At 42.3% G+C, this 192,535-nt stretch carries 180 protein-coding genes, 10 pseudogenes and 1 other annotated feature; of the genes and pseudogenes, 160 read left to right on the top strand and 30 right to left on the bottom strand.

The genetic code is table 11. From position 1 onward, the window contains the following. A partial coding sequence (locus M1G14_RS05085; protein ID WP_247926368.1) for a Spy0128 family protein occupies nt 1–2,672 on the bottom strand: 2,672 nt, incomplete at its 3' end. Between the two features lie 194 nt (nt 2,673–2,866). Here M1G14_RS05085 and recJ point away from each other — a divergent pair. The 5 genes from recJ (at nt 2,867) to M1G14_RS05060 (ending at nt 8,093) form a co-directional block, all read left to right on the top strand. Then, nucleotides 2,867–5,092: a single-stranded-DNA-specific exonuclease RecJ gene (recJ, locus tag M1G14_RS05080; RefSeq protein ID WP_049522803.1), complete on the top strand. Its 2,226-nt coding sequence runs from the start codon at nt 2,867–2,869 to the stop codon at nt 5,090–5,092. Further along, complete coding sequence (locus M1G14_RS05075; RefSeq protein ID WP_049522802.1) at nt 5,089–5,682, top strand: TipC family immunity protein; 594 nt, start codon at nt 5,089–5,091, stop codon at nt 5,680–5,682. The genes recJ and M1G14_RS05075 overlap by 4 nt, the downstream gene beginning before the upstream one ends. A gap of 159 nt (nt 5,683–5,841) precedes the next feature. After that, entirely contained in the window at nt 5,842–6,354 is a 513-nt protein-coding gene (locus tag M1G14_RS05070) for an adenine phosphoribosyltransferase (protein ID WP_003007878.1), read from the top strand. A gap of 101 nt (nt 6,355–6,455) precedes the next feature. After that, nucleotides 6,456–7,400 (top strand): homoserine O-acetyltransferase MetA, encoded by a 945-nt coding sequence (gene metA, locus M1G14_RS05065; RefSeq protein ID WP_024055870.1) that lies wholly within the window; start codon nt 6,456–6,458, stop codon nt 7,398–7,400. A gap of 9 nt (nt 7,401–7,409) precedes the next feature. Beyond that, nucleotides 7,410–8,093: a DnaD domain-containing protein gene (locus tag M1G14_RS05060; protein WP_049472318.1), complete on the top strand. Its 684-nt coding sequence runs from the start codon at nt 7,410–7,412 to the stop codon at nt 8,091–8,093. Between the two features lie 323 nt (nt 8,094–8,416). Here M1G14_RS05060 and add read toward each other — a convergent pair whose 3' ends face one another. Next, nucleotides 8,417–9,436 (bottom strand): adenosine deaminase, encoded by a 1,020-nt coding sequence (add, locus tag M1G14_RS05055; protein WP_049522801.1) that lies wholly within the window; start codon nt 9,434–9,436, stop codon nt 8,417–8,419. A gap of 136 nt (nt 9,437–9,572) precedes the next feature. Here add and yghU point away from each other — a divergent pair, with 136 nt between their 5' ends. The 16 genes from yghU (at nt 9,573) to M1G14_RS04975 (ending at nt 24,474) form a co-directional block, all read left to right on the top strand. Continuing rightward, the gene (gene yghU / locus M1G14_RS05050; RefSeq protein ID WP_049522800.1) at nt 9,573–10,361 is read left to right on the top strand and encodes a glutathione-dependent disulfide-bond oxidoreductase; all 789 of its coding nucleotides are present in this window, start codon (nt 9,573–9,575) and stop codon (nt 10,359–10,361) included. Nucleotides 10,362–10,631: 270 nt separating this feature from the next. After that, the gene (locus M1G14_RS05045) at nt 10,632–11,321 is read left to right on the top strand and encodes a tRNA (adenine(22)-N(1))-methyltransferase (RefSeq protein ID WP_045759623.1); all 690 of its coding nucleotides are present in this window, start codon (nt 10,632–10,634) and stop codon (nt 11,319–11,321) included. Beyond that, on the top strand, nt 11,308–12,105 hold the full coding sequence (locus tag M1G14_RS05040; RefSeq protein WP_049522799.1) for a Nif3-like dinuclear metal center hexameric protein: 798 nt from the start codon (nt 11,308–11,310) through the stop codon (nt 12,103–12,105). Before M1G14_RS05045 ends, M1G14_RS05040 begins: the two co-directional genes overlap by 14 nt. Before the next feature lie 6 nt (nt 12,106–12,111). Continuing rightward, the gene (locus M1G14_RS05035) at nt 12,112–13,203 is read left to right on the top strand and encodes an NAD(P)/FAD-dependent oxidoreductase (RefSeq protein WP_049472308.1); all 1,092 of its coding nucleotides are present in this window, start codon (nt 12,112–12,114) and stop codon (nt 13,201–13,203) included. Nucleotides 13,204–13,455: 252 nt separating this feature from the next. Next, nucleotides 13,456–14,280, top strand: a complete 825-nt coding sequence (locus M1G14_RS05030; RefSeq protein ID WP_049522580.1) for a ZIP family metal transporter — start codon at nt 13,456–13,458, stop codon at nt 14,278–14,280. 133 nt (nt 14,281–14,413) lie between these two features. After that, nucleotides 14,414–14,848, top strand: a complete 435-nt coding sequence (locus tag M1G14_RS05025; protein ID WP_024056125.1) for a hypothetical protein — start codon at nt 14,414–14,416, stop codon at nt 14,846–14,848. A gap of 185 nt (nt 14,849–15,033) precedes the next feature. Beyond that, the gene (gene rfbA / locus M1G14_RS05020; RefSeq protein ID WP_003002772.1) at nt 15,034–15,903 is read left to right on the top strand and encodes a glucose-1-phosphate thymidylyltransferase RfbA; all 870 of its coding nucleotides are present in this window, start codon (nt 15,034–15,036) and stop codon (nt 15,901–15,903) included. Beyond that, nucleotides 15,903–16,496: a dTDP-4-dehydrorhamnose 3,5-epimerase family protein gene (locus M1G14_RS05015; RefSeq protein ID WP_049475294.1), complete on the top strand. Its 594-nt coding sequence runs from the start codon at nt 15,903–15,905 to the stop codon at nt 16,494–16,496. The genes rfbA and M1G14_RS05015 overlap by 1 nt, the downstream gene beginning before the upstream one ends. A 202-nt stretch (nt 16,497–16,698) precedes the next feature. After that, complete coding sequence (rfbB, locus tag M1G14_RS05010; RefSeq protein WP_023918493.1) at nt 16,699–17,745, top strand: dTDP-glucose 4,6-dehydratase; 1,047 nt, start codon at nt 16,699–16,701, stop codon at nt 17,743–17,745. A 124-nt stretch (nt 17,746–17,869) separates the two neighbouring features. Beyond that, nucleotides 17,870–18,949: a hypothetical protein gene (locus M1G14_RS05005; RefSeq protein WP_024055743.1), complete on the top strand. Its 1,080-nt coding sequence runs from the start codon at nt 17,870–17,872 to the stop codon at nt 18,947–18,949. A 112-nt stretch (nt 18,950–19,061) separates the two neighbouring features. Next, entirely contained in the window at nt 19,062–20,174 is a 1,113-nt protein-coding gene (locus tag M1G14_RS05000) for a hypothetical protein (RefSeq protein ID WP_049522579.1), read from the top strand. A gap of 141 nt (nt 20,175–20,315) precedes the next feature. Next, nucleotides 20,316–20,954 carry a uridine kinase gene (udk, locus tag M1G14_RS04995; RefSeq protein WP_003002524.1) on the top strand — a complete coding sequence of 213 codons (639 nt, stop codon included), beginning with the start codon at nt 20,316–20,318 and terminating at the stop codon, nt 20,952–20,954. A gap of 191 nt (nt 20,955–21,145) precedes the next feature. Next, nucleotides 21,146–21,826: a YoaK family protein gene (locus M1G14_RS04990; RefSeq protein ID WP_042760148.1), complete on the top strand. Its 681-nt coding sequence runs from the start codon at nt 21,146–21,148 to the stop codon at nt 21,824–21,826. A 238-nt stretch (nt 21,827–22,064) separates the two neighbouring features. Further along, nucleotides 22,065–22,562: a GAF domain-containing protein gene (locus M1G14_RS04985; RefSeq protein WP_024055807.1), complete on the top strand. Its 498-nt coding sequence runs from the start codon at nt 22,065–22,067 to the stop codon at nt 22,560–22,562. Further along, nucleotides 22,562–24,238 (top strand): DNA polymerase III subunit gamma/tau, encoded by a 1,677-nt coding sequence (dnaX, locus tag M1G14_RS04980; protein ID WP_024055806.1) that lies wholly within the window; start codon nt 22,562–22,564, stop codon nt 24,236–24,238. The genes M1G14_RS04985 and dnaX overlap by 1 nt, the downstream gene beginning before the upstream one ends. A 38-nt stretch (nt 24,239–24,276) precedes the next feature. Next, a complete protein-coding gene (locus M1G14_RS04975) occupies nt 24,277–24,474 on the top strand; it encodes a DUF3272 family protein (protein WP_024055805.1) in 198 nt (65 codons plus the stop codon). A 42-nt stretch (nt 24,475–24,516) separates the two neighbouring features. On the opposite strand, the gene M1G14_RS04970 is transcribed toward M1G14_RS04975, so the two are convergent. After that, on the bottom strand, nt 24,517–26,061 hold the full coding sequence (locus M1G14_RS04970) for a helix-turn-helix domain-containing protein (RefSeq protein WP_049475290.1): 1,545 nt from the start codon (nt 26,059–26,061) through the stop codon (nt 24,517–24,519). Continuing rightward, nucleotides 26,042–27,709, bottom strand: a complete 1,668-nt coding sequence (locus M1G14_RS04965; RefSeq protein WP_247926367.1) for a sensor histidine kinase — start codon at nt 27,707–27,709, stop codon at nt 26,042–26,044. The genes M1G14_RS04970 and M1G14_RS04965 overlap by 20 nt, the downstream gene beginning before the upstream one ends. A 195-nt stretch (nt 27,710–27,904) precedes the next feature. Between M1G14_RS04965 and M1G14_RS04960 the strand changes: the two genes are divergently transcribed. From M1G14_RS04960 to M1G14_RS04920, 9 genes are all read left to right on the top strand, one after another. Next, on the top strand, nt 27,905–28,822 hold the full coding sequence (locus tag M1G14_RS04960) for an ABC transporter permease (RefSeq protein WP_024055802.1): 918 nt from the start codon (nt 27,905–27,907) through the stop codon (nt 28,820–28,822). Between the two features lie 15 nt (nt 28,823–28,837). Continuing rightward, on the top strand, nt 28,838–29,734 hold the full coding sequence (locus M1G14_RS04955; RefSeq protein ID WP_049475288.1) for a carbohydrate ABC transporter permease: 897 nt from the start codon (nt 28,838–28,840) through the stop codon (nt 29,732–29,734). A gap of 9 nt (nt 29,735–29,743) precedes the next feature. After that, nucleotides 29,744–31,306, top strand: a complete 1,563-nt coding sequence (locus tag M1G14_RS04950) for a type 2 periplasmic-binding domain-containing protein (RefSeq protein ID WP_031575601.1) — start codon at nt 29,744–29,746, stop codon at nt 31,304–31,306. Between the two features lie 104 nt (nt 31,307–31,410). After that, nucleotides 31,411–32,049 (top strand): YesL family protein, encoded by a 639-nt coding sequence (locus tag M1G14_RS04945; protein ID WP_024055799.1) that lies wholly within the window; start codon nt 31,411–31,413, stop codon nt 32,047–32,049. Between the two features lie 182 nt (nt 32,050–32,231). After that, nucleotides 32,232–33,494 (top strand): ABC transporter permease, encoded by a 1,263-nt coding sequence (locus M1G14_RS04940; protein WP_049475285.1) that lies wholly within the window; start codon nt 32,232–32,234, stop codon nt 33,492–33,494. Nucleotides 33,495–33,509: 15 nt separating this feature from the next. Then, nucleotides 33,510–34,142 carry an ABC transporter ATP-binding protein gene (locus M1G14_RS04935; RefSeq protein ID WP_021153487.1) on the top strand — a complete coding sequence of 211 codons (633 nt, stop codon included), beginning with the start codon at nt 33,510–33,512 and terminating at the stop codon, nt 34,140–34,142. Between the two features lie 12 nt (nt 34,143–34,154). Continuing rightward, complete coding sequence (locus tag M1G14_RS04930) at nt 34,155–35,531, top strand: ABC transporter permease (RefSeq protein WP_024055723.1); 1,377 nt, start codon at nt 34,155–34,157, stop codon at nt 35,529–35,531. A 72-nt stretch (nt 35,532–35,603) separates the two neighbouring features. Beyond that, nucleotides 35,604–36,257 (top strand): response regulator transcription factor, encoded by a 654-nt coding sequence (locus tag M1G14_RS04925; RefSeq protein ID WP_009731294.1) that lies wholly within the window; start codon nt 35,604–35,606, stop codon nt 36,255–36,257. Then, nucleotides 36,254–37,579, top strand: a complete 1,326-nt coding sequence (locus M1G14_RS04920) for a sensor histidine kinase (RefSeq protein WP_024055724.1) — start codon at nt 36,254–36,256, stop codon at nt 37,577–37,579. Before M1G14_RS04925 ends, M1G14_RS04920 begins: the two co-directional genes overlap by 4 nt. Before the next feature lie 184 nt (nt 37,580–37,763). Here the strand turns inward: M1G14_RS04920 and M1G14_RS04915 are convergent, their stop codons facing one another. Beyond that, complete coding sequence (locus M1G14_RS04915) at nt 37,764–38,453, bottom strand: ABC transporter ATP-binding protein (protein WP_024053487.1); 690 nt, start codon at nt 38,451–38,453, stop codon at nt 37,764–37,766. Between the two features lies 1 nt (nt 38,454). Further along, nucleotides 38,455–39,558, bottom strand: a complete 1,104-nt coding sequence (locus M1G14_RS04910) for an ABC transporter permease (protein WP_024053488.1) — start codon at nt 39,556–39,558, stop codon at nt 38,455–38,457. A gap of 642 nt (nt 39,559–40,200) precedes the next feature. On the opposite strand from M1G14_RS04910, the gene M1G14_RS04905 reads away from it, so the two are divergent. The 3 genes from M1G14_RS04905 to M1G14_RS04895 all read left to right on the top strand — a co-directional run bounded on the left by M1G14_RS04905 (nt 40,201) and on the right by M1G14_RS04895 (nt 41,859). After that, complete coding sequence (locus tag M1G14_RS04905; protein ID WP_024053489.1) at nt 40,201–40,449, top strand: type II toxin-antitoxin system RelB/DinJ family antitoxin; 249 nt, start codon at nt 40,201–40,203, stop codon at nt 40,447–40,449. Continuing rightward, entirely contained in the window at nt 40,446–40,745 is a 300-nt protein-coding gene (locus tag M1G14_RS04900; RefSeq protein ID WP_003007839.1) for a type II toxin-antitoxin system RelE family toxin, read from the top strand. The genes M1G14_RS04905 and M1G14_RS04900 overlap by 4 nt, the downstream gene beginning before the upstream one ends. Nucleotides 40,746–41,571: 826 nt before the next feature. Next, nucleotides 41,572–41,859 carry a hypothetical protein gene (locus tag M1G14_RS04895; RefSeq protein ID WP_229027490.1) on the top strand — a complete coding sequence of 96 codons (288 nt, stop codon included), beginning with the start codon at nt 41,572–41,574 and terminating at the stop codon, nt 41,857–41,859. 705 nt (nt 41,860–42,564) lie between these two features. On the opposite strand, the gene M1G14_RS04890 is transcribed toward M1G14_RS04895, so the two are convergent. Further along, nucleotides 42,565–42,771: a hypothetical protein gene (locus tag M1G14_RS04890; protein ID WP_042759375.1), complete on the bottom strand. Its 207-nt coding sequence runs from the start codon at nt 42,769–42,771 to the stop codon at nt 42,565–42,567. A 63-nt stretch (nt 42,772–42,834) separates the two neighbouring features. Here M1G14_RS04890 and M1G14_RS04885 point away from each other — a divergent pair. Then, nucleotides 42,835–43,014: pseudogene (locus M1G14_RS04885) on the top strand (hypothetical protein); the annotation flags it as partial. Between the two features lie 1,474 nt (nt 43,015–44,488). Here the strand turns inward: M1G14_RS04885 and M1G14_RS04880 are convergent. From M1G14_RS04880 to M1G14_RS04870, 3 genes and pseudogenes are all read right to left on the bottom strand, one after another. Beyond that, a protein-coding gene (locus tag M1G14_RS04880) for an IS3 family transposase (protein WP_105026051.1) occupies nt 44,489–45,837 on the bottom strand; the annotation gives its coding sequence in 2 pieces (ribosomal slippage) (nt 44,489–45,387 and nt 45,387–45,837; 1,350 coding nt in all). A gap of 104 nt (nt 45,838–45,941) precedes the next feature. Beyond that, nucleotides 45,942–46,376, bottom strand: a pseudogene (locus M1G14_RS04875) (diacylglycerol/lipid kinase family protein); the annotation flags it as partial. Nucleotides 46,377–46,469: 93 nt separating this feature from the next. After that, the gene (locus tag M1G14_RS04870) at nt 46,470–46,958 is read right to left on the bottom strand and encodes a hypothetical protein (protein ID WP_024056044.1); all 489 of its coding nucleotides are present in this window, start codon (nt 46,956–46,958) and stop codon (nt 46,470–46,472) included. Nucleotides 46,959–47,611: 653 nt separating this feature from the next. Here M1G14_RS04870 and M1G14_RS04865 point away from each other — a divergent pair. The 10 genes from M1G14_RS04865 (at nt 47,612) to M1G14_RS04820 (ending at nt 52,563) form a co-directional block, all read left to right on the top strand. Further along, nucleotides 47,612–47,851, top strand: coding sequence for a GlsB/YeaQ/YmgE family stress response membrane protein (locus M1G14_RS04865; RefSeq protein ID WP_024055657.1), 240 nt, complete (start codon nt 47,612–47,614; stop codon nt 47,849–47,851). A gap of 79 nt (nt 47,852–47,930) precedes the next feature. After that, nucleotides 47,931–48,497 carry an alkaline shock response membrane anchor protein AmaP gene (gene amaP, locus M1G14_RS04860; protein WP_201090180.1) on the top strand — a complete coding sequence of 189 codons (567 nt, stop codon included), beginning with the start codon at nt 47,931–47,933 and terminating at the stop codon, nt 48,495–48,497. 11 nt (nt 48,498–48,508) lie between these two features. Continuing rightward, on the top strand, nt 48,509–48,679 hold the full coding sequence (locus M1G14_RS04855; RefSeq protein ID WP_042760021.1) for a DUF2273 domain-containing protein: 171 nt from the start codon (nt 48,509–48,511) through the stop codon (nt 48,677–48,679). A 12-nt stretch (nt 48,680–48,691) separates the two neighbouring features. Then, nucleotides 48,692–49,270: an Asp23/Gls24 family envelope stress response protein gene (locus M1G14_RS04850; RefSeq protein WP_247926366.1), complete on the top strand. Its 579-nt coding sequence runs from the start codon at nt 48,692–48,694 to the stop codon at nt 49,268–49,270. A 45-nt stretch (nt 49,271–49,315) separates the two neighbouring features. Then, nucleotides 49,316–49,519, top strand: coding sequence for a CsbD family protein (locus M1G14_RS04845; RefSeq protein ID WP_021153476.1), 204 nt, complete (start codon nt 49,316–49,318; stop codon nt 49,517–49,519). Nucleotides 49,520–49,636: 117 nt separating this feature from the next. Further along, on the top strand, nt 49,637–49,840 hold the full coding sequence (locus M1G14_RS04840) for a CsbD family protein (RefSeq protein ID WP_247926365.1): 204 nt from the start codon (nt 49,637–49,639) through the stop codon (nt 49,838–49,840). 616 nt (nt 49,841–50,456) lie between these two features. Then, nucleotides 50,457–50,696, top strand: coding sequence for a GlsB/YeaQ/YmgE family stress response membrane protein (locus M1G14_RS04835; RefSeq protein WP_003007835.1), 240 nt, complete (start codon nt 50,457–50,459; stop codon nt 50,694–50,696). Between the two features lie 412 nt (nt 50,697–51,108). Further along, nucleotides 51,109–51,312 (top strand): CsbD family protein, encoded by a 204-nt coding sequence (locus M1G14_RS04830; RefSeq protein WP_021153475.1) that lies wholly within the window; start codon nt 51,109–51,111, stop codon nt 51,310–51,312. Between the two features lie 198 nt (nt 51,313–51,510). Then, on the top strand, nt 51,511–51,873 hold the full coding sequence (locus M1G14_RS04825) for a hypothetical protein (protein ID WP_003007834.1): 363 nt from the start codon (nt 51,511–51,513) through the stop codon (nt 51,871–51,873). A gap of 291 nt (nt 51,874–52,164) precedes the next feature. Further along, nucleotides 52,165–52,563 (top strand): hypothetical protein, encoded by a 399-nt coding sequence (locus M1G14_RS04820; protein ID WP_042766271.1) that lies wholly within the window; start codon nt 52,165–52,167, stop codon nt 52,561–52,563. A gap of 1,146 nt (nt 52,564–53,709) precedes the next feature. Here the strand turns inward: M1G14_RS04820 and birA are convergent. From birA to M1G14_RS04805, 3 genes are all read right to left on the bottom strand, one after another. After that, on the bottom strand, nt 53,710–54,651 hold the full coding sequence (gene birA, locus M1G14_RS04815) for a bifunctional biotin--[acetyl-CoA-carboxylase] ligase/biotin operon repressor BirA (protein ID WP_125826428.1): 942 nt from the start codon (nt 54,649–54,651) through the stop codon (nt 53,710–53,712). 14 nt (nt 54,652–54,665) lie between these two features. After that, the gene (locus M1G14_RS04810; RefSeq protein WP_247926364.1) at nt 54,666–55,673 is read right to left on the bottom strand and encodes a LacI family DNA-binding transcriptional regulator; all 1,008 of its coding nucleotides are present in this window, start codon (nt 55,671–55,673) and stop codon (nt 54,666–54,668) included. Between the two features lie 67 nt (nt 55,674–55,740). Then, nucleotides 55,741–56,574 (bottom strand): AraC family transcriptional regulator, encoded by an 834-nt coding sequence (locus M1G14_RS04805; protein WP_129299152.1) that lies wholly within the window; start codon nt 56,572–56,574, stop codon nt 55,741–55,743. 161 nt (nt 56,575–56,735) lie between these two features. On the opposite strand from M1G14_RS04805, the gene M1G14_RS04800 reads away from it, so the two are divergent. The 18 genes and pseudogenes from M1G14_RS04800 to M1G14_RS04715 all read left to right on the top strand — a co-directional run. After that, a complete protein-coding gene (locus M1G14_RS04800; protein ID WP_247926363.1) occupies nt 56,736–58,898 on the top strand; it encodes an alpha-galactosidase in 2,163 nt (720 codons plus the stop codon). Between the two features lie 14 nt (nt 58,899–58,912). Beyond that, the gene (locus M1G14_RS04795) at nt 58,913–60,172 is read left to right on the top strand and encodes an extracellular solute-binding protein (protein ID WP_247926362.1); all 1,260 of its coding nucleotides are present in this window, start codon (nt 58,913–58,915) and stop codon (nt 60,170–60,172) included. 13 nt (nt 60,173–60,185) lie between these two features. Then, entirely contained in the window at nt 60,186–61,052 is an 867-nt protein-coding gene (locus M1G14_RS04790) for a carbohydrate ABC transporter permease (protein WP_023022883.1), read from the top strand. A gap of 13 nt (nt 61,053–61,065) precedes the next feature. Further along, the gene (locus M1G14_RS04785; RefSeq protein WP_021153463.1) at nt 61,066–61,899 is read left to right on the top strand and encodes a carbohydrate ABC transporter permease; all 834 of its coding nucleotides are present in this window, start codon (nt 61,066–61,068) and stop codon (nt 61,897–61,899) included. Nucleotides 61,900–62,314: 415 nt separating this feature from the next. Next, entirely contained in the window at nt 62,315–63,757 is a 1,443-nt protein-coding gene (gene gtfA, locus M1G14_RS04780; RefSeq protein ID WP_049523547.1) for a sucrose phosphorylase, read from the top strand. 225 nt (nt 63,758–63,982) lie between these two features. Further along, nucleotides 63,983–66,205, top strand: a pseudogene (locus tag M1G14_RS04775) (alpha-galactosidase). Nucleotides 66,206–66,362: 157 nt separating this feature from the next. Continuing rightward, nucleotides 66,363–68,773, top strand: a pseudogene (locus tag M1G14_RS04770) (glycoside hydrolase family 3 N-terminal domain-containing protein). A 239-nt stretch (nt 68,774–69,012) separates the two neighbouring features. Further along, a complete protein-coding gene (locus tag M1G14_RS04765) occupies nt 69,013–70,191 on the top strand; it encodes a galactokinase (protein WP_282184830.1) in 1,179 nt (392 codons plus the stop codon). A 12-nt stretch (nt 70,192–70,203) separates the two neighbouring features. Further along, on the top strand, nt 70,204–71,676 hold the full coding sequence (gene galT, locus M1G14_RS04760) for a UDP-glucose--hexose-1-phosphate uridylyltransferase (protein ID WP_247926361.1): 1,473 nt from the start codon (nt 70,204–70,206) through the stop codon (nt 71,674–71,676). Between the two features lie 63 nt (nt 71,677–71,739). Beyond that, complete coding sequence (gene galE, locus M1G14_RS04755; RefSeq protein ID WP_070594975.1) at nt 71,740–72,738, top strand: UDP-glucose 4-epimerase GalE; 999 nt, start codon at nt 71,740–71,742, stop codon at nt 72,736–72,738. A 125-nt stretch (nt 72,739–72,863) separates the two neighbouring features. Continuing rightward, entirely contained in the window at nt 72,864–73,436 is a 573-nt protein-coding gene (locus M1G14_RS04750) for a DUF1307 domain-containing protein (protein WP_061590739.1), read from the top strand. Nucleotides 73,437–73,593: 157 nt separating this feature from the next. Next, on the top strand, nt 73,594–73,902 hold the full coding sequence (locus tag M1G14_RS04745; RefSeq protein ID WP_081103057.1) for an ABC transporter: 309 nt from the start codon (nt 73,594–73,596) through the stop codon (nt 73,900–73,902). Nucleotides 73,903–74,051: 149 nt separating this feature from the next. Continuing rightward, a complete protein-coding gene (locus M1G14_RS04740) occupies nt 74,052–74,696 on the top strand; it encodes a hypothetical protein (RefSeq protein ID WP_061590738.1) in 645 nt (214 codons plus the stop codon). Further along, nucleotides 74,683–75,129, top strand: coding sequence for a riboflavin biosynthesis intermediates N-glycosidase (gene ybiA / locus M1G14_RS04735; RefSeq protein ID WP_061590737.1), 447 nt, complete (start codon nt 74,683–74,685; stop codon nt 75,127–75,129). The genes M1G14_RS04740 and ybiA overlap by 14 nt, the downstream gene beginning before the upstream one ends. A gap of 132 nt (nt 75,130–75,261) precedes the next feature. Next, nucleotides 75,262–75,684 (top strand): hypothetical protein, encoded by a 423-nt coding sequence (locus tag M1G14_RS04730; RefSeq protein WP_247919633.1) that lies wholly within the window; start codon nt 75,262–75,264, stop codon nt 75,682–75,684. 180 nt (nt 75,685–75,864) lie between these two features. Beyond that, complete coding sequence (locus M1G14_RS04725) at nt 75,865–76,059, top strand: hypothetical protein (protein WP_247926360.1); 195 nt, start codon at nt 75,865–75,867, stop codon at nt 76,057–76,059. Between the two features lie 201 nt (nt 76,060–76,260). Further along, nucleotides 76,261–76,470, top strand: coding sequence for a hypothetical protein (locus tag M1G14_RS04720; RefSeq protein WP_247919684.1), 210 nt, complete (start codon nt 76,261–76,263; stop codon nt 76,468–76,470). Nucleotides 76,471–76,476: 6 nt separating this feature from the next. After that, nucleotides 76,477–76,860, top strand: a pseudogene (locus tag M1G14_RS04715) (transposase); the annotation flags it as partial. Between the two features lie 120 nt (nt 76,861–76,980). On the opposite strand, the gene gshAB reads toward M1G14_RS04715, so the two are convergent. Further along, entirely contained in the window at nt 76,981–79,245 is a 2,265-nt protein-coding gene (gene gshAB, locus M1G14_RS04710; protein ID WP_247919635.1) for a bifunctional glutamate--cysteine ligase GshA/glutathione synthetase GshB, read from the bottom strand. Between the two features lie 334 nt (nt 79,246–79,579). Between gshAB and M1G14_RS04705 the strand changes: the two are divergent. From M1G14_RS04705 to trxA, 5 genes and pseudogenes are all read left to right on the top strand, one after another. Then, nucleotides 79,580–79,834 (top strand): annotated as a pseudogene (locus M1G14_RS04705) (hypothetical protein); the annotation flags it as partial. Between the two features lie 550 nt (nt 79,835–80,384). Further along, nucleotides 80,385–81,423, top strand: a pseudogene (locus M1G14_RS04700) (M42 family metallopeptidase). Nucleotides 81,424–81,545: 122 nt separating this feature from the next. Further along, complete coding sequence (locus tag M1G14_RS04695; RefSeq protein WP_247926359.1) at nt 81,546–83,531, top strand: peptide ABC transporter substrate-binding protein; 1,986 nt, start codon at nt 81,546–81,548, stop codon at nt 83,529–83,531. A gap of 118 nt (nt 83,532–83,649) precedes the next feature. Next, nucleotides 83,650–86,679, top strand: coding sequence for a CocE/NonD family hydrolase (locus M1G14_RS04690; RefSeq protein WP_247926358.1), 3,030 nt, complete (start codon nt 83,650–83,652; stop codon nt 86,677–86,679). A 98-nt stretch (nt 86,680–86,777) separates the two neighbouring features. After that, nucleotides 86,778–87,092 carry a thioredoxin gene (gene trxA, locus M1G14_RS04685; RefSeq protein ID WP_003002728.1) on the top strand — a complete coding sequence of 105 codons (315 nt, stop codon included), beginning with the start codon at nt 86,778–86,780 and terminating at the stop codon, nt 87,090–87,092. A gap of 403 nt (nt 87,093–87,495) precedes the next feature. Here the strand turns inward: trxA and M1G14_RS04680 are convergent, their stop codons facing one another. Continuing rightward, complete coding sequence (locus M1G14_RS04680) at nt 87,496–88,977, bottom strand: alpha-amylase (protein WP_024055704.1); 1,482 nt, start codon at nt 88,975–88,977, stop codon at nt 87,496–87,498. A 208-nt stretch (nt 88,978–89,185) separates the two neighbouring features. Between M1G14_RS04680 and M1G14_RS04675 the strand changes: the two genes are divergently transcribed. From M1G14_RS04675 to M1G14_RS04665, 3 genes are read left to right on the top strand one after another with little or no spacing between them, the layout of a single operon-like run. Then, the gene (locus tag M1G14_RS04675; protein WP_049523717.1) at nt 89,186–90,817 is read left to right on the top strand and encodes a M20/M25/M40 family metallo-hydrolase; all 1,632 of its coding nucleotides are present in this window, start codon (nt 89,186–89,188) and stop codon (nt 90,815–90,817) included. Nucleotides 90,818–90,855: 38 nt separating this feature from the next. Further along, complete coding sequence (locus tag M1G14_RS04670; RefSeq protein WP_049516337.1) at nt 90,856–91,599, top strand: ABC transporter ATP-binding protein; 744 nt, start codon at nt 90,856–90,858, stop codon at nt 91,597–91,599. Beyond that, nucleotides 91,589–93,235, top strand: a complete 1,647-nt coding sequence (locus M1G14_RS04665) for a hypothetical protein (RefSeq protein WP_247926357.1) — start codon at nt 91,589–91,591, stop codon at nt 93,233–93,235. Before M1G14_RS04670 ends, M1G14_RS04665 begins: the two co-directional genes overlap by 11 nt. A gap of 192 nt (nt 93,236–93,427) precedes the next feature. Here M1G14_RS04665 and M1G14_RS04660 read toward each other — a convergent pair whose 3' ends face one another. Further along, nucleotides 93,428–94,270, bottom strand: coding sequence for a DegV family protein (locus M1G14_RS04660; protein WP_247926356.1), 843 nt, complete (start codon nt 94,268–94,270; stop codon nt 93,428–93,430). A gap of 129 nt (nt 94,271–94,399) precedes the next feature. On the opposite strand from M1G14_RS04660, the gene M1G14_RS04655 reads away from it, so the two are divergent. The 3 genes from M1G14_RS04655 (at nt 94,400) to M1G14_RS04645 (ending at nt 96,533) form a co-directional block, all read left to right on the top strand. Next, entirely contained in the window at nt 94,400–94,969 is a 570-nt protein-coding gene (locus M1G14_RS04655) for a TetR/AcrR family transcriptional regulator (protein WP_049483763.1), read from the top strand. Nucleotides 94,970–95,068: 99 nt separating this feature from the next. Continuing rightward, complete coding sequence (locus M1G14_RS04650) at nt 95,069–95,641, top strand: HD domain-containing protein (protein ID WP_247926355.1); 573 nt, start codon at nt 95,069–95,071, stop codon at nt 95,639–95,641. 49 nt (nt 95,642–95,690) lie between these two features. After that, nucleotides 95,691–96,533: a CPBP family intramembrane glutamic endopeptidase gene (locus tag M1G14_RS04645; protein ID WP_049523709.1), complete on the top strand. Its 843-nt coding sequence runs from the start codon at nt 95,691–95,693 to the stop codon at nt 96,531–96,533. A 126-nt stretch (nt 96,534–96,659) separates the two neighbouring features. On the opposite strand, the gene M1G14_RS04640 is transcribed toward M1G14_RS04645, so the two are convergent. Next, nucleotides 96,660–97,538: a polysaccharide deacetylase family protein gene (locus M1G14_RS04640; protein WP_023918394.1), complete on the bottom strand. Its 879-nt coding sequence runs from the start codon at nt 97,536–97,538 to the stop codon at nt 96,660–96,662. A 175-nt stretch (nt 97,539–97,713) separates the two neighbouring features. On the opposite strand from M1G14_RS04640, the gene M1G14_RS04635 reads away from it, so the two are divergent. The 13 genes from M1G14_RS04635 (at nt 97,714) to M1G14_RS04575 (ending at nt 109,944) form a co-directional block, all read left to right on the top strand. Further along, nucleotides 97,714–99,000, top strand: coding sequence for a homoserine dehydrogenase (locus M1G14_RS04635; protein WP_023918393.1), 1,287 nt, complete (start codon nt 97,714–97,716; stop codon nt 98,998–99,000). A gap of 2 nt (nt 99,001–99,002) precedes the next feature. Further along, the gene (gene thrB / locus M1G14_RS04630; protein ID WP_049523711.1) at nt 99,003–99,869 is read left to right on the top strand and encodes a homoserine kinase; all 867 of its coding nucleotides are present in this window, start codon (nt 99,003–99,005) and stop codon (nt 99,867–99,869) included. An 83-nt stretch (nt 99,870–99,952) separates the two neighbouring features. Continuing rightward, entirely contained in the window at nt 99,953–100,933 is a 981-nt protein-coding gene (locus M1G14_RS04625; RefSeq protein WP_045759573.1) for a hypothetical protein, read from the top strand. A gap of 118 nt (nt 100,934–101,051) precedes the next feature. Then, nucleotides 101,052–101,948: a UDP-N-acetylmuramate dehydrogenase gene (gene murB, locus M1G14_RS04620; RefSeq protein WP_045759572.1), complete on the top strand. Its 897-nt coding sequence runs from the start codon at nt 101,052–101,054 to the stop codon at nt 101,946–101,948. A 208-nt stretch (nt 101,949–102,156) separates the two neighbouring features. Beyond that, the gene (locus tag M1G14_RS04615; protein WP_045759571.1) at nt 102,157–103,314 is read left to right on the top strand and encodes an ABC transporter ATP-binding protein; all 1,158 of its coding nucleotides are present in this window, start codon (nt 102,157–102,159) and stop codon (nt 103,312–103,314) included. After that, nucleotides 103,295–104,101, top strand: a complete 807-nt coding sequence (locus tag M1G14_RS04610; RefSeq protein WP_049484028.1) for an ABC transporter permease — start codon at nt 103,295–103,297, stop codon at nt 104,099–104,101. The genes M1G14_RS04615 and M1G14_RS04610 overlap by 20 nt, the downstream gene beginning before the upstream one ends. Continuing rightward, nucleotides 104,098–104,871 carry an ABC transporter permease gene (locus M1G14_RS04605; protein WP_049523713.1) on the top strand — a complete coding sequence of 258 codons (774 nt, stop codon included), beginning with the start codon at nt 104,098–104,100 and terminating at the stop codon, nt 104,869–104,871. The genes M1G14_RS04610 and M1G14_RS04605 overlap by 4 nt, the downstream gene beginning before the upstream one ends. Then, a complete protein-coding gene (locus M1G14_RS04600) occupies nt 104,868–105,938 on the top strand; it encodes an ABC transporter substrate-binding protein (RefSeq protein ID WP_045759569.1) in 1,071 nt (356 codons plus the stop codon). Before M1G14_RS04605 ends, M1G14_RS04600 begins: the two co-directional genes overlap by 4 nt. 421 nt (nt 105,939–106,359) lie before the next feature. Continuing rightward, entirely contained in the window at nt 106,360–106,803 is a 444-nt protein-coding gene (locus M1G14_RS04595; RefSeq protein WP_247926354.1) for a hypothetical protein, read from the top strand. 342 nt (nt 106,804–107,145) lie between these two features. Continuing rightward, nucleotides 107,146–107,586 (top strand): hypothetical protein, encoded by a 441-nt coding sequence (locus M1G14_RS04590; protein ID WP_049507341.1) that lies wholly within the window; start codon nt 107,146–107,148, stop codon nt 107,584–107,586. After that, nucleotides 107,579–109,279: a hypothetical protein gene (locus M1G14_RS04585; protein ID WP_049523614.1), complete on the top strand. Its 1,701-nt coding sequence runs from the start codon at nt 107,579–107,581 to the stop codon at nt 109,277–109,279. Before M1G14_RS04590 ends, M1G14_RS04585 begins: the two co-directional genes overlap by 8 nt. A gap of 16 nt (nt 109,280–109,295) precedes the next feature. Continuing rightward, nucleotides 109,296–109,586 carry a hypothetical protein gene (locus M1G14_RS04580; RefSeq protein WP_338151862.1) on the top strand — a complete coding sequence of 97 codons (291 nt, stop codon included), beginning with the start codon at nt 109,296–109,298 and terminating at the stop codon, nt 109,584–109,586. Between the two features lie 13 nt (nt 109,587–109,599). Next, on the top strand, nt 109,600–109,944 hold the full coding sequence (locus M1G14_RS04575; protein WP_049523611.1) for a hypothetical protein: 345 nt from the start codon (nt 109,600–109,602) through the stop codon (nt 109,942–109,944). Between the two features lie 19 nt (nt 109,945–109,963). On the opposite strand, the gene M1G14_RS04570 is transcribed toward M1G14_RS04575, so the two are convergent. Continuing rightward, nucleotides 109,964–110,398, bottom strand: coding sequence for a DUF6556 family protein (locus M1G14_RS04570; RefSeq protein WP_049523609.1), 435 nt, complete (start codon nt 110,396–110,398; stop codon nt 109,964–109,966). A 192-nt stretch (nt 110,399–110,590) separates the two neighbouring features. Between M1G14_RS04570 and M1G14_RS04565 the strand changes: the two genes are divergently transcribed. From M1G14_RS04565 to proC, 24 genes are all read left to right on the top strand, one after another. After that, entirely contained in the window at nt 110,591–111,733 is a 1,143-nt protein-coding gene (locus M1G14_RS04565; RefSeq protein WP_049523608.1) for a cysteine desulfurase family protein, read from the top strand. Nucleotides 111,734–111,751: 18 nt separating this feature from the next. Continuing rightward, complete coding sequence (gene thiI, locus M1G14_RS04560) at nt 111,752–112,972, top strand: tRNA uracil 4-sulfurtransferase ThiI (RefSeq protein ID WP_031573605.1); 1,221 nt, start codon at nt 111,752–111,754, stop codon at nt 112,970–112,972. Between the two features lie 52 nt (nt 112,973–113,024). Further along, nucleotides 113,025–113,567: a membrane lipoprotein lipid attachment site-containing protein gene (locus M1G14_RS04555; RefSeq protein WP_024055387.1), complete on the top strand. Its 543-nt coding sequence runs from the start codon at nt 113,025–113,027 to the stop codon at nt 113,565–113,567. Between the two features lie 137 nt (nt 113,568–113,704). Then, nucleotides 113,705–113,792, top strand: a sequence feature (ribosomal protein L21 leader region). 34 nt (nt 113,793–113,826) lie between these two features. Then, nucleotides 113,827–114,141, top strand: a complete 315-nt coding sequence (rplU, locus tag M1G14_RS04550; protein WP_003007734.1) for a 50S ribosomal protein L21 — start codon at nt 113,827–113,829, stop codon at nt 114,139–114,141. Between the two features lie 15 nt (nt 114,142–114,156). Further along, a complete protein-coding gene (locus tag M1G14_RS04545; protein ID WP_003002581.1) occupies nt 114,157–114,501 on the top strand; it encodes a ribosomal-processing cysteine protease Prp in 345 nt (114 codons plus the stop codon). A gap of 17 nt (nt 114,502–114,518) precedes the next feature. Continuing rightward, entirely contained in the window at nt 114,519–114,812 is a 294-nt protein-coding gene (gene rpmA / locus M1G14_RS04540; RefSeq protein ID WP_003002805.1) for a 50S ribosomal protein L27, read from the top strand. A gap of 213 nt (nt 114,813–115,025) precedes the next feature. Continuing rightward, on the top strand, nt 115,026–115,772 hold the full coding sequence (locus tag M1G14_RS04535) for a DeoR/GlpR family DNA-binding transcription regulator (RefSeq protein ID WP_009731217.1): 747 nt from the start codon (nt 115,026–115,028) through the stop codon (nt 115,770–115,772). A gap of 190 nt (nt 115,773–115,962) precedes the next feature. Further along, a complete protein-coding gene (locus M1G14_RS04530) occupies nt 115,963–116,439 on the top strand; it encodes a PTS sugar transporter subunit IIA (protein WP_024055838.1) in 477 nt (158 codons plus the stop codon). Between the two features lie 35 nt (nt 116,440–116,474). Then, nucleotides 116,475–116,780, top strand: a complete 306-nt coding sequence (locus tag M1G14_RS04525; RefSeq protein WP_003002828.1) for a PTS sugar transporter subunit IIB — start codon at nt 116,475–116,477, stop codon at nt 116,778–116,780. 99 nt (nt 116,781–116,879) lie between these two features. After that, nucleotides 116,880–118,355 (top strand): PTS galactitol transporter subunit IIC, encoded by a 1,476-nt coding sequence (locus tag M1G14_RS04520; protein ID WP_049523604.1) that lies wholly within the window; start codon nt 116,880–116,882, stop codon nt 118,353–118,355. Between the two features lie 203 nt (nt 118,356–118,558). Further along, nucleotides 118,559–118,984: a galactose-6-phosphate isomerase subunit LacA gene (gene lacA / locus M1G14_RS04515; protein ID WP_003007724.1), complete on the top strand. Its 426-nt coding sequence runs from the start codon at nt 118,559–118,561 to the stop codon at nt 118,982–118,984. A 16-nt stretch (nt 118,985–119,000) separates the two neighbouring features. Beyond that, entirely contained in the window at nt 119,001–119,516 is a 516-nt protein-coding gene (gene lacB, locus M1G14_RS04510; protein ID WP_003002763.1) for a galactose-6-phosphate isomerase subunit LacB, read from the top strand. Nucleotides 119,517–119,526: 10 nt separating this feature from the next. After that, on the top strand, nt 119,527–120,456 hold the full coding sequence (locus M1G14_RS04505; protein ID WP_061455172.1) for a tagatose-6-phosphate kinase: 930 nt from the start codon (nt 119,527–119,529) through the stop codon (nt 120,454–120,456). A 1-nt stretch (nt 120,457) separates the two neighbouring features. Continuing rightward, the gene (gene lacD, locus M1G14_RS04500) at nt 120,458–121,438 is read left to right on the top strand and encodes a tagatose-bisphosphate aldolase (protein ID WP_195529667.1); all 981 of its coding nucleotides are present in this window, start codon (nt 120,458–120,460) and stop codon (nt 121,436–121,438) included. Nucleotides 121,439–121,889: 451 nt separating this feature from the next. After that, complete coding sequence (locus tag M1G14_RS04495; protein ID WP_247926353.1) at nt 121,890–122,723, top strand: PRD domain-containing protein; 834 nt, start codon at nt 121,890–121,892, stop codon at nt 122,721–122,723. Nucleotides 122,724–122,757: 34 nt separating this feature from the next. Beyond that, nucleotides 122,758–123,075: a PTS lactose/cellobiose transporter subunit IIA gene (locus tag M1G14_RS04490; protein ID WP_003007713.1), complete on the top strand. Its 318-nt coding sequence runs from the start codon at nt 122,758–122,760 to the stop codon at nt 123,073–123,075. Further along, nucleotides 123,075–124,772, top strand: a complete 1,698-nt coding sequence (locus tag M1G14_RS04485) for a lactose-specific PTS transporter subunit EIIC (RefSeq protein WP_247926352.1) — start codon at nt 123,075–123,077, stop codon at nt 124,770–124,772. Before M1G14_RS04490 ends, M1G14_RS04485 begins: the two co-directional genes overlap by 1 nt. 87 nt (nt 124,773–124,859) lie before the next feature. After that, complete coding sequence (lacG, locus tag M1G14_RS04480; protein ID WP_247926351.1) at nt 124,860–126,266, top strand: 6-phospho-beta-galactosidase; 1,407 nt, start codon at nt 124,860–124,862, stop codon at nt 126,264–126,266. Between the two features lie 126 nt (nt 126,267–126,392). Beyond that, on the top strand, nt 126,393–127,295 hold the full coding sequence (locus M1G14_RS04475; protein ID WP_003011186.1) for a LysR family transcriptional regulator: 903 nt from the start codon (nt 126,393–126,395) through the stop codon (nt 127,293–127,295). Between the two features lie 3 nt (nt 127,296–127,298). Next, on the top strand, nt 127,299–127,760 hold the full coding sequence (gene lspA, locus M1G14_RS04470) for a signal peptidase II (protein ID WP_049474594.1): 462 nt from the start codon (nt 127,299–127,301) through the stop codon (nt 127,758–127,760). Then, on the top strand, nt 127,750–128,640 hold the full coding sequence (locus M1G14_RS04465; RefSeq protein ID WP_247926350.1) for an RluA family pseudouridine synthase: 891 nt from the start codon (nt 127,750–127,752) through the stop codon (nt 128,638–128,640). Before lspA ends, M1G14_RS04465 begins: the two co-directional genes overlap by 11 nt. Before the next feature lie 224 nt (nt 128,641–128,864). Continuing rightward, a complete protein-coding gene (gene proB / locus M1G14_RS04460) occupies nt 128,865–129,974 on the top strand; it encodes a glutamate 5-kinase (RefSeq protein ID WP_247926349.1) in 1,110 nt (369 codons plus the stop codon). 10 nt (nt 129,975–129,984) lie between these two features. After that, nucleotides 129,985–131,232, top strand: a complete 1,248-nt coding sequence (locus M1G14_RS04455; RefSeq protein WP_247926348.1) for a glutamate-5-semialdehyde dehydrogenase — start codon at nt 129,985–129,987, stop codon at nt 131,230–131,232. Nucleotides 131,233–131,235: 3 nt separating this feature from the next. Beyond that, nucleotides 131,236–132,051, top strand: a complete 816-nt coding sequence (gene proC, locus M1G14_RS04450) for a pyrroline-5-carboxylate reductase (RefSeq protein WP_070665304.1) — start codon at nt 131,236–131,238, stop codon at nt 132,049–132,051. 288 nt (nt 132,052–132,339) lie between these two features. Here proC and M1G14_RS04445 read toward each other — a convergent pair whose 3' ends face one another. Beyond that, nucleotides 132,340–133,863 carry an ATP-binding cassette domain-containing protein gene (locus M1G14_RS04445; RefSeq protein WP_247926347.1) on the bottom strand — a complete coding sequence of 508 codons (1,524 nt, stop codon included), beginning with the start codon at nt 133,861–133,863 and terminating at the stop codon, nt 132,340–132,342. A gap of 318 nt (nt 133,864–134,181) precedes the next feature. Here M1G14_RS04445 and hemW point away from each other — a divergent pair, with 318 nt between their 5' ends. The 16 genes from hemW (at nt 134,182) to ldcB (ending at nt 149,792) form a co-directional block, all read left to right on the top strand. Continuing rightward, a complete protein-coding gene (hemW, locus tag M1G14_RS04440) occupies nt 134,182–135,312 on the top strand; it encodes a radical SAM family heme chaperone HemW (protein WP_247926346.1) in 1,131 nt (376 codons plus the stop codon). Between the two features lie 3 nt (nt 135,313–135,315). Further along, nucleotides 135,316–136,071: an acyl-ACP thioesterase domain-containing protein gene (locus tag M1G14_RS04435; RefSeq protein WP_247926345.1), complete on the top strand. Its 756-nt coding sequence runs from the start codon at nt 135,316–135,318 to the stop codon at nt 136,069–136,071. Next, nucleotides 136,061–136,747 (top strand): hypothetical protein, encoded by a 687-nt coding sequence (locus M1G14_RS04430; protein ID WP_049491863.1) that lies wholly within the window; start codon nt 136,061–136,063, stop codon nt 136,745–136,747. Before M1G14_RS04435 ends, M1G14_RS04430 begins: the two co-directional genes overlap by 11 nt. Continuing rightward, nucleotides 136,748–137,518 (top strand): TIGR01457 family HAD-type hydrolase, encoded by a 771-nt coding sequence (locus M1G14_RS04425; RefSeq protein ID WP_247926344.1) that lies wholly within the window; start codon nt 136,748–136,750, stop codon nt 137,516–137,518. After that, the gene (locus M1G14_RS04420; protein ID WP_049491852.1) at nt 137,511–138,131 is read left to right on the top strand and encodes a TIGR01906 family membrane protein; all 621 of its coding nucleotides are present in this window, start codon (nt 137,511–137,513) and stop codon (nt 138,129–138,131) included. The genes M1G14_RS04425 and M1G14_RS04420 overlap by 8 nt, the downstream gene beginning before the upstream one ends. Next, a complete protein-coding gene (locus M1G14_RS04415) occupies nt 138,128–139,111 on the top strand; it encodes a CPBP family intramembrane glutamic endopeptidase (protein WP_247926343.1) in 984 nt (327 codons plus the stop codon). Before M1G14_RS04420 ends, M1G14_RS04415 begins: the two co-directional genes overlap by 4 nt. Nucleotides 139,112–139,311: 200 nt before the next feature. Then, nucleotides 139,312–141,147 (top strand): excinuclease ABC subunit UvrC, encoded by a 1,836-nt coding sequence (uvrC, locus tag M1G14_RS04410; protein ID WP_247926342.1) that lies wholly within the window; start codon nt 139,312–139,314, stop codon nt 141,145–141,147. A 10-nt stretch (nt 141,148–141,157) separates the two neighbouring features. Continuing rightward, complete coding sequence (locus M1G14_RS04405) at nt 141,158–142,000, top strand: metallophosphoesterase family protein (protein ID WP_247926341.1); 843 nt, start codon at nt 141,158–141,160, stop codon at nt 141,998–142,000. Nucleotides 142,001–142,148: 148 nt separating this feature from the next. Next, the gene (locus tag M1G14_RS04400) at nt 142,149–142,754 is read left to right on the top strand and encodes a nitroreductase family protein (RefSeq protein ID WP_247926340.1); all 606 of its coding nucleotides are present in this window, start codon (nt 142,149–142,151) and stop codon (nt 142,752–142,754) included. A gap of 34 nt (nt 142,755–142,788) precedes the next feature. Next, entirely contained in the window at nt 142,789–144,195 is a 1,407-nt protein-coding gene (gene pepV, locus M1G14_RS04395; protein WP_247926339.1) for a dipeptidase PepV, read from the top strand. 52 nt (nt 144,196–144,247) lie between these two features. Then, nucleotides 144,248–144,832 (top strand): uracil-DNA glycosylase family protein, encoded by a 585-nt coding sequence (locus tag M1G14_RS04390; RefSeq protein WP_247926338.1) that lies wholly within the window; start codon nt 144,248–144,250, stop codon nt 144,830–144,832. Between the two features lie 12 nt (nt 144,833–144,844). After that, nucleotides 144,845–145,336 (top strand): prolyl-tRNA synthetase associated domain-containing protein, encoded by a 492-nt coding sequence (locus tag M1G14_RS04385; RefSeq protein ID WP_247926337.1) that lies wholly within the window; start codon nt 144,845–144,847, stop codon nt 145,334–145,336. Between the two features lie 20 nt (nt 145,337–145,356). Next, nucleotides 145,357–145,641, top strand: coding sequence for a rhodanese-like domain-containing protein (locus tag M1G14_RS04380; protein WP_070594894.1), 285 nt, complete (start codon nt 145,357–145,359; stop codon nt 145,639–145,641). A 391-nt stretch (nt 145,642–146,032) separates the two neighbouring features. Next, nucleotides 146,033–147,148, top strand: coding sequence for a DUF6574 domain-containing protein (locus M1G14_RS04375; RefSeq protein WP_247926336.1), 1,116 nt, complete (start codon nt 146,033–146,035; stop codon nt 147,146–147,148). A 66-nt stretch (nt 147,149–147,214) separates the two neighbouring features. Next, a complete protein-coding gene (locus M1G14_RS04370) occupies nt 147,215–149,002 on the top strand; it encodes a TcaA second domain-containing protein (RefSeq protein WP_247926335.1) in 1,788 nt (595 codons plus the stop codon). A gap of 10 nt (nt 149,003–149,012) precedes the next feature. Further along, nucleotides 149,013–149,792 carry an LD-carboxypeptidase LdcB/DacB gene (ldcB, locus tag M1G14_RS04365; RefSeq protein ID WP_247926334.1) on the top strand — a complete coding sequence of 260 codons (780 nt, stop codon included), beginning with the start codon at nt 149,013–149,015 and terminating at the stop codon, nt 149,790–149,792. Nucleotides 149,793–150,098: 306 nt separating this feature from the next. On the opposite strand, the gene M1G14_RS04360 is transcribed toward ldcB, so the two are convergent. From M1G14_RS04360 to coaA, 3 genes are all read right to left on the bottom strand, one after another. After that, a complete protein-coding gene (locus M1G14_RS04360; RefSeq protein WP_247926333.1) occupies nt 150,099–150,608 on the bottom strand; it encodes a DNA topology modulation protein in 510 nt (169 codons plus the stop codon). Between the two features lie 66 nt (nt 150,609–150,674). Beyond that, nucleotides 150,675–150,923 carry a 30S ribosomal protein S20 gene (rpsT, locus tag M1G14_RS04355; RefSeq protein ID WP_003007640.1) on the bottom strand — a complete coding sequence of 83 codons (249 nt, stop codon included), beginning with the start codon at nt 150,921–150,923 and terminating at the stop codon, nt 150,675–150,677. A gap of 96 nt (nt 150,924–151,019) precedes the next feature. Further along, a complete protein-coding gene (gene coaA, locus M1G14_RS04350; protein WP_247926332.1) occupies nt 151,020–151,940 on the bottom strand; it encodes a type I pantothenate kinase in 921 nt (306 codons plus the stop codon). Between the two features lie 90 nt (nt 151,941–152,030). Between coaA and M1G14_RS04345 the strand changes: the two genes are divergently transcribed. From M1G14_RS04345 to M1G14_RS04280, 14 genes are all read left to right on the top strand, one after another. Continuing rightward, nucleotides 152,031–152,624, top strand: coding sequence for a class I SAM-dependent methyltransferase (locus tag M1G14_RS04345; protein WP_247926331.1), 594 nt, complete (start codon nt 152,031–152,033; stop codon nt 152,622–152,624). Then, nucleotides 152,621–153,898 (top strand): pyrimidine-nucleoside phosphorylase, encoded by a 1,278-nt coding sequence (locus tag M1G14_RS04340; protein WP_195227253.1) that lies wholly within the window; start codon nt 152,621–152,623, stop codon nt 153,896–153,898. The genes M1G14_RS04345 and M1G14_RS04340 overlap by 4 nt, the downstream gene beginning before the upstream one ends. Before the next feature lie 17 nt (nt 153,899–153,915). After that, nucleotides 153,916–154,578, top strand: a complete 663-nt coding sequence (gene deoC, locus M1G14_RS04335) for a deoxyribose-phosphate aldolase (protein ID WP_003001619.1) — start codon at nt 153,916–153,918, stop codon at nt 154,576–154,578. After that, nucleotides 154,565–154,954 carry a cytidine deaminase gene (locus tag M1G14_RS04330; RefSeq protein ID WP_031573704.1) on the top strand — a complete coding sequence of 130 codons (390 nt, stop codon included), beginning with the start codon at nt 154,565–154,567 and terminating at the stop codon, nt 154,952–154,954. Before deoC ends, M1G14_RS04330 begins: the two co-directional genes overlap by 14 nt. A gap of 75 nt (nt 154,955–155,029) precedes the next feature. Then, nucleotides 155,030–156,091 (top strand): BMP family lipoprotein, encoded by a 1,062-nt coding sequence (locus M1G14_RS04325; protein WP_031573707.1) that lies wholly within the window; start codon nt 155,030–155,032, stop codon nt 156,089–156,091. A 134-nt stretch (nt 156,092–156,225) separates the two neighbouring features. Beyond that, nucleotides 156,226–157,761, top strand: coding sequence for an ABC transporter ATP-binding protein (locus tag M1G14_RS04320; RefSeq protein WP_247926330.1), 1,536 nt, complete (start codon nt 156,226–156,228; stop codon nt 157,759–157,761). After that, nucleotides 157,754–158,815 (top strand): ABC transporter permease, encoded by a 1,062-nt coding sequence (locus tag M1G14_RS04315; protein WP_247926329.1) that lies wholly within the window; start codon nt 157,754–157,756, stop codon nt 158,813–158,815. The genes M1G14_RS04320 and M1G14_RS04315 overlap by 8 nt, the downstream gene beginning before the upstream one ends. Continuing rightward, a complete protein-coding gene (locus tag M1G14_RS04310) occupies nt 158,815–159,771 on the top strand; it encodes an ABC transporter permease (protein ID WP_021153355.1) in 957 nt (318 codons plus the stop codon). The genes M1G14_RS04315 and M1G14_RS04310 overlap by 1 nt, the downstream gene beginning before the upstream one ends. A 275-nt stretch (nt 159,772–160,046) precedes the next feature. Further along, nucleotides 160,047–160,649 (top strand): hypothetical protein, encoded by a 603-nt coding sequence (locus M1G14_RS04305; RefSeq protein ID WP_247926328.1) that lies wholly within the window; start codon nt 160,047–160,049, stop codon nt 160,647–160,649. Between the two features lie 21 nt (nt 160,650–160,670). After that, nucleotides 160,671–161,306: a copper homeostasis protein CutC gene (locus M1G14_RS04300; protein WP_070587329.1), complete on the top strand. Its 636-nt coding sequence runs from the start codon at nt 160,671–160,673 to the stop codon at nt 161,304–161,306. A gap of 103 nt (nt 161,307–161,409) precedes the next feature. After that, the gene (locus M1G14_RS04295; protein ID WP_247926327.1) at nt 161,410–162,075 is read left to right on the top strand and encodes an MmcQ/YjbR family DNA-binding protein; all 666 of its coding nucleotides are present in this window, start codon (nt 161,410–161,412) and stop codon (nt 162,073–162,075) included. A 1-nt stretch (nt 162,076) separates the two neighbouring features. Next, complete coding sequence (locus tag M1G14_RS04290; RefSeq protein WP_247926326.1) at nt 162,077–163,831, top strand: ABC transporter ATP-binding protein; 1,755 nt, start codon at nt 162,077–162,079, stop codon at nt 163,829–163,831. Further along, on the top strand, nt 163,818–165,572 hold the full coding sequence (locus tag M1G14_RS04285; RefSeq protein ID WP_247926325.1) for an ABC transporter ATP-binding protein: 1,755 nt from the start codon (nt 163,818–163,820) through the stop codon (nt 165,570–165,572). Before M1G14_RS04290 ends, M1G14_RS04285 begins: the two co-directional genes overlap by 14 nt. 92 nt (nt 165,573–165,664) lie before the next feature. Then, nucleotides 165,665–165,913, top strand: a complete 249-nt coding sequence (locus tag M1G14_RS04280; RefSeq protein ID WP_024056003.1) for a hypothetical protein — start codon at nt 165,665–165,667, stop codon at nt 165,911–165,913. A gap of 18 nt (nt 165,914–165,931) precedes the next feature. On the opposite strand, the gene M1G14_RS04275 is transcribed toward M1G14_RS04280, so the two are convergent. The 3 genes from M1G14_RS04275 to M1G14_RS04265 form a co-directional block, all read right to left on the bottom strand. Further along, entirely contained in the window at nt 165,932–167,236 is a 1,305-nt protein-coding gene (locus tag M1G14_RS04275) for an aminotransferase-like domain-containing protein (RefSeq protein ID WP_247926324.1), read from the bottom strand. A gap of 63 nt (nt 167,237–167,299) precedes the next feature. Beyond that, a complete protein-coding gene (trhA, locus tag M1G14_RS04270; RefSeq protein WP_003011253.1) occupies nt 167,300–167,947 on the bottom strand; it encodes a PAQR family membrane homeostasis protein TrhA in 648 nt (215 codons plus the stop codon). Continuing rightward, nucleotides 167,922–168,422 (bottom strand): DUF1836 domain-containing protein, encoded by a 501-nt coding sequence (locus M1G14_RS04265; RefSeq protein ID WP_013903686.1) that lies wholly within the window; start codon nt 168,420–168,422, stop codon nt 167,922–167,924. The genes trhA and M1G14_RS04265 overlap by 26 nt, the downstream gene beginning before the upstream one ends. 66 nt (nt 168,423–168,488) lie before the next feature. On the opposite strand from M1G14_RS04265, the gene yaaA reads away from it, so the two are divergent. Then, on the top strand, nt 168,489–169,214 hold the full coding sequence (yaaA, locus tag M1G14_RS04260; RefSeq protein ID WP_247926323.1) for a peroxide stress protein YaaA: 726 nt from the start codon (nt 168,489–168,491) through the stop codon (nt 169,212–169,214). A 131-nt stretch (nt 169,215–169,345) separates the two neighbouring features. Here the strand turns inward: yaaA and M1G14_RS04255 are convergent, their stop codons facing one another. After that, on the bottom strand, nt 169,346–169,792 hold the full coding sequence (locus M1G14_RS04255) for a MarR family winged helix-turn-helix transcriptional regulator (protein WP_049514775.1): 447 nt from the start codon (nt 169,790–169,792) through the stop codon (nt 169,346–169,348). A 357-nt stretch (nt 169,793–170,149) separates the two neighbouring features. Here M1G14_RS04255 and M1G14_RS04250 point away from each other — a divergent pair, with 357 nt between their 5' ends. From M1G14_RS04250 to M1G14_RS10975, 18 genes and pseudogenes are all read left to right on the top strand, one after another. Next, nucleotides 170,150–170,497, top strand: coding sequence for a cell wall elongation regulator TseB-like domain-containing protein (locus M1G14_RS04250; protein WP_239683047.1), 348 nt, complete (start codon nt 170,150–170,152; stop codon nt 170,495–170,497). A gap of 16 nt (nt 170,498–170,513) precedes the next feature. Next, nucleotides 170,514–171,692: a pyridoxal phosphate-dependent aminotransferase gene (locus M1G14_RS04245; protein ID WP_049523838.1), complete on the top strand. Its 1,179-nt coding sequence runs from the start codon at nt 170,514–170,516 to the stop codon at nt 171,690–171,692. Between the two features lie 147 nt (nt 171,693–171,839). After that, a complete protein-coding gene (gene asnS, locus M1G14_RS04240; RefSeq protein WP_152903641.1) occupies nt 171,840–173,186 on the top strand; it encodes an asparagine--tRNA ligase in 1,347 nt (448 codons plus the stop codon). Between the two features lie 68 nt (nt 173,187–173,254). Continuing rightward, entirely contained in the window at nt 173,255–173,983 is a 729-nt protein-coding gene (locus tag M1G14_RS04235) for a DUF1003 domain-containing protein (protein WP_247926322.1), read from the top strand. A gap of 36 nt (nt 173,984–174,019) precedes the next feature. Further along, nucleotides 174,020–174,832 (top strand): annotated as a pseudogene (locus tag M1G14_RS04230) (ABC transporter permease); the annotation flags it as partial. Nucleotides 174,833–174,886: 54 nt separating this feature from the next. After that, the gene (locus M1G14_RS04225; protein WP_044681971.1) at nt 174,887–175,261 is read left to right on the top strand and encodes a TnpV protein; all 375 of its coding nucleotides are present in this window, start codon (nt 174,887–174,889) and stop codon (nt 175,259–175,261) included. Nucleotides 175,262–175,627: 366 nt separating this feature from the next. Beyond that, nucleotides 175,628–177,547 carry a TetM/TetW/TetO/TetS family tetracycline resistance ribosomal protection protein gene (tet(O), locus tag M1G14_RS04220; RefSeq protein ID WP_247926321.1) on the top strand — a complete coding sequence of 640 codons (1,920 nt, stop codon included), beginning with the start codon at nt 175,628–175,630 and terminating at the stop codon, nt 177,545–177,547. Between the two features lie 51 nt (nt 177,548–177,598). Then, nucleotides 177,599–177,772, top strand: a complete 174-nt coding sequence (locus M1G14_RS04215; protein ID WP_011528024.1) for a cysteine-rich KTR domain-containing protein — start codon at nt 177,599–177,601, stop codon at nt 177,770–177,772. Between the two features lie 489 nt (nt 177,773–178,261). Beyond that, the gene (locus M1G14_RS04210; protein ID WP_247926320.1) at nt 178,262–178,771 is read left to right on the top strand and encodes a sigma-70 family RNA polymerase sigma factor; all 510 of its coding nucleotides are present in this window, start codon (nt 178,262–178,264) and stop codon (nt 178,769–178,771) included. Between the two features lie 94 nt (nt 178,772–178,865). Next, nucleotides 178,866–179,291, top strand: a complete 426-nt coding sequence (locus M1G14_RS04205; protein ID WP_000323896.1) for an RNA polymerase sigma factor — start codon at nt 178,866–178,868, stop codon at nt 179,289–179,291. A gap of 83 nt (nt 179,292–179,374) precedes the next feature. Then, complete coding sequence (locus tag M1G14_RS04200; RefSeq protein ID WP_000323521.1) at nt 179,375–179,848, top strand: sigma factor-like helix-turn-helix DNA-binding protein; 474 nt, start codon at nt 179,375–179,377, stop codon at nt 179,846–179,848. A gap of 153 nt (nt 179,849–180,001) precedes the next feature. Further along, nucleotides 180,002–181,026 (top strand): annotated as a pseudogene (locus M1G14_RS04195) (AAA family ATPase). 525 nt (nt 181,027–181,551) lie between these two features. Then, complete coding sequence (mobV, locus tag M1G14_RS04190) at nt 181,552–182,517, top strand: MobV family relaxase (protein ID WP_001145977.1); 966 nt, start codon at nt 181,552–181,554, stop codon at nt 182,515–182,517. Nucleotides 182,518–182,524: 7 nt separating this feature from the next. Next, on the top strand, nt 182,525–183,379 hold the full coding sequence (locus M1G14_RS04185) for a ParB/RepB/Spo0J family partition protein (RefSeq protein ID WP_000743701.1): 855 nt from the start codon (nt 182,525–182,527) through the stop codon (nt 183,377–183,379). Between the two features lie 76 nt (nt 183,380–183,455). Next, a complete protein-coding gene (locus M1G14_RS04180) occupies nt 183,456–183,686 on the top strand; it encodes a YdbC family protein (protein ID WP_000659121.1) in 231 nt (76 codons plus the stop codon). Between the two features lie 70 nt (nt 183,687–183,756). Continuing rightward, nucleotides 183,757–183,948, top strand: a complete 192-nt coding sequence (locus M1G14_RS04175; RefSeq protein ID WP_000503424.1) for a hypothetical protein — start codon at nt 183,757–183,759, stop codon at nt 183,946–183,948. Nucleotides 183,949–184,001: 53 nt separating this feature from the next. After that, nucleotides 184,002–185,303, top strand: a complete 1,302-nt coding sequence (locus M1G14_RS10980) for a recombinase family protein (protein ID WP_247926319.1) — start codon at nt 184,002–184,004, stop codon at nt 185,301–185,303. A 39-nt stretch (nt 185,304–185,342) separates the two neighbouring features. After that, nucleotides 185,343–186,638, top strand: coding sequence for an ATP-binding cassette domain-containing protein (locus M1G14_RS10975; RefSeq protein WP_247926318.1), 1,296 nt, complete (start codon nt 185,343–185,345; stop codon nt 186,636–186,638). A 347-nt stretch (nt 186,639–186,985) separates the two neighbouring features. Here M1G14_RS10975 and M1G14_RS04160 read toward each other — a convergent pair whose 3' ends face one another. Further along, a complete protein-coding gene (locus tag M1G14_RS04160; RefSeq protein WP_003007564.1) occupies nt 186,986–187,726 on the bottom strand; it encodes an amino acid ABC transporter ATP-binding protein in 741 nt (246 codons plus the stop codon). After that, the gene (locus tag M1G14_RS04155) at nt 187,726–189,909 is read right to left on the bottom strand and encodes an amino acid ABC transporter substrate-binding protein/permease (RefSeq protein WP_049523402.1); all 2,184 of its coding nucleotides are present in this window, start codon (nt 189,907–189,909) and stop codon (nt 187,726–187,728) included. Before M1G14_RS04155 ends, M1G14_RS04160 begins: the two co-directional genes overlap by 1 nt. Nucleotides 189,910–190,171: 262 nt before the next feature. On the opposite strand from M1G14_RS04155, the gene M1G14_RS04150 reads away from it, so the two are divergent. Then, the gene (locus tag M1G14_RS04150; protein WP_024055300.1) at nt 190,172–191,119 is read left to right on the top strand and encodes a CPBP family intramembrane glutamic endopeptidase; all 948 of its coding nucleotides are present in this window, start codon (nt 190,172–190,174) and stop codon (nt 191,117–191,119) included. A gap of 93 nt (nt 191,120–191,212) precedes the next feature. Here the strand turns inward: M1G14_RS04150 and M1G14_RS04145 are convergent, their stop codons facing one another. Then, nucleotides 191,213–192,289: a sensor histidine kinase gene (locus M1G14_RS04145; protein ID WP_024055299.1), complete on the bottom strand. Its 1,077-nt coding sequence runs from the start codon at nt 192,287–192,289 to the stop codon at nt 191,213–191,215. Further along, a pseudogene (locus M1G14_RS04140) lies at nt 192,274–192,456 on the bottom strand (winged helix-turn-helix domain-containing protein); the annotation flags it as partial. The gene M1G14_RS04145 and the pseudogene M1G14_RS04140, both read right to left, overlap by 16 nt. Nucleotides 192,457–192,535 lie beyond the last annotated feature (79 nt).

Genomic DNA, 192,535 nt, shown 5'->3' with positions numbered 1-192,535 from the left:
TCGCTCGAACCGTTGATCGCCAATACTTTTTTAGCCTTGAATTGAGCTGTCGTTGGTTTCACTGTTGGAGGAACAGGCGCTGGAGGTGTATAAGTGTTGGTAAAAGTAGGAGTATCCTTCTTACCGTCGTATTGCACATCCGCATTCAATTGTCCAGTTTCATCCTTTGTGACAGTCACTGTTACAGTATGAACAGATTCATCATAAGTAATCGCTGATTCCGGTGTAGCTGGTTTTTGTTCAACGATTGTGTAGGTGAAAGTACCAGCTTCATTAAAGGTTACTGGATTGAAGAGAATATCACCATTCTCACCATTTGTCTTGGTATCAACGAGCGTACCATTTTGATCCTTGAGAAGGAAAGTAAACTCATTTGCTTTCAATGTACGATCGCTCGAACCGTTGATCGCCAATACTTTTTTAGCCTTGAATTGAGCTGTCGTTGGTTTCACTGTTGGAGGAACAGGAGTTGGAGGTGTTTTCGTATTTGTAAACGTATCTCCTTTTTCAGCATCCCCACCTGAGTAAGTCACAGTAGCGACGAGTTTGTCGTTTGCTTTCTTCACATCGACAGTAGCCGTGATGCTTTGTGTGCTATAGTTGATAGAAGCATCCGTACCTTTATTTTCGGTAATGGTATAAGTATGTGTTCCTTCTTCACTATAAGAAAGGTCCTTAAAGGTTACAGTACCATTTGCCTTGTTCTTGGCAGTTTCAAGGGTATTGTTTCCTTCTTTCAAGACAAATTCAAATTGATCGTCTGTCAACGGTAAGGATGTTTCACCTTCTTTAAGGAGCTTGTTCACTTGAAGTGTAGCTGTTACACTTTCTGTTTTAGGAGCTTCTTTTTTGTTGGTGAACGTATCTGTGCCAGTTTGACCATCAGAGTAGGTGGCTTGTTCTACAACCAAGGCATTGTCTTTTTCAACCACTACAACCGTAGCTGTGATGGTTTTATCACTGTAGGTAATGGTTTTGTCCGTACCTTTTGTTTCAGTGATCGTATATTTGAATGTCCCTGCTTTATCTACAGTGATGTTATCAAAAGTAATCGAACCATTTTTTTGGTTCTTAGCTGTAGCAACAACTTGATCGTTTGCATCTTTTGCAACAAATTCAAAGTCATCGCCCTTGAGTTCCCCACCTTCAAATGCTTTTTTAAGGTTTAAGGTCACCTTAGCATTTGAAACTTTTGGTTTGTTTTGAGTATTGGTGATCGTATTTTTTTGTTCACCATCTCCACCTGAGTAAGTGACAGTAGCGACCAGTTTGTCGTCAGTTTTCTTCACATCGACAGTAGCCGTGATACTTTGTGTACTATAGTTGACACTAGCATCCGTACCTTTGTTTTCAGTGATCGTGTATGTATAGCTACCTTCTTTATTGAAGGTTAGAGACTTGAAGTTAACAGTGCCATCTGCTTTATTTTTAGCAGTTTCGACTACTTTGTTGTTTTCGTCTTTCAAGACAAATTCGAATTGACCTTCTGTAATTGGAACTTGTTTATGTTCCTGATCACCAACTACTTCGAAAGCTTTTTTAACAACAAGATTTGCTGAAACCGGGCTAATAGTTGGTTCGCTATTGAAAACTTTAGCATCGGCTGAGGCGGCTTTATTCACCCAAGTGTTTTCTTTTGAAACACTTTCTTGGTGTTGATCACTTTTAAGGCTAGCTACATTAGTAACACTCTTAATTTGATCAGCATGTTGCAACAGTGTTTGGTAAGAAAGAGTAATTTCATCTGTTGATGCATTTTTAAATTGGTCACTAATCTTAGTTAGATCAAGTTTAAATCCGTGTTCAGTCCACTCAATATATGGTTCTAACCCAAGGCCAGCCATTGGGACTCCATTGGCAACAAAAGTTTTTCCATTTACCTTCAAGTCAAATGAAGCAGGAAGGTAAGTTCCTCCCTTGAAGTATTGAGCAATATCTTGTCCTTTAGTAGATTTAATACGACTAAAATCAAGTGCTGGAAGGTTAGGCATTTGGTCAGTAAAGACGATGCTTGATGCAGGTGCTTGTTTATCGACAGCATTATTTACTGAGATATGCCAAGTTAAAAAACCATCTGCTTGTTCATCCGTTACTGTTAAAGTATCTCTCCAGTCAGGAATTCCTGTTGGTCCCCAGATCTTCTGTGCATGTTGTAAATTAGTATTATCAGTAGCACCAGAATTGTACTTTTTAATTGGGAGCAATAATGGAACTGGGCCTTGTCCAGAACGTTTAACGATAACAGATTCGGTACCGATTTTAATCGTTCGTTCTTGATCTTTTCCGGTCGTATTGTCTTTATCCCATTTGTAATAGAAGGAGACATTTCCTTCAGCCCCTTTATTTCCACCTTTAACAAAGGTGATGGTTAGGGTCTTTCCGTCGTCTGAGACTTTACCAGTTGCGATCTCTTCTCCCTTTTCGTTCTTCATTGAATTGAAGGCAGAAGAAGCGAATTTGACGTCTTCTGGCATAGAAATTTTAAAGGTATCACCTATTTCTACGCCAGTTTCGATTTCCCAGTGGTAAGAGATTTGATCTCCGTCCAATTTTGCTTGGGTTATCTTTACTTGGGTTGTTAATTCTTTTGCTTGTGTTACTTTACTTCCTGCTACAAACAGTAAAAGCACAGCAGCTAGCAATGAAAAAACAACTAAAATTGGTTTTTTCATAATTCCTCCTAATTTTTAGTATTACCAAACAAGTCCATTGTACTAATATATAGTAATAAAGTCAAAGAAAAAACACTATTTTATTATACTGTTTTGTCATAATGATTTTATACCAAAAAAATCGTTTATTTCCCGCCATTTTAGCCTTTCATGTTATAATATTCAGATAGGAAAAAGAGGAGACCAAAAGCTAGATGATCACTTCAAAATACGATTGGCAGTTAGCTTCGCCAAGTGCAGATGAGGCCTTTTTAGCCCTTGCCAAAAAAGCAGGCCTAGAAGCATCTGTAGCAACCTTGCTGTATGAGCGTGGTATTCAGACCAAAGAGGATTTAGAAGACTTTTTAGAACCCAAGCTGGAGAAGCTACACGACCCTTATTTGCTCCATGATATGGACAAGGCAGTGGGGCGCATCCGACGGGCCATCGAAGATTATGAGCAAATCTTGATTTATGGTGACTATGATGCGGACGGGATGACTTCGGCCTCTATTATGAAGGAAACTTTGGAGCAGATGGGAGCAGAGGTGCAAGTCTACCTACCCAACCGCTTCACAGACGGCTATGGTCCCAATGAGAGTGTCTACAAATACTTTATCGAGCAGCAAGGCATTTCCCTGATTGTCACGGTGGACAATGGTGTGGCGGGCAATCAAGCCATTGCCATGGCTCAAGCAATGGGGGTTGATGTTATCGTGACGGACCACCACTCGATGCCAGAGGACTTGCCGGATGCTTATGCGATCATCCATCCGGAGCATCCAGATGCGGATTATCCCTTCCATTATCTAGCAGGATGTGGTGTGGCCTTTAAGTTGGCCTGTGCCCTCCTAGAGGAAGTACCAGTCGATCTCTTAGACCTGGTAGCAATTGGGACCATTGCTGACATGGTCAGCCTGACAGATGAGAATCGGATTCTGGTCAAATACGGCCTGGGTGTTCTCCAACATACCCAGCGCATGGGCTTGCAGGAACTCTTGGAGATCGCAGGGATTCGTCCGGAGGATATCAATGAAGAAACAGTTGGTTTTCAGATTGCTCCTCGTCTCAATGCCCTTGGACGCCTCGATGATCCCAATCCGGCCATTGAACTCCTGACAGGATTTGACGATGAAGAGGCGCACGAGATTGCCCTCATGATTCATCAAAAGAATGAAGAACGTAAAGAAATTGTCCAAAGCATCTATGACGAAGCTAAAACTATGGTCGATCCGAGCTTGTCCGCCCAAGTCTTGGCCAAGGAAGGCTGGAATCCAGGGGTCCTTGGTATTGTAGCTGGCCGTCTATTAGAAGAGCTTCATCAGCCAGTAGTTGTTTTAAGCATCGAAGATGGGCGTGCTAAAGGAAGCGCTCGGAGTCCTGAGTCGGTCAATATCTTTGATGCCCTCGCTCCCCACCGGTCGCTCTTTGTCGCCTTTGGCGGGCATGCCGGTGCAGCAGGGATGACCTTAGATGTGGACCAACTCCCTTCCTTGTCTCAGGCCCTTACGGATTATATTCGAGAGCAAGAGATTGATCTCAGTAGCAAGTCCACCTTAGCCATCGATGAGGAACTACATCTAACAGAACTAACGCTTGAGACCTTGAAAAACTTTGATCGCTTGAGCCCTTTTGGCATGGACAATAAAAAACCAGTCTTTCTGGTCCGTAATTTCAAGGTAGAAGGGGCACGCTCGATGGGAGCTGGCAATACCCACTTGAAACTCAAGATCTCTCAAGAAGATGCGACCTTTGAGGTGGTTGCCTTTGGCTTGGGAAGTTTAGAGGCAGAGTTTGCGCAAGCGCAAGACCTAGAGCTAGCCGTGCAGTTGTCGGTCAACCAATGGAATGGCCAAACAACCCTTCAGCTCATGTTGGTTGATGCGCGTGTGGACGGCGTGCAGCTCTTTAATATCCGCTCTAAAAATGTCAGCCTCCCCGCAGGTGTTCCCGTTCTGGATTTTACTAAAGAATTGCCAGATCTATCTGGGGCATCCGCTGTGGTGGTTGGAAATATCCCAGAGGATATAGAGCAACTACGGCAAATCTTCCAAGAGCATGATTTGCAAGCCGTCTATTTCAAAAATGAGATCGCCAAAGCCTACTATCTAACAGGCTACGGTAGCAGGGACCAGTATGCCAAGCTCTATAAGACCATCTACCAGTACCCAGAGTTTGATGTCCGCTACAAACTGAAAGACCTAGCAGCCTATCTCAAGATCCAGCAGATCCTCTTGGTCAAAATGATCCAGATCTTCCAAGAGCTGGGCTTTGTGACCATTGAAAATGGGGTCATGAAGGTCAATAAAGAAGCAGAAAAACGGGAAATCGCTGAAAGCACCATCTACCAAAAACTCAAACAAACGGTGAAAGAGCAGGAGTTGATGGCCCTTGGGACGGTTCGTGAAATCTATGACTATCTGACAGGACAGACCTTATGAAAAAACACCTAAAACAGTTTCTCTGGCTCAGCCCCTTCCTGCTTTTAGCTCTTTATTGGCTAGGAATCTACCTGAGTTTAAAAAATCCCATGGATGAGATTGTCTACTCTGAAAATGGTGGCTTGATGCGCTATGTGATGTTTAAGCCCTTTACAGAAACGATAGGAAATGATGGTATCTGGAAAGAAGATGAGGGATTTCAAACCTACCATTATTCAAAAGGAATTGTTGATGGAAACGAAGACTTGTCCGTGATGATGTTTAGAGGAACTCCCAACTGGACCTATATGTATGATTTTAAATTGGAAAAAGGTGTGACACTCGGATTTATATTTAAATACGACTCGTCAAAAAAGCTGTTTTTTCAGAAGGAGGTCTACCTTTCTAAAGAAGATACTACCTACGAGGGCCAGCAACTCCTTGAGAAACTTGCTACCTATGGCAAAGACCGTGCTTGGCTTCGAGACCAAAGTAAGAAAGTCGCTGAACAATACATCCTTGGTACCTGGTTCAAAAATGGAAGCTCCCGATATTCCCTGAAAAACTTGGGAGATATGAAAATCGAGTACAATAAATTCATAGAAGAATAGTAAGTTTTTTTGGAATTCAATCCCACATCATTTTTCGGATGTGGGATTTTTGCTTTTGACGCGGGAGCTTGGGAAAATGATTTGGCAAAAAATGATGCAAGTTAGTAGAATTCATGATATAATGGAATGTAAAAAAATTTTTATGAAAGAAAGTTAACCATGAATTTAAAAGATTACATTGCAAGCATTGAAAACTATCCACAAGAAGGAATTACCTTCCGTGATATCAGCCCTTTGATGGCAGATGGCAATGCTTATAGTTATGCGATTCGTGAAATCGTTCAATACGCGACAGATAAGAAAATCGATATGATCGTTGGTCCTGAAGCGCGTGGTTTCATCGTTGGATGTCCGGTCGCTTTTGAGTTGGGAATTGGATTTGCGCCTGTCCGTAAGCCTGGTAAATTGCCACGTGAAGTCATCTCTGCTGACTACGAAAAAGAATACGGCGTTGATACCCTCTGTATGCACGCAGATGCCATCAAACCAGGCCAACGCGTCCTCATCGTTGATGACCTTTTGGCTACGGGTGGTACCGTTAAAGCAACCATCGAAATGATCGAAAAACTCGGTGGCGTCGTTGCAGGGTGTGCCTTCTTGATCGAGTTGGATGAATTGAAAGGTCGCGAAGCGATCGGCGATTACGACTACAAAGTCTTGATGCATTACTAATATAGTCTAATACTATAACTGGCTACAGAAAAACCATAATTGAAAACTATAAGCTCCTATCATATAATGTTAGTTAAGAACTTGTAAGATGGGAGCTTTTTATGCCAATTACTCTAGATAAAAAATTACCAGCAGTCGATATCCTTCGTTCAGAAAATATTTTTGTCATGGATGATGTTCGAGCAACTCACCAGGATATTCGTCCTATAAATGTTCTGATTTTGAATCTCATGCCGACTAAGGAAGCAACTGAGACTCAACTGCTACGCCTCCTGGCCAATACGCCCTTGCAGATCAATGTAGATTTCCTCTATATGGCGAGCCATAAGTCTAAAAATACAGCGGCCGAGCATATGGAGAGTTTTTACAAGACTTTTGAGGATATCAAGGATAATTACTATGACGGCTTGATTGTGACGGGGGCGCCTGTCGAAAAGATGGACTTTGAGGAAGTGGACTACTGGGAAGAGTTGACCCAGGTCTTTGAATGGGCCAAGCGTCATGTTTTTTCTACCCTGCACCTCTGTTGGGGAGCCCAGGCTGGACTGTACCACCGTTACGGAATTCAAAAAGTAGAGCTCTGTGACAAGCTATCGGGCATCTATGACCAAGCAGTGGTGCGTCCCGATAGTCTGCTCATGAGAGGATTTGACGATCGCTTCCTTGCCCCTCATTCTCGCTATACAGATATTCCTTTGAAGGAAGTCCTTGAAAAGAGCAATCTTCAAGTGATCGCTCAGGGAAATGAAGTTGGGCTTTCCATCATTGCTAGTCCAGACATGCGTGAGGTCTATAGCTTTGGCCATCTGGAATATGATCGCGATACGCTGGCAAAAGAATACCACCGAGATGTCAAGGCGGGCTTGGATCCAGATGTTCCCAAGAATTACTTTGATGGGGATGACGCTAATACAGAGCCTCGCATTCGTTGGAATCTAGCTGCGACGACTTTCTTTAGTAATTGGATCAACTATGCGGTTTATCAAGAAACACCTTACCGCTTGGAAGAATTGGAAAAAGATATTTCATTTTATGGTTACCTATAAAGGGGAATTATGACATATTCACAAGCATTTAAGTATGGCAACTTGGTTCTTCCAAGTGCCTTGCTTTTTCATTATCATGAATTGTTTGACCAAGCAGATGATTACTTGGTTTGGCAGTTTTTCTTCCTTCAAAATACGACTGGCCAAGAGGCCTTAACTCCCAATCAGATTGCTAGTCATCTAGGAAAAACGGTGACAGAGGTCAATCGGATTATGTCCAATCTGACCACCAAGGGACTCCTTCAGTACCGGACCATTGAGCTCAATGGCGAGATTGAAGCCATCTTTGATGCGACCATTGCCCTGGAGCGCTTGGATGAGATTTTAGAATCCCAATTACAAGGGAAGGCACAGAGCGCGCCCGCTAAGGGAAATGTCATCAAGGATTTGGTGGAAACCTTCCAACAAGAACTGGGACGACTCTTGACACCTTTTGAGATTGAAGACCTGACCAAGACTGTGCGCGAGGATCAGACAGATCCAGATGTGATCAAGGCAGCATTACGAGAAGCTGTCTTTAACGGCAAGCCTCACTGGAAATATATCCAAGCCATTTTACGCAACTGGCGCAGTGAAGGCATCAACAGTCTAGCCCAAGTAGAGGCGAAACTACAAGAACGCGAACAAGCCAACCCACGCAATGTGACAGTTTCAGACGATTTCTTGAAGGCCATGGATTTGTGGAAAGATTAAAAAAACTAGCACTTTATAAAAGTGCTAGTTTTTGAATGTAGACAAACTTCTTTTGAATGAAATAACCTGCATAATTTCGCGAAGATAGAAGAAATATGAGGATTTTAGAGCAATATTAGGATGTATTGGAACTTTCCGCTGTGAGAATGGTACTTGAAACACTATTGTTTCAAGTACCCGGGAGTTTTGAAACTTTAGGTTCAAAACTAAGTCTTGGAACTTCGGAGAAGTTCGCAGACGTCCGTACTCACCTAAGGAAAGTTTCTAATAAGTTACTGTCTTCAATCTAAAACGATTGCTTAATCAAATGTAAGCTAATCCGTTTATAGATAGTCCGCGTAGGCTTTTTTTAGTTTGCTAAGGAGTTCTTGTTTTTCCTCCTCACTAGCAAAGGAAGCCTGGATGGCATCGACATTGTGCTGGTAAAAGTCAGTTTCCTTGGTTTGGAAATGCTGATGGTAGAGGGCGTATTCCTTGGTGAGGTCGGTATCAGATACAGTCCGGTTATCGGTATTGATACTGATTCGAGCACCTGCTTCCTTCATTTTCAAATAAGGGAAATCCTCTAAAGTCGGCGCTGCTTTTGTCTGTAAGTTGCTGGTCAAGCAGAGTTCACCAGTAACCCCATTTTCAATAAAGGATTGGAGTAAGGCTGGTTCATGAGATAGAGCCGTCACGTGGCCATTGCGTTTGATGCCAAATGCAATCGATTGGGCAACAAAGTGTGGGCAATGACACTCACCTGCGTGAAGCGTCATGGGCCGATGGTAACTTTTGACTTGCTCGATTAGAGGTCGAATATCTTCTGGAGAGTAGTTGTGCTCATCTCCAGCAAAGTCAAAACCGACAAAATCTTGATCACTAACTTGGTTGGCTTCTGCCAGGATGCGAGAGGTGAGTTCTTGATCCGACTGGCGCATGCCGCAGACGAGGGCTTTCGCGACAATGCCAAATTCCTCCTGGGCTTGGCGCAGTCCTTCACAGACAGCATCGATAGTTTCTGGAACAGTGAGTCCTTGATCTATGGACAATTCTGGTGCAAAACGGACTTCGATGTAGACGACATTTTCCAGAGCAGCTTGCTTGGCCACATCGTAAGCAGCAAGCGTCAAGGCTTCCTTAGTTTGAAGGAGGGGCCGAATGTAGTCAAATGCCTCCAAATAGTCCAAAAGATTCTCACAGTGGGCAGGCGCAGTGACATGGTGCTTGAGCTCCTCATCGCTAGCAGGTAGGTCAATATGGGCCATAGCTGCCAACTGGCGAATGATTGGAAGCGATAAGGAACCGTCTAAGTGACAGTGAAGTTCTGTCTTTGCCAAACTATGAAAATCGATCGTGGACATGGTTTTCTCCTTAAAATTGTATTTTTTCTATACTATCATTTTGGCAAAAAAAGTCAAGTAGCCTTCGCGTAGCAGATCTTTGAAAGGGAGGCCGATATTTGATATGCTAGGAGTAGCGAAATAAAGGAGAAAAAAGATGTCAGACTATCAATTACCAGAAGTATGGAAAGCACCGAGCCAAATGGGAGGAGCTTGGGGTGGCTTGAACCAACCCACAGCAGGTGCCCGCTTTGAACAAACCCTTCCAAAAGGGGATCAACCTTTCCAACTCTATACCCTTCCAACACCCAATGGAATCAAGGCTACCATTATGCTGGAGGAACTCAAAGAGTTGGGAGTGGATGCAGGCTATGACGCTTATCGGATCAAGATTGGTGAGGGAGATCAGTTTGGTAATGACTTTGTAGCCATCAATCCTAACTCGAAAATTCCGGCCATGTTAGATCAATCAGGCGATCAAGACATTCGTGTCTTTGAATCAGCTAATATCCTCCTGTATCTAGCCGAGAAATTTGGCAAATTAATCCCGACTGATCGGGCTAAACGGACAGAAGTGCTCAACTGGCTCTTCTGGCAGACGGGTGCAGCACCTTTTCTAGGGGGAGGCTTTGGTCATTTCTTCCACTATGCGCCGGAGAAAATCGAGTATGCCATCAACCGCTTTGCCATGGAAGCCAAACGTCAATTGGACCTACTGGACAAGGAACTGGCCACTAAACCTTATATCGCAGGAGATGACTATACCATTGCAGATATCGCCATCTGGTCTTGGTATGGCCGTCTAGCCCAAGACAAGGTCTGGGACCGTGCAGGAATTTTCTTAGATGTGAAGGAATATAAGCATCTGCAAGCTTGGACAGAGAAAATTGCCAATCGCCCAGCAGTGCAACGAGGCTTGGAAGTAGACTATAAGGAAATTGACTAAAGTCTAATATCGGCTTGTTGAGGATGATAGCGAGAGTTTCCGCCGTGAGTATAGCACATGAAACGTATAAGTTTCATGTGCCCGGAAGTTTTGAGACATTAGACTCAAAACTTAGTCATGGAACTTTGAAGAAGTTCGCTGACGTCCGGACTCACCTAAGGAAAGTCTAAAGTAATACCTTTCCATAATAGACAAGGCGCCGTTGCGCCTTTTTTTAATGGTGCAAACATGGTATACTAAAGGGTGGAATAAAAGTATAGAAAGTAGCACATGGAATTTACAAAATTATCAAATCGATTGGACTTGGTGGCTAGCTTCGTCCCAGCTGGAGCTCGTCTGTTGGACGTGGGGAGTGACCATGCTTATCTGCCAATCGCCCTCTTACAAGAAGGCAAGATTGAGGCTGCTATTGCTGGTGAAGTGGTAGAGGGGCCTTATCAATCTGCCCTCCAAAATGTCGCCGATAATGGTTTAGAGGACAAGATTGAGGTCCGCCTGGCCAATGGTTTGGCTGCCTTTGAACCAGCAGACGGCATTTCCTGTATCACCATTGCTGGTATGGGAGGACGCTTGATTGCAGACATCCTAGCCGCAGGTCTTGAGAAATTAGCCAATGTCTCTCGCTTGGTCCTACAGCCCAATAATCGTGAAGATGAACTGCGGGCTTGGTTAGTCGACCATGATTTCCACATTGTTGATGAAGCGATCTTGGAAGAAAATGAGAAGTTCTATGAGATCCTCGTGGTGGAACAGGGTTCTCAAGAGTTGACAGCCAAGGAACTGCGTTTTGGTCCCTATTTGATGCGGGAACAAGCTCCAGCCTTTGTCCAAAAGTGGTCCAAGGAAGTAGAGAAATTAGCCTTTGCCTTGGAGCAGGTCCCAGCTGAAAATCAATCGGCCAGAGCATCGTTAGAAGAGCGCATCTCACAAATCAAGGAGGTTCTACATGTTAGCAAGTGAAGTCATCAAACGCTATGAAGCCTACTGTCCTCAGGAACTATCCATGGACGGAGATGTCCGTGGGCTACAGGTCGGCACTTTGCAAAAAGACATCCATAAGGTCATGGTGGCCTTAGATATCCGCGAGCAGACGGTGGCGGAAGCTATCGCTCATGGGGTGGACTTGATCATCGTCAAGCACGCGCCGATTTTCCGTCCCATCAAGGATTTGGTAGCTGATCGGGCTCAAAATCAGATCTATATCAATTTGATCAAGCATGATATCGCAGTCTACGTCAGCCATACCAATATTGACATTGTTCCAGATGGTCTCAACGATTGGTTCTGCCAGCTCTTGGACATTGAAGATACAGAACCCCTCAGTATGACGGGAGAAGGGCTCGGAATTGGTCGCATCGGTCGGGTAGCTACTCAAACCTTTGGACAGTTGACTAGCAAGGTTAAAGAAACCTTTGGCTTAGATGCTTTGCGCCTAGTCAGTTATGATCAGGCGGATTTGGATCGGGTTATCAAGCATGTCGCAATCTGTGGAGGAAGTGGCCAGTCCTTTTACAAGGATGCTCTCGCCAAGGGAGCAGATGTTTATATCACAGGAGATATCTACTACCACACGGCTCAGGACATGCTGAGCGATGGCCTCTTGGCCTTAGATCCCGGGCACCATATCGAGGTTCTCTTTGTGTCAAAACTAGTAGAAAAGCTCAATCAGTGGAAGGCTGAGGAAGCCTGGGAGATTGAAGTGATTGGCAGTCAAGCCAGCACCAATCCTTTTTACCATATCTAAGGGGTCATGATGAAAGTTGCCATTATTGGTGCAGGGATCGTGGGATCCACTGCAGCCTATTATTTATCCAAAGAAGCACAAGTGGATGTGACTGTCTATGACCATGGAGTCGGCCAAGCAACCAAGGCGGCGGCAGGCATTATTAGCCCTTGGTTTTCCAAACGGCGTAATAAGGCTTGGTATCGCCTGGCTCGTCTGGGGGCTGATTTCTACCAAGAATTGGTAGAAGACCTGGCCAAGGACGGAATTAATACAGATTTTTACCAGCAGACCGGCGTCTATCTCCTCAAGAAAAAGGAAGAAAAATTAGACGAACTCTATCAGTTGGCGCTGAGTCGTCGGGAAGAATCTCCCTTGATCGGAGACTTAGCGATTTTAAACAAAGAAGAAGTGTGCCAACAATTCCCAGGTCTACAAGGCTTTGAACAGCTCCTTTATGCCTCAGGTGGGGCCCATGTAGAGGGAGCCCTTCTAACGGAAACTCTCCTTGAAGCCAGTGGCGCAAGACTGATTAAGGAAGAGGTTGCTTTGGCTATTACAGAGGATGGTTTTCAGATAGCAGGAGAAAGCTATGACAAAGTCATCCTGGCAACAGGAGCCTGGTTGGGTCAAATGCTCGAGCCACTTGGCTACCAAGTTGATGTCCGTCCTCAAAAAGGACAGTTGAGGGATTATCAGCTAGACCGAGATATTGCTGATTATCCAGTGGTCATGCCGGAAGGAGAGCTGGATATCATTCCCTTTCAGAAGGGCAAGATCAGTATGGGAGCCACTCATGAGAATGAGATGGGCTTTGACCTGACGGTGGATCAGGCTTTGCTGAATCAGATGGAAACAGAAGCCTTGGCCTACTATCCAGAACTCGCTCAAGCCGAAGTTATCGGGGAGCGCGTGGGAACCCGTGCCTACACCAGTGACTTTTCACCATTTTGGGGAGCTGTTCCTGATCAAGTAGGCCTCTATGTCGCCAGTGGACTTGGTTCGTCTGGCCTCACAACTGGTCCCCTCATTGGGTGGCACCTATCCCAACTCGTGGTAGGAGGAAACCTGCGCTTAGATCCAGCAGATTATCCAGTTGAACAATATGTGAAGAAGTAGGCTGGGACAAAAGTCCTAGCCTCTCAATTATTTTTGGATTGTCGAGCAAGACGCAGTGGTTGAGTGGGCTCTACTACGCTGATTTCATCAGCTTTTACAGCCCTACTCAACTGTGCGGAGGTGGGACGACGAAATCGAATTCTAACGAATTACCGATTTCTGTCCCACTCTCTTTTTTTCGAAAGATCTTCCTTAATTGGGCTAAAAATAGTAGAATAGAAGAAGTGAATCATCGAGAAAATGGGAGTTGTTATGAATTGGTTTCAATCGCAATCCGTGGTCTTGCAGGCCTTTCTCGCAGGATTGTTTACATGGGGCTGTACCATTGTCGGGTCAGCCATCGTCTTTTTCTTCAAGCATATTAGTCGCAAATTACTGGACATCATGATGGGCTTTGCGGCAGGGGTCATGATCGCGGCTTCTTTTTGGTCGCTCTTACAACCCTCGATTGAGTATGCGGAAACCTCTTATGGGAGCCTGGCTTGGTTGCCAGCGGCGATCGGTTTTTTAGCTGGAGGTTTTTTCCTTCGCTTGATTGACGCCATCGTCCCTCACCTTCATATGACGAAGGAGATTGAAGAGGCTGAGAGTATCCATACGCCGCGGGAGAAGAAGTTGTCTAAAACAATCCTCCTTTTTCTCGCCATTACCATTCATAATTTTCCAGAAGGCTTAGCAGTCGGAGTAGCCTTTGGAGCTCTGGCTAGCAATCCAAGTCCAGAAGCCTTTATCGGGGCGGTTGGCCTGGCCATTGGGATTGGCTTGCAAAATATCCCAGAAGGGGCTGCTCTTTCAATCCCAATCCGGACGGATGGAAAATCCCGTCTCAATGCCTTTTATTGGGGATCTATGTCAGCCATCGTCGAGCCCATCGGAGCCCTGCTAGGGGCAGTTGCCGTCTTATCCATGACAGCCATCTTGCCTTACGCCCTCTCTTTTGTAGCAGGTGCGATGATCTTCGTAGTGGTTGAAGAGTTGATCCCAGATTCCCAGACCAATGGCAACACAGATGTGGCGACCTTAGGCCTCATGGTTGGCTTTGTCATTATGATGATTCTAGACGTCGCTTTGGGATAAGGAACTGAAAAGGAGAGCATCAGGACAAGCTCTCTTTATGATTGGTATCATGGTATTTGAGAATGAAAAGATGAAGAACAATTCATCAGATTCAATTCAGAGGTAGACCTTAGTCAGCGAGGAAAATTATCTTATGGTAAAAATCAAGTTTAACAAGAAAAGCAAAAGGATAATGAGCGTCATCGCCTTGGCTCTCCTTTTGGTAGTTGGGATTTCTATGTTTTATATGAACAAAAAATTAGAGGAGAAGAGACGCAATAGAGAGTATGAAGTCAGCCTTGTAAGGACCTTGAAGCATTCTTACGAGGGAATTGAAGAAATTGAGATTAAAAACCCATCTTATAGCTCTACTCCTTCGGACGCATGGGGAGCAGATGTAAAATTTACATTTTCTGATGGGAGTTCCAAGGAACATGTACTAGCTTATGATAAAGATGCGAAAAAAATTAAGATAGGGGTCTATCATAATGAAGATGAAGAATTTCAGAGCTTTATGGATTCTAGGAGAGGCACGACCAAATCGGGAGTAAAGGTAAGGTTTTCAGACGGCTCAGTCAAGGAGCAGTAATCAGTGAATTAAAGTATATTAAAGAGTCCTAGTCCGAGCGTCCTATTTGAATCACGATAATGAAGATCGTTAACGGGACTATAGAATCAACGTCCTGTCATCACCTTGTAACACAAATGCAAGGTGACTTTTTTATATAAACATGATAAAATAAGGGTAATGACTACGTAGAAAGGCCTAACATTATGAAAGGTATTATTTTAGCAGGGGGCTCAGGAACTCGCTTGTATCCATTGACACGTGCGGCTTCTAAGCAGTTGATGCCCATTTATGACAAACCAATGATCTACTATCCGCTGTCAACGCTTATGTTGGCTGGGATCAAAGATATCCTGATCATCTCAACACCTCAAGACCTTCCTCGTTTTGAAGAGCTTCTTGGAGATGGTTCTGAACTTGGTATTTCCCTCTCTTACGCAGAGCAACCAAGTCCAGATGGCTTGGCGCAAGCCTTCATCATCGGAGAAGACTTTATCGGTGACGATCATGTTGCCCTCATCCTTGGGGACAATATCTTCCACGGAAACGGCTTAACCAAGATGTTGCAACGGGCAGAAGCGAAGGAAAAAGGAGCGACTGTCTTTGGTTACCAAGTCAAAGATCCGGAACGCTTTGGTGTGGTAGAGTTTGACGCGGATATGAATGCCATCTCTATCGAAGAAAAACCAGAACATCCAAAATCCAACTTTGCAGTGACCGGACTTTACTTCTATGACAATGATGTGGTAGAAATTGCCAAAAACATCAAACCAAGCCCTCGTGGTGAGCTTGAAATCACTGATGTTAACAAGGCTTATTTGGAGCGTGGAGATCTCTCTGTTGAGCTCATGGGCCGTGGTTTTGCCTGGTTGGATACTGGAACTCACGAAAGTCTCTTGCAGGCATCTCAATATATCGAAACTGTTCAACGCTTGCAAAATGTCCAAGTGGCTAACCTTGAGGAAATTGCTTATCGCATGGGTTATATCACCAAAGAACAAGTCCATGAATTAGCGCAATCACTGAAGAAAAACGAATACGGACAATATTTGCTCCGTTTGATTGGAGAAGCATAATGACGGAACTATTTTTTGATAAAGAATTAGCAGCCCGCAAAATTGAAGCCATCCCAGGCTTGATGGAGTTTGATATTCCTGTGCGCGGAGATAACCGTGGTTGGTTTAAAGAAAACTTCCAAAAAGAGAAAATGCTTCCTCTTGGATTCCCTGAAAGCTTCTTTGCAGAAGGTAAGTTGCAAAACAATATTTCATTCTCTCGTAAGAATGTTTTGCGTGGCTTGCATGCAGAGCCTTGGGACAAGTATATCTCTGTAGCAGATGAAGGCAAGGTTCTTGGAACTTGGGTAGACCTTCGTGAAGGCGAGACCTTTGGGAATACCTACCAAACTGTGATCGATGCTTCAAAAGGCATCTTCGTCCCTCGTGGTGTAGCCAATGGGTTCCAAGTTTTGTCAGACAAAGTTGCCTATACATACTTAGTCAATGATTACTGGGCATTGGAACTCAAACCAAAATATGCTTTTGTCAACTACGCAGACCCAAGCCTAGACATCCAATGGGAAAACTTGGAAGAAGCAGAAGTCTCAGAAGCAGACAAGAACCACCCACTGCTCAAAGACGTCAAACCCCTAAAAGCAGAAGATTTGTAAAAACGAACCTTGCGTAGCAATATTGCGACTGCAAGGAGCGTTGTAAGATCGTTCCTGCCCTAGTGGAAACAAGAATGCCGTAGGGAATCTTGTAGGGAAATCCGGAGACTTCGGCTTCGGATTTAGCCATGAAACCGAAGGGTTGCTGGCGTCACTTACTAGCCAAAGGAACAATCAAAACTAAAAATTATTTGGAGAAAAAATGTCAGAATATAAACATATCATCGTAACCGGTGGAGCTGGTTTCATCGGTTCAAACTTCGTACACTATGTCTACAACAACCATCCAGACGTGCATGTGACTGTCCTTGACAAACTCACTTACGCTGGTAACCGTGCCAATATCGAAGAAATCCTTGGAGATCGTGTCGAGTTGGTGGTGGGAGACATCGCGGATGCTGCATTAGTTGATAAATTGGCTGCTAAGGCTGATGCCATCGTTCACTATGCGGCTGAAAGCCACAATGATAACTCCCTCAAAGATCCATCTCCATTTATCTACACAAACTTTGTTGGGACTTATACACTCTTGGAAGCAGCTCGTAAATACGACATTCGTTTCCACCACGTGTCAACAGACGAAGTGTATGGAGACCTTCCATTGCGCGAAGATCTTCCTGGACATGGGGAAGGTCCTGGTGAAAAATTCACTGCTGAAACCAAATACAACCCATCATCACCTTATTCATCAACCAAGGCTGCTTCTGACTTGATTGTGAAAGCTTGGGTACGTTCATTTGGTGTCAAAGCAACGATTTCAAACTGTTCAAACAACTATGGTCCATACCAACACATCGAGAAGTTCATCCCACGTCAAATCACCAATATCTTGTCTGGTATCAAACCAAAACTTTATGGTGAAGGCAAGAACGTCCGTGACTGGATCCACACCAACGACCACTCAACTGGTGTTTGGGCTATCCTCACTAAAGGCCGTATCGGTGAAACTTACCTGATCGGTGCCGATGGTGAAAAGAACAACAAGGAAGTGCTTGAATTGATCCTTGAAAAAATGGGTCAACCAAAAGATGCCTACGACCGTGTAACAGACCGTGCTGGTCACGATTTGCGTTACGCTATTGATTCAACCAAATTGCGTGAAGAATTGGGTTGGGAACCACAATTCACCAACTTCGAAGCAGGTTTGGAAGAAACCATCAAGTGGTACACAGACCACCAAGACTGGTGGAAAGCTGAAAAAGAAGCTGTCGAAGCCAACTATGCGAAGACACAAGAAGTTTTGAAATAAGGAAGAAAGTCCAAGTAGAAAATCGCTTGGACTTTTTCTTTTATTTTCTGAAAATGAGTGATTGCCTTTTCATGTATGGTATAATAGGATCAGTTTGAAAACAATCATCGATTAGGAGGAATAGATGAATCAAAAAGATTGGGTAGACTATTTTGAAGCACTCCATAACCGTAAGCCGAGTCTGCAAGAGTTTCAAAATGCACGAGCGAATGGTGAGTTTGTAGTGGAACGAAAAGAGACCGTTCCTGAAGCACCAGTTCCATCAGCGGTAGCCTCACGAGAGAAAAGTGAGCAGGTTCAAATGCCGTCACAAGTGGAGTCAGGGTATGAGACTCTAGCTATCAAACGCTTTAGTGTGAAATGGAATAAGCAGACCAAATGGGCTTTATCAGGTGTGGGAATACTAGCTGTTATTGTACTGGCTTATTTCTTTTTCTTCCAACCGACTCCAAGTTTGGAAGGAATTTGGGTTGGACCTGCTGATTCAACAGCAGTGGTTTATGAGTTAAATCAAGAAGATCCACGATCGTATGGTAAGTATAAGATTGAGAAAGTTTACAAAGGTAATGAAGCAAAACAAGAGTTTCAGAAAGCTTTAAACCAGTTAAACTACTCCAAGCTGAAAAACTTAGCAGATGTTGATAGAAAATTTGACCTCCACACGAGGGAAGTTATCATCATTAAAGACGAGCATGGGCTTGTTTATAATCTACTCCAAAGCAATGGGACCAATGTGATTTTAGCCAATGACTTGATGGATTTGGTTACCTATAGTGATCATTCAGAAAGCTTTAAGAAGAATGCTATTTTTCACAAGACAGAAATTCCTAAAGTTCTAGTTGGGAAATGGAAAATTGAGCGTTCTTTTGATGATGAAACCAATTATCTTGAATTAAATGATCGTGGTATTCTTACTTATAGTGAATATGATAGTAGCGAAGGTACGGCTTTTTATAGTCTAGAAGAGCTCCAAAAGATGCCTTCAACTAAGTTTGATCAAGAAAAGACAGCTGACAAAGTGAAAGAGGTCTATGAAGATCTTCAAGATGCGGTCGATTCCCAAGATTACCAGCTAACTAGTATGAAAGACGTGTACAAGCAACTAGGATCTGATTTTTATTATGTCCTTGTAAATGGAGGGAAGACAGTCCTTGTTTTCACAGAAGACTATCATTTAGTTGAAAAATTGGAAAAAGTGAAATAAATTAGAAGGACCGTAAGGTCCTTTTCTTTTATTTTCTGAAAATCACAAAATATACCATGGATTTGTGGTATAATATGGTTAGTTTTTATAATGAATCAATAAGGGGAATATGATGAATCAAAAAGATTGGGTTGAATATTTTGAAGCGGTCAATGGTCGCAAGCCAAGTATGCAAGAATTTCAAGAAGCGCGTGAAAAAGGGGAGTTTGTCGTAGAGCGAAAAGAAGCGCCGACTCCAACAACTGAGGCACCAGCTCCAGCCACTGAAGCGCAGGCTCCTGCTCAGGAAGGACCTGTTGCACCTAGTGCGCCTCTTTCCCAAGAGCAGCCAACTTCTGTCCAACCGCAGCCATCGGCGAAAACCTTACAACCTGTTCCAAGACCAAAAAAATTGACATTTTCTTTCAATAAACAAGCCCAAATTGGGGCTGCAGTTGCGGGACTTGTCGCAGTGATTGCCTTTGCTTGGTTCTTTTTCTTTTCAGGTGGACCAAGTCTAGATGGTGTTTGGTTGCGAAATACGGATTCAAGTCCGGTCACTTATGAACTAAGTGGAAAGAAACAAAAAGTCAATGGTGGCGAGAACATCAAAAAGGTTCTCAAGGGCAATGAAGCGAAAAAAGAATTTAATACAGCACTTTCTTTGTTAAATGCAACAGACTTGCATTCACTTGCGGATGTCGATAAGAAATTTAACCTGAAGACGACAGAAATAGTTGTTATTAAGTCTGGTGGGAACACACGCTATAACTTGCTCCAAAAAGACGGAAGCAATATTATTTTAATAAATGATTTATTCGACTTGAAAACTTATAAGTCATACAAAGGAAACTTTGAAGATAATTTGGTCTATCACAAGGTTGAAATACCAAAGGCCATGGTTGGAAAATGGAAGAATGTGACAGAAGGAGATAATACAACTGTTCAGATTTCAGATCATGGAATTATTAGTGATAAGTATTACGATAACAAGGCTTACGCATTCTATTCTCTAGCTGATCAAGAAAAGTATGATGGAGACACGACTTCTAAAGAAGAGATCGAACACACATTTGAAGTCATTCAAGAAGCGATGAAATCACAAGGCTATCAAGTGAAGAGTGCTAAGGAAGTCTATATACAAGCTAATTCAAATTATTGTTTCGTACCTGTCAACGGTGGAAAAAATATACTCGTCTTACGTGGTGGTAATGAATTTGCCGCAAAATTAGAAAAAGTGAAATAATCAAAGGACCGCAAGGTCCTTTTTGTTTCCAAATTTCTGACTGAAAAACTATTCATGTCTAGGCAAAAATATGGTAAAATGGATAAGATGTATCTGAGATGTCTATTTCTTCTCAGACGACTAGAGGTAATGGAGTAGAAAATGCAAAATAGACCTATTATTATTGGTGTTACTGGTGGCTCTGGTGGTGGAAAGACCAGTGTGTCTCGTGCCATTTTGGCCAATTTCCCGAATGAAAAGATTGCCATGATTGAGCATGATTCTTATTACAAGGACCAAAGTCATTTGACCTTTGAGGAGCGGATCAAGACTAACTATGACCATCCTTTTGCCTTTGATACGGACTTGATGATTGCGCAGATCAATGAACTCTTGGAGGGTCGTCCGGTAGATATTCCAACTTATGACTATGCAGAGCATACGCGCAGTAGCAAGACCTATCGTCAGGAACCACAAGATGTTTTCATCGTGGAAGGAATCTTAGTTCTTGAAGACAAGCGTCTTCGGGACTTGATGGACATCAAGATTTTCGTTGATACGGATGATGATGTGCGGATCATTCGTCGGATCAAGCGGGACATGGAAGAGCGCGGACGGAGTCTGGACAGCGTCATTGAGCAATACCTTGGAGTGGTAAAACCGATGTACCACCAGTTCATCGAGCCAACCAAGCGCTATGCGGATGTGATCATTCCTGAGGGCGTGACCAATACGGTTGCGATTGACTTGATCACAACCAAGATTGAGAAAATCCTCAACGAGGCGCGTGAAGGAAAATAAAGATAGGGAGAAAGAGGACAATCGATCTCCATCGTTTATCATTAGTTGGAATAATTGAATGTCGCAGTAGTTGGTGAGACTCTTCATTCGCTAAAAGACTCGAAAGAGTTCTCAATCAACTTCGCGGGAGTGGTACCAGAAATGTTATGTAACATTTGTACCACTCCCTCTTTTTCCTAGGGAGAATGGAAATGAAAAGGGAGTTTCATTCGCGGACCAAGGCGTTCGCTTGTTTATTGACCATGTGTGCTGGTTTTTCAGATGCTTATACCTTTATTTGTCGGGGTGGGACCTTGGCGGCAGGCCAGACGGGAAATGTGGTCTTTCTATCGGTTGGTTTGATCGGCCAGCAGATCTCAGATGTAGAAGTGAAGTTAGCCACGATGCTGGCCTTTATGCTGGGGATCTTTTTAATGACGGTCTTGCGTCGCTTGATTGATAATTCAGTCTGGCGCTTGAATACCCTAGTGCCCTATATCCTCACAACTTTGGTGACGGGATTTTTGCCAGCATCGGTAAAAAATGTCTTCATCGTGCCTTTTTTTGGCCTGAGTTTGGGAATCGTAGCGACCTCATTTGGAGAAGTAGGTAGCTATGCCTACAACCACTCTTTTATGACCGGAAATCTCAAGAAAACCATGGTAGCTTATGGAAATTTTGTTAGAGACAGGGAGATGAAATTCCTCTGGGAAGCCATCTTTATGACCTGCTTGATCGGGAGTTTCGTCTGTGGGGCCATTTTTTCGACCTACTTGATCCAGTTTTATGGACTAAAGACGATTTGGCTGGTGGCCATCATCTTGACCATCTTTTTAATCTATCGGGCCATTCAATATTTTGAAGTCTTTCACTTCAATCGGCGGCATGAATAGATAATGGAGGCTGGGACAAAAGTCCTAGCCTCTCAATTATTTTTGGATTGTCGAGCAAGACGCAGTGGTTGAGTGGGCTCTACTACGCTGAATTCATCAGCTTTTACAGCCCTACTCAATTGTGCGGAGGTGGGACAACGAAATCGAATTCTAACGAATTACCGATTTCTGTCCCACTCTCTTTTCTTTCGCTGTTTGAAGCTTAATTTTTGGGCAAAGATTTGGTATAATGGAAGGTATGAAACATTCGGAAAAAGAATCACAATACCAACTTTTACTGGCACAGTTAGACGCTCTCTTAATGGGAGAAACCAATGCCTTGGCTAATCTGTCCAATGCCAGTGCTCTCTTAAATCAAGCCCTGCCTCGTTCGGTCTTTGCGGGTTTTTATTTGTATGACCAAACGGAATTGATCTTGGGACCTTTTCAGGGAGGTGTTTCTTGTGTCCATATCGCTCTCGGAAAGGGTGTCTGTGGAGAAGCAGCTCAAGAGCAGAAAACCATGATTGTCGATGATGTCCGCCAACATGCCAACTATATTTCCTGTGATAGTCGAGCCATGAGTGAGATTGTGGTGCCTATGGTTAAGGACGGTCAGCTCCTTGGGGTTTTAGATCTGGACTCAGAATGTGTCTCTGACTACGATCAGCTGGATCAAGAGTATTTGGAAAAGTTTGTCACCATATTGATCGAAAAGACAAACTGGGACTTTAAGATGTTTGGAGTTAAGAACTAATGTATCAAGCTTTATATCGGAAATACCGTAGCCAGACCTTTGGTCAATTGGTCGGCCAGCAAGTGGTGGCACGGACTTTGAGACAGGCAGTGGAGCAGGACAAGATCAGCCATGCCTATCTCTTTTCTGGACCTCGTGGAACTGGGAAAACGAGTGTGGCCAAGATCTTTGCTAAGGCCATGAACTGTCCCAATCAAGTCAATGGGGAGCCGTGTAACAACTGCTATATCTGTGAATCCATTACCAATGGGAGTCTTGAAGATGTTATCGAGATCGATGCAGCCTCTAACAATGGGGTCGATGAAATTCGCGATATTCGCGACAAGTCGACCTATGCTCCAAGTCTAGCCAAGCACAAAGTCTACATTATCGATGAGGTCCACATGCTCTCGACAGGGGCCTTTAATGCCTTGTTGAAGACGCTGGAAGAGCCGACGGAAAATGTGGTCTTTATCCTTGCAACAACGGAGTTACACAAAATTCCTGCGACCATTCTGTCTCGGGTGCAACGCTTTGAATTCAAATCTATCAAACTACCGGATATCGTTCACCATTTGGAAAGTATCTTAGCTACAGAAGGCATTGCCTATGAAGCAGATGCTGTACAGATCATTGCTCGGCGCGCTGAAGGTGGGATGCGGGATGCCTTGTCCATTTTGGACCAAGCTCTGAGTCTGACTGCGGGTAGTGAGTTGACGACAGCAATCGCTGAAGAAATTACAGGCTCCATCAGTCTAGCGGCGCTCGACCAGTACGTGGCTGCCATCCTGGCTCATGATGCGACGGCGGCGCTCGACCAGCTGGTAATTATCTTTGATAACGGGAAGAATATGGCTCGTTTCGTCACGGACTTACTTCAATACCTGAGAGATCTATTGATTGTCCAGACAGGCGGAGAAAACACTCACGCTAGTGACTTGTTTGCGGCCAATCTTGAAGCCGATCAAGCCCGTCTTTTTGCCCTGATTGACCAGGCGACGACCAGTCTAGCGGATATCAAAAATAGCCTGCAACCGCGCATCTACACTGAAATGATGACCATTAAATTGGCTGAAAGCACAGGCCAAGTTTCTAACTCAGCAGCTGTGGAGGTTCCTTCCAATGTACTAGCTCAGCTGGAAGACTTGAAGAAGGAAGTCGCTCAGCTCAAGCAACAGTTAGCGCAATCGGGTAGCAGTCTTCCTGCCTCAAAACCAGCAGTAACTCGTCCAACCAAGTCGAACAAGGGCTACCGTGCGGATCGAAATAAGGTCAATGCCATTTTACAAGAGGCGGTTGAAAACCCAGAGTTGGCACGGACCAACTTGATCCGTCTTCAGAACGCTTGGGGGGAAATCATCGAGAGTTTGGCAGGTGCGGATAAGGCTCTCTTAATCGGATCCCAGCCGGTCGCTGCTAATGAAAATCACGCCATTTTAGCCTTTGAGTCTGCCTTTAATGCTGAACAGACCATGAAGCGGGACAACCTCAATACCATGTTTGGAAATATCCTCAGCAATGCTGCGGGCTTCTCACCAGAGATTTTAGCGGTTTCGATGGAAGAATGGACCCAAATCCGGGCAGAGTTTTCGGCTAAGGCGCGTGGTCAAAAAGCGGAAGTGGTAGAAGAAGAGGAAAGTGTCATCCCTGAGGAATTTCACTTTTTATCCGATAAAATCACCCTGCAAGACGATTAATACATGAATTTTTTACTGAATCATGGTAAAATAATTTTATGAATAGAAAACAATTTGCAGTGATAGCAGTCTTTACTGCTATGGAGACATACTTTTTCAATGAAGCGACCATGGCGGGTCAAATGCTCTTTACATGTTTTTGGGCCCTCTTGATCTTACGCAATCTCCAGACGGCCTATATGGTGGAGAAAATTGCTAGTGCCATTGAAAAAGAAATCAGAAAGAAAAGAAAATAAAACCTTTGAAAAGAAATCCTTTTTCAAAGGTTTTTTCTTGTTTTAAAAGGCTTCTTGGCATTGTTTGCGGTAATCTCCTGGGGAGAGGCCGACCTTCTGTTTAAAAGCCTTTGTAAAGTAGGAGTAGTTGTCATATCCCACCTGGAGGGCAACTTGGTAAATGGGGGTATCGCTTTGCGATAGCATCTCTTTTGCGGCGGCCATCCGTTTATCGGTGATGTATTTCACCAGTGTTTCGCCGGTGTCGCGCTTAAACATCCTCGCTAGATGATCTGGACTAAGAAAAACCATTTCGGCTAGCTTGGTGCGACTAATATCCTCCTTGTAATGGTGATCGATGTAGTCAGTGATCCGCTGGATGAGATTGGATTGGTGTTCTAGATCGATCACATAATGGCGAGCAGAGCTCCAGTAATCCCTAATATAGGCTTCAAAAGCTTCGATGGCATGAAAACGCCGTTCGAAGAGAAATTGATGGTGTTTGTTTTGAAATAACTTGTGGGCGAGAATGCCGTTCTTGTCCAGATAAATCCCAATTTGCTGGGTCCAGTCTAGCTGGAGTTCACTCAGAGCTGAGAGCGGGATGCGATCTTGAGTTTCTAAGCTATGGATGATTTGGAGGAGCTGTTCCGTCTCTAGCTGATTTGTAAAAGTGAGCGATGTCCGATGAGCAGGCTTTTGAGGTTGTGGAGCCAAAGAAGCATAGGAGTGGATACTGTCCCAATGGAAGACTTGTTCCTCACTGTATTGGCAGAGTTGCAGAGCCTTCATCAAGAGCGTCTCAAGGGAAATAGTATCTGAATAGAGAAGGATAGAGGATCGGTCTAAGTCTTGCTGGATCTTCTGCTGGATAGCCTTTAGGAAGTCTGCACACTCTGCGGTCTGATTCTTTTTGAAGAGGCAGAGGTAGCGATCAGTCTGGCTTTCGATTTTACTGAGGGCGCAGTAGTGGACAGGGAAATCCAGGGAGAGATCCTTGATACAATGGCGGAGCTGCAAGCGCCAAGAAGGGACGCTGGGGTGAAAGTCTTCTTCAACTAAGTGGAGAGTGATGAGGACTAAGAGGTAGTCTTCATGTGGTTTGGGGATATAACCCCGTTTTGTCACTTCTTGAAGGAGCTGTTCTGCTTGAGATGGACGTGGTTTTCGCAAGTAGTCATGCCAAAATTCAGCTTCTTTTTGTCCTTGTTGTGCTAATTGGGCCGCACTCTTGTGGCGCTTGATCTTATTGAGGGCTTTTTGAATGATAAATTCTAAGCGATCTGGGTCAATCGGCTTGAGGTAGTATTCAAAACTTTGGAGTTCAATGGCTTTTTGGGCATAATTGAAATCAGCATAATTGGTGAGGAAGATCGTTTGAATGTCATATTTTTCTGACCGGACCCAGGCTAGGAGATCTAACCCACTGCCTTGTGGCATCTCGATATCACTGATCATGAGGGCAATCGGGTGACTTTGAATGATGGCTTGGGCTTGGCTCAGACTGGAGGCAGTATATACCTGCTCAATGCCCAAGGCTTCCCAATGGATGGTTTCCTGTAGGGCTTTAATGATAAAACGATCATCGTCAACGAGTAGGATATTCATGTGTGTCTCCTTTGTAGGGTTCGTAAGGAAGGCTCAGTTGGATGCGGGCCCCTCCTTGGGATCCATTTGAAAATTGAAGGGTGTAGTGATCTGGATAGAGGAGATCTAGTCGCTCCCGTGCATTGGTCAAACCAATGTGGTGGCCATTTTCAGTGACTAAGGATTTTTTCTCTGCTAGATCTTGTAAGATAGCGGAGCTAAAACCGGGTCCATTATCCTGAAGGGAAATGGCAAGCTGTTGGTTTGCTTCTTCATGAATGGAAAGGTGAATGTGGAAGGAATCTTGGAAAGAAAAGCCGTGTTTGATGGCATTTTCCACAAAGGTTTGTAAAAGCAGAGGGGGAATAGCCGCATCTTTCAGATGAGGATCCCAGTCCAGGTCAAAGTGGATGCTGTCCCCATAGCGGATTTTTTGGATTTCTAGGTAATTTCGGATATGTTGGATTTCATCTACTAAGCGATTGAAATCTTGGTTAGCTTGAAAGAGGTGACGCAAGTAGTTGGAAGTCACCTTGGTCAACTCCTCGATTTCCTTATAGTCCTTGGTCTGCAGCATGCTGTGAATCATGGAAAGCATGTTGAGGTAAAAATGGGGTCGAACTTGATTTTTGAGGTAATTGAGTTCGACTTTTTTGAGGTTGAGTTGCGCGTGGTAGGCTCGAATTTGAAGGTCTTTCATATGGATCAGGACCTGATTGAGCTTGTGATTGGCCTGATCGATCTCTAAGATCCCTTGGTCTTCGATCACATCTAGCTTGGTGGAAGCAGCGTCTAGCTGAGAAAGGCGTTGGGTGAGTCGTTTCATCGGTTGGATCATCCGTTGACGAATATAAAGGATCAGAATGGTAGAGAGAACGGCGATGATCAAAGGGACCAAGGAGAGAAGGGTTTCAAGTACGATATTTGTACGGAAAACGTCCCCGTAATCGACCGTCACATACAGATCAAAAGGCAGGTGGGTTTGATTGCTACCGGCTTGAATAACGGAATCTGTAGCATGGATCTGATTGGGGCGTTCGATGGATAAGCGCCCTTTTTTTCCAATATTGAGCTTTTGCAAGGGTCTTAAAATATCCTGGGTAGAAATGATGGCATAGATAGCCTTGCCCTTGTAATGAAGGGATTTCAAGAGATAATCATGCTGGTTCAGGCTGATTCGTTGCCATTTTTGACGGGTCTTGTCTGTTTCTTTGTCATAGGTTTTAAGATGATCTTTCAATTGTACATAGTCCAGGTAGGGCAGTTGAAGACTGGAAGCGTTGAAAAAATGTGGGATATCTTTTGTCTCTATGAAAAAGGTAATGGGGCTATCCATCTGGTACTGAAACTCCGTGAAATCAATCCGCAGTTTTTTTAGATTTTCATGAAAATTTGTGAAATCAAGCGGAGTATTGAGCTCTGTCAAATAGTCGTTGTGACTAATGGTACTGTACATAAAACGCTCAACGGAGTGAAGCACTGTATTTAAGGAATCCGCATAGATATGAATCGAGTCCTCTAAATGGAGCATATTTTGGTGTTTAATAAAATTTCGGCTAATCCCACCAATCAAAAGGTTGATCAAGGTATTGACAACTAAGAGGAGAAAGAGTAGGCGCGAAAAAAATTGAATCGAGTGATCTCGTGTACTTCTGTGAATAGCTTTCATAATGAGCACCTCACATATATTATAGCACTATTTGAAAACGGATTCATGAACAAAACCGATATTAAAGTAAAAAAAATCGGGAAAGTGCATGTTTTTGTGTGGAGAAAACGGAAAAGTGAATGAAGATGCACGAAAAAGTTCTATAAAGATGGAAAGGATTCCTATAAAATAGAGGAGAAAGAAAAGGAGGGCCTTATGAAAAGCGAAGTAAATGCGAAGCAGAGCAAATTGAAGAAAAATATTCCTTTATATGTGCTTCTCCTGCCATCGATTATTTTATTGATTTTATTTGCCTATATCCCTATGGCGGGTCTAGTCATCGCTTTTAAAGATTACTCTCCCGCTACTGGGATATTTGGAAGTCCTTGGGCTGGTCTCAAGTATTTTAACCAGTTCTTCTCATCCTTCCAATTTGCAACAACCATGAAGAATACCTTGAAAATTTCTATTTACAGTATTCTGGTTGGTTTTCCCTTGCCGATTGTTCTAGCCATCATTTGCAACCAGATTCGTGTGGGCAAGTTCAAAAAAATCTTTCAAGTAACAACTTATTTGCCTCATTTTATCTCGACCATGGTCATGTGTGGGATGATTATTCTTTTTCTCTCTCCAAGTAGTGGACTGTTAGCCAATGTCCTCAAATTGGTCGGCTTAAAGATGCCTGCCCTCTTATCCAAACCGGGTAGCTTTGCAGGTGTCTATGTCTGGAGCGATGTCTGGCAACATATCGGTTGGGATAGTATCATCTATCTAGCCGCTTTATCAGCCATTGATCCAACCTTTTATGAAGCAGCGACCATGGACGGGGCGAGTCGATTGCAAAAAATCCGTCATATTGACTTACCCTTACTGTTACCAACGGCGATGATTCTCTTGATTCTCAGAGCAGGAAGCCTACTCAGTGTTGGTTTTGAAAAGGTCTTGCTCTTGCAAAATCCACTTAATCTGGCAGGAAGTGAAATCATTTCGACCTATGTCTACAAAGTGGGGATGATTAATTTCCAATATAGTTATTCGACAGCGATCGGTCTCTTTAATACCTTGGTCAACTTGATCATCTTATTGTCGGTCAACTGGTTTGCGAAACGCTATACCAAGACGGGATTGTTCTAGAAAGGAGGAGGAATTGTGAAATTGTTTCAACATGCTAGAAAGACCAAGTCGGAAATCCTCTTTGATGTTTTTATCTATGGTCTAGCGATTTGCTTGATTCTGTTGATTGTCTACCCTTTGTGGTTTGTCATTATTGCCTCCTTCAGTAATCCGTCTGATGTGGCAACTGGTAAGGTTTGGTTTATCCCGAGGGAATGGCGACTAGATGGCTATCAACGCTTGATTGAGCAACCTTTGTTTCTAAAGAGCTATCTCAACACCATCCTCTACACGGTTGTAGGGACCATCGTTGCCCTGGTCATTAATATTCCGGCTGGTTACGCCTTGTCGCGAAAGGACCTCTTTGCTAAGAAATGGGTCAGTGTCTTCTTTATCGTTCCTATGTTCGTCTCTGGGGGCTTGATTCCCATTTATTTGACAGTGAAACAATTGGGTTTGGTCGACACCTTCTGGGTCATGGTTGTACCGTTTGCAGTATCACCTTACAATATCGTTGTAGCTCGAACTTTCTTTAACAATAGTATTCCAGAAGGGATGTGGGAAGCTGCCCAGATTGATGGGTGCGGAACCATTCATTACTTCAGAAAGATCGTGCTCCCCTTGTCCAAGGCTATTATTGCCGTTATTGGACTTTGGACAGCAGTAGGGATCTGGAATTCTTGGTTCAATGCCCTGATTTATTTGACCAATGAAAATCTTCAACCCTTACAACTGATCCTGCGCCGTCTCTTAATTAGTAATCAAATGTTGCAATCGCAAGCAACAGGGGAGGTAGCTTCTGACCTCCGTATTAAGGCTGATATGATGAAATATGCAGCCATCGTTATCTCAACAGCACCGATTATGATGCTGTATCCATTCGTCCAAAAATACTTTAATCAAGGTGTCATGATAGGGGCCTTGAAAGAATAGGAGAAGATCATGAAAAACAGGAAATTTGCCTATCTGCTCCTTGGAGCAGCTGCTTTAGCTGGCTTGACGGCTTGTGGAGCTTCCACAAATAAATCAAGCAACGACAAGAATGATGGAAATACCTTCAAGATCACGACCGTTCGTTGGTCGGATTGGGGGGAAGACTATCACAAAGGCTTTCTAGATGATTCAGCCAAGGAATCAGGTATCAAGATCAAATGGGATACCATGGTGGCTGCAGACTGGTCTGATAAGAAATCTGTTCTTGTTGCCAGTGGAGATTTACCAGACGCTTTCTTGGGATCCAATGCCTTCACGGATTCTGAAATCGCTCAGAACCAAAATATGTTCATTCCATTGGAAGATTTGATCAAGGATAATATGCCCAACTTGAACAAGGCCTTTGAAAAAGAACCGAAATTAAAAGCCATGGTGACCAACCCAGATGGTCATATTTACAGCCTACCTAAGAAATTGCCAATGCGGCCAATCGTCGGCAACCAACTCTTTATTAATAAGAAATGGTTGGACAACCTTGGCTTGAAGATGCCGGAAACCTATGATGAATTGGTGACTGTTTTACAAGCCTTCAAGGACAAAGATGCCAATGGCAATGGGGATGTCAATGATGAAATTCCATTTGGCTCTGGTAACTTTGATCCGACCTTCTCTTATATCTTGCCATTCAACAACCGTCTGGGTGGAGATAATACCTATGAAATGTCCGTCAAAGATGGCAAACCGGTCTACCTCCGGACGGAAGAAAGTTATAAACAAGGGATAGCTGCTATGCATGAAGCCTACAAGAAAGGCTTGATCGACCCTGAACTCTTTACAGAAGATACCTCTATGTCTGTTGCCAAACGGATGGACAAGGGAGTGGCACGTGTCGGTGTATCAAGTGGTTGGACAGCAGATGCAACCTTCGGCCAACATGCCAGCGAATATGCTCCTCTTCCAGCATTGAAAGGCCCTGATGGCAAACAATATGTCATTTCTGACCCAGATCATTTGAACTATGGACGCAATGAAATCTTGATCACGAATAAGTGCAAGGACCCTGCAAAATTGCTCAAATGGTTGGATAAATTCTACACGGATGATGCCAGCATTCAAAACTTCTATGGATCCTTTGGCATTGCGACTGAAAAAGATGGTGACAAGTACAAGGTTTTGGCTCCAAAAGATGGTAAATCTGCCGATGAATGGGCTTGGATCAATTCCCTTCGTGACTTTGGACCAAAATATGTGTCAGATGATATCAATAGTCATGTCGACATCGACCAAACGCAAGGTGATGGCCTCAAATTGAAGATGGACAAAGAATTGAAACAGTACGCTTTGCCAGCATATCCAAATGTCATCTACTCTCAAGAAGAATTGAACAAATTGTCCTCTATTTATGTCGATATCAACTCCTATGTTACCCAACAAGCTTCTAAATGGGTAGTCGAAGGGGGCGTCGAAAAGGATTGGGACGATTACAAAGCAACATTGAAGAAGATGGGCATTGATGACTTTATGAAGATTCAACAGGATGCCTATGATCGTTACCAAAAAGAAGTGAAGTAACAGGAGTCTAAATGGATTCAAGTAAGTAACTCAGGGGCCTAAAGCCCCTGAGTGCTTCCTTGGAGGAAGTAGCAGAAATTGAGATGAAGAACAAGGAGAAGAAGATGCAAAAATTATTTTCATTGGATGGACGCTTGGTCAAGACCTTGACCCGGTTGACAGACATCATTATCTTGAACACCTTGTTTATCGTTTGCTGCCTTCCGATTTTCACGATCGGTGCATCGCTTACCGCTTTAGCAACCATGTGGCACCGCTTGTTGAAAGGGGAAGATACGGATCTCGTCTTTCATTTTTTCCGTCTCTTTCGAGCTAATTTCAAGCAAGCGACGGTGATTTGGCTGACCTGCCTAGGACTATCTGCCCTTCTTTATCTGGATTACTGTCTTTTTTCAAATACGGCCTTTTTAAGTGAGTATGGGATTTGGATCTTGCTTCCCTTTATCGTCCTTCTATGTGGAGGGATGACCTTGATCTTCCCTTATATTGGCCTCTTTGAAGACCCTACAAGAAAGGTCTGTCTGAATAGTTTCCTCATTGCTCTCTTAAATCCTATTCAAACCATCTTTCTTATCTTCTTCAATCTGGCAGTGGTTTATATCAGTCTCAGTAGTCCTGAACGGTTACTGACAGCTATTTATCTCTTTACCTTTGGAGGTTTCGCTCTTTGGAGCTTCTTAAATGTTCGACTGACCGATCAGATCTTTTCAAAGATTCAAGAAGGAGGAGTCTTTGAAAAATAAGGTCAAGCAAGTGGGACGTATGTTTTACATAATATTATTTAAATCGAATAAAGTTTCCTAGAAAATCTAGGAAACTTTTTCTATTTCATAAACATTTCACATTTCTTTTCTATAATAACTATAAAAAATGATGAAAACGTCCACATTGTATTGTCGTGGACCTTGAAATGGAGGGTGAGATCATGCTCTTACAACAGGCAATCGCCTATATTTCTCGAAAAAGAACGAGGAATCTGGTTCTCTTTCTGATTCTCCTCTTGATCCTTTCTTGCTTGTATTTCTGTTTTTCACTGATGCAAGTGGGAGGAAGACTGGAGGACCATATCAAGCAGTCGGCTGGGACCAGTTTTGCCCTGACCAGTAAGCAGGGGGCTACTCCCTTTGCACTGAAGGAAGCTGAAAAGGTGCAGCGGCTAGCTGGAGTTGGATCTATGGTTCCTCAATATGAAAGTCCTGTTCGTATTCTTGGTAAAGAAGTGGTGACGGGGCAGCAGTCGGTAGAGCGGGATGATCTGGGTCAGGAAGCCAAGCAAGCGCTAGGCGCTGTCTTCACCCAGAAGACAGACCAGCACCTGGATTTCCGCAGTGGCAGTTTCCAACTGGTGCAAGGCAAGCACTTATCCGACAAGGCTCGCGGCCAGATCTTGATCCACCAAGAGTTGGCTAAGAAGAACAAGCTAAAGGTCGGGGATTCCTTGACCTTATCCAGCTTTCAGATGGGAGAGACTCCTGCCAAAGAGCAAACCTTTAAAATCGTTGGGATCTTTTCGGGTAAGAAACAGGAAAAATTCACAGGAATGACCTCTGATCTGAGTGAGAATCAAGTCTACCTCCCTTATGAGGATACGACCAAGCTTCTTGGTCTCAGTCAGCAAGAAGTGACCCAGGTCACCTTTGGGGTCAAAGATCCTGAGAAAATCGATGCCCTCTTGAAGCAAGTCAAAAGCTTGGATCTGGATTGGCAATCGCTACGCGTGGTCGAAGATCGCAAGGCCTTTGACCAGATGAAGGAATCCTCTCAGACCCTAGAAGGCCTGGTGCGGATCATGATGATCGTCCTCCTGGTGACGGGAGCAGGTGCCCTATCGCTCTTACTCAGTCTCTGGACACGAGAGCGGATTCATGAAATCGGGGTCCTCTTATCCATTGGGAAGAGCAAGGGCCGGATCTTTAGACAGTTCCTCTTGGAAGTGGTGCTGGTATCCTTACTAGCAGTGATCCCAGCCTTTCTCATCGGGCGGATGGTCAGCCATCGTTTCTTAGAGCAGTTTGTCGGACAGACCGGTCAACAGCAGACCCTAGAATTACTCAACCAAATCCCTCAAGGCCTTTCCTTAGGAATCGCCTATGCTAGCCTCTTGTGCTTGATCCTTCTATCACTCGGTGTAACTACCAGCATGATCTGGCGCAAGACCCCAAAAGAAATATTAACAAAAATGAGTTAAGGAGAAATAACACCTATGTTAGAACTCAAACATGTATCTTATAGCTACCAAAGTTACCAAGAAGAGATCTTCTCAGACGTGAACTATCAGTTCAAAAATGGGACATTTTACAGCATTATCGGTCAGTCTGGAGCAGGGAAATCGACCCTCCTCTCCCTCCTGGCTGGTCTGGACAATCCCAAGAAGGGGCAGGTTCTCTTTGATGGGGAGGACATCCAGACCAAAGGGTCTAGCTACCACCGCAAGCATCATGTCTCCCTGGTCTTTCAGAATTATAATTTGATTGATTATTTGACGCCACTGGAAAATGTCCGCCTGGTCAACAAACAAGCTGGGAAAGACATTCTCTTGGAATTGGGGCTGGACGAAACGCAAATCAAACGCAATGTCCTGCAACTATCCGGCGGGCAGCAACAACGGGTGGCTATTGCGCGTGCGCTCGTTTCAGAAGCACCTGTCATCTTAGCAGATGAGCCGACAGGAAACTTAGATGAACAGACAGCTGGTGACATCATTGCCATTTTAAAGAAACTGGCCAAGGAACGCCAAAAATGTGTCATCGTCGTCACCCACAGTAAGGAAGTGGCAGAGGCCTCCGATGTGGTCTTGGAATTGAGTCGCCGTAGCCTCGTTGAGAAGAGTAAGTAAGGAGGGAATGTTATGTTGCGCAATGCTTTTGCTTATATCACACGGAAATGGCCCAAGTCCCTCTTGCTCTTTGCCATCATTCTCCTCATGGGGACCTTGAGCTTGATCGGACTCTCCATGAAGGGAGCGACCCAAAAAGCTTCATCGGAAAGCCTGGGATCCATTACCAATAGCTTCTCCATGCAGATCAACCGCAGGACTAATCCAGGAACCCCTCGGGGAGCTGGGAATCTCAGAGGAGAGGATATCGAAAAAATCAGCCAGGTAGAGGGGATCACCTCCTCCATCAGGCGGATCAATGCTATTGCAGATATCCTAGACCACGAGATCATTGAGACCGAAGAAACCCTGCAAAATCAATCTCCAGAGCGGGCAAAATACTTCAAGAATACCTTGATGGTGACGGGGGTCAATGACTCTTCAAAAGAAGATAAATTTGTCTCTGGAGCCTACAAGCTGGTCCAAGGGGAGCATCTGACAGACAAGGATAAAAACCAAATCCTCATGCATGAAGATTTGGCGAAAAAGAATGGTCTTAAGGTGGGCGATAAGGTGCGTCTCAAGTCCAATCTCTACGATGCTGACAATGAAAAAGGGGCTAATGAAACTGTCGAAGTGACCATTAAGGGTCTGTTCTCAGGGAAGAACCAAGCTCCTCTAACTTACGCCCAAGAATTGTATGAAGATACCCTCATCTCTGACCTGGATACAGCTGCCAAACTCTACGGCAATACTGTTCAAACAGCTACCTATGAGGATGCGACCTTCTTTGCCAAAGGGGATCAGGACCTCGATCAATTGATCGAAAAAATCAAAGCACTTGACATTGACTGGAACCTCTATGACTTGGTTAAGAGCTCTTCCAACTACCCGGCCTTGCAAAAATCGATCAGCAGCATGTTCCAAGTGGCGGACTACTTGTTTATCGGTAGCCTCGTCTTTGCTAGCTTGCTTCTCACCCTTCTCCTCGTCTTGTGGCTCAATGCCCGTCGCAGAGAAGTGGGTATCTTGCTAGCTCTGGGACTCTCCAAGGTGCAGATTGCAGGGCAATTCGTGGCAGAATTGGTCATGATTTCCATCCCAGCCTTCCTCCTCTCCTATGGAGTTGCAGGACTTCTTGCCAAAACAGTCGGAGATACGGTACTCAAGAACGTAACCAGTGGCATTGCCAAACAAATGGCTCAAGAATCCTCTGCAGCCAACCTTGGTGGTGGAGCTGAGGCAGAAAGCTTCAGTAAGACCCTGACAGACCTCCATATGGACATCCAACCGAGCCAATTGTTGGTGATTGTGTTGGTCGGTGGCCTCCTCTTGATTCTCGTATCCATCCTTTCTTCTCAATGGCTCTTGCATAAGAAACCAAAAGATCTCTTGGTGGATGTCGAATAAGAGATTGTTTCCTAAAATAGAAATAGGGTATAATAGGAGGTAGAAGAAGTTTCTTAGATAAAAGGAAAGTGTATGAAGATACTAATCGTAGAAGATGAAGTCCTGATTCGCGAAGGGATGAGCGACTATCTCATGGAATGTGGCTATGAGGTCTTTGAAGCAGGCGATGGGCAGGAGGCCCTGGACCTCTTTCACAGAGAAGCGCCGGATCTGGTCTTGCTGGATATCCAGCTCCCGATCCTCAATGGCTTGGAAGTCCTCAAGACCATCCGGAAGACCAGCTCAGTCCCTGTCCTCATGCTGACGGCCTTCCATGATGAGGACTATAAGTTGACAGCCTTTGGAGAGTTGGCAGATGGCTACCTGGAAAAACCCTTCTCCTTGTCCCTCTTGAAGGTCCGTATCGAAGCTATTTTTAAAAAGCTTCAGCCTTCCCGGGTCTTCACCTATGGAGAGGCACGAGTGGATTTTGAGAGCTACACAGCCAGTTTAGCTGGGCAAGCCATCTCCATGAATGCCAAGGAGTTGGAAATCTTGGAATACTTGCTCCAGCATGAGGGTAAGGCCCGGACTCGCTCTCAGATCCTCGATGCCGTCTGGAAGGAGACGGAGGAGATTCCTTTTGACCGGGTGATCGATGTCTATATCAAGGAACTACGAAAAAAACTAGAGCTGGACTGTATCGTAACGGTACGCAATGTCGGCTATAAATTGGAGAGACCATGACCAAACGAAGTATCTTTGCAAAGATCTTTCTGATCACCTTTGCCCTTTTTAGTGGCTTAGTCATCCTTCTACATGCTTCGGTTTACTTTATTTTCCCCTCGACCTATATCGAGTCTCAGCGCCAGACGATTTTGAAGAAATCCCAGGCCCTGGCCAAGAGTTTCCAAGGCCAGGAAGAAGGGACCATTGAGTCCGTCATCGACCTTTATTCCAAGACCAACGATATCAAGGTCTCGATCAAGGGCAAGGAAAAACAAAATGCCCTAGAGGTTAAGGATGACTTGCTCCTGAACCCTGATAGCCAGAATAATTCGCTGGTCATTGAAGAGCGAAAGATTCAGACCAAAGAGGGGAAGGACTTGACCTTGCAATTCTTAGCAACTGTCGATTCCCAAAAGGAAGCGCGGGACATCAGTCTGGGCTTCCTTCCCTATAGTCTCCTTGCTTCCTTTGTCCTGTCGCTGATCGCTTCCTATCTCTATGCCCGCCTGATTTCTGCTCCAATCCTTGAGATCAAGCAGATGACCAAGCGGATGAAGCGTTTGGATCGGACAGCTAGTCTTCCCATTCACTCGCAGGATGAGATCGGCGTACTCAAGCAACAGATCAACGACCTCTATCACCATCTCCTAGAAGTGATCGACAATCTAGAGCAGCAGAAACAGGAAAATCTGAAGTTGGAGCAGATGAAGGTCGAATTCCTACGGGGAGCCTCGCATGAGCTCAAGACGCCTCTGGCCAGCTTGAAGATTATCCTAGAAAATATGCGGGATAAGATCGGCCGCTACAAGGACCGGGACCGCTATCTGTCGGTCTCCCTCGATATCGTCGATGAGATGAACCAGATCGTCCTAGAAATCCTGTCCCTGTCCTCTGTCCAAGAATTGGCCGGAGACAAGGAATGGATCCAGTTGGATCAGGTCGTAGAGCAGATCCTCGACCAGTACAAGGTCTTGGCTCAATCTCGCTCGCTCATGATTGACAATCAAATCCCTGACAAAGCCGTCTATATGGACCCAGCGATTCTAAAATTGGTTCTCTCAAATGTTATCAGTAATGCCGTCAAACATTCGGATGCCGGTGGAGAGATCCAGCTCCGTCTCGAAGAGGAAGGGACGCACTTGGCGATTGAAAATACCAGCCAGGAAATGGTAGAGACCGCTGAAATGCCAATGACCGCTAGCCGTCAGAAGAAGGAAGGCGGCTTGGGGCTCTTTGTGGTCCAACACTTGCTAGACCATGAAGAGCTGGCCTACCAATTTGATAAAACGGCTATGGGCTTGCGCTTCCGTATGGAACTGCCCAAGGAGCCACAAGAATAAAAAGAGGCTGGGACAAAAGTCCTAGCCTCTCAATTATTTTTGGTTTGTTGAGCAAGACGCAGTGGTTGAGTGGGCTCTACTACGCTGATTTCATCAGCTTTTACAGCCCTACTCAACTGTGCGGAGGTAGGACGACGAAATCGAATTCTAACGAATTACCGATTTCTGTCCCACTCTCTTGTATTTAATCAACCTTTTCTACCTTTAGCAATTGGCCATGTTTTAATTCATAAATAGTATCTACATAGGTCAGGATGGAGCGGTCATGGGTCACCATGATGGCGCTCTTGTTTTTGGATTTGACTTCTTTCCGGATCAATTGGGCGATTTCTTGACCTCGATCTGGGTCTAGGCTAGCGGTTGGCTCATCAGCTAAAATGACCTGCGGATTTCCGATAAAGGCCCGAGCGATGGCTGCCCGTTGTTTTTGCCCACCAGACATCTGATTCGGGTATTGGTGGTAGCAAGCTTCGATGCCCAGATCTGCCAGCAAGGCTTTGACTTCCTCTTGGCGTTTCTTCTTGTCCTTTTCCCCCTTCAATTTGGCCACCAGTTCTAACTGGTCACCGATTTTCATATAGGAGAGGAGCTGGTGATCTTGAAAGATGAAGCCGAGCAATTCCAGCCGTTTTTGCGTCCACTGGCCTTGGTTGAGGTTAGTTAAATCTTGGCCAGCGATAGAAATCCGCCCCTCATCCGCTGATAAGAGTAAGCCAGCGATAGCTAAGAGAGTGGATTTGCCTGATCCTGAAGGGCCCAAGATGGCGACAAATTCGTTGGGTTCTACGCTTAAATTCAGCTGGTTGAGGACATGGTGCATCTGGCTGCCATCGGCGTAGGATTTTCTGATATTTTCTAATGCGATAATGGCCATCTTATTCTCCATTTCCACCAATGACTTCGATTGGATCTACTTTTTTGATTTTGACAAGGGACAAGGCACCACACAAAATAGAGGTCAGGATAAAGCTAACCGAGATGTTGAGGTTGTCTTTCAGGGTCATAAAGGAAGGGACACTATTAGGTAAAAATGGCGCCATCATAGTTGCCAAGCCAAGCCCCAGCAGCACTCCTATGAGGGAGATGATGGTGAGCTGGGATAGTTGGACATAGGTAATCTGGCTCATGGACATGCCAATGGCCTTCAAGACGCCGAACTGTTTCAACTTCTGCAGGGTCAGGATATAGAAGAAGACCCCAAGGATAGCAGAAGAAGCAAGCAAGAGAACCCACGTAATCATCCGTAGCGTCAGATTTTGAGCCTTGTAGCCAGGAATTTTATCGATCACTTGCTTCTTATCCGTCACCATTAAGTTGCTGGCTAGATCACTAGAAGTGATGCTTTTCTTGGTCACAAGGGTTTGGGCTCGCCATTGATAGCTTGGATCTGTTTTTTGCCGCATGCCTGTGTAGGTATCCGAGCTGATAAAGCCAATCTCGCTATAGCCGTATTTTGCATTTTTCGCAAAGGCCACGACCTTGAGTTTTTGCTTAGAAGTTTTGTCGATCACTTGGTCGCCGACTTGGATCCCTTCATCTTCTTTGAAAGAACTGTCCAGAATGACCTCGTTTTTCTTTAAGTCGGAGATCTTGAGGTCGGTATCCTCCATAATTGGATTAAGGATCTCTTCTTCGTTGTGATCGGTCGCGAAGTAGGTGATATCCAGAGTGTTGGAATCCTCTGTTTTTGAGACGGTTGCCCGTTGGATGGACAAGCCAGAATAGTCCATCCCCTCTATCTTTTTGACCTCATTTAAATCTTTCGCCGTAATGGTTGAAAAGGGGATAATCCCTTCTGAATCCGTCGAAAGGATATAGTGCAGGGCCCCATAGTTATCGATTTGTGCCGATACCGAACGCCCCAGTCCATTTGTCAGACCGGACAAAAACACCACCATAAACATGAGGATGATAATGAGGAGTTCAATCAGGATAAACTTCTTGGGTTGGTATTTAATTTCATTCCATGCGATTTTCATAATCGTCTCCTTTTAACAAGGAGGTGCTCGAGTAGCTCGGCACCTAAACATACTCTACCATCATACCATAAGTGGGGGGATAATAGGGGGATGGTGTTTGGTAGAGTATGAAGGAATCGGATTTGTTTCTCAATTATTAATTATTAATTGTTAATATATACAAAAAAAGAGATATGCTATAGACAAACAAAAACGCCTTGATTTCAAGGCTTTTCCTGTTGTCTTTGATGCCCCCTGCATGAAATCCTTCATTTTAGTGTAGAAGAAAATAGCGATAGATGCTTGAAATAGAGGGATTCTTATTAAAGATATTTTTCGAATAAAAGTGATTTGAAATACAACTTGGTACAAATAAACTTCAATTTTATGAACATATAAGTTTATAAAGTTTATAATTATATGTTTCCGAAAAACATATCTTTTTCAGAAAGTGGAACAATAAGCAAAAAAACAGCCCCAACGGTTGGGGCTGTTGGTGTTTCTGATGAAATATCTTAATCATTTCATTTTAAAATGTTCCAAAATAATTATTTCAACATTAATTTTTTATAATTTATACAAAAAAATTCTCAATGAGAAAAAATAGTTTGAAAAAATCTGTTTTTTTGTGTATAATATACACAAAAAGATGAGGTGATTTAAATGGCAATTACAACTACAAAAGCAAGATTGAATCTAAGTATTGACTCTGAATTAAAACAGGAAGTTGGTGAGGTCTTGAAGGAGATTGGGCTTGACTATACTACAGCAATTAATTTATATTTCAATAAAATCAGACGTGATCGTAAAATTCCATTTGAACTTGAAGCACGAAAAAATTTAACTGTCGATGAATTTCTTGGTTCAAATTGGCGTGAAGGTATGGAAAATGTAGAGGACGGTTGGGATTGAGTTATAAAGTTGAATTGATACCTGAAGCGCAAGATGATTTTTATAAATTAGATAATAGTCAACGTCTTCATGTTAAAAAGTCACTTATCAAGTTAGAAAATCAAGGGATGCTTGCCGGAGAGGCTCTTCACGGTAATTTAGCAGGTTACAGGAAGTTAAAACACAAAAAATTGGGCCTGAGAATTGTTTTTCATGAAACTGTCAATGCGATTGAAATTATTGAAGTCATTGCTATTGGTAAGAGAAGTGATAACGAAATTTATACAATTTCTGAAAAACGTATAAAAAACAGATGAAGCTATTTTAACCAACCTGCATAAAAGAAAGAAACACCTACTAACTTATTCAAGAAATTAAAAGTAAATGAGATAAGAAAACTGAAACTACTTTCACATATAAAAAAATGAAATTTCATTCAAATTAAAGTATAATAAAATAAGAAAAAGTTGTTACTAAAGATAACATTTTTAGAATAAAAAATTACCGTAACTAATTAATATTTATATAAGAAAGTGGATGATTCCAATGTGCAAACTATAATTATCAATTCTTAAGCTGTAAATAGTAGTGCTTCAGGTCAAATTAAAGCAGAGTTGTTAGGAGCTGGTTTTAGTTTTGGAGGTAGTTTTGGAGGCAAAACTTATTATAGAGTCCCATTTAATCAAAACGGAACTATTAGTCTATACTAACTTAGGAGATAATCGATATTATGAATGAAAAAAATCGTACATATTTTATTTGTGCAAGTATTATTATTTCATCTATAATTTTAGGACTCTTTATTTATAACGGAATTTATAACGGATTTGACGTTTTGGGTCAATATATAAACGATGGCCTCAGGGTAATTAATAGTAATTTACCTGATGTTTTTAGGCAGTAATAGTAATAGAATTTAAATAAAAAACGGTAATTTAGTGAATGCTGATTGCCGTTTTTTGTTTGCTAATTCCAATAACCATTGATAGTGTAAAAAAGAATGTAAATGTTTAACAAAAGATTTGACAAATGGAAAGATTAAGAGGATTAACAAGATAAAAATAATTATTTTTTTCATTGTAGTTCTCCTTTATTTTTTGTATGATTATATCAGAATGTTTTTAAAAAATGAAAGGGTTTTCTATGGAAAATGATGTGTTTTTTGATTATTTTTTAAGATCACTTAGGTTTCATTTACGTGATAAGTGTAAGGATATTGGATTTATAGAGTTTTTCAAAGATGAAAATAATTGTTTTATTACTATAGAGGATTATGTTTTGGAATCTTTTGTAATATTGTCAAATATTTTGAGTCAGGAGAGGATTGTGTTTTCTTGTGGAATTATTTATAGTAAGGGGGTAGTTACTGGAGTAGAAGTATATATGAGTGTATTAGAGTTAGAAAAATTAAATAAATTGTTTAAAATATAGTTTTGAAGCATATTAAATTTTGTCGGACAATAACGAAGCGGTCCTACTAGTCATTTTGAAAGCTGGATGACTTATCTAAGTCACCTAGCTTTCGAAAAAAGTCCTTGTTGTTCGAGGACTTTTTTATGTATATAAAGTTAAAAAAGATGGGATGTACAAAGCTATTCCCAAAATTTCCACCATTTTTTAATGTTCTAGTAGTAGGGTCTCATTCCTTACTGTCAGGGCTCCGATCAGTTGCAACTGGCTGTTGCTTATCCAATCATGACGAAATATTAAAAAAGCTTCCAACACTATTCAAGCAATTAAAAGTGGGAAAACTTAATCCGTTTAGAAAGATAAACATTTGTCTTTTTTCGCACTTTTGCATCGTCTAAATTGACTATTAAATAGTGAAAGGGGGTAGTAAATGGATAAAGTGATAAAAATCGTTGGCGTGTCTTAACGCTTTTATCGGTTGGCTTTTCGTCTTCTTCTATGAGACTGAGCTAGTTTTTAGTTTCACAGTGCCTCAGATATGGACGATAGCCTATGCTATAAAATTCATATAAAGATAATCAACAACAAAATAAGCAAGAATAGGGAAAAGTCTTTAGATCAAAAAACGCATAATATTAGGTTTTGAAGAACCTTGATACTATGCGTTTTATTGTGGGGAGATTTACTTTATTTTCTCCTGAAATTGAGTTTTTACCTAGTATCGTTTTACTTCCGATTAGAGATGAAAAATTTATCAATGAATAGTAAGTGAAATAATGCAAGTATAAATCCCCAGAAACTACCACGAAGAGAGAATTCTTGATGATTAAGAGGAAGCAAATCATGGTTTCCTACATAGATGCATGTCAAAATCACAAATAGAATCCAAAATAAATCAGTCCATTTATATTTTGAAAAATATTTTTTTAGCATAAGAACACCTTCTTCCTTTACTACATTAGTATTATATGATAAAATGTAAGCGAATACAAATAAAAAGGAAAACATGCAGCAAAAAGTGCTATTCGTTCAGCAATTTCTAGATATCTAGGTAGTTGGTTTGTAAATGATGTTGCTTTAGAATTCGCTATGAATTTATTATCACCGGGGACTTATTTAGCAAAATTATGGGATCAAAATGATGCCGTTCCTAACAACGGAAGAATTAACTTTTAATCATGAGATATATAATAAAATTAATTGGGTATAACGTATTTTCGTTGTTTATATTCTTTCTCTTTGCAATGTTGTTTAAAGTTCCCTTTAGGTGGTGGATAAGCATTGCAATGACGACTTCGTCGTACATTGTATATAATTACTTAGAGAAAAAGAGAGAAAAGGAATGATCTTATACCAGATCATTCCTTTTCTGCAAAGTACCAAGAGAAAAACTAAAAGTTTATGTACAATTGAGTTAACATGGACTAAACCATTGATACAACTGAAACAGAAGCATAAAGTACGTTCTTTAAAAAATGTACTTTATTTTCGTTTTGTATATTATTCTGGAGTGGTATTTTGTATATTTTATAGTTCATCATATTATCAAATCTAAGAAATTGATTTGTACATTTTTTTCAATGATAATCAAGGTATAATAAAAAAATTAAAGTTCGAATTCTGAAACTACTTTCATATATAAAAAATTGAATCTAAATTGCTGTAGTCCTATAATAAAGATAGGGATAAAAAGAAATTTTCCTAGAAAGGAGTATACTGTATCATATGTGACAGTATTATTAATGAATCATGAAAAAAATAATTACCATAGTACAGTGCATTTTGTTTCCCGTGTCTCCTTATATAGCTAGAGAACTATGCTTGATGAGTAAAAATCTAGTCGATAATATGTTCCTTACATTCTTTATCATGCTAACAATTTCTTTTTGGCTTGGTATTTGGAAGTTGGGAGATCTTGTGGGAAATCCAAAATAGAAAGTAAAAAGTTGTGCTAGAGATGAGATTTTTATTTATTTTAATTATTAATACACCTTATTTCTTTTATTTAAAATGGAAGGATAAGCCTAAACAAAAAAATAAGTCCTTTTGTTATCTTTATAAGTTTTACATGATTTACTTGTGGTTTATCCTCATAATTTCCATAATGGCTATCGGTATTTTATCCCTTGGAGTAGTAGCTGGTATGGGAAGAAAACTTCCGTTTGGTTTCTTTGTTTTATCTTTTTTATGTATAGTTCTATTTAGTTTCTATATTTTTAGTATTCTAAAAGAGATAAAGGACTTAAAGCAAATAAAAGGTAAGTAAATATTAACTAAGAGAACTAGCTAACTAGCTTAAGTAAAATATAACACGGCCATGATTCATGAGCCGTGTTTTTGTATGAATGTACAATTGAAAAATTTTTAGTTTTCACTTAATAAAGTACATAATTGACAATGATTAGCTAAAAACATTTTTTGGTTATCTTAGAATTGAATGTTTAGAATGTGTGGTGGAGGATAAGAAGCCTTATTCATATTTGGATAGGCAAAAGGTTTTTTAGAAAGTAAAAGTATCTAACAACATCTTATGTCGTGAGCAATTATAAAATTAGTCAATTTCTTATAATTAATTTTTGAAATTTATTAACTATTATATAGTAAAAAAGGAGACTATGCTGTACTGACCCCAAAAAGTTAGACAATTAATTTAAGCAAAGGATTTAGTTCTGTATTGTACAGGACTAAGTCCTTTTAGTTTTACCTTAATTCGTTTGTTGTTGTAGTAATCAATATAGTCGACAATAGCTTGTTCCAAGTGCTCAAGTGACTGAAACGTATTCTCATAACCATAAAACATTTCAGACTTAAGAATGCCAAAGAAAGATTCCATCATACCGTTATCTGGGCTATTTCCCTTACGTGACATAGATGGTTGGATTCCCTTATTCTTTAAAAAATGATGATAGAAATCATGTTGGTATTGCCATCCTTGGTCACTATGGAGAATTGTATTTTCGTAATGGTTCGCTGTAAAGGCTTGTTCTAGCATAGCTTTCATTTGTACTAAGTTCGGCGAAGTAGAAAGATTGTAGGAGATAATTTCGCTGTTAAAGCCATCTAAAACTGGTGATAAATAAAGCTTTTGACTGCTTGCTGGAATGGCAAATTCTGTCACATCTGTGTAGCACTTTTGCATTGGTTTGGTTGCTTCAAATTGACGTTGAATAAGGTTATCTGCTTTCTTGCCAACCTCTCCTTGGTATGAAGAATACTTCCGTTTACGGCGAATTCGAGCCGTTAAACCAAGTACTTTCATAAGACGCTGCACCTTCTTATGGTTCACTACGAAGCCACGATTTCGTAATTCTAGAGTCATGCGACGATAGCCGTAATTTCCTTTATGCTCAGTATAAATTAACTGAATTTCAGCTTTAACTTGATCATCCTTATCGCTTTGATCCAGCTGTTTTAAGTGATAATAATAAGTTGAACGGGCAAGCTTAATAATCTTTAGAAGGATATCTAAAGAAAACTCTGTTACTAATCCTTGAACAATTTCCGTTTTTCTTCTTGCTCTTTTTCCTCCTTCAATCGGAGTTCTCTCAACTTTTTTAGAACAGCATTCTCCGCTCTCAGGTATTCATTTTCTGCTTGAAGACGTTCTAACTCTGTCATTTCTTCAGGTTTTTTCTTTGGCTTGCGTCCCATTTTAGGTGCTCTCCCTCTTGTTTTCTCAACAATAGTATACCCATTTTTCTTGTATTGTGCCAGCCAATTTGGAAGCATTCCTTGGTTTGGGAGAGCATAATCTAGAGACACCCTTATTTGTGAACGACCTTCAAGCAGAACTTTATCAATAATTTCTCGTTTTAATTTAGGAGAATAATAACGATTCTTCCCCTTTTTGACGAACTCTATACCGTAACGATCAATCAATTTAATCATGTACCTAAGATTAGGAATATTTATCCCGAATATATTTGAAAGCTCTTTGAAGCTTCGCCCTTGTTTTCTAAGTTCATATATCTGAACTTTATCCTTATATGTCAATTTCATAATAAAAACACCCCAAAAGTTAGATTTTTTCTGTCTAACTTTTGGGGTGCGGTTCATGCGCTAGTCTCTTTTTTGTCGCTTAGATTTTTATTAGAAAAAATAAATTATTCTTTTGGTAATGAGTATACTTCGATATGATTTCCAAGTATTTTAATCTTGACTGGAAGTTTATCTGATTTATCACCGTCAACATCTGATTCTAACTCAGTATCAGAAGAAATTCTAATATTTTTTGCTTTAATATATTCGATGTGATCATTTGACACAACATCTCCTTTTAACAAATCTGGAATTGCAGATAGTTTAGAAAGGATGGAGGCATCTTTTAAAATTAAGATATTTTCATATCCATCTTTATTTTCGTCAAATAGTTTTTTATCAGCGTAATAGTTGGATAATAAGACTAAGACTTGACTGGCCTCACCGTTATAACTTCCATTTTCAGTTTCAATATGAATATTAAACACATCGTCTTTTATGATTGACTTCATTGTATTTAATGCATATGCGAAGATCCCAAATTTTGTTTTATCTTCTATATTTTGAAAAATTTGAACACAAAAATAATGCCATGTTATTAACTTTTTCCTCTTAATACACTGAAAAAATGGTAATGAAGATATTAAAGATTATTAGTTATCATTTTCTCTCTTTTGCATAGAGAGAAACTCTTGAAGGAATAGTTTTTTAGCCTCTCCATCTGATGAAGTATCTAAATCCTCGATAATCATTCTGGCTACCTCTTCGCGTGAGGTTGTTCCGTACTCTTCTAACAATTTATAATCAATTCGTTCTTCAACGTTTGTATATGGGTAACGAGCAAGTAAATCATCGATACGATTATCAAATTCATACTCAGTCCATAACTCTTCAAAGACATCCCTATAATTCTCTATATTAGAATCTGAAGCAATTAAAGATAATGTATCCAAAAAGCCAGATTTATATCCTTTTATTTCTGAACAAAGAGCGATGACTTCATCTTTATTAATTTTGGTTAAATCTTCTCGTATGTCTAACAAGTCCTTATCTCTAAAAAGTTTTTCAAAACCTTCAAGTTGAGTATTGAAGCTGCTTAATTTTGAATGCTCTGGTTGAACCAATATTTCTCTAAAATCCATAATAATCTCCAAATTTCTCTAAATAAAATATTAGAGTGTCGTGAATAGGCACTCTTGGAATGGAAGCTAAAAGTCAAATTAACTTGGAAAGGCTTACATATAAATATTATACATTTTATAAAAGTATACGTCAAATTTTATAAAAAATTCTCTATAAAATATAGTATTTTAAAAAATTTTTTTAAAAAAGCTCAAATTTCTATCGAATAGAGACTGATATATCATCTTAAATTAAACATAAAATACAATAAAGTTATTTTTTTATTCATTTTATTAGTGATCGAGATAGAACAAATAATATAGAAAACAAACAAAATTAAACACGCTTTTATAGATATATAAACAAATGAATATATAAAATAACATAAATTAAAATGTTGTGAAAACGCAAACAATCTTACTATATAAAGGTTCATTATCTTATAAGAATATTTATGCTTTTTAAAAATACCCAAGCATTTTAGTTGACTTTGTTTGGGTAAAGGTTTATAGTTAAATCAATCAAAGAAAAATATTTTGAAAAAAATATCCAAAATAAGATTTTAGCTAAAATTCTACTATTTATTTTATCAATTCAAATTGATAATATTATTAATCAATGGAGATTGATAATATTTAAATAAATATTCTATGATATAGAAAGGTGGCCCATTATGCTATGGTCTATTATTGTAGGAGGCCTTATTGGTCTCATTGCAGGAGGAATTACCAAAAAAGGTGGTTCAATGGGTATTATTGCTAATGTTTTAGCAGGTTTAATTGGTTCATCAGTTGGACAATCCCTTTTGGGCAGTTGGGGCCCATCTTTAGCAGGCATGGCTTTGCTTCCTTCAATTGCAGGAGCTGTCATTGTTGTTAGTGTAGTTTCATTCTTCTTAGGGAAAAAAGAATAATTTTCTTTTTCAAGAATAAATCATAATCTTTAAGACAGGGCAAGGTTATGATTTGATTGTATTCGTGAAAGGATTCAATATGTCAAAATCTAAGAAAATACTTTCTCTTATATTTTGTATTTTAATCTTGACAATTTTGATTCCTATTTTGCTAGATTATCATAAAGTTAGCGGTTTAGAGCTCCATTTGATTAATTGGAAGAGGATTTCTTTTTTAGGATATTATCTTTCTAGATACATTTTTTGGGGTACTTTAGTTCTTTCAATTTTAATTTTATTATCTATGTTAGTGATAATTTTTTATCCTAAACAACATTTAGAGATAGAGTTAGAAAATGCTGGTGGTGAACTAAAACTAAAAAGTTCTGCTATTGAAGGATTTGTTCGTAGTGTGGTTAATGAAAACAACTTCATTAAGAACCCTAAAGTTCGTGTAAATAGTCGGAAAAATAAATGTTTAGTTTACGTGGAAGGAGAAATTCTTCCTTCAGATAATATTATTAAAAGAACTCAGTCTATAAAAGATGAAATCGGTAATGGATTAACACAGTTTTTTGGACTTAATCATGGTGTTAAGCTTAATGTTTCTGTAAAGGATTATAAGCCTAAAAAACCAACTAAAAAAACTGTGAGTCGTGTAAAGTAAGGAAATAAAAAATGGAATTGTTTAAAAAATACCAGTATCCACTCCTGTCTGGGTTAGCAGGTATTATTTTAGCTTGCTTCATCCTCTCCTATGGTTTCTTTAAAACATTATTTGTTTTAATCTTCGCCGTCTTAGGAGCTGGAGTTGGATATTATTTACAACAGAAAAATTTATTTAAATAAAAGGAGTTTCATATGTCAAACGAAAAAAATATCAAAGAAACTAATGCAAAAGCAGAAGATGTGAAGGGTGAATTGACTTACGAAGACAAAGTCATTCAAAAAATTATCGGACTTTCTTTAGAAAAAGTAAATGGCTTGTTGGCTGTTGATGGAGGATTTTTCTCTAATCTAACTGATAAGATTATCAACACTGACAATGTTGCTAACGGAGTAAACGTTGAAGTTGGTAAAGAACAAGTTGCTGTCGACTTGAATGTCGTGGTTGAATATCAAAAGAATGTTCCTGAAATATACAAACACATTAAAGATGTAGTTGTATCACAAGTTTCTAAGATGACTGACTTGGAAGTTGTTGAAGTGAATGTGAATGTTGTTGATATTAAAACAAAAGAACAACATGAAGCTGACTCAGTAAGCTTGCAAGATCGTGTGACTGGAGTTGTTGAATCAACAGGTGAATTCGCATCTGAACAGTTTGAAAATGTTAAAACAGGTTTAGGAAATGGATTCTCAGCAGTTAAAGAAAAAGTTGGTGAAGGCGTAGAAGCTGTAACTGACTCTTCATCAAATGAAAAACCACGTGTTCATTAATTTGAATTTGGATATATAAAAACATATACAAACGGAGGTAAGACCATGTCTACAGAAGAAAAAGTAAACCAAGCAAAAGGAGCAGTCAAAGAAGGATTCGGTAAATTGACTGGCGACAAGAAAACAGAAAAAGAAGGGGCTGCTGAAAAAGTAGTTTCTAAAGTTAAAGAAGTCGCAGAAGACGCAAAAGATGCTGTTGAAGGAGCAATCGAAGGCGTTAAAAATATGATTAAAGGTGACGACAAATAGTTGTCAAGATAAAAGATGGTAAATGGTCATAAGCCAACTAATAGGTTAAATGACGATCAGATTTAATTCGAGTAAAAATTATTCATAGAATAAATAAATTATAACGGAGGCAAGACTATGTCAACTGAAGAAAAATTAAACCAAGCAAAAGGTGCTGTAAAAGAAAAAATTGGTGAACTAACTGGCGATGAAAAAACAGAAAAAGAAGGAACTGCTGAAAAAGTAATTTCTAAAGTTAAAGAAGTTGCCGAAGACGCAAAGGATGCTGTTGAAGGAGCAATCGAAGGCGTTAAAAATATGATTAAAGGTGACGACAAATAGTAGTTATTTGTTATCATTCAATCACAACTAGTCTATCCTAAAAAAGCACCCTAAATTCTATAGTTTTTATATCTACTATAGAAGATGGGGTGCTTTTTGATCAAAATTTTTAAGAGGCTGTTACTATACAGATATGTTGAGAATCTAAAAAAATCTTTTAATGATATAAGCAATTAGCTACATTTCTGCTTTGCTTTAAAAATTAATGAAATACACACTTTGTATTTATTTTATACATTAAACAAATGTAAATAACTATAAAAAATAAAGTGAGATAAGACATAATTTAAAAGCAGAAAATACATATAAATCAATATACAATAGAATGATTCAACATATATTTTCTATTTTTTGATCACAAACAATAATACTATTTAGGTATTTTGTTTTATAATTTAATATATTTTAACAATTTTAAAAAAGTCAAGTATTTTAGTTGACTCCCTATAAAAAATAGTCTATAATTATATTATCTCTAGAAAAGTAAGCGCTTTAATTTTTATTCAATAAGAAACTTTTAGCTAAAAAAGCAAAATACAAAAATGTTATATTCATCATACTTGCTTATTGAATATGATTTAAATAGCGTTTCTTTGAGATAGAAAGGAGTCCTATTATGCTTTGGTCTATTATTGTAGGAGGCCTTATTGGTCTCATTGCAGGAGGAATCACAAAAAAGGGTGGTTCAATGGGTATCATTGCTAATGTTTTAGCAGGTTTAATTGGTTCATCAGTTGGACAATCTCTTTTGGGTACTTGGGGACCATCTTTGGCAGGTATGGCATTGCTTCCTTCAATTGCGGGAGCTGTCATTGTTGTTTGTGTCGTTTCATTCTTCTTAGGGAAGAAGGAATAATTTCTTTTTTCAAAAATAGATCATAATCTTTATAACAGGAAAAGATTATGATTTGATTGTAGTTTTGAAAAGATCGTTATTTCAAAATCACAGAAGAAAAAGCAACTAAGTAAAAGATGTTGTTTAAGGCGCAATCAAAGATGTAAAGAATTTATTTAATGGTGATGACAAATAAGTCATAAGTATAATCGATTTTTCGTGTTAGATCAACATACTCTATACAATTTTTAGTTCTGTTCATATTAACTTTTACAATAAGATTATAGAGGCTATAAGCCGATATAATCAAATAAACCTAAGTAAAGCACTATTTCAATTTAACTGAATGATGGCACACTTAGCATAAGATTTAAGCGAAAAATCGATTTTCTTTTGATATAAAATAAAATATATTACAGATGGAGGTAATAGTATGTCTACAGAAGAAAAAATCAATCAAGCAAAAGGTACAGTCAAAGAAGGATTTGGTAAATTGACTGGCGATAAGAAAACAGAAAAAGAAGGAGCTGCTGAAAAAGTAGTTTCTAAAGTTAAAGAAGTCGCAGAAGACGCAAAAGATGCTGTTGAAGGAGCAATCGAAGGCGTTAAAAATATGATTAAAGGTGACGATAAATAGTTGATAATAGTCATCTTTTAGTCCCTAATGACGCATTCTAATTAGCTCCACTATGGAGAATAGAGTGCGTTTTTGATTTTGTGAGATTAATTTGCTATTGTAACAGACATTTTTAAAAATTGCTGTTATCGTAGATATTTTCGTAGTATTCCTGTAATGGTATTTTGTTATAACATTAACAATTAAGGAGGTATTACAATGAATAAAATATTGATTCTACTATTTTTAACGATTTTGAGTATGCCTTTAATTTCATGCTCTAATCAAAGAAATCAGACTTTGGATGGGGAATATTATTGGGTTAGTGAATCTAGAAATGAACGAGCATTTACTATCTCAGGAAATAAAGGGATACTTGATAGTAGTGTTGCTGACAACTTTGTAATTGATCGAAAGAATGAAAAAATTGAGTTAATGGGCTCGCAAATGTTAAACCGTACAACAAGTTATACATATGAAGATGGCGTCTTTACTGTAGATATCTCTGGTGTAGAGCGTGATTATTATAAGAAAAATAGTGAGGCTTATAAGAAGGCACTGAAGGATTTAGATGAAAATTGACCACAATAATTAATCTTTTCTTTTGCTCTTGTCATTTAACGCTTATCCTATACAAAGGGATTAAGCGTTTTTATATTGTGTATCTCCTAGGTCAAGATTTGACTCTCAGTTATCCTAGTGTGTACTAAATCTGACAAAATTGACAAAATTACATAAATTTGATATAATAAATTTATATAAGAATTTGAATCAAATTACTACAACTAAGAAAGATCCTTTAAATAACAAGCTAGCCTTGTTGCTTGCTGTAAAATAGAAACAAGTTGTATAAATAGAAAGTGAGAATACTATATGAGAATAACAAGTTTTAGAGATATGGACACCACTGAAGATTTTGAATTTGTAGAAGAAAAAATGGGAGATTATTTCCGTTGGGGAATTGCTGATTTCTATTCACTTCAACAAGCTACATATTGGATTGGTGATCTTTTAAGAAAAGAGCCTAGCGCTAATTTTGAAGTAAGAGCACGCCTTTCAGGAAGTGAAGATGTAGATGACTATGAAAGAATTGTGTTGTACGAAGGAGACCAGTGTTTTGATTCTTGGTTTTTAGAAGAGAAAGCAAGCTTCATGGCACCATATTCTATGATACTATTTCTCAATAAGGATACAAATGTGGCGTATGCTATTGAGAAAAATGAATTTGATGAGCCTGGACATGTGAAATATTTATGTGAGATAAGAAAATAAGAGAGTTGAAAAACTCTCTTTAAATTTAGTTATTAGTATATTGACAATTTTATTTTTCAAAACCTTTTGATAAGAAGAAGGCGACCGACCATAAAATAGTTATGGAAATCAAACATAATAAAATACTTGCATTACTAATTATTAATCTCTTCTTGATTGTGCTGGTTTTATTACATACCCAAGAATGTAATAAAGCAGTATGAGCAGATAATGTTTTACTAGAAGCATTTACTTTTTCTGCGGATTAATTTTCATCAAAAGGGTCTCAGGCTATAGAAGAAGAGCAGTATATGGTCATACACTACAAGAGAAACTAAATGAAGAATTTGATAACGTTAGAAAACTTTTATAATTATTTGGTACAAAAAACAAAATGACAAGCAAAAAAGCCTTGGTTACCAAGGCTTTTTCCTGTTGATTTAGATGTCCCCTGTATGGATTTGGAAAGGAGTTTTCATATTGAGAGTAATTAAAAATATTGAAATATAAATGAATTTCGGAAGGTGCTTTTAGGTGTTTTCAATATCATGATTTAAAAATGGGGCAAAAAACCTACTGAATTGAACTGTTTAGTAGCTTAAATATATCATGGTGCTATCTAAAAAGTTAATTTTATAGAGTTTGTTGGGATAGTTACTGAGTTTTTTGTTTAACATTCAAACTTTATTATTATATCAAAAAAATAATTAGAAAAACAGACTTGTATTATTTTGAAATTTGTATATGATGAAGGTGTAAGAACTATAAAATAGCCTGGTAGAAAGGGGAATGAAAGAATTAATCAGGCTATATAAAATTGGTAATTGGTATTTAATGTTGGAAAACAAGAAAGGAAAAGGTAAAAAATGCAAATACATAAAAAAATTTTTATAGTGGCGTTGGTTTTATCTATTTGTATCTCACTATATTTTCTTATCAATCCGTCTAATATCTTCACCTTTCCGATCCGTGTGCATGAATTTGATGACACATTTAAATATTACATGTTTGTGAAGATTGGAATTGTATTATTATTTATCAAATTCTTACTGGATATATGCTTAGAGTATATCAAGAATTGGTTTAAAAAGTTTTGATATATCTTCACACAAAAGAGTCTGAGACAGTGTTTTGTCCCAGACTCTTTTTTGAGTTGTGAGCTCTGTTTTATAGATTCCACTGCTTGAGGGAAATTTCGCCACTATTGAGCCAGATTTCTTCTTGATTTTCTAACTGGACCAAGAGTTGGCCGGTATCGGAGATGTCTTTGGCGAGGCCCTGATAGGTCTGCTGGTTCTGCTCAAAGGTGACAGTTCGTCCTAAGACCAGGGAGCGCTCTTTGTAGAGGTAGACCAGTTCATCGATATCCCTATGAAGAAATTCTCTCCAAATCTCGCTGATGAGGTCATTGCGGGTGATGGGACAAGGGCCTTCAAATAAGGAACCAGCCTTACTTTCTAGCTCATCTGGAAAAGTAGAGATAGCCAAATTGAGACCGACTCCGATAATGACATCCGTGACAAGGCCAGTCTCGATGGATGTGATAGCTTCGGTTAGGATTCCCCCAATTTTTTTATGGCGATAGTAAATATCATTGACCCATTTGATATCGACATCGATCAGGGTCAGATTTTTAATAGCCTTATAGATGGCTCCTGCGACCATGAGGGTATAAGGGGGGAGCTCCGCAGGTGGGAGTTGGGGCTTGAGATGAAGAGACATATAGATGCCGCCTTGATCGGGAGAGTAGTAGTCGCGACCAAAGCGGCCCTTTCCAGCAGATTGGGATTTGGCCAGGTAGAGAGCCCTGCCCTCTTTATGGGCTTCCATGCCTAATTTTGCGTCCAATTGGGTAGAATGACATTCTTCATTCAAAGTAACGGTCAACTGGGTATTGTTTGCGATGACTTCAGGAAGCAGAATATCGCCTGAGACCAGTCTATAACCCTTCTTTTTTAGGGATTCGATGACGACCCCATCTTTTTCCAGGCGCTGAATAGCTTTCCAGATGGAGGTGCGAGAAACACCTAATTCTTTTGCCAACTGTTCCCCGTTGACGTAATCATCTGCCTGAGAAAGGGTTTGAAAGAGGATTTCGTGTGTTTTCATAAGACTAAGACCTCCTAGCGACTGCTGTCTCGAATCGTCAGTTTGGTGGCTAATTTGACCATGCAGGGAACACTTGATTGACTCCCTTGAAAGGTTTGCCGCAACAGCTGAATGGCTTGCTTGCCCATTTCTTCTGTGTATACGGTCACTGTAGAGAGGGCCGGAAAGACATACTTAGCAATCGAGGTATCATTGAAGGAAATGAGACTGACGCGATCAGGTACTGCGATTTGGTGCTCCTGAAGGGACCGAAGGGCCCCAACAGCTATGGCATCACTGGCCATGAAAAAGGCAGTTGGCAAGTCGTCGCCCAGTGCTTGAATCAGTTGCTCCATCATCTGATAACCCGACTCGGTCGAGAATTGCCCAACAGAGACAAAGCGTTCCTCATAAAGTCCTTTTTCCGTGAGAAACTGTTGAAAGGTCCGTTGACGGGGATCCATCTGTAACGGTGTCGCATCTGCCGTCTCTTCCTGCCCGACCAAGAGCCCGATCTCCTTGTGGCCATGCTCAAGGAAATACTCGAGAGCGGTGATAACAGAATCTTCTAAATCGGTCGTCACGCAAGAATGCCCCAGATAGAGGGTATTGCTATCGACAAAGATCAGGGGTTTGCCGTAGCTTTCTAAATCTTGAATGGTCTTGGGACTGAATTTCCCAAGAGCAATAATGCCGTCTGCCTCCTGAATCAAAGACCAATCGTCCTTGTTGAAGATACGAAAGATCTCATAGCCTAATTCCTGGGCTTGTTTCTCCAAGCCCATCCGAATGGCATAGTAGTAGAGGTCCTCTAATTCTTCTTCGCGCGTGTACCATTCAAAGATGACGATTTTATGAGAATCTTCGACTGGTTGAGGCGCTGTTTTGCGGCTTTTCTTTTGGTAATGCAGTTCCTCAGCGATGCGAAGAATCCGACTGCGCGTGTCTTCACCAACCGATAAGGTTGCATCCTGGTTGAGGACGCGAGAGACCGTTGCCTGAGAAACGCCTGCTTTTTCTGCAATGTCTTTAATCGTTGCCATGGTTCATCCTTTATTGATTTCTACTTCCAGTATACTCTAAATACTAGTAAAAAGAAATGAAATTTTACTAAATTTTATGTTTGCTACGATATTGGCTAGGAGTCAGTTGGCTATAGGCCTTAAAAGCCTTTGAAAAATAGAGGGGATCTGAAAAACCCACTGAGTAAGCTACAATCTTGATGCTCTCGTCTGTGTTGGCCAGCAATTGCTGGGCTCGCTGCATGCGGACCGAGTGCAGGAATTCTTTGGGAGAGATCTGGTGAAACTCCTTAAAAACAGTTGTTAGGTAAGACCGATGGACATTGAGGTCATCGGCGATCTCTTGAATACTTAGATGATCTTTATTGTAATGCGTCTCAATCATATGCTTGCAGGTCAGATAGAGCTGATAGGTGGGAGATGGATGGCTCCGATGGATATCGGGAGCCACTTCACTGATAAGAAATAGCAGTTCATAGATCTGAGAGAGAAGGTGGAGTTGGTAGTGCGAAGTCATCTTTGAAGCCTCTGCTTTGTGGACGAGTTGCTCCATAAACTGGCCAATCTTTTCTGTTTCCACCTCTGTTTTCTTTAGAAAACCTTTTTCATGCAGGGTTGAAAAACGCATGAAATCACTCACCTTGGTGCCACTGATGCCAATCCAGTAGTAGGACCAAGGTTCTTCGGCATCGGCCTTGTAGTAGGTCACCATATTTTTAGGGAGGAGAAAGAGATCCCCAGCCTCTAGGTGGATTTCTTTTTTATTGAAGTGGAAGACTCCCTTCCCTTCTGTAATAAAATGCAGGACAAAATTATCTCGGACGCTAGGGCCAAATTCATAGTTCTTCGGGCAATCTTCGTAGCCATAAAAATCAAGGGCTAGGTCAATGGTATCGGTTTGGTATTCAGAAAAGACTAACATAGGGAAACCTCCTACCTAACATTTTACCATATATGTCCAACAAAATTCTATTTTCGAAAGCGTTTACATCAAGTAAAATAAAGACATGTAAAAAAAGAAAAATATTGGAACTGAATTTAAAAATACATAGTGATATTTTATAGGATCCAATGGAGGAAGATATGGCAATTCGTATCGAACAAAATTTGTTCTATGTAGAAAGTAAGGGACTGAGCCTGATCCTTGAAAATCGCGATGGCTACCTGATGCTTAAGCATCTGGGGCGTCCGATCTCGTCTTATCATTTTTCCAATACAGTGCATGAGAAGGACCATGCTTTCTCAGGAAATCTCACACCTGACAATCGAACCTTTAGCTTGGATACCCAGCGACAGGTCTTGGGCCAGCACGGACTAGGAGATTTTCGAAAACCGTCTATCCAGATCCAGCACGGAGCCACAGAGGTGACGGATTTCCTCTATGTCGGAGCCAATATCTACTCTGGTAGTGTCGAGGCGACCGGTCTTCCGAATCCACATACAGGAGATCAGGCTGAAACCTTGGCCTTGGTCTTTGAAGATGATCAAGCAGCCCTTCGTTTGACCCTCTACTACACCGCCTACGAGGATCAGGCTACTATCACTAGCTTTTCTAAGATTGAAAACTATGGTGACGAAACCGTCGTGATTCACAAGGCTCTTAGTGTGATGGCAGATGTCCCAGCAGGTGACTATGATGTCATCACCCTTCAAGGGGCCTATGCGAGAGAAAAAACAGTCCGCCGTCAGCAAGTGGAGCAAGGAATCTTCTCCATCAGCTCTAACCGTGGTGCTTCTGGACACGCCCAGACCCCAGCCCTTATTCTCGCTGATCATGAAGTGACAGAAGATGCGGGTTCTGCTCTTGCCTTCCAACTGCTCTACAGTGGAAATTTTGAAGCTTTTGTTCAGAAAAATCAACTCAATGAAGTTCGGGTTGGACTAGGAATCAATCCTGAAAACTTCGCCTGGGAATTGGAAGCAAATCAGAGTTTTGATACGCCAGTGGCCATGATCACATACTCCCATCAGGGATTGACCGGTCTTAGCCAAGAGAGCCAAGCTTTTGTTCAAAGCCATATTATTCCAGCACCGTTTGCTTATAAAGAACGTCCGATCCTGATCAATAACTGGGAAGCCACCTACTTTGATTTCAAAAAAGACAAATTATTGGAGCTAGCAGACGAAGCTCAAAAAGTGGGCATCGAACTCTTTGTTCTTGATGATGGTTGGTTTGGCAATCGGTATGATGACAATCGGGCCCTCGGTGACTGGACCGTTAATGAAGAAAAATTAGGGGGAAGCCTAGCAGAACTGATCCAAGGCATCCACGACAAGGGACTTCAATTTGGCCTTTGGGTGGAGCCAGAAATGATTTCTGTTGATAGCGACCTCTATCGGGCTCATCCGGACTGGGCTATTCAAGTCCCAGGCTACGAACACACCTATTCACGAAATCAACTGGTACTCGATTTCTCAAATAGAGAAGTAGTGGACTATATCAAGCAGGTCTTGGATGACTTACTTGGAAACCATGAGATCGACTATATCAAATGGGATATGAACCGCAATATCACCAAGCTTGGAAATGGGAAAACCTACCTTGAAACCAAGATGCAATCCCATGCTTATATCTTGGGCCTCTATGAAGTGGTTTCCTACTTGACGGAGAAGTACGACAACATCCTCTTTGAGTCCTGCTCCGGTGGTGGTGGTCGCAATGACCTTGGTATGATGCGTTACTTCCCTCAAGTGTGGGCAAGTGACAATACGGATGCCATGGCCAGACTTCCCATCCAGTATGGATCTAGTTATCTCTATCCAACCATTTCTATGGGAGCTCACGTATCAGCGGTGCCAAATCACCAGATGGGACGGATGACACCACTTGAAACGCGTGGACATGTAGCCATGATGGGAAATCTGGGCTATGAATTAGATCTAACCAGTCTTCCGCAAGAAGAGTTGGATCGGATCGCAGCTCAAGTCGCTCATTACAAAACGATTCGACCACTTGTTCAGTTCGGAAAACACTACCGCTTGATCAATCCAAGCCAAGGTAGCAATCAAGCAGCCGTCCAGTTCACTTATCAAGACCGCACGGTTGTAACCTATGTACGGGTCTTATCAACGGTTGAGGAGATCGAGCCGACCCTGAAACTCAAAGGATTGGAAGAAGATGCGCTCTATCGCTTAGAAGGGACGAACCAAGTCTATTCAGGAGCTGAGCTCATGTATGCCGGCTTAACCGTCGTTCTTCCTCAAGGAGATTTCCTCAGCAAACAATATGTTTTTGTCAAAAAATAAAAGGAGACAGCCAAATGAAATGGTATAAAAAATTCGGACTTCTTGCGACTACAGGCCTAGCCTTGTTTGGGCTCGGTGCTTGCTCTAACGATGGTAAATCTGCGGATGGCACAGTGACCATCGAGTATTTCAACCAGAAAAAAGAAATGACCAAAACCTTGGAAGAAATCGCGCGTGATTTTGAAAAGGAAAATCCAAAGGTCAAGGTCAAAGTTGTCAATGTACCAAATGGTGGTGAAGTATTGAAAACACGTGTTCTCGCAGGGGATGTGCCAGATGTAGTCAATATTTACCCACAGTCTATCGAACTGCAAGAATGGGCAAAAGCGGGTGTCTTCGAAGATTTAAGCAATAAAGATTATCTCAAACGCGTGAAAAACGGCTACGCTGAAAAATATGCCGTAAACGGAAAAGTCTACAACGTTCCTTTCACAGCCAATGCTTACGGGATCTACTACAACAAAGATAAATTCGAAGAGTTGGGCTTGAAGGTTCCTGAAACTTGGGACGAATTTGAACAGTTAGTAAAAGACATCGTTGCCAAAGGACAAACTCCATTTGGGATTGCAGGAGCAGATGCTTGGACCCTCAATGGTTACAATCAATTGGCCTTTGCGACAGCAGCAGGTGGAGGAAAAGAAGCCAACCAATACCTTCGTTATTCTAAGCCAAATTCCATTAAATTGTCTGATCCGATTATGAAGGATGACATCAAGGTCATGGATATCCTTCGCATTAAAGGTTCGAAGCAAAAGAACTGGGAAGGTGCAGGGTACACAGACGTTATCGGTGCCTTCGCACGAGGGGATGTCCTCATGACACCAAATGGGTCTTGGGCCATCACAGCGATCAATGAACAAAAACCGAAATTTAAGATTGGGACCTTCATGATTCCAGGGAAAGAAAAAGGACAAAGCTTAACCGTTGGTGCGGGAGACTTAGCATGGTCTATCTCAGCTACTACCAAACATCCAAAAGAAGCCAATGCCTTTGTGGAATACATGACCCGTCCAGAAGTCATGCAAAAGTACTATGATGTGGACGGATCTCCAACAGCGATCGAAGGGGTCAAACAAGCAGGAGAGGATTCACCACTTGCTGGGATGACCAAATATGCCTTTACGGATCGTCACTTGGTGTGGTTGCAACAATACTGGACCAGTGAAGCAGACTTCCATACCTTGACGATGAACTATGTCTTGACAGGTGATAAACAAGGAATGGTCAATGATTTGAATGCCTTCTTTAACCCGATGAAAGCGGATGTGGATTAGGAGTAGAGAGACGATGAAAAAAGTATTACAAAAATATTGGGCATGGGCTTTTGTGGTCATTCCCCTCTTATTACAAGCAATTTTCTTCTATGTGCCAATGTTCCAAGGAGCCTTTTATAGTTTTACCAACTGGACAGGTTTGACCTATAACTACAAATTTGTTGGCTTGAACAACTTTAAGCTCCTCTTCATGGATCCAAAATTCATGAATGCCATTGGCTTTACTGCGATCATCACGATTGCCATGGTAGTTGGTGAGATTGCCCTTGGGATCTTCATTGCGCGTGTCTTGAACTCTAAGATCAAAGGTCAAACCTTCTTCCGTGCTTGGTTCTTCTTCCCAGCTGTTTTGTCTGGTTTGACAGTGGCGTTGATCTTCAAACAAGTCTTCAACTATGGTTTACCAGCGATTGGCAATGCCCTTCATATCGAGTTTCTACAAACTAGTCTTTTAGGGACTAAGTGGGGAGCGATCTTTGCGGCTGTCTTTGTCCTTCTTTGGCAAGGGGTGGCTATGCCTATCATTATCTTCCTAGCAGGTCTGCAATCTATTCCAACTGAGATTACAGAAGCAGCCAGAATCGATGGTGCAACGAGCAAGCAAGTCTTCTGGAATGTTGAATTGCCTTACTTGCTACCAAGTGTCTCTATGGTCTTTATCCTGGCCCTAAAAGGTGGGCTTACTGCCTTTGACCAAGTCTTTGCCATGACTGGTGGTGGTCCAAACAATGCCACAACCTCACTTGGGCTCTTGGTTTATAACTACGCTTTTAAAAACAACCAATTCGGTTATGCCAATGCCATTGCCGTAATCTTGTTCTTCTTGATTGTAGTGATTTCGATCATCCAATTGAGAGTATCTAAGAAATTTGAAATTTAAGAGGAGAAGCACGATGAAACAAGATGAAAGAAAAGCCTTGATTGGCAAATATATTCTATTGATTCTGGGATCGGTTCTGATTTTAGTGCCGCTCCTTGCCACCCTCTTTAGTTCCTTCAAACCCACCAAGGATATCGTAGACAATTTCTTTGGATTTCCGACGAATTTCACATGGGACAACTTTAGCCGACTCTTGGCTGATGGGATCGGAGGCTATTATTGGAACTCTGTCGTCATCACTGTCTTGTCTTTACTTGCAGTAATGATCTTTATCCCTATGGCGGCCTACTCCATCGCCCGCAATATGAGTAAGAGAAAAGCCTTTACCATCATGTACACCCTCTTGATCCTTGGGATTTTCGTACCTTTCCAAGTCATCATGATTCCGATTACGGTTATGATGAGTAAACTCGGTTTGGCTAACACCTTTGGTTTGATCTTGCTCTACTTGACCTATGCGATTCCACAGACCCTCTTCCTCTATGTAGGGTATATCAAAATCTCGATTCCAGAAAGTTTGGATGAAGCAGCAGAGATCGATGGGGCTAATAAATTTACAACCTATTTCCGTATCATCTTCCCAATGATGAAACCCATGCATGCAACAACCATGATCATCAATGCCCTTTGGTTCTGGAATGATTTCATGTTGCCACTCCTTGTCTTGAACCGGGATTCCAAAATGTGGACTCTGCCATTGTTCCAATACAACTACGCAGGCCAATATTTCAACGACTACGGACCAAGCTTTGCCTCATACGTTGTCGGCATTATCAGTATCACCATTGTCTATCTCTTCTTCCAACGCCATATCATCGCAGGAATGAGCAACGGCGCAGTGAAATAATAAGATACAAAGCCCGTTAAAAGCTCACAGTGAAAATAGGGAATCTGAATAAGAAGCCTTGGCTTCTTGGAGGATTCATCTTTTTCACACAGAGCTTAGGGTGTGTTCAATTCTAGAAACAAAGGGACGATTCAGCTTGCTGAAAATTTCTGTAGTACCCTAGGGCATCCACATCCGTAGACTACTGAAGTAGTAACGGCTGTGGAAATATAGGAAATCGACGTAGTGTGCTTGCACACAAGGAGATTTATCTTTTTTCCTAAGAAATTAGTCCCGTGTTCAATTCCGTATACAAAGGGACGATTCAGCTTGCTGATTTAAATCGTATCTTAGGAAGCAATTATTTAAAAATATAAACTCAAGAAAGCCAGGTCTCTTCAGACTTGGCTTTCAAAAAAAAGAAAAGGAAACCATTATGCCAATTCAAAACAAAACCATGTTAATTACTTACTCAGATAGCTTAGGAAATAACCTCAAGGATCTCTATGAAAATCTGGAGAAGCACTTTGGGGATGCAGTAGGTGGAGTACACCTCTTGCCATTTTTCCCATCAACTGGTGACCGAGGCTTTGCGCCTGTAGACTATGACCAAGTGGATCCAGCTTTTGGGGATTGGGAAGATGTCAAACGCTTGGGCGACAAGTACTATCTCATGTTTGACTTTATGATCAATCACATTTCCCGTCAGTCTAAGTATTATAAAGACTACCAAGAAAAGCACGACCAAAGTGCCTACAAGGATCTCTTCCTCAACTGGGACAAGTTCTGGCCGGAGAATCGTCCGACTCAAGCAGATGTGGACTTGATTTATAAGCGCAAAGACCGAGCTCCTAAACAAGCTATCACTTTTGCGGATGGGACGACTGAGCATCTCTGGAATACATTTGGGGAAGAGCAGATTGACCTAGACGTGACCAAGGAAGTGACCATGGACTTTATTCGCAAGACCATCGAACACCTGGCGAGCAATGGCTGTGACCTCATTCGTCTAGATGCCTTTGCCTATGCGGTCAAGAAATTGGACACCAATGATTTCTTCGTGGAGCCAGACATTTGGGATTTGTTGGATAAGGTGCGCGATATGGCAGCAGGCTACGGTGCTGAGCTCCTTCCGGAGATTCATGAGCACTATTCCATCCAATTTAAGATTGCTGACCACGATTATTATATCTATGACTTCGCGCTACCCATGGTAACCCTCTATACCCTCTATAGCTCAAAAGTGGAGCGCCTTGCCAAGTGGTTGAAGATGAGTCCGATGAAGCAGTTCACGACGCTGGATACCCATGATGGAATTGGGGTGGTCGATGTCAAGGATATCTTGACAGATGAAGAGATTGACTATGCTTCAAATGAGCTTTATAAGGTCGGAGCAAATGTGAAACGCAAATATTCCACAGCAGAATACAACAACTTGGACATCTACCAAATCAATTCGACCTACTATTCAGCGCTCGGAGATGATGATCGCAAGTACTTCCTAGCCCGTTTGATTCAAGCATTTGCGCCAGGTATTCCACAAGTGTATTATGTTGGATTCCTAGCTGGGAAGAATGATTTGGAACTCTTAGAAAACACCAAAGAAGGCCGCAATATCAACCGTCATTACTACAGCAATGAAGAAATTGCTCAAGAAGTAGAGCGTCCAGTTGTGAAATCCCTTCTCAAGCTCTTTAGTTTCCGGAACAACTCGCAAGCTTTTGACTTAGAAGGAAGCATTGAGGTGGAAACACCAGATGAACATACCATTGTCATCACGCGCCAAAACAAAGACCAAACTGTCACAGCAGTAGCTCGAATCGATCTTGCTGAGGGCACTTACCAAGTGACAGAAAATGGTCAAGAAATGGGGTTTTAAAAACGATTGAAGTCAGGGCGAGACAGTTTTTCTCCAATATTTTTAAAACAAAGGATTTGGCAGACCTTTCTAGTAGCCTATCTACCCTGCAAGTAATCCTTTTGCAACTTTGACCTTGTCAGGGTCTAATCATTCAAGATCTACTTTGACCTTCGCAAATTCTGTCTCTATCTGTCTTAATAGCCTCGTATGATACTAGGAACTCTGATACAAGAAAGGTTAAATATGAAGGACCTCATTCTCTACCAGGAAACATACAAGCAGTTTCATCTACGAAATGATTTTATTTCATATATCTTTATGATTTCCCATGATGGGAAGTTGCTCCATCTTTATTATGGCCCGACCTTGCCAGAAGGGGATTATCGTCATTTGGTGGAGATGAAGCACCGTCCGATGACCACTTACCGGCAAGAAGGGGATCTTCTGTATTCACTCGAACACTTGCAGCAAGAATTTCCAGAGTATGGGGCGACAGATTTTCGCCATCCTGCCTTGGAATTGTCTTTTGAAAATGGTTCTCGACTGACAGATTTTATCTATAAGGATTATGTAATTTTAAAGGGAAAACCAAGATTAGAAGGCTTACCAGCAACTTATGTTGAAAACGAGGATGAATGCGAGACCTTGCAAGTGAATCTGATCGATTCGGTGTCGGGTGTGGAGGTGAGTATTCAGTATAGTATTTTCCGAGATTTTCCTGTGATAACGAGAAGCCACTTGATTAACAATCAAGGCTCAAGGCCACTTTCTATTGAAGGAGTCACCAGTCTTTCTTTAGACCTACCTGATCGAAATTATGAGATGATACAGCTTTCAGGAGCGTGGGCTCGTGAAAGGCACATTCATTCCACCTTGTTACGTCAAGGAATCCAATCGATTGAATCAACCCGTGGAATCTCTAGTCATCTTCACAATCCTTTCCTTGCTCTAAAACGTCCTGAAACCACCGAGAATCAAGGGGAGGTTATTGGACTAAGTCTGATTTACTCAGGAAATTTCCTTATTCAAACAGAAGTGGATACTTTCGATGTCACCCGACTTCAAGTGGGAATCAATCCCTTCCAATTTTGTTGGAAATTAGACCCTGGTGCTAGCTTTACAAGTCCAGAAGCAGTTCTGGTATACAGTAGAAATGGTTTGAACGATATGAGTCAAACTTTCCATCGTCTTTATCGTACCCGTCTAGCTAGGGGAGAATGGCGAGATAAGGAGCGGCCGATTCTACTCAATAATTGGGAAGCAACTTACTTTGATTTTGATCAGGAAAAACTGCTCAGGATTGCGCAAAATGCCAAAGAAGTTGGCGTCGAATTATTTGTGTTAGATGACGGCTGGTTTGGAAAACGAATCAATGATCGAACGGGTCTTGGAGATTGGGTTGCCAATCGCGAGCGATTTCCAGATACAATCGGGGCTTTATCAGAGAAAATTCATGATATGGGCTTGAAATTCGGCCTTTGGTTTGAACCGGAAATGGTTAACAAAGATAGCGATCTTTATCGTACCCATCCAGACTGGATCCTAGAAGTAGCAGGTCATTCCCCACGTCATGGACGAAATCAATTTGTCTTAGATTTTAGCCGTGAAGAAGTAGTAGATGCCATTTATGAGCAAATGGCACGGGTAATTGAAGAGACAAAATTAGACTATATTAAGTGGGATATGAACCGTCCTCTTACGGATGTCTTTTCTAAATCCTTGGCTCCAGACCAGCAAGGAGAAGTGTTTCATCGTTATGTTCTTGGATTATACCACTTATATGATCGTTTAACGACAGCATTCCCTTCGATTCTCTTTGAATCTTGCGCTTCGGGAGGCGGTAGATTTGATCCAGGTTTGCTTTATTATGCACCCCAAACGTGGACCAGTGACGATACAGATGCCGTTGAACGGCTTAAGATCCAATACGGAACCAGTCTAGTTTATCCACTCTCGACGATGGGAGCACATGTGTCCATTGTCCCTAATCACCAAACCAATCGGATCACACCGCTTACGACAAGGGGAAATGTCGCTTATTTTGGGGTCTTTGGTTATGAGTTGGATCTAGCTGAGCTGACGCAGGGTGAGAAGGAAATCGTAAAAGAATAAATTAACTTTTACAAAAAAGAGCGATCCCTGATTCATCAAGGAAATTTTTACCGTTTGCGCTCTCCTTTTGACTCAAATCAAGTCGTATGGTCGGTTGTCAGTCAAAATCGTTCCCGAGTGATTCTGGCTCAGTATAAGCTATTGAACGCAGTGAACCGTTCCTATGATCGTGTGTATCTACAAGGACTGAAGGCAGACGCTCTCTATGAAGTAGATGGGAAACAGTATAGTGGTGCAGAACTGATGTTAGCAGGCTTTAGTCTTTCAGACGCTTCCTGTGGGCAGCCTTTAGATCAAGAGAAACTGAGTTGTGATTTTGACTCTCACATTTGGGTTTTTGAAGAAGTAAAATAATCAGAAAAAGCGGATAGCTATTGATAGGATGCCTCTTAAGTAGACAGGGTAAATGACAAAATCTACTTAAGAGGTCTTTTTATGACGAAGGACTGAAACCGTTTACAAAACTATAAAACAATGGTACAATATCTATTGAAAGAAAGGAGGTCGCTTTATGAAAAAAATCATTTATCCATCTGCGGCCCTATTAACGGCTTTTGCTCTATTATCCGTTCAAACAGCAAAAGCAGACACAGCTCAAGCGTCGGATCAAGCCAATGAACCGGCAGCAACAGTAGAAGAGGTGGTGGCTTCTCCAACGCCAGAAAGCACTACAGAAAATCAGGGAGAAGTGGCTGAAACACCGACGACAACAGACCGTGCAGCTGTCCCTGCTGCCTCCCCAACGGTAACGTCAACAGAGACGGCATCTCCTGAAGTGGAAAAACTGATTGAAAACATGCCACTCAAACAAAAAGTGACTCAAATGATCATGCCGGACTTCCGTAAGTGGCAGGAGGCTAATCAGGAATCGCCACAGGATCTCACCAAGGTCAATGCTGAAGTAGCAGATGCAATTGATAAATATGATTTTGGAGGCGTCATTCTTTTTGCTGAAAACGTCAAAGAGACCAAGCAAACTCTGGCTCTGACGCAAGATATGCAAAAGGCAGCGATTGAAAACAAAGCCAATAACGGGAAGATTCCGCTATTGTTAGCCATCGACCAAGAAGGAGGGATCGTCTACCGCTTGGGTACGGGTACAGCCCTTCCTGGTAATATGGCCATTGGGGCTACCAATGATCCCAAACTAGCGAAAGAAGCCGGTCAAATCATCGGACGTGAACTTTCTGCGCTAGGCTTGAATGTGGACTTCGCTCCGGTTCTAGATACCAATAACAATCCTCAAAATCCTGTGATTGGGCTTCGTTCCTTCTCATCTGACCCAAATCGGGTTGCCTATCTTGGTATTCCGATGATGAAAGGCATTCAGGACTACAATGTGGCTGTAGCAGCCAAGCATTTCCCAGGTCATGGAGATACAGCGGTCGATTCACATACGGGCCTGCCATTGGTGGATAAATCTCTTGCTGAGCTTGAAAAATTGGAACTCCTTCCATTCAAAAAAGCTATGGATGAAGGGGTCGACCTCTTGATGACGGCTCATATCCAATACCCGCAGATTGAAAAAGATCAGGTTGTGTCAAAAGAAACAGGTGAGAAAATCTATGTTCCAGCGACACTTTCAGATGATATTTTAACGGGCTTGGTACGGAAGAAATACGGCTATAAGGGCGTGATTGTCTCCGATGCCATGGGAATGGATGCTATCGCTAAAAACTTCGGTGAGGTGGAAACTGTGAAGATGGCCATCAAAGCAGGAGTTGATTTAGTCTTGATGCCAACGACCCTTCGCAGCAAAGCCGATTTGACCAAGATTGATACCATTGTCAATGCAGTGGTAGATGCGGTCCAAACCGGTGACATCTCAGAAGAACGCTTAAATGAGTCGGTTCGCCGGATTCTGACCCTCAAAGAAAAACGTGGGGTCTTGAATTTTGATCCAAGTGCTCGGACAGCTGAAAAAGCAAAGGAAGCAGTCGGATCTAGCCTCAATCGTGACTTGGAACGCAAGATTGCAGCAGCAGCGGTGACGGTTGTAAAAAATGAAGAAAATACTCTGCCATTTAAGGTGCAAACAGGGGACCATGTCTTACTCTTAGGAGCTTTTGAAAACGAAGTTCCTGGACTAAATTTGGGCATGCGTCGCTTAATCGCGGATGGAGTGCTTCCAAAAGATACTTCCTATGTAGCCAAGAACTTCACCAAAGAATCTACCCTTGATAGTCTAAAAGAAGACCTAGAGAAAGCCACTCACATCGTAGTGATTTCAGAGATCGGTTATGAAGGGCACTGGATAAAGATTTCTGGCGGACCAAGATCCCAACAGAAATCGTCAATTATGCCAATACCAACCATAAGAAGGCAGCTGTCCTTTCTATCTCTAAACCTTATGATGTAGCCAACTATCCAGCAGCCAAAGCCATTTTGGCAGTCTATGGAAATAAGGGAATGGATCCAACGGAATCCCTCAAACCAGACAATGCATTTGGTCCTAATATTCCTGCAGGAGTGGAAGTCATCTTCAATGGCAAGGAACATCTAGGTACCTTACCGGTTGATATTCCAAAAATTGTAGACGGAAAAATGTCGGAAACAGAGTACGCCTACCGCATTGGTCATGGTCTCTTCTATCCAGCACCTGCTCCATTGCCAACACCAGAAACCCAAGTTCCAACTTCACCAGTTCAAGATCCAACCCATCAGACACAACCAGTAGAGGTTGGTCACACTGGAACACAGGTTCTTGTTAGCAAGCAAGAAAAAGCTAGCACTCTTGATCGTCCACAAGTTACTCCGATCGCTGTGAAACAAGCCACTGATCAGGCTCCTGTCAGCGTGTCAGCAAGTCCTGCATCATCTGTATTGCCAAAAACTGGTCAAACAGAGAATCTCCTAGCTCTCATGGGCATCAGCCTCTTAACCTTCCTTGGATCTTTTGTCTATCCAAGAAAGAAACACTAAAGGATTCAGAATCTCAATTGGGTCACTCCCAATTGAGATTTTTTGGTAAAGTTTTACTAAAATTAACTCAAGTCGGCAATTATCGAATAGAAGTTTTAATCGGAGGAAAACCCTTTGTTATAGCCTTCTTTGGCATAAAATAAAAAATTAATAAAATTTTACTAAAAATACTTGAAGTTTTACTTGCGATCAGATATAATACAAGTATAAAAACGTTTACAAAACTAAAGGAGTTTCTCATGACGACAACAATCACATCTCAAGATTTACAAGCAAAATTCCAGGCTGTCTTTGGGGAAAAGGCTGACCACACTTTCTTCTCACCAGGACGGATTAATCTGATCGGTGAACACACGGACTATAATGGTGGGCATGTCTTCCCAGCAGCCATTACACTTGGTACCTACGGAGCTGCAAGAAAGCGTGAGGATAAGGTCTTGCGTTTCTTCTCAGGAAACTTTGAAGACAAGGGGATCATTGAAGTTCCACTGGATAATCTCCACTTTGAAAAAGAGCACAACTGGACCAACTATCCAAAAGGCGTGCTCCACTTCTTGCAAGAAGCTGGTCATGTCATTGATAGCGGAATGGACGTCTATGTCTACGGCAATATTCCAAACGGATCCGGTCTTTCTTCTTCAGCATCGCTTGAGCTCTTGATTGGCGTCATCGCTGAGAAACTATATGATCTTCAGTTAGACCGCTTAGATCTGGTTAAGATCGGGAAACAAACCGAAAATCACTTCATCGGAGTTAACTCTGGGATCATGGACCAATTTGCCATCGGTATGGGAGCTGATCAACGGGCTATTTATCTCGATACCAACACCCTAGAGTATGATCTGGTACCGCTGGACCTCAAAGACAATGTCGTGGTCATCATGAATACCAACAAACGCCGGGAATTAGCAGATTCAAAATACAATGAACGTCGTTCAGAATGCGAAACTGCCGTTTCTGAACTCCAAGAAAAATTGGATATCCAAACCTTAGGGGAATTGGATCTCTGGGCTTTTGATGCCTACAGCTACTTGATCAAGGATGAAAATCGCATCAAACGGGCTCGTCATGCTGTACTTGAAAACCAACGGACCCTCCAAGCACGCAAGGCCCTTGAAGCAGGTGATTTGGAAGGCTTTGGCCGTCTCATGAACGCTTCCCACGTATCCTTGGAGCATGACTACGAAGTGACAGGTCTAGAATTAGATACCTTGGTGCATACAGCCTGGGAACAAGAAGGCGTCTTGGGCGCTCGTATGACAGGAGCAGGCTTTGGTGGTTGCGCCATCGCCCTTGTAAACAAAGATAAAGTTGATGCCTTTAAAGAAGCTGTCGGCAAACGCTATGAAGAAGTCGTTGGCTATGCACCAAGCTTTTATATTGCAGAAGTTGCGGCAGGAACACGGGTGCTTGATTAAAAAGGAGATAGGATGACAGAACAGGTATTAGATGCATTTGTCACAGCCGTCATTGCGGCGAGTGACTACGAAGAGATGGATCGGATTTATCTAAAAAATCGCATCATGAGTCGCGTTGGAGAAGAAGGGCTAGACGCCCCAGCTCATATGGCAGACTTGATTGAACTCAAAGATCAGCTGGTAGAGATCGCTGTTGCAAATAGCAAGATCCAGGATAGTATGGCCGCAAAAGACAGTTTGGGTGCGGAGTTGATGGATTGGATTACCCCTAGCCCTAGTCAAGTCAACCATCGCTTTTGGGAGACCTACCGTCAGTCCAAGGAAGACGCGATTGCTGATTTCTATGACCTCTCTAAGCGCAATGATTACATCAAGGTCAATGCGATTGCGCAAAACATTGCCTTTGAGGCAGAAACTCCCTACGGTTCTCTTGAAATCACCATTAATCTGTCAAAACCTGAAAAAGATCCTAAAGACATTGCAGCGGCCAAACTTGCCAAAGCCAGTCATTATCCAGCCTGCCAATTGTGTTTTGAAAATGAAGGCTATCAAGGTCGCCTAGACCATCCAGCCCGGGCCAATCATCGGATTATCCGTTTTGACATGGACGGTCATGACTGGGGCTTTCAGTATTCCCCTTATGCCTACTTCAATGAACACTGCATTTTCCTCGATAGCCAGCATGTGCCTATGGCCATTAGCCGCAAGACCTTTGAGCGACTCTTGACCATTGTCGAGACTTTCCCAGGCTATTTTGCAGGGTCCAATGCAGACCTGCCCATTGTAGGGGGATCCATCCTGACTCATGACCATTACCAAGGCGGACGCCATACCTTCCCTATGGAGCTAGCTCCTGTTGAGGAAAGCTTTAGCGTTGAGGGATTTGAGGCTGTATCGGTAGGAATTATCAATTGGCCCATGTCGGTTCTCCGCTTGCAATCGGACAACAAGGCGCAATTGATTGACCTGGCAGACCATATCCTCACAGCCTGGCGAGGCTACTCGGATCCAGCCGTTCAAGTCTTAGCAGCATCCGACGGTCAGCCCCACCATACCATTACCCCCATTGCACGGATTCGTGATGGGCATTATGAATTGGACTTGGTGCTCCGTGACAACCAAACCTCACCAGAGCATCCAGATGGCATTTATCACCCACATGCGGATGTGCAACACATCAAAAAAGAAAATATCGGCCTGATCGAAGTCATGGGCTTGGCCATTTTGCCACCTCGCCTCAAGGAAGAGCTCAAGCAGGTTCAAGACTATTTGATTGGACGTGAGAATACTGTGGCGACCTACCACCAGCCTTGGGCAGATGATTTGAAAGCCACTCACCCAGCCATCACAGACGAAGCAGAGGCAGAAGCCCTTGTCCGTGAATCAGTTGGCCAGATCTTTGCGCGTGTGCTCGAAGATGCTGGTGTCTACAAGAGAACAGCAGAAGGACAAGCTGCCTTTAGACGCTTTGTTGCGACACTTTAAGTGTGGAGAAGTGGCAGAAATTTGGTACAATAAGAGAGAAGACAAGAAGCGAAAGGAAAACAAATGGCAATACTCGTACTCGGAGGAGCTGGCTATATCGGTTCCCACATGGTGGACCGCTTGGTCAATGAAGGACAGGAAAAAGTCGTCGTGGTTGATAGTCTGGTCACAGGCCACCGTGCAGCGGTGCATCCAGATGCCGTCTTTTACCAAGGAGACCTGGCGGATCAAGACTTTATGCGCACTGTTTTTAAGGAACATGCCGATATTGATGCGGTCATCCACTTTGCGGCCTACTCACTGGTCGCTGAGTCCATGGCAGATCCTTTGAAATATTTTGACAACAATACAGCAGGCATGGTCAAACTCTTGGAAGTCATGCATGAATGTGGGGTGCACTACATCGTCTTTTCTTCAACTGCTGCCACCTACGGCATTCCAGAAGAAATTCCGATTCTTGAAACCACTCCACAAAAACCGATCAACCCTTACGGGGAAAGCAAGCTCATGATGGAAACCATCATGCGCTGGGCTGATCAAGCCTACGGCATCAAGTACGTGCCCCTTCGTTACTTTAATGTAGCGGGTGCTAAGCCAGATGGATCCATCGGAGAAGACCATGGACCAGAGACCCATCTCTTGCCGATTGTCTTACAAGTAGCCCAAGGCAAACGCGAGAAGATCTCTATTTTTGGAGATGACTACAAGACACCAGATGGCACCAATGTTCGGGACTATGTCCATCCATTTGACTTGGCAGATGCCCATCTTTTAGCAGTGGAGTATCTCCGAAATGGCAATCCATCGACCGCCTTTAATCTGGGCTCATCGACTGGATTCTCCAATCTTCAAATCGTTGAAGCAGCCCGCAAGGTGACGGGACATCCGATCCCACTTGAGATTGCAGATCGTAGACCAGGAGATCCTGATACCCTGATCGCATCCTCTGAGAAGGCGCGTGCCATCCTCGGTTGGCAACCAAAATTTGACAATATCGAAACCATCATCCAAACAGCCTGGGCTTGGCATTCTAGCCACCCAGATGGCTACAATGATCGATAAGGAGGAGACTGCGAACATCATTTTGAGGCTTTTCTAATAACACCTAACACGACAGTTGATCTTGCTACAGGACTCATTTCAGACGTCAGTCATTTCCCTAACCATCAAAAAGTGAGGTATTCAAGATGAATAAAACCACAAAAATGTTAGCCGTCTTCTTGACAGCGGGTTTTCTTTTAGTTGGTTGCGCACAAAAAGAGAGTACAAAATCTACTACTCAATCGTCCACTAAAGCTACAACTAAATCATCCGCTAAAGAGAAGACAAAAGAGTCATCAACTGATGAAAGCAAAAAAGAAGATGCACTAGCAGGTGCACAAAAAACCGTTCTTGAAACGAGTGATGAAGCAGGTAAGTCAACTATCACCTTGTATTACAAGGGAGATACCTTGTTATTACAAGAAAAAGTTGATGATTACGACGTCTCAAAAGTGCCTGGTGAGAACCCTCTTGAAACCATGAAAGAAGCCGTGGCCAAGAGCCAAGAAAAATTCAAAGATCTGATGGGCCATGGATTTGAACTAACATCAGAATACAAAGACGGAATCTTTTATATCCGCAATACCATTGATTACACAAAAATCGATTTTAATAAATTAAAAGAAATCGTCCCAGGCTTTAATCCCCTAGATGACAAAACAGTCAGTTATTCAGTAACGAAAGACAGTCTTATCAAGGGCGGAATGGTCGAAAAATAAACCAAATGGAGAGCAGCTCAGTTTGCTGCTCTCTTTTTGTTTTAGTATGAATTCATGGCCATATTTTGGTAGAATAGGATTTAAACAAAAGTGAGTTTAAAGAAATTTAACTTAACTGTAGTATGAAAAAATAGCATTAGTTAATGAGGTTTTTCTAATGATGAACAGTAGTATGAAAGAGACTTTTTTAGAAGCGATCGATCATTTGTTGTCTATCATTGACAAATATAATATTAAAAATATTGGTCCACAAGTAGATGAGCTACATATTTTGAAAGAATATGTAAATACTAATAAAGAAATGAGTTTAAGAGATAAATTGACAATTTATCAAGCCCTTTTTCCACCACATGGGGGATTATCTGACATTTACTATTGGAATAATGATATTGAAATAAGAAAACAGACAAACGAGACTATTGCTGAATTAACAATGATTATTGCTAATTATTTATTGGAACGGTAACCTTTGCTGATATTATCGAATTATGTAAAGTCATTAAAATTAGAACTCGATTGATGATCTAAGATATTGATACTCCGGTTTGTTAAATATTTGGGTAATTATTGTAAGTTTTTGAGTGACGGCTCGGAGTTTTAAATAATGGAGAAGTGATGAACAATAAAGAATTTGAAGATTTATTTTATAAAGTCCCTGAAGGGGTTGATTATGCTGATATATTGGAAGATGTTGATCTAGAGGATGTTCCTGAAGAAACGATTCAAAAGTTGACTTCATTATTGGACAGTGATGATGACTATTTACGTTATCAAGCCTCTCGATTGTTGACCATTTGGGGAATTAGAGAAGGCTTTGATGTCTTGACTCAGATGTTCAGTCAAGGGCAATTAGAAGGGATGATTTCGCATCGTCTGTATGGTTATGATGATACCAATCGGATTTTTCTATATGATATCGTAAATTATTGGGCGAGCCGGTATGATTTGGGCGAAGAGAAGATAGCTAGAGGGGGAATTTATCCTTATGTTTGTAAAATCATCGAACAGGCTGAGACTGGATATTATGATATTTCAAAAATATATCGACTGGTTAGCGAGGAACATTATACGGAATACATCCCATACCTGAAACACTTCCTTTCAACTATTATGGACAAACCTGAGGATAATTATTGGCGAATTCATGATACCTTGAAGCTATTCCTCAAGGTAGAGCCTGATTATGTGACACAGTTATTAAAAGAAAAGCAAAAATCATTGGGAGATTTTGGAATCGAGGATAAAGGTGAAAGAAATTAAATTTTATAAAGTAAATGATGAGTATGGTTTTATGTCCAATTTTGCTCCCTACCCTTTTTCAGATGGTAGCAGAATCTGGCCAACATCAGAGCATTATTTTCAAGCACAAAAGTTTTTAGTACCCCAAATTCAAGAGAAAATTCGTCAGATAGCATCTCCAATGGATGCTGCTTTGGAGGGACGCAATCGTCAAAATCCCTTGAGATCAGATTGGGAAGAGGTCAAAGATGAGGTAATGCTCCAGGCTCTTCGGATGAAATTTAGCCAAAATCCAGAAATCGTAAGGGAATTGCTGGCGACAGGAGATGCCAACATCATCGAACATACGCGAAACGACGCCTACTGGGCTGATGGGGGAGATGGCACTGGGAAGAACAAACTAGGCCTTCTCTTAATGCAAGTGCGGGAAGAGTTGAAAAACTCTATCCTGTAAGATCTCTCCTCTAGTTATTCCATTTAACAGTCTGGGTTTGGTATAACAGTCAACTAGATAGTTACAATGATCAACAGGAGATATTCCAGAAGGTGTAATGAAAGATATTAGTACCAAGAGAGGAGAACATACATGGAACATAGTAAATTAGGCTGGGAAGATGTTATCCAGTTTGAAGAGGTAAAAGGTTATGGTCAGCATATCTGGAGAGATGGTAATCATTTTTATTACGTTACTGAGGAGGGAGGAATTGCCCCTCAGCGTGTAGTTTATGAATTACCAAATGAGCTGTTTGCCCTATTAGAAAGTGGAGAGAGAACGCAGTTAGAAATATTAAGTAAACTTCAGACCGATCGTTGGCCACCGACGGAAGAAGAAAAGAAAGCTAGTGAGAAACGTTTCATAGAAGAGAGTCCCACATCATTAATTGATATACCTGAAACTAGAGAATTATTTACTCAGGAAGAGCTAAAAAGATTAATTCCGATTGCTGAGCAAATGTGGATTGACTGGAGAGGTAAACTTCCAGATGATTATGTATCACCATTGAAATAGCTTGTAAGGAATTTATTTATACACTATTAGTTGTAAGCAAGTTCCTGTTTTTACTTTAAGTGGACTAAATGAATCGCTCCCAAAATGTGTCCAAAATATTGACAGAATTCCACAATTAGACTGGATAGTGGATATAGGAATTGTACCAAGTTAATGTTTTGAACTATGAAAAACAAATATATGAAGTATGCAGACAAATTACAAGATTTAATTGACTTAGAATATCCAAGTCAAAAGTTATACCCGGGAATTATACAGGATATATATAACTTAACTAAGTGTATAAGAAGAGGAGAAAATATCGGTGACATTAGTTTTTTTAGTTTAGCAAGAAGATTTGTAGATGAAACTATGGATTATAAAAGCGAAATTTGAGTAGTCTTAAAACAATTAGAGAAAGAGTTAAAAAAAGAAAATTGATGGACAATAGATTAATTGATTAGATAATGAATCTAAGAATTTGTTATGATAAAAGTATAGAGATACAATTATTTAAAGAATTATTACAGACAAAATTTTTGTGCCCTATCAGTATTGATGATCAACAAATATTAATACAAAGATCGGAGAACATACATGAAATATAGTAAACTAGGCTGGGAAGATGTTAGTAAGTTTGAGGAAATAAAAGGTTATGGCCAACATGTTTGGCGACATCATGAGAAATATTTTTTTGTTACTGATGAAGGGGGAATAGCTGAACAGAGGGTAGTCTATGAATTACCATTAGAACTATTTCAATCACCCTACCAAGTTTTTCTGAGTTACTTGAAAAGTCTAACTTAATTTGACAATTTAGGCAATAAAGAAATCCTAGACAAGCTTTTGAGCTATTCAGAAGACTTGAAATACCACTATAATCTCTATCAGCTCTTCCTTTTTCACTTTCAGAATAAGGAACCAGAGAAATTTTTTGGACTCATTGAAGACAATATAAAGAAGGTTCATTCTCTTTTTCAGACTGTCTTTAAAACATTTCTAAAGGACAAAGGGAAAATCATCAATGCCCTTCAGTTATCCTATTCCAACGCAAAATTGGAAGCAATTAATAATCTCATCAAACTTATCAAACGCAATGCCTTTGGTTTTCGGAACTTTGAAAACTGCAAGAAGCGAATTTTCATCGCTCTGAATATCAAAAAAGAAAGGACGAAATTTGTCCTTTCTCGAGCTTAGCTTTTCTTCAACCCACTACAGTTGACAAAGTGCCGTAGATTTTAGGTATTTACCTTGTCTACTTAAGAGGTATCATATCATCGAGATAAAGATGATTTGTTTGTTCCTAAGAATGAGGTTTTAGGTTTGACTTGTGGCAACTTCTGGAAAAAGCTTGTCTAAGATTTTTGGAGTGATAGCTTGTCCAGGACCTTCAGCACAATAGGTGTGAATATACATAGCGGGATTGAAGTTGAGCTCGATACAAGTGAAATGAGGTTTTTCCTTGCTAGCAGGCTGAGTTTTATCTGGAATGATGAGGTCAACCCCGCAAGCCCAGGCCCCCATGCTAGTTGCCATAGCTGCTGCCAATTCTTGGTAAGAGGAATCTATTGTCTCAGTGACATCAATAGAGTCACCACCCGTAGAAATGTTGGAGTTACGGCGGAGATTGACCTTTTTCCCTTCTGGGAGAATATCATCAGGTGCATAACCTTGCTGAGTCAACATCAATTGTTCGATGTCTCCTAGCTTAATGATTTCCAGAGGTGAGCGGTGGTCACGGCCTCGCAATGGATTGGCATTTTTCTGAGCGACTAATTCACGAATGGTGTGTTTGCCATCACCGACAACATTAGCAGCGACACGAAGGAGGACAGACTCACAACGCCCGTCCAGAATGAAGAAACGGTATTCGGTTCCTGGGATAAATTCTTCAACAAGAACAGCTGTATCTTCTGCAAAGGCAATCTCGAGAGCTTTCTTATAGTTATCAAGGCTGGCAGGCTCTTGGAAAATGGAAATGCCCAGCCCGAAGTTGGTTGATTTTGGTTTAACCACAATTTGCTTGCCCTTGATAAGAGGATAGTAGGCTAGACCTTGTTCTAGACTGGTAAATTCGTCGCCGGCAGGGACAGGGAAGCCAGCATCAGCCAGGATTTTTTTGGTCACGGTTTTATTAGCCATGGCAAGAGGAACTACATAGTTGTCTTTTGAGGTCATGTTACCATTTTTGATGTACTCAACATGATCTTTATGCCAGAGTTTAAGGAATTGATCCTGCTCATCTAGGATTTCAAAATGAAGCCCTTTTTGAATGGCATCAAAGAGCAGCATCTGGGTAGAAAGTTCCATCTCCTCATAACCCTTAAGGGCATAGTGGGCAGTCCAGTCGTAATCATGATAGGCAAGCGCCTTGTCAAGGGCAAAGTCAGAAAGGGACTTGTCTTTGATATGAGGAAGAAGTTGAGCAGCTAGTGTCTGACTGGAATCTGCAAAGGCATCTTTAACTTGTTTGACCAGACCTTGATGATAGTCACCAAGCTCAAAATGTTGCACCAGTTGGTCTAGAGCTATCGTAATGTTCTGAGTTTCAGCTTCAGAAGGTAGAGGTTCTAAAGGATGAGAGAGGGCAATTTTTTCATTCAGCGCGTGACCTTGAGCCAGAGCCTGATCAACATTTTCAGGGGCATCCAGCCAGAGGAAGGCTAGAAGGAGTAGGTGTACGGTATCCATGGTAGTTTGGCTAATACCAATACGCTCAAAGGGGTTGAGGTCGAAGTTACGGAATTCTAGGTAGGTGATTCCCTTGTCAAGGAAGGAGCGATTAACCTTTTGTCCACGGAAACGAACAGCCGAGTAAAATTCCTTTTCCGCAATCAAATCACCTTGCTCGATATAGTTTTCGATGGCAGAGACATAGTCTTCTAGGCTTGCAAAAGATACTTGTATTTCTTCCTTATTGACATAACCATGGTCGCTGTTTCGGAAGGAACGCACGAGTTCTGGCACTTCTTGGTCGAAGAAGCCTTGCTCAGCAACAGGTGCAGCACCAAAGAGATAGGTAATCACCCAACGATAGCGCAAATAGTTCTGAGCCAGCTTAAGATAGAGGGCGTTTTTGAAAGCAATTATATCAATCTGGTCACTTTCTTGGAATAGGGCTTCAACCAAATCTTTCCCTAGTTCCATATTATAGTGGATACCTGAGATAGCTTGTAGTTTAGTTCCGTATTTTTCGGCCAAGTAGTTACGATAATGGCGTTCAAATTCATTTTCTAGTTGGGCAACTTGGATTTCTTGGGCGTTGATACGAGGAGGCATGGACAAGGGCCAGAGAAGTTCATCTTTACTGATGGAACGTCCAGCTACATCGGTAATGGCTCCAAGAAATCGACGAGCCTCAGTGGTAGATTTAGCAACTGGTGTGATGAGTTCCATCTGAAACTCACAAAAATCTGTTTGAATATAAGGGTGGAAACTTCGAGCTCCTAGGCAGGAAGGGTGAGGCGTATGTGCTAATTTTCCCTGTCTATCGACACGAAGACTTTCGCGTTCAATTCCAAAGTTAGCTTGAAGGATAGGGCTAGTAGGCTCCAGCTTTTGAAGCAGTTGATTTATAGTCATATAGTCACCTTTTCATCTAATGTTAGTGATAGTCTATTATAAATAGGAGAAGAAAACAACTTTCCGCTACGGTTAAGGGGAATTTCCGAATGTTTCAGATAAGAATTCTTAAAACCAGTTGTTTTTTAGCTATATTATATGGAAAAATTGTAAAATACCCACTGATTTTTATGTAAAATGTTATTTCTCTTGGAATTTAAATCAAATTAGCCTATACTAATGACGTATATATGAGAACGAAAGAATCCCTAGGGTCGGCACTGCACCCATAAAATGAGACACAAGAAAACACTCCTGTTGAAATCTGGTAAACTAGAAACAGGAGTGTTTTGTTATGGTCAAAAAAGCATATTCGGTAGAAACTAAGTTAGCCTGTATCGAAATGAAGAAGGCAGGCAAATCAAATAAAGTTATCATGGATACCCTCAGTATCAAAAATGCTAGTCAGGCCAAGAACTGGTTGCGATGGTATCAGAATGATGAATTGTACCGTTTCCACCAACCCGTGGGGAAACAATATACTTATGGTAATGGGATGAAACAGTTATCTGAAGTGGAACAGTTACGTTTGCAGGTAGAATTACTAAAAAAGTATCAGAGCTTGATAAGAGAATCGACAAAGTAAGTCTTATCAAGCTAGTAGAAGAGTATAAGAAAACGTGCGCTGTATCTATTATTTTAGAATGTTTCGGCGTCAAACGCTCCACCTTTATCGCTGGAAACAGGAGTGTAAGAATTCTCAGAAAAGAGGCGAAATAGCAGATAATGGCTGTATCGAATGGTTTAACTCTGTTCTCAAGTCTGAAACCTTCTATCTCCATAAGTGGAGAAACATAACTGAAGATAGTCTAACAGATATTGTCAAAAATTACATCATATTTTATCCTGATAATTATGTATCACCATTGAAATAGCCTGCGTGGAACTTGTTTAGACACCGTTAGTTGTGGACAAGTTTCTTTTTTTATTTTAGGTGCACTAGATGAATCTCTCCCAAAATGTGTTGAAAATATAAATAGAACTCTGGCTTTCTCCTAATGCAAGTACGGGAAGAGTTGAAAAACTCCACTCTGTAACCTCTCCTCTAGCTATTCCAACTATTTCATGCTAGAATAAAGAAAAACATATTTGGAGGCATTATGAATCAGACAGTGACTTATTTACAGGAATTGACAGCCATTCCTTCACCGACCGGTTTTACACGTGAGATCGCAGACTATTTGGTCAAAACCATTGAAGGCTTTGGGTACGAAGTAACTCGGACTGCTAAGGGTGGCGTGAATGTGACCATTCCTGGTGTGATCACAGACAAGCAACGCTACGTCACAGCCCATGTGGATACCTTGGGGGCTTATTGTCCGCGCTGTGAAAGCAGATGGCCGCCTCAAGCTGGACCGTATCGGTGGTTTCCCTTGGAATATGATTGAAGGGGAAAATTGTACGGTCCATGTGGCTAATACCGGAAAGACCCATTCGGGTACGATTTTGGTCCATCAGACTTCTTGCCACGTCTACAAGGAGGCGGGGACTGTCGAGCGGACCCAGGACAATATGGAAGTCCGTCTGGATGAAAAAGTGACCAATGAGAAAGAAACCCGTGCCCTTGGTATTGAAGTGGGTGATTTTGTCAGCTTTGATCCCCGGACCATTGTGACAGATACTGGCTTTATTAAATCTCGTCACTTAGATGACAAGGTGAGTGCGGCGATTCTCTTGAATCTTCTGCGCGTGTACAAGGAAGAGCAGATCCAATTGCCAGTAACGACCACCTTTGCCTTTTCAGTCTTTGAAGAAGTGGGGCATGGGGCTAATTCCAGTATTCCGGCTGAAGTGGTCGAATACTTGGCAGTGGACATGGGGGCTATGGGAGATGACCAAGCGACGGATGAATACACGGTATCCATCTGTGTCAAAGACGCTTCTGGACCGTATCACTACGAATTCCGTCAGCATTTAGTAGCCTTGGCAAAAGCTCAAGAAATCCCTTATAAGTTGGATATCTATCCTTTCTATGGATCAGATGCCTCTGCAGCCATGAGCGCAGGAGCAGAAGTCAAACATGCCCTCCTCGGAGCAGGTATCGAATCTAGCCACTCATATGAGCGGACTCACTTGGATTCTGTAGTCGCAACAGAGCGCATGGTCGATGCCTACCTCAAGAGCGACTTAGTAGATTAAAAATTGGAACTACTCTCCGGAGTAGTTTTTTATAAACTAAAATTTTCTGAAAATTCCTTTTCTTCTGAAAATCTTTGTGGTATAATCTTAAAATAAACTTAAAATTTCTTAAGGAGTTTTACATGAAAAAAAGAAATGTCATTGCACTTGCGGGAGTTGCCCTCCTTTCAGCAGGTATCCTAGCAGCTTGTTCGGGTGGTTCTAAATCATCTAGCTCAAGCAACGGTCAAAAATTCTCATATGTTTATGAGACTGAGCCAGAAAACCTAAACTATATCACATCTGGTAAAGCAGCAACCCACGATATCACTGGAAACTTGATTGATGGTTTGTTTGAAAATGATAAATACGGGAACTTGATTCCATCTCTTGCAAAAGATTGGACAGTTTCGCAAGATGGCTTGACTTATACTTATAAACTTCGTGACGATGCTAAATGGTATGATTCAGAAGGCGAAGAGTATGCGGATGTAACAGCTAAAGATTTCGTCACAGGGATTAAATATGCGGCTGATAACAAATCAGAAATGCTCTACATCATCCAAGATTCTATCAAAGGCTTGAATGACTACGTCAATGGTAAAAATAAAGATTTCTCAGCTGTAGGAGTAAAAGCAGTTGATGATCATACCCTTCAAATCACTTTGAACCAACCAGAATCTTACTGGAACTCTAAATTGACTCTTGGGATCACTTTCCCTGTCAACGAAAAATTCGTGAAATCAAAAGGGGATAAATTCGCTCAAGCAAGTGATACTAGCTCCCTTCTTTACAATGGTCCTTACATCTTGAAGAGCTTTACTTCAAAATCTTCTATCGAAATGACCAAGAATGAAAACTACTGGGATAAAGACAAGGTCTACATCTCAGATGTGAAATTGGAATTCTACGATGGACAAGACCAAAGTAAATTGGCTAAATCATTCGGTGAAAATGCTCTTAGCTTGGCCAAACTCTTCCCAACTGGATCTGGTTACTCAGAGCAAGCCAAAGAATTCAAAGACGAAATCACCTACACTCCTCAAGATGCTGCTTCTTATGTTATTGGTACCAACATCGACCGTCAATCTTACAAACACACAGCTAAGAAGACCGATGAAGAAAAACAATCTACTAAGAAAGCTCTCTTGAACAAGGACTTCCGTCAAGCGATCAGCTTTGCCTTCAACCGTGAAGCGTATGCTGCTCAATTGAACGGAAAAGACGGAGCAAGCAAGATCATCCGTAACCTCTACATTCCACCAACATTTGTCCAAGCTAATGGCAAGACCTTTGGTGAAATGGTGAAAACTCAATTGGATACCTACGGAGATGAGTGGAAATCTACTAAACTAGACGATGGTCAAAATGGTCTCTTCGATGCTAAGAAAGCGAAGGAAGAGTTTGCAAAAGCGAAGACTGCCTTGGAAGCAGAAGGTGTGAAATTCCCAATTCACATCGATATGCCTGTAGACCAAACCACACCATCAAGAGTTCAACGGGTACAATCCTTCAAACAATCAGTTGAAGAAGCACTTGGTAAAGAAAATATCGTCATCGATATCCAAATGCTTTCGAAGGAAGACCTTCAAAATGTGACCCTCTTTGCACCAAATGCGGCTGGCGAAGATTGGGATCTCTCTGATAATGTTGGATGGAGCCCTGACTACCAAGACCCATCAACTTACATGGATATCTTGAAAGCTTCATCTGGTGAAAATACTAAGACTTTCCTTGGATTTGACCCAAGTGAAAACAATGAAGCAGCTAAAAAAGTTGGTCTGTACGACTTTGAAAAGATGATTAAAGATGCTGGTGCAGAAACACAAGACGTCAACAAACGCTATGAAAAATATGCGGCAGCGCAAGCTTGGTTGACAGATAGTGCCCTTGTTATGCCAACTTCTTCATCAACTGGACGTCCATTCTTGACACGTATCGAACCATTCTCAGCTCCATTTGCATGGACTGGTGGTAAAGGAAAAGACCACGTGATCTACAAAGGGATGAAACTCCAAGATAAAGCTGTGACAACTGCTGACTACAACAAAGCCCTTGAAAAATGGCAAAAAGAACAAGCAGAGTCAAACAAAAAAGCACAAGAAGATCTTAAGAAACACGTCAAATAAGGATCGATAACCGAGGCTGATGCCTCGGTTTTTTTTGGATCAGATGAACATCTGTTTGATATAAAAACGCTTACATAGTATAATAGGAGTGTTGATTACAAAAAGTGAGGAGATTGACATGAAAAAGAAAACAATGGTTTCCATTGTCGCATCGAGCTTACTGATCGCACCGATGGTCTTGCATCAAGTAGCAGCAGCAGACGAGCAAACGGAAGAGTTAGCCCCATCGACAGAAGTGGTCCATGCTCCATCTACTGAAGCAAGACCGACAACAAGTGACGCAAGTACTGTCACTAGTGAAGAAGCAGCAAACTTGAATGATGCATCGCTGGATCGGACAGCAGTTGCCAATCAAGCAAACCCTGCTACAGAAGAACACACAAGACAAAGTGAGCCTACGGTCCCAGTAGTAACTCCAGAGGCAACAAACAGGGAAGCTGCACCTCAATCCACTCCTACTTCAGAAGCACTGGCAACAAGTCAGGATTTGGCAAAAGTCACAGGTTCGACCCTTGCAGCGGATCAGACCTCTAAAGAGTTGACAGTGCAAGATGCTGTTAATGGCTTGCTTCAATGGGCAGCAACGGATCCAAGCCAATTTGGCCAAAGCCAAGCAGATCGGGAACGCTTTGCCAAGAGTTTAGGTTTGATTGAAAGATCAGAAGATCTGACTCGTAAGGTCAGTCAGCCAGAATTGGCCAAGATGTACGAAACAGCTAAGAAACTCTATGATGCTTACCGGGCTGAAAAGAAAAGCCCTCTCTTTTTAAATGGTCGTGCTCAGCCTATTTTCCCTTATATGACGGGAGAAAAAGCAGATGAAGACTACAAATATGAGGACAGCCAAATTGTCCGCTTCCCAGTCTATGTCGAAACGGACTACGACACCGATGCAGATGGCAAGCCAGACTTGGTCAAAGCCATTGTTCAATTACCAAAGGCAGTCGCGCAAGGTGACTTTAAGGCGGCGACCATTCTGGAAGCGCGTCCTTACGTAGCAGGAACACTAGACGAAAACTACGTGACCCTTGAAAGTCTGGGGCTTCCGACAGATGGTAGCTACGACATGAAGAAACTGCACAGCCAACCTGCAAAGAGACAGCCAGTAAGCAGTGAGACAACAGTAGAAGCAGCGAAAAAAGCCAAAGCATCGGATTGGTACTACTACAGTCCCTACGAGTATATCTATGACTACGAAGATCTCAACTGGTACGACTATTTCTTGGTCAGAGGCTATGCCTTTATCTCGAGTGCTGGACTTGGGACCAAGGGATCAGAAGGATTTAACACGACAGGGTCTGACCTCGAAATCAATGCCTTCAAGAATATCATCGAATGGGTCAATGGCAAACGCAAAGCCTACACCGATAAGACCAGCAATATCGAAATAAAGGCAGACTGGGCAAGTGGCAATGTCGCAATGACCGGTCTATCCTGGGCTGGCACCACAACATTTGGTGTGGCAGCGACAGGCGTAGAAGGCCTAAAGACCATCGTTCCAGCAGCAGGGATTGCTTCTTGGTATGATTATTTCAATAGCCAAGGGACCCAATTTGGCAATGCACCTTATAGTGACCTTTCATGGCTCTCCCTCTACGTTAGCACGCGGATGCTGGATCAAGACGATTGGGCAGGGATTTGGCAAAACTATTCCAACTACATCAACCAATTGAACAAGGACCAGTACGCCCATGATCGTAACTACAGTGATGTCTGGAAGGAGCGGGATTATACCCTTCATCCGGAAAATCTCAAGACCAGCGCCCTGATCGTCCATGGCTTGAATGATGACAATGTCAAGACCAAACACTTTGAACTCATGTACGATGCCCTCAAGAAAGCAGGCCAAGATGTCAAGCTCTATCTTCACCAAGGAGATCACGTCTATCCAGCGGCTATGTCACGGGGATACGGCATCACCGCCAATGGTCAGGACTTTTATGACCTGCTCAATACCTGGCTGACCCATTACCTCTACGGAGTGGACAATCACGTCGAAAGCTTGCCAGCGGTCCTAGCTCAAAACAACTATGATCCAAGCAAGTGGACCAGCTATGATAACTGGAAGAGCAGTCAACGTCTCTTCTTGAATGCAAGCTCGAAACGTCTAGAAGAAACCATTTCTAGTGATTATGTGGCTGCAGGTGTTGAGATCGCTAACCGTAATGAAACTGTCAGCAAAGCCTCCTCTAAGGCCAATCTGACCTTCGTTTCTGATGTTACTGAGGACACTACGATCAAGGGCCACATCCCTGTTCATTTCAAGGCAGCTCTTGCCAAGGGTCAAGGAAAGAATTTCCAAATCAACGCCCTCTTGGTAGATGTGGCAGATGAGGACTTTGACGTGGTAGGAAATGGTAGCGTCAAGCCAGATAAAACAGCAGACGCTTTCTGGATGGGAAGCAATTTAAGCAACCTATCTGTTGCCGAATACGAAACCATCAAGACCAAGTACAAGGTGATCGCAAAAGGCTGGATCAACCTTGCGAACCCTGAGTCTGGCTACGATTCAGCAAGCTCTCGCGCAAGTATTGAGCCAAAAGTTGGGGAATACCATGATTATACAGTTTATCTCCAACCAAATCTCTATACGGTTAAGAAAGGTCACAAGTTAGCTCTAGTCTTTAACACCTATGACCCATCAGATTTAACGGTGGAGCACCCATATGAAGTGACCTTCAAGACAGACTCTATCCAGGCGGCGATTCCAATTGTCGAAAAGACCCGCGCTCAAAAGGCATCCTATGTACCAAGTGCAACAGATACTGACTATGCGAAATTGCCAGAAATAGAAGGAACTGCTCTAGTCGCTCCAGAAGTACACTACAAGGAAGAATATACGCTTCCAACTCCAGAACACCTTGTCCAACCAAGCCAAACTCTTCCTGAAAAAGATGAACAGATGCAAACAGGATCAGCAAGACAAGAGCAATCTCATCTTACACTAGCTGTATCTTATGGACCTCAATTTGTTTCACAAGGATTTGTAGAAGATCCTCAAGAAGTGACTCCTGCAGTAGGAGGAGAGCAGGTAGACCATACCCTTCCTCAAACAGGCAGCAAAGACCATGCTCTGGGTCTCTTAGGTATGATCAGTCTAACAGCTTCTAGCCTCATCTTTTGGCGCAAAAAGAAAGAAGATGCCTAAGGAGTCCCCGTAGCAAATATTTCTAAAATGGCATTATTTAGTGTAAAATAAAAGTAGAAATGCAGAATCAGTAGATGCCTACTGAAAAAGGAGGAAATATGGCACACGTAATCACAGATGCAACTTTTGAACAAGAAACTAGCCAAGGACTTGTCTTGATTGACTTTTGGGCAACTTGGTGTGGCCCATGTCGCATGCAAGCACCGATCTTGGATCAGTTGGCAGAAGAAGTACATGAAGATGATTTGAAAATCTGTAAGATGGATGTCGATGAAAATCCAAATACAGCACGTCAATTCGGTATCATGTCGATCCCAACTCTTCTATTTAAAAAAGATGGACAAGTTGTCAAACAAGTGGCTGGAGTTCATACGAAAGCCCAATTGAAAGAAATCATTGCAGAATTGAGCTAAAAAGAAGGGAGTAGGAAAGAACTCCGTAAAATAAAAAAAGTTGAAAAGGTTCCCCAAACCTTTTCAATTTTCCCACCCCCGTATAGCTTCAACAGTCTGGGAGACTGTTGAAGGTTGTGGATAAAGGAAACTTTGTTTCCCTCATTAGGTATCTTCGGAGCTTAATAAGCGAACGAAGATACCAATCAACCACTGCGTCATACAGTTATTTCTATCAAACATCGAAGGCTGGATAATTTTTTCCAGCTTTTTTTGATGCTCTTTATTTCTTTCAAATAGACGCGATATCCATTGACAGCGCTTTCTTATAGTGCTAAAATGAAGCTGTATTTCCTATAAAATTTTTACAGGAAAAAATTCTCCTAGGAAGATGTAGATCCTAGGAGAAAATTACGTATAAAGGTTATTGGCCCTCTGTATCTTGGGCTACCCAGACACTGACGGAGCGTTCTGCCACTGGGAATTCAGCAGTACCGTCTTCTTGGACTTGGACGGTTTCGCTACAATTTTCTAGTACATCATAGTAGGTGAGGCCTGCGTAGGATGAGCCGATCTCCATGACTTTTGTAGTAGCTTGGTTATTGGAAATCAAGCAGGCGATGGGTGCTGATTCTTCTGAACCTGAACGTGTCCAACCGATGCAATTAGGATCATCGAAGTAGTCCGTTTGTTCCCCATAGGCCAGATCTTTACGAACCCATAAGAGACGATCTAGGACCTCTTGGAAACTTTCTTGCGCAAATTGGCCCTCGATACCGTAGTAGTCTCCATAGAAGACACAAGGCAAACCAGCTTCACGAAGTAAGATCAAGGCATAGGCTGCAGGCTTAAACCATTCTTGGATCGTAGATTCCAAGGCTTGCCCTCGTTGGGTGTCATGGTTGTCCACAAAGGTTACGGCCTGTTCAGGATGATTGAGCGCTAGTGTTCCATCAAAAATAGTTCGAAGGTCAAAATTTTCACCCTCTTGACTAGCTCTGAAGAGATTTTGGTGGAGGGCTACATCGATCAAGTCATACAAGTAGTCAATGCTTTCCAAGTACTCATCGTTGGTTTCTGTGTCGCCATTCCAAAATTCACCAAAGACGTAGAAATCTTCTCCATATTTTTTGGTGATATTATGAATGAAATTCTTCATAAAGAAGGAGTCAATGTGCTTGACGGCATCCAGACGGAAGCCTTCTACACCAGTCGTTTCGATAAACCATTCAGCCCATTGGTCGAGATTTTCTACAACTTCGGGATGTTTGAAATCGATATCGGCGTACATGAGGTAATCGTAGTTTCCGTTTTCCTTGTCTACCAGATCTCCATGAGCCCAACCTTTATTGTCCCCTTGGATTTGGTAGATCCCATTCTTATTGCGTGAAGCATCGTAGTCCGTACCGGTGAAGTGGTACCAATGCCAGTGGAAGTCATTATAGGCGCCATTTCGGCCATCAAAGGTGAATTTGGTCCATCCTTGAATGGTGAAGGGCTCAGTGAGGACCTTGTTTCGATCCATTGGATCCACCTCAACGACCTCGAATTCCTCTAAGCCATCGGCAGCAGCTTTATGGTTGAGAACGACATCGGCCATTGGTTGAATCCCTGCATCTTTGAGGGCTTGAATGGCTTGAAGATAATCATCTTTGAAGCCATATTTGGTGCGAACCGTTCCTTTTTGATCGAACTCGCCCAAATCAAAGAGGTCATAGACTCCGTACCCAACGTCATTGTTAGAAGTAGCTTTAAAGGCAGGCGGCATCCAGACTTTACGAATACCCAAGTCTGCTAAGTGTTGCGCATCTTCAGCAAGACGCGACCAATGGTTCCCATCAGCGGGCAAATACCACTCAAAATATTGCATTAAGGTTTGATTTTCCATCGTTATTTCTTCTTTCATGTGAATGTCCTTATTTTACCAAAAATAGTTGGATGCGACAAACGTTTGCGCTGGAAGCAAGCCCTTTCTAGAAAAGAAATCGCATACATGAAAGAAATAAAGTGAGAATATAAAAAGTAGCATTTTATTTACGTAGAAATATCAGTCTGATACATATATTTCTATTCATTTTATAGTTTGATCATAACAAAGGAGGATTGGTTTGAAAGTGAAAACCACCAATAGAGAGAGCATCGAAAGGATTTTTACCGAAGCCTTGGCCATTCCGAGCTTCACCAATACTGAGACAGAGCAAGCAATCGAAGCCTATCTGGATCAACGGATTGGCCAGATCCCCTATTTCAAGGAACATCCGGACCATTTTGGGCGCTATCAGGTGCCACAGGATCACTTGCATCGGTCGGTCAATTGGGCCTTGGTTGATAAGGGCAAGAAAAAAACAGTTATCCTTTTCCACCACCATGATACAGTCGATTTAGAAGACTATGGTAATTTGGCAGAAATCGCACTCGATTCTGATCAAGTAGCAGAAGCCTTGAAAATACTGGATAGGCGACCAGATATGCAGGAAGATTTAGCTTCTGGGGAGTGGAAATTTGGCAGAGGGTCTTGCGATATGAAAGCAGCTTTGGCCCTTCAATTAGGGGTTCTAGAATCCTATGCGGCGGATCCCTCAGGAGGTCAGGTCAACCTGCTCTATCTCTCTGTTGGAGATGAGGAATCCTATTCACGTGGGATGCGAGGAGCTTTGGGTCTCCTCACAGATTTGCAGGAAACCTTTGATCTGAATTATGTATTGGCAGTGGATTCAGAGCCCTTTGAATCGGAAGTAGGAAAAGAAAAGGTCCTTCACATTGGTACAGTTGGCAAACTCATGCCGGTCGTTGTGGCGCAAGGTGTCTTGTCCCATATGAAGGAGCCCCTTAAAGGGATCAATGCCTTGTCCCTCTTAGTAGCCATTGCAAGCCAGCTGGATCTTCATCCCGATCTGGCAGATCAGGCGCTGGGAGAAACGTCTCCCCTTCCTTCTTGGTCCTATCTCAGAGATTTGAAGGAGCAGTACGACGTATCGACCGTACTTTATGCGGCTGGTTATTTCAGTGTATTGCATTTGAAGAAAACACCTCAAGAGATCTTGCAACGAATCTATGAGCTAAGTCAAGAGGCCTTGGACGCCTTTTACAAGAAGTACGAGCACTTGCAGGATCAGGCTGGCCAAGACCATATTATTGCAAGGCCAAGAGTCATCACCTATCAAGAACTAGAGGAACGTTGCCAAGCCTTAGAGGGCTACCAAGCCTTTAAAGAAATATCTAACCAAAAAGCGGAGCAAGATTTTCGTAATGGGACCAGCTACCAGAGCCTTGCGATTCAGCAAATCCAGCGACTCCTTGAGTTTCTCGGAGATAAGGATCCCATGGTGGTCATTGGTTTTGCGCCCCCATATTATCCTTCTATGAATTGTCGCTTTTTGGACAATACAGAACTCAAAATCGAATCCTTGATCGAGGATTACCGCCAGTATCTGGACAAAAGAGGCTATAGCTTGAAGGTCGAAGAATACTTTATGGGGATTAACGACACCAGCTATTGTGCCTTGGAAAAGGATGTGGCTTCTTATCAAGTCGTCCTTGATAGCCTAGCCACTCCGGCTCAAATTTATGATCTGGATCTGGATAAAATTGCTCGAATTCAGGTTCCAGCGATCAATCTCGGGCCCTGGGGTAAAGAATTGCATAAGCGAGGAGAGCGGGTGTACCAAGAAGATTTCTTGGAGACCATTCCAACCTATCTGCTAGATTTGCTCTACCATTTCGATGATCGCTTATCAACAGAATAAGAAAAACGATCCCTGTGAGGATCGTAAAGGGAGTTAGTATGATTACATTCCACGGAGTTACCAAAGATTACGATGGGCACATTGCCCTCAACCACTTGGATCTGACCATCGAAGATGGGCAAATTGTCGGACTGATTGGCCACAACGGAGCCGGTAAGTCCACAACCATCAAGAGCCTGGTCAGTGTCATCACCCCAAGCACTGGGACGATTGAAGTGGACGGTCAGGACCTCTATAGCCATCGGCTGGCGATCAAAAAGAAGATCGGTTATGTAGCGGATTCACCAGATCTTTTCTTGCGCCTCACAGCCAATGAATTCTGGGAGTTGGTTGCGACCTCTTATGATATGAGTCAGAAAGACTGTGATCAACGCTTGGAAGAGCTTCTTACGATCTTTGATTTTCAGAGCCACCGCTATGAAGTGATTGAATCCTTTTCACATGGGATGCGCCAGAAGGTCTTTGTTATTGCAGCGCTCTTATCCGATCCAGATATCTGGGTCTTGGACGAACCCATGACCGGTTTGGATCCACAGGCTTCTTACGATTTAAAACAAATGATGCGCCAACATGCGGATCGCGGCAAGACGGTTATTTTCTCTACCCACGTATTAGAAGTGGCCGAACAACTCTGTGATAAGATCGCCATTCTCAAAAAAGGTAATCTCATCTTCTATGGGACGATCGAGGAATTGAAGGGCCAACATCCCGAACAAAGTCTGGAAAGTATCTATCTCAGCCTAGCGGGGCGGAAGGAAGAAGGTGGCGATCATGCGTCTTAAGATCATCCAACAGCTGGTCAATGTCAATATCATCTATGCTAGTCAGCCGGCCCAGATCGCAAAATTACGCGCCAAACAGGCTAAAAAACCGGACGTCAAACTCAATGTTGCCCGCAGATCGGTGCTCAACTACCTCTTTTTAGGATTGGTCTATTTCCTCATATTTGGCTTGCTCTTTAGTATCTATGATTTTGTGAACCAACCAGCCTTCTTTGTCAATATGGTCGCCCTCTTTTCCTTGATGACCATTTCCCAAGGCTTTATGAGCTTTTACAATGTCTTTTATGAAAGCAAGGACCTGCAGTTTTACCGGCCTTATGCCTTTTCAGATGCGGAAGTCATTGCAGGAAAGAGTATCTCGGTCATCCTGACCCTCCTTATGGCTATCCTTCCCTTGATCAGCTATTTTTTGATCCTCCCTGTGCAAGCAGGTGGTTTCAATCCGATAGGGATCCTGCTGGGAATCTTTTGTGCTTTGATTCTCTTAGCCGTTCTCTTTTTAGCGACGATCATTCTATCCCATCTGATCACTAAGACCCTCTTTTTTAAAAAACACACGACTCTGGTCTCCAACATCATGATCGGAATCGGCTCCCTTCTCAGTCTAGGCGCCTATCTTTATCTAAATCTAGTCCAAACTCACCGGGTAGAGATGTCGGGTGGAGCGGATATTCCCATTCTTTTTCCGCCTTTTGTTGCCTTTCATCAGTTTATCCTCCATCCTTTTGATGGGGGAGCGATCCTTGGCCTCTTGGGCTGGATCGCGGTGCTGTTAGTTCTGATCGCCCTGGTTCGTAAACTTGTGATCCCGCAGTTTTATGATGCAGCCCTTGCGGTTTCGACAAACCAAACCGTCAAAGAGCGCGTGAGAGCGATCCATGTGGGTCAGAAAGACTCTTTTAGACGATTTGTCATTCAGTATCATCGCAGACTCTTGCTTGATGGAACCCTTATGGTGCAAGTCCTCTTGATGATGAGCATTCTGCCATATATTTTCCTCCTCAGTGGAGCAGCAGGAGCATCGAAGAATATAGGAGGCCTCAGTCCTTACTTGACACCCCAGTATCTGGTGCCACTGGCCCTTGTTGCCTTCTTGATCGGTGTTTTCAACAGTTTTGGAGGCTTGACCAGTATCGGTATTTCGCTGGAGCGTGAAAACTTTGAGTACTTGAGATCGCTCCCTATTGATTTCAAGCGCTATCTCTTCCTGAAGTTTTGGTTGCTCTATCTGGTGCAATCCATCCTTCCTGTCATTCTTCTGGTTGGTGTTTGTCTCTATTTTGGCGTCCATCCCTTGGCCATTCTTGCCATGTTGCTGATCTGGGTCGTAACCACTATTCCGATATGCATTCGAGACTATGTCAAAGATTTTCAAAATTTTAGCACCAATTGGACCAATATCACGGAGTTGATGACCCGTCATCGAGGGAATGCCGTCCTTCAGTCTATTTTCTTGATTGTCTTTCTCTTTGTGATGTTTCTCTTGATCATTGTCAGCTTCATTTGGACCTATCATTCCGTCAGCACCCTGCTGGCTGTGATCCTTTATAGTGTCATCCTGCTCATCGGAGCAGGGATCAGTTCTGCCATCTACCGCAAAAAAATCCGGACTCTCTACCAAGAGATCGGAGAATAAAAAGAGAGAGTGGGACAGAAATCGGTCATTCGTTAGAATTCGATTTCGTCGTCCCACCACCGCACAGTTGAGTAGGGCTGTAAAGTTGATGAAATCAGCGTAGTAGAGCCCACTCAACCACTGCGTCTTGCTCAACAATCTAAAAACAAGAAGAGGCTAGGACTTTTGTCCCAGCCTCTTTTTAGTGCTAACTTAAATTTCATACCCCATGAGGAGCCCGCCTTCTTCGGCATAGAAACTACATAGTCCGGAAGTAGGGAGGACTTCGATGTTTGCACGGGCAAATTTTTCACGGACCAATGCAGAGAATTGCTCGATAAATTTTTCATTGTTGCGGTGGGCGATGGTGATATGTCCGCCCTTATAGCCTGCCTTGATTAATTCATTAAAAGCTGCCTTGATCGCTTTCTTTTGGCCCCGTGCTTTTTGAAGCAACTCGAGGGTACCCGTCTTACTAGCTTCCCCGACCATACGGATATTGAGAAGCCCGACAACAGTTCCGAGCAATTTGCTGAGACGCCCATTTTTGACCAGATTATCAACCTTGGCCAAAACAAAGAGCAACTTCGTCTTAGACTGATAGGTGGTGATCACATCGACCACTTGATCAAAATCGAGGCCTTCAGCGACCAACTGATTGAGCTTGCGAACGATCAGGTCCACCTCGCCCCCAGCTGATAAGCTATTAATGACGTGGATATTGGTATTCGGATGCTCTTCCAGATAAATCTTCTTAGCTACCTCAGCACTATTGTAGCTACCTGAAAGGGTTCCTGTAATGGTGACAACGACAATATTTTCAGCCCCTTCAAAAGACTTCATGTAGTCATCTGGACTTGGACAGGCAGACTTAGAAGCAGTCGCAGTCGCATACATCTCTTCCATCATCTGATCGATATTGAGTTGGGCATCATCTGTATAGATGGTATCACCCACTTGGATGGTCAGTGGGACACTGACAAACTCCGTATCTGGTGCCAGATTGTCCAAAGAGCGGTAGTCACAGCCGGAATCCGCAATAATTTTCCATTTCATTAATTTTTACCTCATGGTTATATAAAAATGTACATTGACAAGTAGTATGTCTTCTTTTACAATTATATCATGAAGTACAATGCTATCCAAGCAGATATCATCAGGTGAGACAGATAGAAAGTAAATGTTATGGCAGAAAGAAAAATATCCGAGAAATCCTTGGAAAATCTCAAACGATTTAACCAAGAAAACAATGCGATTACACGAGAATCCATCGAAATCTCTCTCCTGCAATTATTGGAGAAAAAAGATCTGAAAAAGATTACCATCTCTGAGCTAGTTCAACGTGCCGGTGTCTCTCGCGCAGCTTTTTACCGGAATTATGACTCCAAAGAAGAGATTCTAGAATCCATCTTTCAATCTAGTATCGCAAAGATTACCAAGTCTTTAGATGGCTATAACCTTAAGACAGATCTCTACCAAGTCTGGGTCTACCTCTTCAAGGAAGTCAAGAAAGAAGCTAAGATCATCAGCCTGGCCATTGATTACAATTTTGAGCGGCTCTTGACCAAGGCAGTCTATGATTTTCTAGAAAAAAGAAATGGCAACTCCTCAAATGGTGCTGGCAGCTACCTCAATTCTTTCTGGAGCTCCGCCATTGTCTCTGTGATCTCCAAATGGATCAAGGATGGCATGAAGATACCCGCTGAGAAGATCGCGACCCTTGGCCTGCCCCTCTTCCCACAAAAGAAGAAGTAAGAACCACCGATAGGTGGTTTTAAAGTAAACTGCCCCTCTCCATAACTAGCCCAAATGAATAGATAGAACTATACATAGATTATTCAAAGGACAAGAACGATGATGAAAGAACGAATTCTTGCTGCTAAGCAGTATGTGAAAACCTTATTTGCTGATCGAGCGGATGGCCATGATGTAGAGCATACCCTCCGCGTCTATACTAATGCTATGAGAATCGCACAAGCAGAAGGGCCATGTGATCTGGAGATAGTGGGCTTGTCAGCTCTTCTTCACGATGCTGATGATGATAAATTGTTTCAAACAGAGAATCATGCGAATGCTCGTAAGTTTCTAGAAGAGATCGGTACTCCTAAAAACCAAATCGAGCAGATTTGTCGGGTAATCAATGCTGTTTCTTTCAGCAAAAATCGCGGTAAACATCCAGAAACCTTAGAAGGCAAGATTGTCCAGGATGCAGACCGGCTCGATGCGATAGGAGCTGTAGGAATTGCGCGAACTTTTTCCTATGGTGGCCACAAAGGGAGACCCCTTACTGATACCGTCCAACATTTCCACGACAAGTTGCTCCTCTTAAAAGATGAAATGAACACGGAGACTGCCAAACAAATGGCAGAAAGTCGCCATCAATTTTTAATCACCTTTCTAAAAGAACTAGAGAAGGAATTGGACTGAGTGAAATATTGAAATTAACTTTTATAAAAGACTTATTTGAAAGAAAGATATGCTAAATCAACTAATAAAGAAACCTATTTTAAGTTGTTCAATTATATTTGTTATCTGCTCAGTAGCAAGGCTAATTGAATACTTCTATATTAGGACGGATAAAACCTTCTTATCTGAGAATTTTCTACATAAACTTTTTGGAATTCTTCTACTGTGGGGAGTCCTTTCAATTTGTAAATTAAGATGGAAAGATATTGGTTTCAGTCCTGACGGAACCGTGAGTGGTATAGGGAAGGGGCTACTCTTTGGCTTAGTGTGTTCCGTCTTTGCATATACAGTTGAGTGCATTGTTCTCTTGTTTCTTCATGGCAATGTTCACTTATCGTTTTACGCAAGTGGTTTTTCCTTAACAAACGAAAAAGTATCTCAAGCAGGAATCTTACTTATTCTCTCAAGTGTGTTGTTTAACCTGATAAATGTCTGGATGGAAGAAGGAATATTTCGTGGCCTTTTCACAAAAATTCTTGAAGGGCTTTCTTACCGCAAGAGTCTATTCTTTATAGCCTTCCTATTTGGAATATGGCACTTGGTAATGCCCTTAAGAGATTATCTTCAAGGAGAGTCGTCACTCGTAAACCTCATCGCCATGGGCATAGGCTATGTTATCTTAGCGGGAATGATGAGTATCAAATGGTCCTTACTCTACAAAATGACAGGTTCCTTATGGTTTGGGTTAGGAGATCATTTTTTCAACAATCTTGCTTCGAATCTAGTTCATGTGGTTTCAAATTCTGAAGGGGATAGTTTGCAGATAGTAAGAATTCTTCTGTGGCAGTTGTTGTCATTTGCAATTGTTTTGATCATTTATAGAAGAAAGTCAAAGACGATAGCTAATCAATGATGTAGCTCTTTTAGGAAATTTTGAATCCTATTACAGTTTATAAACCGACGGTTTAAAAAGGAATTGTTTATAAGGAAGTAACAAGAACCCCTGTCTGAAACAATGATTTCAGACAGGGGTCTTTCTTTATTCTTGGATCATGGCTAGGAGATCCTCTCCTGTAGTGGTTGGAAGGATCCGAACTCGTTTGAGGGAATAGAGGCCATCAGCGGAGCTGGCGATTCCATTTTTAGTGGTGAGGCCTAGTTTGTAGTCAGCTTTCTTGGCTTGGTCGATCGTGACCTGGCTGTAGCGACCGGATGGGTAGACGATAACGCTGGTATTTTGATCCAGCACCTTATCTAGCAGGCGTTTAGAAGCAACTAGCTCATTCTTTTGGGTCTCAAGACTGGAATTGGCTAGGTCTGGATGATTGACCGTATGGCTTTCAAAGGTCAAGCCAGCACTTTTCATCTCTTTGATTTGGTCAAAGGTCAGGACATTTTCTTTTTCCTTTTGGGTAAAGTCCGTGATGATATTATTGGTGGCGGTCATCTTGTACTTCTTAAGAAGCGGATAGACGATAGTATAGAAATCTTCGACGCCATCATCAAAGGTCAGCCAGACAAATTTCTTTCCTTTGGGTACTTCGTTCTTGACGAGGATGCGATAGGCTTCCCCAGGTGTCAGGGTGTAGTAACCCGCTTTTTTTAGGGCCTTTAGTTGGCTTTCAAAGGTTTCTGGATCAACGATCAAATTAGCATTGGCAGCTTCAGACTCGGCCATATTGTGCACGGAGTGGTACATGAGGATGGGCAGTTTGACCGGCTTTTTCACCCGAGTCCACTCGATAGAGGAGCTACCTTCTTCGAGAGAACGCGTCATGGCAGTGCCACTGGTATTCCCCTCATTCGGCTGAGTGATCCGCTTGATCAGAAGAAAGCTACAAATAAAGATACAGACCAGTAGGAGGGCATTGATTCCAAGTAGTGCTTTGATTTTTTTAGGTACTCTTCGTTTACTCATAGTGTCACCGTTTTCATTATTTTCTTTATTGTACCACAAATTCTATGTTCTTTTCCAGAACTTGCTACAGGCAGATCCTGTCATGAAAATTCAGAATTTTTAAGGCAATTGGCTGTCAAACGCTCAAGTTTTTGTTATAATGGAGCTACTATAGAAAATTCAAGGAGTCAATAGGATGTCTGTTAAGATTGCCTTACTAGGATTTGGTACTGTTGCAAGTGGCGTACCATTTTTATTAAAAGAAAACCATGAAAAAATCACCCAGGCAGCTCAAGATGAAATCGAGATCGCCAAGGTCTTGGTTCGAGATGATGCTGAGAAGGAAAAATTACAAGCTGCTGGTCATGACTACAACTTTGTGACCAATGTCGATGAGATCATTGAAGACAAGGACATTGCCATCGTGGTCGAATTGATGGGTCGTATCGAGCCAGCTAAGACCTTTATCACCCGTGCGCTGGAAGCAGGCAAACATGTGGTTTCTGCTAACAAAGACCTTCTTGCCGTTCATGGAAGCGAGTTGCTAGAGATTGCTAAAAAACACCAAGTGGCTCTTTATTATGAAGCTGCCGTAGCTGGTGGGATCCCAATCCTTCGAACTTTGGTGAATTCTTTGGCCTCAGACAAGGTGACCAAGGTTCTTGGTGTGGTCAATGGAACCTCTAACTTCATGATGACCAAAATGGTCGAAGAAGGCTGGACTTATGAGGATGCTTTAGCAGAAGCGCAACGTCTTGGTTACGCTGAAAGTGATCCAACCAACGACGTTGAAGGAATCGATGCTGCTTACAAGATGGTGATCTTGAGCCAGTTCGCTTTTGGGATGAATATCCAATTTGACCAAGTAGGTCACAAAGGAATTAGCCAGATCACTCCTCAAGATGTATCGGTTGCTCAAAGCCTTGGATATGTCATTAAGCTGGTCGGATCTATCGTTGAAACAGAGTCAGGGATCGCAGCAGAAGTGACACCAACCTTCCTTCCAAAACAACATCCACTCGCAGGAGTGAATGATGTCATGAATGCGGTCTATGTGGAATCCATCGGTATTGGTGAGTCTATGTACTACGGACCAGGTGCTGGTCAAAAACCAACTGCGACAAGTGTCGTAGCCGACCTCGTCCGCATTGTCCGTCGTCTAAAAGAAGGAACGATCGGTAAAGCCTTCAATGAATACAGTCGCCCTCTTCAATTGGCTAAGCCAGAAGACGTGAAGAACAATTATTACTTCTCAATCAAAGCACCAGATGCGACTGGTCAAATCTTGCGTCTTGCGGAAATCTTTAATGCAGAAGGAGCATCCTTCAAGCAAATCCTTCAAGAAGACTCAGATGGTCACTATGCAAGTGTTGTCATCATTACTCACCAAGTTAACCAAACTCAATTCAAGAACTTGGTTGAAAAATTGGATTCAGAGGCGAATTTCGAACTCTTGAATACCTTTAAAGTCTTGGGAGAATAAGCATGAAAATTATTGTTCCAGCAACCAGTGCCAATGTAGGGCCAGGATTTGATTCTGTTGGGATTGCCGTGACTCGCTATTTGACCATTGAAGTCCTTGAACCAGCAGATGCTTGGTTTATTGAGCATGATCTTGGAGCAGGGATTCCGACAGATGAGAAAAACCTCTTGCTCTCAACAGCTCTTTCTATCTCAACTGATATGCAACCCCATCGGATCAAGATGACTAGTGAAGTGCCTTTGGCGCGTGGTCTTGGATCTTCTAGCTCGGTCATTGTCGCAGGGATTGAATTGGCCAACCAATTAGCCAACCTCCAGCTATCAGACGCTGAGAAATTACGCATCGCGACCGAGATCGAAGGTCATCCGGATAATGTAGCTCCAGCTATCTTTGGGAATATGGTCATTGCGAGCTACATCGGTGAAGATGTCCAATATGTCACGGCTGACTTCCCAAGCTGTGACCTTGTGGCCTTTGTACCGAGCTACCAATTGAAGACCAGTGATAGTCGGAATGTCCTACCGAAAGAATGGTCTTATAAGGAAGCTGTTGCAGCCAGTAGCGTAGCCAATGTCGCTATCGCAGCTCTCCTCAAGGGAGATTTGCTGACGGCTGGTCGCTCCATCGAGTCAGATCATTTCCACGAGCGCTACCGTCAATCTCTTGTCAAAGAGTTCCCTCAGGTCAAAGAAGTCGCACATGCGCATGGGGCTTATGCTACCTATCTGTCAGGAGCAGGCCCAACGATCATGAACCTCTTAGCGCCAGAGCATACAGCAGCCTTTGTCGCAGCTCTCGAAGAACTCGGGCTAGATGGTCAGATTTTCCAACTTAAAATCGACACATTTGGCGTTCGTGTTGAGAAATAAACCTCAATGTAACACAAATGAAAGAAGGATGTATACGAATGTATATGTCCTTTTTGCTTCTTCTATGGTAGAATGGGAATTGTATGGGGAAAAGCTCAAGCTTTCCCGAAAATCTAGGGGGAAACATGAAACCAGAATATTTATATAGTATTGCTACCGATCTTGGTCTGCAATTTGATGGCGAAGCTCGTGTGATGTACGGGGAGCGTGAAGGCTTCTTGTTAGTCATTGAAGGCGCTCAAACCAAGAATGTATTTACCATTTCACTCAGTGTGAAACAAGGTTCCGAAGGAGACTTGATCGAAGAAAGTGAAATTCTTTGGAATGAATTGAAAGAACAATCAAAAGCCATTAATGCCATCTCTTCTGATGGTTACTTGACCTCGATCGTAGTCAAAGGTGGAATGACCAAAGGGAAGGCTGTCGAAACCTTATGGACAGCTATCCAAGATATTGTTGATTTCTTGCTCAACCACCAATTTGTGCAAGTGAATGCGGAAACTGGTGAGGAAGGGCCAATCGGTCTGTATCAAATTGGAGATGCGATCTTTTTAATCGACGATGAAACCTTTAGAGCCTACCAAGCCGAAGTGCAAGATACAGTTGAGGCTTATGAAGCGCGGGAAGAAAACTTCCTTTTAGGGATTGTAGGGGCTGTGATCGGTGTAATCATCGGTGGAGCAGTTGCCCTCTTGGTAGCGCGTCTTGGCTATGTATCTGTTTTAGCAGGGGCTGCCCTCGGTTATTGTACTATCAAAGGTTATGAGATTCTTGGTAAGAAATTGACTAAAAAAGGTGTGGTAGTTTCAGCTATTTTGATGGTCTTGACCGTCTTTTTGGTCAACCAATTAGATTATACTTTGGCGCTTATGAGTGAACTGGATTTGCCATTTGATATGTCCTGGACGCTTCTCAATGAAGCGACATTTTCAGGGGACGTCCCAGATAAATTTTACTTGAATCTAGGCTTGCTAGCTGTCTTTACTCTTGGTGGTGCTTGGATTTCGGTCAAATCAGCTCTGGATGGACAAAAGAATCGTGCTATCGCACGTAAAATTGCATAATAAATGGTAAAAGGAAGGCCTGAATATTATAGGTCTTCTTTTGTTTTTTAGGGTCGAAAAATAGTCAAAAATTTGGTATAATAGTTTGTATTTTTATAGAGAGAGAACAGACAGAAAGATGAATGAAAAAATGAATCAAATTCTTGAAGGGATTGATATCCGTTTTCAAGAACCATTAAAACATTATACCTATACAAAGGTCGGTGGGAATGCTGAATTTTTAGCCTTCCCTCGCAACCAATACGAATTAAAACGCATCGTCCAATTTGCCAACCAAGAGCAAATTCCATGGATGGTCCTGGGCAATGCGTCCAATATCATTGTCCGTGATGGGGGCATTCCGGGATTTGTCATTATGTTTGATCGCTTGCGAGATATCAGTGTGGATGGTTATGTGATCGAAGCAGAGGCAGGAGCTAAACTCATCGACACCACTCATGTGGCATTGCACCATAGTTTGAAAGGCTTCGAGTTTGCTAGTGGCATTCCAGGCAGTGTCGGTGGTGCTGTCTTTATGAATGCGGGAGCCTATGGGGGAGAAATCGCTCATGTCCTAGTATCCTGTAAGGTCTTGACCAAAGACGGGGAGATCGAAACTCTGTCAGCGAGTGAACTAGCTTTCGGTTACCGTCATTCTAAGATTCAAGAGACAGGTGCTGTCGTCATCTCTGCCAAATTTGCTTTGTCACCAGGCAATCACGAGCAAATCAAACAGGAGATGGATCGGTTGACCCATCTTCGTCAGTTGAAACAACCCCTTGAATACCCTTCTTGTGGATCTGTCTTTAAGCGTCCTGTCGGTCATTTTGCAGGTCAATTGATCAGCGAAGCAGGTCTGAAAGGCTATCGAATTGGTGGTGTGGAAGTTTCTGAAAAGCATGCTGGCTTTATGGTCAATGTCGACAATGGAACAGCTAAGGACTACGAAGACCTGATCGCCCATGTTATTGAGGCAGTAGAAGCTCACTCAGGCGTCCGTTTAGAACCAGAAGTTCGTATTATCGGTCAAGCCTAAGAACGTTAGTATTGAAGAACAATTGATAGTGTAAACATCGATAGCATCAGTCGGAAAGGGGGTGAGTGCCTATCGATACCGTAAATAGGTGGGGCAGTCTAATAAGTCCCCGAGAGGTATTGGTGGTCTGACAGGTCTTCCTGTCAGCCGCTGCGTTTTCGTTTGAAAAGCAGTTTGGTAATCGTAGTAAAGAAGGAATTTATGTGAATTGAAAAAACCAATTATTGAGTTTAAAAATGTAACAAAGGTCTTTGAAGATAGCGGAACCGTTGTCCTAAAGGATATCAATTTTGAATTGGAAGAAGGGAAGTTCTATACCCTGCTCGGTGCATCTGGATCAGGAAAATCAACTATCCTTAATATTATTGCTGGTCTTTTGGATGCTAGCTCTGGAGATGTCTACCTTGATGGGGAACGGATCAATGATGTCCCTACCAACAAGCGGGATGTCCACACCGTCTTTCAGTCCTATGCCCTGTTTCCGCATATGACGGTCTTTGAAAATGTGGCTTTCCCCCTTCGTTTGAAAAAGCTGGACAAGGCTGAGATTGAACGCCGTGTTTCAGAAGTCTTGAAAATGGTCCAGTTAGCAGGATTTGAAAAACGTTCAATCCAAAAATTATCGGGTGGTCAACGTCAGCGGGTAGCTATTGCACGGGCTATTATCAATGAACCACGAGTGGTCCTTTTAGATGAGCCTTTGTCTGCACTTGACTTGAAACTTCGGACAGACATGCAGTATGAGTTGCGGGAATTGCAACAACGTTTGGGGATTACCTTTGTCTTTGTTACCCATGATCAAGAAGAAGCCCTTGCCATGAGTGACTGGATCTTTGTCATGAATGAAGGAGAGATCGTCCAATCTGGTACTCCCGTGGATATCTATGATGAACCGATCAACCACTTTGTAGCGACTTTTATTGGTGAATCTAACATTTTAGATGGTCGCATGATAGAGGACTACTTGGTTGAGTTCAATGGCAAACGCTTTGAAGCCGTCGATGGGGGAATGCGTCCAAACGAACCAGTTGAAGTCGTCATTCGTCCTGAAGACTTGCAAATCACCCTTCCTGAAGAAGGCAAGCTCCAAGTAAAGGTGGACACCCAGCTCTTCCGTGGTGTGCATTACGAGATCATCGCCTATGATGATTTGGGAAATGAGTGGATGATTCACTCCACTCGTAAGGCCATCGTGGGAGAAGTCATCGGGCTAGACTTTGAACCAGAAGATATCCACGTTATGCGTCTCAATGAAACCGAAGAAGAATTCGATGCGCGGATCGAAGAGTACGTTGAAGTAGAAGAGCAAGAAGCTGGTTTGATTAATGCCATTGAGGAGGAAAGAGATGAAGAAAACAACCTCTAATCTATTTATCCTCCCCTATTTCTTGTGGATTTTTCTCTTTGTCTTGGCTCCTGTAGTCATGATCATCTTTCAATCGTTTTTTAACGTTGAAGGGCAGTTTTCACTTGAAAACTACAATGAGTTCTTCACTTCGCAAAATCTGACCTATTTAAAGATGAGCTTTAATTCGGTCCTTTATGCCGGAATCGTCACCCTGGTGACGCTCTTGATCTCCTACCCGACTGCTTACTTTTTGACGCTGCTCAAACACCGGCAGTTGTGGTTAATGTTGATCGTCTTGCCAACCTGGGTCAATCTCTTGCTCAAGGCCTATGCCTTTATCGGAATCTTTGGGCAAAACGGCTCCATCAATAGCTTTTTAAGCTTTCTCGGAGTCGCTCCCCAGCAGATCCTCTTTACCGATTTCTCCTTTATCTTTGTAGCTAGCTACATCGAGTTGCCTTTTATGATTTTGCCGATCTTTAATGTCTTAGATGACTTAGATCCAAACTTGATCAATGCCAGCTATGATTTGGGAGCCAATCGTTGGGATACCTTCCGTCATGTGGTCTTCCCCTTGTCCATGAATGGAGTCCGCTCAGGTGTGCAGTCTGTCTTTATTCCTAGTCTGAGTCTCTTCATGTTGACACGGATGATCGGTGGAAACCGAGTCATTACCTTAGGGACTGCGATTGAACAGCACTTCCTGACAACACAAAACTGGGGAATGGGTTCTACCATCGGAGTTGTTCTGATCCTTGCTATGCTCCTTACCATGTGGGCAACTAGAGAAAGGAGAGAACGATGAAAAAAGTATCTCATTTCTATCTAGCTTTCGTCTTTCTGATCCTCTATCTTCCCATCTTCTATTTGATTTTTTATGCCTTCAATAAAGGGGGAGATATGAATGCCTTCACGGGCTTCACGCTTGATCATTTCAACGAGTTGTTCGCAGATAGTCGCCTGATGCTGATCTTATCAGAGACCTTCCTCTTGGCCTTCTTATCAGCCTTGATTGCGACAGTGATTGGAACCTTTGGAGCCATTTATATCTACCAATCCAAGAAAAAGTTAGAAGGACCATTGCTTTCCATCAACAACATTCTCATGGTAGCGCCAGACGTTATGATCGGGGCCAGCTTCTTGATTCTCTTTACGACGGTGAAGTACCAGCTAGGTTTCCTATCTGTTCTGGCTAGCCACGTGGCTTTCTCGATTCCTATTGTGGTCTTGATGGTTTTGCCACGTCTCAAGGAAATGAACCGGGATATGGTCAATGCTGCCTATGACTTAGGAGCTACCCAAGTGCAAATGCTCAAAGAGATCATGTTGCCGTATCTGACACCAGCCATTATTGCTGGATACTTTATGGCCTTTACCTATTCGCTTGACGACTTTGCCGTGACCTTCTTTGTAACCGGAAATGGCTTTACAACCTTATCTGTAGAGATCTACTCCCGTGCGCGTCAAGGAATTTCCCTCAGTATCAATGCCTTGTCCGCCCTTGTCTTTCTCTTTAGTGTGCTCTTGGTCATCGGTTATTACTTTATTACCCGTGAAAAGGAGGAAGCAGCATGAAAAAACTTTATTCATTCCTAACTGGGATTGTCCTTGTCATTCTGGTCCTCTGGGGAATTAGCCACCAGATCGAAGCCAGCATGAATACCAAGAATAGTGACAAGCTGGTCATCTACAACTGGGGAGATTATATCGATCCGGAATTGCTCAAGGAATTTACAAAAGAGACAGGGATTCAGGTGCAATATGATACCTTTGATTCCAACGAGGCCATGTACACTAAGATCAAGCAAGGTGGAACCACTTACGATATTGCGATTCCTAGTGAATACATGATTGCTAAGATGATGGATGAGCATCTGGTTGAAAAGTTGGACCAATCCAAGATCAAAGGGATGGAAAATATCGATCCAAAACTCTTGAACCAATCGTTTGATCCAGGCAATCAATATTCAGTACCGTATTTCTGGGGGACCTTGGGAATCGTCTACAATACCAAGATGGTTAAAAATGCTCCTGAACATTGGTCAGATCTCTGGCGTGAAGAGTACAGAAATGACATCATGATGTACGATGGTGCGCGTGAGGTCATGGGAATTGGTCTCAATACCTTGGGCTATAGCCTCAATGAAAAGGATCCAAAGAAATTGCAAGAGGCAGTAGATAAACTCTACACCTTGACGCCAAACATCAAAGCTTTGGTGGCCGATGAGATGAAAGGCTATATGATCCAAAACAATGCGGCTATTGGGGTTACCTTCTCAGGAGAGGCTAGCCAAATGCTCGAAGCCAATAAGGATCTTCGCTATGTCGTCCCAACTGAAGCCAGCAACCTTTGGTTTGATAACATTGTCATTCCAAAAACCGTGAAAAATAAAGAAGCAGCATATGCCTTTATTAACTTCATGCTTCGTCCTAAAAATGCTTTGAAAAATGCTCTTTATGTCGGCTACTCTACGCCAAATAAAAAAGCCAAAGCCATGTTGCCAAAAGAAATCCAAGATGACCAATCCTTCTATCCAAGCGATGAAACACTGGACCATTTGGAAGTCTATCAACAATTAGGCAAGAAGTTGCTTGGAGTCTATAACGATCTTTACCTTCAGGTCAAGATGTATCGAAAATAACAAAAAGGAACCTCCAGGTTCCTTTTTGATTGCAGATAAACTCCTCTTAGAAACTTTCCTTAAGTGAGTACGGACGTCAGCGAACTTCGAAGAAGTTCCATGACTTAGTTTTGGATCTAAGGTTCCAAAACTCCCGAGTGCTAGAAACAATGGTGTTTCTAGCACTTTTCTCACAGCGGAAAGTTTCATTATATATTTAGATGCTCTACAAAAATGCAACATTTGAATTTTTAGCATCACTTAGGTGTTATTTGTAAAAAAGGATTATCTATATTCTAGCAGAACACCGCAGGTTCTTTTATGATTGCTGCATAAAGTCTCTAACTAGTGAGTTAGATTGAGATTCAAATGAAAGATGCTATAATAGTAAAGAAAGTGACTGATTCGTTCAGTCATGAAAGGAAGGATTGGAGAAGATTAAATGAAGAGACGTGTGGAACTATTTTTGATCATTTTGTTACCGATACTAGGACTGGTTTTTCTTGGAGGAAAAATCATGACCCTGACCAAAAGCCCTGAACAGAAGATAACGACCTCATCTTCAAAGAAAGTCGTACAAAAACCAGATGAAGACATAAAAAAAGAACAACTGGACTACCTAAAAGAACACGAACAGAAGGTTATTGATTTAGTCAAAGCACAAAATTCAAAAGTTGAATCCGTTCAGATTGATTGGGATCAGACACAATGGGGTGATGGTGGACTGACAACTCCTGAATATTATATGAGTGTTTATGGACGTATAAATAATATTGAAGAATCGGGTTGGGGAGTAGATATCCCAATTAATGATGACAATACATTGAATCTAGATGAGATGTATATAGGATCCGACATTAACATAGGGGGAAGATTATTTGAGTAATTTGAACTTAAAATGATAGGAAAAAACGTGCTATGTGTAAGTAATAGACCATTAGTCTAGATCGTAACCAACGTCATAACTCTTTAATTTAAAACTTTGATAATCAAAAGTAAAGAATTAATTAACTCATGTTTTAAAAAGCTCTATGTAGTGAGATAACTTGATTTTCAAACTATAAATGCTATAATAATTAAAATAATATTCATCTAGTTTTCAATCTTAGAATAGAAAATAGCAGATAAATAGTATGAGTTGAACAAATGACTATTACAATGAGTTTGTTAAGAGAAATGACAGGTGGAAATTTTAGAGAATAATCTGTACAGAATGATAGGAGGACTCATGAAAAGTCGAAAAATCATGATAATAGTTGCTTCAATTGCAGTGTTGCTAAGTATAGGAGGATGTACCGTGAAACATAAAGATGATACAAAACAAGGAAAAACGATTGCTGCTTCATCTACGAAAGACCTAAAGGAAGATGAAGAAACTATAAAGAAAAAACAACTGGACTATCTAAAAGAACACGAACAGGAGATTGTTGATTTAGTCAAAGCACAAAATTCAAAAGTTGAATCCGTTCAGATTGATTGGGATCAGACACAATGGAGTGATGGTGGACTGACAACTCCTGAATATTATATGAATGTTTTTGGACGTATAAATAATATTGAAGAATCGGGTTGGGGAGTAGATATCCCAATTAATGAGGATAATACATTAAATTTAGATGAGATGTATGTAGGATCCTACATTAGAGTAGGGGGGAAATTATTTGACTAATTGGAATTTAAAAAGTTTTGATAATCTATATGCTTCATTAGCAGAATCAGCTTACAGAGATAGACCAAATAAGTTTCCATATGAACAATTGGATCCGGAAAGTCGAAAAAAATTTGATTCAGGGAAATCCATTGAATTTAATTTCTCCATAGATGCAAAAGATAAGGATGGACAGATAACTAAAGGTGGCGGTACGGATCTACCGAATGGTGGCAATGTTTATCTTCAACCGGATAATAAAAAGTTGTTAGAGGATGAAGAAACTGGATACCACGCTTATTATGTCACAGATACTGATACGATCAACGCGAATACGCACCAGACTTATTTTTCGATTCGTGGAAGTGATGGTTTTGGAATTAATTTACCACAAATCAAAAAAGGTAATTTTAAGGAATTTAACTATCAAGATTGGATCAATAATGATGCAGCTTTTGCTCTTACGGATGCGATCGTCCCTCAAGCACAGTATGCTACAAAAGGGATGAAAGAAAAGATCGCTGAATTAGAGGAAAAAGCTGCACCGGATGCTAAAATGGATGTAACGGCTCATTCGCTTGGAACAATGGTATCCGTACAAGGTTTGGCAGGATTATCTGAATCAGAATTGAATCACGTTGGAAAAGCAGTTCTTTTTGATGGCCCAGATACAACAGCTAGTTTAAAAAAAGCTGGGTATAGTGATGAAAAACTGAAATTATTGGATAAAAAAATTGTTTATTATGTCAATCCTTTTGATCCAGTTAGTATGCTCAATCGTGATAAACCATGGGATCAACAACTTGGTCAAGTTAATGTAGTTGTCCCGATTAAGTATACTAGTATGATGGACAAGTATTCATCCCATGATTTTGGTGCCTATCAAATAGATAGTTATGGGAATATCCTAACTGCATCGGAATCCTATCATCCAGAGTTGTTAGTTGCAGGTCAGAGACTTGCTAAGCTGAATAGAAGAACTATAGATAACCTGAAGAATTATATTCCTGAGGAAGCAATTGAACGCATTGTGACAATGAAACCAGAAGTATTTCAAAAACTTACTTCATTGTTACATGAAGCATTAAAAGATCCTTTGAATCATAAGACAGAAATTTATCTAATATTCCGTGACGGATTTGGTATTGGTATCACTGATGCCACGAAAATAATTTCTAATATACCTTCAATTGCTTCAGGACTTTCAGAATATTTACAAGAATATGATAAAATTATAAAAGATGCTCAGAAAGCTTCTTTGGAATGGGATAGAAAAAATTTAGACCTCAAGAATCCTAATAATTTGCACAACAAAATCAAAAGTGTTGGGAGCTATGCGGAGCGAATCTTACTTCGAACAGAATTGTTATATGCAGCAGTTCAATTGGCAGATGCAGATATTGAGCAGAAGGTGTCAGAAACAGAGAAAATGATCACGACTGCGGAAAAAAATGTAAAAGCTTCGGTTGAATCATCTAGAAATACTGTTTATGCATTAGGATGGGCATTATCGGCAAGTGAAAGAGAAAGTTTAATGACTGACTTGACTTTTGAACATTTGTGGGATAGCGGAATTGCGGAGACCGATAAAAGTAATTTAAAGAACTACAAAGAAAAAATAAGTGGCTTCTCAAAGAGTATGATTCAATGTGCGCAGAAACTTGTAGAGGTTGATGAACAAGGCGCTGCTGATATTTTTGGATCCCTATCATAAAAGAAGGAAGGTGGGAATGATGCCGATTAGTATACCGTTTTTTAGTGAAAATTTTAAAGAAGGACTGAAAGCACAACAGAGATTGGCAATAAAAGCGGCTGTTGTAGTAGCAGTGAACACTATAAAGCTAAAGAATATATCTCTCCAATCAAGACTGCATATAAAAGCAGATGAATTAGAAAACTATGCTAAAGAAACTTACAGTCAAAATATCACGGATGGTCTTGAGGGGCAAGCCGCAACTGCAGCAAAAGACTATTTATCTAAAGTGAGTAAACCAGAACTGACTAGTCCGCTTAGAAATTGAGAATTGACAGAAGATGAAGGAAGATCTTTATAAATTAGAACTTGAATTTGATAGCAAAATGAAACAGTTAAAGAAAAAAGAGGAATCTCTTGAAGAAGATCTCTCTTATTTTCTACAGCAAACGGACCAGTTGAAAGAAGAAGTCTATCGCATGGCAGAAGGTGAGTTACCTGCAGAAGTTCATACTTATTTTTTCCAAATGGATGAAAATAGTGAACGATTTCGACGGGACGTCTTTGAACAATTGGATCAAATCCAGGAAGAGCGCTCAAAGCTCAAATGGGAGTATGACAACGAGATCGATGCTTTCTATAAACATCAGAAAAAAATGGAATCAAAAGCCAAAAAAAATCAGTAAGGTTGTCCTTACTGATTTTTTAGTTGGATCCAGATGATGCTGTATCTGCGCCACTGTCTGTTGCGGTGGAACCTTGATCTTGCGCTGCAGATGAACTAGTTTCTGTAGCAGATGAGTTATTGGTTTCTTTCTGAGAACTTGTCTCTGTATTGCTTGAATCGGTTTGCGTGTTGGTATTTGTGTTGGTATCTGTCGCGGTGGAGTCAGAACTTTTATCGTGAACCACGACGACGCTGGTGCTACTAGATGGCTTATCTTCTGTTTTTTGATTGTCTTTATTAAGCAGGCTTATAATCGTAAAAGAAGTGACGATAATCCCTAAAAGACTGGCAATCGTGGCGACAACTGTTTGAAATAGTGACAGGCCTTGTTTGACTTTTTCACCACGTGAGGGTCTTGTATCTGCCTTTTCCTCTGGTTTTTGGTTTTTGTTGCTTCTTGAATATTGTGACATGTTCATTCTCTTTCTATCAAAAATTGTTTTTTAACACTTTCCTATTATAAGTCATTTTCTGAAAAATGTCTAAAAAGAACTGAATTTTATGAAGTGATTTTACCTCATCTCTCTTTATCAAATCCTTGTCCCAAGCGGTTAGAAATGATAAAATAGAAGTTACGTAAAAAGAAAGTGATGGATGCGTAGGACATGATTTATTTTGACAATTCAGCAACGACTAAACCCTATCCAGAATCCCTTGCGACTTATACAGAAGTAGCGACTCGGATCTGGGGCAACCCATCTAGTTTGCACAATCTAGGTAGTCAAGCTACTCGTATTTTGGAAGCTTCTCGGAAACAAATTGCGGAGCTAATTGGCAAGAAAGCTGATGAAATTTACTTCACGTCTGGTGGGACCGAAGGGGACAACTGGATCCTTAAGGGTGTCGCTTTTGAGAAAGCTCCTTATGGCAAGCATATCATTGTCTCTGACATCGAGCATCCCGCTATCAAGGAGTCCGCTGCTTGGTTAAAGACGCAGGGATTCGAAGTGGATTATGTTCCAGTGGATGCGCGTGGCTTTGTCAAAGTGGATGCCTTGGCTAGTCTTCTCCGTCCGGATACGACCTTGGTCTCTATTATGGCCGTTAACAATGAGATTGGCTCCATCCAGCCCATCCATGAAATTGCGGCTCTCCTTGAGGATCGCCCAACGATTAGTTTCCATGTCGATGCTGTTCAAGCTTTAGCTAAGGTAGAAACAAAAGTCTATCTACCAGAGCGCGTGGACTTTGCGACCTTCTCTAGTCACAAATTCCATGGCCTTCGTGGAGTTGGCTTTGTCTACATCAAAGAAGGCAAAAAGATCACACCCCTCTTAACGGGTGGAGGTCAAGAAAAAGAAATGCGCTCGACAACTGAGAACGTGGCAGGGATCGCAGCAACAGCAAAAGCCCTACGCTTAGCTATGGAAAACCAAGTAGCTTTTGCTAGCAAGACCCAGCAGATGAAAGAAGTGATCCGCAAAGAATTGGCCAACTATCCAGATGTCACTATCTTTTCTGGTGAGGATCACTTTGCCCCTCACATCTTGACTTTTGGGATCAAGGGAGTTCGTGGTGAAGTAGTGGTCCATGCCTTTGAAGAGTTTGATATTTACATCTCGACCACCAGTGCCTGCTCGTCCAAGGCTGGAAAACCAGCTGGTACCTTGATTGCCATGGGAGTGGACAAGAGTGTTGCACAGACAGCAGTTCGCTTGAGTCTCGATCTGGAAAATGACATGAGCCAAGTCGAGCAATTCTTGACCAAGTTCAAACTGATTTACGAACAAACACGAAAAGTACGCTAATTTTAGAAGGAAATCAATATGACCTTAACCTATTCAGAAATTATGATTCGCTATGGAGAGCTTTCTACTAAAGGGAAAAACCGCATGCGTTTCATCAATAAACTTCGCAATAATATCCAAGATGTTTTATCTATTTATCCGGCTGTCAAAGTGACAGCGGACCGCGATCGGGCTCATGCTTATCTACATGGGACGGATTATGAGCCGGTGGCAGAATCCCTCAAGCAAGTTTTTGGAATCCAAAATTTTTCACCTGTTTACAAGATCGAAAAATCAGTACCAGCCTTAAAAGCAGCGGTGCAAGAGATTATGAAGGAGATATACAAGGACGGCTTGACCTTTAAAATCTCAAGTAAGCGTAGCGATCACACTTTTGAACTCGATAGTCGCGAACTCAATCAAACCCTAGGTGGTGCTGTCTTTGAAGCCATTCCAACCATTCAGGCCCAAATGAAAAAACCAGATATCAATCTGCAAGTCGAAATCCGAGAAGAAGCAGCCTACATCTCTTATGAAACCATCAAGGGAGCAGGAGGTCTTCCAGTTGGGACTTCTGGGAAAGGGATGCTCATGCTTTCTGGTGGGATCGACTCTCCAGTAGCTGGCTACCTAGCCTTGAAGCGCGGTGTGGACATTGAGGCGGTTCACTTTGCGAGTCCCCCATATACCAGCCCAGGTGCTCTTAAAAAAGCCCATGATTTAACACGGAAGTTGACCAAGTTTGGGGGCAATATCCAATTTATCGAGGTGCCCTTCACAGAGATCCAAGAGGAAATCAAGGCAAAAGCGCCGGAAGCTTACCTCATGACCCTGACCCGTCGCTTTATGATGCGCATCACAGATCGTATTCGCGAGGTTCGCGGTGGTTTGGTGATTATTAATGGTGAAAGCTTAGGACAAGTGGCTAGTCAAACCTTAGAGAGTATGCAGGCCATCAATGCGGTAACCAATACACCGGTTATCCGTCCAGTGGTAACCATGGACAAGTTGGAAATCATCGATATTGCCCAAGAGATTGATACCTTTGAAATCTCTATCCAACCGTTTGAAGACTGTTGTACCATCTTTGCACCAGATCGTCCAAAGACGAATCCGAAACTCAAAAATGCAGAGCAGTATGAGCAACGGTTGGATGTGGAAGCCTTAGTTGAGCGAGCTGTAGCAGGCATCATCGTAACAGAGATCACACCAAAAGTAGAAAAAGACGAGGTTGATGACCTGATTGAGGATTTGCTATAGGAGAGACTGGGCGTATCCAGCCTCTTTTTCTAACCAACTTAAAGGAGACAAGATGAAAAAAATTATCGTATTAATGACAAGTTTGCTTCTGTTGACAGGCTGTGTCAAAGTATCGTTTACTGGCCCGAAAAAAGAAGAGAAGACTAGCCAATCAAGCAATAGAAAAAAAGAACCCCTCACATTTGTCAGGGCCGAGCAGTATAAAGACCAGGACAACGAAGTCTTGGAAGCGTCTGAGAAATTTATCAAGGAACATCCAACGCTTGGAGAAGCTGGAAAATTATTTGTCTTTTTTCCAGGATATACCTTTGGAAATGAGGAAAATCGCTTCGCCTTATTCTTTATTGTGAATCGTACCACCACAACCATCGATCGTGATGGATCCTTTGTCCTGAATTTGGAATATGATGGAGAGCCACTTTTTAAAGATGTCACAGTTGACTATGAAGTGAGCGAATCGGGTGTGTTAAAACCCAATACTGCTGCAGCGATTCCGATAAAAATTACTAAGGAACAAGAAGAAAAAATGAAGGGGATGAACGATTCGTCTAAAGCCAAAATGAGCTTCAATGACTTTAAATTTAAGGATAAGTAGATGAAGGCAGGTTTTGAATGCGATCTTAAACTACAAGATACAAAAAATAGATTTTTCAAAGAAAATTCGCTTTCAAAGCGCAAAAATACTTGTCTTTGTCTGATAGAAGTGATATACTTAGAGAGTTGACTATGCACATGCCTGTGCAACCGCTCGAACATCGTCGCTCATTTCCATGAGAGTAAGTGGTTCGTCCCACGATGCTAGGCGAGTCTTCACAAAAATACGGGGAAACCCAAAAATACATAGGAGGTGCATAATGAGCACATACGCAATCATTAAAACTGGCGGAAAACAAGTTAAAGTTGAAGTTGGTCAAGCAGTCTACGTTGAAAAATTGAACGTTGAAGCTGGTCAAGAAGTTACATTTAACGAAGTTGTTCTTGTTGGTGGTGAAAACACTGTTGTCGGAACTCCACTTGTTTCAGGAGCTACTGTTGTTGGAACTGTTGAAAAACAAGGAAAACAAAAGAAAGTTGTTACTTACAAGTACAAACCTAAAAAAGGTAGCCACCGTAAACAAGGTCACCGTCAACCTTACACTAAAGTTGTCATCAACGCTATCAACGCTTAATTTTTAGGAGAACACATGATACAAGCAGTCTTTGAACGAGCCGAAGATGGCGAGCTGAGGAGTGCAGAAATCACTGGGCACGCTGGAAGCGGTGAATATGGCTTTGATGTCGTGTGTGCATCGGTTTCGACTCTAGCCATTAACTTTGTCAACTCTGTTGAGAAATTTGCAGGCTACGAACCGGATCTAGAATTAAACGAAGAAGAAGGTGGCTTCCTTCGGGTCACAATCCCGACAGATATTCCACCACATCAAAGAGAAATGACCCAACTATTCTTTGAATCATTTTTCTTAGGGATGGCAAACTTATCGGAGAACTCTTCAGAGTTCGTCCAAACAAGAGTTATCACAGAAAACTAACATGGAGGAAAACAATTATGTTGAAATTGAATCTTGCTAACTTGCAACTTTTCGCCCACAAAAAAGGTGGAGGTTCTACATCAAACGGACGTGATTCACAAGCAAAACGTCTTGGAGCTAAAGCAGCTGATGGACAAACTGTAACAGGTGGATCTATCCTTTACCGTCAACGCGGAACACACATCTACCCAGGTGTGAACGTTGGACGTGGTGGAGACGATACTTTGTTCGCAAAAGTTGAAGGCGTAGTACGCTTCGAACGTAAAGGTCGCGATAAAAAACAAGTTTCTGTTTACCCAATCGCAAAATAAAAAGGTTTTCTAAACCTTTTTGTCCCGAGCCTTGATCCAAAGGTGAGGAAGCTAGAAATAGCAAAATTAAAGCTTTCTGATTTATCAGAAGGCTTTTTTCTTTTATTTATTTAAAAATATCATGTTTACCCTTGTTAATATAATGTTTGAATTTGTGTTTTTTGAAAAATATAGTATAATAGAGACAAATATAGTAGGAATGGAAGTAGTACCATGAAAGATAGCAGACATGTTGAAATTCTTCAGGAACTGGATCGAAAAAGTGTGGTATCAGTCAAAGAACTCAAGGAACTCTTTGGGGTGACAGACATGACCATTCGTCGCGATCTGATCGATCTTGAAAAACAAGGTCTTTTAGTTCGTGTACATGGTGGAGCCCACAAAAAGGTCAAAGATAGCTTGTTAGAGGCTTCTCACAGTGAGAAAAATCTCATCAATATTGATGAGAAACGAACCATAGCAAAAAAATGTGCAGAGTTGATCGAAAATGGGGATACCGTCTTTATTGGGTCTGGTACGACAACAGATTTTATCGGCGACTATTTAGAAGGAAAGGAAATCAGTATTGTCACCAATTCCCTCCCCATTTTTGAAAAGCTAAAGGATTTTCCAAATTATGACCTGATCTTAGTTGGTGGTCGCTACCGGGTGAAGACACAAACTTTTGTCGGTCAATTTGCCAATAAACTCTTGAAAGAAATCAAGGTTTCTAAAGCTTTCATCGGGGTCAATGGCATCGATGGGCATCATGTTTCCACAGCCAATGAAGAAGAAGGAAATGGTAATGCTATTATTCTAAACAATGCAATTGAGAAATATGTGGTTGCCGATAACAGTAAGTTTGATAGCTATTCTTTCTATAGTTTCTATCGAGTGGAAGACCTGAATGCCATTATTACTGATGATAGTATTCCAAAGAAGATCAAAGACAAATATGCCTTGTATACGAAAATCATATAGAACAAAGTGGTCTCAAAAAAGAGACCACTTTTTACTGATTTAATGATGTTGGAAAATGACCGATAGAAAGCGCTTTAGAGTGATATACAAACAAAATTAAACAAATTTAGACAAAAAATGATTGACACTCAATCAATATAGTGATATACTGAAGCTATAAAATAAATAGTTAGATAAGGAGGTGGCAACAATGGGATTAAATCAACTCTTTAACAAAGATCTTGTATTTTGCCTACATGCCAAGGATCAAACAGATCTCTTTGAGCAGGTAGCAAGCTTATTGGAAGAGCGACAGATTGTGACACCAACCTATCGTTCCGCTTTGATTGAGCGTGAAAAGTCTTTCCCGACTGGATTAGACATGGAATTTCTTGGTAAGGACTTACCAAATGTGGCGATCCCGCACACAGACATTGTCCATAATCTCACTGAGAATGTGGTTGTGGTTCGTTTGGATCAACCCGTAACTTTCCATAATATGATTGCTCCAGATAAGGAAGTTCAAGTTTCACTTTTATTCTTCATTATCAATAATACGAGCTCAAGCCAAACCAATATTTTGGCCCAACTGATGGATTTCTTTACATCCAATGGAAATCTCGAAGCTCTATCAAAATTAGATAGTGAAGATAAGCTTTATCAATACATTACGGATACTATTTCCTAAAACATTCGTAAATATTTATAATGGAGGACATCCAAATGATTAAAATTTTAGCTGCCTGTGGTGCAGGTGTTAACTCTAGCCACCAAATTAAGAATGCTTTGGAAGAAGAGTTGTCAAACCGTGGTTATGATGTGCGTTGTGACGCTGTCATGGTCAAAGACGTCAATGAAGATTTGATTTCTGGTTATGACATCTTTACTCCAATTGCTGCTACTGATTTGGGATTCGATCCTGGTATTCCAGTGGTAGAAGCAGGACCAATCTTGTTCCGTATTCCAGCGATGAGTGCGCCAGTCTTTGATAACATCGAAGCTGCCATTAAAGAACATGGATTAAGTTAATTTTTTTTTAAACATGATTGTAAGCGTTATCCAATTATAAAATTGGGAACACTTTATGCTGTAAATTACAAAAAAATTCATAAATCGGGAGGATTTATTATGAATGGCATTATTGATTTTGCCAATAAATTTTTCAAACCCATCCTAGACATGGGTGCTCCGATCATCATGTTGATCGTCTTGACTTTATTGGCTCTCTTATTTGGAGTGAAATTCTCTAAAGCCCTTGAAGGTGGTATTAAACTTGCCATCGCCCTTACTGGTATCGGTGCTATCATCGGTATGTTGAATGGCGCCTTCTCAGCGTCTCTTGCAAAATTCGTTGAGAATACTGGTATTCAATTGAATATCACAGACGTTGGTTGGGCGCCTCTTGCGACCATTACTTGGGGGTCTGCCTGGACACTTTACTTCTTGTTGATTATGTTGATCGTCAACGTTGTCATGTTGGCTATTAAGAAAACTGATACGCTTGACGTCGATATCTTCGATATCTGGCACTTGTCTATCACTGGTCTTTTGATCAAATGGTATGCTGACAATAACGGTGTCAGCCAAGGAGTTTCACTTTTCGTTGCAACTCTTGCCGTTGTCCTTGTAGGGGTTATGAAAATCATCAACTCAGACTTGATGAAACCAACATTTGATGATTTGTTGAATGCACCAAGTTCATCACCTATGACATCTACTCACATGAATTACATGATGAACCCAATCATCATGGTCTTGGATAAAATCTTTGACAAATTCTTCCCAGGTCTTGATAAATACGACTTCGACGCTGCTAAATTGAACAAGAAGATCGGTTTCTGGGGATCTAAATTCTTTATCGGTTTCCTTCTTGGTATCGTCATCGGTATCATGGGTACTCCACATCCAGTTGCTGGTGTACAAGATGCTGACAAATGGGAATTGGTTATTAAAGGTTGGTTGAGTCTTGGTTTGACTGCCGGTGTCTGCTTGGAATTGTTCTCATTGATCGGTTCTTGGTTCATCGCAGCAGTAGAACCATTGTCACAAGGTATTACAAACGTTGCTACTAAACGTCTTCAAGGACGTAAATTCAACATCGGTTTGGACTGGCCATTTATCGCTGGTCGTGCTGAAATCTGGGCTTGTGCCAACGTACTTGCACCAATCATGTTGATCGAAGCAGTGCTTCTTTCTAAAGTCGGAAATGGTATCTTGCCACTTGCAGGTATCATCGCTATGGGTGTAACTCCAGCCTTGTTGGTTGTAACACGTGGTAAATTGATCCGTATGATCATCTTCGGAAGCCTTCTCTTGCCACTCTTCCTTCTTTCAGGAACATTGATTGCACCATTTGCAACTCAATTGGCTAAGAGTGTTGATGCCTTCCCTAAAGGGGTAGCTTCTACTCAATTGATCACTCACTCAACTCTTGAAGGACCAGTTGAAAAATTGCTCGGTTGGACAATCGGTAACGCAACAACTGGTGATATCAAAGCTATCCTTGGTGTAGTTGTCTTCTTGGCATTCTATATCGGAATCTTCGCTTGGTACAGAAAACAAATGATCAAACGTAACGAAGAATATGCTGCAAATGCAAAATAATCGTTTCATGTAGTTTGAAAACTGACACCATATCTTTTCTAGATATGGTGTTTATATTTTTAAAAAAATGTTCGAAAATAAACAATTTAATGTTGACTTTCGTTCGAAATAGGTGTAATATATTATCAAAAGTAAGAAAATGTTTCTTTGTGAAAAATTAACAACAGGGATATTTGCTGAAACAAACAAAAGGAGGACAGGACATGTCTATTGTAATTGGTGCAGATGCTGCAGGATTAAGATTAAAAGATCTCGTGAAAGAGTTTCTTGTAAAAGAAAACTTCGATGTTGTAGATGTAACCGCTGAAGGTCAAGATTTTGTAGATGTGACACTTGCAGTTGCGAGCGAAGTGAACAAAAACGATCAAAATCTTGGAATCGTGATTGATGCTTATGGAGCTGGTCCATTTATGGTTGCGACTAAAATCAAAGGAATGGTGGCAGCAGAAGTTTCAGATGAACGTTCTGCTTATATGACACGTGGACACAACAATTCTCGAATGATTACCATGGGAGCTGAAATTGTTGGGGATGAATTGGCGAAAAACATTGCCAAAGGCTTCGTCAATGGTAAATACGACGGTGGCCGTCACCAAATCCGTGTCGATATGTTGAATAAGATGTGCTAATGAGAGGAGAATTCAAATGAGAATTGCAATTGGTTGTGATCACATTGTGACAAATGAAAAAATGGCTGTTTCTGATTTTTTGAAATCAAAAGGATACGAAGTGCTCGACTTTGGGACTTATGACCATACACGTACCCACTATCCAATCTTTGGTAAGAAAGTCGGTGAAGCCGTAGCAAGTGGCCAAGCAGATCTTGGTGTTTGTATCTGTGGTACTGGTGTTGGGATTAACAATGCTGTTAACAAAGTACCTGGTATCCGTTCTGCCTTGGTACGCGATATGACAACTGCTCTTTATGCAAAAGAAGAATTGAACGCAAATGTCATCGGATTTGGTGGTAAAATTACGGGTGAATTGCTCATGTGCGATATCATTGAAGCATTCATCCACGCTGAATACAAACCAACTGAAGAAAATAAAAAATTGATCGCTAAGATCCAACATGTGGAAACCCATAATGCTCATCAAGCGGATGCTGATTTCTTTACAGAATTCCTTGAAAAATGGGACCGTGGTGAATACCACGACTAAGAGGTGACGTATGATATTAACGGTCACGATGAACCCTTCGATTGATATTTCTTATCCTTTGGATGTACTCCAGTTGGATACAGTCAATCGTGTAGCTGAGGTGAGTAAGACAGCTGGTGGAAAAGGTCTCAATGTTACCCGTGTACTTTCTGAGATAAAGGATCCAGTGGCAGCGACTGGCCTACTTGGTGGTCGGACGGGGCAATTCATTCTCGATCATTTAGGAGAAGGGATAGAGGAACGTTTCTTTGAAATTGCTGGAGATACACGTAATTGTATCGCCATCCTTCACGAAGGCAAGCAAACAGAAATCTTAGAAAAAGGTCCAACCATTTCTGAGAAAGAAGGCCAAGACTTTCTCGACCATTATCGTCACTTGGTTGAACAAGTAGAGGTTGTTGCCATCTCTGGAAGTCTTCCTGCTGGTTTACCAGTGGACTACTATGCTAGCCTTGTCAAGATTGCAAGGGAAGCTGGGAAACCAGTCGTACTTGATTGCTCGGGAGCTTCTTTAGAAGCTGCCATTCAAGCAGCTGTCAAGCCTACGGTCATTAAACCAAACAATGAAGAATTATCACAGTTGTTAGGAAAAGAAGTGAGTAAGAATGTGGAAGACTTAAAAGAAGTTCTTCAGGATTCTCTCTTTGATGGCATCGAATGGGTGATTGTCTCCCTTGGTGCAAATGGCGCTTTCGCTAAACATGGGGATGTCTTCTATAAGGTAGATATTCCTAAGATTGATGTCGTCAATCCAGTTGGATCTGGTGATTCGACTGTTGCAGGGATTGCATCTGGTCTCTATCATCATGAGAGTGACGCAGACTTGCTCAAGAAAGCAAATGTTCTTGGAATGTTAAATGCGCAAGAAGCACAAACAGGACATGTCAACATGGGGCACTATGATGCCTTGTATCAACAATTAATCGTAAAAGAGGTATAAAATGGTATTAACAGAACAAAAACGCAACTATTTGGAACGTCTTAGTACAAAAGACGGTGTTATTTCAGCTTTGGCCTTCGACCAACGTGGGGCTTTGAAACGCTTGATGGCCAAATACCAAGACACTGAGCCAACTGTAGCACAAATGGAAGAATTGAAAGTTCTTGTGGCAGATGAATTGACAAAATATGCTTCATCTATGTTGTTGGACCCAGAATATGGTTTGCCTGCTACGAAAGCCTTGGATAAAGATGCTGGGCTCTTGCTTGCATACGAAAAAACAGGTTACGATACATCTAGCACCAAACGCTTGCCCGACTGCTTGAACCTTTGGTCAGCAAAACGCATCAAAGAACAAGGCGCAGATGCTGTGAAATTCTTGCTCTACTATGATGTAGACAGTGCAGATGAACTCAACCAAGAAAAACAAGCTTACATCGAACGTATTGGTTCAGAATGTGTGGCAGAAGATATTCCATTCTTCCTTGAAATCTTGGCTTATGATGAAGGAATTGCAGATGCAACCTCTGCTGAATATGCGAAAGTGAAACCTCGTAAGGTGATTGAGGCTATGAAAGTCTTTTCAGATCCTCGTTTCAATATCGATGTCTTGAAAGTGGAAGTTCCAGTTAATGTGAACTTCGTGGAAGGATTTGGAGAAGGAGAAGTTGTCTATAGTCGTGAAGAAGCAGCTGCTTTCTTCAAAGAACAAGAAGAAGCAACCAACCTTCCATACATCTACCTCAGTGCAGGTGTATCAGCTAAGCTCTTCCAAGAAACCTTGGAATTTGCTCATGCATCTGGTGCAAACTTCAACGGTGTTCTTTGTGGACGTGCGACATGGGCAGGTTCAGTAGAAGCTTACATCAAAGATGGAGAAGCAGCTGCTCGGGAATGGCTTCGTACAGAAGGGCGTCAAAATATTGAAGAATTGAACGCAGTCTTAGCTAAAGTAGCAACACCTTGGACAGAACGCGTATAAGATTCAAATGATGATTGCCTCCTAAAGCAACAGTTAGAGAGTGGGACAGAAATCGGTCATTCGTTAGAATTCGATTTCGTCGTCCCACCTCCGCACAGTTGAGTAGGGCTGTAAAAGCTGATGAAATCAGCGTAGTAGAGCCCACTCAACCACTGCATCTTGCTCGACAATCCAAAGATGATTGAGAGGCTAGGACTTTTGTCCCAGCCTCTTCATTATTTTAAGGTCTTGTTTATTTTTTATAAAAAAATGTTTAAAAATTTTCGCTGTAAGGGTTTACAAAACAAAAGGTTTATGATAGAATAAGTTTATAAGTTGAATAGCAGTGAGCGTTACTAAGTTAGATTAGGCGTGACCACAAGTAGACTGAACAATTAGTGTAGGCTAGTTTTTTCGGTTGCTTCGTGGTCATTTTTATTTGCTTTTAACAAATTTTACAAAGGAGAGCCTCATGTATCGTATTATCCATCCAATGAACAATAATGTTGCTTTGGTTCAAAATGAACTACAACAAGAGTTGATTGTTATTGGGAGTGGGATTGCATTTGGGAAAAAGAAAAATGATCTAGTAGCTGATGATAAGGTCGAAAAAGTATTTCGTTTAAATACGGATGAGTCAAGAGAAAACTTTATGGCCCTTCTAAAGGATGTTCCTCTTGATTTCATTACAACCACTTATGAAGTGATTGATACCTTGTCTAAGAAATATGACTATCCTGTTCAAGAATATATCTATGTGACATTAACAGATCACATCTTTTGTTCTTACCAGGCAGTTCAACAGGGAAGATATAAATACAGTGACCTTCCTGATGTGTCTGCTATGCACCCGATTCCTTATAAAATCGCAAAAGAAGCGATTGAGATCTTTCGAAAGCGGCTCTTGGATCAATTTCCTGACGATGAAGTGAATCGCATCGCTTATCATTTCATTAATGCACAAGGGGAAATGATTCATGAGCAAGATCCAGATGTCCAGGACAGACAAGTTATTTTGAAAGCTGTAGAAGAAAAACTAGCTCAAAATGGCTTGAAACGGAAAGAAGAAAACAGTCATTTCTATGATCGCTTTATGATCCATCTCAATTATTTCCTAGATTCGCTAGATAAGGGAAGAGAAGATTCAGAAGGTTTGAGCGAGATGGAACAACTGATCCAGCTAAGTTATCCAAAGGCTTATGAGATTAGTCATCAAATCTACCAAACCATCGCTGAACAGACAGGAGCCAAGATATCTCCTAATGAAAAAGTCTATTTAGCCCTTCATATTCAACGTCTATTATAAAAATTTTCAAAAGGTATCATAAGGAGGAACCAACATGAATAAAGAAGAAGTCCAATTACTTGGCTTTGAAATTGTCGCTTATGCCGGTGACGCTCGATCAAAATTAGTGGAAGCCTTAAAAGCTGCTGAAAATGGTGATTTTGCTAAAGCAGAATCCTTAGTAGAAGAAGCAGGGTCTTGTATCGCTGAGGCTCACAAATCTCAAACGACCATGCTAGCGCATGAAGCAGCAGGAGAAGAAATCCCCTATAGCATTACCATGATGCATGGTCAAGACCATCTCATGACAACGATCCTATTAAAAGACGTGATTCACCATCTGATTGAACTATATAAAAGAGGAGCGAAATAATGAATAAACTGATTGAACTGATTGAAAAAGGGAAACCATTCTTTGAAAAGATTTCTCGAAACAAGTATTTGCGAGCGATTCGGGATGGCTTTATTGCAGGGATGCCTGTTATCCTTTTCTCATCTATTTTCATCCTAATTGCGTATGTACCAAACGCTTGGGGATTCCACTGGTCTAAAGATATTGAAACTTTCTTGATGACTCCATATAGCTATTCTATGGGCATCTTGGCCTTCTTCGTTGGTGGGACAACGGCTAAGGCTTTGACTGATTCAATGAACCGTGACCTCCCAGCAACCAACCAAATCAACTTCATTTCTACAATGTTGGCTTCTATGGTTGGCTTCTTGCTCATGGCTGCCGAACCTGCTAAAGAAGGTGGATTCTTAACAGCCTTCATGGGTACAAAAGGTCTGTTGACAGCCTTCATTGCAGCCTTTGTTACAGTTAATGTTTATAAGGTCTGTGTGAAAAATAATGTGACGATTCGCATGCCGGACGAGGTTCCACCAAATATTTCACAAGTATTTAAAGACTTGATTCCATTTACATTGTCAGTTGTACTCTTGTATGCACTTGAATTAGTTGTGAAAGCAAGCCTTCATGTAACGGTTGCTGAATCAATCGGTACCCTTCTTGCTCCACTATTCTCAGCAGCAGATGGTTACGTCGGTATTACGATTATTTTTGGTGCCTTTGCATTCTTCTGGTTTATTGGTATTCACGGCCCATCTATCGTTGAGCCTGCGATTGCAGCGATTACTTATGCAAATGCCGAAGTCAACTTGAACCTTCTTCAACAAGGTATGCACGCTGATAAGATCCTTACATCTGGTACACAAATGTTTATCGTCACTATGGGTGGTACTGGTGCAACTCTTGTTGTTCCGTTCATGTTTATGTGGTTATGTAAATCAAAACGAAATCGTGCTATTGGACGTGCTTCAGTAGTTCCTACATTCTTCGGTGTAAACGAACCAATCTTGTTTGGTGCACCACTTGTTTTGAACCCAATCTTCTTTATCCCATTCATCTTTGCACCAATTGCAAACGTATGGATCTTTAAGTTCTTTATTGAAACACTCGGCATGAACTCATTTACTGCCAACCTTCCTTGGACTACACCTGGGCCTCTAGGTATTGTTCTTGGTACAAACTTCCAGTTCTTGTCATTCGCTCTTGCAGCATTGTTAATTGTAGTAGATATTGCTATCTACTATCCATTCCTCAAGGTTTATGATGAACAAATTCTTGAAGAAGAACGTTCAGGTAAAGCTAATGATGAATTAAAAGAAAAAGTTGCAGCAAACTTTAACACTGCAAAAGCAGATGCTATTCTTGCAAAAGCTGGAGTAGAACCAGCACAAAATACAATTACTGAAGAAACAAACGTACTCGTTCTTTGTGCGGGTGGTGGAACAAGCGGTCTTCTTGCCAATGCTTTGAATAAAGCTGCAGAAGAGTATAAAGTTCCTGTTAAAGCTGCAGCAGGTGGCTATGGAGCCCACCGTGAAATGTTACCAGAGTTTGATTTGGTTATCTTAGCACCACAAGTTGCTTCAAACTTTGAGGATATGAAAGCTGAAACTGATAAATTAGGTATCAAACTGGCTAAGACAGAAGGTGCTCAGTACATCAAGTTAACCCGTGATGGAAAAGGTGCTCTGGCATTTGTTCAGGAGCAATTTGAAGAATAAGAACTAAAAAGTGAGATGGAGATGGATGGCTCACTAACTCCTCTCCACTCACTTTTCCTTTGATCCAATCAAGAAAAAGGTGAAAAAATGACAAAAATACTTCCTAAAGATTTTATTTTTGGTGGCGCTACAGCTGCCTATCAAGCAGAAGGGGCTACTCATACAGATGGGAAAGGCCCTGTTGCATGGGACAAATACTTAGCTGACAACTATTGGTACACCGCTGAACCGGCTAGCGATTTCTATCACAAATATCCAGTAGATCTTCAATTAGCTGAAGAATATGGGGTCAATGGTATACGGATTTCCATTGCTTGGTCACGTATTTTCCCAACTGGTTATGGTGAGGTGAATCCTAAAGGGGTTGAGTTCTACCACAATCTATTTGCAGAATGCCACAAACGCCATGTGGAGCCTTTCGTAACCCTCCATCACTTTGATACCCCTGAGGCTCTTCACTCAAATGGAGACTTCTTGAACCGTGAAAACATCGAACACTTTGTAGATTACGCTGCCTTCTGTTTCGAAGAATTCCCAGAAGTCAACTACTGGACAACCTTCAATGAAATTGGCCCAATTGGTGATGGTCAATACTTGGTCGGTAAATTCCCTCCAGGGATTCAGTATGATCTTGCCAAAGTCTTCCAATCACACCATAATATGATGGTTTCACATGCGCGTGCTGTGAAATTGTACAAAGACAAAGGCTACAAAGGTGAAATTGGGGTTGTTCACGCTCTTCCTACGAAATATCCTTTGGATCCAGAAAATCCAGCAGATGTTCGGGCTGCTGAGTTAGAAGATATCATTCACAACAAATTTATTTTAGATGCAACCTACCTTGGACACTATTCAGATGCAACTATGGAAGGTGTTAATCACATCTTATCTGTCAATGGTGGTAGCTTGGATCTTCGTGACGAAGACTTTGCAGCGCTTGAAGCAGCTAAAGATTTGAACGACTTCCTTGGAATTAACTACTACATGAGTGACTGGATGGAAGCCTTTGATGGTGAAACTGAAATCATCCACAACGGTAAAGGGGAAAAAGGAAGCTCTAAATACCAAATCAAAGGTGTTGGACGTCGTGTAGCTCCTGACTATGTACCTCGTACTGATTGGGACTGGATCATCTACCCTCAAGGTTTGTATGATCAAATCATGCGTGTCAAGAAAGATTATCCAAACTACAAGAAGATCTACATCACTGAAAACGGACTTGGATACAAAGATGAATTTGTGGACAACACTGTTTACGATGATGGCCGGATTGATTATGTGAAGCAACACTTGGAGGTCTTGTCTGATGCGATTGCAGATGGTGCTAATGTCAAAGGTTACTTCATCTGGTCTCTCATGGACGTCTTCTCTTGGTCTAATGGTTATGAAAAACGCTATGGTCTCTTTTATGTGGACTTTGAAACCCAAGAGCGCTATCCAAAGAAATCGGCTCATTGGTACAAGAAAGTAGCTGAAAGCCAAGTGATTGAATAAGTATCAACTGGAACTGTTTTAGTTCCAGTTTTTTATTTTCACTTGATGAGTGTCTCTTAAACGGATCTCTTCTTTCAGCCCCTAATTTATGGTATAATAGATCGATACTGTAATAAGGAAAATAGAATGAATATACAACAATTACGATATGTAGTGGCGATTGCCAACAGTGGTACTTTTCGTGAGGCTGCTGAAAAAATGTATGTGAGTCAGCCGAGCTTGTCCATCTCCGTCAGAGATCTGGAAAAAGAACTGGGGTTTAAGATTTTTCGTCGGACCAGTTCTGGGACTTTTTTGACCCGTCGGGGAATGGAATTTTATGAAAAAGCGCAGGACGTGGTCAAAGGGTTTGATGTGTTTCAAAATCAATATGCCAGTCCCGAAGAAGAGAAGAAAGAATTCTCTATTTCGAGTCAACACTATGACTTCTTACCACCTTTGATGACGGAATTCTCGATCCGCTATCCGGAAAATAAAAACTTCCGCATCTTTGAATCAACGACGGTTCAAATTTTGGACGAAGTGGCTCAAGGGCATAGTGAGTTGGGGATTATTTATCTCAATCGTCAAAATACCAAGGGGATTATGCAACGGGTCGATAAATTAGGGCTTGAAGTAGTGGATTTGATTCCTTTTCAGACTCATATTTATCTTCGCAAAGGACATCCTTTGGCTAAGAAGAAAAAACTGGTTATGGAAGATCTAGCTCAGTTGCCAACTGTTCGTTTTACCCAAGAAAAAGATGAGTACCTCTATTATTCAGAGAACTTTGTCGATACCAGCTCGAGCTCACAAATGTTCAATGTGACCGACCGGGCTACCTTGAATGGAATCTTGGAGCGGACGGATGCTTATGCGACGGGATCTGGCTTTTTGGATAGCCAGTCCGTGAATGGCATTACCGTGATTCCTTTGGAAGACAACTTAGACAATAAAATGGTCTATGTCAAACGCGAAGAGATGGATCTCTCTCCTGTAGCAGAGAAGTTTGTCGAGGTCATGGTAGAATATTTTGATCAAAAGAGGTAAGAAATGAAGAGAAAAACAATGGTCCCAGTAGCGATCGTCCTTTTGGTCCTACTGGATCAGCTGGTCAAATGGTATGTGGTGAAGAACATTCCACTGGGTGTCGTCAAGTCTTTTATTCCCCATGTGGTCAGTCTGACTTATCTTCAAAACACAGGTGCAGCTTTTTCGCTTCTTGAAAATCAGCAATGGTTCTTTACCCTCATCACGCTAGTCGTGATGGTAGGGGCCTTTTACTATCTTTATAAGCACCTTAAGGGGTCGCTTTGGATGGTGATGGGCTTGACCTTGGTGATTGCAGGTGGCTTGGGGAATTTTATCGATCGCCTGCGTCAGGGCTTTGTGGTCGATATGTTCCACCTGGATTTTATGAATTTTGCCATTTTTAATGTAGCAGATAGTTATTTGACAGTTGGAGTTTTCTTGCTCCTGATCCTGATGTTGAAAGAGGAAACGCATGGAAATTAAAATCGAAGTAGCCGGTGCGCGACTGGATAAGGCTTTGGCGGATTTGACTCCCTTGTCACGAGCTGTAGCCAATGAGCAGATCAAAGAAGGAAAAGTTCTGGTCAATGGAACTGTGAAAAAAGCTAAGTATACGGTCAAAGAAGGAGACATCATCCAGTATGAAGTCCCAGAAGTCGAAGAGGTCAGCTATGAAGCAGAAGATCTGCCCTTAGACATCGTTTATGAGGACCAGGATGTTGTGGTGGTCAATAAACCTCAAGGCATGGTTGTTCACCCAAGTGCGGGTCATACCAGCGGGACCTTGGTCAATGCGCTCTTATACCATGTCAAGGACCTTTCAGGGATCAATGGGGAATTGCGTCCAGGGATCGTTCATCGGATTGATAAAGACACGTCAGGCCTCTTGATGGTCGCAAAAAATGACCAAGCTCACGTCGCCTTAGCAGAGGAACTCAAAGACAAAAAATCTCTCCGGAAGTATTGGGCCATTGTCCATGGCAATCTTCCTAACGATCGAGGGATGATTGAAGCACCCATTGGTCGCAGTGAAAAGGACCGGAAAAAACAAGCGGTGACGGCTAAAGGAAAACCTGCAGTGACCCGTTTTCAGGTTTTGGAACGCTTTGGGGATTACACCTTGGTAGAGTTGCAACTGGAGACCGGTCGGACCCATCAAATTCGGGTGCACATGGCCTATATTGGCCATCCCGTGGCTGGAGATCCTGCTTATGGTCCTAAGAAGACACTTAAAGGACAAGGACAGTTTCTTCATGCGCGGACACTTGGCTTTACCCACCCCCGTACAGGCGAGACCTTGGAATTTTCAGCAGAAGTGCCAGCGATCTTTGAGAAAACGCTGGAAGACCTTCGAAAAGGATAATGAAGAATGGGAGTGGGAAAGAACTCTGACTAGTTAAAAAGAGTTCGTTTTCCCACCCCCGCACAGTTGATTAGGTTATCTTTGGAGCCTAAAAAGCGAACAAAGATGCCAATCAACCACTGCGTCATGCAGTTATTACTATCAAACATAGAGAGCTGGACAGTTTTTGTCCAGCCTCACTTTCATTAGATACGAAATAAATAGTATTAGAAAGAAACACAGCGATGAAAGCAAAACGAATCGTCTTTAAAGTAGGGACCTCGTCTTTGACCAATCCCGATGGGAGTCTCTCCAGACAGAAGGTTAAGGTCATTACGCAGCAATTGGCTCTCTTACATGAATCAGGTCATGAGTTGATCTTGGTCTCATCAGGGGCAGTTGCTGCCGGATTTGGTGCCCTTGGTTTTAAGAAACGGCCGACCAAGGTGGCAGACAAGCAAGCTTCTGCGGCAGTTGGGCAAGGCTTACTGATGGAAGAATACACAGCTAACCTGCTCTTGCGCAACATTGTTTCTGCGCAGATTTTGTTGACCCAGGACGACTTTGCGGATCAGCGCCGCTATAAGAATGCCCACCAGGCCCTTTCTGTCTTGCTCAATCGTGGGGCCATTCCGATTATCAATGAAAACGATACAGTCTCGATTGCTGAGTTAAAAGTAGGAGACAATGATACCTTGAGTGCGCAAGTTGCAGCCATGGTTCAAGCTGATCTTTTGGTGCTTTTAACAGATGTCGATGGTCTCTATACAGCAAATCCTTCTCAGGATCCAACAGCTAAGCGCTTGGATCGAATCGAACACATTTCCCGTGAGATGATCGAGATGGCGGGTGGTGCTGGCAGTAGCAATGGAACTGGCGGTATGCTGACTAAACTCAAGGCAGCGACCCTTGCGACCGAGTCAGGGGTTCCCGTCTATATTTGCTCGTCTCTCAAGCCGGATGCCTTGATCGAAGCAGCAGAAGAGCAAGCAGATGGCAGTTACTTCTTTGCAGTGGACAAGGGCTTAAAAACCCAGAAGCAATGGCTAGCCTTTTATGCAGAAAGCAAAGGAGCCGTTTGGGTAGATGCTGGAGCAGCGGAAGCCCTGTTGGATCATGGAAAGAGTCTATTGATTTCTGGTGTGACCAAGGCAGAAGAAGATTTTTCTTATCACGACATTGTCAGCGTCTATCATCAAGAGACTGGTCAATTATTAGGAAAAGGCAAAGTCCGTCTCGGCCAATCAGCTGTGCGCGATCTACTCCAATCTAAAAAAGCTAAGGGAATCCTTATCCACCGGGATGATTGGATCTCGGTAACTCCTGAGATTGACCTACTCTTTACAGAATTCTAGAGGAAAACGTATGGGAACAACACAAGAACAATTAGCCTTAGCGAAATCAGCTAAGAAAAGCATCAATACATCCAGTACAGCTCTTAAAAATCAGGCCTTAGAGGCCATGGCTAGCCAGCTTTTAAAAGCAACTGAAGCCATTTTAGCAGCTAATCAAATCGATATGGAAGCGGCACGCGGCAAGATCTCTGAAGTCATGCTGGATCGCCTATTTCTTGATCAAGAGCGGATTGCTGGGATGGCACAAGGAATTCGTGCTTTAATAGACCTGCCAGATCCGATCGGGGAAGTGCTGGATACTGAAGTCTTGGAAAATGGTCTTGAAATCCAGAAAGTTCGAGTCGCCATGGGTGTTATTGGCATCATTTATGAAAGCCGTCCAAATGTAACGTCAGATGCCGCAGCGCTTGCCATCAAGAGTGGAAATGCAGTAGTCCTTCGTACTGGAAAGGACGCCTTTCATTCTGCTCAAGCGATCGTGACAGCCCTCAAGGCTGGATTGGAAGAAGCTGAACTGAATCCAGATCTTCTCCAACTGATCCAAGATACGAGTCGAGCTTCTAGCCTTGCTATGATGAAGGCTAAGGGCTATCTGGACTTGCTCATTCCACGTGGTGGTGCTGGATTGATCCAAGCGGTGGTTGAAAATGCCATTGTCCCTGTGATCGAGACAGGAACTGGGATCGTCCATGTCTATGTGGACAAGGAGGCTGATTTCCAGAAAGCACTCGCCATTATCGAAAATGCTAAGACAAGCCGCCCATCCGTCTGTAATGCCATGGAGGTCTTGTTGGTTGATCAAGCGATCGCGTCTGATTTCTTGCACTTGGTCAAAGAGCGTTTATTGGATGATCGGGAAAGATCCGTTGAGTTGCGCCTAGATGAGCAAGCTCAGGCTATCATTTCTGGAACAGCAGCACAGGAACAGGATTTTGATACCGAATTTTTAGATTATATTTTAGCAGTTAAGGTCGTTGATGGAGTGGAGGAAGCGGTGGACCACATTGAAGCTCACAGCACCCATCATTCGGATGCCATTGTGACTGAAAATCCTGAGACAGCCTCTTATTTCACCAAGCAAGTAGATTCAGCAGCCGTTTATGTCAATGCTTCTACACGCTTTACAGATGGGGGTCAATTTGGACTAGGTTGTGAAATGGGGATCTCGACCCAAAAACTCCATGCGCGTGGACCAATGGGACTCCGGGAAATGACCAGTTACAAATATATCGTCAGTGGAAATGGTCAAGTGAGGTAAGAAATGAAAGTTGCATTTATCGGTCTTGGAAACATGGGGGCTAGTCTAGCCAAAGCAGTTGCAAAAGAAGTGGACGCGAAAGACCTGCTCTTGGTCAATCGTTCTCCTCAAAAGGTGCAAGAGTTTATCAGCCAGTATGGGGGAACGGCATCTGATCTTGAACAAGTCTTTCAAGAGGCTGAAGTAATCTTTTTAGGGGTCAAACCCTATCAGATTTGTCCTCTCCTAGGAGAGTATCAAGGCATCTTGGCCCAACGCTCTAATCTCTTACTGGTTTCCATGGCTGCAGGCCTGGAATTAGAAAAGATGGCTGAAGTGATCCAGAACGACCAGCTAGGGCTAATTCGCATCATGCCCAATACGCCTGTGGCCATTGGTCAAGGGGTTATCAGTCTGGCTCGCTCTCAAGCAGTGACAGATCAGCAAGTAGCCAAAGTCAACCAGCTCTTATCAGGTGCTGGGGCTCTCTATGAAATTGAAGAAAAATTGATGGATCCTGCAACGGCTGTTGCAGGCTGTGGTCCAGCCTTTGTCTATCAGATGATTGAAGCTATGGCAGATGCAGGAGTAAGCTTAGGGCTTACTCGAGAGCAAGCCTTGCAAATGGCGGCTCAGACCTTCCAAGGAGCTAGTCAAATGGTCCTAGAGACAGGCGAGCACCCAGCCCGCTTGCGAGATGCAGTTTGTAGCCCAGGTGGCTCTACCATCGCAGGAGTCAATCGCTTAGAACAAGTCGGCTTACGGGGCGACATTATTGCTGGAGTGGAAGCAGCCTATAAACGCACTCAAGAATTAGGACAAGAGGCAGCGAAGGAATAGAAGAAAAGATTGGTTTTCGCCAATCTTTCAAGTTGAAGATAAAGTCCTCTTAGAAACTTTCCTTAGGTGAGTACGGACGTCAGCGAACTTCATAGAAGTTCCATGACTAATTATTGAGCCTAAGGTCTCAATAATTCCGAGTGCTAGAAACAAGAGTGTTTCTAGCACTTTTCTCACGACGGAAAAGTTTCCATAGAGGATTGGGTAACTCTGGTTTTGTTAGATTTGTATAAAAGAACAGTTCGTTAACGTTCTCCAAGATTGGTTTTTTGGCCAATCTTTTTTACGTCAGAGCGACTCTATTTCTACCAAACCATTTTCGGTCAGACGATAGATTTTTTTGCAGACTTCTTTGAGGAAGGTCCGGTCGTGGGAGACTGTAACCAGTCCGCCTGGGTAGTCTGCGAAAAGGCGTCGAATTTCTGGTTGGGAAGTGGGGGAAAAATTGCGAGTAGGCTCGTCCAAGAGTAGAAATTGGGGACTTGTGAGCACTAGTTGTAGGAGAAAGAGTTTTCCTTGCTGGCCACCAGAAAGTTCAGAGATCGGATGGTGCATTTCAGAATAGGTAAAGTTGAGGGAGGCTAAATGCAATTGAATGGTGTTGATTTCTTCGCGATCGCCTGAATGCTGTAAGAATTGAACTGGTGTCTTAGTCAGAGGGAGGCCTTCAGTGTAATCTTGAGGCATATAGGCAGTGCGGATGCTCTCATTCTTCTGTAGACTTTTCCATATCATTTTTAGGAAAGTGGATTTCCCCACACCGTTGGAACCGATAATCCCTATCTTATCCTGCCCTTGAAGTGTGAGGGAGAGGTTCTTGACTAGGACACGATCACCAATTGTGAGCTCTTCTTGATCTAAGAGAAGGACACGTTTTTGAGGAGACAAGGGAGTGAGGGAAGGGAAATGCAGATGGATGATTTCCTCATCATAGGGTTGGGAGGTCATGGATTGGAATTCTCGCTCGTAGCGCTTTTCTTGTGAGAGGAGGGACTTCATTTTCTTTGCCAGGAGACGTCCAGCAGTGCTATCCTTGGTGTTTCGTAAGGAAGTTTGGACTTGCTGACGGACGCGACGGTGCTTCTCCATTGTTTTTCGGTAGGCTCGTTGATCGTTGGCCGCTTGCTGAGACTGTTGCTTAAATTGTTGTTCCCTCTGGCTACTGTAGTCTTGATAACCTAGGTGCTCTACGATGGTTTCAGCCTCCTTGCGGTGTTTGATCTGTCTGAGGTGAATGATGGTATCCGCCGTCTGAGTCAAAAAATCCTCATGATGGGAAATAAATATTATGGTTTGGGGGCTCGTTTGGATCATCTGCTGGAGCCAGTCCAAGGTCTCCAAATCCAGATCATTTGAAGGTTCATCTAAAAATAGTAATTCATGAGGACAACAAAGTTCGTGAAGCAGTTGGACTTTGAGGGCTTCTCCTCCAGATAGACTTCCGATAGCTTGATCGCTTGCAAAGCGCTCGCTATTAAAATGCAATTGATCTGCCAGTCTGTAGAGGGTGGCATAGTCTAGCTCGTCCTCTCCAAAAAAATATTCTTCCAAGGTTTTTTCCTTCAAAGCTTCCGGTAAAGTTTGGGGAATATAGGCATAGGAGTGAAAGGAAGTGGTGATTTCTCCTTCCGTGATCAGATAATCTGGTAGGGATTTTGGGGACATAAGGACGTTAAGCAAGGAAGATTTTCCATTTCCTTCTTCGCCAATAATGGCAACTTTTTCCCCTTCATGAATGGTTAGGGACAGATCGCGAACCAAATCTCGTAAATCTTTTGTATGGCAGATGGTAAGGTGGGATAGTTTTAGCATAAGATTCCTTTCTACTGGGGCAAAAAAACAGCTCTACCTATTTAGTAGAGCTGTATTCAAGTGGAACCCAGGCAGAAAAAGACCTTATTTAGCCAAAAAAAGTTGGAAAATAGGCAAGAGGGTACACAAAAAGAGATAGAACAAGCAGTCCACTAAATAAAGTATTTTATTTAACGAAACTTAGTTGTTCATATCTCCTTACCTCCGAATATGATCAAATTTATTCTATTCCTTTTATTCCTTCTTGTCAAGGAATTCCTTGCTTCTTATTCCCTTTTCTTTTCGGACTCGGGGGGATTTTATGGTATAATTAAAGGTATGCATACAAAACCAACGTCCGCTTATGTCCACATCCCATTTTGTACCCAGATTTGTTTTTATTGTGATTTTTCGAAGGTTTTTATCAAGAACCAACCGGTCGATGCTTATTTGGATCATTTGATCCAAGAATTTCGTCGGGAAGAAATCACAAATTTACGGACTCTCTATATTGGGGGTGGGACACCGACAGCCTTAACTGCGGATCAGCTAGAGTATCTGCTCAAGGAGCTGACCAAGTCACTTGATCTTTCTCAGATGGAGGAGTTGACCATCGAGGCCAATCCTGGTGATTTGGATCCGGATAAGATTGCTGTCTTAAAGGATTCACCGGTTAATCGGGTTTCTTTAGGCGTACAGACCTTTGATAATCGCTTGCTCAAAAAGATTGGTCGGAGCCATCAAGAGCAGGATATCTATGACAATATCGATCGTCTGAAGCTGGCTGGTTTTGACAATATTTCGATCGACCTCATCTATGCCCTTCCGACGCAAACCATGGAGCAGGTCAAGGAAAATGTCGCTAAGGCTCTTGCCCTCGACATTCCTCATATGAGCCTCTATAGCTTGATTCTGGAGAATCACACGGTCTTTATGAATCGCATGAGACGGGGCAAGCTTCCTCTACCAAAAGAGGAGTTAGAAGCGGAGATGTTTGAATACATCATTCAGGAGTTGGAGCGTGCGGGCTTTGAGCATTATGAAATTTCTAATTTCTCCAAGCCTGGTTTTGAAAGTCGACATAATCTCATGTATTGGGACAATGCTGAGTATTATGGTCTGGGAGCTGGTGCATCCGGCTACGTCAACGGTGTTCGCTACAAGAATCATGGGCCTATCCGTCACTATATGCAGGCGGTCGAAGAGGGAAATGCGCGTGTCCAAGAAGAACATCTGAGTCAGACAGAAATGATGGAGGAAGAGATGTTTCTAGGACTGCGTAAGAAGACAGGCGTTTCCAAGAAGCGTTTCGAAGAAAAGTTTGGTGTGAATTTTGACCAACAATATGGTTCAGTGGTTGAGGAATTGACCCAGCAGGGACTCTTGGTGCCTGACAAGGACATTGTACGAATGACCAAGAAAGGTCTCTTTTTAGGAGACACTGTAGCAGAGAAGTTTATTTTGGAGTAGAAGATGGCAAAAATATTTGAATACAGTATGAAAATTCCTTTTGATATGAGCGATGTCAATGGATTTATAAAGATTCCCCAATTGATCTTGCTGTCTTTGCAGGTATCAGGCATGCAATCGATTGAGCTGGGCATGAGTGATATGTACATTTTAGAGAATTACAATCTAGTCTGGATTATCACGGATTACAATATGAAGATCGAGCGTCTCCCAGTTTTTGATGAGAAGATCACTATCGAAACCTATGCCATGAGTCACAATCGCCTGTTCTGCTACCGGGCCTTTAATATCAAGGATGAAGCGGGAAATACCATCATTGAGATGGTGGCGACCTTTGTCTTGATGGATCGTGATACACGCAAGGTCCATCCTGTCATGAGCGAAATCACAGATGCCTTTGACTCAGAGTTTTCAAAAACCATGATCCGTGGTCCCCGATTCAAAGAATTAGAAGGGGGAGTGGAACAAGAATACCGGGTTCGTTTTTACGACTTGGATATGAACGGACATGTCAACAATAGCAAGTACTTGGACTGGGTTTTTGAGGTGATGGGAGCAGACTTCTTGACCCATCATATCCCTAAAAAAGTTCATCTAAAATATGTCAAAGAAGTGCTAGCAGGAGGTCTCATCACCTCTCAATATGAACAAGAGGGCTTGAAAACTCAGCACCAAATTACTTCAGATAGTCAGATCAATGCCCAAGCTGAAATTGAGTGGGAAGAAGTAGAAGAAAAGGGTTGGAATTATGGAAAGTAGAAGATTAAAAAATAAAAAACAGGAACTTGAAAGCTATCAAAAACGGGTTGTGGCCTATGCCAAGCGTCAAAAGAACCCTTTGTACATGTTGGGAGATTGGCTCTTGACTCTTTGTGCTTTGGGCATCATCCTGGTAGAGGAAATTTATAAATTTTTCCGCTATCGCTTGAATTTAGAGAGTTTTAATCGCTTTTTAAGAGAAGATGTACGCTGGTATCGGGTCTGGATCCATTTCACCTTGGCCTTTCTTTTACCGGTCATGATCTTCTCGATTGGGATTACTAGCCAATCAGGATCCTTCTGGTCCAATTTCTATCACCGCTTGTCTCAAGGCGTGCTCTTTAGCACAACAGTCAGCCTCGCTGCGACCTTAGTGACGGATTTTGTCGAGAATTTGCAACCAGAAACTAAGTCTGACGGGAAAAATCGGAGCACTAAACGCACGGTTTATCAAATCAGTGTGGATCAGGCAACCGTGATAGGCTTGTTATTGACCATTGTCATCCTCATGGTAGCATCCTTCTTGTTCACCCAATCGGGAAGTCAAGGGATTAATTTTACAGGTTTGGTGTTACAATTTGTCCTCTATGCTGGAGCCTTGCTCTTATATGGTTCTGGTGGACGAGTCGATGCAGAGAAGTTACATGACGAAACGGAAACAGAAAAGGAAGAATAAATGCACTATAAGGGCTATTTGATTGATTTGGATGGCACTATTTACAAAGGAAAATCACGAATTCCTGCAGGAGAAGCTTTTGTTCATGAATTGCAGGCGCGTGAGATTCCCTATCTCTTTGTGACCAACAATACAACCCGCACACCAGAGACTGTTCGGGATATGCTGGCTACTCATTTCAATATAAAAACCCCAGTTTCGACTATCTATACAGCTACCCTTGCGACCATTGACTACATGAATGACCAAAATTTGGGCAAAAAGGTCTATGTGATCGGAGAAGCGGGGCTCAAAGACGCTATTGAAGAAGCTGGCTATATCATCGATGAAGAAGCACCTGATTATGTGGTGATTGGCCTGGATTGGCAAGTGGATTATGAGAAGTTTGCTATTGCGACCTTGGCGATTCAAAAAGGAGCACACTTTATTGGGACCAATCCGGACCTGAACATTCCAACAGAGCGTGGCTTGCTGCCAGGTGCAGGATCCTTGATTGCGCTTGTAGAGGCTGCGACACGGGTCGAGCCTGTGATCATTGGAAAACCAAAGGCCATCATCATGGATAAGGCTATTGAACACTTGGGTCTTGCAAGAGAAGAAGTGGTTATGGTTGGCGACAACTACCTAACAGATATTCGTGCAGGTATTGACAATGGGATTCCAACCCTTTTGGTGACGACTGGTTTTACCAAACCAGAAGAAGTGCCAACCTTACCAATTGCACCGACACATGTTGCTTCCAGTTTAGCGGAGTGGGATTTTGATGCTTAAAAGTTTGAGATCCATAAACCTAATTTTCTTTATCTTGTCCGCTGCCATCCTTCTCACCATTGGCCTAGCATGGGCCATCTATCCACTGGAGATCCATTGGTTGGGAATCCAGGGTCGAACTGGTTTTTCGGCTTCTGTCATCATGAAGAATATTAATGTCTTGATGAACTATTTGACCAATCCTTTTCAATGGGTGTTGAAGATGCCCCAATTTCCTTCTTCAAAAAATGGACTGCACCATTTTGAGGCCGTCAAGTACCTATTTCACTTAGTGACGGTCGTTTTCGTGATCACACTACCTGGTTTTATCCAGTTTATGCGGACAGTCGTCAAAAATGGCTACCTGGCCCTGTACCGTAGTCTCTTCTTTTGGATGATGGTTTTACCAGTAGTGCTTGCAGTGATGACTGTTATAATTGGCTTTGATCAATTCTTTACTCTCTTTCATCAAGTCTTATTTGCTGGGGACAATACTTGGCTCTTTGATCCGCGCGTGGATTCGATTATTCTTGCATTACCAGAAGACTACTTTATGCATGCCTTTTTGATTTTCTTTGTCTTATACGAAGGAGTCTGTGCGTGTTTTTATCTATTTTCTAGGAGGAAGAAATGAACCAATACAACCGATTATTAGACCCTAAAAAAGATATAGGAAGGTATTCTGGGACACTTGCTATTTATCTCTTGGTAATGACCTTGGTAACCGTCCTGTGGGAAGTCCTCCTTGGATTGACCATAGCAGGCTCTCTCAGAAAAGATCCAAGTCAAGTAACAGAGAAACTCAATGCCCTGAATGTTTGGGCTGGTATTCCCTACCTCATCTCTATTTCCATTGGACTCTTTCTCTTTAATGCCTATCGCAAGAAGGCCCTTTATAAATATGATCTCAAGCACAAGGGACGTAAGATGACTCTTTCAGTCTTCTTTATTCTTCTCGCCTTTCTTGGCTTTTCTCAAGTCTTTTCATCTGTGATGACACAAATGATTGAGCGCATGTTTGAGACCATTGGCCTTCATTCTCCAACACCCGATCTAGGTGATACGATTGAGAGATCATGGACTATGCTCTTGTATGCTGGCTTTTTTGGTCCAATCACAGAGGAATTCTTCTTCCGTGGGGCAGGCTTGCGTGGCTTGGAACGGTATGGCAAGGTCTTTGCCATTGTCATGACGGCTATCTTGTTTGGTCTCTTCCATGCCAATTTTGATCAGCTCTTTTTCGCGAGTATCATTGGTCTAGGTTTCGGCTACATTGCCTTTGAATACAATATCTGGTGGGCTATTTTCTATCACATTTTCAATAATTTTGTGATTTCCCAAGGCTTGCATTATGTGGCCTATCATGTGGACGAGGGGCTAGCGAATTGGCTCCAAATTGGTGTTTTAGCTATTGGTTCCATTGTCATGATAGTGGTTCTTGCGACTAAATGGCCAGCTATCAAGGCTTATATTCAAGTCAATAAACCTCAACCGGGAGTTTTCCAGCGTGCCCTCGCGTCCTTCTGGTTCTGGTTCTTCGTGTTATTTACTATCCTGATGTCTATTGTTCCTTATGTGATTCCGATCTTCCAGATGGCTAATCTCAAAGGATAAAGTTTATCGATTGCTAGTAAAGGGGGATCCTTTAAGATCCCTCTTTTTGCTATGAAAAAGGGCAAGTGAAGATGAAGGAGTGAGGATGAGGGTCTGATATACTATTTAATAATTATTTTTTACTTGGTGAAGGTGGATAACAATAATACAAACATACTAGAGAGAGGCTAACCCCTCTCTTTTTTGCTATAATAGAGAGTATGAATAACTTGATTAAATCCAAGCTCGAGCTCTTGCCGACGAGCCCGGGCTGTTACATTCACAAAGACAAGAACGGAACCATCATCTATGTGGGTAAGGCCAAAAATCTTCGCAATCGGGTGAGGTCCTATTTCAGAGGGAGCCATGATACTAAGACGGAAGCGCTGGTATCTGAGATTGTGGATTTTGAATTTATCGTCACCGAGTCCAATATTGAGGCCTTGCTTCTTGAGATCAACCTGATCAAGGAGAACAAGCCCAAGTACAATATCATGCTCAAGGACGACAAGTCCTATCCCTTCATCAAGATTACCAATGAGCGTTATCCGCGCCTCATCATCACGCGCCAGGTCAAAAAGGATGGTGGTCTCTATTTTGGTCCCTATCCAGATGTGGGAGCGGCCAATGAGATCAAGAGGCTTTTGGATCGGATTTTCCCATTCCGCAAGTGTACCAATCCGCCTTCCAAGGTCTGCTTTTACTACCATTTAGGGCAATGTATGGCCCACACAGTATGCCACAAGGACGAGTCCTATTTCAAGGGCATGGCCCAGGAGGTTTCTGATTTCCTCAAGGGGCAGGATGATAAGATTATCGATGAGCTCAAGCTCAAGATGAATACTGCTGCGCAAAACATGGAATTTGAGCGGGCAGCCGAGTACCGCGATCTGATCCAGGCCATCGGGACCCTGCGGACCAAACAGCGGGTCATGGCTAAGGATTTGCAGAACCGGGATGTCTTTGGCTACTACGTGGACAAGGGCTGGATGTGTGTGCAGGTCTTCTTTGTCCGTCAGGGCAAGCTGATCGAGCGTGACGTCAACCTCTTTCCCTACTACAATGATCCGGACGAGGATTTCTTGACCTATGTGGGGCAGTTTTACCAGGAGAAATCTCACCTGATCCCCAATGAAATCCTGATCCCTCAAGATATCGATGAGGAAGCGGTCAAGGCCCTAGTGGATACCAAGGTCCTCAAGCCCCAGCGTGGGGAGAAGAAGCAGTTGGTCAATCTGGCCATCAAGAATGCGCGTGTCAGTCTGGAGCAGAAGTTCAATCTTCTTGAAAAATCCATGGAAAAGACCCAAGGTGCCATTGAAAATCTTGGAAAACTCCTGCAAATTCCAACTCCTGTGCGTATTGAGTCCTTTGACAACTCCAACATCATGGGGACCAGTCCCGTTTCTGCCATGGTGGTCTTTGTCAATGGGAAGCCAAGTAAAAAGGACTACCGCAAGTACAAGATCAAGACCGTTGTCGGACCAGATGACTATGCCAGCATGCGGGAGGTCATTCGCAGACGCTACAGTCGGGTCATGCGGGATGGCTTGACGCCACCAGATCTAATCGTCATCGATGGGGGTCAGGGCCAGGTTAATGTCGCTAAGCAAGTCATCCAAGAAGAGTTGGGGCTGGACATTCCCATCGCAGGCCTGCAAAAGAATGACAAGCACCAAACCCATGAATTGCTCTTCGGTGATCCTCTCCAAGTCATCGAACTTTCTCGAACCTCGCAGGAATTTTTCCTCCTGCAACGGATCCAGGATGAGGTCCACCGTTTCGCCATCACCTTCCACCGCCAGCTTCGGTCTAAGAATTCCTTTTCCTCCCAGCTGGATGGGATCGAAGGCTTGGGACCAAAACGCAAGCAGTTGCTGATGAAACACTTCAAGTCACTGACCAAAATCAAAGAAGCTACTGTAGATGAGATCGTCACAGTTGGCATCCCACGAGCAGTGGCTGAAGCGGTGCAAGCTAAGCTCCATCAAGGAAAGCAAGAAGAAGCAAGTCTCTTGATGGAAGTTGCGGAGGATTCTGAATCATACCAATCATAAGGAGTTTAAAATGAACCATCGAATCGATATTTTATCTGATATCCACGGAGATACGACAGCCCTGGAGGCAGTGATTGCGGATGCGCGTGCTCTAGGCGCAACGGAATACTGGCTTTTGGGAGATATTTTGCTACCGGGGCCTGGAAGAGAGGACCTTTTTGAATTGCTGGATGCGATTCCGATCACAGCGGCTGTTCGGGGAAATTGGGACGATTGTCTCTTAGAAGCCTTGGATGGCGAGTACGGACTTGAGGATCCGCAGGAGATCCAACTCCTTCGCCTCACTCAGTACCTTATGGAAGGACTGGATCCTAAGCGAATTGATTGGCTTCGATCCCTTCCATTGGTAGAGAAGAAGGAGGTCAATGGCATTCGCTTTTCACTGACCCACAATTTGCCAGAAAAGAATTATGGTGGGGATTTGCGTCCAGCTAATGCGACGGAGAACTTTGACCAATTGCTGGATGACCAGACGGATCTGGCGATCTACGGTCATGTCCACAAGCAGTTGCTTCGCTATGGCAGCCAGGGTCAGCAGATCCTCAATCCGGGGACTATTGGCATGCCTTATTTTGACTGGGAACCAATTCAAAACCACAGAGCTCAGTATGCGCTAATCGATGTCGAAGCAGATGGGGTGACCAACCTGCAATTTCGTAAGGTGGCCTATGACTATGAAGCAGAGCTCCAAGATGCCAAGGACAAGGGCCTCCCCTTTATTGAGATGTACGAAGAATTGAGACGCGAGGATAACTATCGGGGCCATAACATCGAGCTTCTAACTAGCTTAATTGAGAAATACGGTTATGCCAAAGAAGTAGCTGCCTATTTCAATCTTTCTAATGAATCATAGATGGGTCTCTTATGTATTCAACCTATAACAAAGAAGCGGATCTTCAAAATGTCTGCTTCTTTTTTCACAATCTTGGGCTGTAAAACCCTGCAAGCTCTTTCATTTTGTGTTAAAATAGAAGTAACAGAAATAGAAAAGGAAGAAGCTTATGAAATTTCTAGAGCTCAATAAAAAAAGCCATGCGATCAAGCATTTCACTGACCAACCGGTCGATCCAAAGGATGTACGGACTGCCATTGAGATCGCAACCTTGGCCCCTAGTGCCCACAATAGCCAGCCTTGGAAATTTGTGGTCGTTCGTCAAAAAAATGCGGAATTGGCAAAATTAGCCTATGGTTCAAACTATGATCAAGTCATGGAAGCACCTGTGACCATCGCCCTCTTTACAGATACTGATTTGCAAAAACGTGCTCGTAAGATTGCACGTGTCGGTGGGGTGAAAAACTTCACAGACGAGCAGTTGCAATACTTTATGCAAAATCTTCCTGCTGAATTTGCACGCTATGATGCCCAACAAACAAGTGATTACTTGGCTTTGAATGCTGGTCTTGTGGCCATGAACTTGGTACTTGCTTTGACGGACCAAGGCATTGGAACCAATATTATCTTGGGATTTGATAAATCAAAAATCAATGAAGTATTGGACATCGAAGAGCGTTTCCGTCCGGAAGTCTTGATTACGGTTGGCTATGCCGCTGAAAAAGTAGAGCCAAGCTATCGCTTACCAGTGGACGAAATCATTGACAAACGTTAAGCCAATTAGCAAATAGAAGATTGAGGAGGAATTCATGACAACAGTTGACTTTAAAGCAGAAGTAGAAAAACGTCGCGATGAGATGATGGCTGACTTATACAGCCTCTTGGAAATCAATTCTGAACGCGATGACAGCAAGGCAGATGCAGAGCATCCTTTTGGACCTGGTCCTGAAAAAGCTCTTGAAAAATTCTTGGAAATTGCCAAACGTGATGGCTATGAAACCAAGAATGTCGATAATTATGCCGGTCACTTTACCTTTGGTGAAGGAGAAGAAGAGCTTGGGATCTTTGCTCATATGGACGTCGTGCCTGCAGGTAGTGGCTGGAAGACGGATCCCTACAAACCAGAAATTATCGATGGCAAGCTCTATGCGCGTGGTTCGTCTGATGATAAAGGGCCTACAATGGCCTGCTACTATGGTTTGAAGATCATTAAAGACCTAGGACTCCCTGTTTCTAAGCGCGTGCGCTTTGTTGTCGGTACGGATGAAGAATCAGGCTGGGGCGACATGGATTATTATTTCAAACATGTCGGACTTCCTGAGCCAGATTTTGGCTTCTCACCAGATGCGGAATTCCCAATCATCAATGGAGAAAAAGGAAACATCACTGAGTACCTTCATTTTGGAAATGATAACACAGGAAGTGCTCATCTCCATAGCTTTACAGGTGGACTTCGTGAAAACATGGTACCAGAGTCAGCGACTGCAGTAGTTTCTGGACAACTACCAGATCTTGCTGGCCTCTTAGATGCCTTTGCCAAGGAACACCAGCTTCAGTATGAAATCTCAACCGTGGATGAAGAAACATATACCGTTACGATTATTGGTAAATCAGCTCACGGATCAACTCCTGAAGATGGAATCAATGGTGCAACCTACTTAGCGCTCTTGTTGAACCAATTTGATTTTGGTGGCGCTGCTAAGGCTTACCTTCATGTGACAACTTCGCTTCTTCACGAAGATTTTGCCGGCGAAAAATTAGGTATTGCCCATACAGATGCCAAAATGGGACCATTGAGTATGAATGCAGGTGTCTTCCATTTTGATGAAAGCCAAGCAGACAATACCATTGCCCTCAATATCCGTTACCCTCAAGGAACAGATCCTGAAACCATCAAAGCCATCCTTGAAAAGATCGATGGAGTGGCTACAGTGAGTTTGTCAGCCCATGGTCACACACCTCACTATGTTCCGATGGATGATGAATTGGTATCCACTCTCTTGCGTGTTTATGAAAAACAAACTGGTCTCAAAGGACACGAACAAGTGATCGGTGGTGGTACCTTTGGTCGCCTCTTGAAACGTGGTGTTGCCTTTGGAGCTATGTTCCCAGACTATGTCAATACTATGCACCAAGCTAATGAGTTCGCAGATGTTGAAGATCTCTATCGTGCAGCAGCTATTTACGCAGAAGCCATCTATGAACTAATCAAATAATCCACTACTCGGCCAGTTTTTCTGGCTGAGTTTTTCCATAGAAGGAGGACTTATGTCAAGGATTGAAAGCATTAAACAAGCCATTATGGCAGATCCTCAAAATAAAGCATATACGGATAAAGGAATCAAGCCACTCTTTGCAGCCCCAAAGACAGCTCGTATCAATATTATCGGACAAGCTCCAGGGATGAAGACGGAAGAAGCTGGTATTTACTGGAAGGATAAGAGTGGTGACCGCCTGCGCGAATGGTTAGGAGTTGACGAAGACACCTTTTATAATTCTGGTTTGTTTGCGGTCATTCCTATGGACTTTTATTTCCCAGGGCATGGAAAATCTGGTGACCTTCCACCTCGCAAAGGCTTTGCGGAAAAGTGGCACCCTCAACTTCTCAAGGAGTGTCCGGATATTGAGTTAACCCTCTTAATTGGACAATATGCCCAAGCATACTACCTTCATGAAAAGGTTAGTGGCAAGGTAACCGAACGCGTTCACCATTTTAAAGACTATTTGCCAACCTATTTTCCACTTGTTCACCCTTCCCCTCGCAATCAAATCTGGATGGCTAAAAATCCTTGGTTTGAGGCAGAGGTGGTGCCGGAATTGCAAACCTTAGTACAAGAGATCATTCAAAAATAAAGGAGAGCGACGATGGATCCTTATCAACAAGTTAAAGAAAAATTAGATGAGTTAGGAATTTCATTTGATGTGGTGGAACACCCACCTGCATTCACGACTGAGCAGGCGGATTCTTATATTGAAGGCTTAGAAGGCGTCCGGACCAAGACCATGTTTTTGACCAACAAGAAGAAAACCCAATACTATCTGCTCATCATGGATGACCAGAAGCCATTGGATATGGATGATTTCAAAGAGCAAGTGGAAGCCAACCGGATCCGCATGGCTTCAGCAGATTCTTTAGCTGAAAAAATGCAATTACCGCCAGGAACGGTTTCTCCATTTGGTTTATTGAACAATGAAGAAAAAGATATTCGAGTCTATTTCGATAAAGACATTGTGTCAGAGGAGATCATGACCTTCCATCCCAATACCAATGAAATGACGATCTTTATTAAAACCCAAGACTTGTTCCGATTTTTAGAGTCTATTGGCTTTAACTATGAAATCCTAACCCTTCCATAACATATCTTACAGGAGAAATCATGAAAGAAATTCCATTTTCAAGCTTTTACCAAGCTTATCAAAAAGGAAACATACACGTTCTTGATGTACGCGAGCAGGAGGAATATGATGCCCTTCACTTAGATGGGGTTCGTCTTCTTCCCTTATCTGAGTTAGCAAATTGCTACCAGGAATTAGAGAAGGATCATCCCTATTATGTCATCTGCAAGTCAGGTCGTCGATCAGCACGTGCTTGCCAATTTTTGGAAGAGCAAGGCTATGATGTGACCAACGTCCAAGGTGGCATGGATGCATTTGAATCCTAAGAAACGGGAGTGGGAAAGAACTCCGTAAAATAAAAAAAGTTGAAAAGGTTCCCCAAACCTTTTCAATCTTCCCACCTCCGCATAGCTTCAACAGTCTGGGAGACTGTTGAAGGTTGTGGATAAAGGAAACTTTGTTTCCCTCATTAGGTCATCTTTGGAGATTAAAAGGCGAACAAAGATGCCAATCAACCACTGCGTCTTGCACTTATTCCTATCAAACATCAAAGGCTGGACAGTTTTTGCCCAGCCTTTTTCTTTACTAATTTCTAAAAATGAGTAGAATTTGTATGTTTTTCAAAAGATATTACAGGGATTTTCCAGTCTTTCATTGAAAATGGTTCAGAAATTTTGTATAATACCCTAGTATAAACAATTGTTAAGGAGATTCATTATGTCAAAACAAGATTGGCTGGATTATTTCGAAGCCGTAAATGGTCGTTCTGCTAGTGCAGAAGAAATCGCTCAAGCGCTGGCTGCAGGAGAATTTCAAGAAGAAGTAGTGGTTCCAGAAACCCCACAAACCACAGAATTTGTTGCAGCGCCAACTGCCCCTGTTGAAGAACCAGTAGCAGCTCCACAAGCCCCAGAGTTTGTTGCAGCGCCAACTGCCCCTGTTGAAGAACCAGTAGCAGCTCCTCAAGCTCCAGAATTTGTCGCAGCACCAGCAGCGCCAGCAGCCCCAGAGTTTGTTGCAGCGCCAACTGCCCCTGCAGAAGAACCAGTTGCAGCTCCAGTTCAAGAACCGGCTCCTCAAGCTGCTTCAGCGAATGGACCTGCTTTCCAACAAGCTCCACAGCAAGCCTACCAACAACCGACTCAAGCAGCTTATCAACAAGCTCCTTTCCAAGGACAAACAGGACAAGCTTATCCTGCCCAACCAAGTCAATTTGGTGTTGCCGTTGGTGGTTATTGGAATTGGTTTCTTTCAGCTTTGAAACGTCCAACAGCTGTAGAAAATCCAAAAGCTCTTAACGGAATTTTACAGTATGTCTTAACTGCCTTTGTCTTGACCCTATCAACTTTCTTCACAGCTAGTGGAGCTACAGGTGGTTATGGAATGGATTTCCGTGCCTTTATGTTGACATTGATTTCCCTATTCTTTAGCCTTTACGCCTTCCAAGTAGCTGGATTCTTTGTTCGTCGTGTGGTTCTTCAAGACAAGGAATATAGTTACGGTCGTTCATTTGAAGAGTTTGGACGTTTGTCTGTTTACACTTTGCCACTTGCCCTTCTTGCTTTCTTAGTAGGTCTTGTAAAAGTTTATGAATTTTATGGCTTTGTAAACTTCCTTATTTTCTTCTTGTTCTTTGTTGGAACATGCTATGTCGTTCATCAAGGATTGAACAAGACAAGCTTTAAAGCAGATAAATTCTTGCTTCTAGTAGCATCATCTGTTGTCTTGCTTCTCATTGCCATCTTTGTCATTTATGTGAATGCTCGTATTTTAGAACAAGTAGCTATTGGATTTATTCCAAGTGCTCCAAATTTCTCTAACTTTGGATTCTAACAATATCACAAAACGGAAGGTGGGGGAACCCACTTTCCCTATTTTATAATGAGGGAGAAGAGATCCATGCAAAAGAAATGGGTTGAATTATTTGAAAAAGTGATCGGTCGCAAACCGTCACCAGAAGAGTTTATGGCTGGGAAAGCTTGTGGATTTGATTTGAAACAAATTCAGTCTATCGCAGGAAATGCCCCAGCAGAGGAAGTCGCTCCTATTGAGGAACCAGTGGTTGAACCAGTTGAAGAAGTGAAGAATGTCGATCCACTTCTAGCAGCTCGTCAGGCTTGGTTGCAACATTTCGAAGAAACCTATGGGCGCAAGCCAAGTGCAGAAGAATTTACCGCGGCTAAAAGTCAAAACTTTGAGTTTTTTGTAGGACCTGTGCCTGAAGCAGAATTTGTAACCCCAGATGCAACAGAAGTAACACAGGAATATGTGCCTCAACAGCCAACTCAGGAGTATACAACTCCACTTGCTGCTGAGCAAACGCAGGTCTTTGCTGGTCCAAATGTCACAGAAGCAGGTCCAGCTCAGAAAAAACAAAAGGCCCCGAAAACGAAGGGTGAAAAGAAACTTTCCAAGAAGAAAATTGGGATTATTTCTGCTATTGCAGTCCTTGTGATCGCTTTGGTGGCAGCCTTCTTTTACTTCCAGTCTCAAACACGTGTCGAAGTAACTGCAGATAAATTCATTAAGGCAGTGGACACCAAGGATTATCGCGAAGCAGCAGACCTGCTTTCAACCGATAACGATAAATGGACAAAGGATGAAGCCGAAAGCTTTATCACCAGCATGGAAGATCAAGGGGTCGATATCGGCACAGAGTTGAACAAGATCATTGATAATGGTGGAGAAGGCAGCTATACGGATAAATCTGGAAACAAGATCTTCGGTTTGGAAAAAGCGGACAAGAAATTTGGAATCTTCCAAGAATACCGTGTGGCCAGCTATCCAGTGCAAGTCAAGGTCAAGACCAATTTGGACCAAGCCAAACTCAAAGTGGCTGCCAATAAAACCGTGACCTTGAAGAAAGATGCAGTGACAGATCTTGGTTCTTTCCATTACAATACAAAAGAAATGGAATTGACTGCTAAAACAGAGGTCGGAAATGTCACTTCTAAGATCCATCTCAATCCTAAAAAAGCAACCAAGAACAACTTAGAATTGCAGTTGAATTCTGAAAAACGCAATTTAGAAGTTGAGTTCCCAGATGAGGTTGAAAACCCAACGGATGTGAAGGTTGTGGTCAACGGCAAAGAAGTCGGAACCAGCACGACTTTTGAAGTAGATAGCATCCCTTATCAAGAAATTGAAGTACATGCTGTCTTCAACATGAATGGGGAAACCTATACAACTGAAAAGGCTAAGGTGACGATTGAAGAGGGTGAGAACGACCCGATCGAACTCAAACTAGCCAAAGATACCCTAAAACGAATCAAGAGTGCGCAAGATGCTAAGAAAGCGCAAGCAGCCAAAGAGGAACAAAATCGGACCTTGGCAGAAGAGTTCTTGAAAGAGTACCGCGACGCAGTCTTTAGCTCCGTTTCAAATCGAAACAACACCTACTCTAAATACTATGACACACAAAGTCAAGCCTACAAAGACATGGTTGAATTCACAACTGGTGATGGGGTTCGAAAGGCTAAAATTGACTACTATACTCCAGGAGCTTTGGACATTCAAAGTGTCACTGAAGAAAATGGTGTGGTGACGATCAAGACTTATGAAGACTTTACCGTGCATTATACAGATAGTCATCCAGATTCACAAAATCGTAAGTACAAGACCTACACCTTGAAAAAAGTAGGTGCAAGTTATGTGATTACGGATATTGTCGTAACAAAAGAATCATAGGAGATTCCTCATGAAAGCAAGATTTTCCAAATTAACTTTAGTGACAGTTGCCTTGTTAACCCTGACAGCTTGCTCCCAATCTCAATCCACTAGTTCTAAATCTTCTGCAAAAGAAGAAACTAAACAAACGCAAACCAAGTCTTCCAAAGAAACGTCTTCTGCAATGGATACGTCAAAAGAGACAGGAAAAGAAGAATCGTCAAAATCTGGTAAGTCAGATGTGAAAGTGGATTCTGGTGTGAGCTATAATGGTTCCTACTATAGTGTCAAAGGGAAATATGGTGAGGTCATGATCGCCAACAAACATTATCCCTTGTCGCCTGACTTTAACCCAGGTGAAGATCCTGAAGCTGTTTCAGCCCTTCATGAATTGATCGCAGCCATGCAGGCAGAAGGTTATCCGATCAGTGACCAATATAGTGGTTTTCGTAGCTACGACACCCAAGTTGGCCTCTACCAAAACTATGTCAATCAAGATGGTCAGGAAGCAGCAGATCGTTATTCTGCTAGACCAGGTTATAGTGAACACCAGACAGGTTTGACCTTTGATTTGATCGATACCAGTGGGAATCTGGTGACAGAACCTGGACCAAGTAAGTGGTTGCTCAAGAATGCCGCTAAATATGGCTTTGTGGTTCGTTACCAAGAAGGAAAAGAAAAAGTGACAGGCTACATGCCAGAAAGCTGGCATCTCCGCTATATCGGAAAAGAAGCGCAAGATATCGCGGACTCAGGTTTGAGTCTGGAAGAATACTATGGCTTCACCGGTGGCGATTACGTTGATAAATAAAAAAGGTTGGGATTGATATCCCAACCTCAGATTGAAGACAAAGTCATATAAAAAACTTTCCTTAGGTGAGTACGGACGTCAGCGAACTTCTACGAAGTTCCATGACTAATTATTGAGCCTAAGGTCTCAATAATTCCGAGTGCCTGAATCGTTATTGTTTCAGGCACTTTACTCACAGCGGAAAGTTTTGCTATTTTCTTGATTCATCTAAAAAATGGAACTCAATTTTATTTCTTATTAGAATCGCTTAATTTATTTTACTTTAAAATAGTATGTCTACATTTGGGATAGATATCCCAACCTTTTTTATTGGATTGTTTTTAAAAATGCATCCAGTTCTTTTTGGTTCTTGAGAGAGATAAATTTTTCGGGGTAGGTGGAGTGGATGTTTTGATACCTTTCTCTGGCAGTTTTTGTTCGTCCGTCCCAAAGAATCCAACGGATGAATTCCCAGTCAAAGCGTTCGGGGCAGCCAGCTGCCATACTCTCACGGACCCGATCTTTATAACGACGGAATCGTTTCCAGGCTCTATAGAGGCAATTCCAACGAGAGAAATTGAGAAAGATAATGTGGTCTGCTTGCTCCATTCTTTCCTCATAGCAACACCATGAATAATTTCCATCAATGACCCAGTCTTTATGTTGGCTAAGAAACTGTTTCATCTGTCCCCCCATCCAATCCCGGTCACTGTCTATCCATCCCGGTTGAAATTGAAGGGTATCCATATGAAGCTTGGGGATGGAGTAGTAGCGAGCTAAGTTTTCAGCCAAGGTGGATTTGCCTGCTCCAGAATAGCCGATAATAACAATTTTCATAAGCACCTCTCAAAAATTTAGGAACAAAAAAAGCTCCGGAGAGCTTGATTTTTATGCTGTTCTTGATTAACCAAGTTTCGCTGCAAGACGTGCTTTATCACGGCTAGCTTTGTTCTTGTGGATCAAACCTTTAGTTTCTGCTTTATCGATAGCTGAGCTAGCAGCGCGGTAAAGTTCTTCAGATGGGTTTGCTTCAAAAGCTTTGATTGCAGTACGCATAGCTGATTTTTGAGCTGAGTTTTTTTCGTTTTGTTTAACGTTCAATTCAGCGCGTTTGATAGCTGATTTAATGTTTGCCAAGTTATTCACCTCCATTGATAATCTAACTATCTCATTATATATGAAAAGTTATGATTTGACAAGCCTAAAATAGCTTTTCCTTAAAAAAGTACCGGTAAAAGGCCATTTTCTCTAGCGTTTGAGATAAATTTCGTCGATTTCATGGTTGGTTGCCTTATGGAGAATCAGATCAGCCCGGTTACGGGTTGGTTGAATGTAATGTTGCAAGTTGACTAAATTAATGGATTCCCAAACCTGATGGGCCATGCTTAAAACTTCTTCTAGGGGTTGCTCTGTAAATCGATAGTAGTAGTTCTTGGGATCATTCTGAGCTAATGCCAGGAGTTTTTGGAAGCGATCGATATACCAAGATTCGATATCATCGACTGCGGCATCCACATAGATTGAAAAATCAAAGAAATCGGTCATATAGAGACTGTCATTTTGCGGATTTTGAAAGACATTGATTCCTTCTACAATGACAAAATCAGCTGGTAAAATCGTTTGCTTCTCATCTGGGACAATATCGTAAATTTCGTGGGAATAGACAGGAATTTCTACACTCTTGTTGTTTTTGATTTGATTGAGAAAATCAAGAAGCAATTCCATGTCATAGCTTTCAGGAAATCCTTTTCGATTGAGGATCTCTTGTTCTTTTAAGATAGCATTTGGATAGAGGAAGCCATCTGTTGTCACCAATTCTACTGTCGAGCCTTCGAAGGTTCGTGACAGCAGGATTTGAAGGAGACGGCTAGTGGTCGATTTCCCAACAGCAACACTCCCTGAAACTCCAATGATAAAGGGTTGGCGTTCACTCGTTTTTTGAAGAAAAATACCTTTTGAGAAGGCCAAATCTTCTTTGGAACGCTTGTAGATTCCAATCAGGTTTGTCAAAGGCAGGTAGACGTCACGTACATCCTGGAGGTTGATGCGGTCGTTAAAACTTTTAATAGAATTGAGCTCTGTTTGAGAGAGAGGTGGGGTGGTTTTGCGGTGCAAATTTTGCCACGTTTCCCGATTAATTTTTTCAAAATGTAGAAATTCTTTGTCCATATGTCACTCCTATTGTAGTCTTTAGTATACCAATTTTTAGAGGTCATGTAAACGATTTAAAAAAGGAGTGAATTATGATAAAATAACCTTATGAGTAAAATGTATTTCGATGTAAACCCAGATGCAGCCCATGATATTCATGATCTGGCTGTTGTTTTATTGGGGCAAAAGATGTATTTCTATACGGACGCGGGCGTCTTTAGTAAAAAAATGATTGACTATGGAAGCCAGGTGCTCTTATCAACCCTGGATTTTCAAGAAGGAGAAAGTGTCCTTGATGTTGGCTGTGGCTATGGTCCAATCGGTCTCTCTCTGGCTAAAGCCCAGGGAGTTGCAGTGACTATGGTCGATGTCAATGAGCGGGCGCTGGACTTGGCTAAGAAAAATGCCAGCCGAAATGGCGTGGAAGCACAGATCTTTTCTTCGGATGTCTATGAAGCAGTAGAAGGGGTCTTTGACCATGTGATCAGTAATCCGCCGATCCGAGCTGGTAAGAAAGTGGTTCACCAAGTGATTACGGGTAGTTTTGAACATTTGAAACCAGGTGGAGATTTGACTATTGTCATTCAGAAAAAACAAGGGGCTCCCAGCGCTAAGGCCAAGATGGAAGAGACGTTTGGCAATTGTGAAATCGTAAAAAAAGACAAAGGCTATTATATTTTAAGAAGTGTGAAAGAATCATGAGAGCAGTAGATATCATTCAGAAAAAAAGAGATGGTCTTGCCTTAAACAAGGAAGAAATTGAATGGCTGATTGAGGGCTATGTGGCTGGAACAGTACCAGATTACCAAATGTCTGCTTTTGCTATGGCCGTTTATTTTAAAGGGATGACGACGGAAGAAATTTCTCATATGACCATGAAGATGGTCCAAACGGGGCAACAGTTTGATCTGTCAGCTATTCCAGGGATCAAGGTGGACAAACACTCGACTGGTGGTGTGGGAGACAAGGTAACCTTGGTCTTGGTGCCTTTGGTTGCGAGTTTCGGAGTGCCGGTTGCCAAAATGAGCGGCCGTGGCTTAGGCCACACAGGTGGAACTATTGATAAGTTGGAATCCATTAAAGGCTTTCAGATTGAACGAACCCAAGAGGAATTTATCCAGCAGGTGCAGGAGATTGGCTTATCGGTCATTGGTCAATCCGATCAACTCGTAAAAGCAGACAAACTCTTGTATGCTCTACGTGATGTGACAGCGACAGTGGATACCATTCCTTTGATTGCTAGCTCCGTCATGAGTAAGAAAATTGCTGCTGGTGCGGATGCTATTCTTTTGGATGTGACAGTGGGCGAGGGTGCCTTTATGAAGAATATTGAGGATGCTCGTCGCTTAGCCCGTACCATGGTGGATCTTGGAAATGCAGTGGGTCGGAAAACCATCGCTGTCATTACAGATATGAGCCAACCTTTGGGAACCAGTATTGGTAATCGTTTAGAAATTTTAGAAGCCCTGGATATTCTGAAAGGGCAGGGCCGAGCTGATGTCACAGAGTTTATTTGTGAATTAGCGCAAATCATGTTGAAATTGGCCAATGTAGAACAATCGATTGAAGCCATCCATGAACACTTAACCAATGGTCAGGCTTTAGCGAAGTTTGAAGAAATGGTTGTGGCTCAAGGTGGAGACTTAGAAGATTTGCATCGTCCCGTCAAAGTGGATCAGGTCCTTGAAGTAACAGCGGACCAAGATGGCGTCATTGCTGCTTTACCTGCCATGGAGTTTGGTTTGTTTGCTATGCGCCTGGGTGCTGGCCGTGCTGTCAAATCAGATCCCCTCGATTATGAAACAGGAATTGTGTTTGACAAAAAAGTGGGAGAGCACGTCAAAAAAGGGGAACGAATTGCCCGTATTTTCATGAATGAAAAAAATTCACAAGAAAGAGTTACAGAATTCAAAAAAAATGTTAAAATACTAGAAAGGGCTGAAAGCGTTAAAGAAATTATTGAAATAATATCTTAAGCAGCTCAGGAGATTGTATGAAGTTAAATAAATATATCGATCACACTCTTTTAAAACCAGATGCACAACAAGAACAGATCGAAAAGCTGATCGAAGAAGCCAAGGCTTACGATTTTGCGAGTGTCTGTGTGAACCCGACATGGGTGAATTTTGCGGCTGAGGGCTTGCGCGATTCAGACGTTAAAGTTTGTACCGTCATTGGTTTTCCTTTAGGAGCAAATACACCATTTGTCAAAGCGTGTGAAACAAAAAATGCGATTCAAAATGGTGCCGATGAGATTGACATGGTCATTAATATCGGGGCTCTTAAGTCTAAGAATTTAGCACTAGTTGAGGAAGATATCCAAGCGGTAGTCGAAGCGAGCGGTGATAAGCTGGTCAAAGTCATCATTGAGACTTGTCTCTTAACCGATGATGAAAAGATCGTTGCTTGTCAAATTGCTAAGTTAGCTGGCGCAGACTTTGTGAAGACTTCAACTGGCTTCTCAACTGGAGGAGCAACGGTAGAAGATGTGGCCTTAATGCGTCAAACTGTTGGACCCGACATGGGTGTTAAGGCTTCTGGTGGTGCTCGCTCTTATGAAGATGCTCTTGCTTTTATCGAAGCTGGTGCGACCCGTATTGGGACTTCTTCTGGTGTAGCCATCATGGAAGGAAAGGTGGCTCATGGCGACTACTGAGTTGATTGACTTAGCAGTTGAAGTGAGTAAACAAGCCTATGTGCCTTACTCTCATTTCCCAATTGGAGCTGTACTGCTAACGAAGGATGGAGAAATCTATACAGGGGTTAATATCGAAAATGCCAGTTTTGGATTAACCAACTGTGGAGAACGGACAGCCATTTTTAAAGCTGTTTCTGAAGGAGCTCGTGAGTTTCAAGAGCTCATTATCTACGGGCAAACAGAAAAGCCCATCTCTCCATGTGGTGCTTGTCGCCAGGTCATGGCTGAATTTTTTGAGCCAGACCTTCCTGTAACCTTAGTATCTAAAGATAAATCGACGGTCGTGATGACGGTCAAGGAATTACTTCCATATTCCTTTACAGACCTGACTTAATAGGTCTGTGAGGCGGTCTTTTGACCCTTTCAATACTTCGCAACAATGTTGCACAATAATTTAGGAGGTTCAGTAATGAACAAGAAACAATGGCTAGGCCTTGGTCTAGTAACTGTCGCTGCTATCGGACTTGCAGCATGTGGAAATCGTGCGTCTAAAAAAGATAGCGCAAACTCAGAATCTAAAACAGATTTGAAAGCTGCTATCATTACCGATACTGGTGGTGTGGATGACAAATCATTCAACCAATCTGCTTGGGAAGGTTTGCAAGCTTGGGGTAAAGAAAACGGTCTTTCTAAAGGGAACGGATTTGACTACTTCCAATCAACAGATGAATCTCAATATGCGACAAACCTTGATGAAGCTGTTTCTAACGACTACAAATTGATCTTTGGTGTTGGTTTTGCCTTGAGCGACTCTGTTAAAAAAGCTGCAAAAGACAACCAAGATGTGAACTATGTCATCATCGATGACCGTATTGAAGGACAAAAGAACGTAGCATCTGCTGTTTATGCCGATAACGAAGCTGGTTACCTTGCTGGTATCGCTGCTGCGAAAACTACAAAAACTAAACAAGTTGGGTTTGTAGGTGGTATGGAAAGTGAAGTTATCACTCGTTTCCGCGCTGGATTTGAAGCTGGTGTTAAATCTGTTGACCCATCTATCAAAGTTCAAGTAGACTACGCTGGTTCATTCGGTGACTCTGCTAAAGGTAAAACAATTGCTGCTGCACAATACGCTGCAGGTGCAGACGTTATCTACCAAGTAGCTGGTGGTACTGGTGCAGGTGTCTTCTCTGAAGCTAAAGACTTGAACGAGAAGAAAAATGAAGACGAAAAAGTTTGGGTTCTTGGTGTTGACCGTGACCAAAAAGCTGAAGGTGAATACACTTCTAAAGATGGTAAAAAATCTAACTTTGTATTGGCTTCAAGCTTGAAGAAAGTCGGAGAATCTGTAAAAGACTTGGCTAAGAAAACTGCTGACGGTAAATTCCCTGGCGGTAAAGTGATTACTTATAGCTTGAAAGATGGTGGAGTTGATTTGACAACTGACAACCTTTCTGCAGATGCTAAAAAAGCAGTCGAAGATGCTAAAGCTAAAATCCTTGACGGGTCTCTTAAAGTTCCTGAAAAATAATATTTGATTGGATCGGCCCGACCTTCAAGGGCCGTTCCTTTTAATAAATTGAGACATTTTTGTCTCAGTAAAATCTATTAGCAACCCTAGTAGATTTTATTGAAATAAAAATAGATTTGAAAGGAAACACCCCCATGACACATGAATATGTCATCGAAATGCGTGAGATTACCAAAAAATTTGGTGACTTTGTAGCAAATGACAAGATTAATCTTCAGTTGCGCAAAGGTGAAATCCATGCACTTCTTGGAGAAAATGGTGCGGGAAAATCTACCCTGATGAATATGCTGGCTGGTTTGTTGGAACCAACTAGCGGAGACATCGTGGTAAATGGAAAAACTGTTAACCTAGACTCACCTTCAAAAGCAGCTTCTTTAGGAATTGGAATGGTGCACCAACACTTTATGTTGGTTGAAGCCTTCACTGTTGCTGAAAATATCATCCTTGGGTCTGAAACCACTAAACATGGTATTTTGGATCTTAAGAAAGCCAGTCAAGATATCCTTGATTTGTCTAAAAAATATGGCTTAGCAGTGGATCCAAATGCTAAAGTTGAGGATATTTCCGTCGGTGCGCAGCAACGTGTGGAAATCTTAAAGACGCTTTATCGTGGAGCCGACATCCTAATCTTCGATGAACCTACTGCAGTGTTGACACCAGCTGAAATCGAAGAATTGATGACAATCATGAAGAACTTGGCAAATGAAGGAAAATCCATTATCTTGATTACGCACAAGTTGGATGAAATCCGTGCTGTTTCTGACCGCGTCACAGTTATCCGTCGTGGTAAATCAATTGAGACAGTCGAGATTGGTGGAGCTACCAACCAAGACTTGGCCGAAATGATGGTCGGTCGTTCTGTTTCCTTTAAAACGGAGAAAGGTCCTTCTCAACCGAAAGAAGTCGTCTTGTCGATCGAAAACTTGGTTGTAAACGAAAACCGGGGAGTCCCAGCTGTTAAGAATTTGTCACTGGAACTTCGTGCTGGTGAAGTCGTCGGGATTGCAGGGATTGACGGAAATGGTCAGTCTGAGTTGATCCAAGCGATTACAGGACTACGGAAGGTAAAATCCGGTTCAATCAAGATTAAAGGCAAGGACGTTGTGGGACTTCGTCCACGTCAAATCACAGAAATGAAAGTAGGGCACGTCCCTGAAGACCGTCACCGGGATGGATTAGTCCTTGATATGATGATCTCTGAAAATATTGCCCTTCAAACCTATTATAAAGAACCTCTTAGCAAGAATGGTATTTTGAATTATCCAAATATTACCTCTTATGCTAAGAAGTTGATGGAAGAGTTTGACGTTCGTGCAGCCAGTGAAGTGGTACCTGCTAAGACTCTCTCTGGAGGGAACCAGCAAAAAGCCATTATCGCTCGCGAAATCGATCGTGATCCGGATCTCTTGATCGTTAGCCAGCCGACTCGTGGATTGGACGTTGGAGCGATCGAATATATTCACAAACGTTTGATTCAAGAACGGGATAATGGAAAAGCTGTTCTGGTTGTCAGCTTTGAATTAGATGAAATTTTGAATGTTTCTGACCGTATTGCGGTTATTCATGATGGGAAGATCCAAGGGATCGTAACCCCTGAAACAACGAATAAGCAAGAACTTGGAATCCTCATGGCAGGTGGACAAGTAAAGGAGGGAGCATCAAATGAATAAGAATTTAAAACAAATTGCCGTTCCATTGGTGTCTGTCCTTTTAGGATTGGTCTTGGGTGCCATTATTATGTGGGCCTTCAGCTATGATGCCCTTTGGGGATATGAATTGCTGTTTAAAAAAGCCTTTGGTTCGATTAAGAGTTGGGGAAATATTTCCCGTGCTATGGGGCCACTGATTTTAGTTGCTCTTGGGTTTTCAGTAGCCAGCCGGGCCGGCTTCTTTAACGTTGGACTTCCTGGTCAGGCTTTTGCAGGATGGATCATGGCGACTTGGTTTGCCCTTTCCTTCCCAAATATGCCTCGCTTACTGATGATTCCGATGACCGTTTTGATTGCGGCTATTGCAGGTGGATTTATTGGAGCGATTCCTGGTTTCCTTCGTGCCTATCTCGGAACCAGTGAGGTCATTATCACCATTATGATGAACTACATTGTTCTCTATGGTGGGAATGCCTTGATTCATAGCTTCCCAGCTTCCTTGATGAAAAACAAGGACTCAACCATTGATGTGGGAGCCAACGCTGTCTACCAAACGGAGTGGTTGCGTAATTTGACAGACAAATCACAAATGAACATCGGGATCTTCTTTGCCATCATCGCAGTGGTGGTCATCTGGTTCTTGATGAAGAAAACAACACTTGGTTTTGAAATCCGTGCCGTTGGTCTCAATTCGAATGCGGCAGAATACGCTGGGATGTCTGCAAAACGGACCATTATCCTTTCTATGATCATTTCTGGTGCTCTTGCTGGTATTGGTGGGGTAGCAGAAGGTCTGGGTATTTACTCAAATGTCTACGTTCAAACCAGCTCGATGAGTGTTGGATTTAACGGAATGGCCGTAGCCCTTCTTGCGATGAATTCACCAATTGGTATTCCATTTGCTGCCTTCTTGTTTGGTGCACTTCAAATTGGGGGAGTTGGTATGAAGCCAGCTGCAATCCCTGAAGAAGTCGTTCAAATTGTGATAGCATCTATTATCTTCTTCGTATGTGCCCACTACATTATTGAAAAGATGATCTCGATGCGTTCAGCTAAAAAAGGAGGAGCAAACTAATGAGTATTGTAACGATTTTAAGTATTCTTGTTTCCTCTATGATTGTGTATGCAGCGCCGCTGATCTTCACAAGTATCGGAGGAGCATACTCAGAACACGCTGGGGTTGTTAACGTTGGTCTGGAAGGAATCATGGTTATGGGAGCCTTCTCAGGTATTATCTTTAACTTGACTTTTGAGCCTGAGTTAGGAAGTTTGACACCATGGTTGTCCTTGATCGTTGCTGCAGGGATTGGAGTACTCTTCTCCTTGATCCACGCGGTGGCAACCATTCATTTCCGTGCTGACCATATCGTCTCAGGTACAGTATTGAACTTGATGGCACCTCCACTTGCGGTCTTCCTTGTTAAAGCGATGTACAACAAGGGGCAAACTGATAATATCAAAGTTGCCTTTGGGAAAACATCCATTCCGGTCTTATCTAAAATTCCGGTGATTGGGGATATTTTCTTCAACAATGCCAGCATCATCGGCTGGGTTGCGATTCTATTTTCATTCTTTGCTTGGTTTATCATGTTCAAGACGAAATTTGGATTGCGTCTTCGTTCAGTAGGTGAACACCCACAAGCAGCAGATACTTTGGGAATCAATGTTTATAGAATGCGCTACTTAGGAGTGATGATCTCAGGTGCCTTAGCAGGTATCGGAGGAGCTATTTACGCTCAGTCAGTTTCTGTTAACTTTGCAGTAACTACAATTGTAGGTCCTGGATTTATCGCCCTTGCGGCTATGATTTTCGGGAAATGGAACCCAATCGGGGCCATGCTTGCTAGTCTCTTCTTTGGAGCTTCACAAAGTTTGGCTGTTATCGGAAATCAATTGCCTTTGCTTAAAGGTATCCCATCCATCTACTTGCAAATTGCGCCTTATGTCTTGACCATGGTTGTCTTGGCAGCCTTCTTCGGACAAGCAGTTGCGCCAAAAGCAGATGGTGTTAACTACATTAAATCGAAATAATGCACAGAGAGAGGTTGGGACAAAAGTCCTAGCCTCTCAATTGTTTTTGGATTGTCGAGTAAGACGCAGTGGTTGAGTGGGCTCTACTACGCTGATTTTATCAGCTTTTACAGCCCTACTCAACTGTGCGGAGGTGGGACGACGAAATCGAATTCTAACGAATTACCGATTTCTGTCCCACGCTCTCTTTTGCTTTCTAAAGGCCCCTCATAGTCGCAATTTCTTTAGATTTAGGGTACAATAAGAATACAACTTTACACGTATTGGAGGAGCAGATGTTTAAGTGGATGAGACGCCTGATTGGCATGGTGATCGTTTTATTTATGTTATTAGTGATCTTGTTGGTCCCTGGATCTATTCCTGAAGGGGAGCAGCTGAGAAATGTGCAGGCAGGGAGTTCTTTGATTGAGCTGGCTCAAAATGCTGTTTCAAACGCCTCTGTAAGCACTGAAGGACTCTCAACTGAGCTGAATCTCAATTCTGTGCAATTGAGTCAGGTCGTAAAAACAAGTGCTGGTTCTGCCCTTGACAATTCTGACTATCAAAAGATGGCACTAGGAATGGATGGCAATGACCTTCACGTCAAAGTTCCTGTTTCCTTAGGACCAGTTGATAGCTATTTAGATTTAACTATGACCGGTCAAGTTGAAAACAATGTCATGAATTTGACCGTGACCGGTGCTAAATTAGGGAAAATGCCCATTCCAAAATTCTTGGTTCTCAACTATTTGAAGGATCAATCCAATCAAAATGGAGGCGGCTTCACAGTGAATGGTGATCAAATCACCCTTGATATCCCTCAAGCAGGCTATAGCATCTCAAAAGCGAGAGTGGAAAATGGCAATGCTAAGGTAACCGTTAGTATATTCTTGTTTTAAGTCTTTGTAATTGGAGTTGTCATGCTTGTCTTTGAATTTTGTGCAGAGAATTTAACTTATATTGATAAGGCGATTGCTGCTGGGGCAGGTCGCATTGAACTGTGCGATAACCTGGCAGTAGGAGGGACCACACCTAGTATAGGTGTGATCAATGAAGCAATCAAACTGACAAGAGAGAAGTCCGTGGATCTATGTGTCATTATCCGACCCCGAGGTGGCGATTTTGTCTATACTGATCTGGAAGTCGAAGCTATGCTGACGGATATTCGTGCTGCGAAAGAAATAGGGGTTACTTGTTTTGTGCTGGGAGCGCTGACGAGCGATCGAAAGTTGGACCAGAGAATCATGCAGCTTTTACTAGCAGCCTGTGGAGAGGCAGAGGTTGTCTTTCATATGGCCTTTGATGAGTTAGCTCATACAGATCAGCTAGAAGCGATTGAGTGGCTTTCTGATCAGGGTGTAGCCCGCATTTTATCACGAGCTGGAAGTCCAGGTGACCCACTAGAGCAACGTTTTGCACACTATCATCGTTTATTAGATGCGGCTAAGGGAAAAATTCAGATCCTGCCAGGTGGAGGTGTGACCCTTGACAATCGTCAGCTCTTTTTGGAGCAATTGGGCGTTTGTCAACTGCATGGCACGCGCATCGTGTTTTAAAGAAGAAACGATCACTGCTTGAAGTAGTTTTGAAGATCCGTTATCAAGGTTGGGGACGTTGTTTCCAGCCTCTTCTAGTGCAAAAATGAATAAGGGAGAGAAAATGTTTTTAGAGCATTATTTTGACCGGTACACCTTTCAGCCAGAAAAGGGATTGGCTTACGGATTTGAGAAGAGAGGGGCAGGCTATGAGTACCAGTGTCCCGTCTTATCTGACACTTTTCTCTTAAAGGTCCGTGTCTGCGACCAGAAGATTTCTTTTCAGGTCTATGATCAGGATACAGGGGACGAGTATATCCAGATCCATCTGGAACAGCTACAAGGAAATTTCGTCGGCCAAGTCAGGGAAGCCTGTCAGGAAAGTCTTGCAAGGATTCGGCAAGCTTGTTTTGAGGTAGAAGAATTTCTCTATCCTCAAGCTAAGCGTCTCATGGCCTATATCTCCCTGCACTATCAGGGAACGATTGAGTATTTGTGGGAGAGATCTCCGGAATCCGGTGCCATTCGCCACCGAGACACCCTCAAGTGGTATGGTGTCTTTATGACCATTGATTGGAAAAAATTGGATGCTAGCAAGTCTGGGAAAATAGAAGTTTTGAATGTCAAGTCTGATCAAGTAGCCTATTTCATCCAGCAGAAAGGGATTTATCCAGCCTTTCATATGAATAAAAAATATTGGGTGAGTATCCCCTTAGATGGAACAATTGCTGATGAGGACTTGTTTGCTCTGGTGGATAGTAGCTGGCACCACACCAAAAAGGGGAAATAAGATGAATCTGTTGAGGAAATTATCTTGGTTTTTTAATTTAGAGAAGAAGCGATACTTGATCGGGATAGGATCCTTGATCTTGGTTAGCTTTTTAAACCTCATTCCTCCAAGAATCATGGGACTTGTGATCGATTTGATCGATAAAAGAAGGCTGACACTAGGGCAGTTAGTTGTGGATATTGCCTTTTTGGTCCTCGCGGCTCTAGCCATGTATGGCCTTCGTTTTGTATGGAGACGCTATATTTTTGGGACGGCCAATAAGTTGGCTCGGATCTTGCGTTACCGTTTGTTTAAGCAATTTACGCTCATGTCTCCGTCTTTTTATCAGCGTTATCGCACAGGGGATCTCATGGCCCATGCCACCAATGATATCAATGCGGTGACTATGTTTGCTGGTGGCGGTGTTATGTCTGCTGTAGATGCTTCTGTGACAGCCTTGGTGACCCTAGTCAGCATGTTTTTCATGATTGATTGGCGCTTAACCCTCATAGCTATTTTGCCCCTACCGGTTATGGTGGTAGTGACTTCAGCCATTGGGCGCAAAAACCACAAAGCCTTCAAAGAGGCCCAAGAAGGATTCTCAGAGCTGAACAACTTTGTTCAGGAATCAGTATCAGGAGTCAAGGTGACCAAATCCTTTGGCTTTCAGGCAGATGAGATTCGGGCTTTTGAAAAGACTAATCAAATGGTCTTTTCAAAGAATATGACTTCAGCCGCTTACAATGCTTTGTTTGATCCGACCACTCTTCTTTTTGTCGGTCTCTCCTATGTCTTGACACTCTACTTCGGGGGGGTATTTGTTCAGGAAGGGAGCCTGACGGTTGGACAAATCGTAACCTTTATTACCTATCTCAATATGCTCGTCTGGCCCCTTCAAGCTATGGGCTTCTTGTTTAATATTAGTCAGCGTGCTAGCGTCTCCTATGATCGGATTGAGACACTTTTAGCAGAAATACCTGATATCCAAGATCCGAGTCAACCAGTCACAGTCATTCAAAATGGCGATCTGGAATATAACATTAAAGAATTCGCCTATGAGAAAGAGCCTGTCCTTGAAAAGGTTGCCTTTCATTTAGAAAAAGGGCAAACCCTTGGGATTGTGGGGCCAACTGGATCTGGAAAGACTACCTTGTTGCGTCTCTTGCTTAGAGAGCATGACTTGGAGCAGGGAGATATCTTGCTCAATGGAATCTCTATCAAAGACTATCGTTTAGAAGATCTTCGAAGCTTGATCGGCTATGTCCCTCAAGATCAGATCCTCTTTGCCATGACCATTCGCGAGAATGTCGCTTTTTCAGATCCACAGGTCAAAGAAGAAGAGGTGATAAAGGCTCTGAGAACTTGTGGAGTCTATGAGGATATTCTGGCCATGCCAGACCAGATGGAGACAGTGCTGGGAGAGAGAGGGGTTACTCTTTCTGGCGGGCAAAAGCAACGGATTGCCATGAGCCGTGCTTTGGTCATGAATCCTGAGATCTTAATCTTGGATGATTCCCTGTCTGCAGTAGATGCTAAAACGGAGCACCAAATCATTGAAAATATGAAGCAGGAACGCAAGGGGAAAACAACGATCATCACAGCCCATCGCCTATCAGCGATCGTTCATGCGGATTTGATTCTGGTAATGGAGAATGGACAGATAAAGGAGAGAGGAAATCACGAGGAATTAATGGCTCAAAAAGGTTGGTACTATGAAACCTACCGAGCCCAACAATTATCAGAAGAAATGGAGGGAAAGCTGAATGAAAACATCTGAAGCTCATGTTATGAAGCGGCTCTTGACTTACATGTGGCGTTATAAATGGTTAACAGGCCTAGCCTTAGCCTTTACCTTCCTGACTAGTCTGTTATTGACGGCGATCCCTCTTGCAGCTCGCTGGTATATTGACCACCTAGTGGATCCAACAGAAGCAGGCTCTCCAGTTCTGACAGCTTTTCAGTTTCTCATTCTCTACTATGGGTTATTCATTGGGCGCGTGCTGGCAACTTATCTGAGTCAGTTAACCTTTGCGCGTGTATCCAATTCTATCGTAAGAGATATCCGTTTAGATATTTTCCAAAATCTTCAAAGGCTGGGCATGTCCTTTTATGACCAGACAGCAGCAGGTTCGATTGTTTCGCGTGTGACCAATGATACCCAGGCAGTCGCAGATATGTTTTCTACGGTCTTTTCAAGCCTAGTTTCATCCTTTTTACTCTTTCTAGTCACCCTGGTAACCATGTTTAGCTTGGACTGGCATTTGACCATTTGGATCCTGCCTTTTCTTCCCATCATTTGGTTTTCCATCCGTCTCTATCGCAAGTTATCCAATCGCTTGGTCAAGATGACCCGACAAAAATTATCAGATATCAATGTGAAATTATCGGAATCCATTGAAGGAATGCGGATCGTGCAGGCCTTTCGTCAAGAAAAGCGCTTGACGGATGAATTCGAACAGATTAATGGGGAACATTTGGACTATGCCAACCGATCTGTAGATGTCAATTCCCTCTTTTTGAGGCCAGCTATGACCCTGTTACAGGTCCTGGCTTATGCGGTTATTCTAACCTTTTTCGGCTTAAATTGGCGTAACTCTGGCTTTACAGCCGGTCTTATCTATGCCTTTATCCAGTATGTTAGCCAGCTTTTCCAACCCTTGATTGATGTTACGCAGAACTTTGCTACCTTGCAGACCTCAACCATTTCTGCAGGTCGTGTCTTTGAAATGATGGATCGAGACGACTATGATCCCAAGCAAGCTGGTAGCCTGAAAGAAATTGAGCGGGGGGATATTCGTTTTGAGCATGTATCTTTTTCTTATGATGGCAAACGGGATGTCCTAAAAGAGATCTCCTTTGAGGTCAAAAACGGACAAACCATCGCTTTTGTTGGCCATACTGGTTCTGGTAAATCCTCTATTATCAATCTCTTCATGCGCTTTTATGAATTTGATCGTGGCCAGATCTTGATTGATGGACAGGATATCAAGGACTACAGCCAGGAAGCCTTGCGCAAGTCCATTGGTCTAGTGTTGCAGGAACCCTTCCTCTATCATGGAACCATTGCTTCTAATATCCGAATGTATCATGAAGAACTGACAGATGAGGAAATCCGACAAGCAGCTGCATTTGTGGATGTAGCAGACTTTATTGAGAGTCTACCTGGTGGCTATGATCATCCGGTAACAGAGCGGGGTTCTACCTTATCGACCGGTCAGCGTCAGCTTCTGGCTTTTGCCCGAACGATTGCTGCCCAGCCTAAGATCCTCATTTTGGATGAGGCCACTGCCAATATCGACCAAGAGACGGAAGAGATGATCCAAAATTCTCTGAAGAAGATGCGCCAAGGGCGGACAACCATTGCCATTGCCCATCGCCTTTCTACCATCCAAGATGCCGATTGCATCTATGTTCTCGATAAAGGAAAAATCATCGAATCAGGCAACCACGACCAACTCATTGCTCTAGGAGGAACGTATAAGAAAATGTATGACCTCCAGGCTGGTATGATGAAATAAGGATAAACAAGGTCTAAATGCAAATTTAACCTTGTTTTTCTTTCTTGAAAGCTGTAAAATAAAGAAAAGAACAGAAAAAGGGAGCATAAACCATGTCAAACGATCTGATCATGATGGGAGTTGTCATTGTCTTATTTGGACTCTATTTCACCCTTCAAGTTGAGCTCAATAAAGTCAGAAATCAATTTACCTACTATCTTCTAAAACCAGGTAGTATTTCAAAGGAACAAAGAGAGAAGTACCTCAAAGAACCAGAGATGGAAGCGATTCGCCTGATTCGCCTCGATTATCGGATCGGCCTTCAAAATGCCAAACTTGTTTATGAGCAATTGAAGAAATAAGAAAGACCCTCGTATAGTCTATACGAGGGTTTCTCTTTTAAAAAAAGGCGTAAGCTTTGGTAAAACGTTGGCAACATCTGCTGATTGGATTTTTGCTAGTTGATAGGGACAAGGAGTGATGTAGGCTGCTTCAAAGAAATCAAGCGGGAGTCCACTGTGTTTTAAGGCAGCAAGAGATTTGACCTGATGAAGATCTAGTAGGATCCCATCGTGGGTCAGGGTCAGATGAGGGAGAAGAGAAGACTGATCCATCAAGGTCTTCAATCTTTCTTCTTCCTCTTTTTTTCTGGCTAGGAGTCGTTTTTTATTGGTCAAATACATACCATTATCAATGTAGAGACTTAAGGCCTTTTGCATGATGAGATTGCTATCATAGTCCAGAATCGTCTTATAGGTCAAGACCGGCTTTAAAAGGGCTTGGGGAAGGATCATGGAAGTGATGCGAAGAGCAGAAAAAAGATTGGTCGAAAAAGATTTGATATGGATGACTCGGTCCTTTTGATCCAAATAATGAAAAGATGGAGCATTGCTGCCATCAAGATCTCCCAAATAGTCGTCCTCAACAAGGTAAACATCATATTGGTCAGCTAGTTGCAAGATCGCTTCTTTCTGCTTGGTCGAATAGCTATGACCAAGCGGATAGTGAAAACGAGGGATCGTGTAGAAGAATTTGATATGGCCACTTTTAAAAATCTCTTCAAGCTCCTCAAGATCAATCCCCGTTAAATTACGTTGAATGGTACGGTAGGCAAGTTGCTGTGAATCTAAGAGTTGGTTCATCCGGTGATAAGTCGGTTGCTCGATCAAGATCTGCGATTTTTTATTGGGAAAGTCAATCTGGCTGAGGATATTAAGCGCCTGCTGGGTACCAGCAGTCAAAACAATCTGATCTGCAGTCGTATAAATACTTTCTTCCTTCAATAAGCCTTGAATCGATTGGCGTACTTCGAGTAAGCCTGCTTGGTCCGAAAAGTTATTAAAGAGATAATTCTCCCGTCCAATCAAGGTTTCATTAATACAAGTCCGGAAATCCTCGAAAGCCTGGTTGCGGTCTTTCTCTAATTTTAGCGGAAGATCCTCATGTCGATTAGGTTCTTGCTCCAAAACATAGTAGCCACTTTGAGGCTTAGCATAGAGGAAGTGCTGGTAAGTCAAGTCCAGCAGGGCTCGTTGCACTGTGTCCTTATTACAAGAAAATTGACTAGCTAACTGGCGAACGGAGGGAATTTTCTCTCCAGTTTCCAGTTCTCCATCTTGAATGGCTTTTTTTAGTACATGAATAATTTGTTGGTATTTGCTCGTCTTCATCCTGACTGTCCCCATACAGTTTTTTTCTATTGTACAGAAAAAATCACAAAAAAACCACTCCGAAGAGTGGTGAGCGTATTACATAAAGTAAACGATGGCTAAATACTGAAGAGCAGAAGCTGCCAGGATGAAGAGGTGCCAAATCATGTGGAAGTATGGTTTTTTCTTAGCATAAAAGCCAGCTCCAACCGTGTAGCACAGACCGCCCATGAGCATGAGACCCCAGAAGATCGGATTGGTTTGGCTAACGATTTGGGGAATAATAAAGATGACCAACCAGCCCATGATCAAGTAAAGAGCGAGACTGAACTTTTCATTGACTTTTTTAGCAAAGATTTTGTAGAGAATACCAAAGATGGTGGTGCCCCATTGGATCAAGATAATGCTGTAACCCATCCAGTTGTTCATCAAGGTAAGGACTACTGGTGTGTAACTACCTGCGATCGCAATGTAGATCATGGAATGGTCGATAATGCGAAGTACATACTTTTGAGGTGAATCGTAAGACATGGCATGGTAGACGGTCGAAGACAGAAACATCAAAAAGAGACTGATCACAAAGATAGAAGTCCCAAAAGCACTAAGCAGACCGTGTTGCTCAAAGCTATAGACTGCTGAGATCGGAAGCAAGATCAACATGAGGAGGGCCCCAACAGCGTGGGTTACGCTATTTGCGATCTCTTCTCCAAAGGATAATTTTTTACTTAGTTTCATGGTGTAATTCATCAGTTTCTTCCTCCGTTTTTACTGGTTGAATATAAGATAGGGTTTCAAGATAAAGTTGAACTGTCTGACAGGCAGAGCGAATAATGGGTGCAATCGGCTCTTTTTGCTCATTGAGATAAGCAACAAAGCTATTATAGAGAAGATCTGAGCTTGCCTGGTCCTGCAAAAAATTTAAGGTAGAAGCGATCTCCTGAATAGAAAAGACCGTTTTTAAGGTTGTAATAGCGATCAAGCGAGCTACCTGGCGACGTTGGTATTTCTTCTTATCTGGTTTTTCGACGTAACCATGTTTTACGTAATTGTTGATCATGGCAGCCGTCAAGCCTTTGTCTGAAGAGGAGAGGACAGGTGCACAGGTTTTATTAACATAAAGAAGGACCTGATCGAGATAGAGGTCTAGCTCAGGCAGTTGCTCCCATGTTGGATAGGAAAAAGTGGACACTAAATCTTCACCTTTCTTTAATCTAGTTTTCATAACTAGATAATAACATTAATAAAAACTCCTGTCAAGAAATTTTGAAAAATATGGTACAATAGACCTATGAAACTATTAATTCCATCCGCTAAAGAACTGAACGAACAGGCTCGTATGGTCGAGTCCCAACCCTTGTCACACAAGACAAAAACCATCCTCCAAGCTTTGAAACAATTCTCACTAGAAGAATTAGCGACTTTTTACGGGATCTCAGAGGAGAGGGCCCTAGTAGAAAAGGAAAGAATTGAGGCTTTGTTAGATGGGAGTGCTAAGACCCATCCTGCTTTGGAACTGTTTGATGGTCTTATGTACCGGAGTATCGAGCGTCAAGGCTTATCTGAAAAAGAGCAGACTTATCTTCAGGAGCATTTGTTGATCACGACTGCCTTATATGGGGTGATCCCAGCCTATGAGGGAATAGCTCCTCATCGCTTAGACTTTATGATGAAGTTAAAACCAGCTGGAAAGTCTCTAAAGGCACTCTGGCAAGAGGACTATGATCAGGCAGTAGAAGGTGAGGAGCAGATCTTATCTCTCTTATCTTCTGAGTTTGAACAGGTCTTCTCAAAAGCTATTCGTGAGCGAATGATTCGGATTAAATTCATGGAGAATCGTGGTGGGACATTAAAGATTCACTCAACGATTTCAAAGAAAGCACGTGGGGCCATGGTGACGGCTATGATGAAGGAAGAAATCACCCATCTAGAAGATTTGAAATCATTAGAAGTAGCAGGTTTCTCTTATCGTGAAGATTTATCACAAGAGAACGAATGGGTCTTTGTGAAAGAATAAATAAAACTATTCCTGAGAAGCATCAGGAATAGTTTTTTGATCTGTTAGATAAAGAGAATGCACGATGAAAACTCCAAAATAGTGGATTTTGGAGTCAGAATCGTCTTGAGGCTGTAGGCTTAGGCTTAGGCTTAGGCGATATGTTTGAATTTCTTCAAGAGTTCTGTTAACTCAGCTTGCTCGCCGCTATTAAAGACTTGCATCAAGCGTTGAATATTTTTAATATGATCTGGAAGAGCTTCTTCGATCTTTTTACGACCGGCATCGGTAATAGATACAACATATGCACGGCGGTCTTCTGGATCGGTTTCGCGTGTAATCCAACCATCGCGGACCATATTGCGAATAACCACAGTCATATTTCCAGAGGTCGCAAGAATGCTATCGATCAGATCTTGAATGCGAAGATCGCCTTTGCTATACAAGGTCTCAAGGACAGAGAATTGAGTTGGTGTCAACTGGTGCTTTTTAAAGATATGAGCCTCAGATGCACGGATCAATCGTTCCGCCTTGTGGAAGACGATCATTGTTTTTAAATCTACGTTTGCTTCTTTGAATAATCTCTTTAAATTTTCCATATCTATATTTTATCAATAAATAGTGTTTCTGTCGTTTAATTTTATTTTCAAATTAGTTACAAAATTGTGACAAATTTATTAAACTATGAACATAAAATATACAAGGTGTTAATTTTAGTTTGTTTATCAAACAATTTTATACTAAAACATTGTAACAGGTATGAAATATTAGTAACAATTCTTTCTTGAAAATCTATAGAATTCTAGGTAGCTTTGGTGTATAATGAGGGAGTGAAACAGAAAAATTATCTTTTTATCATATGGCAACATATAATAGGAATCTGTGTCTTAGTTCTGACGGTGCTTTTTTCTTGGCTATTTCTTGCTGAAAAAACTTCGGATCGCATGCAGGATCAAATGGAACAAGCAAGAAACATAGCGCTGTCGCACTCTTCGATGGCTACAATTGATACGGAGAGTTTCTTCCATGGCAAAGAAGCATATCTTTCCTTTATTGGAAAAGACCAGGAGGGGCAAGAACTAGCGGTCTTGGTGGCGGAGGCAGATGATCAGGCCTATGCTTACCCTTTAAAAGAGGGGATCAGCCAGAAAAAAGCAAAGGCGATTGTGAAAGAGAAGAGCAAAGACGCGATTGATCGAGTAACTTTTGGACGCTTTAAAGGCAAACCGATCTGGGAAGTCAAGGCAGGAAGTTCTTATTATGTGGTGGATTTTAAGACTGGGAAAGTAACCAGTGTTTTTTAGGATTTGAGGAGGAAATATGAAATTATCAAATCGTGTATTGGAAATGGAAGAAAGCGTGACTTTGGCTGCAAATGCTCGTGCCAAAGCTTTGGCAGCTGAAGGTCGTGATATCTTGAGTTTGACGCTTGGTCAACCTGACTTTGCGACTCCAAAAAACATTCAAGAAGCAGCAGTGGCATCCATTGAGGACGGTCGGGCTAGTTTTTATACGGTAGCGTCTGGACTTCCAGAATTGAAGGATGCCATTAGTGACTATATGAAAGAGTTTTATGGCTATGCTGTTAGCCGCAATGAAGTAGTGGTTGGCACTGGAGCCAAGTTTATTCTTTATGCCTTCTTTACTTCTGTTATCAATCCAGGTGATGAAGTCATCATTCCAACACCTTGCTGGGTTTCTTATGTAGACCAGGTCAAGATGGTAGAGGGCACACCTGTTACTTTCCAAACAACAGAAGAAAATCACTTCAAAGTAACGGTTGAGCAACTGGAAGCAGCACGGACAGACAAGACCAAGGTAGTCTTGCTAAATTCGCCATCCAATCCAACAGGAATGATCTACAGCAAAGAAGAACTAGAAGCGATTGGAAACTGGGCTGTTGAGCATGACATCTTGATTTTGGCAGATGATATCTATGGTCGTTTGGTCTATAATGGCAATACCTTCACGCCAATTTCTAGCTTGTCAGAAGCGATTCGCAAGCAAACCATCGTGATTAACGGAGTTTCCAAAACCTATGCCATGACTGGATGGCGTGTTGGGTTTGCAGTGGGGGATCCTGAGATTATCGGAGCTATGGCCAAGGTGATCAGCCAAACAACTTCTAATTTGACGACAGTTTCCCAGTATGCTGCCATCGAAGCCCTAACCGGAGACCAATCTTCTATTGAGATCATGCGCCAAGCTTTTGAAGAGCGCTTGAATACCATTTATCCTTTGTTAAATGAAGTACCTGGTTTTGAAGCTATCAAACCTCAAGGAGCCTTCTATCTCTTTCCAAATGTAAAGAAGGCCATGGAGATGAAGGGTTACACGGATGTGACAGAATTTACCACAGCGATTTTGGAAGAAGCTGAAGTAGCTCTCGTCACCGGTGCAGGTTTTGGTGCCCCTGAAAATGTTCGCTTGTCTTATGCGACAGATTTGGATACCCTTCAGGAAGCTGTTCGTCGACTCAAGGCCTTTATGGAAAAATAAACCTATCGGATCCTTAGCATTGAGCTGAGGATCTTTTTCTTTAAAAAAATCGGCTTTTCACAGGTAGAATCTAGCACTGTAAGCCTTTTTATGATACAATAAAGAAGATAATGTCTTCGGACAAGTTTAACGAGAAAAGGAAGATGAATGATGACAAAACGGATTACTATCATCGAAGTAAAAGACTATGTTGGTCAAGAAGTGACCATTGGTGCTTGGGTTGCTAACAAATCAGGAAAAGGGAAAATTGCTTTCTTGCAATTGCGTGACGGAACAGCCTTCTTTCAAGGTGTAGCTTTTAAACCAAACTTTATTGAAAAATTTGGGGAAGAAGTGGGAACTGAAAAATTTGATACCATCAAACGCTTGAGCCAAGAAACGTCAGTCTTTGTAACAGGGATTGTCAAAGAAGACGAACGTTCTAAATTTGGTTATGAGCTGGATATTACAGACATCGAAGTCATCGGTGAATCGCAAGATTACCCAATCACGCCAAAAGAACACGGTACAGATTTCTTGATGGACAACCGCCATTTGTGGTTGCGTTCACGTAAGCAAGTTGCTGTGATGCAAATCCGTAACGCCATCATTTATGCAACTTATGAGTTCTTTGATAAGAACGGCTTTATGAAATTTGATAGCCCAATTCTTTCTGGAAATGCAGCAGAAGATTCTACTGAACTTTTCGAAACAGACTACTTTGGAACACCAGCCTACTTGAGCCAATCAGGTCAGCTTTATCTTGAAGCTGGTGCTATGGCCCTTGGTCGCGTCTTTGACTTTGGTCCAGTATTCCGTGCTGAAAAATCTAAGACTCGTCGTCACTTGACTGAGTTCTGGATGATGGACGCTGAGTACTCATACTTGACACATGATGAGTCACTTGACTTGCAAGAAGCTTATGTTAAAGCGTTGCTTCAAGGTGTTCTCGATCGTGCTCCTCAAGCCTTGGAAACCTTGGAACGTGATACAGAGCTCTTGAAACGTTATATTGCAGAGCCATTCAAACGCATTACTTACGATGAAGCCATTGATCTCTTGCAAGAGCATGAAAACGATGAAGATGCAGACTATGAACATCTCGAGCATGGAGATGACTTCGGCTCACCACACGAAACATGGATTTCAAACCACTTTGGTTTGCCAACATTCGTGATCAACTATCCAGCTGCTATCAAGGCTTTCTATATGAAACCAGTACCTGGTAACCCAGATCGCGTGCTTTGTGCAGACTTGCTTGCGCCAGAAGGGTACGGAGAAATCATCGGTGGTTCTATGCGTGAGGAAGACTATGATGCCCTTGTAGCGAAGATGGAATCACTTGGTATGGATCGTACAGAATACGAATTCTATCTTGACCTTCGTAAATACGGTACAGTACCACACGGTGGATTTGGTATCGGTATCGAGCGTATGGTTACCTTCGCAGCAGGTACAAAACACATCCGCGAGGCCATTCCATTCCCACGTATGTTGCACCGTATCAAACCTTAATAGACGTAAAAACGCCATTAGGCGTTTTTAACTTTTATCTGGTCCAAAAAAATATGAAAGGAATTTCTATGCTGAAAATAGACATCATCGACGGGAAAGAATACGAGGATGGACAAGGGTCTTTGATTGTAGATCTAGACCACACCATTCAACAAATGCTCAAGTCCTCTTATCCTGAAAGTCAAATGGATGATTTTATTACTTACAAAAATTTAAGCCAATATTGCATGGATTATCTAGGTCAGATTATTGACAGAGCCAATGATAAGAACCAAGCGATTAAACAGCAAGTAACTGCTGTTATGCCTGAAAGTGAGCGTCCCTTTAACGTTGAAGATCGTTTGACAGCAAGCTATACCTTTGGCCAGCGAGTGGCGGATTCAGTTGCACGCTTTGGTGGGTCTTGGACCTTTATTATCAGTTTCATTCTTATGATGGCAATTTGGATGTTGATGAATGTCTTGCATCCCTTTGGTTGGAATTTTGATCCTTATCCTTTCATTTTGCTCAATCTTGCCCTGTCTACGATTGCGGCGATTCAAGCTCCTTTAATCATGATGAGTCAAAATCGTGCGGCAGATTATGATCGCCTGCAAGCACGAAATGACTTTAACGTCAATATGGAATCGGAACGAGAAATTCGTTTGCTCCATACAAAGATTGACCATATGGTGCAACAAGATCAGACGGATCTACTAGAGATTCAAAGGTTGCAAACCGAATTGTTGGTTTCTTTGTCTAATCAAGTGACCCAATTGCGTCAAGTGATGAACCAAGCCAAAGAAGAAGTTGACTGATCAATCATATATCCAGATAAAGAGAATGGGGAGACGATGACATCATTATTGAAGTATTTTAAGGGTTATCTAAGAGAGACTATTTTAGGTCCTGTATTTAAACTATTAGAAGCTATCTTTGAATTGTGCGTACCTTTAATCATCGCCCACTTAGTCGATCAGGTCATTCCGAAAAAGGAAACGAGCGGAGTGGTGATGATGGTCGGTGCTTTGGTTATATTTGCTAGCTTTGGTGTCGTCGTTGCCATTACGGCTCAGTATTTTTCATCTAAAGCAGCTGTCGGATTTACCCGTGAGATGACCAAGGATTTGTATGATAAGATCTTGTCCCTTCCAAAGGACAAGCGAGATAGAATCGGTACATCTAGTTTGGTGACCCGTCTCACTTCTGATACCTATCAAATCCAGGTTGGGATCAATCTCTTCTTGCGCCTCTTTTTGAGGGCGCCGATTATTGTCTTTGGCTCTATTATCATGGCCTTTACGATCAGTCCGAAATTAACCCTTTGGTTCTTGGGGATGGTGGCCATTTTGACGCTGATTATTGTCATCATGTCTCGGATTGTCAATCCTCTCTTTACAAACATTCGAAAAATTACAGACCGGATGGTCACGGTGACGCGTCAGCAATTTCAAGGGATGCGAGTGATTCGGGCCTTTGGACAACAGGCTAGTGAATTAGAAGATTTTAGAGAGGTCAATCAGGACTACAAAGTCTGGCAAATTTGCGCTGGTATCTTGTCTAGTTTGGTCAGTCCCTTGACTTTCTTAGTCGTGAATACGACCTTGGTCTGTGTCATTTGGCAGGGACAATTGACTATCTCTGCTGGCCTTCTAAGCCAAGGGATGTAGGACGGATTTTGCGGACATTCAAAATAAAAAAGAATGTGGAGGTAACAGACAATGGCAAAGACAATTTTTGAGGAAATGGGCGGCAAATACGAAAGGCAAGGCGATTATTTAATACCGTGCTTAACTGTACCCGCCGAAGAAGAACAGCCGATAGGCATCTGGGGACAGCGGCATTTGGATTATCTGAAGCATCACTGCAAAGTTACATACACCAATCTTCTTACAAGCGGCAGACTTAACGCTTACCTTGCCGACATCAACAGACAGGCACAGGAACGCTTTGAAAGGCTCATAGAGGGTATGAAACAGGCACAGGGCATAACGGAACAGCTAAAGGCAGAAAACGCCTTAGAATGGACAGGATGCCTCAATAACATAAGGGCTTGTGCGAGGGAGATTGTGGAAAAGGAAATTATTTTTGCATAAACAGATGATTAGTGGCAGGGGGAAATCCTGCCGCTTTTTCTGCTTTAGTTTGTCAGCTTGACAAATAAAGGGTTAAGGAATATAATTAGATTCAGTATTATACAAGGAGTTAATAAATATGCGGCAAGGTATTCTTAAATAAACTGTCAATTTGATAGTGGGAACAAAAAGTAGCAGTCCCGTTTCACTTTTAATATGGGGCTTAGTTTTTTGTACCCAGTTTAAGAATACTTTTATCATGTAATTTTATATGCCCGAAAACATATAAGTGTTTTGGGGCTATTGGAGTTATTTACCCAGTGATAGGAGTATTTATCACTGGGTATTTTTATGCCCTTTTTTGGGTGTTGATAGGAGGAAAATCACATGAAAATAATTAACTTAGGCATTCTGGCTCACGTTGACGCAGGAAAGACAACATTAACGGAGAGTTTATTGTATACCAGTGGTGCAATTGCAGAACCAGGGAGCGTAGATAAAGGCACAACAAGGACAGATACAATGAATTTGGAGCGTCAAAGGGGAATCACTATCCAGACAGCAGTGACATCTTTTCAGTGGGAGGATGTAAAAGTCAACATTATAGATACGCCAGGCCATATGGATTTTTTGGCGGAAGTATACCGTTCTTTATCCGTATTAGACGGAGCAGTATTATTAGTTTCTGCAAAGGATGGCATACAGGCACAGACCCGTATACTGTTTCATGCACTACAGACAATGAAGATTCCGACAATTTTTTTCATCAATAAAATTGACCAAGAGGGGATTGATTTGCCAATGGTATATCAAGAAATGAAAGCAAAGCTTTCTTCGGAAATTATAGTGAAGCAAAAGGTTGGGCAGCATCCCCATATAAATGTAACGGACAATGACGATATGGAACAGTGGGATGCGGTAATTATGGGAAACGATGAACTATTAGAGAAATATATGTCAGGGAAACCGTTTAAAATGTCAGAACTGGAACAGGAAGAAAACAGGAGATTCCAAAACGGAACGTTATTTCCCGTTTATCACGGAAGTGCTAAAAACAATCTGGGGATTCGGCAGCTTATAGAAGTGATTGCCAGTAAGTTTTATTCATCAACGCCTGAAGGTCAATCTGAACTATGCGGGCAGGTTTTTAAGATTGAATATTCAGAGAAAAGGCGGCGTTTTGTTTATGTGCGTATATATAGCGGAACATTGCATTTGAGGGATGTTATTAAAATATCTGAAAAAGAGAAAATAAAAATCACAGAGATGTGTGTTCCGACAAACGGTGAATTATATTCATCCGATACAGCCTGCTCTGGTGATATTGTAATTTTACCAAATGATGTTTTGCAGCTAAACAGTATTTTGGGGAACGAAATGCTGTTGCCGCAGAGAAAATTTATTGAAAATCCTCTCCCTATGCTCCAAACAACGATTGCAGTAAAGAAATCTGAACAGCGGGAAATATTGCTTGGGGCACTTACAGAAATTTCAGATGGCGACCCTCTTTTAAAATATTATGTGGATACTACAACGCATGAGATTATACTTTCTTTTTTGGGGAATGTGCAGATGGAAGTCATTTGTGCCATCCTTGAGGAAAAATACCATGTGGAGGCAGAAATAAAAGAGCCTACTGTTATATATATGGAAAGACCGCTTAGAAAAGCAGAATATACCATCCACATAGAAGTCCCGCCAAATCCTTTCTGGGCTTCTGTCGGGTTGTCCATAGAGCCGCTCCCTATTGGAAGCGGAGTGCAGTATGAAAGCAGAGTTTCACTTGGATATTTAAACCAATCGTTCCAAAATGCGGTTATGGAGGGGGTTCTTTATGGCTGCGAGCAGGGGCTGTATGGATGGAAAGTGACAGACTGTAAAATCTGTTTTGAATATGGATTGTATTATAGTCCTGTAAGTACCCCCGCAGACTTTCGGCTGCTTTCCCCTATCGTATTGGAGCAGGCTTTAAAAAAAGCAGGGACAGAACTATTAGAGCCATATCTCCACTTTGAAATTTATGCACCGCAGGAATATCTCTCACGGGCGTATCATGATGCCCCAAGGTATTGTGCAGATATTGTAAGTACTCAGGTAAAGAATGACGAGGTCATTCTGAAAGGAGAAATCCCTGCCAGATGTATTCAAGAATACAGGAAAGATTTAACTTATTTCACAAATGGGCAGGGAGTCTGCTTGACAGAGTTAAAAGGATACCAGCCAGCTATTGGTAAATTTATTTGCCAACCCCGCCGCCCGAATAGCCGTATAGATAAGGTTCGGCATATGTTCCACAAGTTAGCTTAACAGCTTGCAAAAGTCATATAAAATGAGATTTGAAAGGATTAGAGACTAATTATGATGAAATGCGAATGGATATTGTGTCCTGTTTGTGGGAGCAAAACCCGTAATAAAATTAGGAAGGACACTGTTTTGGAGAATTATCCCCTTTATTGTCCAAAATGCAGACAAGAAAGCTTGATTAAAGTTGACAACTTGAAGATAACTGTCATCAAAGAGCCAGACGCTTAAGACGCAGAGCCGATGAAATTGTGGAACAATTCACGAATCATCGGCTCTTTTTGTTTCGTATTTGAAAGAACAAACTCACCAAATAAAAAAAACGATATTCGGGTGGGTTATTTTGTTATACCCTAAATTACCCTCTGAATTTGTTTTTAAATTTGGAGGGATTTTTTTATGTTCTTTTTTCGGGCGGTTATTCATCTGCTCATACGAAGTAAAATTTATCAATACATAGCATATCAGAGAATGGCAGGAAACCAGTTAAAAAAATTTCTGCCAGTGCAGCGGTACTTCTCACCTTGAAAGTGGAAGTACAATCTCCATACAACAGAATTTGTATTTCCCATAACCGTGAAGGTCACAGAGCCTTTGCGGTTTTTCTTTTGTCGTTTTTTGTTGGAAAGTGCCGCAGGGCTGTTTCTGGTGTGCGTTGCCGCTCCCCGCCTCTCCATCTGGATTTTTACATTTCAAAAATTCAGATTGGAGGTATTAGCGGTGAAATACGCACCAAGAAAAGTATATATCAAAGAAAGCGGCGGCTATGTGGAACTGTCCTATACGGATTTCTGCCGCCGCAGGCAAGCCGACAAGGGATATATGGACAAGCTGTTTATCCCCGTCCAAGGTTGTCTGCTTGAAGTCGTAAGGGAGCAATATGCGGACTTCTACCGTGACAGGGAGCGGTGGCGTTACCTGCAAAAATTAGATGCGAGGAACAGCCTGCTATCTCTGGACGGATTTACGGACAGCGAGGGGAATCCTCTGGACTTTATCGCTGATGAAGCGGCGGACATTGCGGAAACCGTTGTCAATGCTGTTATGGTGGACAGGCTGAAAGCCGCCCTGTCTTTGTTGTCGGATAGTGAGCAGGAGTTGATACAGGCAATCTTTTTTGACGGACTTTCCGAGCGTGAAGTCGGGGCGAGGTTAGGCATAACCCAGAGCGTTGTGAACAAACGCAAAGCCAGAATCCTAAGAAAACTAAGAAAGATAATAGAAAATTAAAATTTAAGGCGTTCAGCCCCCTTGTTTTTTCCTTTGGGAAAATGAGGGGGCTTTTCTCTGCCCTCTCAATCAATTCTGATTGGAGGAAGAAAGAATGGCATACAACCACGGACGGGAGGACAGGAAATGGCGTATCTGGAAAGAAGCGGAGGAAAAGCTGCTGCGTGAGTGCGGCGTTGATGAAGTGACCATTGAGCAGATACGCATAGCGGACAGGGCAGACTTCAATTCCAACAGGCGGTTTTACCGATGGACGAATGACGTTGCGGAATACCTTGAGGACATGGCAGACAGGGAGCGGCAAGCGGAGGTGAATACAGTTGCGGAGTTACTGGACGAGATTGAGAGCGAAAATCTCTATCAAGTATTAGTCACGGTGGACGGGCGTACCTTGAAAATCGTCCTGCTGAAAATGCAGGGGTATTCCACAAAGGAGATTGCCCCACTTGTGCATTTGACGACTGGTGCCATCTATGCGAGGTTAGACCATCTGCGGAAGAAGCTTCGGAAAATTTTGTAAGCGTCTAATACATCCCATTATTCTGCGGGCTACTGGGTGGGGAGTGGAATCTCCCCGCTTATTTTTGGCAGGAGGAAAACGGGATGGCATATAAAGCTAAGGCGTACACGCTTCGGGAGGAATCCACGGAAAGCGGTATAAGGTATTTTATCAGTTTTAAGGACGGGCAGGGGGAACACCACGAACTGGAAGTATCCGAGCAGTTATTCTTTGAATTTCGGCAGATGGAACGCAGGAACAGGAATCTTCTCCAATGGGACGAGCGGCACAGGGAGTTTTCGGAAGTATGGGACGAAACGCTGAACAGGCGGGCGTTAAAGCTGCCTAAGAGCATTGAGGAACAAATGATTGAAGCAGAACGGGCGGAACTGCTCTGTAAGGCGGTTGACAGACTGCCAGAGATACAAAGGCGACGTTTCCTGCTCTACTACGAGTATGAGTTCAATTTTTACCAAATCGCCGCTATGGAGCATTGCACCGCTTCTGCAATACAGAAATCCGTTGCTGTTGCAAAGAAGAAAGTAAAAGCGGAAATGAGGAAATATCTCCAACCATGACCGACACCGCCCGAAAAAGAAATCTGTTTTTTATTTGTGTGGGATTGGCGGTATTACATACTCTCACTTTTTTCGTGGGAGTAAATCTATTTTTAAGGAGGTCAACGCCTATGTGCAACAAAAACAAGATAACTGCCCGAAAGGAGGAAACCCATGCAGAAGTTACAGACAGTCAACGCCGAAACGCTCCTTTATGAGCCGCTTGAGAAGCCGTCCTTTGTGGTGGACAGCCTTATCCCCACAGGCTTGTCGCTGTTCTGCGGCTCACAGAAGATAGGCAAGAGCTGGCTCATGCTGAAGCTGTGCTTATGCGTGTCGCAGGGAATCCCCTTATGGGACATGACGACAATGGAGGGCGATGTGCTTTACCTCTGCCTTGAGGACACGTTCTGCCGCATACAGGACAGGCTGTTCCGTTTGACGGACGAAGCGAGCGGGCGGCTTCATTTTGCCGTGGCAAGCTGCAAGCTGTCAGACGGTCTTATCGTGCAGCTTGAGGATTATCTGAAAGACTATCCAGACAGCAGGCTCATTGTCATTGATACCTTGCAGAAAGTCCGTACAGCTTCAAAAGACAACGCCTATGCAAGCGACTATGGGGACATCTCCCTAATCAAAGATTTTGCCGACAGGCACTCTCTGGCGGTCATTGTCGTACACCACATCCGAAAGCAGAATGACAGCGATGTGTTCAACAAGGTGTCTGGGACGACAGGCTTAACGGGGAGTGCGGACGCTACCTTTGTTCTGGAAAAGGAGAAACGGGCATCTGACACCGCCAAGCTGTATGTAACGGGCAGGGACACGCCCTATCAGGAATACACGCTCCGTTTCCGTGATTGCAGTTGGGAACTTGTGGAGAGGAAAACGCAGGAGCAGCTTGCGAAAGAAACGATACCAGATGTCCTTTTTCGGTTGGTGGATTTTATGAGGGATAAGGAAGAATGGGCAGGCACGGCAACGGAGCTGTTAGCCGCTATGGGGGAAACGGAAACCATACCCACGGTGATTACGAAATGGCTGAATGAATATCACACCACATTTTTAAGCGAGAACCGTATCTGCTACCAGTACAGCCGCAGGAAAGACGGCAGGCAGATTGCCCTTGCAAGGAGGGCGGGTGACAGCGGTGACGGCGGTGACAGCGATATTGGGATACCCCCTGTTACTGTCATTGACGCTTAAAGCCATGTAAAGTTGGCGGCTCTGCCCTGCGGGTGACAGCGGTGACGGCAGTGACAGTGATTTTAGGATACCCTGCCGCTGTCATCCCTACGGGAGAACACCCCGCAAACGCAAAATGCAGGCGTGGGATTCACCCGCCCTTTTCGGGCGTGTAAAATCACCCCTGCGGTCAGAAAAATCTCTCCGATTTTTCCGACTGCGTTTACAGGGTGTAACACACTACACTTTGCCCTGCAAAGAGCCGTGTGCCAGACGTTCCCTCTGGACTCCCTTATGGCAGGTCTTACGCCCTGCTATCCTACGCCTTGCGGCTTCGGATAAAAGAACGGCGGCATGACGGTTACAGCTCTTGCGAGGGAGTATCCCAAAAACACCGTCACCATCGTCATGACCGTCATGCAGGGGATAAGGGTGACAGTTACGGCAATCGGCAGGGGGCATCCCAAAACTGCCGTCACCACCGTCACCGCTGTCACCCAAAGGGCAGTTACCCGCCGAAGAAAGGAAGATGATGGATTATGCCCTATGCAATCCTGCGTTTCCAGAAACGCAAAGCGGGCGGCGTTGCGGCTTGCGAACGCCACAACGAGCGGAAGAAAGAAGCCTACAAAAGCAACCCAGATATCGACATGGAACGCTCTAAAAATAACTATCATCTTGTCGCACCGCCAAAGTACACCTATAAGAAAGAGATTAACCGAAAGGTAGCCGAAGCAGGGTGCAGGACAAGGAAAGACAGCGTGATGATGGTGGAAACGCTCATCACGGCTTCACCAGAATTTATGAACCAGTTACCGCCCGAAGAACAGAAAGCGTATTTTACGATGGCTCTGGATTTCATTTCGGAGCGTGTCGGGGAGCAGAATATCCTCTCCGCAGTCGTCCACATGGACGAGAGAACGCCCCATATGCACCTCTGCTTTGTGCCGATTACACCAGACAATAAGCTGTCCGCCAAAACAATTTTAGGCAATCAAAAGAGCCTGTCGGAGTGGCAGACCGCCTACCATGAGCGGATGTCCTCACGTTGGAATCAGCTTGAGAGAGGTCAATCTTCGATGGAAACCAAGCGGAAACACGTCCCCACATGGCTCTATAAGTTGGGCGGCAGGCTTGATAAGCAGTATGGGGAAATCGTGTCTGCCCTGTCCGACATCAACGCCTTTAACGCAGGGAAAAAGCGTGACAAGGCTCTGGAACTGGTTGCCGCATGGCTGCCCGAAGTGGAGAAATTCTCTAAGGAAATCGGCAGACAGCAGGCGTATATCGACAGCTTAAAGGAGCAAATCGGGCAGGAAGCCGACTATGCAGGGCGTATGCGTGATGAAAAGTACGAGCAGGAATTAAAGGTGCAGAAAGCCAACCAGAGGATATTTGAATTGCAGAGAACCAACGAGCAGATGGGGCGGCTGCTCTCAAAGATACCGCCAGAAGTGTTGGAAGAATTACAGAGAACAGGCAGAAACAAATCAAGAGAAAGGTAAAAAGTGAATGAAGAAACAGGATTTTAAGGTGTTAAAGACCAAAGATTTATACCCGTTTCCCGACAATCCGTTTCATGTTGTGGAGGATGAAACGCTGTCAGAGTTAGCGGAAAGCATCAAGGAATTTGGCATTGTCACGCCGATAATCACACGCCCGAAAGAGGACGGGAACGGTTATGAAGTGATTGCGGGGCAGCGGCGTGTCCGTGCGTCCGAACTTGCAGGTATAAATACCGTGCCTGCATTTGTCCTGCCCTTAGACCGTGACCGAGCCATCATCACCCTTGTAGACAGTAATTTACAGCGTGAAAATATCCTGCCATCGGAGCGGGCGTTTGCCTACAGGATGAAATCCGAAGCCATGAAGCGGCAGGGTTTCCGCACAGACTTAACCTCGTCACAAGTTGTGACGAAGTTGCGGACGGACGACAAAGTGGCACAGGGCTTCGGCGTGGGCAGGATGACCGTCCAGCGTTTTATCCGCCTGACGGAACTGATACCGCCGATTTTGCAGATGGTGGACGAGGGGAAAATCGCCCTCACACCTGCGGTGGAACTGTCCTTTTTGAAGAAAGACGAGCAGGAAAATCTCTTTGCCACGATGGAGAGCGAAGAAGCAACGCCCTCACTCTCACAGGCACAGCGGATGAAAAGCATGAGCCAGAGCGGGCAGCTTGACATGGATATGATATTTTCCATTATGACGGAGGAAAAGGGAAACCAGAAAGAAACCTTGAAAATCAACACAAGCAAACTGAAAAAATACTTTCCGAAGGACACAACGCCGAAGCAGATGGAGGAAACCATCATCCGACTTCTGGAACGTGAGTTGCAGAGAAAACGGAGCAGGGACAGCCGCTAACCTTCTTTTTTCGGGAAGTAAATGCAGGAATTTGGAACAGAAGAAAGACAGAATTTTAAGGAGAATGAGGTAAGGAATGAAAGAAATCCAGTATGAGATTGTAAAGGAAATCGCCGTATTGTCTGCGAGTGACAGCGGCTACACAAAGGAAATCAATCTTATTTCATGGAACGGGAGAGAGCCGAAATATGACATCCGCAGCTTTTCCCCGAACCGTGAGAAGTGCGGAAAGGGTATCACGTTGAACGCTGATGAAGCAGCGGCACTCCTTGAAGCATTACAGAAAGAAGTAAACAGCGGGGATTGATGGTATCTGATTGACAGGGCGGGGCGTTTCCAGACGTTCTCCTGCCCTGTCTGGAAAGGAAGATTTAAGTATGGGCGAGGATAGGAAAACAACTGGAAGAAGAAAGCGTATTGTGCCAAAAGGGCAAGTACAAATGATTATCAGTCGAGAATATATCGGCACACAGACCGTTGCAGAAGCGTTTGTCCCGATTATCTCCGAGGATATTCGGAAGAAGATTGCCGAGGGCGACACCTTCGACAATGAGGGGCTGTCCGCTTAGAATGTACGCAATGGAACATGAAAACGTTAGGACAGATATGGAGGTTTTACAGTATGGCAGGAATAAGAACGGAGAACAAGATTTATGAAGTCGGCATTTACTGCCGCTTATCAAAGGACGATGGCACGGATAACGAGAGTGCGAGCATTGCGACACAAAAATCCATCCTCACGGATTATGTGAAAAGGCAGGGATGGCATTTAGCAAAAACGTATGTTGACGATGGCTACTCTGGAACAAATTTCCAAAGACCAAGTTTCCAGAATATGATTAAGGACATTGAAAACGGGCTGATAAACTGCGTGATTACAAAAGATTTATCCCGTCTGGGGAGGAACTATCTTGATTGTGGGTTATATCTGGAAGTCTTTTTCCCAGAGCATAACGTGAGGTATATAGCGGTCAATGACGGCGTGGACACCTTAAACAAATCCGCTATGGACATCACGCCTTTCCGCAACATCCTAAACGAAATGTATTCTGCCGATGTGTCAGTCAAGATAAAATCGGCGTACCGTGCGAGGTTTCAGCAGGGGAAATTCATGGGAACAACAGCCCCTTATGGCTATGTCAAAGACCCTGCCGACCACAACCATCTGCTGATAGATGACAAAGTTGCCCATGTGGTAAGGGAGATATTCGACCTTGCGTTAGCGGGCAACGGCATCGCCAAAATCCGCAAGCACATCAACAAACAGCATATCCTACGCCCTGCCGCTTATGCGGTGGAGCAAGGGGCAACAGGCTATGAGCGGTACTTTGAGGATAACGAGGAAAACCGTTATATTTGGAGCGAGAACAGCGTGAGGGGCATTTTAAGAAGCCCGATATATGCGGGCAACCTTGCAGGCTACAAGCGGATTGCAGCCAACATGAAAAGCAAGAAACGCCCCTCTAAGCTGCCCGAAGAATGGGAAGTGATACCAGACACCCATGAGGGGATAGTCACGCAGGAGGAATTTGACACCGTACAGCAGCTTATGACGAGCCGCAGGCGGGAGCAGAACGCAGGGGGATTTGAGAATATCTTTTCGGGCGTTATCAAGTGTGCGGACTGCGGCTATGCGATGCGGGCGGCGAGTGCCAACAGGAGGAAACGCCCCGACATCATCGACTGCGTACAATACACCTGCAATAATTATGGCAGATATGGCAATGTTATGTGTACCGCACACAGCATTGAAGCGAGGGACTTATTCAATGCCGTCCTTGCCGACATCAACCGCTTTGCGGATATGGCGGTCAATGATGAAAAGGCGGTCAGAGCCATAGAAAGGCGGCTCACGGAAACAGACCAGAGCAGGGCGAAATCATTAGAGAAAGAAAAGAAGAAGCTGAACAAACGCCTTGCGTAGCTTGACAGGCTGTTTTCCTCTCTCTATGAGGACAAGGTAATGGAGCGTATCACGGAGCGGAATTTTGAGATGATGTCGGGGAAATACCAGAAAGAGCAGCTTGAAATTGAACCACGGCTGAAAGAGGTAACGGAAACGCTCAATGACAGCTATGAGAAATCGCAGGGCGTGAGGGACTTTCTATCCCTAATCCGCAACTATCAGGGGCTGAAAGAGTTGGACGCAACCATCATAAACGCACTCATAGACAAGATACTTGTTTCGGAACGTGAGAAACTTGCGGACGGGACAGTAAGGCAGGAAATCAAGATTTACTATAAATTCATCGGCTTTGTCGGTGAATTACATATCACACCCACAAAGCGGTGGACGGCGTTAAAGCCTAAAAATTGTACGGTGTGCGGTGTTGAATACGTCCCCAGCTCTGGAATATCAAAGTATTGTCCCGCTTGTGCTAAGAGGATACAGAGGGAGAAATCAAACGAGAGCAAACGCAGGAGTAGGGAGAGGAACCGAAGGGCATGTATTGAACTGTCCGCAAAAAATGACCGACTGATGTTGGTCGCTTTGGTCAATTATTTATTACAAATTTTAACAGAATTGATCAAGCTGGCTATGCTGGTCACGTCTTTAAATGTCAGCTATATTTCAGCCAAGCGTGTCCAAGAGATTTTTGATTTGAAGGAAGAAGACCTCCTAGAAGCTTTGCCGGAAGAAACTGCAAGAGAGCAAGAAGCGATTAGCGCAGAGAAAGTTTCTTTCACTTATCCAACGGCTTCAAGCCCAGCTCTAGAAAATATTTCCTTTGATCTGGATCATGGACAGATGTTGGGGATTATTGGTGGTACTGGTTCTGGGAAATCGACTCTGGTTCAGCTGTTAAGTCATTTATATGCCGTTAGTCAAGGCCAATTAGCCCTCTATCATCAAGGACATTCTCCTAAAACTCTTAAGGAGTGGCGGGAGTGGGTAGCTGTAGTCCCACAGAAGGCAGAGCTCTTTAGAGGAACCATTCGCTCCAATCTCTTACTAGGAATGGATGAAAGTGTGACGGAGGATGATTTGTGGTGGGCACTAGAAACAGCTCAGGCGGCTGATTTTGTGCGTGAAAAAGAAGGACAGCTGGATGAGCCGGTAGAAGCCTTTGGTCGAAATTTTTCAGGTGGCCAACGCCAGCGGTTGACCATTGCTCACCGCTTATCGACCATTCAAAATGCCGATATGATCCTTGTCATGGTGGATGGCGATATTGTTGAGCATGGCACTCATGAAGAGCTAATGGAAGCGCAAGGTGTGTACTACAAGATGCAGACAGCTCAGCAACAGATTAGTTAGAATGTAAACAAACCATTTTTAATGTAAAATAAGTATAGTGATTCTGCAAAGAAATAAATATCTACCCAATTTGTATAACGAATTAAGAGAACATTAAAACTTTCCGCGGTGAGAAAAGTGCCTGAAACAATTTAGTTTCAGGCACTCGGGAGTTTTGAAACTTTAGGTTCAAAACTAAGTCATGGAACTTCGTAGAAGTTCGCTGACGTCCGTACTCACCTAAGGAAAGTTTTTAATATGTCTTTATCTTCAATCTAAGCATTTTCAGATTTGAAAATACTTTTTTCGTCTAAAAAAACATCTAGCAAAATTGCTAGATGCTTTAGGAACCACTCGTTTTTATCTTTTTAAACGTTTAGAACCTTATCCAAGAATTCTTTTAAACGTGGATGTTGTGGGTTGTCGAAGATTTGGTCTGGTTTGCCGTCTTCGAGGAATTCACCGTCTGCGGTGAAGATGACGCGGTTGGCTACTTGGCGGGCAAATCCCATTTCATGAGTAACGATGATCATGGTCATGCCTTGCTCTGCCAACTCTTTCATAACGTTCAATACATCTCCAACCATCTCAGGGTCAAGGGCAGAAGTCGGTTCGTCAAAGAGCATAATATCTGGATTCATGGCGAGTCCACGGGCAATGGCCACACGTTGTTTTTGACCACCGGAAAGACTATTTGGATTGGCATCGGCTTTATCTGCGAGTCCAACTTTTTCCAACAATTCCATTCCGACTTTTTGAGCTTCTTCACGGGTCATTAGTTTGTGCTCTACTGGCGCAAACATAATGTTTTCTAGGACGCTCATGTGAGGGAAGAGGTTGAAGTGTTGGAAAACCATCCCAATATTTTCACGGACCAAATCAACATTGGTTTTTGGATCGGTTAGATCATATCCATTTACGGTAATTTGACCTTTTGTCACTTCTTCGAGGAGATTAAGACTACGAAGGAAGGTCGATTTACCAGAACCGGACGGCCCGATAATACAGACCACATCCCCTTCGTAGAATTTTGTTGAGATTCCTTTTAAGACCTCATTTTCACCGTAGTATTTGTGGAGGTCATGGACATCAATTTTTAATTTAGCCATTAGTTAACCTTCTTTTCTAATTTTTTTGCAAATCGTGTTAGCAAGGTGATAATCACGAGGTAGAAGACGGCAAGGATAGCATACATCTTGAAACTTTGGTAGTTTCGAGCAATGATGATCTTACCAGTTTGGAAGAGTTCTACCAATCCGATTGCAGACACAATAGTCGTATCTTTCAGGGCAATGACGAATTGGTTCACAAAGTTTGGAAGCATGAGTTTGGTTGCTTGTGGCAAGATGATCTTGCGCATGGTCTTGCCATAAGAGATTCCAAGGCTTCGGCTGGCTTCCATCTGTCCAATCGGTACAGCTTGGATCCCCCCACGGACAATTTCTGCGATATAAGCAGCAGCATTGAGGGAGAGGGCGATGGTACCTGCGACAAAGTCGTTGATTGGGGATTGGTGACCTGTGACCGATTCAATCAAGTTTGGAATTCCCCAGAAGATGAAGGCGGCAAGGATCATGAGTGGGATCCCACGAATAACATCGACAAAGATTTCTGCTGTCCAGCGGAGCCACTTATAAGGACTAACACTAAACATCCCAAAGATAACACCGATCACCATAGCAATGGCGAAAGAGAGAAGTGCAAGGGCAAGAGTCACACCCAAACCACTTAACAATTGTTTGTAGTTGTTTTGAAGTAAGCCCCAGATCGTTGTTTCATCTGCCGTTGTACTTGAAGTACTTGATTTGCTATCTGCTTTAAGGTATTTATCGAGAATCTTTTGGTATTGACCGCTTTTCTTCAAGTTCGCAAGACCGTTATTGAACATTTCGATCAATTCAGGATTTTCACCCTTCTTAACGGCAAATGCTAGTTGACCACTTGGAGTCCCTTCGATAGGTGTTTTGAATTTACGTCCTTGTTTAATAGCGTATTTGATAACAGGTTCGTCATCCATAATCGCTGCAACAGAACCAGAATTCAAACTATCATACATAGAAGCTCCATCAGAGAACGTTTTGATCTTGTAACCATATTTCTTTTGGTTTTTTTCAAGGAAGTTTTGTGAGGAAGTACCGTTTTTAACACCGACTGTCTTTCCTTTTAGGTCATCATATGAATCAATCTTGCTGCTTTCTTGAACGGCTAGAATAGAATCGGCCGTGTAGTATGGTTCAGAAAAATCAAATGTTTCTTTCCGAGCATCTGTTACGGTCATCCCTGCGATCATTCCTTGCGCATGTCCGGATTGGACATCACTTACCGCTGCGTCAAATCCAGGATTATTAATCTCGATGGTAAATCCTTGGTCTTTGGCAATAGCCTTGATCAAGTCCATATCGATCCCTGTGTATTTGTTTTTTCCATTTTGGAAGACAAATGGTGCAAAAGATGAGTCACTTGAAATTACATATTTTGATTTTTTAGGAGTTGCTTTTTGACCAGCAGGAGTAGTGGTTTCTGGAACGGCACTGTTACTTGATGATTGGCTTTCACCTGTCCATTTCTTGATGATCTCATCAAGTGTTCCATCAGCTTTCATTTGAGCGAGAGCCTTGTTAAATTCAGTGATTAACTTTTCATGATTTCCACCTTTTTTAACACCAAAGGCAAAGCCACCGACTGCTTCCCCGTCCATATTGATAGCTAGGTCCTGACCCTTTTGGATGGCGTATTGAATAACAGGTTGGTCATCCATCACCGCATTGACCGCACCAGCTGATAAACTGTTGTACATGAGATCACCGGTATCAAAAGTCTTGATCTTGTAGCCGTACTTGTCCTTGTTTTTATCGAGGAAGCGTTGGGCTGCAGTTCCGTTTTTAACACCGACTGTCTTCCCTTTTAATTGGCTGTACTTCGTGATTTTAACGGCTTTCGTAGTCGCGATGACAACTTTTGTATCGTAGTAAGTATCAGACATGGTGAAGACTTTTTCACGTTCTGTTGTTTTGGTCATTCCGGCCATGATGGCATCCGCTTGACCAGCTTGAACTGCATTGACCGCTGCATCAAATCCTGGGAAGGATTTGTCCAAATCCCAGCCATTGATTTCAGCGACCTTGTCCAAGATCTCTACGTCAATTCCTTTATAGGTTTGATCTGAATCCTTAAATTCAAACGGTGCATATGCTGTGTCGAAAACGACCTTGATCGTTTCAGCATGAGCATGACCAGCGAATGCAACGAATGGAAATAAGAACAGCAAACATGCTAGTAATTTTTTCTTCATTTCTGTCTCCTTTTTCTTCATTTCTCTTTGGGTGTTTGACCCATGAGTGCATTGACCAAAGGATGGCCTGAAAAAACAAAACATTCATACCAAATAGAGTATGAATGATCTTATGTTTTTCTATAAAAGCTATTATATCAGAAAAGTATCAGTTTAGCAAGAAAAATCAACCTTTGATGTCAGGTTTTCTAACATGAGGTGGTGTTGCAGGTCTGGATTTTCTTTGCTACAATGGACCTATCAGATAAATGGAGGTTACTAGATGAAGAAAGGGTTGATCATTCAGGGTATCAAAACGAAAACTTCAGTGTCAGTTTTCGTTTCTACACTATTCTACGTGTTTTTAGCTTCCTTCTTTATAGAAGGGGGACTATGGCTCAGTAGTGAATTGGTGGGACCATTTTCCATTGCAATAGGTTATTTAACCGAGTTCTTCTCACCAGGAAATGGGGTTGCAAGTATTCAAGAGTTTTTCTACCATTATATTCTCTATTATGAGCTCTTCAGTTTTGTATTTATTCTCTTACTCTTTATTTTTTGGGTGAAAGTAATAGAGAAGAATTCCTTATCAACTTTAGGTTTTGTAAAAAAGAACTGGCTCAAGTATCTAGGTTGGGGAATCTTGATTTCCCTTCTTCAAATGGGTGTGATTGCCCTTGTCTACCAAGTGGGCGGAATCGGGACTTTTGAGCTGAATGAATTAAGTTTAGAACCTATTCTCTTTATTCTAGGTTTATTCCCATTTTGGCTCCTTCAAGGAGGGACTGAAGAAGTAGCGACGCGGGGTTGGCTCCTGACTCGGATTGCTGCAAGAACTAATCTGCCTTTAGCGATCGCGATTTCTAGTAGTCTCTTTGGCATTCTGCATATGGGAAATGCAGGAGTGACCTTCTTATCCGTTCTGAATATCATCCTCGATGGAGTGCTGGCTGGTCTGCTTTTTATCTATACGGATAGTATCTGGCTAGTGGTCGCCCAACACGGCACTTGGAACTATGTACAAGGAAATCTCCTTGGTTTTCAAGTCAGTGGCACAGGCGCAGATGCGTCTATCTTTAGTTTTACCATGGGAGATGGACCTGACTGGTTGACCGGAGGGGAATTTGGAGCAGAAGGATCGATCATCACAACTCTGGTTCTTCTATTATCCGTCGTGATGGTTTACCGCTTAGGGGAAAGAAGAGAAAAAGTTGATCATGAAAAAGTGTGAAATGGCTGATAGTCATATAAGAAAAAGACAAACACCAAAAATGACGTTTGTCTGCATTCTGAGTCGAACACATATAGATGGGTTCGGCTTTTTCTATATAATAATAGGAATAATTAGCTTGACTTGGGCACCATGATTAATATTTTCTAAATGCATCGTTCCATTATGAAGTTTCATGACGCGTTTTACGAAAGATAAACCAAGTCCATAGTGACTTTCTTGAGAGGGTGTTCTTGCTTGGTCATCTTTATAGAAAAGATTTCCAGCATTCTGTAATATATTTTTTGAAAAACTAGATTGGTTATTCCATATAGTTAGAACTAATTGACTATTTTCTTGTGAAATTGTTAGCTGGATTTGTGCATCATTTTCTTTTTGATGTTGTATTGCATTATTAATGATATTTGTGATTGCTCGGAAAAATAGATTGGAATGAATTGCAATTTGTGTTGATGGAGTTACTGTGTTTGTAAAAATAAAATGTGTATTTCTGGGGAGTAAAGGTGAGATATGTTCCTGTAATTGATGAGTTACTTGTTTAATTGATATGTTTTCAAGTTGAATATCATGGTCGTAAAAGGTTTTGGAGTATTGGATGAAGTGGTTAAAATAATCGTTTAATTGAATACTTGCTTGCTCAAGATCTTTTAGACATTCCATTACTTGAGGTGTTTGTTTGGTAGATTGTAAGAATTCAGCATTTCCTCTGATAACAGTTAGAGGGCTACGAAGATCATGTGCAGCGCTAGATACTTGAAACATGAGTTCTTTCTTTTGATCTTTTTCATTTTGAATTCTATTTTTTATATCAGATTGCATTTTTTCGATCAGTTCATTTGTTTCAATAAATTCTTTAATCTGCAAATGGTGATGTTCATTTTTTGTGAAATATAGACCACTATGATAAACCATGTTCATTTCTTTTTGAATCTTGGTCAATAATTGTCTAATATTTATTACAATAATAAAAATTAAAATGATGCAAAGATAAATCCAAGAACTGACGCTAAAAAATAAAGCAAATTGATTGGCATTATTCTCATTTATTCCAGATACAGAAGATAGAAGAGCTGGAACTATGTAAAAAAGTATCAGACATAGAAGAAATTGCCACATGATTTTAAGGTAGGTACGCTTAATGAGTTGCTTGATTGTCAATTCTTTTTCCATTTGTATCCTCCTCCCCAAACGGTTTTGATGGGATCAATTTGATGAATCTTAAATTTTTGTCTAATTTGATAGATGTATTCAGTGATGGATCGTAGTTGTGCATCAGAGTCTATAGGATAAAGATAATTGTAAAGTTCTTCTATGCTAAATATTCGGTTTTCATTTTTTGGGCTCTATAATTTCTGTAGTGGGTAAAAACCACTGTAGAGATTATAGAGCTTTTTGAGTGTACACAAAAAGTCCCAT

It is taken from the genome of Streptococcus parasanguinis (assembly GCF_023109675.1).
Taxonomy (GTDB): domain Bacteria; phylum Bacillota; class Bacilli; order Lactobacillales; family Streptococcaceae; genus Streptococcus; species Streptococcus parasanguinis_I.
The sequence above is the reverse complement of the archived record's forward strand: the minus strand, read 5'-3'. Positions and strand labels throughout refer to the sequence as shown.

Excerpts from the sequence above, each read along its gene's own strand:
- M1G14_RS04375 (WP_247926336.1), top strand. The coding sequence starts at position 146,033 with ATGTCAAAACAAGATTGGCTGGATTATTTCGAAGCCGTAAATGGTCGT.
- M1G14_RS04215 (WP_011528024.1), top strand. The coding sequence starts at position 177,599 with ATGATGAAATGCGAATGGATATTGTGTCCTGTTTGTGGGAGCAAAACC.
- M1G14_RS10980 (WP_247926319.1), top strand. The coding sequence starts at position 184,002 with ATGGCAGGAATAAGAACGGAGAACAAGATTTATGAAGTCGGCATTTAC.
- M1G14_RS04435 (WP_247926345.1), top strand. The coding sequence starts at position 135,316 with ATGGCAAAAATATTTGAATACAGTATGAAAATTCCTTTTGATATGAGC.
- M1G14_RS04295 (WP_247926327.1), top strand. The coding sequence starts at position 161,410 with ATGTTTTTAGAGCATTATTTTGACCGGTACACCTTTCAGCCAGAAAAG.
- murB (WP_045759572.1), top strand. The coding sequence starts at position 101,052 with ATGAATGAAAAAATGAATCAAATTCTTGAAGGGATTGATATCCGTTTT.
- M1G14_RS04370 (WP_247926335.1), top strand. The coding sequence starts at position 147,215 with ATGCAAAAGAAATGGGTTGAATTATTTGAAAAAGTGATCGGTCGCAAA.
- M1G14_RS04800 (WP_247926363.1), top strand. The coding sequence starts at position 56,736 with ATGGCAATTCGTATCGAACAAAATTTGTTCTATGTAGAAAGTAAGGGA.
- add (WP_049522801.1), bottom strand. The coding sequence starts at position 9,436 with ATGTCCACGATCGATTTTCATAGTTTGGCAAAGACAGAACTTCACTGT.
- lacD (WP_195529667.1), top strand. The coding sequence starts at position 120,458 with ATGGTATTAACAGAACAAAAACGCAACTATTTGGAACGTCTTAGTACA.
- M1G14_RS04825 (WP_003007834.1), top strand. The coding sequence starts at position 51,511 with ATGAATAAAATATTGATTCTACTATTTTTAACGATTTTGAGTATGCCT.
- M1G14_RS04845 (WP_021153476.1), top strand. The coding sequence starts at position 49,316 with ATGTCTACAGAAGAAAAAGTAAACCAAGCAAAAGGAGCAGTCAAAGAA.
- M1G14_RS04180 (WP_000659121.1), top strand. The coding sequence starts at position 183,456 with ATGAAAGAAATCCAGTATGAGATTGTAAAGGAAATCGCCGTATTGTCT.
- M1G14_RS04855 (WP_042760021.1), top strand. The coding sequence starts at position 48,509 with ATGGAATTGTTTAAAAAATACCAGTATCCACTCCTGTCTGGGTTAGCA.
- M1G14_RS04485 (WP_247926352.1), top strand. The coding sequence starts at position 123,075 with ATGAATAAACTGATTGAACTGATTGAAAAAGGGAAACCATTCTTTGAA.
- rpsT (WP_003007640.1), bottom strand. The coding sequence starts at position 150,923 with ATGGAGGTGAATAACTTGGCAAACATTAAATCAGCTATCAAACGCGCT.
- uvrC (WP_247926342.1), top strand. The coding sequence starts at position 139,312 with ATGAATAACTTGATTAAATCCAAGCTCGAGCTCTTGCCGACGAGCCCG.
- M1G14_RS04430 (WP_049491863.1), top strand. The coding sequence starts at position 136,061 with ATGGAAAGTAGAAGATTAAAAAATAAAAAACAGGAACTTGAAAGCTAT.
- M1G14_RS04625 (WP_045759573.1), top strand. The coding sequence starts at position 99,953 with ATGGGGAAAAGCTCAAGCTTTCCCGAAAATCTAGGGGGAAACATGAAA.
- M1G14_RS04915 (WP_024053487.1), bottom strand. The coding sequence starts at position 38,453 with ATGGCCATTATCGCATTAGAAAATATCAGAAAATCCTACGCCGATGGC.
- M1G14_RS04315 (WP_247926329.1), top strand. The coding sequence starts at position 157,754 with ATGAATAAGAATTTAAAACAAATTGCCGTTCCATTGGTGTCTGTCCTT.
- M1G14_RS04535 (WP_009731217.1), top strand. The coding sequence starts at position 115,026 with ATGAAAGATAGCAGACATGTTGAAATTCTTCAGGAACTGGATCGAAAA.
- M1G14_RS04570 (WP_049523609.1), bottom strand. The coding sequence starts at position 110,398 with ATGTCACAATATTCAAGAAGCAACAAAAACCAAAAACCAGAGGAAAAG.
- M1G14_RS04575 (WP_049523611.1), top strand. The coding sequence starts at position 109,600 with ATGAAGGAAGATCTTTATAAATTAGAACTTGAATTTGATAGCAAAATG.
- ldcB (WP_247926334.1), top strand. The coding sequence starts at position 149,013 with ATGAAAGCAAGATTTTCCAAATTAACTTTAGTGACAGTTGCCTTGTTA.
- gtfA (WP_049523547.1), top strand. The coding sequence starts at position 62,315 with ATGCCAATTCAAAACAAAACCATGTTAATTACTTACTCAGATAGCTTA.
- M1G14_RS04320 (WP_247926330.1), top strand. The coding sequence starts at position 156,226 with ATGACACATGAATATGTCATCGAAATGCGTGAGATTACCAAAAAATTT.
- M1G14_RS04850 (WP_247926366.1), top strand. The coding sequence starts at position 48,692 with ATGTCAAACGAAAAAAATATCAAAGAAACTAATGCAAAAGCAGAAGAT.
- galT (WP_247926361.1), top strand. The coding sequence starts at position 70,204 with ATGACAGAACAGGTATTAGATGCATTTGTCACAGCCGTCATTGCGGCG.
- asnS (WP_152903641.1), top strand. The coding sequence starts at position 171,840 with ATGATGACAAAACGGATTACTATCATCGAAGTAAAAGACTATGTTGGT.
- M1G14_RS04325 (WP_031573707.1), top strand. The coding sequence starts at position 155,030 with ATGAACAAGAAACAATGGCTAGGCCTTGGTCTAGTAACTGTCGCTGCT.
- M1G14_RS04910 (WP_024053488.1), bottom strand. The coding sequence starts at position 39,558 with ATGAAAATCGCATGGAATGAAATTAAATACCAACCCAAGAAGTTTATC.
- M1G14_RS04670 (WP_049516337.1), top strand. The coding sequence starts at position 90,856 with ATGATTACATTCCACGGAGTTACCAAAGATTACGATGGGCACATTGCC.
- thrB (WP_049523711.1), top strand. The coding sequence starts at position 99,003 with ATGAAAATTATTGTTCCAGCAACCAGTGCCAATGTAGGGCCAGGATTT.
- proB (WP_247926349.1), top strand. The coding sequence starts at position 128,865 with ATGAAAGCAAAACGAATCGTCTTTAAAGTAGGGACCTCGTCTTTGACC.
- M1G14_RS04745 (WP_081103057.1), top strand. The coding sequence starts at position 73,594 with ATGATGAACAGTAGTATGAAAGAGACTTTTTTAGAAGCGATCGATCAT.
- M1G14_RS04455 (WP_247926348.1), top strand. The coding sequence starts at position 129,985 with ATGGGAACAACACAAGAACAATTAGCCTTAGCGAAATCAGCTAAGAAA.
- M1G14_RS04555 (WP_024055387.1), top strand. The coding sequence starts at position 113,025 with ATGAAAAAAATTATCGTATTAATGACAAGTTTGCTTCTGTTGACAGGC.
- rfbB (WP_023918493.1), top strand. The coding sequence starts at position 16,699 with ATGTCAGAATATAAACATATCATCGTAACCGGTGGAGCTGGTTTCATC.
- M1G14_RS04150 (WP_024055300.1), top strand. The coding sequence starts at position 190,172 with ATGAAGAAAGGGTTGATCATTCAGGGTATCAAAACGAAAACTTCAGTG.
- M1G14_RS04205 (WP_000323896.1), top strand. The coding sequence starts at position 178,866 with ATGGCATACAACCACGGACGGGAGGACAGGAAATGGCGTATCTGGAAA.
- M1G14_RS04330 (WP_031573704.1), top strand. The coding sequence starts at position 154,565 with ATGGCGACTACTGAGTTGATTGACTTAGCAGTTGAAGTGAGTAAACAA.
- M1G14_RS04415 (WP_247926343.1), top strand. The coding sequence starts at position 138,128 with ATGAACCAATACAACCGATTATTAGACCCTAAAAAAGATATAGGAAGG.
- M1G14_RS04275 (WP_247926324.1), bottom strand. The coding sequence starts at position 167,236 with ATGGGGACAGTCAGGATGAAGACGAGCAAATACCAACAAATTATTCAT.
- M1G14_RS04145 (WP_024055299.1), bottom strand. The coding sequence starts at position 192,289 with ATGGAAAAAGAATTGACAATCAAGCAACTCATTAAGCGTACCTACCTT.
- M1G14_RS04765 (WP_282184830.1), top strand. The coding sequence starts at position 69,013 with ATGACGACAACAATCACATCTCAAGATTTACAAGCAAAATTCCAGGCT.
- yghU (WP_049522800.1), top strand. The coding sequence starts at position 9,573 with ATGTCAGACTATCAATTACCAGAAGTATGGAAAGCACCGAGCCAAATG.
- M1G14_RS04940 (WP_049475285.1), top strand. The coding sequence starts at position 32,232 with ATGCTCTTACAACAGGCAATCGCCTATATTTCTCGAAAAAGAACGAGG.
- M1G14_RS04725 (WP_247926360.1), top strand. The coding sequence starts at position 75,865 with ATGAAGTATGCAGACAAATTACAAGATTTAATTGACTTAGAATATCCA.
- lacA (WP_003007724.1), top strand. The coding sequence starts at position 118,559 with ATGTCTATTGTAATTGGTGCAGATGCTGCAGGATTAAGATTAAAAGAT.
- M1G14_RS04405 (WP_247926341.1), top strand. The coding sequence starts at position 141,158 with ATGAACCATCGAATCGATATTTTATCTGATATCCACGGAGATACGACA.
- proC (WP_070665304.1), top strand. The coding sequence starts at position 131,236 with ATGAAAGTTGCATTTATCGGTCTTGGAAACATGGGGGCTAGTCTAGCC.
- M1G14_RS04235 (WP_247926322.1), top strand. The coding sequence starts at position 173,255 with ATGCTGAAAATAGACATCATCGACGGGAAAGAATACGAGGATGGACAA.
- M1G14_RS04990 (WP_042760148.1), top strand. The coding sequence starts at position 21,146 with ATGAAAAGGGAGTTTCATTCGCGGACCAAGGCGTTCGCTTGTTTATTG.
- M1G14_RS04960 (WP_024055802.1), top strand. The coding sequence starts at position 27,905 with ATGAAAAGCGAAGTAAATGCGAAGCAGAGCAAATTGAAGAAAAATATT.
- M1G14_RS04905 (WP_024053489.1), top strand. The coding sequence starts at position 40,201 with ATGGCAATTACAACTACAAAAGCAAGATTGAATCTAAGTATTGACTCT.
- M1G14_RS04970 (WP_049475290.1), bottom strand. The coding sequence starts at position 26,061 with ATGAATATCCTACTCGTTGACGATGATCGTTTTATCATTAAAGCCCTA.
- trhA (WP_003011253.1), bottom strand. The coding sequence starts at position 167,947 with ATGAATTACACCATGAAACTAAGTAAAAAATTATCCTTTGGAGAAGAG.
- M1G14_RS04385 (WP_247926337.1), top strand. The coding sequence starts at position 144,845 with ATGGATCCTTATCAACAAGTTAAAGAAAAATTAGATGAGTTAGGAATT.
- M1G14_RS04380 (WP_070594894.1), top strand. The coding sequence starts at position 145,357 with ATGAAAGAAATTCCATTTTCAAGCTTTTACCAAGCTTATCAAAAAGGA.
- M1G14_RS04945 (WP_024055799.1), top strand. The coding sequence starts at position 31,411 with ATGCAAAAATTATTTTCATTGGATGGACGCTTGGTCAAGACCTTGACC.
- M1G14_RS04420 (WP_049491852.1), top strand. The coding sequence starts at position 137,511 with ATGCTTAAAAGTTTGAGATCCATAAACCTAATTTTCTTTATCTTGTCC.
- M1G14_RS04175 (WP_000503424.1), top strand. The coding sequence starts at position 183,757 with ATGGGCGAGGATAGGAAAACAACTGGAAGAAGAAAGCGTATTGTGCCA.
- amaP (WP_201090180.1), top strand. The coding sequence starts at position 47,931 with ATGTCAAAATCTAAGAAAATACTTTCTCTTATATTTTGTATTTTAATC.
- M1G14_RS04750 (WP_061590739.1), top strand. The coding sequence starts at position 72,864 with ATGAATAAAACCACAAAAATGTTAGCCGTCTTCTTGACAGCGGGTTTT.
- M1G14_RS04950 (WP_031575601.1), top strand. The coding sequence starts at position 29,744 with ATGAAAAACAGGAAATTTGCCTATCTGCTCCTTGGAGCAGCTGCTTTA.
- M1G14_RS04695 (WP_247926359.1), top strand. The coding sequence starts at position 81,546 with ATGAAAAAAAGAAATGTCATTGCACTTGCGGGAGTTGCCCTCCTTTCA.
- dnaX (WP_024055806.1), top strand. The coding sequence starts at position 22,562 with ATGTATCAAGCTTTATATCGGAAATACCGTAGCCAGACCTTTGGTCAA.
- M1G14_RS04605 (WP_049523713.1), top strand. The coding sequence starts at position 104,098 with ATGAAAAAAGTATCTCATTTCTATCTAGCTTTCGTCTTTCTGATCCTC.
- M1G14_RS05035 (WP_049472308.1), top strand. The coding sequence starts at position 12,112 with ATGATGAAAGTTGCCATTATTGGTGCAGGGATCGTGGGATCCACTGCA.
- M1G14_RS04820 (WP_042766271.1), top strand. The coding sequence starts at position 52,165 with ATGAGAATAACAAGTTTTAGAGATATGGACACCACTGAAGATTTTGAA.
- M1G14_RS05015 (WP_049475294.1), top strand. The coding sequence starts at position 15,903 with ATGACGGAACTATTTTTTGATAAAGAATTAGCAGCCCGCAAAATTGAA.
- lacG (WP_247926351.1), top strand. The coding sequence starts at position 124,860 with ATGACAAAAATACTTCCTAAAGATTTTATTTTTGGTGGCGCTACAGCT.
- M1G14_RS05025 (WP_024056125.1), top strand. The coding sequence starts at position 14,414 with ATGGTAAAAATCAAGTTTAACAAGAAAAGCAAAAGGATAATGAGCGTC.
- M1G14_RS04285 (WP_247926325.1), top strand. The coding sequence starts at position 163,818 with ATGAAAACATCTGAAGCTCATGTTATGAAGCGGCTCTTGACTTACATG.
- M1G14_RS04650 (WP_247926355.1), top strand. The coding sequence starts at position 95,069 with ATGATGAAAGAACGAATTCTTGCTGCTAAGCAGTATGTGAAAACCTTA.
- M1G14_RS04200 (WP_000323521.1), top strand. The coding sequence starts at position 179,375 with ATGGCATATAAAGCTAAGGCGTACACGCTTCGGGAGGAATCCACGGAA.
- M1G14_RS04360 (WP_247926333.1), bottom strand. The coding sequence starts at position 150,608 with ATGAAAATTGTTATTATCGGCTATTCTGGAGCAGGCAAATCCACCTTG.
- rfbA (WP_003002772.1), top strand. The coding sequence starts at position 15,034 with ATGAAAGGTATTATTTTAGCAGGGGGCTCAGGAACTCGCTTGTATCCA.
- M1G14_RS04635 (WP_023918393.1), top strand. The coding sequence starts at position 97,714 with ATGTCTGTTAAGATTGCCTTACTAGGATTTGGTACTGTTGCAAGTGGC.
- M1G14_RS04290 (WP_247926326.1), top strand. The coding sequence starts at position 162,077 with ATGAATCTGTTGAGGAAATTATCTTGGTTTTTTAATTTAGAGAAGAAG.
- M1G14_RS05060 (WP_049472318.1), top strand. The coding sequence starts at position 7,410 with ATGACATATTCACAAGCATTTAAGTATGGCAACTTGGTTCTTCCAAGT.
- M1G14_RS04185 (WP_000743701.1), top strand. The coding sequence starts at position 182,525 with ATGAAGAAACAGGATTTTAAGGTGTTAAAGACCAAAGATTTATACCCG.
- M1G14_RS10975 (WP_247926318.1), top strand. The coding sequence starts at position 185,343 with ATGGAGCGTATCACGGAGCGGAATTTTGAGATGATGTCGGGGAAATAC.
- recJ (WP_049522803.1), top strand. The coding sequence starts at position 2,867 with ATGATCACTTCAAAATACGATTGGCAGTTAGCTTCGCCAAGTGCAGAT.
- M1G14_RS04655 (WP_049483763.1), top strand. The coding sequence starts at position 94,400 with ATGGCAGAAAGAAAAATATCCGAGAAATCCTTGGAAAATCTCAAACGA.
- M1G14_RS04805 (WP_129299152.1), bottom strand. The coding sequence starts at position 56,574 with ATGTTAGTCTTTTCTGAATACCAAACCGATACCATTGACCTAGCCCTT.
- M1G14_RS04925 (WP_009731294.1), top strand. The coding sequence starts at position 35,604 with ATGAAGATACTAATCGTAGAAGATGAAGTCCTGATTCGCGAAGGGATG.
- M1G14_RS04495 (WP_247926353.1), top strand. The coding sequence starts at position 121,890 with ATGTATCGTATTATCCATCCAATGAACAATAATGTTGCTTTGGTTCAA.
- rplU (WP_003007734.1), top strand. The coding sequence starts at position 113,827 with ATGAGCACATACGCAATCATTAAAACTGGCGGAAAACAAGTTAAAGTT.
- M1G14_RS04870 (WP_024056044.1), bottom strand. The coding sequence starts at position 46,958 with ATGGATTTTAGAGAAATATTGGTTCAACCAGAGCATTCAAAATTAAGC.
- M1G14_RS04425 (WP_247926344.1), top strand. The coding sequence starts at position 136,748 with ATGCACTATAAGGGCTATTTGATTGATTTGGATGGCACTATTTACAAA.
- M1G14_RS05000 (WP_049522579.1), top strand. The coding sequence starts at position 19,062 with ATGAATCAAAAAGATTGGGTTGAATATTTTGAAGCGGTCAATGGTCGC.
- mobV (WP_001145977.1), top strand. The coding sequence starts at position 181,552 with ATGCCCTATGCAATCCTGCGTTTCCAGAAACGCAAAGCGGGCGGCGTT.
- M1G14_RS04985 (WP_024055807.1), top strand. The coding sequence starts at position 22,065 with ATGAAACATTCGGAAAAAGAATCACAATACCAACTTTTACTGGCACAG.
- M1G14_RS04590 (WP_049507341.1), top strand. The coding sequence starts at position 107,146 with ATGAAAAGTCGAAAAATCATGATAATAGTTGCTTCAATTGCAGTGTTG.
- birA (WP_125826428.1), bottom strand. The coding sequence starts at position 54,651 with ATGAAAACACACGAAATCCTCTTTCAAACCCTTTCTCAGGCAGATGAT.
- M1G14_RS04580 (WP_338151862.1), top strand. The coding sequence starts at position 109,296 with ATGATGCCGATTAGTATACCGTTTTTTAGTGAAAATTTTAAAGAAGGA.
- lspA (WP_049474594.1), top strand. The coding sequence starts at position 127,299 with ATGAAGAGAAAAACAATGGTCCCAGTAGCGATCGTCCTTTTGGTCCTA.
- M1G14_RS04840 (WP_247926365.1), top strand. The coding sequence starts at position 49,637 with ATGTCAACTGAAGAAAAATTAAACCAAGCAAAAGGTGCTGTAAAAGAA.
- M1G14_RS04920 (WP_024055724.1), top strand. The coding sequence starts at position 36,254 with ATGACCAAACGAAGTATCTTTGCAAAGATCTTTCTGATCACCTTTGCC.
- M1G14_RS05045 (WP_045759623.1), top strand. The coding sequence starts at position 10,632 with ATGGAATTTACAAAATTATCAAATCGATTGGACTTGGTGGCTAGCTTC.
- M1G14_RS04390 (WP_247926338.1), top strand. The coding sequence starts at position 144,248 with ATGTCAAGGATTGAAAGCATTAAACAAGCCATTATGGCAGATCCTCAA.
- M1G14_RS04790 (WP_023022883.1), top strand. The coding sequence starts at position 60,186 with ATGAAAAAAGTATTACAAAAATATTGGGCATGGGCTTTTGTGGTCATT.
- M1G14_RS04255 (WP_049514775.1), bottom strand. The coding sequence starts at position 169,792 with ATGGAAAATTTAAAGAGATTATTCAAAGAAGCAAACGTAGATTTAAAA.
- M1G14_RS04340 (WP_195227253.1), top strand. The coding sequence starts at position 152,621 with ATGAGAGCAGTAGATATCATTCAGAAAAAAAGAGATGGTCTTGCCTTA.
- M1G14_RS05040 (WP_049522799.1), top strand. The coding sequence starts at position 11,308 with ATGTTAGCAAGTGAAGTCATCAAACGCTATGAAGCCTACTGTCCTCAG.
- M1G14_RS04305 (WP_247926328.1), top strand. The coding sequence starts at position 160,047 with ATGTTTAAGTGGATGAGACGCCTGATTGGCATGGTGATCGTTTTATTT.
- M1G14_RS04720 (WP_247919684.1), top strand. The coding sequence starts at position 76,261 with ATGAAATATAGTAAACTAGGCTGGGAAGATGTTAGTAAGTTTGAGGAA.
- deoC (WP_003001619.1), top strand. The coding sequence starts at position 153,916 with ATGAAGTTAAATAAATATATCGATCACACTCTTTTAAAACCAGATGCA.
- M1G14_RS04520 (WP_049523604.1), top strand. The coding sequence starts at position 116,880 with ATGAATGGCATTATTGATTTTGCCAATAAATTTTTCAAACCCATCCTA.
- M1G14_RS04445 (WP_247926347.1), bottom strand. The coding sequence starts at position 133,863 with ATGCTAAAACTATCCCACCTTACCATCTGCCATACAAAAGATTTACGA.
- M1G14_RS04680 (WP_024055704.1), bottom strand. The coding sequence starts at position 88,977 with ATGAAAGAAGAAATAACGATGGAAAATCAAACCTTAATGCAATATTTT.
- M1G14_RS04660 (WP_247926356.1), bottom strand. The coding sequence starts at position 94,270 with ATGAAATGGAAAATTATTGCGGATTCCGGCTGTGACTACCGCTCTTTG.
- udk (WP_003002524.1), top strand. The coding sequence starts at position 20,316 with ATGCAAAATAGACCTATTATTATTGGTGTTACTGGTGGCTCTGGTGGT.
- M1G14_RS04265 (WP_013903686.1), bottom strand. The coding sequence starts at position 168,422 with ATGAAAACTAGATTAAAGAAAGGTGAAGATTTAGTGTCCACTTTTTCC.
- M1G14_RS04250 (WP_239683047.1), top strand. The coding sequence starts at position 170,150 with ATGGAACAAGCAAGAAACATAGCGCTGTCGCACTCTTCGATGGCTACA.
- M1G14_RS04465 (WP_247926350.1), top strand. The coding sequence starts at position 127,750 with ATGGAAATTAAAATCGAAGTAGCCGGTGCGCGACTGGATAAGGCTTTG.
- galE (WP_070594975.1), top strand. The coding sequence starts at position 71,740 with ATGGCAATACTCGTACTCGGAGGAGCTGGCTATATCGGTTCCCACATG.
- M1G14_RS04600 (WP_045759569.1), top strand. The coding sequence starts at position 104,868 with ATGAAAAAACTTTATTCATTCCTAACTGGGATTGTCCTTGTCATTCTG.
- M1G14_RS04280 (WP_024056003.1), top strand. The coding sequence starts at position 165,665 with ATGTCAAACGATCTGATCATGATGGGAGTTGTCATTGTCTTATTTGGA.
- pepV (WP_247926339.1), top strand. The coding sequence starts at position 142,789 with ATGACAACAGTTGACTTTAAAGCAGAAGTAGAAAAACGTCGCGATGAG.
- M1G14_RS04965 (WP_247926367.1), bottom strand. The coding sequence starts at position 27,709 with ATGAAAGCTATTCACAGAAGTACACGAGATCACTCGATTCAATTTTTT.
- M1G14_RS04795 (WP_247926362.1), top strand. The coding sequence starts at position 58,913 with ATGAAATGGTATAAAAAATTCGGACTTCTTGCGACTACAGGCCTAGCC.
- M1G14_RS04530 (WP_024055838.1), top strand. The coding sequence starts at position 115,963 with ATGGGATTAAATCAACTCTTTAACAAAGATCTTGTATTTTGCCTACAT.
- yaaA (WP_247926323.1), top strand. The coding sequence starts at position 168,489 with ATGAAACTATTAATTCCATCCGCTAAAGAACTGAACGAACAGGCTCGT.
- M1G14_RS04505 (WP_061455172.1), top strand. The coding sequence starts at position 119,527 with ATGATATTAACGGTCACGATGAACCCTTCGATTGATATTTCTTATCCT.
- M1G14_RS04935 (WP_021153487.1), top strand. The coding sequence starts at position 33,510 with ATGTTAGAACTCAAACATGTATCTTATAGCTACCAAAGTTACCAAGAA.
- M1G14_RS04245 (WP_049523838.1), top strand. The coding sequence starts at position 170,514 with ATGAAATTATCAAATCGTGTATTGGAAATGGAAGAAAGCGTGACTTTG.
- M1G14_RS05030 (WP_049522580.1), top strand. The coding sequence starts at position 13,456 with ATGAATTGGTTTCAATCGCAATCCGTGGTCTTGCAGGCCTTTCTCGCA.
- M1G14_RS04490 (WP_003007713.1), top strand. The coding sequence starts at position 122,758 with ATGAATAAAGAAGAAGTCCAATTACTTGGCTTTGAAATTGTCGCTTAT.
- M1G14_RS04975 (WP_024055805.1), top strand. The coding sequence starts at position 24,277 with ATGAATAGAAAACAATTTGCAGTGATAGCAGTCTTTACTGCTATGGAG.
- hemW (WP_247926346.1), top strand. The coding sequence starts at position 134,182 with ATGCATACAAAACCAACGTCCGCTTATGTCCACATCCCATTTTGTACC.
- gshAB (WP_247919635.1), bottom strand. The coding sequence starts at position 79,245 with ATGACTATAAATCAACTGCTTCAAAAGCTGGAGCCTACTAGCCCTATC.
- rpmA (WP_003002805.1), top strand. The coding sequence starts at position 114,519 with ATGTTGAAATTGAATCTTGCTAACTTGCAACTTTTCGCCCACAAAAAA.
- M1G14_RS04400 (WP_247926340.1), top strand. The coding sequence starts at position 142,149 with ATGAAATTTCTAGAGCTCAATAAAAAAAGCCATGCGATCAAGCATTTC.
- M1G14_RS04895 (WP_229027490.1), top strand. The coding sequence starts at position 41,572 with ATGGAAAATGATGTGTTTTTTGATTATTTTTTAAGATCACTTAGGTTT.
- M1G14_RS04225 (WP_044681971.1), top strand. The coding sequence starts at position 174,887 with ATGGCAAAGACAATTTTTGAGGAAATGGGCGGCAAATACGAAAGGCAA.
- M1G14_RS04785 (WP_021153463.1), top strand. The coding sequence starts at position 61,066 with ATGAAACAAGATGAAAGAAAAGCCTTGATTGGCAAATATATTCTATTG.
- M1G14_RS04345 (WP_247926331.1), top strand. The coding sequence starts at position 152,031 with ATGAGTAAAATGTATTTCGATGTAAACCCAGATGCAGCCCATGATATT.
- M1G14_RS05005 (WP_024055743.1), top strand. The coding sequence starts at position 17,870 with ATGAATCAAAAAGATTGGGTAGACTATTTTGAAGCACTCCATAACCGT.
- M1G14_RS04610 (WP_049484028.1), top strand. The coding sequence starts at position 103,295 with ATGAAGAAAACAACCTCTAATCTATTTATCCTCCCCTATTTCTTGTGG.
- M1G14_RS04545 (WP_003002581.1), top strand. The coding sequence starts at position 114,157 with ATGATACAAGCAGTCTTTGAACGAGCCGAAGATGGCGAGCTGAGGAGT.
- lacB (WP_003002763.1), top strand. The coding sequence starts at position 119,001 with ATGAGAATTGCAATTGGTTGTGATCACATTGTGACAAATGAAAAAATG.
- M1G14_RS04665 (WP_247926357.1), top strand. The coding sequence starts at position 91,589 with ATGCGTCTTAAGATCATCCAACAGCTGGTCAATGTCAATATCATCTAT.
- M1G14_RS05070 (WP_003007878.1), top strand. The coding sequence starts at position 5,842 with ATGAATTTAAAAGATTACATTGCAAGCATTGAAAACTATCCACAAGAA.
- metA (WP_024055870.1), top strand. The coding sequence starts at position 6,456 with ATGCCAATTACTCTAGATAAAAAATTACCAGCAGTCGATATCCTTCGT.
- M1G14_RS04865 (WP_024055657.1), top strand. The coding sequence starts at position 47,612 with ATGCTATGGTCTATTATTGTAGGAGGCCTTATTGGTCTCATTGCAGGA.
- M1G14_RS04830 (WP_021153475.1), top strand. The coding sequence starts at position 51,109 with ATGTCTACAGAAGAAAAAATCAATCAAGCAAAAGGTACAGTCAAAGAA.
- M1G14_RS04475 (WP_003011186.1), top strand. The coding sequence starts at position 126,393 with ATGAATATACAACAATTACGATATGTAGTGGCGATTGCCAACAGTGGT.
- trxA (WP_003002728.1), top strand. The coding sequence starts at position 86,778 with ATGGCACACGTAATCACAGATGCAACTTTTGAACAAGAAACTAGCCAA.
- M1G14_RS05075 (WP_049522802.1), top strand. The coding sequence starts at position 5,089 with ATGAAAAAACACCTAAAACAGTTTCTCTGGCTCAGCCCCTTCCTGCTT.
- M1G14_RS04690 (WP_247926358.1), top strand. The coding sequence starts at position 83,650 with ATGAAAAAGAAAACAATGGTTTCCATTGTCGCATCGAGCTTACTGATC.
- M1G14_RS04155 (WP_049523402.1), bottom strand. The coding sequence starts at position 189,909 with ATGAAGAAAAAATTACTAGCATGTTTGCTGTTCTTATTTCCATTCGTT.
- M1G14_RS04740 (WP_061590738.1), top strand. The coding sequence starts at position 74,052 with ATGAACAATAAAGAATTTGAAGATTTATTTTATAAAGTCCCTGAAGGG.
- M1G14_RS04640 (WP_023918394.1), bottom strand. The coding sequence starts at position 97,538 with ATGAGTAAACGAAGAGTACCTAAAAAAATCAAAGCACTACTTGGAATC.
- coaA (WP_247926332.1), bottom strand. The coding sequence starts at position 151,940 with ATGGACAAAGAATTTCTACATTTTGAAAAAATTAATCGGGAAACGTGG.
- M1G14_RS04160 (WP_003007564.1), bottom strand. The coding sequence starts at position 187,726 with ATGGCTAAATTAAAAATTGATGTCCATGACCTCCACAAATACTACGGT.
- M1G14_RS04810 (WP_247926364.1), bottom strand. The coding sequence starts at position 55,673 with ATGGCAACGATTAAAGACATTGCAGAAAAAGCAGGCGTTTCTCAGGCA.
- M1G14_RS04310 (WP_021153355.1), top strand. The coding sequence starts at position 158,815 with ATGAGTATTGTAACGATTTTAAGTATTCTTGTTTCCTCTATGATTGTG.
- M1G14_RS04525 (WP_003002828.1), top strand. The coding sequence starts at position 116,475 with ATGATTAAAATTTTAGCTGCCTGTGGTGCAGGTGTTAACTCTAGCCAC.
- thiI (WP_031573605.1), top strand. The coding sequence starts at position 111,752 with ATGACCTTAACCTATTCAGAAATTATGATTCGCTATGGAGAGCTTTCT.
- M1G14_RS04890 (WP_042759375.1), bottom strand. The coding sequence starts at position 42,771 with ATGCTAAAAAAATATTTTTCAAAATATAAATGGACTGATTTATTTTGG.
- M1G14_RS04730 (WP_247919633.1), top strand. The coding sequence starts at position 75,262 with ATGGAACATAGTAAATTAGGCTGGGAAGATGTTATCCAGTTTGAAGAG.
- M1G14_RS04930 (WP_024055723.1), top strand. The coding sequence starts at position 34,155 with ATGTTGCGCAATGCTTTTGCTTATATCACACGGAAATGGCCCAAGTCC.
- M1G14_RS04300 (WP_070587329.1), top strand. The coding sequence starts at position 160,671 with ATGCTTGTCTTTGAATTTTGTGCAGAGAATTTAACTTATATTGATAAG.
- M1G14_RS04595 (WP_247926354.1), top strand. The coding sequence starts at position 106,360 with ATGAAGAGACGTGTGGAACTATTTTTGATCATTTTGTTACCGATACTA.
- M1G14_RS04645 (WP_049523709.1), top strand. The coding sequence starts at position 95,691 with ATGCTAAATCAACTAATAAAGAAACCTATTTTAAGTTGTTCAATTATA.
- M1G14_RS04835 (WP_003007835.1), top strand. The coding sequence starts at position 50,457 with ATGCTTTGGTCTATTATTGTAGGAGGCCTTATTGGTCTCATTGCAGGA.
- M1G14_RS04565 (WP_049523608.1), top strand. The coding sequence starts at position 110,591 with ATGATTTATTTTGACAATTCAGCAACGACTAAACCCTATCCAGAATCC.